Origin of the sequence: Niallia sp. FSL R7-0271 (assembly GCF_038005785.1) — a bacterium.
GTDB lineage: Bacteria > Bacillota > Bacilli > Bacillales > Cytobacillaceae > Niallia.
The window spans coordinates 476372-707057 of the sequence record NZ_JBBOTZ010000001.1; the positions used below are offsets into that span (position 1 = coordinate 476372).

General features: G+C 39.6%; 224 protein-coding genes, 15 tRNA genes, 3 rRNA genes, 1 pseudogene and 4 riboswitches (2 of these 247 cut by a window edge). Of the genes and pseudogenes, 188 read left to right on the forward strand and 55 right to left on the reverse strand.

Annotated elements, in window-relative coordinates; translation table 11 throughout:
* From MKX82_RS02435 to MKX82_RS02555, 25 genes are all read left to right on the forward strand, one after another.
* A protein-coding gene (locus tag MKX82_RS02435; RefSeq protein ID WP_233316279.1) for an ABC transporter ATP-binding protein crosses the window boundary here: on the forward strand, positions 1-100 show its 3' portion. Its footprint begins 914 nt before the window's first position; 100 of the gene's 1014 nt are visible here — the last part of the coding sequence; the start codon falls outside the window, past its left edge; the stop codon is at positions 98-100.
* 20 nt (positions 101-120) lie between these two features.
* Positions 121-1071, forward strand: a complete 951-nt coding sequence (locus MKX82_RS02440) for an ABC transporter permease (protein ID WP_233316280.1) — start codon at positions 121-123, stop codon at positions 1069-1071.
* A 16-nt stretch (positions 1072-1087) separates the two neighbouring features.
* Positions 1088-2014: an oligopeptide ABC transporter permease gene (gene opp4C / locus MKX82_RS02445; protein WP_233316281.1), complete on the forward strand. Its 927-nt coding sequence runs from the start codon at positions 1088-1090 to the stop codon at positions 2012-2014.
* Positions 2015-2062: 48 nt separating this feature from the next.
* On the forward strand, positions 2063-3685 hold the full coding sequence (locus MKX82_RS02450) for an ABC transporter substrate-binding protein (RefSeq protein WP_233316282.1): 1623 nt from the start codon (positions 2063-2065) through the stop codon (positions 3683-3685).
* Between the two features lie 219 nt (positions 3686-3904).
* Positions 3905-5635: an ABC transporter ATP-binding protein gene (locus MKX82_RS02455; RefSeq protein WP_341074823.1), complete on the forward strand. Its 1731-nt coding sequence runs from the start codon at positions 3905-3907 to the stop codon at positions 5633-5635.
* The gene (locus MKX82_RS02460) at positions 5628-7478 is read left to right on the forward strand and encodes an ABC transporter ATP-binding protein (protein WP_445738823.1); all 1851 of its coding nucleotides are present in this window, start codon (positions 5628-5630) and stop codon (positions 7476-7478) included. Before MKX82_RS02455 ends, MKX82_RS02460 begins: the two co-directional genes overlap by 8 nt.
* A 191-nt stretch (positions 7479-7669) precedes the next feature.
* Positions 7670-8368: a GTP pyrophosphokinase gene (locus MKX82_RS02465; RefSeq protein WP_233316285.1), complete on the forward strand. Its 699-nt coding sequence runs from the start codon at positions 7670-7672 to the stop codon at positions 8366-8368.
* Between the two features lie 205 nt (positions 8369-8573).
* Positions 8574-9713, forward strand: coding sequence for a DEAD/DEAH box helicase (locus MKX82_RS02470; RefSeq protein WP_233316286.1), 1140 nt, complete (start codon positions 8574-8576; stop codon positions 9711-9713).
* A gap of 130 nt (positions 9714-9843) precedes the next feature.
* Complete coding sequence (locus MKX82_RS02475) at positions 9844-10080, forward strand: hypothetical protein (RefSeq protein ID WP_233316287.1); 237 nt, start codon at positions 9844-9846, stop codon at positions 10078-10080.
* A gap of 37 nt (positions 10081-10117) precedes the next feature.
* Positions 10118-11242: a GerAB/ArcD/ProY family transporter gene (locus MKX82_RS02480; RefSeq protein WP_233316288.1), complete on the forward strand. Its 1125-nt coding sequence runs from the start codon at positions 10118-10120 to the stop codon at positions 11240-11242.
* Between the two features lie 39 nt (positions 11243-11281).
* A complete protein-coding gene (locus MKX82_RS02485; RefSeq protein WP_341074828.1) occupies positions 11282-12400 on the forward strand; it encodes a GerAB/ArcD/ProY family transporter in 1119 nt (372 codons plus the stop codon).
* Complete coding sequence (locus MKX82_RS02490) at positions 12397-13995, forward strand: spore germination protein (RefSeq protein WP_341074829.1); 1599 nt, start codon at positions 12397-12399, stop codon at positions 13993-13995. Before MKX82_RS02485 ends, MKX82_RS02490 begins: the two co-directional genes overlap by 4 nt.
* A complete protein-coding gene (locus MKX82_RS02495; RefSeq protein ID WP_237940666.1) occupies positions 13992-15188 on the forward strand; it encodes a Ger(x)C family spore germination protein in 1197 nt (398 codons plus the stop codon). The genes MKX82_RS02490 and MKX82_RS02495 overlap by 4 nt, the downstream gene beginning before the upstream one ends.
* A gap of 94 nt (positions 15189-15282) precedes the next feature.
* Positions 15283-15392: riboswitch (TPP riboswitch) on the forward strand.
* 144 nt (positions 15393-15536) lie between these two features.
* Positions 15537-16151: a thiamine phosphate synthase gene (locus MKX82_RS02500; protein WP_233316292.1), complete on the forward strand. Its 615-nt coding sequence runs from the start codon at positions 15537-15539 to the stop codon at positions 16149-16151.
* Positions 16132-17253 (forward strand): glycine oxidase ThiO, encoded by a 1122-nt coding sequence (gene thiO / locus MKX82_RS02505; RefSeq protein ID WP_341074832.1) that lies wholly within the window; start codon positions 16132-16134, stop codon positions 17251-17253. Before MKX82_RS02500 ends, thiO begins: the two co-directional genes overlap by 20 nt.
* 3 nt (positions 17254-17256) lie before the next feature.
* Positions 17257-17460: a sulfur carrier protein ThiS gene (gene thiS / locus MKX82_RS02510; protein ID WP_233316294.1), complete on the forward strand. Its 204-nt coding sequence runs from the start codon at positions 17257-17259 to the stop codon at positions 17458-17460.
* Positions 17461-17465: 5 nt separating this feature from the next.
* Positions 17466-18233, forward strand: a complete 768-nt coding sequence (locus MKX82_RS02515) for a thiazole synthase (protein ID WP_233316295.1) — start codon at positions 17466-17468, stop codon at positions 18231-18233.
* The gene (locus MKX82_RS02520; protein WP_233316296.1) at positions 18230-19234 is read left to right on the forward strand and encodes a ThiF family adenylyltransferase; all 1005 of its coding nucleotides are present in this window, start codon (positions 18230-18232) and stop codon (positions 19232-19234) included. Before MKX82_RS02515 ends, MKX82_RS02520 begins: the two co-directional genes overlap by 4 nt.
* Positions 19235-19383: 149 nt before the next feature.
* Positions 19384-19755, forward strand: coding sequence for a lmo0954 family membrane protein (locus MKX82_RS02525; protein ID WP_311315973.1), 372 nt, complete (start codon positions 19384-19386; stop codon positions 19753-19755).
* Positions 19756-19776: 21 nt separating this feature from the next.
* Complete coding sequence (locus MKX82_RS02530) at positions 19777-20424, forward strand: PspA/IM30 family protein (RefSeq protein ID WP_233316297.1); 648 nt, start codon at positions 19777-19779, stop codon at positions 20422-20424.
* 130 nt (positions 20425-20554) lie between these two features.
* A complete protein-coding gene (gene liaF, locus MKX82_RS02535; RefSeq protein ID WP_233316298.1) occupies positions 20555-21292 on the forward strand; it encodes a cell wall-active antibiotics response protein LiaF in 738 nt (245 codons plus the stop codon).
* Positions 21289-22335 (forward strand): sensor histidine kinase, encoded by a 1047-nt coding sequence (locus tag MKX82_RS02540; RefSeq protein ID WP_233316299.1) that lies wholly within the window; start codon positions 21289-21291, stop codon positions 22333-22335. The genes liaF and MKX82_RS02540 overlap by 4 nt, the downstream gene beginning before the upstream one ends.
* On the forward strand, positions 22332-22964 hold the full coding sequence (locus MKX82_RS02545; RefSeq protein ID WP_237940670.1) for a response regulator: 633 nt from the start codon (positions 22332-22334) through the stop codon (positions 22962-22964). Before MKX82_RS02540 ends, MKX82_RS02545 begins: the two co-directional genes overlap by 4 nt.
* Before the next feature lie 195 nt (positions 22965-23159).
* Positions 23160-24488: a polysaccharide biosynthesis protein gene (locus MKX82_RS02550; protein WP_233316301.1), complete on the forward strand. Its 1329-nt coding sequence runs from the start codon at positions 23160-23162 to the stop codon at positions 24486-24488.
* A 98-nt stretch (positions 24489-24586) separates the two neighbouring features.
* Positions 24587-25138: an RNA polymerase sigma factor gene (locus MKX82_RS02555; RefSeq protein ID WP_237940672.1), complete on the forward strand. Its 552-nt coding sequence runs from the start codon at positions 24587-24589 to the stop codon at positions 25136-25138.
* 21 nt (positions 25139-25159) lie between these two features.
* On the opposite strand, the gene MKX82_RS02560 is transcribed toward MKX82_RS02555, so the two are convergent.
* Entirely contained in the window at positions 25160-25396 is a 237-nt protein-coding gene (locus tag MKX82_RS02560; RefSeq protein ID WP_233316303.1) for a hypothetical protein, read from the reverse strand.
* 146 nt (positions 25397-25542) lie between these two features.
* Here MKX82_RS02560 and MKX82_RS02565 point away from each other — a divergent pair, with 146 nt between their 5' ends.
* Together MKX82_RS02565 and MKX82_RS02570 are read left to right on the forward strand one after the other, a co-directional pair.
* Complete coding sequence (locus MKX82_RS02565; protein ID WP_245399831.1) at positions 25543-26478, forward strand: magnesium transporter CorA family protein; 936 nt, start codon at positions 25543-25545, stop codon at positions 26476-26478.
* Positions 26479-26566: 88 nt separating this feature from the next.
* The gene (locus MKX82_RS02570; protein ID WP_233316304.1) at positions 26567-27070 is read left to right on the forward strand and encodes an acyl-CoA thioesterase; all 504 of its coding nucleotides are present in this window, start codon (positions 26567-26569) and stop codon (positions 27068-27070) included.
* A 145-nt stretch (positions 27071-27215) separates the two neighbouring features.
* Here MKX82_RS02570 and MKX82_RS02575 read toward each other — a convergent pair whose 3' ends face one another.
* Entirely contained in the window at positions 27216-28127 is a 912-nt protein-coding gene (locus MKX82_RS02575; RefSeq protein ID WP_325169582.1) for a DMT family transporter, read from the reverse strand.
* Between the two features lie 105 nt (positions 28128-28232).
* On the opposite strand from MKX82_RS02575, the gene MKX82_RS02580 reads away from it, so the two are divergent.
* Together MKX82_RS02580 and MKX82_RS02585 are read left to right on the forward strand one after the other, a co-directional pair.
* Positions 28233-29666, forward strand: coding sequence for an aminotransferase-like domain-containing protein (locus MKX82_RS02580; RefSeq protein ID WP_233316305.1), 1434 nt, complete (start codon positions 28233-28235; stop codon positions 29664-29666).
* Positions 29666-29941 carry a hypothetical protein gene (locus tag MKX82_RS02585; RefSeq protein ID WP_192486536.1) on the forward strand — a complete coding sequence of 92 codons (276 nt, stop codon included), beginning with the start codon at positions 29666-29668 and terminating at the stop codon, positions 29939-29941. Before MKX82_RS02580 ends, MKX82_RS02585 begins: the two co-directional genes overlap by 1 nt.
* Positions 29942-29973: 32 nt before the next feature.
* On the opposite strand, the gene MKX82_RS02590 is transcribed toward MKX82_RS02585, so the two are convergent.
* The 3 genes from MKX82_RS02590 to MKX82_RS02600 form a co-directional block, all read right to left on the reverse strand.
* The gene (locus MKX82_RS02590) at positions 29974-30612 is read right to left on the reverse strand and encodes a Bax inhibitor-1/YccA family protein (protein WP_192486535.1); all 639 of its coding nucleotides are present in this window, start codon (positions 30610-30612) and stop codon (positions 29974-29976) included.
* 67 nt (positions 30613-30679) lie between these two features.
* Complete coding sequence (gene mscL, locus MKX82_RS02595) at positions 30680-31078, reverse strand: large conductance mechanosensitive channel protein MscL (RefSeq protein WP_192486534.1); 399 nt, start codon at positions 31076-31078, stop codon at positions 30680-30682.
* A gap of 34 nt (positions 31079-31112) precedes the next feature.
* On the reverse strand, positions 31113-31382 hold the full coding sequence (locus MKX82_RS02600) for an acylphosphatase (protein WP_192486538.1): 270 nt from the start codon (positions 31380-31382) through the stop codon (positions 31113-31115).
* A 233-nt stretch (positions 31383-31615) separates the two neighbouring features.
* On the opposite strand from MKX82_RS02600, the gene MKX82_RS02605 reads away from it, so the two are divergent.
* Positions 31616-32743, forward strand: coding sequence for a DUF4309 domain-containing protein (locus MKX82_RS02605; protein WP_233316308.1), 1128 nt, complete (start codon positions 31616-31618; stop codon positions 32741-32743).
* A 48-nt stretch (positions 32744-32791) separates the two neighbouring features.
* Here MKX82_RS02605 and MKX82_RS02610 read toward each other — a convergent pair whose 3' ends face one another.
* A complete protein-coding gene (locus tag MKX82_RS02610) occupies positions 32792-34024 on the reverse strand; it encodes an aminopeptidase (RefSeq protein WP_251646332.1) in 1233 nt (410 codons plus the stop codon).
* Between the two features lie 291 nt (positions 34025-34315).
* Here MKX82_RS02610 and pgmB point away from each other — a divergent pair, with 291 nt between their 5' ends.
* Entirely contained in the window at positions 34316-34978 is a 663-nt protein-coding gene (gene pgmB / locus MKX82_RS02615; protein WP_341074855.1) for a beta-phosphoglucomutase, read from the forward strand.
* Between the two features lie 36 nt (positions 34979-35014).
* On the opposite strand, the gene MKX82_RS02620 is transcribed toward pgmB, so the two are convergent.
* A complete protein-coding gene (locus MKX82_RS02620; RefSeq protein ID WP_341079363.1) occupies positions 35015-35452 on the reverse strand; it encodes a MerR family transcriptional regulator in 438 nt (145 codons plus the stop codon).
* A 197-nt stretch (positions 35453-35649) separates the two neighbouring features.
* Here MKX82_RS02620 and MKX82_RS02625 point away from each other — a divergent pair, with 197 nt between their 5' ends.
* Complete coding sequence (locus tag MKX82_RS02625; RefSeq protein WP_192486529.1) at positions 35650-36840, forward strand: MFS transporter; 1191 nt, start codon at positions 35650-35652, stop codon at positions 36838-36840.
* A gap of 28 nt (positions 36841-36868) precedes the next feature.
* Here the strand turns inward: MKX82_RS02625 and MKX82_RS02630 are convergent, their stop codons facing one another.
* Positions 36869-38959: a DNA topoisomerase III gene (locus MKX82_RS02630; protein ID WP_341074859.1), complete on the reverse strand. Its 2091-nt coding sequence runs from the start codon at positions 38957-38959 to the stop codon at positions 36869-36871.
* 162 nt (positions 38960-39121) lie between these two features.
* Complete coding sequence (locus tag MKX82_RS02635) at positions 39122-39280, reverse strand: hypothetical protein (RefSeq protein WP_233316311.1); 159 nt, start codon at positions 39278-39280, stop codon at positions 39122-39124.
* Positions 39281-39422: 142 nt separating this feature from the next.
* Here MKX82_RS02635 and MKX82_RS02640 point away from each other — a divergent pair, with 142 nt between their 5' ends.
* The 5 genes from MKX82_RS02640 (at position 39423) to MKX82_RS02660 (ending at position 43790) form a co-directional block, all read left to right on the forward strand.
* A complete protein-coding gene (locus MKX82_RS02640) occupies positions 39423-39800 on the forward strand; it encodes a DnaJ family domain-containing protein (RefSeq protein ID WP_192486527.1) in 378 nt (125 codons plus the stop codon).
* 219 nt (positions 39801-40019) lie between these two features.
* A complete protein-coding gene (gene motA, locus MKX82_RS02645; protein ID WP_192486526.1) occupies positions 40020-40820 on the forward strand; it encodes a flagellar motor stator protein MotA in 801 nt (266 codons plus the stop codon).
* Positions 40813-41631, forward strand: coding sequence for a flagellar motor protein MotB (motB, locus tag MKX82_RS02650; RefSeq protein ID WP_192486525.1), 819 nt, complete (start codon positions 40813-40815; stop codon positions 41629-41631). Before motA ends, motB begins: the two co-directional genes overlap by 8 nt.
* 135 nt (positions 41632-41766) lie before the next feature.
* Positions 41767-42864, forward strand: coding sequence for a carbohydrate kinase (locus MKX82_RS02655; protein WP_192486524.1), 1098 nt, complete (start codon positions 41767-41769; stop codon positions 42862-42864).
* Between the two features lie 14 nt (positions 42865-42878).
* Positions 42879-43790: a pseudouridine-5'-phosphate glycosidase gene (locus MKX82_RS02660; protein WP_192486523.1), complete on the forward strand. Its 912-nt coding sequence runs from the start codon at positions 42879-42881 to the stop codon at positions 43788-43790.
* Positions 43791-43881: 91 nt separating this feature from the next.
* Here MKX82_RS02660 and MKX82_RS02665 read toward each other — a convergent pair whose 3' ends face one another.
* Positions 43882-44208, reverse strand: a complete 327-nt coding sequence (locus MKX82_RS02665) for a helix-turn-helix domain-containing protein (RefSeq protein WP_233316312.1) — start codon at positions 44206-44208, stop codon at positions 43882-43884.
* A 664-nt stretch (positions 44209-44872) separates the two neighbouring features.
* Positions 44873-44958, forward strand: a riboswitch (cyclic di-GMP riboswitch).
* Positions 44959-44997: 39 nt separating this feature from the next.
* On the opposite strand from MKX82_RS02665, the gene MKX82_RS02670 reads away from it, so the two are divergent.
* Positions 44998-45117: an anti-repressor SinI family protein gene (locus tag MKX82_RS02670; RefSeq protein ID WP_311315909.1), complete on the forward strand. Its 120-nt coding sequence runs from the start codon at positions 44998-45000 to the stop codon at positions 45115-45117.
* A gap of 222 nt (positions 45118-45339) precedes the next feature.
* On the opposite strand, the gene MKX82_RS02675 is transcribed toward MKX82_RS02670, so the two are convergent.
* Positions 45340-45663 carry a helix-turn-helix domain-containing protein gene (locus tag MKX82_RS02675; RefSeq protein WP_233316313.1) on the reverse strand — a complete coding sequence of 108 codons (324 nt, stop codon included), beginning with the start codon at positions 45661-45663 and terminating at the stop codon, positions 45340-45342.
* Between the two features lie 333 nt (positions 45664-45996).
* Between MKX82_RS02675 and treR the strand changes: the two genes are divergently transcribed.
* The 3 genes from treR (at position 45997) to map (ending at position 48188) form a co-directional block, all read left to right on the forward strand.
* A complete protein-coding gene (gene treR, locus MKX82_RS02680; RefSeq protein WP_237940681.1) occupies positions 45997-46707 on the forward strand; it encodes a trehalose operon repressor in 711 nt (236 codons plus the stop codon).
* Positions 46708-46787: 80 nt separating this feature from the next.
* Positions 46788-47303, forward strand: a complete 516-nt coding sequence (locus tag MKX82_RS02685; protein ID WP_237940683.1) for a type 1 glutamine amidotransferase domain-containing protein — start codon at positions 46788-46790, stop codon at positions 47301-47303.
* A gap of 126 nt (positions 47304-47429) precedes the next feature.
* Positions 47430-48188: a type I methionyl aminopeptidase gene (gene map, locus MKX82_RS02690; protein ID WP_233316316.1), complete on the forward strand. Its 759-nt coding sequence runs from the start codon at positions 47430-47432 to the stop codon at positions 48186-48188.
* Between the two features lie 24 nt (positions 48189-48212).
* On the opposite strand, the gene MKX82_RS02695 is transcribed toward map, so the two are convergent.
* Complete coding sequence (locus MKX82_RS02695) at positions 48213-48437, reverse strand: DUF1128 domain-containing protein (RefSeq protein ID WP_233316317.1); 225 nt, start codon at positions 48435-48437, stop codon at positions 48213-48215.
* Between the two features lie 192 nt (positions 48438-48629).
* Between MKX82_RS02695 and MKX82_RS02700 the strand changes: the two genes are divergently transcribed.
* From MKX82_RS02700 to MKX82_RS02710, 3 genes are all read left to right on the forward strand, one after another.
* Complete coding sequence (locus tag MKX82_RS02700) at positions 48630-49103, forward strand: low molecular weight protein-tyrosine-phosphatase (protein WP_233316318.1); 474 nt, start codon at positions 48630-48632, stop codon at positions 49101-49103.
* A gap of 35 nt (positions 49104-49138) precedes the next feature.
* Entirely contained in the window at positions 49139-49513 is a 375-nt protein-coding gene (locus MKX82_RS02705; protein WP_233316319.1) for a YtxH domain-containing protein, read from the forward strand.
* A gap of 111 nt (positions 49514-49624) precedes the next feature.
* Positions 49625-50446 carry a YihY/virulence factor BrkB family protein gene (locus MKX82_RS02710; RefSeq protein WP_233316320.1) on the forward strand — a complete coding sequence of 274 codons (822 nt, stop codon included), beginning with the start codon at positions 49625-49627 and terminating at the stop codon, positions 50444-50446.
* A gap of 222 nt (positions 50447-50668) precedes the next feature.
* Here MKX82_RS02710 and MKX82_RS02715 read toward each other — a convergent pair whose 3' ends face one another.
* The 3 genes from MKX82_RS02715 to MKX82_RS02725 form a co-directional block, all read right to left on the reverse strand.
* Complete coding sequence (locus MKX82_RS02715; RefSeq protein WP_341074870.1) at positions 50669-52594, reverse strand: heavy metal translocating P-type ATPase; 1926 nt, start codon at positions 52592-52594, stop codon at positions 50669-50671.
* A 206-nt stretch (positions 52595-52800) separates the two neighbouring features.
* Positions 52801-53976 carry an MFS transporter gene (locus MKX82_RS02720; RefSeq protein ID WP_251646340.1) on the reverse strand — a complete coding sequence of 392 codons (1176 nt, stop codon included), beginning with the start codon at positions 53974-53976 and terminating at the stop codon, positions 52801-52803.
* A gap of 145 nt (positions 53977-54121) precedes the next feature.
* Positions 54122-54541 (reverse strand): pyridoxamine 5'-phosphate oxidase family protein, encoded by a 420-nt coding sequence (locus MKX82_RS02725; RefSeq protein ID WP_197974718.1) that lies wholly within the window; start codon positions 54539-54541, stop codon positions 54122-54124.
* Between the two features lie 254 nt (positions 54542-54795).
* Here MKX82_RS02725 and cax point away from each other — a divergent pair, with 254 nt between their 5' ends.
* The 3 genes from cax to MKX82_RS02740 all read left to right on the forward strand — a co-directional run bounded on the left by cax (position 54796) and on the right by MKX82_RS02740 (position 57802).
* Positions 54796-55860 (forward strand): calcium/proton exchanger, encoded by a 1065-nt coding sequence (cax, locus tag MKX82_RS02730; RefSeq protein ID WP_192486428.1) that lies wholly within the window; start codon positions 54796-54798, stop codon positions 55858-55860.
* 407 nt (positions 55861-56267) lie between these two features.
* Positions 56268-56879, forward strand: a complete 612-nt coding sequence (locus tag MKX82_RS02735; protein ID WP_192486427.1) for a YczE/YyaS/YitT family protein — start codon at positions 56268-56270, stop codon at positions 56877-56879.
* Between the two features lie 197 nt (positions 56880-57076).
* Positions 57077-57802, forward strand: a complete 726-nt coding sequence (locus tag MKX82_RS02740; RefSeq protein WP_396953811.1) for a YfkD famly protein — start codon at positions 57077-57079, stop codon at positions 57800-57802.
* 45 nt (positions 57803-57847) lie between these two features.
* Here the strand turns inward: MKX82_RS02740 and yfkAB are convergent, their stop codons facing one another.
* Positions 57848-58972 carry a radical SAM/CxCxxxxC motif protein YfkAB gene (yfkAB, locus tag MKX82_RS02745; RefSeq protein ID WP_341074878.1) on the reverse strand — a complete coding sequence of 375 codons (1125 nt, stop codon included), beginning with the start codon at positions 58970-58972 and terminating at the stop codon, positions 57848-57850.
* Between the two features lie 103 nt (positions 58973-59075).
* On the opposite strand from yfkAB, the gene MKX82_RS02750 reads away from it, so the two are divergent.
* The 6 genes from MKX82_RS02750 (at position 59076) to MKX82_RS02775 (ending at position 64413) form a co-directional block, all read left to right on the forward strand.
* Entirely contained in the window at positions 59076-59567 is a 492-nt protein-coding gene (locus tag MKX82_RS02750) for a YtxH domain-containing protein (RefSeq protein ID WP_192486425.1), read from the forward strand.
* A gap of 203 nt (positions 59568-59770) precedes the next feature.
* Positions 59771-59956 (forward strand): SE1561 family protein, encoded by a 186-nt coding sequence (locus MKX82_RS02755; protein WP_192486424.1) that lies wholly within the window; start codon positions 59771-59773, stop codon positions 59954-59956.
* Between the two features lie 134 nt (positions 59957-60090).
* Positions 60091-61626: a fumarate hydratase gene (locus MKX82_RS02760; protein ID WP_341074882.1), complete on the forward strand. Its 1536-nt coding sequence runs from the start codon at positions 60091-60093 to the stop codon at positions 61624-61626.
* 118 nt (positions 61627-61744) lie between these two features.
* Complete coding sequence (pdaA, locus tag MKX82_RS02765; protein WP_192486429.1) at positions 61745-62503, forward strand: delta-lactam-biosynthetic de-N-acetylase; 759 nt, start codon at positions 61745-61747, stop codon at positions 62501-62503.
* Positions 62504-62600: 97 nt separating this feature from the next.
* Entirely contained in the window at positions 62601-63461 is an 861-nt protein-coding gene (locus tag MKX82_RS02770) for a DNA-3-methyladenine glycosylase family protein (protein WP_341079368.1), read from the forward strand.
* 124 nt (positions 63462-63585) lie between these two features.
* Positions 63586-64413 (forward strand): DUF1385 domain-containing protein, encoded by an 828-nt coding sequence (locus tag MKX82_RS02775; RefSeq protein ID WP_341074884.1) that lies wholly within the window; start codon positions 63586-63588, stop codon positions 64411-64413.
* Between the two features lie 30 nt (positions 64414-64443).
* Here MKX82_RS02775 and MKX82_RS02780 read toward each other — a convergent pair whose 3' ends face one another.
* On the reverse strand, positions 64444-64773 hold the full coding sequence (locus tag MKX82_RS02780; RefSeq protein WP_341074885.1) for a DUF3139 domain-containing protein: 330 nt from the start codon (positions 64771-64773) through the stop codon (positions 64444-64446).
* A gap of 334 nt (positions 64774-65107) precedes the next feature.
* On the opposite strand from MKX82_RS02780, the gene MKX82_RS02785 reads away from it, so the two are divergent.
* From MKX82_RS02785 to MKX82_RS02830, 10 genes are all read left to right on the forward strand, one after another.
* Positions 65108-67813 carry a lipocalin-like domain-containing protein gene (locus tag MKX82_RS02785; RefSeq protein WP_341074887.1) on the forward strand — a complete coding sequence of 902 codons (2706 nt, stop codon included), beginning with the start codon at positions 65108-65110 and terminating at the stop codon, positions 67811-67813.
* 146 nt (positions 67814-67959) lie between these two features.
* On the forward strand, positions 67960-69351 hold the full coding sequence (rlmD, locus tag MKX82_RS02790; protein WP_192486419.1) for a 23S rRNA (uracil(1939)-C(5))-methyltransferase RlmD: 1392 nt from the start codon (positions 67960-67962) through the stop codon (positions 69349-69351).
* A gap of 240 nt (positions 69352-69591) precedes the next feature.
* The gene (locus MKX82_RS02795; protein WP_233316327.1) at positions 69592-70392 is read left to right on the forward strand and encodes an SDR family oxidoreductase; all 801 of its coding nucleotides are present in this window, start codon (positions 69592-69594) and stop codon (positions 70390-70392) included.
* A 110-nt stretch (positions 70393-70502) separates the two neighbouring features.
* The gene (locus MKX82_RS02800; RefSeq protein WP_341074888.1) at positions 70503-72434 is read left to right on the forward strand and encodes a BglG family transcription antiterminator; all 1932 of its coding nucleotides are present in this window, start codon (positions 70503-70505) and stop codon (positions 72432-72434) included.
* A gap of 67 nt (positions 72435-72501) precedes the next feature.
* Positions 72502-72927 (forward strand): transcriptional regulator GutM, encoded by a 426-nt coding sequence (locus MKX82_RS02805; protein WP_237940694.1) that lies wholly within the window; start codon positions 72502-72504, stop codon positions 72925-72927.
* 21 nt (positions 72928-72948) lie between these two features.
* Positions 72949-73494, forward strand: a complete 546-nt coding sequence (gene srlA, locus MKX82_RS02810; protein WP_233316330.1) for a PTS glucitol/sorbitol transporter subunit IIC — start codon at positions 72949-72951, stop codon at positions 73492-73494.
* A gap of 19 nt (positions 73495-73513) precedes the next feature.
* On the forward strand, positions 73514-74515 hold the full coding sequence (gene srlE / locus MKX82_RS02815; protein WP_233316331.1) for a PTS glucitol/sorbitol transporter subunit IIB: 1002 nt from the start codon (positions 73514-73516) through the stop codon (positions 74513-74515).
* Positions 74516-74575: 60 nt separating this feature from the next.
* On the forward strand, positions 74576-74935 hold the full coding sequence (locus MKX82_RS02820) for a PTS glucitol/sorbitol transporter subunit IIA (protein WP_233316332.1): 360 nt from the start codon (positions 74576-74578) through the stop codon (positions 74933-74935).
* Positions 74936-75038: 103 nt separating this feature from the next.
* Complete coding sequence (locus MKX82_RS02825) at positions 75039-75710, forward strand: transaldolase family protein (protein ID WP_233316333.1); 672 nt, start codon at positions 75039-75041, stop codon at positions 75708-75710.
* Positions 75711-75733: 23 nt separating this feature from the next.
* Positions 75734-76405 carry an HAD family hydrolase gene (locus tag MKX82_RS02830; protein WP_341079370.1) on the forward strand — a complete coding sequence of 224 codons (672 nt, stop codon included), beginning with the start codon at positions 75734-75736 and terminating at the stop codon, positions 76403-76405.
* Positions 76406-76607: 202 nt separating this feature from the next.
* Here MKX82_RS02830 and MKX82_RS02835 read toward each other — a convergent pair whose 3' ends face one another.
* Positions 76608-77378 carry an SDR family NAD(P)-dependent oxidoreductase gene (locus MKX82_RS02835; protein WP_233316334.1) on the reverse strand — a complete coding sequence of 257 codons (771 nt, stop codon included), beginning with the start codon at positions 77376-77378 and terminating at the stop codon, positions 76608-76610.
* Positions 77379-77793: 415 nt separating this feature from the next.
* Between MKX82_RS02835 and nirB the strand changes: the two genes are divergently transcribed.
* Genes nirB through MKX82_RS02860 form a run of 5 tightly spaced genes read left to right on the forward strand, consistent with a single transcriptional unit; the run spans position 77794 to position 83531 of the window.
* Positions 77794-80199: a nitrite reductase large subunit NirB gene (nirB, locus tag MKX82_RS02840; RefSeq protein WP_341074894.1), complete on the forward strand. Its 2406-nt coding sequence runs from the start codon at positions 77794-77796 to the stop codon at positions 80197-80199.
* Positions 80200-80232: 33 nt separating this feature from the next.
* Positions 80233-80550 carry a nitrite reductase small subunit NirD gene (gene nirD, locus MKX82_RS02845; protein WP_233316336.1) on the forward strand — a complete coding sequence of 106 codons (318 nt, stop codon included), beginning with the start codon at positions 80233-80235 and terminating at the stop codon, positions 80548-80550.
* 3 nt (positions 80551-80553) lie between these two features.
* Entirely contained in the window at positions 80554-82029 is a 1476-nt protein-coding gene (gene cobA, locus MKX82_RS02850; protein WP_341074896.1) for a uroporphyrinogen-III C-methyltransferase, read from the forward strand.
* Positions 81984-82718 carry a sirohydrochlorin chelatase gene (locus tag MKX82_RS02855; RefSeq protein ID WP_341074897.1) on the forward strand — a complete coding sequence of 245 codons (735 nt, stop codon included), beginning with the start codon at positions 81984-81986 and terminating at the stop codon, positions 82716-82718. The genes cobA and MKX82_RS02855 overlap by 46 nt, the downstream gene beginning before the upstream one ends.
* Positions 82719-82730: 12 nt before the next feature.
* Positions 82731-83531, forward strand: a complete 801-nt coding sequence (locus MKX82_RS02860; protein WP_233316339.1) for a formate/nitrite transporter family protein — start codon at positions 82731-82733, stop codon at positions 83529-83531.
* A 74-nt stretch (positions 83532-83605) separates the two neighbouring features.
* Here the strand turns inward: MKX82_RS02860 and MKX82_RS02865 are convergent, their stop codons facing one another.
* The 3 genes from MKX82_RS02865 to MKX82_RS02875 are packed head-to-tail and all read right to left on the reverse strand — an operon-like array spanning position 83606 to position 86864.
* Positions 83606-84364: an ankyrin repeat domain-containing protein gene (locus tag MKX82_RS02865; protein WP_445738824.1), complete on the reverse strand. Its 759-nt coding sequence runs from the start codon at positions 84362-84364 to the stop codon at positions 83606-83608.
* Between the two features lie 33 nt (positions 84365-84397).
* Positions 84398-85627, reverse strand: coding sequence for an amidohydrolase family protein (locus tag MKX82_RS02870; protein WP_341074901.1), 1230 nt, complete (start codon positions 85625-85627; stop codon positions 84398-84400).
* A 7-nt stretch (positions 85628-85634) separates the two neighbouring features.
* Complete coding sequence (locus tag MKX82_RS02875; protein ID WP_341074903.1) at positions 85635-86864, reverse strand: amidohydrolase; 1230 nt, start codon at positions 86862-86864, stop codon at positions 85635-85637.
* Positions 86865-87036: 172 nt separating this feature from the next.
* Here MKX82_RS02875 and MKX82_RS02880 point away from each other — a divergent pair, with 172 nt between their 5' ends.
* The 3 genes from MKX82_RS02880 to MKX82_RS02890 all read left to right on the forward strand — a co-directional run bounded on the left by MKX82_RS02880 (position 87037) and on the right by MKX82_RS02890 (position 88990).
* Positions 87037-87810: a DeoR/GlpR family DNA-binding transcription regulator gene (locus MKX82_RS02880; RefSeq protein WP_341074905.1), complete on the forward strand. Its 774-nt coding sequence runs from the start codon at positions 87037-87039 to the stop codon at positions 87808-87810.
* Positions 87811-87908: 98 nt separating this feature from the next.
* On the forward strand, positions 87909-88364 hold the full coding sequence (locus MKX82_RS02885) for an AraC family transcriptional regulator (protein ID WP_237940705.1): 456 nt from the start codon (positions 87909-87911) through the stop codon (positions 88362-88364).
* A 230-nt stretch (positions 88365-88594) separates the two neighbouring features.
* Positions 88595-88990: a VOC family protein gene (locus MKX82_RS02890; protein WP_341074908.1), complete on the forward strand. Its 396-nt coding sequence runs from the start codon at positions 88595-88597 to the stop codon at positions 88988-88990.
* A gap of 270 nt (positions 88991-89260) precedes the next feature.
* On the opposite strand, the gene MKX82_RS02895 is transcribed toward MKX82_RS02890, so the two are convergent.
* On the reverse strand, positions 89261-90664 hold the full coding sequence (locus MKX82_RS02895) for an MFS transporter (RefSeq protein ID WP_233316345.1): 1404 nt from the start codon (positions 90662-90664) through the stop codon (positions 89261-89263).
* Positions 90665-90933: 269 nt separating this feature from the next.
* On the opposite strand from MKX82_RS02895, the gene MKX82_RS02900 reads away from it, so the two are divergent.
* The 4 genes from MKX82_RS02900 to sspO all read left to right on the forward strand — a co-directional run bounded on the left by MKX82_RS02900 (position 90934) and on the right by sspO (position 95536).
* Positions 90934-93303, forward strand: a complete 2370-nt coding sequence (locus tag MKX82_RS02900; RefSeq protein ID WP_341079374.1) for a polyprenyl synthetase family protein — start codon at positions 90934-90936, stop codon at positions 93301-93303.
* Positions 93304-93668: 365 nt separating this feature from the next.
* Positions 93669-93890 (forward strand): YdbC family protein, encoded by a 222-nt coding sequence (locus tag MKX82_RS02905; RefSeq protein WP_233316346.1) that lies wholly within the window; start codon positions 93669-93671, stop codon positions 93888-93890.
* Between the two features lie 228 nt (positions 93891-94118).
* Positions 94119-95330, forward strand: coding sequence for an MFS transporter (locus tag MKX82_RS02910; RefSeq protein ID WP_341074913.1), 1212 nt, complete (start codon positions 94119-94121; stop codon positions 95328-95330).
* A gap of 71 nt (positions 95331-95401) precedes the next feature.
* Positions 95402-95536 carry a small acid-soluble spore protein O gene (sspO, locus tag MKX82_RS02915; RefSeq protein WP_233316348.1) on the forward strand — a complete coding sequence of 45 codons (135 nt, stop codon included), beginning with the start codon at positions 95402-95404 and terminating at the stop codon, positions 95534-95536.
* Between the two features lie 35 nt (positions 95537-95571).
* Here sspO and MKX82_RS02920 read toward each other — a convergent pair whose 3' ends face one another.
* Complete coding sequence (locus MKX82_RS02920; RefSeq protein WP_251646404.1) at positions 95572-96732, reverse strand: endonuclease; 1161 nt, start codon at positions 96730-96732, stop codon at positions 95572-95574.
* Positions 96733-96923: 191 nt separating this feature from the next.
* On the opposite strand from MKX82_RS02920, the gene pepF reads away from it, so the two are divergent.
* From pepF to MKX82_RS02995, 15 genes are all read left to right on the forward strand, one after another.
* Positions 96924-98735: an oligoendopeptidase F gene (gene pepF / locus MKX82_RS02925; protein WP_341074916.1), complete on the forward strand. Its 1812-nt coding sequence runs from the start codon at positions 96924-96926 to the stop codon at positions 98733-98735.
* Between the two features lie 116 nt (positions 98736-98851).
* On the forward strand, positions 98852-99466 hold the full coding sequence (locus MKX82_RS02930; RefSeq protein WP_237940711.1) for an acetate uptake transporter: 615 nt from the start codon (positions 98852-98854) through the stop codon (positions 99464-99466).
* 168 nt (positions 99467-99634) lie between these two features.
* A complete protein-coding gene (locus MKX82_RS02935; protein WP_233316352.1) occupies positions 99635-99808 on the forward strand; it encodes a hypothetical protein in 174 nt (57 codons plus the stop codon).
* 774 nt (positions 99809-100582) lie between these two features.
* On the forward strand, positions 100583-101554 hold the full coding sequence (locus tag MKX82_RS02940) for an ABC transporter ATP-binding protein (RefSeq protein ID WP_233316353.1): 972 nt from the start codon (positions 100583-100585) through the stop codon (positions 101552-101554).
* A gap of 24 nt (positions 101555-101578) precedes the next feature.
* Positions 101579-102583, forward strand: a complete 1005-nt coding sequence (locus tag MKX82_RS02945) for an ABC transporter ATP-binding protein (RefSeq protein ID WP_233316418.1) — start codon at positions 101579-101581, stop codon at positions 102581-102583.
* An 85-nt stretch (positions 102584-102668) separates the two neighbouring features.
* Positions 102669-104402: a peptide-binding protein gene (locus tag MKX82_RS02950; RefSeq protein WP_341074920.1), complete on the forward strand. Its 1734-nt coding sequence runs from the start codon at positions 102669-102671 to the stop codon at positions 104400-104402.
* 229 nt (positions 104403-104631) lie between these two features.
* Positions 104632-105594, forward strand: coding sequence for an ABC transporter permease (locus tag MKX82_RS02955; RefSeq protein WP_233316355.1), 963 nt, complete (start codon positions 104632-104634; stop codon positions 105592-105594).
* A 12-nt stretch (positions 105595-105606) separates the two neighbouring features.
* Entirely contained in the window at positions 105607-106527 is a 921-nt protein-coding gene (gene opp4C / locus MKX82_RS02960; RefSeq protein ID WP_233316356.1) for an oligopeptide ABC transporter permease, read from the forward strand.
* 135 nt (positions 106528-106662) lie between these two features.
* Complete coding sequence (locus tag MKX82_RS02965) at positions 106663-108330, forward strand: sensor histidine kinase (RefSeq protein ID WP_341074923.1); 1668 nt, start codon at positions 106663-106665, stop codon at positions 108328-108330.
* On the forward strand, positions 108327-109076 hold the full coding sequence (locus MKX82_RS02970) for a LytR/AlgR family response regulator transcription factor (protein WP_233316358.1): 750 nt from the start codon (positions 108327-108329) through the stop codon (positions 109074-109076). Before MKX82_RS02965 ends, MKX82_RS02970 begins: the two co-directional genes overlap by 4 nt.
* Before the next feature lie 152 nt (positions 109077-109228).
* Positions 109229-110461 (forward strand): L-lactate MFS transporter, encoded by a 1233-nt coding sequence (locus MKX82_RS02975; RefSeq protein ID WP_233316359.1) that lies wholly within the window; start codon positions 109229-109231, stop codon positions 110459-110461.
* Positions 110462-110721: 260 nt separating this feature from the next.
* Positions 110722-111381 (forward strand): 5-bromo-4-chloroindolyl phosphate hydrolysis family protein, encoded by a 660-nt coding sequence (locus MKX82_RS02980; protein ID WP_341074925.1) that lies wholly within the window; start codon positions 110722-110724, stop codon positions 111379-111381.
* Positions 111378-112457: a toxic anion resistance protein gene (locus MKX82_RS02985; protein ID WP_237940713.1), complete on the forward strand. Its 1080-nt coding sequence runs from the start codon at positions 111378-111380 to the stop codon at positions 112455-112457. Before MKX82_RS02980 ends, MKX82_RS02985 begins: the two co-directional genes overlap by 4 nt.
* An 18-nt stretch (positions 112458-112475) precedes the next feature.
* Positions 112476-112673, forward strand: coding sequence for a hypothetical protein (locus tag MKX82_RS02990; protein ID WP_341074927.1), 198 nt, complete (start codon positions 112476-112478; stop codon positions 112671-112673).
* Between the two features lie 13 nt (positions 112674-112686).
* Positions 112687-112956 (forward strand): GNAT family N-acetyltransferase, encoded by a 270-nt coding sequence (locus tag MKX82_RS02995; RefSeq protein WP_341074929.1) that lies wholly within the window; start codon positions 112687-112689, stop codon positions 112954-112956.
* 41 nt (positions 112957-112997) lie between these two features.
* On the opposite strand, the gene MKX82_RS03000 is transcribed toward MKX82_RS02995, so the two are convergent.
* Positions 112998-113519 carry a QueT transporter family protein gene (locus tag MKX82_RS03000; RefSeq protein WP_237940715.1) on the reverse strand — a complete coding sequence of 174 codons (522 nt, stop codon included), beginning with the start codon at positions 113517-113519 and terminating at the stop codon, positions 112998-113000.
* 7 nt (positions 113520-113526) lie between these two features.
* Positions 113527-113571: riboswitch (PreQ1 riboswitch) on the reverse strand.
* Positions 113572-113749: 178 nt separating this feature from the next.
* On the opposite strand from MKX82_RS03000, the gene MKX82_RS03005 reads away from it, so the two are divergent.
* The 13 genes from MKX82_RS03005 to MKX82_RS03065 all read left to right on the forward strand — a co-directional run bounded on the left by MKX82_RS03005 (position 113750) and on the right by MKX82_RS03065 (position 127342).
* On the forward strand, positions 113750-114577 hold the full coding sequence (locus MKX82_RS03005) for an SAM hydrolase/SAM-dependent halogenase family protein (RefSeq protein ID WP_311315912.1): 828 nt from the start codon (positions 113750-113752) through the stop codon (positions 114575-114577).
* Positions 114578-114713: 136 nt separating this feature from the next.
* Positions 114714-115967, forward strand: coding sequence for a M20/M25/M40 family metallo-hydrolase (locus tag MKX82_RS03010; protein ID WP_233316364.1), 1254 nt, complete (start codon positions 114714-114716; stop codon positions 115965-115967).
* Between the two features lie 217 nt (positions 115968-116184).
* Positions 116185-117186: an efflux RND transporter periplasmic adaptor subunit gene (locus MKX82_RS03015; RefSeq protein ID WP_233316365.1), complete on the forward strand. Its 1002-nt coding sequence runs from the start codon at positions 116185-116187 to the stop codon at positions 117184-117186.
* On the forward strand, positions 117186-117887 hold the full coding sequence (locus tag MKX82_RS03020; RefSeq protein ID WP_245399834.1) for an ABC transporter ATP-binding protein: 702 nt from the start codon (positions 117186-117188) through the stop codon (positions 117885-117887). Before MKX82_RS03015 ends, MKX82_RS03020 begins: the two co-directional genes overlap by 1 nt.
* Complete coding sequence (locus tag MKX82_RS03025; RefSeq protein ID WP_233316366.1) at positions 117884-119062, forward strand: ABC transporter permease; 1179 nt, start codon at positions 117884-117886, stop codon at positions 119060-119062. The genes MKX82_RS03020 and MKX82_RS03025 overlap by 4 nt, the downstream gene beginning before the upstream one ends.
* Positions 119063-119178: 116 nt before the next feature.
* The gene (locus MKX82_RS03030; protein ID WP_233316367.1) at positions 119179-119868 is read left to right on the forward strand and encodes a response regulator transcription factor; all 690 of its coding nucleotides are present in this window, start codon (positions 119179-119181) and stop codon (positions 119866-119868) included.
* On the forward strand, positions 119807-121342 hold the full coding sequence (locus tag MKX82_RS03035) for a sensor histidine kinase (RefSeq protein ID WP_341074940.1): 1536 nt from the start codon (positions 119807-119809) through the stop codon (positions 121340-121342). The genes MKX82_RS03030 and MKX82_RS03035 overlap by 62 nt, the downstream gene beginning before the upstream one ends.
* A 44-nt stretch (positions 121343-121386) precedes the next feature.
* Positions 121387-121911 (forward strand): acyl-CoA thioesterase, encoded by a 525-nt coding sequence (locus MKX82_RS03040; protein WP_233316369.1) that lies wholly within the window; start codon positions 121387-121389, stop codon positions 121909-121911.
* Positions 121912-122225: 314 nt separating this feature from the next.
* Positions 122226-123422: a branched-chain amino acid ABC transporter substrate-binding protein gene (locus MKX82_RS03045; RefSeq protein WP_341074942.1), complete on the forward strand. Its 1197-nt coding sequence runs from the start codon at positions 122226-122228 to the stop codon at positions 123420-123422.
* A 160-nt stretch (positions 123423-123582) separates the two neighbouring features.
* Positions 123583-124560, forward strand: a complete 978-nt coding sequence (locus MKX82_RS03050) for a branched-chain amino acid ABC transporter permease (protein ID WP_233316371.1) — start codon at positions 123583-123585, stop codon at positions 124558-124560.
* A gap of 9 nt (positions 124561-124569) precedes the next feature.
* A complete protein-coding gene (locus MKX82_RS03055; protein ID WP_341074945.1) occupies positions 124570-125841 on the forward strand; it encodes a branched-chain amino acid ABC transporter permease in 1272 nt (423 codons plus the stop codon).
* Positions 125842-126618: an ABC transporter ATP-binding protein gene (locus MKX82_RS03060; RefSeq protein ID WP_233316373.1), complete on the forward strand. Its 777-nt coding sequence runs from the start codon at positions 125842-125844 to the stop codon at positions 126616-126618.
* Positions 126619-126631: 13 nt separating this feature from the next.
* Entirely contained in the window at positions 126632-127342 is a 711-nt protein-coding gene (locus MKX82_RS03065) for an ABC transporter ATP-binding protein (protein ID WP_233316374.1), read from the forward strand.
* 44 nt (positions 127343-127386) lie between these two features.
* Here MKX82_RS03065 and MKX82_RS03070 read toward each other — a convergent pair whose 3' ends face one another.
* The gene (locus MKX82_RS03070) at positions 127387-128445 is read right to left on the reverse strand and encodes a lactonase family protein (RefSeq protein WP_233316375.1); all 1059 of its coding nucleotides are present in this window, start codon (positions 128443-128445) and stop codon (positions 127387-127389) included.
* Positions 128446-128673: 228 nt separating this feature from the next.
* Here MKX82_RS03070 and MKX82_RS03075 point away from each other — a divergent pair, with 228 nt between their 5' ends.
* On the forward strand, positions 128674-129741 hold the full coding sequence (locus MKX82_RS03075; RefSeq protein ID WP_341074952.1) for an ATP-grasp domain-containing protein: 1068 nt from the start codon (positions 128674-128676) through the stop codon (positions 129739-129741).
* Positions 129742-129965: 224 nt separating this feature from the next.
* The gene (locus MKX82_RS03080) at positions 129966-130148 is read left to right on the forward strand and encodes a hypothetical protein (RefSeq protein WP_233316377.1); all 183 of its coding nucleotides are present in this window, start codon (positions 129966-129968) and stop codon (positions 130146-130148) included.
* A gap of 305 nt (positions 130149-130453) precedes the next feature.
* Here MKX82_RS03080 and MKX82_RS03085 read toward each other — a convergent pair whose 3' ends face one another.
* Together MKX82_RS03085 and MKX82_RS03090 are read right to left on the reverse strand one after the other, a co-directional pair.
* On the reverse strand, positions 130454-130579 hold the full coding sequence (locus MKX82_RS03085; protein ID WP_233316378.1) for a YfhE family protein: 126 nt from the start codon (positions 130577-130579) through the stop codon (positions 130454-130456).
* A 61-nt stretch (positions 130580-130640) separates the two neighbouring features.
* The gene (locus MKX82_RS03090) at positions 130641-131540 is read right to left on the reverse strand and encodes a TIGR01777 family oxidoreductase (protein WP_237940723.1); all 900 of its coding nucleotides are present in this window, start codon (positions 131538-131540) and stop codon (positions 130641-130643) included.
* Positions 131541-131636: 96 nt separating this feature from the next.
* Between MKX82_RS03090 and recX the strand changes: the two genes are divergently transcribed.
* Together recX and MKX82_RS03100 are read left to right on the forward strand one after the other, a co-directional pair.
* Positions 131637-132446 carry a recombination regulator RecX gene (gene recX / locus MKX82_RS03095; protein ID WP_233316380.1) on the forward strand — a complete coding sequence of 270 codons (810 nt, stop codon included), beginning with the start codon at positions 131637-131639 and terminating at the stop codon, positions 132444-132446.
* Positions 132447-132536: 90 nt separating this feature from the next.
* Complete coding sequence (locus MKX82_RS03100; protein WP_233316381.1) at positions 132537-132851, forward strand: YfhH family protein; 315 nt, start codon at positions 132537-132539, stop codon at positions 132849-132851.
* A 41-nt stretch (positions 132852-132892) separates the two neighbouring features.
* On the opposite strand, the gene MKX82_RS03105 is transcribed toward MKX82_RS03100, so the two are convergent.
* Positions 132893-133042, reverse strand: a complete 150-nt coding sequence (locus MKX82_RS03105) for a small, acid-soluble spore protein K (protein WP_233316382.1) — start codon at positions 133040-133042, stop codon at positions 132893-132895.
* 107 nt (positions 133043-133149) lie between these two features.
* Here MKX82_RS03105 and MKX82_RS03110 point away from each other — a divergent pair, with 107 nt between their 5' ends.
* On the forward strand, positions 133150-133419 hold the full coding sequence (locus MKX82_RS03110; RefSeq protein WP_233316383.1) for a YfhJ family protein: 270 nt from the start codon (positions 133150-133152) through the stop codon (positions 133417-133419).
* 38 nt (positions 133420-133457) lie between these two features.
* Here the strand turns inward: MKX82_RS03110 and MKX82_RS03115 are convergent, their stop codons facing one another.
* On the reverse strand, positions 133458-134438 hold the full coding sequence (locus MKX82_RS03115) for a metal-dependent hydrolase (RefSeq protein WP_233316384.1): 981 nt from the start codon (positions 134436-134438) through the stop codon (positions 133458-133460).
* A 268-nt stretch (positions 134439-134706) separates the two neighbouring features.
* Between MKX82_RS03115 and mutY the strand changes: the two genes are divergently transcribed.
* Entirely contained in the window at positions 134707-135795 is a 1089-nt protein-coding gene (gene mutY / locus MKX82_RS03120) for an A/G-specific adenine glycosylase (protein ID WP_341074957.1), read from the forward strand.
* Between the two features lie 39 nt (positions 135796-135834).
* Here the strand turns inward: mutY and MKX82_RS03125 are convergent, their stop codons facing one another.
* Entirely contained in the window at positions 135835-136059 is a 225-nt protein-coding gene (locus MKX82_RS03125) for a hypothetical protein (RefSeq protein WP_233316386.1), read from the reverse strand.
* Between the two features lie 116 nt (positions 136060-136175).
* On the opposite strand from MKX82_RS03125, the gene fabL reads away from it, so the two are divergent.
* Complete coding sequence (gene fabL / locus MKX82_RS03130; protein ID WP_233316387.1) at positions 136176-136919, forward strand: enoyl-[acyl-carrier-protein] reductase FabL; 744 nt, start codon at positions 136176-136178, stop codon at positions 136917-136919.
* A 28-nt stretch (positions 136920-136947) separates the two neighbouring features.
* On the opposite strand, the gene MKX82_RS03135 is transcribed toward fabL, so the two are convergent.
* Entirely contained in the window at positions 136948-137562 is a 615-nt protein-coding gene (locus MKX82_RS03135) for a TetR/AcrR family transcriptional regulator (protein ID WP_341074959.1), read from the reverse strand.
* Positions 137563-137748: 186 nt separating this feature from the next.
* Between MKX82_RS03135 and MKX82_RS03140 the strand changes: the two genes are divergently transcribed.
* The 6 genes from MKX82_RS03140 (at position 137749) to MKX82_RS03165 (ending at position 142882) form a co-directional block, all read left to right on the forward strand.
* Complete coding sequence (locus MKX82_RS03140; protein ID WP_233316389.1) at positions 137749-138486, forward strand: SDR family NAD(P)-dependent oxidoreductase; 738 nt, start codon at positions 137749-137751, stop codon at positions 138484-138486.
* A gap of 39 nt (positions 138487-138525) precedes the next feature.
* Positions 138526-139311, forward strand: coding sequence for an SDR family oxidoreductase (locus tag MKX82_RS03145; RefSeq protein ID WP_341074961.1), 786 nt, complete (start codon positions 138526-138528; stop codon positions 139309-139311).
* Positions 139312-139553: 242 nt separating this feature from the next.
* Complete coding sequence (locus tag MKX82_RS03150; protein WP_233316391.1) at positions 139554-139730, forward strand: gamma-type small acid-soluble spore protein; 177 nt, start codon at positions 139554-139556, stop codon at positions 139728-139730.
* A 280-nt stretch (positions 139731-140010) separates the two neighbouring features.
* Entirely contained in the window at positions 140011-140271 is a 261-nt protein-coding gene (locus tag MKX82_RS03155) for a YgaB family protein (RefSeq protein WP_233316392.1), read from the forward strand.
* A gap of 185 nt (positions 140272-140456) precedes the next feature.
* A complete protein-coding gene (gene ntdP, locus MKX82_RS03160) occupies positions 140457-140987 on the forward strand; it encodes a nucleoside tri-diphosphate phosphatase (protein ID WP_233316393.1) in 531 nt (176 codons plus the stop codon).
* A 146-nt stretch (positions 140988-141133) separates the two neighbouring features.
* Positions 141134-142882 carry an ABC transporter ATP-binding protein gene (locus tag MKX82_RS03165; RefSeq protein ID WP_282581419.1) on the forward strand — a complete coding sequence of 583 codons (1749 nt, stop codon included), beginning with the start codon at positions 141134-141136 and terminating at the stop codon, positions 142880-142882.
* Positions 142883-142924: 42 nt separating this feature from the next.
* Here the strand turns inward: MKX82_RS03165 and MKX82_RS03170 are convergent, their stop codons facing one another.
* Entirely contained in the window at positions 142925-144013 is a 1089-nt protein-coding gene (locus tag MKX82_RS03170; protein WP_233316394.1) for an FUSC family protein, read from the reverse strand.
* A 300-nt stretch (positions 144014-144313) separates the two neighbouring features.
* Positions 144314-145612, reverse strand: a complete 1299-nt coding sequence (locus MKX82_RS03175) for a glutamate-1-semialdehyde 2,1-aminomutase (RefSeq protein WP_237940726.1) — start codon at positions 145610-145612, stop codon at positions 144314-144316.
* Positions 145613-145788: 176 nt separating this feature from the next.
* Here MKX82_RS03175 and MKX82_RS03180 point away from each other — a divergent pair, with 176 nt between their 5' ends.
* The 28 genes from MKX82_RS03180 (at position 145789) to MKX82_RS03315 (ending at position 164691) form a co-directional block, all read left to right on the forward strand.
* Positions 145789-146199, forward strand: coding sequence for an ion channel (locus tag MKX82_RS03180; RefSeq protein WP_233316396.1), 411 nt, complete (start codon positions 145789-145791; stop codon positions 146197-146199).
* Positions 146200-146270: 71 nt separating this feature from the next.
* A complete protein-coding gene (bcp, locus tag MKX82_RS03185; RefSeq protein ID WP_237942232.1) occupies positions 146271-146735 on the forward strand; it encodes a thioredoxin-dependent thiol peroxidase in 465 nt (154 codons plus the stop codon).
* A 335-nt stretch (positions 146736-147070) separates the two neighbouring features.
* A complete protein-coding gene (perR, locus tag MKX82_RS03190; protein ID WP_245399835.1) occupies positions 147071-147514 on the forward strand; it encodes a peroxide-responsive transcriptional repressor PerR in 444 nt (147 codons plus the stop codon).
* A 217-nt stretch (positions 147515-147731) separates the two neighbouring features.
* Positions 147732-148607: a nucleotidyltransferase-like protein gene (locus MKX82_RS03195; RefSeq protein WP_233316423.1), complete on the forward strand. Its 876-nt coding sequence runs from the start codon at positions 147732-147734 to the stop codon at positions 148605-148607.
* A gap of 301 nt (positions 148608-148908) precedes the next feature.
* A 16S ribosomal RNA gene (locus MKX82_RS03200) occupies positions 148909-150457 on the forward strand.
* A gap of 418 nt (positions 150458-150875) precedes the next feature.
* Positions 150876-153811, forward strand: a 23S ribosomal RNA gene (locus tag MKX82_RS03205).
* A gap of 132 nt (positions 153812-153943) precedes the next feature.
* Positions 153944-154060, forward strand: a 5S ribosomal RNA gene (gene rrf / locus MKX82_RS03210).
* The 16S, 23S and 5S rRNA genes sit together here with 14 tRNA genes alongside, the layout of an rRNA operon.
* A gap of 10 nt (positions 154061-154070) precedes the next feature.
* Positions 154071-154145, forward strand: a tRNA-Asn gene (locus tag MKX82_RS03215).
* 5 nt (positions 154146-154150) lie between these two features.
* A tRNA-Ser gene (locus MKX82_RS03220) sits at positions 154151-154242 on the forward strand.
* Between the two features lie 19 nt (positions 154243-154261).
* Positions 154262-154336, forward strand: a tRNA-Glu gene (locus MKX82_RS03225).
* A 19-nt stretch (positions 154337-154355) separates the two neighbouring features.
* A tRNA-Val gene (locus MKX82_RS03230) sits at positions 154356-154431 on the forward strand.
* A 9-nt stretch (positions 154432-154440) separates the two neighbouring features.
* Positions 154441-154514 (forward strand) — tRNA-Met (locus MKX82_RS03235).
* Positions 154515-154517: 3 nt separating this feature from the next.
* A tRNA-Asp gene (locus MKX82_RS03240) sits at positions 154518-154594 on the forward strand.
* A gap of 21 nt (positions 154595-154615) precedes the next feature.
* Positions 154616-154691: transfer RNA gene (locus MKX82_RS03245), tRNA-Phe, on the forward strand.
* Between the two features lie 8 nt (positions 154692-154699).
* Positions 154700-154783 (forward strand) — tRNA-Tyr (locus tag MKX82_RS03250).
* Between the two features lie 9 nt (positions 154784-154792).
* Positions 154793-154866, forward strand: a tRNA-Trp gene (locus MKX82_RS03255).
* Between the two features lie 13 nt (positions 154867-154879).
* Positions 154880-154955 (forward strand) — tRNA-His (locus MKX82_RS03260).
* Positions 154956-154999: 44 nt separating this feature from the next.
* Positions 155000-155074, forward strand: a tRNA-Gln gene (locus MKX82_RS03265).
* Positions 155075-155078: 4 nt separating this feature from the next.
* Positions 155079-155153, forward strand: a tRNA-Gly gene (locus MKX82_RS03270).
* Between the two features lie 10 nt (positions 155154-155163).
* A tRNA-Cys gene (locus MKX82_RS03275) sits at positions 155164-155237 on the forward strand.
* Positions 155238-155249: 12 nt separating this feature from the next.
* A tRNA-Leu gene (locus tag MKX82_RS03280) sits at positions 155250-155330 on the forward strand.
* 595 nt (positions 155331-155925) lie between these two features.
* Positions 155926-156783 carry a type II toxin-antitoxin system SpoIISA family toxin gene (locus MKX82_RS03285; protein WP_341074969.1) on the forward strand — a complete coding sequence of 286 codons (858 nt, stop codon included), beginning with the start codon at positions 155926-155928 and terminating at the stop codon, positions 156781-156783.
* 79 nt (positions 156784-156862) lie between these two features.
* Complete coding sequence (locus MKX82_RS03290; protein WP_233319442.1) at positions 156863-157084, forward strand: hypothetical protein; 222 nt, start codon at positions 156863-156865, stop codon at positions 157082-157084.
* A 64-nt stretch (positions 157085-157148) separates the two neighbouring features.
* Positions 157149-157301: a hypothetical protein gene (locus MKX82_RS03295; protein ID WP_233319440.1), complete on the forward strand. Its 153-nt coding sequence runs from the start codon at positions 157149-157151 to the stop codon at positions 157299-157301.
* Between the two features lie 341 nt (positions 157302-157642).
* Positions 157643-161410: a SpaA isopeptide-forming pilin-related protein gene (locus MKX82_RS03300; RefSeq protein ID WP_341074973.1), complete on the forward strand. Its 3768-nt coding sequence runs from the start codon at positions 157643-157645 to the stop codon at positions 161408-161410.
* A 60-nt stretch (positions 161411-161470) separates the two neighbouring features.
* Entirely contained in the window at positions 161471-162964 is a 1494-nt protein-coding gene (locus tag MKX82_RS03305) for a SpaH/EbpB family LPXTG-anchored major pilin (protein ID WP_341074974.1), read from the forward strand.
* 60 nt (positions 162965-163024) lie between these two features.
* Entirely contained in the window at positions 163025-163855 is an 831-nt protein-coding gene (locus MKX82_RS03310) for a class C sortase (RefSeq protein WP_233319433.1), read from the forward strand.
* Between the two features lie 20 nt (positions 163856-163875).
* Complete coding sequence (locus MKX82_RS03315) at positions 163876-164691, forward strand: class C sortase (RefSeq protein WP_341074976.1); 816 nt, start codon at positions 163876-163878, stop codon at positions 164689-164691.
* A 14-nt stretch (positions 164692-164705) separates the two neighbouring features.
* Here MKX82_RS03315 and MKX82_RS03320 read toward each other — a convergent pair whose 3' ends face one another.
* Positions 164706-166904, reverse strand: a complete 2199-nt coding sequence (locus MKX82_RS03320; RefSeq protein WP_341074977.1) for a choice-of-anchor I family protein — start codon at positions 166902-166904, stop codon at positions 164706-164708.
* Between the two features lie 292 nt (positions 166905-167196).
* Between MKX82_RS03320 and MKX82_RS03325 the strand changes: the two genes are divergently transcribed.
* Positions 167197-173325 (forward strand): lamin tail domain-containing protein, encoded by a 6129-nt coding sequence (locus MKX82_RS03325; protein WP_341074978.1) that lies wholly within the window; start codon positions 167197-167199, stop codon positions 173323-173325.
* A gap of 33 nt (positions 173326-173358) precedes the next feature.
* On the opposite strand, the gene MKX82_RS03330 is transcribed toward MKX82_RS03325, so the two are convergent.
* The gene (locus MKX82_RS03330; protein ID WP_233317389.1) at positions 173359-174153 is read right to left on the reverse strand and encodes a formate/nitrite transporter family protein; all 795 of its coding nucleotides are present in this window, start codon (positions 174151-174153) and stop codon (positions 173359-173361) included.
* A 423-nt stretch (positions 174154-174576) separates the two neighbouring features.
* Between MKX82_RS03330 and MKX82_RS03335 the strand changes: the two genes are divergently transcribed.
* The 4 genes and pseudogenes from MKX82_RS03335 to MKX82_RS03350 all read left to right on the forward strand — a co-directional run bounded on the left by MKX82_RS03335 (position 174577) and on the right by MKX82_RS03350 (position 177836).
* A complete protein-coding gene (locus MKX82_RS03335) occupies positions 174577-176052 on the forward strand; it encodes an MFS transporter (RefSeq protein ID WP_233317388.1) in 1476 nt (491 codons plus the stop codon).
* A 76-nt stretch (positions 176053-176128) separates the two neighbouring features.
* Positions 176129-176692 carry a helix-turn-helix domain-containing protein gene (locus tag MKX82_RS03340; RefSeq protein ID WP_233319543.1) on the forward strand — a complete coding sequence of 188 codons (564 nt, stop codon included), beginning with the start codon at positions 176129-176131 and terminating at the stop codon, positions 176690-176692.
* Positions 176653-177519 (forward strand): annotated as a pseudogene (locus MKX82_RS03345) (IS3 family transposase); the annotation flags it as partial. The gene MKX82_RS03340 and the pseudogene MKX82_RS03345, both read left to right, overlap by 40 nt.
* Positions 177520-177762: 243 nt before the next feature.
* Positions 177763-177836: transfer RNA gene (locus MKX82_RS03350), tRNA-Gly, on the forward strand.
* A 199-nt stretch (positions 177837-178035) separates the two neighbouring features.
* Here MKX82_RS03350 and MKX82_RS03355 read toward each other — a convergent pair.
* Positions 178036-178701 carry a B3/B4 domain-containing protein gene (locus MKX82_RS03355; RefSeq protein WP_237940739.1) on the reverse strand — a complete coding sequence of 222 codons (666 nt, stop codon included), beginning with the start codon at positions 178699-178701 and terminating at the stop codon, positions 178036-178038.
* A 96-nt stretch (positions 178702-178797) separates the two neighbouring features.
* Here MKX82_RS03355 and queG point away from each other — a divergent pair, with 96 nt between their 5' ends.
* The 9 genes from queG (at position 178798) to MKX82_RS03400 (ending at position 188431) form a co-directional block, all read left to right on the forward strand.
* Positions 178798-179931: a tRNA epoxyqueuosine(34) reductase QueG gene (gene queG, locus MKX82_RS03360; RefSeq protein WP_233317386.1), complete on the forward strand. Its 1134-nt coding sequence runs from the start codon at positions 178798-178800 to the stop codon at positions 179929-179931.
* Positions 179932-180038: 107 nt separating this feature from the next.
* Positions 180039-180911 carry an amidase domain-containing protein gene (locus MKX82_RS03365; RefSeq protein WP_341074988.1) on the forward strand — a complete coding sequence of 291 codons (873 nt, stop codon included), beginning with the start codon at positions 180039-180041 and terminating at the stop codon, positions 180909-180911.
* A gap of 74 nt (positions 180912-180985) precedes the next feature.
* Positions 180986-181471, forward strand: coding sequence for a tRNA (uridine(34)/cytosine(34)/5-carboxymethylaminomethyluridine(34)-2'-O)-methyltransferase TrmL (gene trmL, locus MKX82_RS03370; protein WP_233317384.1), 486 nt, complete (start codon positions 180986-180988; stop codon positions 181469-181471).
* A 130-nt stretch (positions 181472-181601) separates the two neighbouring features.
* Complete coding sequence (nfsA, locus tag MKX82_RS03375) at positions 181602-182351, forward strand: oxygen-insensitive NADPH nitroreductase (RefSeq protein ID WP_233317383.1); 750 nt, start codon at positions 181602-181604, stop codon at positions 182349-182351.
* Between the two features lie 174 nt (positions 182352-182525).
* Positions 182526-184421, forward strand: a complete 1896-nt coding sequence (locus MKX82_RS03380; RefSeq protein WP_233317382.1) for a PrkA family serine protein kinase — start codon at positions 182526-182528, stop codon at positions 184419-184421.
* 238 nt (positions 184422-184659) lie between these two features.
* Entirely contained in the window at positions 184660-185835 is a 1176-nt protein-coding gene (gene yhbH, locus MKX82_RS03385; RefSeq protein ID WP_233317381.1) for a sporulation protein YhbH, read from the forward strand.
* Positions 185836-185949: 114 nt separating this feature from the next.
* The gene (locus MKX82_RS03390) at positions 185950-186507 is read left to right on the forward strand and encodes a sigma-70 family RNA polymerase sigma factor (protein ID WP_233317380.1); all 558 of its coding nucleotides are present in this window, start codon (positions 185950-185952) and stop codon (positions 186505-186507) included.
* On the forward strand, positions 186500-188056 hold the full coding sequence (locus MKX82_RS03395) for a hypothetical protein (RefSeq protein ID WP_341074991.1): 1557 nt from the start codon (positions 186500-186502) through the stop codon (positions 188054-188056). Before MKX82_RS03390 ends, MKX82_RS03395 begins: the two co-directional genes overlap by 8 nt.
* A 39-nt stretch (positions 188057-188095) precedes the next feature.
* Positions 188096-188431 (forward strand): GNAT family N-acetyltransferase, encoded by a 336-nt coding sequence (locus tag MKX82_RS03400; RefSeq protein ID WP_341074993.1) that lies wholly within the window; start codon positions 188096-188098, stop codon positions 188429-188431.
* Between the two features lie 58 nt (positions 188432-188489).
* On the opposite strand, the gene MKX82_RS03405 is transcribed toward MKX82_RS03400, so the two are convergent.
* Complete coding sequence (locus MKX82_RS03405) at positions 188490-188696, reverse strand: DUF5348 domain-containing protein (protein WP_233317377.1); 207 nt, start codon at positions 188694-188696, stop codon at positions 188490-188492.
* 185 nt (positions 188697-188881) lie between these two features.
* Here MKX82_RS03405 and MKX82_RS03410 point away from each other — a divergent pair, with 185 nt between their 5' ends.
* Complete coding sequence (locus tag MKX82_RS03410) at positions 188882-189403, forward strand: uridine kinase family protein (protein WP_341079377.1); 522 nt, start codon at positions 188882-188884, stop codon at positions 189401-189403.
* Positions 189404-189499: 96 nt separating this feature from the next.
* Here MKX82_RS03410 and MKX82_RS03415 read toward each other — a convergent pair whose 3' ends face one another.
* Together MKX82_RS03415 and MKX82_RS03420 are read right to left on the reverse strand one after the other, a co-directional pair.
* Positions 189500-189646 carry a hypothetical protein gene (locus tag MKX82_RS03415; protein ID WP_233317376.1) on the reverse strand — a complete coding sequence of 49 codons (147 nt, stop codon included), beginning with the start codon at positions 189644-189646 and terminating at the stop codon, positions 189500-189502.
* A gap of 44 nt (positions 189647-189690) precedes the next feature.
* The gene (locus tag MKX82_RS03420; RefSeq protein WP_233317375.1) at positions 189691-190068 is read right to left on the reverse strand and encodes a hypothetical protein; all 378 of its coding nucleotides are present in this window, start codon (positions 190066-190068) and stop codon (positions 189691-189693) included.
* A 272-nt stretch (positions 190069-190340) separates the two neighbouring features.
* On the opposite strand from MKX82_RS03420, the gene MKX82_RS03425 reads away from it, so the two are divergent.
* The gene (locus MKX82_RS03425) at positions 190341-190607 is read left to right on the forward strand and encodes a DUF896 domain-containing protein (protein ID WP_233317374.1); all 267 of its coding nucleotides are present in this window, start codon (positions 190341-190343) and stop codon (positions 190605-190607) included.
* 62 nt (positions 190608-190669) lie between these two features.
* Here MKX82_RS03425 and MKX82_RS03430 read toward each other — a convergent pair whose 3' ends face one another.
* Positions 190670-191284 carry a cupin domain-containing protein gene (locus MKX82_RS03430; RefSeq protein ID WP_233317373.1) on the reverse strand — a complete coding sequence of 205 codons (615 nt, stop codon included), beginning with the start codon at positions 191282-191284 and terminating at the stop codon, positions 190670-190672.
* A 316-nt stretch (positions 191285-191600) separates the two neighbouring features.
* On the opposite strand from MKX82_RS03430, the gene MKX82_RS03435 reads away from it, so the two are divergent.
* The 4 genes from MKX82_RS03435 (at position 191601) to MKX82_RS03450 (ending at position 193228) form a co-directional block, all read left to right on the forward strand.
* A complete protein-coding gene (locus tag MKX82_RS03435) occupies positions 191601-191873 on the forward strand; it encodes a CD3324 family protein (RefSeq protein WP_233317372.1) in 273 nt (90 codons plus the stop codon).
* Between the two features lie 109 nt (positions 191874-191982).
* Positions 191983-192630 (forward strand): FusB/FusC family EF-G-binding protein, encoded by a 648-nt coding sequence (locus tag MKX82_RS03440; RefSeq protein WP_251645051.1) that lies wholly within the window; start codon positions 191983-191985, stop codon positions 192628-192630.
* Between the two features lie 93 nt (positions 192631-192723).
* Positions 192724-192918 carry a spore coat protein gene (locus MKX82_RS03445; RefSeq protein WP_233317370.1) on the forward strand — a complete coding sequence of 65 codons (195 nt, stop codon included), beginning with the start codon at positions 192724-192726 and terminating at the stop codon, positions 192916-192918.
* Between the two features lie 16 nt (positions 192919-192934).
* Positions 192935-193228, forward strand: coding sequence for a spore coat protein (locus tag MKX82_RS03450; RefSeq protein ID WP_233317369.1), 294 nt, complete (start codon positions 192935-192937; stop codon positions 193226-193228).
* Between the two features lie 165 nt (positions 193229-193393).
* Here the strand turns inward: MKX82_RS03450 and MKX82_RS03455 are convergent, their stop codons facing one another.
* Positions 193394-193537 (reverse strand): hypothetical protein, encoded by a 144-nt coding sequence (locus MKX82_RS03455; RefSeq protein ID WP_341075004.1) that lies wholly within the window; start codon positions 193535-193537, stop codon positions 193394-193396.
* A gap of 208 nt (positions 193538-193745) precedes the next feature.
* Complete coding sequence (locus MKX82_RS03460) at positions 193746-193985, reverse strand: hypothetical protein (protein ID WP_341075006.1); 240 nt, start codon at positions 193983-193985, stop codon at positions 193746-193748.
* Between the two features lie 153 nt (positions 193986-194138).
* Here MKX82_RS03460 and MKX82_RS03465 point away from each other — a divergent pair, with 153 nt between their 5' ends.
* The 5 genes from MKX82_RS03465 (at position 194139) to MKX82_RS03485 (ending at position 197666) form a co-directional block, all read left to right on the forward strand.
* Positions 194139-194726, forward strand: coding sequence for a hypothetical protein (locus tag MKX82_RS03465; RefSeq protein WP_237940749.1), 588 nt, complete (start codon positions 194139-194141; stop codon positions 194724-194726).
* 155 nt (positions 194727-194881) lie between these two features.
* Positions 194882-195277 carry a YbaN family protein gene (locus MKX82_RS03470; protein WP_341075008.1) on the forward strand — a complete coding sequence of 132 codons (396 nt, stop codon included), beginning with the start codon at positions 194882-194884 and terminating at the stop codon, positions 195275-195277.
* A 103-nt stretch (positions 195278-195380) separates the two neighbouring features.
* The gene (locus MKX82_RS03475) at positions 195381-195857 is read left to right on the forward strand and encodes a VOC family protein (protein WP_237940750.1); all 477 of its coding nucleotides are present in this window, start codon (positions 195381-195383) and stop codon (positions 195855-195857) included.
* Positions 195858-195927: 70 nt separating this feature from the next.
* Positions 195928-196839, forward strand: a complete 912-nt coding sequence (locus MKX82_RS03480) for a phosphotransferase (RefSeq protein ID WP_341075009.1) — start codon at positions 195928-195930, stop codon at positions 196837-196839.
* A gap of 380 nt (positions 196840-197219) precedes the next feature.
* Positions 197220-197666 carry a DUF6376 family protein gene (locus MKX82_RS03485; RefSeq protein ID WP_233317363.1) on the forward strand — a complete coding sequence of 149 codons (447 nt, stop codon included), beginning with the start codon at positions 197220-197222 and terminating at the stop codon, positions 197664-197666.
* 107 nt (positions 197667-197773) lie between these two features.
* On the opposite strand, the gene MKX82_RS03490 is transcribed toward MKX82_RS03485, so the two are convergent.
* Positions 197774-198157 (reverse strand): helix-turn-helix domain-containing protein, encoded by a 384-nt coding sequence (locus MKX82_RS03490; RefSeq protein ID WP_233317362.1) that lies wholly within the window; start codon positions 198155-198157, stop codon positions 197774-197776.
* Between the two features lie 173 nt (positions 198158-198330).
* Between MKX82_RS03490 and MKX82_RS03495 the strand changes: the two genes are divergently transcribed.
* From MKX82_RS03495 to MKX82_RS03530, 8 genes are all read left to right on the forward strand, one after another.
* Positions 198331-198558 carry a helix-turn-helix transcriptional regulator gene (locus tag MKX82_RS03495; RefSeq protein ID WP_233317361.1) on the forward strand — a complete coding sequence of 76 codons (228 nt, stop codon included), beginning with the start codon at positions 198331-198333 and terminating at the stop codon, positions 198556-198558.
* A 233-nt stretch (positions 198559-198791) separates the two neighbouring features.
* Entirely contained in the window at positions 198792-199604 is an 813-nt protein-coding gene (gene proC, locus MKX82_RS03500) for a pyrroline-5-carboxylate reductase (RefSeq protein ID WP_233317360.1), read from the forward strand.
* A gap of 234 nt (positions 199605-199838) precedes the next feature.
* A riboswitch (cyclic di-GMP riboswitch) is annotated at positions 199839-199922 on the forward strand.
* Positions 199923-200027: 105 nt separating this feature from the next.
* Positions 200028-201644 carry a GGDEF domain-containing response regulator gene (locus MKX82_RS03505; RefSeq protein ID WP_233317359.1) on the forward strand — a complete coding sequence of 539 codons (1617 nt, stop codon included), beginning with the start codon at positions 200028-200030 and terminating at the stop codon, positions 201642-201644.
* Between the two features lies 1 nt (position 201645).
* Entirely contained in the window at positions 201646-202695 is a 1050-nt protein-coding gene (locus MKX82_RS03510; protein WP_251645082.1) for a HEAT repeat domain-containing protein, read from the forward strand.
* A gap of 61 nt (positions 202696-202756) precedes the next feature.
* The gene (locus MKX82_RS03515; protein WP_233317396.1) at positions 202757-204109 is read left to right on the forward strand and encodes a glycosyltransferase family 2 protein; all 1353 of its coding nucleotides are present in this window, start codon (positions 202757-202759) and stop codon (positions 204107-204109) included.
* The gene (locus tag MKX82_RS03520; RefSeq protein ID WP_341075014.1) at positions 204106-207363 is read left to right on the forward strand and encodes a hypothetical protein; all 3258 of its coding nucleotides are present in this window, start codon (positions 204106-204108) and stop codon (positions 207361-207363) included. The genes MKX82_RS03515 and MKX82_RS03520 overlap by 4 nt, the downstream gene beginning before the upstream one ends.
* 12 nt (positions 207364-207375) lie before the next feature.
* On the forward strand, positions 207376-207744 hold the full coding sequence (locus MKX82_RS03525; protein WP_233317356.1) for a response regulator transcription factor: 369 nt from the start codon (positions 207376-207378) through the stop codon (positions 207742-207744).
* Complete coding sequence (locus MKX82_RS03530; RefSeq protein WP_341075016.1) at positions 207734-210595, forward strand: ATP-binding protein; 2862 nt, start codon at positions 207734-207736, stop codon at positions 210593-210595. The genes MKX82_RS03525 and MKX82_RS03530 overlap by 11 nt, the downstream gene beginning before the upstream one ends.
* A gap of 47 nt (positions 210596-210642) precedes the next feature.
* Here MKX82_RS03530 and MKX82_RS03535 read toward each other — a convergent pair whose 3' ends face one another.
* Positions 210643-211215, reverse strand: coding sequence for a YitT family protein (locus tag MKX82_RS03535; protein WP_233317355.1), 573 nt, complete (start codon positions 211213-211215; stop codon positions 210643-210645).
* A 170-nt stretch (positions 211216-211385) separates the two neighbouring features.
* On the opposite strand from MKX82_RS03535, the gene MKX82_RS03540 reads away from it, so the two are divergent.
* A complete protein-coding gene (locus MKX82_RS03540; RefSeq protein ID WP_341075020.1) occupies positions 211386-212357 on the forward strand; it encodes a LacI family DNA-binding transcriptional regulator in 972 nt (323 codons plus the stop codon).
* Between the two features lie 28 nt (positions 212358-212385).
* Here the strand turns inward: MKX82_RS03540 and MKX82_RS03545 are convergent, their stop codons facing one another.
* Both MKX82_RS03545 and MKX82_RS03550 read right to left on the reverse strand, forming a co-directional pair.
* Positions 212386-213384, reverse strand: a complete 999-nt coding sequence (locus MKX82_RS03545; protein WP_233317353.1) for an inorganic phosphate transporter — start codon at positions 213382-213384, stop codon at positions 212386-212388.
* A 15-nt stretch (positions 213385-213399) separates the two neighbouring features.
* Positions 213400-214017 carry a DUF47 domain-containing protein gene (locus tag MKX82_RS03550; RefSeq protein WP_233317352.1) on the reverse strand — a complete coding sequence of 206 codons (618 nt, stop codon included), beginning with the start codon at positions 214015-214017 and terminating at the stop codon, positions 213400-213402.
* A gap of 281 nt (positions 214018-214298) precedes the next feature.
* On the opposite strand from MKX82_RS03550, the gene MKX82_RS03555 reads away from it, so the two are divergent.
* From MKX82_RS03555 to MKX82_RS03570, 4 genes are all read left to right on the forward strand, one after another.
* Positions 214299-214805 carry a GNAT family N-acetyltransferase gene (locus MKX82_RS03555; RefSeq protein ID WP_237940755.1) on the forward strand — a complete coding sequence of 169 codons (507 nt, stop codon included), beginning with the start codon at positions 214299-214301 and terminating at the stop codon, positions 214803-214805.
* 7 nt (positions 214806-214812) lie between these two features.
* Complete coding sequence (locus tag MKX82_RS03560) at positions 214813-215655, forward strand: SDR family oxidoreductase (protein ID WP_396953794.1); 843 nt, start codon at positions 214813-214815, stop codon at positions 215653-215655.
* Positions 215656-215731: 76 nt separating this feature from the next.
* A complete protein-coding gene (locus MKX82_RS03565) occupies positions 215732-216562 on the forward strand; it encodes an aldo/keto reductase (RefSeq protein ID WP_445738825.1) in 831 nt (276 codons plus the stop codon).
* A 198-nt stretch (positions 216563-216760) separates the two neighbouring features.
* Positions 216761-217015 carry a GlsB/YeaQ/YmgE family stress response membrane protein gene (locus MKX82_RS03570; protein ID WP_233317348.1) on the forward strand — a complete coding sequence of 85 codons (255 nt, stop codon included), beginning with the start codon at positions 216761-216763 and terminating at the stop codon, positions 217013-217015.
* 48 nt (positions 217016-217063) lie between these two features.
* Here the strand turns inward: MKX82_RS03570 and MKX82_RS03575 are convergent, their stop codons facing one another.
* On the reverse strand, positions 217064-217990 hold the full coding sequence (locus MKX82_RS03575) for an RluA family pseudouridine synthase (RefSeq protein ID WP_341075027.1): 927 nt from the start codon (positions 217988-217990) through the stop codon (positions 217064-217066).
* A gap of 155 nt (positions 217991-218145) precedes the next feature.
* Here MKX82_RS03575 and MKX82_RS03580 point away from each other — a divergent pair, with 155 nt between their 5' ends.
* Positions 218146-218532 (forward strand): DUF5365 family protein, encoded by a 387-nt coding sequence (locus MKX82_RS03580; protein WP_251645091.1) that lies wholly within the window; start codon positions 218146-218148, stop codon positions 218530-218532.
* Positions 218533-218658: 126 nt separating this feature from the next.
* Entirely contained in the window at positions 218659-220206 is a 1548-nt protein-coding gene (locus tag MKX82_RS03585) for a bifunctional GNAT family N-acetyltransferase/carbon-nitrogen hydrolase family protein (RefSeq protein ID WP_233317345.1), read from the forward strand.
* Between the two features lie 57 nt (positions 220207-220263).
* Here MKX82_RS03585 and MKX82_RS03590 read toward each other — a convergent pair whose 3' ends face one another.
* The gene (locus tag MKX82_RS03590) at positions 220264-220509 is read right to left on the reverse strand and encodes a YhdB family protein (protein ID WP_233317344.1); all 246 of its coding nucleotides are present in this window, start codon (positions 220507-220509) and stop codon (positions 220264-220266) included.
* 175 nt (positions 220510-220684) lie between these two features.
* On the opposite strand from MKX82_RS03590, the gene MKX82_RS03595 reads away from it, so the two are divergent.
* A complete protein-coding gene (locus MKX82_RS03595) occupies positions 220685-221677 on the forward strand; it encodes a M14 family zinc carboxypeptidase (protein WP_233317343.1) in 993 nt (330 codons plus the stop codon).
* A gap of 28 nt (positions 221678-221705) precedes the next feature.
* The gene (locus MKX82_RS03600) at positions 221706-222035 is read left to right on the forward strand and encodes a DUF3889 domain-containing protein (RefSeq protein ID WP_233317342.1); all 330 of its coding nucleotides are present in this window, start codon (positions 221706-221708) and stop codon (positions 222033-222035) included.
* Positions 222036-222064: 29 nt separating this feature from the next.
* Here the strand turns inward: MKX82_RS03600 and MKX82_RS03605 are convergent, their stop codons facing one another.
* The 5 genes from MKX82_RS03605 to corA form a co-directional block, all read right to left on the reverse strand.
* Positions 222065-223045: an ABC transporter permease subunit gene (locus MKX82_RS03605; protein ID WP_233317341.1), complete on the reverse strand. Its 981-nt coding sequence runs from the start codon at positions 223043-223045 to the stop codon at positions 222065-222067.
* Complete coding sequence (locus MKX82_RS03610; RefSeq protein ID WP_233317340.1) at positions 223038-223949, reverse strand: ABC transporter ATP-binding protein; 912 nt, start codon at positions 223947-223949, stop codon at positions 223038-223040. The genes MKX82_RS03605 and MKX82_RS03610 overlap by 8 nt, the downstream gene beginning before the upstream one ends.
* Positions 223942-224733, reverse strand: a complete 792-nt coding sequence (locus MKX82_RS03615) for an SGNH/GDSL hydrolase family protein (protein ID WP_341075034.1) — start codon at positions 224731-224733, stop codon at positions 223942-223944. The genes MKX82_RS03610 and MKX82_RS03615 overlap by 8 nt, the downstream gene beginning before the upstream one ends.
* 171 nt (positions 224734-224904) lie before the next feature.
* The gene (locus tag MKX82_RS03620) at positions 224905-225774 is read right to left on the reverse strand and encodes a YitT family protein (protein ID WP_396953795.1); all 870 of its coding nucleotides are present in this window, start codon (positions 225772-225774) and stop codon (positions 224905-224907) included.
* A gap of 191 nt (positions 225775-225965) precedes the next feature.
* A complete protein-coding gene (gene corA / locus MKX82_RS03625; protein ID WP_233317337.1) occupies positions 225966-226916 on the reverse strand; it encodes a magnesium/cobalt transporter CorA in 951 nt (316 codons plus the stop codon).
* Between the two features lie 146 nt (positions 226917-227062).
* Here corA and MKX82_RS03630 point away from each other — a divergent pair, with 146 nt between their 5' ends.
* Together MKX82_RS03630 and MKX82_RS03635 are read left to right on the forward strand one after the other, a co-directional pair.
* Positions 227063-227689, forward strand: a complete 627-nt coding sequence (locus tag MKX82_RS03630) for a nitroreductase family protein (RefSeq protein ID WP_233317336.1) — start codon at positions 227063-227065, stop codon at positions 227687-227689.
* 159 nt (positions 227690-227848) lie between these two features.
* Positions 227849-228550: a response regulator transcription factor gene (locus MKX82_RS03635; protein WP_341075038.1), complete on the forward strand. Its 702-nt coding sequence runs from the start codon at positions 227849-227851 to the stop codon at positions 228548-228550.
* A 38-nt stretch (positions 228551-228588) separates the two neighbouring features.
* Here MKX82_RS03635 and MKX82_RS03640 read toward each other — a convergent pair whose 3' ends face one another.
* Together MKX82_RS03640 and MKX82_RS03645 are read right to left on the reverse strand one after the other, a co-directional pair.
* Positions 228589-229965 (reverse strand): hemolysin family protein, encoded by a 1377-nt coding sequence (locus tag MKX82_RS03640; RefSeq protein ID WP_248574470.1) that lies wholly within the window; start codon positions 229963-229965, stop codon positions 228589-228591.
* A 441-nt stretch (positions 229966-230406) separates the two neighbouring features.
* Positions 230407-230686, reverse strand: the 3' end of a protein-coding gene (locus MKX82_RS03645; protein ID WP_237942237.1) for a hemolysin family protein. The gene runs 1019 nt beyond the window's last position; 280 of the gene's 1299 nt are visible here — the last part of the coding sequence; its start codon lies beyond the right edge, outside the window — the gene reads right to left on this strand; it ends in the stop codon at positions 230407-230409.

Consider the following 230686-nt stretch of genomic DNA (forward strand, 5'->3'; position numbering starts at 1 on the left):
TCATACGAGATGTCCGTTTGCGGCTAATATTTGCAGAGAGCAGGAGCCTGTTTTGAGCGGAGACAGCCATACGGTTGCCTGTCATTTTCCACTATCATAACAAAGGGAGGGAGCTCATAAATGCTACAGTACATTATCCGAAGAATATTAATTGCCATTCCAGTATTGTTTGGGGTGACGGTATTTAACTTTGTCATCATTAATATGGCACCCGGAAACCCTGTTGACATGTACCTCAATCCAGATGCAACAGAAGCGGATGCAGAAGCAAAGAAGGAGGCGCTCGGACTTAATGATCCTATCTATGTCCAATACTTCCGCTGGCTTAGCAATCTGCTTCACGGAGATTTTGGTTTTTCTTATACAACCTATGAACCAGTGCTCGATCTTATTTTAACAAGAGTGGGGCCAACGCTTCTCCTCATGGGGGCAGCACTTGTCATTGCCTATATTATTGCTATTCCGATTGGGATTCTCAGTGCGACAAGACAGTATTCTTGGATTGATTATTTAACGACAACATTTTCCTTTTTAGGTGTTTCCATCCCAAGCTTTTTTCTAGGACTCGGAGCGATTTATGTGTTTGCGTTAGTGCTAGGTGTCCTCCCTACAGGTGGAATGTTTACACTTGGAAGTGACGGAGGCTTTATGGATACACTCGTTCACCTCTTGCTGCCGGCACTCATATTAGGAACAGGGATAGCAGGCAGTACAGTCCGATACGTTCGAAGCAGCATGCTTGAGGTGCTGGGACAGGATTATTTAAGAACAGCCAGAGCAAAAGGGCTTAAGGAGTTCATTGTCACAAATAAACACGCTTTGAAAAATGCCCTTATTCCAATAATCACGATTATAGGTATGGAAATACCAGTGTTAATAGGTGGTGCAGTTGTAACAGAACAGATCTTCCAGTGGCCCGGGTTAGGACAATTGACAATCCAGTCAATCAGCTCCAGAGATTATCCGACATTAATGGCGATAAACTTCCTGGCTGCTTTTGCTGTACTGTTCTCCAATCTGCTCACAGATATTCTTTATTCTGTCGTCGATCCGCGCATCAAATATAGCTAAGGGGGGAGGAATTAGGATGAGTATACCAAATGTAAAGCTCGATACAGAGCTGCCAATCAATCAGCTGCCAGTTGCAGTCAAAGAGGAGCTTGGCAATGAAGAAAGCTATCTAAAGCTAATTACGAAACGATTTTTTAAACATAAGCTGGCTGTTGTCGGTTTAATCATTTTCAGTTTCATTGTGCTTTTAGCAATATTTGCTCCGCTGATTGCCCCGCATAATCCTTATGCTGTTGAAGGGGAATTCGCTGCGGCACCAAGCGCTGAACATATTCTTGGGACAGATGAAGTAGGCAGAGATTTATTTAGCCGATTGATATATGCTGCCAGAGTTTCTCTTTCAGTAGGCGTCGGTGCTGTTGTTATCTATGTAGCCATCGGTACTATTTTAGGTGCGATAGCTGGATACTTTGGAAAATGGGTAGATATGGTCATTATGCGTATTACAGATGTCTTCATGTCGTTCCCTTATTTGATGGTCATTCTAGTTTTGGTAAGCATCATGGGGCCAAAGCTCATTAATGTTATTCTGGTTTTAGGCTTGCTTGGTTGGCCGTCGATTGCACGGCTTGTTAGGGGGAGCGTCCTTTCCATTAAGGAGATGGACTATGTGAAGGCAGGTGTTGCTCTAGGTTTTTCTACACCAAAAATTGTTTTTCAGCATATCTTGCCAAACTGTATTGCCCCAATTTTAGTAAATGCAACCTTCGGGATTGCTTCGGCAATTATTATGGAAGCTTCTTTAAGCTTTCTCGGCATGGGTGTTCAGCCACCTACAGCGAGCTGGGGGAATATGCTGACAGAAGCACAATCAATAACGGTATTGGCATCACAGCCATGGCTTTGGATTCCACCGGGCATTATGATTTTGCTTTCCGTGCTTTCCATTAACTTTATGGGCGACGGACTGCGAGATGCAATGGACCCAAAAAGCCTGAAGTAAGTGATGGGAATATATATTCACAGTCTAAAGATAAATGGGGGAAAACAGATGAAGAATGTATTCAGAAAAGGATTAGGCTTAATTGCGATTGCAGTCCTGCTTTTATTGTCAGCATGTTCAGGTGCAGCAAACAGCGGCACGAATGCAGGGGGCTCCAAAGACAACACGATGTATATCGGACTAGTAAATGCTCCAGTCAGCTTCAACCCTATTAACTCATCTGATATTGCTGCTTCATGGCTTGAAAAATTCATGTTTGATACGTTTTTAGAAATGACTGGGCCGCTGGAATTCACTCCTAAGCTTGCAGATTCATTTGAAACAGAAGACAATCAAACATTCACCATTAAGCTGAATGATAAAGCAGAATGGTCTGACGGAACGCCAGTAACAGCAAATGATGTTGCGTTCACGATGAATCTTGTGGCAAACCCTAAAACAGAAACAGCAATCGGCACATATTTGACAATCATTGACGGATTGACCGAAAACGGCAAGTTCCCAGATGGTGTTACAGAAATTCCTTCCTTAACAATTGTTGATGATAAAACAATCCAATTTAAGACAAAAACACCAGTAGATCCAAACATGGTTAAAGAACAGCTTGGCTCTAAATTTATGATTCTTCCAGAGCATGTTTTAAAAGATGTAGCTCCAGAAGACTTGCAGAAGGATCCTTTCATGCAAAAACCGACAGTAACAAATGGGCCGTTTAAATTCGTAAAATATGCGAAGGACCAATATGTGGAGTATGAAAAGAATGACAACTACTATTTAGGTGAAGTAGAGCTTGATAAAATGTTCGTTAAGATTATGCCTGCAGCAAACCTTGTTGCACAGCTTCAAACAGGTGAGATTAATATGAATGCTGCCGGCGGTATCGGCAAGATTGCTGTACAGGATTTCGATACAGTGAAGGGCTTTGAAAATGTAACAACAAAAACAGATAAAACATATGGCTATCAAAATATGATGTTCAACACAGAAAAAATTACTGATCAAAAAGTCCGCCAAGCAATTGCTTATGCGATTGACAGGGAGAAAATAGTTGATCAGCTGTTGAAGGGTGAAGGAGAGATTGTTGATGGACCATATACATCAATTAGCCCTTACTTGGATAAGGATTTAGCAACATACACATATGACCCAGAAAAGGCAAAACAATTGTTAGAGGAAGCTGGATGGGATTTCAACAAAACAATTGATTTTGTTGTACCGATTGGCAATAAAGTTCGTGAGCAGTCTGCTGATATCATTGCCCAAAACTTAGAGGCAATCGGCTTGAAACTCAATACAACAACTTATGATTTCCCGACAATTATGTCAAAAGCAAAAGCAGGCGAATTTGATTTGCTGCTTATGGGATTCACGAATACAATCGATCCTGATGTGACTACTGTTTATGGTAGCGGCGCTACAAGCAACTATACTAACTACAGCAACCCTGAAGTTGATAAGCTGCTTCTAGCAGGAAAACAAGAGCCTGATACAGAAAAGCGTAAAGAAATTTACAATCAGCTTCAGGCAATCTGGAGCGAGGAATTGCCAGTCTTCACCCTTTATTCCGATTTTGATTTTGGAGCAGTATCAAAAGATGTTGCTGTCGGAGAACCGAAAGTATTTGGCTTCCATAATGAGATGTATAAATGGTCACTGACAGGAGCAGAATAATAAAAAATTAATTTAAATTTAAGGCGGGGGCTGTAGAATAATTCTACAGCCTTTTTACCGTAAACTTAGCGGAGCTGCTCCTGCCTAAAAAAGTGCTGAGATAGGTATAAACTTATGTTTTCTATTTTGGGGAAAAGAGGTATGATAATAGCAATATTTAGTTTTCCTAAAGAATTTAAAAACGGTTACATTGTTTATACAAAAGGCGGGAGGAGAAACATGGCAAAAATATTCAAAAGACTTCGGACATATCAAGTCAGCATCGCTGTTGCATTAGTTCTGATGCTGACAGAACTTGCAGTAGAGCTTGTCCAGCCTCTTATTATGGCAAAGATTATCGATGATGGATTGGCACATCAAAATACGGACACTGTTATTTTTTGGGGAAGCATTCTTGTCGGTATTTCCCTGCTTGCCTTTGCAGCAGGAATTATCAACACATTTTATTCAGCCCATGTCAGCCAGAACTTCGGCTACAGCCTCCGCAAAGAGCTCTATTCAATCATTCAATACTTTACATTTGCCAACAGCAGCAAGTTTTCCAGTTCTTCCTTAATAACAAGGCTGATAAACGATATTACACAGCTGCAAAATATGATTTTTATGAGCTTGCGTTTCCTTCTCCGTTCTCCCTTATTAATAGTCGGCGGAATCATCATGTCCTTTGCTGTCAACGCCAGGCTTGCTTTAATACTTGCAGTGACTATTCCTGTTATCATCCTGATGTTTATATGGGTAATCCGCAAAGGCGGGAGGCTGTTTAAGAAAGTACAGAGTAAATTAGATTTCGTGAACAATGTAATGCTTGAAAACTTAACCGCCGTTAAGCTGATAAAGGCATATACTCGAAAGCGATTTGAGAACGATCGGTTTACTGTTGCCAGTGATGATTTAAAACAAAGCACAGAAAAAGCGTTGCGTGTAATGGAAATCACTGTTCCGCTCTTGCTGTTTATCATGAATCTCTGTATAATTGCCATCCTTTGGCTGGGATCAGGCCAAATAGCTGCTGGTGAGACACAGGTGGGGGATGTTGTTGCCATTATCAACTACTCATTAAGAATTACCTCTTCTCTATCTGTCATCACAATGCTCATAATGGTGATTTCCCGCTGTAAGGCATCAGCTGACAGGCTGCAGGAGGTTTTTGAGATGGAAGAAAAGGACAATGATAAAGCGAATCCTTCTCAGCAGCAAAAGAAAATTACCGGAAAATTAACATTCCGAGATATTGCCTTTGCTTATCCGAATACAAAAGTAAATGTACTGGAGAAAATCAGCTTCACTGTACAGCCCAATGAGGTCATTGCTGTCATGGGAATTACCGGAGCAGGAAAAACATCATTATTTCAGTTAATACCAAGACTCTTTGAACCGACTAAGGGTGCTGTTTATATGGATGACACAGATATCACTGATTATGATCTTGATTCCTTGAGAAAGCAGATTGGCTATGTGCCGCAAGTTTCCTTATTGTTTACAGGAACAATAAAGGAAAATATCATGTGGGGAAACCCTTTTGCTTCTGATGAGATGATAGTAAAGGCGGCTAAAGATGCACAAATACACGAGACAATTATGAAGCTGCCGAAGAAATATGAGACAAGAATTGGCCAAAAAGGCATTAATTTGTCTGGCGGACAAAGGCAAAGACTGTCTATTGCAAGGGCACTCGTAAGAAATCCTAAAATATTGCTTTTGGACGACAGCACAAGTGCGTTAGATTTGCAGACAGAAAAAGAGCTGCTTCAGGCAATCTCCACATATAATGCGACTGTACTTTTAATTACTCAAAAAATTTCAACAGCACGAAAGGCAAATCGAATTCTTCTGATGGAGGAAGGGAAAATTCTTGCCTATGCCCATCATGAACAGCTGTTGAAAGAAAACAAACTTTACCAGCAAATAGTTGAGTCACAGTTAGGGAAGGAGGAGGCTAGTCATGTTTAAGACCCTGACCGATGCTTTTTTGTATCCTAAGCCGGAAATAGGTAGGAAGGCTACAAAGAAAAAGGCGATGACAAAACCCCGAAACATGAGCAGAACCCTGTATCGTTTATGGCAGTACATGGCTGTCCAGAAAGGCCTACTCTTTGTTGTGCTGTTTCTTGTAGCCGCAAGCTGCTTGTTAGGTTTATTAGGACCTTATCTTGTCGGTAAATCAATCGATCAATATATTGTAAACAAAGAATTTACCGGGCTTGGCACGATGCTGCTTATACTCGGGGTCATCTACTTCTTTTATTCTGCCAGCCTATTTTTGCAGAACTATTGGATGATTGGCATATCCCAGTCAACGGTGTACAGACTTCGCACTGACCTTTTTGCGCAGTTTCACCAGCTGCCGATTGCCTATTTTGATAAAAGACAGCATGGAGAGCTGATGAGCAGGGTGACAAATGATATTGAGAATGTCAGCTCCACACTCAACAGCTCTGTTATCCAAATATTTTCGAGTATTCTAACACTGATTGGAACGGTCTCCATCATGCTCTGGCTCAGTCCTCTCCTCACCGTACTGAGTTTAACGATAATACCTGTTATGTATTTTGGGATGAAATGGATAACGGCAAGAACAGGAGTGCTCTTTAAGGAACAGCAGAATAAATTAGGGAATCTAAACGGTTTTATTGAGGAATCCATTTCAGGCCAGCGAATTGTTAAAACCTTTTCCCTAGAAGACAGGATGATTAGTGACCTTGTTGATAAAAGTGAAAACTTAAAAAATGTTAGCTATTGGGCCCAAGTTTATTCTGGCTTTATTCCAAAGCTGATGAACATGCTCAATAATATCAGTTTTGCACTGATTGTCGGTGTCGGCGGACTAATCATTTTAAAAACAGGAAACATTTCTATCGGAGTTATCGTCATATTTGTTGAATACTCACGGCAGTTCACCCGCCCTCTGAATGATCTTTCCAATCAGTTCAACACATTATTATCTGCAATAGCTGGGGCGGAAAGAGTATTTGAAGTGCTTGATGAACAGAAAGAGGAGAAGGATGAAAACACAGCCTTTTCTCTTGAAGCTGTAAAGGGTGATGTTGTTTTTTCAAATGTGTCTTTTGCTTATGAAGAAGATAAAGGCATTTTGAATGGTGTTTCTTTCCATGCTAAACAAGGTGAAACGATTGCCCTTGTCGGTCCTACTGGAGCAGGAAAAACGACGGTCATTAACCTTCTGTCGCGATTTTATGATGCCACAGAAGGTACAGTCAAACTCGATGGCTATGACCTTACCACTATTAAACGAGAGAGCCTACGCTCCCATATGGGCTTTGTTCTCCAGGATGCTTATTTATTTTCAGGGACAATTAGAGAAAATATTCGTTATGGAAGGCTGGATGCAACCGATAAAGAGATAGAGGAAGCAGCCATGCTTGCAAATGCCCACAGCTTTATCAATAGTCTGCCGGACGGATACGACACGGTTTTGGCAGCAGATGGGAACAGCATCAGCCAAGGACAAAAACAGCTGTTGTCAATTGCTAGAGCAATCCTTGCTGACCCTAAAATACTTATACTTGATGAGGCAACGAGCAGTATTGATACAATAACTGAATTGAAAATTCAAGAAGCGCTGCAGGTGCTGATGAAGGAGAAAACCTCCTTTGTTGTTGCTCATCGATTGAACACAATAAAGCATGCCGATTGTATACTAGTGCTTAATAATGGTGAGATCATTGAAAAAGGGTCGCATGATGAGTTATTGCTAAAAAAAGGCTTTTATTATCGACTGAACCAGAACCAGTTTCAGACAAATTCTGGCGAAAATGGAGCTGAAGGTCTTTAAAATACCAAGAAAAGGGGAATTGACTGACCGGTCATTTTTCTCTATAATAAAGACAGGTGCCTGTCACCCTTAACATTTCGAAGAGGTGAATGGTTGAAATGAAAACAATCGATCAGATTATCGAACTTTTGAAGAATATTGGAGTCAATGCAGAAAAGGTTTATAGAAAACCAAAGGAGACTTATTGATTTATGGATCGCTCTAACAACAACGAATCACTGCTTTCTCTAAACGATTGGAGCTTAGACGACCTTTCAAATGAACTGATAGAGTGGAAAAACAATTTAATCGTCTATCGCTTTGCTTTAGAGGAAGTTAATACAAAACTGAAAATATTAAATGAAGAATTTCAATTTATCCACAATCACAATCCGATTGAACATATTAAATCACGAATTAAGGATCCGCGCGGGATTATGGTAAAACTTAACCGCAAAGGTCTCGACATTACAGTTGAAAATGCGAAAGAGCATATTCACGATATAGCTGGTGTACGAATTACCTGCTCTTTCATCTCTGATATTTATGACATTTATGAAATGCTGAAAAAACAAAGTGATATAAAAATCGTAGAAGTAAAAGATTATATTGAGAACCCAAAACCAAATGGTTATAAAAGTCTCCATTTAATTGTTAAAATTCCTGTGTTTTTGAGCAATGGAATGGAAGAAGTATATGTAGAGGTACAAATAAGAACAATAGCTATGGACTTCTGGGCAAGCCTTGAGCATAAAATTTATTATAAATTTGATAAAGGCATACCAAACCATTTGCTTGCAGAACTGAAAGAAGCAGCAGATGCGGCCCATGAACTCGACGTTAAAATGAAAAAGATTAAAGATAGAGTTGATATTTACCAAACAGTTGGAGATGCTCAAACCCTCGTCTAAATTAAAAAAGAAAGTCTGCATTTCTCAGCAGACTTTCTTTTTTTCTTAAACTGCTGTTTCGATGATTGCATATCTATTTTTACGAGAATAATTTATAATAAGGAGATGCTTTTGTATTTGAACCTTTAGATGTTCTAATAAACATAATCCTTATAACAAAAAGGAACAGTAAAAAGCAGCAGCTGCAATGAAAAAGGAGAATAAAATGAGTAACCAAACCCTTTTAAATAAGATGAAACCATTTATAGAAGAAAACTGGGCTAAACAAGGTTTTCAAAAACCAACAACTATTCAAGACAAGGCTATTCCGGAGATTTTAGATGGCAAGGACATCATCGCTGAATCGCCAACAGGTACGGGAAAAACATTGGCATACTTGCTGCCGGTATTAAATAAGATTAACGCAGAATCCAAGGCTATGCAGGCAGTAATATTGGCCTCTTCTCAGGAGTTGGTTATGCAAATTCTGGCTGAGGTTCAAAAATGGGGAGAGAACAGCGGTGTGAGATCTGCATCGTTCATTGGCGGAGCTAATGTAAAAAGGCAATTAGAAAAGCTGAAGAAAAATCCTCATCTTGCTATTTGCACACCTGGAAGGGCTTTGGAGCTTATTAAGCAAAAGAAGCTAAAAATGCATGAAGTAAGAACAATTGTCCTTGATGAGGCTGATCAGCTTCTCGTTCCAGAGCATATTGAATATGTACGCCAAATCATTAAAGCGACACAGAAAGAGGAAAGACAGGTTGTAATGTTCTCAGCAACGTTGACAGACAGAACAGAAGCGCTTGGCAAGGAACTGCTTTTAGATCCAGCAGTTATTCGAGTTAAAAAGGATACTACTATTGAAGCAGCAGATGTGCAGCATATATATTTTCAGGCAGAGCATCGAGACAAAATTAAACTGATGGAGAAAATCTCTCGTCTTGAAAATGCAAAGGTGCTTGTTTTTATTAAGGACATTGGAAATTTAGATGTGCTTCATGAAAAATTAGCCTTCAAGGAAATTAAAACGAGCAAGCTCCATAGTGATCTTAACAAGATGGACAGGCAAAAATATACAAGACTGTTCCGGTCTGGCAAAACGAGTATGCTGCTGGCAACAGATGTTGCAGCACGCGGGCTAGATATCCAAAATATAACCCATGTTGTGCATTTTGATTTTGCAAAAGATAAGACCCAATATATTCACCGTTCCGGCCGAACAGGACGATTCGGTAAAGAAGGTACAGTCATCAGCCTTGTAACAGAAAGAGAAGAACGGGAATTGAAGCAAATGCTGAAAGAATTAAAACTTCCCCTCAAACGCAAAGTATTTTATCAAGGTGAAATTACAGACGTACAATAAAATAATCAACTCAAATGCCGCTAAAAAATTAGCGGCATTTTTTTATTTTTATGCCTGCAAATTTTTACTACATAATATTGGAGAATTTTCACAAGATAAGACAAGAATAATATTTTGCAGGTGAATTAATATGGTTACATTTGTTTATTTATTGCTGATTGGCATGATGGGAAGCCTTACCCTGATTTTAGATATGTTCGTATTTCATGACAGCCTAAAGAATTGCTTTATGAACATATATAAGGCTGAAGTTGGAGCAGGAGCAATCACTATTGTCTTAACAGCAGGCTTTGGCTTTATCTGGTCTGTAGTGGTTGATTTCAGGAGGCTGAAAAAGAAGCTGCAGGGAAACAAAACCAATGCTTGAAACTATTTATGTTAAAAACTAAAGGAAGTGGAGTCCAATGCTCAAAGAGAACATTTCTTTAAGCCAATTAGCAGCATTAGTATTCAATTTTCAAATTGGCAGCTCCATTGTTTTCGGACTTGCATTAGACGCAAAAGAGGATGCATGGATTGCTCTCTTTATTGCATTTGGCTTTGGGATTTTCATCACTATGTTTTATTTATATTTAAGCTCACTGCTTCCTGGGAAAAATTTGTATGAGATGTTTGAGTACTGCTTTAAAAGACCGATAGCAATATGTATTAGCTTCGTGTACATCATTTATTTCTTGTACTATGCTTGCCGGATTATAAGAGACTTTGGAGAATTGATATCTGCGACGGTACTGCCGACCACTCCCATTGAATTCAGTACTTTTACACTGCTACTTGTGATAGGTTATGTGCTCTATTTAGGGATTGAGGTGCTGGCAAGGACATCTGAGATATTCACACCATATGCGATTATTTTTATGGTCCTATTAATTGTGTTTTTATATTCGGGGAAAAACCTGGATATGACAAATGTCAAACCTGTTTTAGGAGAAGGATTCAGCCCTTTATGGAAGGTGATTTTTCCTTATGAACTCGTACGTCCATATGGCCAGCTGCTTATTTTAACATTCATCCTTCCGAGTGTATCCAGATTAGATCAGAGCGCCAAAGTCGTAATGTCCAGCATGATTATTTCCAGCCTTTTGCTGATAGCATCATCTATGCTGATTATTCTGGCGTTAGGTCAAAATATTGCTCTTCGTTCTAATTTCCCGCTGTTGAGCGCTGCCCGTCTTATCTCTATTGGGGAATTCATTCAGCGGGTTGATGCAATCGTTGTTTTTACAATGGTGCTAGGGACATTAGTGAAAAGCTCTATTTACATATATGGAGGATTGAAGGGACTAGAGTATGTATTTTCGATTCCATTTCGCTTTTTTGCAATTCCCGTTTCATGTTTAATTTCACTATTCTCGATTTTTATTGCAAAAGGCTATTCCGATCATATTAACGAAGGACTGCTTTCCAATCCTTTCTTGCTGCATGTACCACTGCAGTTTGGGCTGCCTGCATTGTTATTAGTTATCCTGCTCTTTAAAAAATGGAGAGGGAAAAACAATGGCAAACAGATGAAGGAAAGGAATATGTAAAGTAACTTGCTGTGCAATAATCCATAAGGTGTTGAGCGTATGCTAAAGGAAAATATTTCATTAAGCCAATTAATCACATTAGTTATAAATTTCCTGCTCGGCAGCGCTATTGTAGTCGGAGTAGGGTTAGAGGCGAAGCGGGATGCATGGATGGTCGTAATTGCAGGCTTTTTTATCGGAATCCTCATCATGTCTGCTTATTATTTTTTACTGTCTTTGCAGCCTGGAAAAAACCTCTTTGAAATAATGGAAATTTGCTTTTCCAGACCTGTAGCAGTCGTTATGTCTCTCGTATACATTTGCTACTTTCTGTATATAGCATGCCGGGTAATTAGAGATTTTGGAGAGCTGATTTCAGCAGCGATTCTTCCGTTAACGCCCATTGAAGTTACAGTAGTTCTCCCTGTCCTTGTCATAGGTTATATCCTCTATATGGGGATTGAAGTGTTGGGACGAACCTCTGAAATCTTTACACCATATACATTTGCCTTCATGCTCTTGTTGTTTATTTTCTTGTATGGGAGCGGAAATATTGAGCTGGACAATCTTCAGCCAGTTGCTTCAACCGGTTTTATGCCAATCCTGAAAGCAATCATTCCCTCTATCTCTGTTTTTCCCTTTGGGGAGCTGATTGCATTCACAGTGGTCCTTGCAGATGTGACGAACTTCAAGTACAGCAGGAAAGTAAGCCTTATGGGTGTTGCCATTGCTAGTTTCCTGCTGCTTCTGTCTGTGTTTTTAATCGTTACATCTTTAGGGGAAAACATCGCTCTTCGTTCGAATTTTCCTCTGCTTAGTGCAGCGAGGCTTGTGAGTATTGGTGAATTTATTGAACGGATTGATGCATTAGTCGTCTTCATTATCATGCTCGGAATTTTAATTAAGAGCTCTGTCTTTATTTATGGCGGTCTCAAAGGATTAGAGTATGTATTTAATAAGCCATACCGGTTTTTTTCTATCCCAGTTGCCTGCATCGTCTCGATCTTCGCTGTTTTTATTAGTAATGACTTTGCAGACCATATAAAAGAGGGTCTTTATGTGGATATATTTATCTTACATCTGCCATTGGAATATGGGTTTCCAATTTTAGTGCTGGCCACATTACTGTTTAAAAAGTGGAGGAAAGACCGAGGCTCAGGCAAGGAGGCAAAAGCATGAAGAAGTTCTTGAAAAAACTGCTTTCCATCAACAGCAAAAAACAAATACCTTCTAATACGAAACCGACAAAAGCGGAAGAAATTGAAATGAAAGAAATCAGCTTTGAAACCGTGAAGGACGAGATTAAAAGGATTTTTGGCAATACAGCAGATTTAAAGGCAGATGATGTATTAGTAGGTAAGTCAGAAGCGATTATTTTTTATTTAGACACGGTCATCAATACCGACTTTCTCAAGGATATGCTTGGACAAACTTTGGAAAGTCCTGTTGAACAGGATTTTAAGATTACGAGTGAAGAAGAATTGCGAGCATTTGGTAAAAAAGCTTTTGGTGTGTCAGGCTATAAACTTATTAACACAATCAGTGAAATGACAGAGACAATTCTTGAGGGAAGAATTGCAGTTGTTATAAAAGGTATACCGGCTGCACTCACTATCAGCTTCATCAACAGTGAAGGAAGAACCGTTTCGGAGCCGACTACACAAACAGTTGTAAGAGGTCCAAAGGATGCGTTTGTTGAGGACATATCAACCAACATTAATTTAATTCGGAAAAGGATAAAAAACCATAATCTCCAGTTTGAGAAGTTCAAGGTAGGAAATGAAACGAGAACGAGTGTGTATGTCGGCTCCATAAAAGGGGTTGTGAATGAAAAGATATTAGAAGAGGTGCGGAAACGAATAAAAGATATTAATATTTCCGCTGTTTTTGAATCTGCGAACATAGAAGAGCTCATTCAGGATAAATCGGCGACTGTCTTTCCTCTGGCTTTGAATACAGAGCGGCCGGATTCAGTCTGCTCAGCGCTTTTGGATGGAAAAATCGCCATCATAACCGACGGGACACCGTTTATTTTGCTGGTGCCTGCCGTACTGACAGATTTCTTTATTTCATCTGAGGATAATTACCAGAATTATTTCATGTCCAGCTTTATCAGGATGATCCGGTACCTGTCGTTTATGATTGGTTTGCTGATGCCTTCTGCCTATGTAGGAGTATTAACCTTCCACCCAGAGCTTTTGCCGACAACTTTGCTGTTAAGCGTAATTGCCCAGCGGGAGGGTGTGCCGTTCCCGGCAGTTATTGAAGTATTTATTATGGAGATAACCTTTGAAATTCTCCGTGAGGCCGGTGTCCGCATGCCAAGGGCAGTAGGTCAGACAGTATCCATCGTTGGAGCGTTGGTAATCGGGCAAGCTGCAGCAGAAGCTGGAATCATTTCTAATATCATGGTAATTATTGTAGCGATCACAGCGATTGCTAACTTTGTCTTTCCGAATTACAGCTTTGCGAATGCCTCCCGGTTGATACGGTTCGTGCTTATTATTGTTGCATCGATACTCGGATTGTATGGAGTATTACTTGTGCTGATATTTATGGTTGCCCACCTTAGCTCGCTCCGTTCCTTTGGTGTGCCGTACTTGGCGCCAGTTGCACCGTTTATTGTCGAGGATCAAAAGGATATATTTATTCGCACGCCAATCTGGTTTCAAAATAAGCGGCCTGCCTATTTAAGTCCTAGCAGCACAGATAAGCAAAAGCCGCAAGGTTCACCATCTCCTCCTAAACAGACGAAAGGAGGAAGCGGGGATTGAAGCTTTATGGAAAACTGCTTATCTCCATTATGATTGTTTTCCTTTTGAGTGGCTGCTGGGATCGGAAGGAACTGTCAGAAATTAAACTCGTTTCAGGGATGGCGGTTGATAGAGGAGATGACGGCAAATATAAAGTGACGGTAGAGGCATTAAATGCAGCAGAATTGAATTCACGGACGAGCGGAGGCAATGCTCCTGCATTAGTAGAAACGATTGAAGGAGAAACCTTATCGGAAATCAGTCATCAATTCAGCCAGTATTATGCTCAATACCTTGTTTTTTCTCATATGAAGCTCCTCGTTATTGGAGAAGATGTAGCAAGGACTGGGATGATTGATTTTATTGATTATTTAGAAAGAAACAGGGAGCTTCGTGATGACTTCAAAATTCTAATTGCAAAGGACACGAAAGCGTCCGATGTGTTAAAGGTGACAAATCTCTACCGGAAATCCTCTTCTCTGAAGTTGTCGACACAGCTTGAAAACATGTTCCAAGACTGGGGCGGAGATCCGGATATGAGAATAAATGACTTTATCAATGACATCACTTTAGAAGGGAAGGAAGCAATTTTAAATGCAGTAGTTGTACAAGGAGACAAGAAAGTTGGAGCAACTGTTGAAAATATGAATAATGTTACACCAGAAGCAATCGTACTAGTTGATTCCCTTGCGGTTTTTGACAAAAAGAAGCTAGTCGGCTTTTTGCCAATAGAGGACACTCGAGTGTATTTATGGATAACAAATAAATTTCAAAATACAACCTTGACAGTACAATGCGGGGATGATGAATATAGTGCTGTGAGAATTATCCACTCAACAACAGATGTCCAGACGAAAATGGATGGAGTAATACCTGAATTCAACATCAATATTAAAGCAGAAGGCTATATTGAAGGCACACAATGCTTTAAAGCATTGGATAAAATAGAGACCTTTCAAAAGTATGAAGACCTTGTCAGTAAAGATGCATCAGAAAAAATTAAAAGCACAGTCGAAAAAATGCAAAATGAATATGGTCTGGATATATTTGGATTCGGAGAAATGATGAGAAGGCAGCATAATGACCAGTTTGCAAAGATAAAGGACGACTGGAACAAATACTTTTCAGAGGCCAAAGTAAATGTGGACTTTGAGTTCATCTTAAGAAGGACAGGAATCAGGTCAGACAGTTTCCTTGACGAAGTAGAGAAATAACGAAAAATAATAATGATTCCCAAAATTTAATATAATTGCTTGAAATATGAAATAGATATGATATTCTGTATGTACAAACGAAAATTAAATGAGAAATCATCACTAGGGGATCCCTTGATAAGGGCTGAGAATAAAGTAGCTACTTTTAAACCCTCATAACCTGAACAGGTTCGTACCTGCGTAGGAAAGTGGAAGATTGTTTTGTTATGTACTTTTTACTGTTCATACAATCAAAAGCCACTTTCCTATGGGATAAAGTGGCTTTTTTTATTGGAAAAAGGGAGGATTGGAGGGATGGCTACCAATTAAAGTTGAGTAATTTCATAGGTAAAGGTGGTTATTGGTGAAATGAAGCTTATTGCCATAACAAATGATGCTTATTCAGTAGAGGAAACATGCACTAAAATACTGGAGATTCATGATTATGTTGATTTTATTCATATAAGAGAAAAGTCTAAATCGATGCTGGAGATATATTGTCTTTGTAAACAGCTTTTGGCAGGAGGGGCAGATAAACGAAAAATAGTTATCAATGGAAGGGAAGAAATCCTGCTTTTAGCCAATATGCTTCATGTTCATCTCCCCGAAAAGGGGTTTCTGATTGAAAGGACGCGCCGAAGGACAGCATGCCAGCTCGCCGGGAAATCAGTACATAGCCTTAAGGCAGCACTAGAAGCAGAAAAGGAAGGGGCAGATTATATTATTTATGGACATTGCTATGAAACGGACAGTAAAAAGGGGATGCCTCCTAATGGAATAAAGACATTGCAAGAAATCAAGCAGGCAGTCAAGCTTCCTGTATATGCAATCGGCGGGATAAGTGAGGACAAAGTGGCTGGGCTGTATGAATGCGGTGCTGATGGGATTTGCGTTATGTCAGGGATTTTTGCTGCAGGAAGTCCAAAGCTCGCCGCAAAAAAGTATCAAGAAAGGTGCAAAGAGTATGCAAACACGAAAATTTGAAGCTGCTGTTATTGGCGGCGGCATTATCGGCAGTGCAATTGCTTATCATCTATCCAGTGAAAACATTCAGACTGCCGTATTCGAGGCAAATGAGATTGGCGGGAAAACAACAAGCGCTGCAGCAGGAATGCTGGGTGCCCATTCTGAATGGGAGGAATTTAAAGAACTGTATCCATTTGTCGCAGACAGCCACAATTTGTATAACCAGTTGTCGCTGCAGTTAAAAGAGACTTGCGGGATTGATATTGAATTGAAAAAGGGAGGGATTCTTAATCTAGTCTATTCAGAGGAGGAAAAGAAAAAATTTAATTCTGTTCTTCACTTACCTTCTGTTTCATGGCTGTCTGCAGAGGAAGTTTGGGAAATAGAGAAGCATGTTAGCCAAGACATCTTCGGTGCTGTATATATGAAAGACGATGTCCATGTCACGCCGATATCTGCTTGTAAAGGATTCAGCAAAGGTGCCTATCAGCTAGGTGCACAAATCTTTGAACATACGATTGTGCTTGAAGTGGAGCGATTTGGCAGTGAGTATCTTATAAAAACTACGAAAGGTGATTTCTATGCGGAAAAAGTAATCATTGCCTCTGGAGTATGGACAAATAAGTTTTTTGCTAAATTTGGACTTGAAAATGCCTTAGTTCCTGTTAAAGGCGAGTGCCTCTCTGTTATCAATGACCGATTGCCTTTGAGCAAAACTTTATTTCATGAAAAGAGCTATATTGTGCCAAGAAATAATAATCAGCTAGTAATAGGTGCAACACAGAAATGGAATGATTGGAATGAGTTGCCGAGCTTTGGCGGCATACAGGAAATCATGGAGAAGGCACGGAAAATGATGCCAGAGCTTGCATTAATGCGCCCAAGCAGGTTTTGGGCAGGGTTAAGGCCGCAATCCTTCGACAAAAGACCTTTTATCGGTGAGCATCCTGAAACCACAGGGTTATACTTTGCTGCTGGCCACCAGAGAAACGGCATCTTAATGGCACCAGCAACAGGGATGATGATAACAGATTTAATAATGGGAAGAAAGGTGAATGAGCTTTGGCTGAAGGCATTCAGAATCGACAGAGCAGAGCATTCCCCAATGGAGAGGGTGTAAGAAATGAATATACAGCTAAATGGGAAAAGCATAGATGTTCCTGATGATATAGGAACATTGCAAGATTTACTAGTTTGGTATGGTTTGCAGGATCGAATGGTTATAGCTGAATTAAACAGAGAAATTATTAAGAAAGAAACCTATCAATCTACAGCACTTACAGAGAAGGATATTTTAGAGCTTATTCATTTTGTCGGAGGAGGATGAAATAAATGATGAAAATAGGTAACCGTACATTTCAGTCAAGATTATTGCTAGGAACAGGTAAATATCCATCATATGATATCCAAAAGGAAGCAGTAGCAGTATCCGGTGCAGAAATATTAACATTTGCACTCAGAAGAATGAATGTGTTTGAAGAATCTCAGCCTAACTTCCTGGAGAAATTGGATTTGACGAAATATGCCTTGTTGCCGAATACGGCTGGAGCAAAAAATGCAGAAGAAGCAGTACGAATTGCGAAGCTTGCAAAAGCTTCAGGTCTTTGTGACATGGTGAAAGTAGAAATAATCGGCTGCAGCAAAACACTGCTGCCAGATCCTGTTGAAACATTGAAGGCTTCAGAGAAGCTGCTTGAATTAGGATTTACTGTTTTGCCTTACACTTCTGATGATGTGGTGCTCGCTAAGCGCCTTGAGGAATTGGGAGTCCATGCTGTCATGCCAGGTGCGGCACCAATCGGCTCAGGCAGAGGGATAATTAATCCGCTAAATATCAGTCTGATTATCGAGCAATCAAAAATCCCTGTAATTGTCGATGCTGGCGTTGGTTCTCCAAAGGATGCAGCATTTGCCATGGAGCTTGGGGCAGACGGAGTGCTACTTAATACGGCAGTTTCCAATGCAGAAGATCCTGTGAAGATGGCAAGAGCCATGAGCCTGGCGATTGAGGCAGGAAGACTAGGCTTTGAAGCGGGGAGAATGGCGATGAAGAAATATGGAGAAGCGAGCAGCCCGGCAAGCGGACTGGTGACCTCATGATTGGCAAATATAAAAAGCAAGAGCTGTTTATTGGGGAATCGAGTCAAAAGAGATTGCAGGAAAGTCATGCCGTTATTTTAGGTGTGGGGGCACTCGGTTCATCGACAGCAGAGATGCTGACAAGAGCAGGCGTTAAAAAGCTGACAATCATCGATAGAGATTATGTGGAATGGAGCAATTTACAAAGACAACAGCTTTACACAGAGGAAGATGCAGCATTAAAGCTGCCAAAGGCAATTGCTGCAAAACGGAGACTAGAACAGGTAAACAGTGATGTGCAGATTGATTGCCGGGTTGAGGACATAACAGGCAAGAATATAGAAGAAATGATTAAGGGAGCTTCCATTATTATCGATGGAATGGATAATTTTGAAACAAGACTTATCATCAATGATGCTGCTGTAAAAATGAATATACCATATATATTCGGTGCCTGTGTCGGCAGCTATGGGCTGACCTACCCTGTCATTCCTGGTGAGTCACCGTGCTTGCACTGTATTATCGAGCAGCTCCCAGCACAAACAGAAACATGTGACAGTGCTGGAATTATCAGTCCTATTGTCCAGCTTGTCGCAGCTTTTCAGGCTGCATACGCGCTGAGGGTTCTCTCAGGCAAGGCAGTCGAACCGATACTCGTATCCTATGATATTTGGAGTATGCAAAAGGCAGAGATTCATGCCGATAAACTGAAAGACCCTCATTGTCCCGCATGTAGCCAAAGGTTATTCTCCTATTTGGACACAGGTAATCAAACGAAAACAGATATATTATGCGGCAGGGATGCCATTCAAATCCGGCCGGGAGTTTCACAAAGCTTTGATTTGGATGCCCTTGCTAAAAGCATTCAGCATGTTGTTGAACATATGATTGTTAATCCCTATTTACTCGCTTGTGAGTTTGAAAAGCACAGGGTTGTCCTATTTAAAGACGGACGTGCCATTATCCATGGCACTGATGAGCGCTCAAGGGCAAGAGCCATTTACAGCAGACTCGTTGGATGATTAATGCCAGCCTAAAGACCTTTTGAAGAGAAGGTCTTTTTTTTATGCCGCCAGAAAGCTGAGCATCCACTAAGCCTCAAGTCTTAGAGAGAAATCAAGCGGAAGCACGTTATGAAAAAACGTGCTGAAAGCTATGATAGGAGTATGAAATGAAAGGAGAGATTGATGAAATGAAAAAAGTAGGTTTAGTTCTTATCGGGGCGACAGCGGCAATTATCCTTCTGTCACAGTTAGGTCCTCTAGTTGGGCTGATTATAAGCGGAGCATTGCTGTACCTTGTGTTCAAGCAATTTTTAAAGGCAGGGCATACAGGAGCGAAGATAGGATGGGGAGCATTAGGCATCATATTACTCTGTATCACTGCAAGTAATCTTCCTGCAATACTTGGTTTAGCTGCAGCGTACATCCTGTTTTTAGTAATTAAAAAGTGGAAAAAGCCGAGTGTCACAGAAAAAATCAATACCTCTGATGATCCGTTCCAGAATTTTGAGAAGCAATGGTCTGAACTTAACAAAAACTAAACAGAAAAGAGGAAAATAATTATGGCAAAACTATTAGAAAGAATCAAAAATGCAGTAATGGCAGATATCAATGAAGTGCTGGATAAAAAAGAGAACAAGAACCCTCTTGCTCTGCTCAATCAATATTTAAAAGAATGTGAAAAAGAGACAGAAAAGGTAAAAGGGCTTGTAAAGCGCCAATATGTATTGAAAGAAGCGTTCACAAAGGAGCTTAAAGAGGCTGAGGAGCTAGCAGCAAAACGTAAAAATCAAGCAGAAATCGCATCAAAAGCAGGGGAAGAAGAGCTGTTTGCCTTTGCTCAAACAGAGCAGCATCATTATGAAGAAAGAATTGTCCGCTTGATGGAATCACTGAAAATCACAGACCAGCAGACAAGTGAGCTTGAGGCAAAATACGCCTTGATGAAGCATAAGCTAAAGGATATGAATATTCGCCGCCTTGAACTGATGGGCAAGGAAAACATGACAAGAGCTTCCTATACAATTGATAAAGTTACAAATGAACAAGGAAAAGAAGGTCAACCAACAAGATTCGATGAACTGGAAACATATATTGAAGGCTTAGATAAGAAGATTACGAACAATTATTACCAGCATACAATTGATGAAAAAATCGCAATCCTAGAAAAAAAGCTAGAGGAAAAGAAAGATGAAACTTTCACATCTTGAAAAAAATGATATTCTTAAAAGGCGTAGGTTTTTTATACGCCTTTCCGAGTATAGATAAGACGGGAATGTAATTATATCTATAGCCGGAAGGGCGTAGCCACCATGAAGGGAAAGGAAGGAGGAGCTTTCATTGTTTGAAAGAATTAAGAAGGATTTTGCTGGCTGGTTTGTAGTTGTTGCCGGGTTCCTGCTTCTATTGGAAATTTTCGTTTTGCATCCAGGATTAATCTTTTCCTTTCTGATTTCCATCGGTCTGATGTATTACGGAAAACGGGGATTAAAGGGGAAAACAGGAAAGTTGATGTTTTGGGCTGGATTGCTCGTGCTGCTGATTAGTGTGCTCAATATGTTTACGGTGAAGTTCCTGTTATTCAGTCTCCTTTTTTATTGGTTTGTGCAGTTTATCCAGAACAAAAACAATAAAGAGGTAATCAAACCAATTATTAAGGAAAAGAAAGAAGGGGACGGAGAGGATATAATCATTAAAAAGGAGCCGATGTTTCGCAACAGGCTGTTCCATCGGAATGAAACTCCTGATCATGTTTATGAGTGGAAGGATATCAATATTCAAACAGGTGCAAGTGATACGATTATTGATTTGAGCTATACGGTACTGCCGCAAGGGGAAACAGTCATCTCCATCCGGAATCTTGTCGGCAATGTCAAAATATATATACCATATGATTTGGAGGTCAGCATCAACCACTCCGTCCTGTTAGGCTCTGCCTCTATCTTCGATGAAGTAAATGAAGGGAATGCCTTCAATCTGAATGTAATCAGAAGCAGCGCTGCCTATGACCAAGCGGAAACAAGAGTGAAGATCATCACCTCTTTTTTAGTCGGAAATTTAGAGGTGAAAAGAATATGAGCATCATACAACGGCAAATTATATGGGGAATAAGCATTGCATTAATTTTGCTGATTTTCACTTCTGCTGTCTTTTTGCTCGTGTTTCCGCCGGACAGCTGGAGTGATATTTGGGATAAACAGGTTCTTGATATTCCTTTTGTCTTGTTCGTCGTTAGTGCAGATGTGGCGATTGGGCTCTTTTTTGGAGTGTTGAGCGGTTACTCATGGAGAAAGCAGTTTAATGCTCTTGATGGTATGATTCACAGCGGGGAAAAGAATAAGGAGCTGGACCGGGAAAGCTCAGGCTTTTATGAAGAAATACATTCTTTAGGGACCAAAATAACAAGTGTGCAAAACAAGCTGAAGGAGCAAATTAAACTATCGCAGAAGCTTGTCACAGAGCAGGCTGAGAATCAGCATACAAGAGTTCAAGCTGTCATTGCTGATGAACGGAACCGCCTTGCCAGAGAGCTTCATGATTCTGTGAGTCAGCAGCTTTTCGCTGCCTCCATGCTCTTATCTGCTATCAACGAAAGAAGACAGCCTGATGGTGATCCTGTTGAAACAAAGCAGCTAAAGCTTGTTGAAGAGACCATTCACCAGTCGCAGCTGGAAATGCGGGCACTGCTGCTGCACTTAAGACCTGCGGCATTAAAGGATAAAACCTTAAAAGAGGGCATAATGGAGTTATTATCAGAGCTTTTGCAAAAAGTGGAAATGCAAATTACGTGGAAGCTCGAGGAATTTATATTGGATAAAGGTATAGAAGACCATTTATTCCGAATTCTGCAGGAATCTGTCTCAAATACACTCAGGCATGCTAAAGCAAGCAAGCTCGATGTGCAGCTGCTACATAGAGAAGAGTACGTCATCTTAAGGGTTATGGATGACGGCATCGGATTTGATGTGGAAGAGAGCAAAACAGGTTCTTATGGTCTGCAAAATATGCATGAGCGGGCAGCTGAAATCGGCGGCCAGCTGAAAATAATCAGCTTGCAGCAGCAAGGGACACGGCTTGAGGTGAAAGTGCCGATGATTTTAGATGAGGAGGAGAAAGGATGATAAGAGTTCTGTTTGTCGACGATCACGAGATGGTCCGGATAGGCGTTTCCTCTTACTTATCAGCACAAGCGGACATTGAGGTTGTCGGTGAAGCTGACAATGGAAGAACGGCCATAGATATGGCTTTAGAATTACGCCCTGACATCATCTTAATGGATTTAGTCATGAAGGAAATGGACGGGATTGAAGCAACAAAACACATTATCGAAGCGTGGCCGGAGGCGAAGATCATTATAGTTACAAGCTTTTTGGATGATGAGAAGGTATATCCAGCATTGCAGGCAGGAGCGACCAGCTATATGCTGAAAACATCGAAGGCAAGTGAAATAGCAGATGCCGTCCGCTCCACCTTCAAAGGACAAATTGTCCTCGAGCCGGAAGTCACTGATAAGATGATGATGAAGATGCGGGAGAAGCCGCAAAGCTTACTTCATGACGAACTAACAGCAAGAGAGATGGAAATACTGCTGCTCATGGCCGAAGGAAAAAGCAACCAGGAAATAGCAGATGCATTGTTCATTGCTATCAAAACAGTTAAGACCCATGTGAGCAATATTTTAAGCAAGCTTCAAGTACAGGATAGAACACAAGCCGTCATTTATGCCTTTAAGTACAGGCTAGTTGAATAAAAAATCCGCGAGGGAAACCTTGCGGATTTTTTGTTTTATTCGGATAAAAGGTGTTAAAGTCGGTGTTTAGGTCTTTTAAACAAACGTTTGATTAATAATAAACTTTAAAACTTGTAAATATATTTTTATAACTTGTCTCATATGATGAAAGAAAAGCAAATAAAAATAATCCATTTTTATTGTAAGGAGAGGTCCATGAGTTCATTTTATAAAGGTACGTTCCTACTGATTGTTACGGCGTTTTTTGGCGAATGCATTGAATTTTTAATCAATATGGTAATGGCAAGAGAACTGGGGGAACAAGGACTGGGGCTTTTTATGACTATCCTGCCGACGATTTTTCTTATTGTTCTGCTTGCAAGCTTTGAGCTGCCAGTCTCTATCTCTAAATTTATTGCAGAGAAAGACTCAGTCTATCATCACAGCATGCTTCAGCAGGTGATAAAATGGACAATCATCTTTACGATTGTACTGACTGTTATTGCTGGTTTTGTTATCCCATTTATTCCTATTTTCAAAGACTATCATCCAATATTAAGATGGCTTGTGCTGTTGCTGCTGCCGATAATCTCCTTTACTTCGATTGCAAGAGGATTTTTTATGGGGAAACAGCAGATGGGGAAGATTGCTGCATCTAATTTCTTGCGTAAAATTGTTCAGCTGGGAATGCTCGTCTTCTTGTTCCAATGCTTTTCTTTTGATTTGGAGACCTCTGTCCTAATCGCTTTTTGTACGATTGTAGGCAGTGACTTAGTTGTCTTTTTATATTTGCTTCATATGTTCTTTGTCCAATATCAGCGCATTAGAAAAGGAAACAATGAGAACATGGGCGGCAAGGCTATTTGGAAGGACCTATTAAGTGTATCTATTCCAACAACAGGTCTGCGGATTTTTCATGCATTGTCCCATGCTGTCCAGCCGTTTCTAATAAAAGGGGCATTAGTGTCATCTGGAATTACCGCTGCCAATGCAACAGAGCAGTTTGGGATGCTTGCAGGAATTGCGTTAACTATCGGTTTCTTTCCGGCATTCATTGCTCATTCCTTTATGACCATGCTGATTCCGACCGTTTCAAAGGCTTATGCAGACAGAGACTACTTGCATTTGCAGAATTTGCTTAAACAGGTGATGCTGATAACTCTTGGGTACGGATCCGTTGCTGTAAGCATCTTCTACTTCTATGCAGAACCGCTGACAATGAAATTCTTTCACTCATCACAAGCAGCTTCGATTGTACAGTTACTGTGGCCGTATTTCTTCCTCCATTATTTTACGATTCCAATGCAGGCATTCCTGATTGGGTTAGGCCTTTTAAAGGATGCCGTTTTCCACTCTATATGGGCTACAGTGTTTTCGTATACCGCCATCTATTATCTTGGCTCGTTAAGCCATTTGCAGATGGGAGGAATAGCAATCGGCATGAATTTAGGTGCAGTTATATTAGCCCTGCTCCATTATTTGACCATTTGCAAAAAAATCGGCTTTTCGATTTGGCTTTCACCAGGTAAACAAGTACATCAATAAAAATTTCTTTTTAAAAAAATTTTTTTGAAAAAAGTGTAGGGGTTGAAGGATGCCGTTTCGTTTATTGTATAGGAAAGCGTCCTAGGGGAAGGAGGACAATGATGAAACCCCTAAACAATAAATATTCAGGTGATTGTAAAGAAACCTGTTATGAAGAAATAATTAAAGAACATGGAAATGCTATATATGCCTATATTTTTTCATTGGTCAAACATAAAGAACTAGCTGAAGACATTTACCAGGAAGTACTCATATCCTCTTATCTGTCGTTTTCTTCCTTCGAAGATTACAGCAAAGCAAAAAGCTGGCTGTACAAAATAGCAATAAATAAATGCCGTGATTATTGGAGAAAAGAAAAGACATCGAAGAAGTTCTGGGAGGAGACCGTATATACATACGTAAGGGATACTTCTGTTTCCCTGCCGCCAGAGGATACAATTATGAATAAATGTGCACATGAGGAAATGATTGATACATTAGAAGAGCTGCCGCCAATGTATAAGGAGCCACTTCTATTATTCTATTATCATAACAATACACTGCTTGAAATTAGCGACAAAACAAAAACGCCCCTTTCAACTGTGAAAACACGAATGAAAAGGGCAAAAGAACAGCTTCGTCCTAAAGTAAATAAACTGGTTTCCATTTAGTATGGAAACCTTTTTTTATCTTTAATCTTCCCGCTGCTTGTTATAATAGTTAACCGAATACATGGCACCTTCACTGACCATATTGTTATCCCCAATATCTTGCGGATCAGGATTGCCGGTTTTTACCATAAGTGGCTCGTCCTGTTTGGAGTTAAACTTCTGAGTGACTCGCTGCATCATTTCTTTCCCTTTTGAGGTAAAAAGAAGGTAACTCCCAACTCCTGCACCAACAACAGCTAATGTACGCATCGTTTTCATTATTCATCCCTCCGATAAGTTTGTCCAAAATTTTTACTAGTCTTTATTTACCCAAGAGTAGCTGAAGGGAAACCTGCCTATACATTTAAGTTTTTTTTCCACCAAATGAGGGAAAGATAAGAAAAAACGTGATCGGAGTGATCTTTTTGAAAAAGTATCACATGAGCAACTGGGTATGGTATGCACTTGAAAAGATGGAAGAGATCGATCAAATAGAGGCAGAACTGAATTTACAGATGGAAGACTGGGGCAAAATCATTAATGAGAAAAAAGGTAACTATTTAGAGATGGACACCTCAATAATTGGCAAGGAATCATTGAGCGGGTCCCTTATCTATAATCGAAAGATCGAGGAACGAGGCGATTATGAGCTGTTTTACTTCTTTATATGCGGCAATACGCTTATAACATTGGACTACCATGATAACAGCCTCCATCTAAAAGACAGGACTACTATTATTCGTGCGGCAAAAAACGCAGAGTCCTCTGTTGATGGCTTTATGGTGATACTTGGCAATATTATGACAGACATTTTGTATCATATTGATGCATATGAGGAAAAGCTTGATGAGCTAATTTGGGATGTAAAAGAAAAAAACAGTACAAATACATTAGATAAGATTTATCAGTCTCGCCATGAAATACTTATTTGGAAAAACGTAATGATGCCGTTTTTAGAGCTGAAGTTTGCGATAGAGGAAGCATTTGGTGATGCTGTGAATAATGGCAGAGATTATAAGCGTGTTTCTAAAAGAATTCAAAGAGGCCTTACTTTAGTAGATGAATATGAAAAGGAATTAAATAATCTCGTCCACTTTGAAGAGGTTGTTTCCCAGCACCGCGGAAATGAAATTATGAAGACATTAACGGTTTTTACTGCCCTTTGCACGCCAATCATGGCACTTGGAGCATTATGGGGTATGAACTTTAAATACATGCCTGAGCTTGATTGGAAATACGGCTATGCTATTTCCCTGGCCTTAATCGTCCTGACTACTGTCATTATTTATGCTTATTTGAAAACACGGGGCTGGATGGGCGATCTTTTAAGAGCCAAAAAGAAAAATTCTTTTTTTCAGTAGCATGAAGGCACAATAGACGGCAAATAGTAAATTACATATAATAATATTAGTAAGTTATTATCCGCGAAAGCTACTCTAAGGAGGATATATGGAAGGTTCTAAATATTGCAGTGAGTCGCTCGTTATAAAAACGAGCATTGTTTTCCCTACAGATACGAACACATACGGTACTTTGTTCGGAGGGAAACTGATGGCATACATCGATGATACGGCTGCTATTGCTGCCATGAGACATGCAAGAAAACATATTGTAACAGCCTCGACAGATTCAGTCGATTTTCTTCATCCAATTCAAGAAGGAAATTCAGTTTGCTTAGAAGCATTTGTCACTTATACAGGAACATCCTCTATGGAAGTGTTTGTAAAGGTGACAGCAGAAGACTTGCTGTCAGGGGAAAAGAATCTCTGTGCTCTCAGCTTTTTAACTATGGTCGCTATAGATGAACATGGCAAACCGACAGCGGTGCCGCAGGTTGTCCCGCAAACAGAAGAAGAAATCAGTCTGTTTGAATCAGGTAAAGTGCGTGCCCAGATGAGAAGAAACAGGAAAGCAGAAACACAGGAGCTTGCTCGGAAATATAAGTCAAAATGACGTTAATCTGCCACTCAAAAGGCATGACCTGACAGGTAATGCTGTCGAAATTGGCAAATTATTTTCCAGGAAATGATGATATTTCTGGAATGATGTCTTTTTTGCCTTTCATTGTCTTATCTAGGCGAAATGTGAAATGGCATCCTCATTTAGAGGATGCCATTTTTTTTATTGAAATTATTTGCATAATTTTCTCGAGGTTTACTAAAACAAGGCTGCATAAAATCAGCATTACCCCAATAAGCATGACTGGATGAACAACTTCCTTATAGAAGAGGCGGCCGATAGTTAAGGCGATTAGCGGCGACACGTACAGCCATGTCGAAGGTAGAAACGCATTCGTTTTTGCTACAAGATAATAATAGATTGTATGGGCAATCATGGACCCTGCTACAGTTAAATAAACAATAGATAAAAAACCCGGCATTGTTATAGCAGGTGCTGTTTCTCCAGTGAATAAGGATAAAAGCAGCAACAGCAGCCCTCCGTATATCATTTGTACAGCATTTAAAGCCATTGGGCTTTCTTCTTTGAAGGTTTCAACGGTCTTTCCAGAATAGATGGAGCCTGCTGCATAGCCAATTTGACCAATAAGGATGATTCCACACCCGATAATCCAATGGATGTCCCAAGCAATCGACAATCCTGGCAGAAAGAGACATACTACCCCGAGAAATCCTAATAGGACACCACAGATACTTGCTTTAGTAATTTTAACCCGCAAAAGGGCAGTCTGAATTAGGATAATCATGATTGGTGCTGAAGCAGACAAGACGGCTGCAATTCCTGAGGAAATAAATTGTTCGGCCCAATATAGACAGGCAAAGGTAATGAAAGTTAAAGATAATCCTGTAAGCATAAGCTCTTTGCGCCAAAGGAGCTTCCATGTCGTCTTTTTTCGGGCAAGCAATAATACGTAAAGAACGGCACCTGCTGCCATAAAGCGTATTCCAGCCGACAGGAATGGTGGAAAGCCTTCGTCGACACCTACCTTGATAGCTAAGAATGTTGTTCCGAAAATAAAACACATCAGACTGTATAAAAAAATGGTCATCATAATCCCTCCTGCCCTAATTGTAAGCCAGACAGGACAGACCAGATGAATTCATGTAGAACAGATTTAAGGAAATGGTACAATAATAATAAGTAGGAGGGGTTGGAAATGGTTATAAAATCGGAACATACTGCACTATACAAGCAAGTTTATGAATATATGCTGACCCGTATTCAAACAGGAGAGTGGGAAAAAGACAGACGGCTTCCCTCGGTAAGAAGTCTTGCAGAGCTGTTGGGGGTTCACCGCTTGACCATCTTAAAAGCGTATCAGCTTTTAAAGGAGGAAGGTCATGTTTATGCAAAGGACAAAACAGGCTATTATTGTAAAAATAGTAATCTTTTAAGCGGGCCAGGAGAACAGCCTGCCATCTACTCTTATATACAGAACAGCATCTTGTCAGATATTCATCGTGAGCAAACCTTTTTTAAATTTTCTGCTGCTGTCATTGACCCGACTTTATTGCCAAACAGATACCTATCTCAGCATGCAAAGGAGATATTCGATAAATATCCTCATTTGCTAGGCACATATGCACCCGTAAAGGGAGATGAAGAACTGATTGCAGGTTTGTCAGCTTATTTTCAAAAGTATGACCGATTGTACATACATGAGGATTCAATTATTATCACATCCGGAGCACAGCAGGGCATTGATATTATTGCCAAGGTATTCGTTCAGGCACATGATCATGTGCTGATTGAAAGCCCAACATACAGTGGAGCAGCAGATATATTTGTAAACAGAGGCGCAAAACTAATTCCTGTTCCGATAACCTCAGCAGGTTTTTGTCTTGAGGAAGTAGAATTACTTATGAAGAAGCACAAGCCAAAGCTTTTCTATACAAATCCAACTTTTCATAATCCGACAGGCTATACGGTTCCGACTGAGCAAAGAAAGCAGCTGGCAGAGCTTGCCGAAAAATATCAATGTATTATTTTAGAAGATGATTCTTTCCATGAAATCTATTTCCACGAACCGCCGCCGCCGCCGATTTTCTCTTATGATACAGGAGGATATGTCATCTATTTACGAAGCTTTTGCAAATACATGGCTCCAGGATTAAGAATATGTGCGATGGTTGCCCATCCGAGTTTAACGAAATGGCTCATTAAAGGAAAGGCGCTCGCAGATAACGGAACACCATTGCTTAACCAAAAGGCCTTTTTATTTTATCTTACTTCGGATAGAGTCCGTACACATATGGAAAAACTGAGGATAGCTTTGCAGATAAGAAAGGAGACAATGGAAGAGGAACTAAAGGGTTATTTCAAATGGGACAGTCCAGGCGGAGGTCTTAATTTATGGGTTCGCCTTCATGATGCCATTGATAAAACCGCGTTGAAAGACAAGGCGCTTGAAAGTTCTGTTTCCTATGTACCAGGTTATATTTGTGATCCTCTTGAAAGAGATATTCCATATATAAGGCTCAGCTACTCTTACTTAAATGAGCAGGAAATCAAGAATGGAATGGAGCTTCTAACGAATATTTATGATTCCTTGACTAACGGAATGGATGATAAACCGAACAGGAGGTTATAATGGCAGAACTGGCTTATTATGTTGTGACAAGAAGAATTGAGTTCAACATGCAGGTTATAGATGAAGTAGAAAAATGCTTGATTCTATCGAGTGACAAAATCAAGACTGAAAATGCAGCCTTTTATTTAGAATCTGTTTATGACATATCTGTTAAAAAAACAAATAACCTCTATCAAATTCTTTATTTGCATACAAATAAAGGTGTTTTCTCTTTTATTGTTAAAGAAGATCCAGCTGACTTCATCCGTCAAGTGAAGGGGAAATTAAGAAAATAAAAAATGCTGCCGAAAAGCAGGCAGCATTTTTATTAGTCCTTGCTTGAGAGAATCCCAAAAATTCGCAAGATGTTGATGAATAGGTTAACAAAATCCAAATACAGATTCAATGCCATTAATGGAACCTGCTCTGCAGTTACGCCATAATGCTTCATTCTGTTAAAGTCGTACAGCACATATCCACTGAATACAAGCACGCCGATAAAGGAATAAGCAAGCATTGCTGTTGAGCTGATTGGCCAGATTATGTTGAAAATTCCAATGACGATTAATGCCAGCAAGGCTGCCATCAGCATGCCGCCAAGGAAGGACAGGTCACGTTTTGTCGTTGTTGCATAAACAGCCAGTCCAGCAAATACAATCGTTGTTGTTCCTAATGCCATAATGACAACATTCGCGCCTATTGTAGAAACATAATGGGACACGATTGGATATGTTGTAATACCTGAAATAAAGGTAAAGGCATAAAGGAAGGAGTATGACATAGACTTTCCTCTTCTCAAGAAGAAAGCGATAAAGAGCAATACGAGCTCCAATATAGCCAATGGTAAAAACAGAGAAGCTGGAACGAAATTCCCTGCTAAAGTACCGATAGTAGCAATTCCTAATGATAAGGCAAATGTCCTTAACACGGCAGGTAAATGATCCGTTTTCATACTATGTGTGTACATAAAGTCACTCCGTTGATATTATTTTAATATTTTTACGTTTAATAGAGGAGAAGGTTTCAAAAAAGCATTAATTTTCTTCTTCTCTGACGCGATCCTTCTTTAAAAGATCGCGGATTTCCATCAACAGCTCTTCCTTCGCATCAATGGAAGGGGCTTTTTCTTCAGCCATTTCTTCTTTCTTCTTTTTAAACTTGGAAAGCAGCTTAATAACCATAAAGATGGAGAAAGCCACAATAAAGAAATCTAGAATTGTCTGGATGAATTGTCCGTAAAGCACAGTTGCTTTACCGTATGTTATTTTAAGATTTGTTAAGTTAACACCGCCGAGGAGGACCCCGACAATCGGCATAATAATGTCATTTACGAGAGAGCTGACAATCTTGCTGAATGCTCCGCCGATGATAACACCGATTGCTAAGTCAATCACATTGCCTTTGACCGCAAAGGCTTTAAATTCTTTCCACATTGTTAAACTCCTAACTTTATTTTCGTTTTTAAATCTAGTAACGGATGCTGAATGAGCGGAAGTGCTCAGGCTCTTGCTCCGTAATATCGACATGATGGACAGCCGCAAAGCGGTTTCCCTTTTTTATGTCGTCTATAAAAGAGGCTAGTGTCTCCTTTGGTCCTGAGATAACTGCTTCAACAGAACCGTTGTCTTTGTTTCTGACCCAGCCGTTTACATTATATTCGATTGCTTTCATTTGTACAAAATAGCGAAAGCCGACTCCTTGAACCTTTCCAGTGATGGCAAGATGATATTGAATCATAATAATTATTCCTTCCATTATTGTTTTTAGGAATGCTAACTATAGGATAACATAAAAGTGAGCTCGGCCAAATCGAGACTTGGCATATGTTGAAATTGCCAATTCAAAAGGTTTGCAAAGATGGAAAAACCTAGATTTGTAGAAAGGAAGCCATTTTGTTAATATTAATAAGTACGTCTAATAAAGCAAATTAAATAAAGCAAATTACGTGTTTTTAAAATCAGGAGAAAATAATGAAACCATATATATACATTAGCATGCTTATACTGTGTGCTGTTTTAATTGTCGTTGGGACAATCCAATATAGTATTAACAAGAATAAAGAGAGTGAAGCTTCTGCTAAAGCAAGTGAAACTAAAAAAATCAATTGGATTATAGAAAATGCCATTTCGTCTATAACAATCAAAGAAGATAATGAAGTATATGAAGCATACTTGATCGGCGATGAAACAGAGAAATATACGCTAGAAGAAGACAATTTTCTTGGTGACAAGGATGATACCATTGTCGAGGGGGCTTTTTCGCTGTATTTAACAGCAGAGTCAGAAGATGATACAAAAGAATATAAACAAGTGATTAAGCTCAGAAATCCGCTTATCTTTAACACAAAAAATAAAAATATCAGTACTTATACTGTAAATAAACATAGTATTATTGCAATCTATCAGACGAAGTCTAAGGATAATACAGTTGCCTCTTTGTATGCAGTTGACGATGGGGAGCTTACATCCCTTACTACAACTGAAATTCCAGTGTTAAAACGGAAAATAAAGAGCATCCAGCAAAATTACTTGCAAACAGCAGAAAAAAAGCAGGATAACGTATATGAAGTGACTTCATGGACATTAGATTCAGGCCGTCTTCAGCTCAAAGAGGCAGACAAGACGTCCATTGACAATGAAAAGGCTATAGAGAGATGGGTGGAGGAAGAAGACTATTATTTGCCGTTCAAAAATCTCACTATATCCAAAGATATTTTGACTATAGCAGAACAGGGGATGCTGATGGGAAGCCAGTATCCGATTGGTACAAGTATTAGCGAAATAACAAAATCAAATGATGAATATATAAAAACAGAGCAAAATGATGGATTAATGATGGTCGAATATCCAGAAGTTACCTACTATTATGATGGGAAGACAAAGCAGGTAAACTCTATCGCCATTCCCGGCATGCGTTTAAAGGCCGACATGTCTGCAGTCAATAAGGCATTAGGCAAGCCGGAAGCCATCGCGGCAAACAAAGAAAATAACGGTTATATTGCCACATATTCGGCTAACCATTATGAAATGAAGTTTATTCTTGACAGCAATCAGCATGTCCAGTCGATTCAGCTTGTGAAAAAACAGGACAGCAAATGAAAAATAACCTAGCAGGTAGCTCCTGCTAGGTTATTAAAGTTGGTTATATTAGAAAGCCCAATCTCCGTTACGGAAGACAGCTTCTGTTTTACCGTCAGCTGTAATTCCGTCAATATCCATTTTGTCAGAACCAATCATGAAGTCTACATGCGTGATGCTCTCATTTAGGCCTGCAGAAGCTAATTCTTCGCTGGACATTGTTTTTCCGCCTTTAATACAGAATGCATAGGCGCTGCCGATTGCCAAATGGTTTGATGCGTTCTCATCAAACAATGTATTGTAATAAAGGATATTAGACTCTGAAATAGGGGAACGATGGGGCACAAGCGCCACTTCACCTAAATAGTGGGAGCCTTCATCTGTTTCCACAAGCTGTCGTAAAATTTCCTCCCCTTGTTCTGCCTTCACATCCACAATTCTGCCGTCCTTGAACGTAACCGAAAAGCGGTCGATGATATTTCCGCCGTAGCTTAGCGGCTTGGTGCTTGAAACAGTACCGTTTACACCTGTTTTGAATGGAACTGTGAACACTTCTTCTGTCGGCATATTTGCCATGAACTCGAAGCCTTTTTCATTAACACTTCCAGCTCCGCACCATAGATGGTTTTCGGGAAGCTCAATTGTTAAGTCTGTTCCAGGTGCTGTATAGTGCAGCTTTTTGTATGACTTGCTGTTTAAGTAATCTACTTTTTCATGAAGATTTTTATCGTGCTGCTTCCATGCCTCGATTGGTTCGTCTTGGTCCACTCTTGATGCTTTGAAGATAGCATCCCACAGCAGGTCAACACGCTTTTCTTCCGGCTCATTGGCAAAAACAGTGTTAGCCCATGCGACAGAAGGAACACCGATTACTGTCCAGCTGACCTTATCTGATTGCACATATTTGCGGAAAGTGCTTAATGCCTTTCCAGAAGCCTTTTGGAAGTTGGCAATTTTTTCAGTTGAAATGCCTTTAAGCAAATCAGGGCTAGAAGAGAGGACTGACATGAATGCAGCTCCGTCTTTGGCAAGCTCTTCCGTTTCTTTCGCTCTCCATTCAGGATATTCTAAAAATGCTTCACTTGGTGCAAGCTCGTACTTCGTTCTTGTAACGATGTCGTCCGTCCAATTTACAACGACATTTTTAGCGCCTGCTTCATATGCTTTTCTGACAACAAGACGAACAAATTCAGCTGCATCGATTGTTGTATTTACGACTAAAGTCTGTTCCGGCTGAATATTGACGCCAACTTTCACTGCAAGTTCTGCATATTTTTCTAAATTTTGTTGAAATGTACTCATGACCCATTCTCCTTTATTAAGAGCTAGTATGTAATGATTGCCTATTTTGGAATTTTAGAAAAGCCGTTCCACTTTATCAGTATAATGTATGACATAGGAAATCCTTTCATCCATTGTAGCTTGTTTATACATATAAATAAACTGATTTGTCTAATAGTTGCAGATTTATTTGTTGATGAAAGCTATGTTCCGATAATGCTTTTGCACAAACTCACTCTTATAATCGCAACAGAAGGCGTCACCTCCAGGTTTTTGCTATAATATAAAGACTATTACGATTCGGAGGAAATCATGAACCCATCTTTAAAAGCTGTTATTTTTGATTTTGACGGAGTTATTGCTGATACTGTGCATCTTTATTATGAGGCAACAAAAAGAGTTGCTGATGAGCTGGAGGTGTCCTATACAATGGAAGATAATCTTCGTTTTCAGGGGATACCAAGAAAAATATTAATGGACGAGCTTGCCAATAGATGTGCAAGAGAAGTGACAGAGGAGGAGAAACTGTTGCTTGGCAATAAAAAAGGGGAATACTACCGAGAACTGATTACCGGCTTTACGAAGGACGATATGCTTCCAGGCATGTATGAATTCTTGTTTAGTCTGAAGGAATCGGGCATCAAGATGGGGATTGCCTCCTCAAGCTCCAATGCTCCATTTCTTTTAGAGAAATTCGGTATCAAGGATTGGTTTGGGTGTATCGTTGATCCTCATAAGCTGAAAAAAGGCAAGCCAGACCCAGAAATATTCCTTACAGCAGCAGATTGCCTTGGTATTCCCTATGACTGCTGTGCTGCAGTGGAAGATGGTGAGGCAGGATTGCAGGGCATTATGGCGACACCAATGTTCTCTGTGAGCATCGGAAGATCAGTTGAATTAAAGCAGGCGGAGTGGAATGTGCCAAGCACGGATCATTTGACCCTTGATGAACTGCTGCGCAGGTTTGCCAGATAAAAAAAATCCAGCAAGCATAGACTTTGCTGGATTTTTCTATTTATTGTCTTCATCGGCCCACTTCTTTAAAGCAGCTTCAGCTCGGTTCTTCAGTGACAAAATATCTTCCTCTACTTTAAGGATATTTTGCTTTTTTTGTTCAATCAGCTTCAGTTGCTCTAATGTTGTTTCTAAAATTTTCTCTAGCTTTTCTCTTTGCAGATTCGTTCCCTTTACTTGGCGGTAATCTAGTTTTTGCAGCTCTAAAGCATCACTTAAGGCAATGAAATCCTGGAGTTCCTGAAGAGAAAAACCGAGAACATCCTTAGCATTCGTTATTTTTTTTAACAGTGACACATGTTCTTCTGTATATAAACGGTATCCGCCATCGCTTCTTTGCGGAGAAGGAATTAATCCTATCTGCTCATAATAACGAATGGTCCGCTTCGTTAATCCGCTCATTTTTGCTACATCATCAATTTTTAGCAGTTCCATAGCTCTTGCTCCTTTTAGATAATGCTCCCATTCAGGCAGCAGTATTGCGTTAAATCTTACTAATAACTTTGGCATATTAAAAAGAAAAGAGCAAGTGATTCACTGACAAACATTAACGTTGACGTAAACGTTAATTAGGTCTATACTTTTATTTGGAATATTAAATGTATTAAATTATAAAAAGAAGGTTGATATGAATGAGCAGGGAGACTGTTACGTCATTAGAAACACCAAACAAGCAGCCGCTTGTTATATGGGTCATCTTTTTTGCAACCATCATTTCCTTTATGGGACTTGGGCTGGTTGATCCAATCCTGCCAGCGATTGCTGTGCAATTGGATGCGACACCAAGCCAGGTGTCTTTATTGTTTTCCAGCTATAACTTGATTACAGGAATTGCTATGCTGATTACAGGAGTGGTTTCAAGCAGAATTGGTATAAAGTGGACGTTGTTGACAGGAATTTTGTTTACAATTGTCTTTGCTGGATTAGCTGGATCGTCTAACGGTATTTGGCAGATTGTCGGTTTCCGCGGTGGATGGGGACTTGGGAATGCTTTATTTATCGCAACAGCGTTGTCCGCTATCGTAGGCCTGTCAACTGGTGGAACGGCAAAAGCGATAATTTTATATGAGGCAGCCATTGGACTGGGGATCTCAGTAGGACCTCTTCTAGGAGGAGAATTGGGTTCCATTTCGTGGAGAGGCCCATTTTTCGGTGTAAGCATATTAATGATTATTGCGTTTTTGGCATTATTGCTGAAAATGCCTAAATTAGAAAAGCCGAAGGTAAAAAGCTCTGTATTAGATCCGATCAAGGCACTTAAATACCCAGGCTTATTTCGGTTAGGCCTGACTGCCTTTTTATACAATATTGGATTCTTTACATTGATGGCGTACTCACCATTCGTAATGGAATTAGATGAACATGGTTTAGGATATGTCTTCTTAGGGTGGGGATTATGTCTCGCAATTACATCAGTCTTGATTGCGCCAAGGCTGCAGGAAAAATTCGGTACAATTAAATCCATGACTGCTATGCTGCTGTTATTTGCGCTGACTTTACTTACGATGGGTATTTGGACAGACAGCAAGGAAGTGGTTATCTTATCTGTTATTGTGGCAGGTCTTTTCTTAGGCACAAATAATACACTGATTACTACAGCCGTTATGGAGGTTGCTCCTGTTGAAAGAGCTACAGCCTCAGCTGCTTACAGCTTTGTCCGCTTTTTTGGTGGTGCGGTTGGTCCATGGCTTGCAAATAAATTGGCAGAGGTATATTCACCTCATGTGCCGTTTATAGTTGGAGCAGTGTTTGTATTACTTGCGATGGTAACTGTTGCAACAGGCAGAAAACATCTTCATCACGTGGACCGGATTTCTCATTAAAAAAAGTAGACCATAGGGTCTACTTTTTTTATTTATCTTCATCCTTATTCATAGCGGCCTTTAATAAATCACCAAGGCTGTTACCGAAGCTTTCATCCTTCGTATACTTTTGCACAAGTTTGCGTTCTTCCTTTTTGCTGACGGATTTTTTACGGTCAGCAGCCTTTTCAACTACATTACATGAGCGGCATTGGAAGTATGTTCCTGCTACTCCGTTATGAATTTCCATTTTCTTATGGCATTGCGGGCAACGCTTGTTGGAAAGCTTAGGGTCCTTCCGTTTGCTGAAATTGCAATCCATGCTTGAGCAGACAAGAAGTTTGCCGTTTTTCGTGTTTTTCTCTTTCAAGAAAGATCCGCACTCAGGACATTTTGATCCAGTCAGATTTTGGATTTTATAGGCTTTATTGCTATTTTTGATTTCCAAAATAAACTGCTTTGTCTGTTGCTTGATTTCCTCCATGAATTTATCTGGATTTGCTTTGCCTTTTGCAATATCTTCTAATTTTTGCTCCCATTGTGCTGTCAGCTCAGGCGACGTCAAGTCATCATTGACAAGTTCAAGGAGTTGTTTACCTTTTTGAGTTGAATAAAAGCGGCCGTTTTGTCGTTCTACAACCTCTGTGGCGACAAGACGCTCAATAATTTCTGCTCTTGTTGCTGGTGTACCAAGTCCGAATTTCTCCATTTTCCCGAGGATATCAGCCTCACTGTAGCGAAGCGGCGGCTCTGTCCACTTTTGTTCGCTTTTTATAGAATGAACACGGACCTCCTCACCTTGCTTCACGGAGCTTAGCAGAGGATTGTTTGCAATTTTTGCACCTGTTAATACTTTAAAGCCTGGTTCGATAACATTCGTATCGTGGATGACAAATTGATGTTCGCCAATTGTCAGTGTTGTCGCAATAACCTCATATCTATGCTTCGGATAGAACAGGCATAAGAATCTTTTCACAATTAAATCGTAAATTTTCTTTTCGTCTCCATCAAGCTTGTGTAGGAATACTGGCTGTTCTGTCGGAATGATGGCATGGTGATCAGAGACCTTGTCATTATTAAATATATTAGGAGCTTCCACTTTGCCTTTTTTAACAAGCAGCTTTTGAGTTTCTTCTTTATAAGCGGCTGACACGCTTTGCAGTCTGTCAAACATCGTATCCTTCATATCTGTCGTTAAGTAGCGGGAATCTGTCCTTGGGTATGTCACTAATTTATGCTGCTCATACAGCTTTTGAAGGACATTTAATGTCTTTTTCGCTGAGAAGCCGAAAATCTTATTCGCATCGCGCTGTAGCTCTGTTAAGTCATACGGTAGCGGATGGTGTTCTGTTTTCTCTTTGCGTGTCATGGAGACAACTTTTGCTTGTTTATCTTTTGTACTGTTAATAATGGCTTCCATTTGTTCTTTTGAGAAAACTCGCTTTTCGCCATTCTTTTCATAGTGAGCAGTTGATTCACCGATTCTTGCACTAATTGTCCAATATTCCTTTGGAACGAATGCTTGAATTTGTTTCTCTCTTTCAATAACTAGAGACAGAGTAGGTGTCTGCACTCTTCCTGCAGAAAGCGGGTCATTAAACTTTGTTGTTAAAGCTCGGGATACGTTTAAGCCAATCAGCCAATCAGCTTGTGCTCGGCAAACAGCGGAAGCATAAAGCCGGTCGAACTCTTTGCTTGGCTTTAAGCTGCGGAAACCGTCAAGGATAGCTTTGTCAGTCTGAGAAGAAATCCAGAGACGCTTCATCGGTTTTTGGAAGCGGATTTTATCCAATATCCATCTCGCAACTAATTCTCCTTCACGCCCAGCATCTGTTGCAATGATGCACTCTTTAATGTCTTTTCTTTTAGCAAGCTGTTCAATCGCCTTATATTGGTGGCTAGTTTGCTTCATAACTTTAAGATCCATCTTTATAGGAATAATTGGCAAGTCGTCTAAATTCCAAGTTTTATATTTAGGGTCATAATGCTCTGGCATCTTTAATTCAATTAAATGGCCTAATGCCCATGTCACAATATATTTGTCTGATTCTATATAGCTTTTCGCTGTCTTTTGGCATCCGAGAACTCTGGCAATCTCTCTGGCCACACTCGGTTTTTCACAAAGTACAAGTGATTTCATATTTGCTCCTTCCAGCACCTGTTTTTCTAATAAACAAGCTAAGTTAGCTTGCAATTTTTAGGTCTTATCAACAATAGTATACCATTTGTTGTAATGGAAGTGATAAAAGGGAGGTTGGTTATGAGGGAAGGGCAGCCGGCAAGGAGCCGGCTTGCCTAGCAGTCAGTCTTCTTCTATACGATTTTTAAATGCTTCTTGTGTGACGATAAATTCCTCGTCTTCAGGTGCATCCTCTGCATGTGTATGTTTTCTTACACCCTCTGGAAGCGGACCAGGATGATGTTTTTTCTTATGTTCGAAATCTTTTCCTCTTGCCATCATTACACCCCTTTCTTTTCTTTTATATTGTCCTGAAAAATAAGAATTCCTATTCTTGTACGAAACAATTTTTAAATGGATATTATCGAGCATTTTAAGATAGGTTGTAAGTTATAATAAAAATAAAGGAAAGGATGTGCAAATCATGGATTTCTCTACAATCGTTTCGGAAGACAAGATAAAAAGAGCGTATCAAGAAGGTGAATTTAATAATTTGCCGGGATTTGGTAAACCGCTGCCTAAAGACAGCTTGGCAGCAGTGCCAGAGGAACTGCGCATGGCTTACCGGATTTTGAAAAACAGCGGCTTTTCTCTGGAAGAAAATGAACTAAAGCAAGAGCTGCTTACAATAGAGAATCTCTTGAAGGCATGTGCTGATAAAGATGAAGCGGCCGAATTGCAGACGAAATATAACCAGAAGCAGATACAATTCCATAAAATGATGAAAAAACGGACAGGGAACAGCCATTCAAAACTTTTCGGCAGCTACCAGCAAAAGGTAGAAGATAGGCTGACCCGCTAAGTTCATACTCTGATGATGCTGAAATAGGCATCTTTTTTTTGTGTTTTTACAGTGTTCAAAAAAAGTTCACAAAAATCATATAAATAAAAATCACTTTTTTTCTAAAAATTTGCTGGGAAATGTCGAAGAAAAGGAAGAGAAAGTAATCAAACTGTAATGAAACAAAAAAGCAATAGTAATAAAAGATAGAAGAAATAAACTGTAAGATAGGTGGTTTTTATGGATAAAACATCATTAATTGGTATCATACTAGCAATCGTTGCAGTAGGGGTCGGAATGGTCTTCAAAGGGGTAAGTCCTTCCGTGCTTGCCAACCCAGCAGCCCTTCTGATTATCGTATTAGGGACTATAGCGGCAGTTGTCATCGCCTTCCCTACTAGTGAAATTAAAAAGGTTCCTAAATTATTTGGCATCATCTTTAAGGAACAAAAGGTTCCAGATACGAAGGAATTAATCCGCATGTTTTCTGAGTGGGCACAATTAGCTCGTAAAGAAGGTCTTTTGGCATTAGAATCAAAAACTGACGAAGTAGAAGACCCATTTTTGAAAAATGGCTTGTCTATGTCAGTAGACGGACAAAGTGCTGAGTATATTCGTGATGTTCTATCAGAAGAAATTGAAGCAATGGAAGAGCGCCATCAAGCTTCCGCATTAATCTTTACACAAGCAGGAACATATGCACCGACACTTGGAGTGCTTGGGGCCGTTATTGGTCTTATTGCTGCACTAGGTTATATGGATGATTCAGAAGGATTGGGACATGCAATTTCTGCTGCGTTCGTTGCAACAATGCTTGGTATCTTTACAGGGTACGTATTATGGCATCCATTTGCCAATAAGTTGAAAAGAAAATCAAAAATTGAAGCGAAACAAAAATATTTAATGATTGAAGGTATCCTTTCTATCCTAGAAGGGGAAGCACCACGTGTTATCGAACAAAAACTAGCATCTTATTTGCCGATTTCTGAAAGGAAAAAATTCCTAGAAGAACTGGAAGGCAGCGTGAGCGCTAATGAGTAAAAAAAGAAAGAAAAAGGAGCATCATGAGGAGCATGTAGACGAATCATGGCTTGTTCCATACGCAGATTTGCTGACACTACTGCTGGCATTGTTTATCGTTCTTTATGCAATGAGCTCTGTTGATCAGAAAAAGTTTGCTGCATTGGCAGAAGTTTTTAATCAAGAATTTCAAGCAGGTACTGGTATCTTTGAATATCCAAGTCCTACTCCTGTAGAAGTAGAAGAGAAGTCTGACTTAGATGAGAACAATAAAACCGAAGGTGACGCTGCAGAAGAAAAAACCTCTGCTAATAAAGAAGTGTCAGAAGAAGAGTTAACCGAAGCTCAGCAAAAGCAGGATCAAGAAGAATTGCAAGGTATTCAAGATAAAGTTAATAGTTATATAGAAAAGAACAATTTGGAGGACAAGCTGGAAACCTCGTTAACAGATGAAGGCCTGCTTGTTTCCATCAGAGATAATGTTCTGTTTGCCTCTGGTAGCGCCAATATCCGCGGAAAAGACGAACATCTAGTTTCCGAGATTTCTAAACTATTAGTTATGGACCCGCCGAGAAGCATCATAGTCAGCGGACATACAGACGATGTGCCAATCAAAAATTCTGAATTTGATTCAAACTGGGATTTAAGTGTTTCAAGAGCAATCAATTTCATGAAGCTGTTAATGGATAATAACAAGCTGAACCCAAGTTCCTTTAGTGCAAAAGGCTATGGAGAATTCAAGCCAATTGCCAGCAATAAAACAGAAGAAGGAAGAGAAAAGAACAGACGTGTTGAAATCTTAATACAGCCGAGAACCGTTTCAGAAGACTAGAGATAGTCTTCTTTTTTTTGTGAAAAAACAGTGAATTGGAAAAATTAGAAATTAAGACTTGTTCTCTAATTAACAAAAGTTTATAATATAAACAAAAGTTTAAAAAGCTGATACATACTGTTCGGGGGTGAAAATATGAATGAAAAAGAGATTACCATTTTGCAGCTTATCCAAGAGAACCCTTTTCTAACACAAAATGAACTAGCAGAAAAAACAGGGTTATCCAGATCAGCGGTTGCCGGGTATATTTCTGCTTTAACACGTGAAGGAAAACTTCTTGGGCGTGCTTATGTTTTGCCGCAGAAAAAAGAAGTTATTTGCATTGGTGGAGCTAATATTGACAGGAAGATTCAAGTGGAGGAAAGAATTAAGTTTGGAACCTCCAACCCTGCCAGCACCAGTCAGTCCTGTGGCGGGGTTGCCCGGAATATTGCGGAGAATCTTGGCCGGCTTGGAATGGACAGCTCCTTATTGACTATGGTTGGAGCAGATCATGGCGGGGATTGGATCATCGATTATACGAAGCTCTATGCTGATATGAAGCCGACTATTATCTCAGAAGAGTATGCAACAGGCACTTACACTGCTCTTCTTGATGTAGAAGGGGAGATGACTGTCGCTTTAGCTGATATGTCGATATACGACAGTATGACACAAGACGTTATTGAAAAACGCTGGGGGCATATTGCGTCATCTGAATTGATTATATTAGACACTAATTTCCCTGCAGACGTGCTAGAGCAAATCATTGTCAGATGCAGGAAGGAAAATCTCCAGCTTTGTGTTACTCCAGTTTCTTCTCCTAAAGTGAAGAAGCTGCCAAGTGACTTAAGAGGGGTGACATGGCTGATTGCCAATAAGGACGAGGCAGAGGCATTGTCAGAAATGAAAATCTATGAAGAAGGAGACTTCTTTAAAGCAGCTGAAATCATCATGAAAAAGGGTGTTGAACGGGTTGTAATTACCCGTGGTGACAAGGGCTTAATATTCTTTACGAAGCTTGGAGAAGCCGGTGTTATTTTGCCGCCTCCTGTTGAGGTTGCAGATGTAACAGGTGCAGGAGATTCTTTAGTTGCCGGAATCATGTACTCATATTTAAAAGGATTAAATACGGAAAACTCCTGTAAAATTGGAGTTGCCTGCTCATTAATGACACTGCAATCACATGAAACAGTCAACCCGTTATTAAATCAGAAGAAATTGCAAGACACGTTCAAAAAATACTTTGATTAAAGGAGATATTATAAATGAAAACAGAATGGCTAGAGTATTCAGTAGAGGTATTAGAAGCAAAGAAGAACAATAAAGCGATTGTAGCCCTTGAGTCGACAATCATTTCACATGGTATGCCTTATCCGCAAAATGTGGAGACAGCGAAAGAAGTAGAGGATATCATCCGTAAAAATGGAGCAGTTCCAGCAACGATTGCCATTATTGACGGAAAGATTAAAATCGGGCTTTCAGATGATGAAATTGAATTTTTGGCGAAAAGCGATGATATTGAGAAAGCAAGCAGAAGAGATTTGCCATATTTGATTGCCAATAAGAAAAATGGTGCAACTACTGTTGCTGCGACAATGATCTGTGCTGAGCTTGCCGGGATTGAAGTGTTCGTTACAGGAGGCATCGGGGGAGTCCACCGTGAGGCAGAACAGACAATGGACATATCTGCTGATTTGCAGGAATTGGCTCAAACAAGTGTGGCAGTTGTGTGTGCAGGAGCAAAGTCAATCCTTGATATCGGCTTGACACTTGAGTATTTAGAAACATTTGGTGTGCCGGTTGTTGGATATGGCACTGAAATATTGCCGGCATTCTATACAAGAACAAGCCCATTTAATGTAAACTTCCGTATTGATGAGCCAGGTTTGGCGGCTGACATGATTCGTACGAAATGGGAGCTTGGCTTAAAAGGCGGTGTGGTAATTGCTAATCCGATACCAGAAGAGGATGCAATGGAAGAATCCTATATAACGAACATCATTGAAACTGCATTGAATGAAGCAAAAACAAACGGCATCAGCGGGAAAAATGTTACACCATTCTTGCTTAGCAAAGTAAAGGAACTGACAGAAGGATCAAGTCTGACAGCTAATATCGCATTAGTGAAAAATAATGCTGAGGTCGGCTCTAAGATTGCTGTTGAACTAAATAAATAATAAATGACTGGCAAAAGGCTATATGGTGCTTTCTTTAACAGGGAAGCTTCCATATGCCTTTTTTTAGGAAACGATTCCAAAAGCCTTGTCATTAATCTGCAGATGTCTTCTTGAATTTAATGAATTCTAAGTAGCATGAGAATTCTTCCTTTGTAATTCCTTCTTTTATAGCATCTTCTACTAAATTAATCCATTCTGAATCTAAGTATTCCGCCCCGTTAGAATTTGTTTCGAGGAGTTCTTCCACATGAGTATCAAGCGTGGTAGCAAGCTTTGAAAGGACCTGTAAAGAGGGATTCTTTTGGATGCCTCGCTCAATATAACTCAAATAAGACTTCGAAACACCTGCACGGTCAGATAGCTCGTTAATGGAATAGCCTTTTTCTAACCGCAGTCTTTTTAGTGCAGCACCAACCATATAGAATAATCTCCTTATGTATTATTAAACACATTTTCATTATAACGAACGAATTGTTCAATAAAAAATACAAAAAAGCTAGCATTCACGAGAAAATTCGAGAAAAAGAACGATAACCGTTCTCTAAAGAGAAAAAATAGCGGATTTTAGAATTTTCCAAAATGAGATAATTGAACTATACTAAACTCATCGGTTCGATAAAAAGAACAAAAAATCATTTAAAAAGAACTAATTTTGTTCATTCATAAAGCATATATTTGAAACTAATAGGTTAGCAGGTGGATTATGTATAGAAAAAACTGCGATAAGTGCAACAGACCATCTTACAGCAGCGCAGAAAGAGGGGAATGGTTCTGTCCGGTGTGCAACAATGACCTGACAAAATACCCATTTTTTGATGCAATGACCTTTGAAAAAATTCATATTAATTACTCTTTTAAAAAAGTATTGTCGTCCTATAGAAACCAATATATTAAAAAAGAAACCAGAGGATTCACGGGGGAGTTCGACAAAATATAACAATTCCCCACAAAATTAACGTTATATTGTAATAAGAAAAGGTATTGTTGTAGAAAAAAGTAGAAAAATATTTGGTAAAATGTATAAATTTCTTACAAAATTTTGCACATATGAAAAAAGAAAAGATATATAATTAAATGCATAAAAGATTGAAGGGCAAACCAATTCGAAAGATTGGGACGCAAAGTCACGGGTCTAATGTTTCTGAACAATGACAGCCGGACTGCCAAAGTACAAAGAAAAGTATTTTTGGGAGAGGGGCATAATTAAGTGATTGAAGAAAAATTAATGGTAGAAGAACTAGACACAGAATGGATTCAGTTAATGAAGGAAGCAAAAAGTATCGGGCTGGACATACAAGATGTGCGCAATTTCATCCATAACGATTAAGAGATTGCTTAATTAATATAGTATCCTAACGAGAACTCTGTACACCCTAAAGACAATACGAATGCATTCATTTAACTGCGCTTATAATTATTATAATATTCAGAATATTTAAGGGGCAAGAAAGTTATTTCTGCTCCCTTTAGGTGCATGTGTAAAATAAAAAAGACACAAAATATTATTTGTGTCTTTAAGTAATCTTATTTAAGCGAACTGTGAAAAGTTCTATTTTTTTTGTTCAATTCTCCATTTATTATACTCAAGGAATTCGCGAAACTCAGATTTGGAAACGCCTGAGTCCATTGCCTCTTTAACAATTTTCAGCCATTCTGAATCAAGATCATCTTTATTTTGCTGTTCATTAATTAGATGATCTACAGGAACATTAAAAACAGTAGCTATTTTTTCTAAAAACTGTATGGATGGATTTGACTGGAGATTCCGCTCCAAGGAACTTAAATAAGATTTTGCAACACCTGCTTGTTCAGCAAGTTCTGACAAGGACATTCTTTTTTCTAAGCGAAGTTTTTTTACACGATCACCGATCATACAGTCTCACACACCTTATCACTATATGTAATAATATCATAACAAATATAATCCAAAAGTTCCATATAAAGAACGAATTGTTCGATGGTTTTGTTAATATTACCAAAAAAAATTCATAAAATATACAATTATTCCTTATTTGCTGGTAATTTTAATGCTTCCACTTTTAATAAGAGCAGTGTTTATAAAGTGTCATCGTATCCAATACCCTGTTCTGTTAGCATTTAACCCTTTTTTTATTATTATTTTATTTTTTTCGTATTTAGACAAGCTCGTATAAAAAAGGTAGAATAAAGGCGAAGATAGAGGAAGATTTGAGCGATGGTGATAAGGATGAATAAATACCTAATTATATTTGAAGAAATAGAAACAGCAATTAGAAACGGCAGTTATGCCCCAAACAGCATATTACCTTCTGAGAATGAACTGGCTGAACGCTATAACACTTCACGCGAAACAATTCGCAAGGCGTTGAACATTCTTGCTCAGAAGGGATATATTCAGAAATTGCGCGGCAAAGGGTCGCTTGTCCTGGATATGCAGAAACTGCAATTCCCAATATCCGGTCTTGTAAGCTTTAAAGAACTAGCAGAGAAAATGGGCTCCAGTTCGGTGACACATATTGAAAGCTTTGAGAGAAAGAACCCGTCACCTGTTCTTCAAAAGGAAATGAACTTGAAGAAGGATGAATCCATTTGGGAAGTTTTACGTATAAGGGAAATTAATAAAGAAAAAATTATCCTGGATAAAGACTATATTATTGAAAAATTTGTACCAGGTCTGACAAAGGAAATATGCAGACGCTCTATTTTTGACTATATTGAAAAGGATTTAAAATTGAAAATCGGCTTTGCGAGAAAGGAATTCACGGTGGAAACACCTACTGAGGAGGATTATCGCCTTCTTGATTTAGAGGGGTTTCAGGCCATTGTGGTCGTTAAAAACTATATTTATTTTGAAAACGCTGCCCTTTTTCAATATACAGAATCCAGACACAGGCCAGATAAGTTTCGATTTGTAGATTTTGCAAGAAGAAATGAATAAAATTTATTAAAGGATGTTTTATCTTGTCCAATAAGGGAACTTTATCTCTGAAATCAAAAATAGAAGGAGATGTTCCCTATATGAGTAAAATTGCAACATTAATAACTAATATGTTCGAGGATTCAGAGTATACGGAGCCGGCAACATCCTTCAAGGAAGCTGGCCATGAAGTAGTAACAATTGAACTCGAGGCCGGCAAAACGGTGACAGGCAAACAGAACAAAGCTGAGGTTAAGATTGATAAAGGCATTGATGAGGTCTCTGCAGGTGATTTTGATGCTTTATTTATTCCTGGAGGATTTTCTCCTGACCAGCTGCGCGGTGATGATCGTGTTGTTGCGTTTACAAAAGAATTTATGGACAGCAAAAAGCCAGTATTTGCAATCTGCCATGGTCCGCAGCTGTTAATCACAGCAAAGACATTAGAGGGCAGAAATGCTACCGGGTATAAATCTATCAAAGTCGATATGGAATATGCTGGTGCAACATATAAGGATGAAGAAGTTGTTGTATGCGGCGGACAGCTTGTAACAAGCAGAACGCCAGAAGATATTCCTGCTTTCACAAGAGAATCATTAAAGCTGCTCGAAAAATAAAGGTTTTTAAAAAAAGTGCCTGTTAGTTTACTAGCAGGCATTTTTTTTCGTTTTTGCTTATAATCTTGATAAAGATATGCAATAAAGAAAATAATAACATGCAACTAAAAAAGGAGAATATTATTCATGATTGTACTGAAGTCAATGAGAGAAATCGAAAAGATGAAAGCGGCTGGCCGAATTTTAGCTGCCTGTCATAAAGAGATTGCAAAAATGATAAAGCCTGGGATTACTACAATGGAGATAGAAAAGTTTGTTGAGGGTTTCTTAAAGGAAAGAGGTGCTACGCCTGAGCAAAAGGGCTATCGTGATTACCCTTATGCCATTTGTGCAAGCATTAATGATGAGGTTTGTCACGGATTTCCTAGAGAGGAGGAGCTAAAGTCTGGTGATATTATCACAGTTGATATGGTTGTGAATTTACATGGAGGCTTGGCTGATTCTGCGTGGACATACAAGGTTGGAACAGTATCTGATGAAACGGAAAAGCTGCTGGAAGTTACAAAAAAGGCTTTGTATATTGGAATTGAGCAAGCGAAGATTGGCAACAGGATTGGTGATATTGGCGCTAGCATTCAACAATATGCAGAAGAAGAGGGATACTCTGTTGTAAGAGATTTCATCGGCCATGGTATTGGTGCTGTTATTCACGAAAAACCTGAGGTGCCTCATTTTGGCGAGAAAGGTAAAGGACCGCGAATTAAAGAAGGCATGGTTTTCACCATAGAGCCAATGATTAATATCGGAGCATATCCTGTCAAAATGGACGCAAATGGCTGGACTGCCCGGACAAAAGATGGTACATACTCCGCACAATATGAACATACAATAGCCATAACGAAGGACGGGCCGATTATCCTGACAGACCAGGAAGAAGGTATATAAAAAAGAGAAGGATAGCCTTCTCTTTTATTTTTTGCGGAGATTTCCCAATTCTTCTGCTAATGCTTGCATTTCATTCGGGCTGAAGGAATCTCTTTTCATGATATGATCATAAATTTCCTTCAGTTCTGTATACATTTCTTCATCGAAATGTGTTGGTTTAATCGCTCCAAGGTTCAGTACTTTCAGTTTTTCTTTTATTTGTTCAATCATGTATTCCACATTTTCAGTCGATTTAACATCTAAATTCAAAAGATATCTCTCCTTTATGCAGGCCTTGATTCATGTTTAATCTATGTCCCACTTTTTTTTCTATCTTTTCATGTGTAAAGAGAAATGTCAATTTAATTTTGCCTTTTCAATTGGAAGTAAATTACGATAAGCTAAAAACAAAACATCTAAATGAAATGATGTATGTTCTAAATAAGTTGGAGGGAAAATAGGATGGAAGTTCGTGTGTTATTTATTTGCTTAGGAAATATTTGCAGATCACCAATGGCAGAGGCAGTATTTCGGGATCTTGTAAAAAAAGAAAATTTGCAGGACAGCATTACATGCGATTCAGCAGGAACTGGTGGATGGCATATAGGTAATCCGCCGCATAGAGGTACAAGGGAGATTCTAAAAAAGAATCTAATAAGTGATGCAGGAATACTAGCAAGGCAGCTTCATACAGCTGATTTGGAAAGCTTTGATTATTTAATAGCGATGGATAACAGCAATCGTGAAAATATCAGGCTTCTAAATGAGCAGCTAGAGGAAAATAAAGTTCATTTGTTGATGGATTTTGCCGAAATTCGGGTATATGATGAAGTGCCTGACCCTTATTATACAGGCAATTTCGATGAGGTATTCCAGATGGTAACGGTGGGCTGTCAAGGCTTGCTTCAGGATATTAGAAGTAAATACCATTTGTGATTGCCGCTAACTCTTAAAAGGAAGGAAGATGCATAATGGCACAGCTTAGCTTAGTAAAAGGACTTTTATTGGGCGGTTTGATAGGAGCTTCGTTGAGTATGCTTGATAAACGGACAAGGAAGGCTTCCATGTACAATATGAAGCGCTTAACGACTTCAATCACTGACTTTGACACGATGTCTTCGAGCATTACAGAAACTTCTGAGAAGGTGAAGCAAACAGCAGAGAAGGTCTCCAATGATGTGGCTTTCATTTTGGATAAGGTAGAAGAATTGAAAGAAGTTACACCGACAATTGCAAGCATTGTGAAAGAAACAAAGGAAGCATTTACTACTGATGGTACTCAGGAAGAGTACAAGCCACAAGGTTTGACTTCCAGCACGCAGTATTTGCCGCAGTATACACACTAAACAGCTTATATGCCTAGTGAGGGGATAAATGCTGATAAAAGGTTTGTCCTTGCATGAAGTAGGGGAAAAGAACATTATTAGCTAAACCGATATATAGGCAGGTGGAGTTTTATGGGAGAGGCAATGGGCTTTGTTAAGCAGCTGGCAGTAAAAATAAAAAATGATGATGTATTTGATTTAGCGGCACAGCTCGCATATTACTTTTTGCTGTCGATCTTTCCGCTGATCATTTTCATGATGACGTTATTGCCGTATTTACCTATCACAAAGGATGATTTATTAAACTTAATTTCAACCTTTGCTCCAGGGGAAAGTATGGATATTATTGAAACAAACCTGGAGCAGGTTCTGAACAGAAATGGGACATTGCTGTCCTTTGGTATCATCGCAACAATCTGGTCTGCTTCAAATGGTTTAAATGCTATTATCAAGGCATTTAATAAAGCTTATGAAGTAGAAGAAACACGTTCCTTTATCGTTGCAAGAGCGATGTCTGTTGTACTGACATTAGGTATGATTGCTGTAGTGGTTATTGCACTGCTGCTGCCAGTATTCGGCGAACAGATAGGAGTGTTTTTATTTTCTCAGTTTAGTTTATCGGATGAGTTTTTAAGTGTTTGGCGAGCACTGCGATTTTTAGTGACTCCAGTAATTTTATTCATTGTATTTTTAGCATTATATTGGGTTGCACCAAATAAGAAAATCACTTGTGTGAGTGCTGTTCCAGGCGCTATTTTTGCATCAGTGGGCTGGGTTGCAGTTTCATTAGGCTTTTCTTTTTATGTAGGCAACTTCGGTAATTATTCGGCAACATATGGCGGGATTGGCGCCATCATTGTATTGATGATCTGGTTTTATTTGACAGGCATCATTATTATTATCGGCGGTATCGTTAATGCCATTTTCACAAGCCGTAAAAAGAAGCCTTGCTAAACTTGGCATACTTTACAGTGCTAACCGGTTTTTACCTATCATAAAAGCTGTTCGTCATCACACACTAAGCTTGGGGAAACTATTACTGAAGAGGTGATAACGAATGGGCAAAAAGACTAAACAAAACAGTAAAAGTAAGCCGAAGCATAAAACATCTGGTTCTTCAAATGGACAAAATGGTTATCACTAAATAAGTAAAGGCAGCCAATTGGCTGCCTTTTTTTAGCCTCTTAAAAGACGGAGGCTGTTTAATATAACAAGAATGGTGCTGCCTTCATGGCCAATCACCCCAAATGGAAGGTCTACTGCTTGAAGAAGATTTGATATTACAAGCAGCATAATTACAGATATCGAAAATATAATGTTCTGCTTAATGATAGCATTCATTCGTTTTGACAATTTTATCGCTTCAGCAATCTTTGGCAAGTCATTTTTCATTAAGACAATGTCAGCTGTTTCAAGGGCAACATCTGTGCCGCCACCCATGGCGATACCAACATTTGCTGTCGCTAATGCCGGGGCATCATTGATGCCGTCACCGACCATCGCCACAATCGGATAACGCTCCTTAAGGTTTTTTATATGACTAACCTTTTGTTCAGGAAGGCATTCTGCAATATATTCCTGAACATGGCTTTCTTTGGCGATTGTATTCGCTGTTCTTTCATTGTCACCTGTAAGCATGATAGTATGAATTTGATAGTCCTTTAATAATTGAATGGCAGCTTTAGCCTCTGTGCGGACAATATCCTTTAAGGCGATGCAAGCGATAATCTCATCTCCAGCTTTGACGAACACAACGGTTTTCCCACTCTCTGACAACTGATTAATAAGAGTAGGGTTAAAGCTTAGAGCACTGTCTTGACCAACAAATTCTGCCTTCCCGATTTTCCATTCTTTATCGTCTAGTTGTGCAGTTACACCAAAGCCAGACAGATTTTGAACACTATCAAGCGTAAGGAGCGGCTTATTGATGGTTGAGGCAGCTTTTTCGACAATTGCTTTTGCAAGCGGATGAGTAGAGTGATTTTCAATACTTGCAGCATACAAAAGAATTTCTTCCTCGGAATATCCTTGTTTAACGTGGATATCTGTTACTGTAGGCATTCCTTTTGTAAGTGTTCCAGTTTTATCAAAGGCAATAGCCTGCACTGCACCTAAAGTTTCTAAATGAATGCCGCCTTTAAATAATATTCCGTTTCGTGCTCCGTTAGATATAGCGGATAAAGTAGCTGGCATGATGCTTGCAACAAGGGCGCAAGGGGATGCGACCACAAGAAGAATCATTGCTCTGTAAAATGTTTCATTCCAGCTCCAGCCTAGTACGAAATGAGGCAGGAACATCATAATAACAACAATGCTCAAAACGACCTTAACATAAGTGCCCTCAAACTTTTCAATAAATGCTTGCGAAGGAGACTTTTCACTCTGCGCTGACTGAACTAGAGCGATAATCTTTTGAAAGAGTGTCTCATGTGCATTTTTCGTAATTTCTACTGTGATAGAGCCGCTTATATTCACTGTTCCCGCAAAAACCTCATCAGAGCTGTCTTTTGTAACAGGCAGTGATTCCCCCGTAATTGCCGCTTCATCAATAGAAGTTGTTCCAGATAAAATTCTTCCATCAGCCGGCACTCTTTCACCTGGTTTAATCAATATTCTGTCATGGATGGAGAGTTCAGCGACAGGAATTAATTCTGTTGTACCGTCAGTATTTAATTTCCAGGCTTTTTCAGGCTGTAGATCCATCAATGCAGATATTTCTTTATGACTTTTATTCATCGTGTATGTTTCCAGTGCTCCGCTAACTGCAAAAATAAAGATAAGAATGGCACCCTCTGTCCAATAGCCAATTATCGCAGAACCAACTGCAGCAAAAACCATCAGCATTTCCACATTTAATTCCTTATTGGCAATGGTTTCTTCAATGCCTTCTTTTGCTTTAGCAAAACCGCCGATAATAAAGGCGAGCACATAGGAGATAACAGATAATGTTTGTTCCTCCTGATGGGCCATAAACCACCCAGTTAAAATGAGTAGACCGCTTATACCTGCCGCAATTAGTTCAAGATGCGGCATAATCTTTTCGGAAAATAGGGAAGGTGATTCAGAACCCTTATGTGCAAGTGGTTTCGTTTCCGTCAACATTTTTATTCCTCCTTTAGTTTTATCATCTGTACATGAGAAAGATAATCAGCTTCATTACCCTTAAAAAACACGAAAGCTGCCACCTGTATAGGTGACAGCAAAATTTATGCAGGCTCTCATATAGAAAAATAGAGGTTCCTGCTGTTCGTTACTATTTAGTTATTCCTATCCTAACATAAAACGGAAGCACTTGGTATACTTTTGCCTTAATTTGGGACTGAATTTACTTCTTTCTGGATTTTCTGACTGCCAGAAATAAAGATGATTAAGCCTAGGATTAATAGCATTATGCTTATGACGATGAAATAGCTAAGATGATTCACATATTCTATAAATAGTCCGCCTAGATAAGGGCCTGTCAGACTGCCGATGCTGAATGCCATCCCGCACAAAAGATTTCCTGTCGGCAATAAACTCGACGGAACTAAATCAGTCATATAGCTGACACCCAAAGAGAAGGTAGAGCCTACTGCCATACCTGCGGCAAACAGACAGATAGCGAGACCAATAAAGGTATGTTCCACCATGCTTGCTGTCAGGAAGCAGGCAAAGCCGACAAAAAGGATTGTAACTAAAGTTCTTCTTCTGCCAAAACTATCACTTAAAATACCAAGGGGAAACTGAAACACAATCGCTCCTATCGCAAAGCAGGTTAATAAAATAGAGATTTCAGAAACCTCAAAATTTAGTCTGAGTCCGTAAACAGGAAAACTTGAATTTAGGCTTGATTCCAGAAAACCATATGCAAGCGGTGGAAGAAAAGCAGCCCAGGCATATTTTAAAGCAGCAGAAAAACGGGAAATCGTCTCTTTGAAGTTATTAGCTTCAGCTGTCTGCTCAGGGAAATCGTTCTTTAAAAACAAAGTGAAAATCCACGCTGTGAAGCAAAGAGCAGATGAAAGCATAAAAGGAAATGCTTCATTTACTTTCACTAATGGTGTCATTAGTGGTCCTACGGCGAATCCAATTCCAAAGAAAACTCCATATAAGGAAATATTCCTGCCTCTGTTCTTTTCAGAGGATACAGTAGTGATCCATGTTTGTGTAGCGAAATGGAGAGAGTGGTCGCCAATGCCGATAAATAGACGCAGTAAAAACCAAAACCAGAATGTTTTCCATAGTGGAAACAAAGCCAAGGAAATAATGACGAGCAATCCGCCGAAAACGATAGCTGGTTTGTACCCGTATTTGCGAAGCGGGTATTCCATAAATGGTGAGATGAGCAGGATGCCGATATATAAGCCTATCGCATTTAATCCATTCATGCTGGAGGACAGGCCGTCATTTTCAAAGATGACAGCAATCAGCGGAAGCAGCATTCCTTGACTAAAGCCAGAGATGGAGACAATGCTGATTAAAATCGCAAATTTATTTTTAGTCATTATGTAAAATACTCCTTATGGTGGTAGAAAAAATTTAGTATCCCTAAATGATGGTAACTTAATAAGGGAAGTATTGGCAACAAGAAAATTATCCCTATAATGAAGAAAAAGCTGCCGCAGAATTTGCGGCAGCTTTCTTATCTTATTACAGCTCTAAAACCTCTGCTTTAGAACTAGAATCAGCGAAATAGCGGATTTTTTGCGGCTTCAAGTGGAGCAGCACATAATTTGGATCATCTGGACCGCCCAGCCATTTGCTAAGCTTGTCACTCCAATATTTTTCTTTTTTCTCTTTAGAATCTTCAATTGTAGCTGTTGCCTCAATTTCACAGTAGGCACCAGAAAATCCAGCATCCTGAACACCAAGCAGTATATGGACATTAGGGTTTTGGCCGAGATCATCGACTTTATGTGTTTCCTTATTCGTTGCTGTATAAAGAGTCAATTCATCGTGAAAGAACAGCATAAACCGGCTGTACGGCTTATCGTCTTGTATGGTTGCCAATGTGCCTATTTTGTGATTATCGAGCAGTTCCAGTATTTTTGATTGTAATGCGTCATTCATTATAAAAAAACTCCTTTCCATTCTTAGTTAGTATGGGTGGTTTGTCTATATTTTATATACCCTATTATCTATTGAAAAAAGCTGATTTTGTTGGTATATTATGGAATGGTTTAGATAAAGCTGAAATATATTGGTCTGTAATGCGGATTATAAAGGAGTATTACAGCCTAAAAAGAGGAGAAGTTTTTAAAAAATGTTTAGGAAATTTATAAACAGGGGAATGTTAATTGTTAAAAATAAAAGGAGTGGGGAAAATGGTGAATAAAATCTTTACCGTGGCAGTCCTCATCGGCGTTCCAATATCTATTATTGGTTCTTTGCTGCACTGGCCGAGTATTGTAATGTTTATCGTGTACTGTCTAACAATCATTGCCCTCTCTAGCTTTATGGGAAGAGCAACTGAAAGTTTAGCAATTGTCGCTGGACCGAGAATCGGCGGGCTGTTGAATGCCACGTTTGGAAACGCAGTCGAACTGATTATTGCAATTTTTGCTTTGAGAGAAGGACTGACAGAGGTTGTTTTAGCTTCCTTAACAGGATCCGTTCTTGGAAACCTGCTTCTTGTTGCAGGGCTGTCATTCTTTATTGGGGGCCTTAAGTACAAGGTCCAAACATATAATGTGTTTGATGCAAGACATAATTCTGGCTTGCTGATGTTTGCTGTTATCGTAGCCTTTGTTATTCCAGAGGTCTTCTCCGTATCAATGGATGACTCAGAAACCTTAACGTTAAGTGTGGGAATTTCCATTATCCTTATTTTGTTATATTTAGCAGCACTATTCTTTAAGCTTGTTACACACAGGGGAGTATACCAATCTGAGAACAAAGAAGGTACAGAAAGCAGCCATCATGAGGAGCCTGAGTGGACCGTGAAGCGCAGTGTCCTAATACTTGCACTTGCCACATTAGCGGTAGCCTATATCTCTGAAAATCTTGTACATACATTTGAGATTGTAGCTGAATCATTCGGATGGTCAGAGCTGTTTATCGGGATTATTATTGTCGCGATTGTCGGAAACGCGGCAGAGCATGCTTCGGCAGTGCTTATGGCGTATAAAAATAAGATGGACATCTCTGTTGAAATCGCAATCGGTTCAACCTTACAGGTTGCGATGTTTGTGGCACCGGTGCTTGTACTGCTGTCCCTTTTATTCCCGACAAACTTGTCCCTTGTTTTTAGCCTTCCAGAATTAGTATCCATGGCATCAGCTGTACTGCTCATGATTATTATATCGAATGACGGAGAAACAAACTGGTTTGAAGGAGCAACATTGCTTGCTGCCTACTTGATTATGGGAGTAGGATTCTACTTGTTGTAAGTTTTTTCGCCTAAATAAACAGAAAACCGTCCAGCTTTCTTTACAGCTGGACGGTTTTTTTTAGAAGGCATTCTCCTTTAAGTTTAAATGAAAAGATAAGTATATAATTGTGTGCTTATGTGTTCTGGGACAAAATCAAGTCGCTTCCATTAAGACCACCACCAATTCTTTTTAAGTAGACAATACTGTACATACTAAACTGATGCTTTGCCAAAAATGGTCTATCCTCCTTTTGTGATAAGCGATTTGATTAGCTGCCCTCCTTTTGTTTGATAAGCCTAGTATAATATAAATTTAGATAAATGTAAATATTCTGATAATTTATTTTTTACATTTTTGTACAAGTTTGCTGTGACGTGCGCATAAGTATAAAAGACGAGCATTAAAACGGGAGGGGAGTTAGGAGAATGGCGATGGTTTACCGCAGTCTTTTTTATGGTATCGGACTATTGATTTTGTCATTCGGCGCGACATTGACAATCAAGGCAAACTTAGGGGCAGGGCCATGGGATGCTTTAAATGTAGGCTTGTCAGCACTGTTAGGTTTGACAATTGGCAGCTGGATAGTTATTATCGGCATCTTGCTGATATTTGTCAATGCACTTCTATTGATGAGAAAACCTGAGCTGCTGTCATTATTCACCGTGTTCATTTTAGGTTTTTTCGTAGATTTTTGGATGGCGCATCTTACGAATGTCTTTAATTATTTTCTTTTCCTTAATCAGCTGCTTCTGCTTATTGCTGGACTCGCTATTATCGGCTTAGGGATTGCTACCTATTTGCAGGCAAGCTTTCCGCTGAATCCGATTGATGAGTTCATGGTCAGCCTGCAAGAGCGATTTGGACTTAATATCATGGCTTCCAAGCTAATCGGCGAGGTTTTGGCATTAGTATTTGCTTTTTTAGTCAACGGACCAATTGGGGTCGGAACAGTGATTATTGCTCTTGGAATCGGACCTGCCATTCAAGTGTTTCATCCGCTTTGCTGTGGAATAATGGACAAATTAGCGCTTAAATAAAGATATGCAAAAAATTGTTTTTGACAGGAAGCATAATCTAGGCGAACTCCGAAAAAAATAACAGTAAATATTACTGTTATGTTTGAAAGGAGTTCTTTAATTTGTTGAAACGAATTGGTATTATTCTACTAGCTTTTCTTATGATGCTGCCTAATATTGCGCCAGCATTTGCAGAAAAACCGAAAGACAAGCAAGATATGCCAAAGTCAAAACTGGTTGCCATTCCGAATTCAGCTATGAACATCACAAAGGAAAACACATATCCGAATCCTTCGCAGGACTTGCCGAAGCTGCAGCCGAGTGAGCTGACACAGACGCTTATTGATTCTTCAAGGGTGAAAATTGAAAATCCTGACTTAATTCGCATGCTGAATGAGACAACGGTCAACAGCACACCATTTGCGATAGGATATAAGGCGATTGTCTATTTGGGTCAATGGCCATTAAATTATGAATCAACAGAAACAGCCCCTAACTGGGAGTATCAAAAGATAAACACAAACTTTTATGACAACAGAGGCGGAAAAGCGCCATATCAAATACACTATGTGCAAGAGTCTCAGAAAATCATCAGAGGCGGCCTGACTGCAAAAATTCCGAATGCTGAGGAAGTCAAAAAAATGATGATGCTCAAAGCAATGCAGAACTCCGGGCTGCCGCTTGCTTTTGAAACAGTGATAGGAACTGGCACGAAAAAAGACCAGATTTATAATATTCCTGCCAAAAGATTAGGCTATTTATATGGATACGCACCTGCTGTGAATGAAAAAGGAAAGGTCACATATGGAGAAGTGTATTTAATGCTGAAGGGCGGAAAGAAATCAATTGTCGTTAAAAATGTAACATCCCAAGGTATTGGTGCATGGATTCCAGTTCAAGATCATGTTTCCTTCGGATTTGTGGCCAGCGAAAAGCCGAAATAAAAAAAGTGAGCAGCATTAGTTCAGACTAATTAGCTGCTCACTTTTTTAACGTTGAATTAATGCTGCTTTTTTCGAGAAATCAATATCTCGGTAATAGCTGTTTTTAACAAGCACATTTGGACCTAAACATTGCACACTTGGGCAGTGGCAGTTAAGGGAAGAGGCTAAATCTGTTGCCAGCCACCTTTGGAATATATCTTCCAGGTTATCTGTTTGAATATTACCTAATGGTGGTGTATCCCCAAAGTCTGTAACGATAACATCTCCTGAGAAGATATTAACATTCAGACGGGAACGGCCGTCAGGATCGTTGCGGACAGTAACATTTTTACTTGCATACAGGCGTTTCAGCAGCTCTTGATCTTCTTTTGTACTGCTGCATGGATAAAATGGCAGTGTTCCAAACAGCATCCAGACATTTTCATCTCTTATGTCTAGCAAGTGATGGATGCTTTGACGCATTTCCTCCAGTGTTAATGTTTCCATCGTTGAAGCGAAATCAGATGGATACATTGGATGTATTTCATGGCGTTGACATTTCATCTCATCAACAATTTGACGGTGAATATGCTCTAAGTAAGGAAGTGTCTGTTTATTCAGCATCGTTTCTGCAGAAACGACCACACCTGCTTCCACTAATGCCCTGCTGTTAGTAATGATATTTTTGAAAAGTTTGCCTCTTTGTTCGTAAGACGGCTTTCTTGCCATCATCGCAAAGCCTCGTTCAGCAAACTCCTCTTCCGTACCCCAGTTATGAGATATATGCAAAACATCTAAATATGGAATGATTGGTTCATATCTGTCAAGACCTAGTGTCAGATTGGAGTTAATCTGTGTCTTTACACCTCTGCTATGGGCATATTTGAACAGCGGAACAACATAGTTTTCGACAGATCTGCGGCTCATCATCGGCTCACCGCCTGTGATGCTCATAGAGCGGAGATGAGGAATCTCATCAAGTCTCTTTAAAAGCAGATCAATCGGCAATGCATTCGGGTCTTTCGGCTGAAGGGTGTAGCCGACAGCACAATGCTCACAGCGCATATTACATAATGTTGTTGTCGTAAATTCTATATTGGAGAGTGTCAGCCCTCCATGCTGAGTTATATCCATATAAGCTTCCCAAGGATCATTCTTAGGGTTTACAATCGGATTTTTTTGAGAAATCATGATATTGCTCCTTTAAAAAAATTGCGAAATAAAGCGCCCGCTTGTTTAAGTATTCATTAGACGGGAAAAGACAAGTAATGATAATAAAAAGGGAGATGATCTTATGTCTAATGAAAACAAGGGAAACAGTAAACTATTGGCTGGAATCGTCATTGGAAGTGTCATTGGGACAACATTATCCCTCATGGACCGTACAACAAGGACAAATGCTAAGGTGAAAGTGCAGCAGTGGAAGGAATCAACCAACCAGCTTGTGCATGAGCTGAGAGAAAACCCTAGTCAGGTAAAGCAAGATACTAGTGAAAAACTGCATTATTTAAGTGATACAATGCGAGAGGTTATGAATGACAGCCAAACAATGTTTCAGCATATTCAAAACACAATCAATGCAAGGACACAAGATTTAAAAGAAATAGCAGGCGATTTCAAGCAGCTTTACTTTCAATCGAAACGCCAATATCAGTCTATCCAACATAAATTGCAACAGACAAAAGAACAGATTGGCATGAACGGAAACTCATCCAGTGACAATCAGCTGTTGCCAGTAGTCGCACAGGACCACTCCCTGATGGAAAGGGAAAAGGCTACCCTATAATTATGTGAGCAGACGCACGTATAGTATAGTTTAACATAAAAAAAGTCACCTATAATGCCTATAGGTGACTTTTTTTAGAAAGGAAAGAGAAGCACAGGTGTAAAATCAGCGGAATTGAGCAAACATATAGAATAGAGGAAAAAGATTGCCGGAAGCTAATATTTTCGGTACGATGGATATGAGAGTGAAAGGAGAGATTTTTGTTGGGCAGTTCGATTACAGACAAAAATGAACAAGTTGATTTTTTAAAAACGAGATTAAATATGTTTCTTGATGTATTGGATGCGATTGATCCAGAAGAAGCGGAGCTTGAGGATATTGACCGCTTGATTGAAATGATTGACGATATTGAATCGAAATGCAATGAATTTAAACATAGAGACATTTAATTAGCGAAGAGCTCCAGTTGGGGCTTTTTTTGTTAGTATTTATGTAAACGATTTCATTACACTGTTCACAAACTCCGATGTAAGAGTATAATTTAAGAGAAAGATCGTTAAAAGGGTTGAGGGGGAGAAAATTAGTGAATATCAAGAATTTAAAAACAAGCATTTATCAGTTGATTGAAGAAACATCCACAAATCTTCCAAAAGATGTCCGCCGCGCTATTAAAAAGGCAGCGCTAAGGGAAAACGCAGGAACAAGATCGGCAATGAGCCTTGGTACAATTCAAGCCAATATAGGCATGGCAGATATGGAAGTATCGCCCATTTGCCAGGATACCGGTCTGCCTACCTTTAAAATTAAGACACCAGTCGGTACAAATCAGCTTGAAATAAAAGCTGTAATCTATGAGTGCATGGAATTGGCGACACAAAGGGGGAAGCTTCGCCCGAATTCTGTTGATTCACTGACAGGAGATAACAGCGGCAACAACCTAGGAGCAGGAACGCCTGTTATAAAGTTTGAACAATGGGAAAAAGACTACATAGACATTGGCTTTATTCTTAAAGGTGGAGGCTGTGAAAACAAGAATATCCAGTACAGTCTGCCTTGTGAGCTTGATGGTCTTGGCCGAGCTGGCAGAGACTTGGACGGTATCCGTAAATGCATCCTCCATTCTGTTTACCAGGCCCAAGGGCAAGGCTGCAGTGCAGGCTTTATCGGTGTCGGCATCGGCGGCGACCGCTCAAGCGGCTATGATCTGGCTAAGGAGCAGCTTTTCCGTTCCGTAGATGATATCAATGAAAACGCAGAGCTTGCAGCCTTAGAAGAGTATATTTTGGAAAATGCTAATAAGCTTGGAATCGGTACGATGGGGTTTGGCGGTGAAACAACCTTGCTTGGCTGCAAGATTGGTGTGATGAACCGTATTCCAGCAAGTTTCTTTGTCTCTGTCGCTTATAACTGCTGGGCATTCCGCCGCTTAGGAATTAAGATTGACGCCATATCAGGCAGTATACTTGCGTGGAAATATGATGATGGAGAGAAAATAAACTTTGCAGGCAAACAAGAAGCTGATTCACAAGAAGAGGATAAAGTTATTAAGCTGACAGCACCAATAACAGAAGCAAAAATCCGTTCCTTAAAGGTCGGCGATGTAGTTGAAATCAGCGGAATGATGTATACAGGCAGAGATGCAATCCATAAATATTTGAGCACAAACGATTCACCAATTGATTTAAATGGACAAATTATCTATCATTGCGGTCCGGTTATGCTTAAAAGTGAAGATGATGTATGGCATGTAAAGGCAGCAGGACCAACAACGAGTATTCGTGAAGAGCCGTATCAAGGCGATATTATGAAAAAATTCGGCATCCGCGTTGTTATGGGTAAAGGCGGAATGGGTCCCAAAACCTTAAAAGCATTAGGCGAGCATGGCGGTGTTTATTTAAATGCAATCGGCGGAGCTGCTCAATATTACGCTGACTGCATTAAGTCTGTTCAAGGTGTTGATCTGATGCAATTCGGCATACCGGAAGCAATGTGGCATCTTCAAGTCGAGAATTTTCGTGCCGTTGTAACAATGGATTCACACGGCAATTCCTTGCACGAGGATATAGAGAAGTCATCATTGGAAAAACTTTCTCAGTTCAAGGAAGCTGTCTATAGTTGATTGTTTAATTTACCAATCATACTCCCTCTGTCACAACAAATAATAAGCTTAGATAGCTTATAAAGGAGGGAGAAAGGTGAAGCAGTTTAAACTAATATGTGCTTTTTTTGCATTATTTATGCTAGTACAGCATCCTGTGCTGGCGAACGTTTCCAACCAGCCTCAGCATTGGGGCTTCAAAAAATCAAGCAATGAGCAGCCGGCAGAAGCAGGGCAGCCGCTTGATCAACTTCTCCAGAAATATGGAGCATTTTATAAGGACAGCCCCGATGAGAAGGTATTGTACTTAACTTTTGATAATGGCTATGAAAATGGCTATACAGGGAAAATCCTTGATGTGCTGAAAAAAGAAAAGGTACCAGCAACCTTCTTCGTAACAGGACATTACTTACAAAGCGCCACAGATTTGGTGAAACGAATGGCTGATGAAGGGCATATTATCGGGAATCACTCGTACCATCATCCTGATTTCACACAAGTATCTGATTCTAGACTAAAAGAGGAACTGGATAAGGTGGCGAAAGAAACAGAAGAGATTACAGGCAAAAAAGGGATGAAATACTTACGGCCTCCCCGCGGTGTATTTAGTGAACGTACTTTGAAGCTTGCTAAAGATCTCGGCTATACACAAGTGTTCTGGTCTTTAGCGTTTGTTGACTGGAAAACCGATCAGCAAAGGGGCTGGCAATACAGCTACGACAATATGATGAAGCAGGCGCATCCTGGCTGCATAATGCTTTTGCATACTGTATCAAAAGATAATGCAGATGCGTTAGAAGCTGCGATTAAAGACTTAAAGAAAAGAGGCTATACTTTTAAAAGCCTTGATGACTTTATGGAAAAGCAGCAAAAAGCTAAAGAGAAAAGTCCGAATTAAATCGGGCTTTTTTCTTTTTTTGTAAAGATTAGTTAATGCATAGAACTTCCACATATATCCATGCTATAATGAGTGGAAAACAGAACAGGTGATTCTATTGCATATTCTTCCAGTTGCAGGACCATATAATTTTGATCTTGTGTTAAGCCGATTAGCGTTAGATCCGTTGCAGCAAATAGATTTTCAGGAGAGGTCTGTTAAAGTTCCGCTTGTTATTGGTCAAAAGCAAATGGTTACAACTGTAGTAGCGATTGGCACAACAGAGAAGCCAGCATTCCAAATAGAAGGCTATACGGACGAATTTGAAGAGAGTGTTATTCGAGAGCTGACGCGGATTTTTCAATGGGAAAGCTCTCTTATCGAGGTGCATGAACATTTCCAGCACACACAATTACACGAGCTGTTTAACAGCCATTTCGGAACACCGCTTGTCCTTGATTTCCATCCATATAACTGTCTTGTGAAGTGCATTATCCATCAGCAGCTTAATTTAAAGTTTGCCCATATATTGACAGAAAGATTTGTGAAAACATATGGATTTGAAAAAGACGGAGCATGGTTTTACCCGGAACCAGAACGTGTTGCCAGCCTTACAGTGGCAAACTTAAGAGAGCTGCAATTCAGTACAAGAAAAGCTGAATACATCATTGATATTTCGAAGGAGATTGCTTTAGGAAGACTGAATATAGAGAGTCTGCATGATAAAACAGAGGAAGAAATTATGAAAGAACTGATAGTGTACAGAGGAATTGGGCAATGGACAATTCAAAATGTGCTTCTGTTTGGGCTAGGAAGGAAAAATCTGTTCCCGATTGCAGATATCGGCATCCAAAATGCCTTAAAAAAGCTGCTTGGCTTAAAGGCCAAGCCGACAAAAGAGCAAATGGAGGCAATGATTCCGGCTTGGGAGCCATATTTAAGCTATGCTTCTTTATATTTATGGCGAAGTATTGAATGATTTCATGAAACCAACGGATAAGCCTTTACGTCTATAAAATTAGACAAACATGATTATGCTAACACATGTATTGTGCAATTCGGGAATATATTATATAAAGGAAGAGAAAAAAATCTTGTGAAAAATGGAGACATTTATGAACTATGGAGGAAAAGCGCTTTTTAATGGCGTAAAGTTTCATTCAAAAAATGTTAGTGTTAAATCAATCCGAAAAGATGGCAAGATTACGACAACCCACCAAATAAAGGGGAGGGAAGAAGAGGATATAGATGACTTTGATATCGATAAATATTTAAAAAGAGTGCCGATAGTCAGAGGTATGTGGTTTTTCATCACATCATTCCTTGATACATGGAAGTCGTTTTTGTCTATATTAGCTTTTGGGTTTACGTTTCTTTTTGTCATGTCCAAAGGAAGCTGGTCAATCGGAGGTTTAAGTGCAGCAGAGATCGAAACAGCAGTTATACTACTTATAATTTTATACTTACTGATCTACAAGCTCACACCGCTCGGAAAGTACCATGCTGCCGAACATATGGCAGCCAACTGTTTTAATAGAAGAGAAGACCTTACATTAAATAATGTGCAAAGCCAGTCCCGCATCAGCGAAGACTGCCATTTGAATCTTGTCATTTTTATTGCGCTCTTCAGTGTAACGGTTTGGCTTATTCCCTATTCTAATCAAATCGACGGTATTGTTGTGCTTTTCGTTGTACTGGCACTTGCATATGAGCTGTACATCATCCGAAACAAGCATGTGAAGAAGCTGTTGAGACCGATTTATTTTATCGGATATGGTCTGCAGTACCTTCTTTTCACAACGAAACCTGCCGCAGAACATCTTGAAACAGCTATTCAGTCACTAAAGAAAATGGCCGCACTCCAAGAAAGCATGGACAAAGAGGAAGCCGCTAAGAAGGGAACTGAAATAGTGTTTCATCCAGCTAAATAAAAATGAAAACAGCTCAAATGAGCTGTTTTTTTATTGAAGATGCTTGCCTTTATATTCATTGTTGCTGTTATCATACGTATTAATAAAGATTGCTTCTTTATGTCTATATATAAATTCATAGTTTAAACCCTTTTCATCTTTAAATACGACAGTGACGTAATAATGACCTGATTTTTCATCATACCACGGTTCTATTTTTTTGATGTTTTCCTCAAGTTCTCCGTTAGCCTCTAAATATTGCAACACAGCTGTTTCAGACTTTTTTTTTATCCAAGAAAATCCGTATAATTCTCCATATAGGTAGACCGAAAATCCGATTATTACAAGCGAAACTAAAAAAACAAATAAATTTTTAGCCAATATTACAACACCTCCATTTTAGTGTAATTTTACTCTTTTATTGTTAAATTGTATATTTAATGGTAAAAAAACCTAAAGAAAAAGGTGTTTTCTTGATAATTCATTCGTATAAGTTCCTTGTTTTATTCGTAAATATGTACGAACAATTATAATTGATATATTGACACGTACGTATATGTGTAATACGATAATCAAAGTTATGAAAGTGTTTACATAATAGAGCTAAAGCAAGAGGGGATAAGCTTTCGTAGCAATAATAGAGAAACCGTATTGGCTTAAATGGACAAGTATAAATGCTACTCAACAAAGCTGACACGGCAGGGAGGAATTCACAATGAAAAGGAATGGATCTCGAAGGTTTTTGATGTTTTTCTTGGCAGTTGTTCTCGTAATTCCGCAGTTTTTTCTTTTAAGCACAAATTCAGCAGTAGTTAAGGCTGCCACAGAGCCGGTCTTTAAAAGGGCTTCTGTTCATGACCCTTCTGTTATTGAGGCAGAAGACGGGGAGTTTTATGTTTTCGGTTCTCATCTTGCCTCTGCAAAAACGAAGGATTTTATGCAATGGGAGCAAGTCTCCTCCACTGTGTCTGCAGAAAATCCTCTGTTTGAGAATGTTTTAGAAGAGCTGAAGGAAACATTTGATTGGGCAGAGTCCGATACACTCTGGGCGGCAGATGTTATCCAGCTTGAGGATGGAAAATATTATATGTACTATAATGCCTGTAAAGGTGATTCTCCCCGTTCAGCACTTGGTGTTGCCGTTTCTGATAGTGTAGATGGACCATACAAGGATCTTGGCATTATCTTGAAATCAGGCATGTGGGATGAGGAAAGCGAGGACGGCACGATTTATGATGCGACAAAGCATCCGAATGCTGTTGATCCTGATGTGTTTTTCGATAAAAACGGCAAGCTTTGGATGGTGTATGGCTCCTATTCCGGCGGGATTTTCATCCTTGAAATGGACCCGGTAACAGGCAAGCAGCTTCCAGGCCAAGGCTATGGGAAAAAGCTTCTTGGCGGCAATCACAGCAGAATTGAAGGCGCCTATATTCAATACAGCAAGGAAACAGATTATTACTATATGTACTTGTCGTTTGGAGGATTGGATTCGACTGGCGGCTACAACATGAGGGTCGTCCGTTCAAAAACTCCAGATGGTCCGTATTATGACGCGGCAGGCAATGATATGACGAATGTAAAGGCAGATCCGACATTGCCATTATTCGACGACAAATCAATTGAACCGTATGGCGTTAAGCTGATGGGCAGCTACCTGTTCAAACGAGAGATTGGGGAAAGCGGAACAGGAATTGGCACAGGCTATGTCTCACCAGGACATAACTCTGTTTATTACGATGAAAGCACAGATGAACAATATTTAATTTTCCATACCCGTTTTCCTGAAAGAGGAGAGCAGCATGAACTTCGTGTTCACAAAATGTATATGAACGACGAGGCTTGGCCTGTTGTGTCTCCATATGAATATGCTGGTGAAAGCCTGCAGGATGTAGCTGCCGCGGATATATCCGGCGACTATAAGTTTATTAACCATGGCAAAGATATTTCAGCAGACATTAAACAGTCTGTTTTAATAAGTTTGAACAATGATGGAAGCATTACCGGTCAGGTTTCAGGTACGTGGAAGGAACAAGGTTCTAATAAAGCAGAGCTGACGATTGACGGTAAGGTATACAATGGCGTGTTTGTCAGCCAGTGGGACCCAACTTCGAAATCGAATGTAATGACATTTACAGCTACATCAGATGAAGGTGTATCTGTCTGGGGCAGCAAAGCGGAAAGTAAATCAGATGAAGAAATAGTCGAGGCAGTGAAAGCTGGTCTTGATTTAGGTGATACAACAGCGGTTATCAGCAACTTGAAGCTTGTAACAGAAGGGCTGCGCGGTGCGGTTATTAGCTGGAGCTCCTCCAATGAAGAGGTTGTCACAAGTGAAGGAAAAGTCACAAGACCGACTAATGGAGAGGCTGTTAAAGTGACATTGACGGCAACAATCACAAAAGGGGAAGCTACGGCTAGTAAAGCCTTTGAGATTACGGTCTTGCCAGAGGAACAAGGCAAACTTGCTGCACACTATGCGTTTGAAGGCGATTTAAAGGACAGCACAGGCACGCAAGCAGATGGAGAGCCAACAGGAAATCTCATTTCCAACACAGGTGGTACAATTTCTTACACAGAAGGTAAAACTGGCCAAGGTGCAATTTTTGACGGTGCATCAGGCGTACTATTGCCAAAGGGACTGATTTCCAGCAATAAATACAGCGTATCCTTCTGGCTGAACCCTGAGCAGCTTACTAATTATACGTCTGCGTTTTTTGGAGCCAAAACAGATGCAAACTGGATTAGCTTTGTACCGAAAGGCAATGATGCTGTCAGCAATAACAGCATGATCTGGTCGAATAGCGACGGTTGGTATGATGCAGATGCAGGCACACAAATTCCCGTCAATGAATGGTCTCATATTGCCTTTACTGTTGATAACGGACAAATCAATATTTATATCAATGGTGAAAAAGCATTCAGCGGCACAGAATTCTTTAATGTTTTCACAGACAAAAATGCCCTGTTCGCTCTAGGTGTGAATTATTGGGACACCCCATTCAAAGGGCTGATGGATGAAGTGCTTGTGTATGATTCTGTTGCTTTGACAGAAGATGCGGTTAAGGACTATTACACTACTGGAACAATTCCAGTAGTTGCGGAACCAGAAACACCAGCTCCAGATGATGAAGAAGAAATAGACAAGCCGGATGAGAACGGCACGCCAAGTCCAGAAGATGGAACAGGTAAACCGGACGATAACGGCAGTCAAGAAAGTGGCGGCAATGACACGAATGATAACGAAGAAGGAAGCAGTAATACGACGGAAGATGGTGAGAAGGACAGTGTGAAAGGGGAAGGACATGGACTGCCTAATACGGCAACAAATTCCTTCAATTATTTACTGGCAGGTATTGCCATGATTGTGATTGGTGCATGTGCGTTTCTTTTTAAAAAGAAAAGGGCTAGAATAGAATAAGAAAAAAATCCCTCAAAGAATTCATTTTGAGGGATTTTTATTTGCAGGATAACTAGATTATCCAATAAAGAAGTATTAGTATAAAGGTTGCAGATTAGACTGATTATAATGAATAAAAAATAGAACCTAATTACAGGAGCAAAAGAATGAATGATATTAAACAAACAAGCACGGTAAAAATAAAGCTAGGACAAACCTTCCCACTGACAATTAAGCGGCTCGGAATTAACGGAGAAGGTGTCGGTTATTTTAAACGGCAAGTCGTTTTTGTCCCAGGCGCCCTTCCAGGGGAAGAGGTTGTTGTTGAGACAACAAAAGTTATGCCGAAGTTCTCAGAGGCAAAGGTCAAAAAAATCCGCAAAGCATCACCATTCCGTGTACAGGCACCTTGTCCTTTTTATGAACAATGCGGCGGCTGCCAGCTTCAGCATTTGGCTTATGATCAGCAGCTTCGCGAAAAACGCGATATTGTTATTCAATCACTTGAAAGACATACTAAGCTGAAAATTGAAAATCTCGAAATCCGTCCGACAATCGGTATGGAAGACCCATGGAATTACCGTAACAAAAGCCAATTCCAAATCGGCCAGCAAAAAAACGGCAAAGTGATCGCAGGGCTTTACGGTATTGATTCCCATCGCCTTGTGCCAATCCAAAACTGTATGGTTCAGCACCCGCTCACTAACAAAGTGTCAGAAGAAGTCCGCAACATCTTAGAAGAGCTACAGGTGCCAATCTATAATGAACGGACCCAAAAAGGCATCGTCCGTACCATTGTAACAAGAGCAGGCTTCCAATCAGGAGAAGTACAGGTCGTCTTAATCACGACCCAAAAAGAAGTGCCGCGCAAAAAGCAAATTATGGCGGAAATTCAAAAACGTCTGCCTGAAGTGAAGTCACTCGTGCAAAACATTAATGGCAACAAAACATCCTTAATATTTGGCGAGAAAACGATTCATCTAAGAGGAGAGGAAGTTATCCAGGAAACACTCGGTGACTTGAACTTTGAGTTGTCAGCCCGCGCCTTCTTCCAGCTGAATCCAGTGCAAACAGTCAAGCTGTACGACGAAGTTAAAAAAGCAGCCAGACTGACAGGCAAAGAGAAGATTGCTGACGCCTATTGCGGAGTCGGAACAATCGGCTTATGGCTTGCAGACGGTGCCAGCGAAGTCCGCGGCATGGATACAATCGAAGCAGCCGTTCTCGATGCCCAAAAAAATGCCGATAGACACGGCATCAAAAACGCCACATACGTAACCGGCACAGCTGAGCACTGGCTTCCAAAATGGGTCGAAGAAGGCTGGCGCCCAGACGTAGTAGTAGTCGATCCGCCAAGAACCGGCTGTGACCGTAAGCTGCTTGACGCCATCAAAAAGGTCAAGCCGAAAAAGTTTATTTACGTATCCTGCAACCCATCAACATTGGCGAAGGATATTGATTATTTGAGCAAGGATTATAAGGTAGAGTATTTGCAGCCTGTGGACATGTTCCCGCACACAGCGCACGTTGAATGTGTGGCACAGCTCGTATTAAAATAACAATCACATAAAGCAAATCAGACCCTGCTTTCGTAAAATAATTTGCGATTGTAGGGTTTATTTTAAGTATTGTTCCACTAACAAAATGCCTAACCATGTATTTAATTAAACAGAGTAATAATACAGACTTTTTCACTTTTGTGTGAAAAAGTCTGTATTAAATTATTTTAGTATTCCTCCTATACTGAAATTAGTGATAGAAAGTGCTTTCAAAACACAAATGTGGAGGAGGAATTACTAATGAGTGATACATGGTTAAATTTAAAAGGAAAAGTTGCGATCGTAACAGGCGGTGCCTCTGGTATTGGTTTGGAAATTACGAAGGGACTTTTAAATAATGGAGTTAAAGTTGTAGTTGCAGATTTAAATGGAGAAGAAGGAGCTAGAGAAGATGGTTCTTATTTTCTAAAATGTGATGTGACAAATAAAGAAAGTGTTGATAACACTGTTTCTAAAACAGTTGAAATGTTTGGCACTGTAGATATCTTAGTAAATAATGCTGGTGTTAACTTGCCAAGATTGTTAGTGGATGATAAAGGGGAAAGACCGGAGTATGAATTGAGCGAGGGTGATTTTGACTTTATGGTAGCAGTAAATCAAAAAGGTCCTTATCTTTTTGCTCAAGCTGCTGCTAAGGAAATGTTAAAGGAAAAGAAAGGTGTCATTATTAACGTTTCGTCTGAAGCTGGTCAAGAAGGTTCTGCTGGGCAAAGCTGTTACTCTGCTACAAAAGGTGCCGTTATTTCTTTCACTCGTGCATGGGCAAAGGAACTTGGAAAGTTTAATATCCGAGTTGTTGGTATTGCTCCCGGTATCATTGAAACAACAGGTTTAAGAACAGATGCTTATAATGAAGCGTTAGCATACACTCGCGGCGTTACTGTAGATGGATTATCCACAGATTACAGCAAATCCATTCCTCTTGGAAGAGAAGGCAAACTAACAGAGATTGGCGATTTGGTAACCTATTTAGCTTCCGATCGTTCCAGCTATATCACGGGTACAACATTGAATATTTCAGGAGGAAAATCTAGAGGTTAACAGTGAAGTCAGAATGCCTTTAATGATTGTTTAAAACGAGGTTGACTGTCATTCACTTTAAGTTTTTCTAACCTGCTGTTTTGGCATTCATTTAGCAAAGAGGTGGTAGAATGTCTGACTTTACATTAGAGGATAAAGTAATTCAGATTATAGAATTATCGCAACAAAGAGACTATAGCTCTTTAGAGTTTTTAGCAGAAGCTTTAGGAGTAGGAACTAGATCTGTCCGAAACTATATCAAGAAGGTAAATGAGGAATTAGAGGGCATTGCATGTCTTGATAACAAAAGAGGCAAAGGCTTCTGGTTATCCATACAAGATCAATCTAGCTTTGACCTTCTAATGAATCACATCAGCTCTAAAAAAAATTTAATGGATTCATCGAAGCGCCGTATAGCTTATATCATTGAAAGGCTTATTAATAATGAGGTCATAATCACTTTAGATGAGCTGGCTTACGAGATGAATATAAGCCGAACCACACTCGTAAATGAATTGAAAAAAGCTTCTGTATCGTTGGAAGCCTATAATCTTAAAATTCATGGTAAACCAAATACAGGAATTAGCTTAGATGGTGTCGAGCTGGATATTCGCTTTTTTATCATCAATAATGTCTTTGAAATGATCTACAGGTCCTATCCATTAGATCAAGACATCGAAGAAGAAATAACAACAATTGCTGCCCGCCACGATTTCGAATCTAGTACACAAAAGCGATTGATGGAATTTGTAATAGTAATGCTCGATCGACTGTTGAAAAATCAACCATTAAAAAAAGTAAAGGACAGTCATTTAAAGCTCAAGCATACGCATGATTATCAAATCGGTTTAGAGATTGCCGCCGTCATTGAAAAATGTCTTCCAATCACAATCCCGGAAAGTGAGATAATTTTCATTACTATTCCAATCGCGGGGAGAAGGACGCCAACAAATAATCGCTCAATAGAAAATATTGCAATACCAGGTGAGATTAAGAGATTACTAGAGTTAATTGTCGAAAATATTGGCTTCAAAAAAGATATTATCGAAGAAAATGAATCATTCTTTATCGATTTGCAATATCATTTAACATTTATGATTAACCGATTAATGTTTGGTTTGCGAATAGAAAATCCGATGTTAATGGATGTCAAAGAAAAGTATCCAGTAGCTTTTCAAATGGCAAAGATTGCAGGGGACATCATTAACAAGGAATATGATTTAGATGTTTCAGATGATGAACTCGGTTACATCGCTTTCTATTTTGGGGTGTTCATTTCGCAGAGTGAAGTGAAGGTTAAAAGCATTAGAAAAGCAGCAGTTATCTGTGGAACAGGAAGAGGAACAGCTAAGCTAGTCTCCAATCAGCTGCAGCGCATCCTCAATAAAGAGACAGAATTAAAACTTTTCTCAGAAACAGAGGTAACAAAAGAACTTCTAAATGAGTTTGATATTATCTTTTCTACAGTAAAACTTTCTATTCAAACTAGCAAACCGGTTATTTTGATAAATGAAATCTTTGATGAACAAGCTATTTCTCGAAAAATAGAAGAAGTAGCATATATGCAAGCGTTTAGGATAAAGGCTGATTCTAATTCGCATTCATCCATTTTAAATCATTTAATAAGCAAAGAAAGCTTCTTCCTTTTAAATAGTAAGGTTGATTATCATGATAACTTATACACGATGGTGGATGAACTGGTTAAGACCGGACACTTGGATCATGAGTTCATAAACCGACTTAAGGAAAGAGAGAAAAAAGGATCAATGGTATTTGATCGTTATATTGCAATACCACATACCTTTAATTATCAATCTGATCAAATTAAGCTGGCACTAGGAGTTTTCCCCGATACAGTAATCTCTGATGGAAAAGATATAAAACTTATTTTCTTATTAGGCATTCCAGAACAACAATCTGAAATGACCGAACATCAGCTAGTGAGTGTTTATGATGAAATTATTCGAATAGCAAATGACGAAAAGGTGATAAACCAGCTAGCTAGTGCAGCAAATTATGAGGATGTATCAGAATGTTTAAAAAAGATTAGTAAGTTTAGTTAATCGTTATGCAATATTTTGTAAGCGTTTATCTTTGCAGCTGGAGAATTTAATGAAAAGGGGTAAGGAAATGTTTTTAGGATTTATTATATTGATTGGTATTGCATGGCTGTTACAAAGTATTTTTGGTTTTCTACAAATTAAACATTTCAATAGGAAGTATAGTGAATTAAGGCGCTTAGGCCGTGTAGCTATTGGCAAAAAAACCGGTATGTTCAGAGCAGGAACGGTTGTTATGTTCGCCATTGATAAGCGAAATAACATTATAAAAGCCGCTAAAATGCAAGGAGTTACGGTGTTTTCCCGAGTGCGAGAACTAAAAGGGTTTGAAGGGAAAAATCTATTGAAAATTTCAGATGGAGATTATAAAGGTATAAACAAATTAACAAAGTATGCAATAGAAGATGCTTTAAAAAGCTACGATGTTATTTCTAAAGGCGGAGAGTTAAGAGTTAAAAAAGGCTGGATTGATTATCTAATTCCTAAAAAAAGCTGACAGAAAAGGAGAGATTAGTATATGGATATCTTAATTAAAGGCGCAGAGAAATTTATGGACTTGTTCCGGCATGGGGGCGAGACATTTATAGGAATGGTAACAGATATTGTTCCTTTGTTAATCATGCTGCTGGTTGCGATGAATGCACTTGTCCGTTTGGTAGGGGAAGAAAGGGTGGAGAAGCTGGCAAGAAAGTCTGCGAAAAACCCATTTACCCGCTATTTTATCTTACCGATCATCGGTACATTTATTTTAGCTAATCCAATGACATTATCATTAGGCAAGTTCTTGCCTGAAAAATATAAGCCAAGCTATTACGCAGCTGCTTCCTATTCATGCCACACTCATAACGGGTTATTCCCGCATGTTAACCCAGGAGAATTATTTGTTTTCTTAGGTGTTGCAGCAGGGATTACGGCACTAGGTTTTGATACTGCAGAATTAGCTCTTCGTTATTTCCTAGTTGGGATTGTAACGAACTTCTTGCGAGGCTGGATCACAGATTATATGACAGCCTATGTAGCTAAACAACAAAATGTAAAATTAAAAGATACTGTTAAACTATAATAAATGGTGGTGAAGGAAAATGAAAACATATCAAGCTATTAAAATATCAAAAGGTTCAGGCGGATTTGGCGGACCATTAGTCATTACACCAACAGAAGAAAAAAATAAGGTTGTGTATATTACAGGTGGCGAAAAACCTGATATTGCAGATAAAATTGCTGAATTAACTGGTTGTGAATTAGTGAATGGTTTTAAAACAAGTGTTCCTGAAACAGAAATGGCATGTGTCATTATTGATTGCGGCGGAACATTGCGTTGTGGTTTATACCCGCAAAAACGCATACCAACAATTAATATAATGCCTACAGGTCAAAGTGGTCCATTGGCGAAACATATTACGGAAGACATCTATGTGTCAGGTGTAAAAAAAGATAATATCCAGCTGGCAGACGGGGAAGTGCTGCAAAACACAGCGAATACTCCTGCTGAGAAAACGGAAGAAAAAGAATATAAATATGATTCCAGCAAAAAAATTAGTGAGCAACAGAAACCAAAAGGTTTAATGGCAAGAGTTGGCATGGGAATGGGGAATATCACAAGTGTTTTCTATCAAGCAGGCCGAGATGCAATTGATACTGTAATTAAAACGATCCTTCCATTTATGGCCTTTGTTGCCATGCTAATTGGAATTATCTTAGAAACAGGCATTGGCGATCTTTTTGCAAGTATTTTATCACCATTTATCGGTAATGTTTGGGGATTGATGGCGATAGCACTTGTTTGTTCCTTCCCGCTGTTATCACCATTTTTAGGACCTGGTGCTGTTATTGCTCAAGTAGTAGGAACGCTAATTGGTGTAGAAATCGGTAAAGGCAATATTCCACCACACTTAGCACTTCCTGCATTATTTGCAATCAATTCACAAGCTGCAGCCGACTTTGTTCCCGTAGGGTTAGGATTAGCTGAGGCAGAGCCTGAGACAGTGGAAGTCGGAGTGCCGGCTGTGCTGTATGGCAGGTTTTTGACAGGAGCGCCAACCGTTTTTATCGCTTGGCTTGCTAGTTTTGGACTTTATGAATAACCATATAACAACACAGTTTGAATAGCACAAAAAATTTTAGAGTAAAAGGAGTAAAAAACCATGCAAAAGAAATATGAAACAGTCATTAATAAAATAGGTCCTTCAGTATCCGCATTTCTTGGCGACAAAATGTTGATTCTTTTTGGAGAAAATGCACCAGCAGAACTTGCTGATTATTGCTTATCCATTACGGTAAATAATATTGACAATGAAATAAAAGCAGGAGATACACTTCAACTAGGGGATAAAAACTATACAATTACATCGGTCGGAGATGCAGTGGAAAAAAACCTGACAGCCCTAGGACATATCACTCTCAAATTTGATGGATCGGAGAATCCAGAATTACCAGGAACGCTATATTTAGAAGACAGTGAAATAGCTGATGTGAAGCAAGGCGACATCATCCGAATATATTAATTATTTTTTGTCAGTAAAGTTTATAGCTTAACATTTCTAGGTAATCAGATAAATGGTCGTCGGAAGTTAAGCTATTTTATTTTTTCCTAAAGGGAGTGGAAATATGAAACTATTCATTGATTCTGCAGACATAAACAAAATTAAAATGCTTACTGAATACTATTCTATTGACGGCGTAACCACAAACCCAAGTATTATCGTTAAAGAAGGCAAACCTTTTTTACCTTTACTAAAAGAAATCCAAAGCAGTCTAGGCGTAGAGAAGGAACTTTTTGTGCAAACAATTGCTGACAAGGCAGAAAACATAGTGGAAGAAGCAAAGTACATTCAGAAGTCATTACAAGGGAATATAGTAATCAAGATACCTGTGACAAGCGAGGGCTTAAAAGCAATTAAATTGTTGAGCGGCATTGGAATTCGGACATTAGCAACAACAGTTTATACTCCCTTAAATGCATACTTAGCTGCCAAAGCAGGTGCAAACTATGTAGCTCCATATGTGAACCGAATTGATAACTTGACAGGCAACGGTATCCAAGTTGTCAAAGATATAGTAGAAATATTCGTAAAATCTAATTTTAATTGTGAAGTATTAGCAGCAAGTTTTAAAAATACCCAACAAGTACTAGAGGTTTGCCTAGCAGGAGCACATGGGGTTACAGCTTCTCCAGACATTATTGAAGCATTTCTTAAAGTTCCATCTATTAAAGAGAATGTAGAAACATTCAGTAGAGAATGGTATGAATTATACGGAAATAAAAGCCTTTTGGATTAAGTGGAAAGAAGGGGAAGCAGATGATAAAAGCGATTGTTTTTGATTTTGACGGATTAACGATTGATACAGAATACGCTTTATATGAAAGTTTTTGTGATATTTTAGAAATGGAACCAGGAAAACTGCCAATAAGTGAATATGCTGTCCATATTGGCACTGATTCTAGCAGCCTTTATAATTTTATCCAAAGCCAATCGAATGGGCTTTTAACAAGAGACGAAATCATCGAAAAATCAGCTGTTTTACATAAAGCAAAATTGAGTAAGCCCTTTGCACGAGATGGAATCGAGGATTATTTGAAAGCAGCTAAAGAGCTAGGGTTAAAGATTGGCTTGGCATCAAGCTCTTATAGGGATTGGGTTGAACATTTTTTAAAGGAGTTGGACATCCTTCATTATTTTGATGTTATTCAAACAAGAGATGATGTCAAAAAAGTGAAGCCAGATCCAGAGCTTTATAAAAATACAATCAAGCTTTTAGGAGTTAATCCGCAAGAAGCAATAGCATTTGAAGATTCAGCTAATGGTTCTAAAGCTGCACTTGCAGCCGGTCTAAACTGTGTAGTAGTTCCAAATAAAATTACAGAGCATCTTCCATTCGAGAATTATCATTTGAAATTAGCGAGTATGGCAGATAGATCACTGCAAGAAGTGATAGAGAGTATGGAGAAATCTGTTAACTTGCTAGAGAAGTAAAAAGACGACACTTTCAGTTAAGATAAGATAATGTTTTTACAATTAATAATGATAAAAAAATAGACCAACACCTGTAAAAGCTTTGCAGGGGTTGTGTCTATTTTTTTTTCCAAAAGTGAAGTTTAAGTGAATTATAATTCCATGTAATTAAAATAATAGCCAGCTCCACAAAAACGAGGAACTGACTATTTCTCTATTTAAATCACAAAGCTCCCATACCACCATCAACCCGATACTGCACACCTGTAATAAACGCACTTTCATCCGAAGCAAGGAATAGAACGAGATTGGAGATATCCTCGGATTCTCCGTATCTTCCTAATGGAATAGATTTTTCCATGTCTGCTTTCGCTGCTTCAGCTTGTCCTGGTGCGAAGCCTTCTTCTAATGAGCGCATCATTCTTGTGTTCACTGGGGACGGGTGAACGGAATTGACACGTACTTTGTATGGAGCAACTTCTACTGCAGTGGCTTTTGTTAGGCCGACGACTGCGTGTTTAGATGCGATATAAGGTGTTACGTTCGGGCTGCCGCTTAGTCCGGCTACAGAAGAAGTATTGATAACACTTCCGCTTCCTTGTTCCTTCATGACGGCTAACACATGTTTTAGTCCTAAGAATACGCCGCGAACGTTAACGGCAAGAACTTTGTCTAAGTCTTCTACTTTTTGTTCTGTGATTGGAGCTACTTTACCTTCGATTCCTGCGTTGTTAAAGAAGACATCTATTCTGCCGAACTTCTCGACAGTTTTCTTTACATAGTTTTTCACATCTTCCTCTTGGGATACGTCTGCTTGTATAACGATAACTTCTCCGAAGGCTTCTAATTCTGCTTTTGCCTGATTAAGAGGTTCTTGAAATAAATCTACAAGAACTACTTTGGCACCTTCCTCTAAAAAACGTTTTGCTGTTACTTTCCCAATTCCGCCTGCTCCTCCAGTTATAAGGGCTACTTTGTTCGCTAATCTTGACAAAATGATAACCTCCTCTAAAAAATAGCGCTTACAATTTGCTGTGGTAAATATTGTGACAATTGTGTGAATAATAAACCTCTATTTATTATAGGCTAACATGGCGCAAGATCTCTAATGAAAAGCCTTATTTCAATAGTGTTTAAAGGCTTTTTCGGCGTTGGAAATTTTTATTAGGTTAACGGTATGAAAGTAGTTGTCATAAAATCGTCGAATTTTTAAGTCTTTTCTACCTAATGAAGCAGATATAATGGAACTATAAAAGATGCATTTCCACTACTTCTTTATAAGGTTTTGTATTTAGGGGGGAATATTCAATATAGTTTTGAAAAACTTATAGTTTAAGTGTAACAACTATATATGTGATTTATTTCACAATCATATCGATTTTCTAGTCCTTATCTTGGAGGGGAAGACAATGAAAAAGAAATTAGTCATGATTGGAAACGGCATGGCAGGAGTCCGAACTGTTGAAGAAATACTAAAGAGAAATACTGATAGCTTTGATATTACCATTATTGGAGATGAATCTTATCCAAACTATAATCGCATTATGCTTTCAAATGTTTTGCAAGGAAAGACGACGGTCGATGATATTTACATTAATGACTGGAGCTGGTATAAGGAAAATCACATTCACTTAATAACGGGAGAAAAGGTTATTAAGATTGATAGAAATAAAAAAGAACTAGTCACAGATAAAAACCAACTCATTAACTATGATGAGCTAATTATTGCTACAGGATCGAGTGCCTTTATCCTGCCGATTCCCGGAAGTGAATTAGAAGGAGTTATCGGATTTAGGACGATTGAAGATACAGAAAAAATGCTGGAAACAGCTCAAAACTATAAAAAGGCTGTTGTTATTGGCGGTGGCTTATTGGGATTAGAAGCGGCAAGAGGGTTAATTGACCGTGGCATGGATGTCCATGTTGTTCATTTATTGCCGACCTTAATGGAGCAGCAGCTGGATGCAGCAGCAGCGGATCTCTTAAGAAAAGATTTGGAAGCACAAGGTATGAAGTTTTTGATGGAAAAACAAACAGCTGAAATTTATGGAGAGAACCGTGTGCAAGGCTTAACGTTCACAGATGGATCATCTGTTGAATGTGATCTTGTTGTGATGGCTGTCGGGATTCGTCCGAATATTGCAATTGCTAAAGAAGCTGACTTAGAAGTGAACCGCGGAATTATTGTTAATGATTATATGGTAACATCTGATCCTTCTATCTATGCAGTCGGAGAATGTGCGGAACATAACGGGATAGCATATGGATTAGTTGCACCTCTTTATGAGCAAGGTACTGTCTTAGCTGATTATATAACAGGGAGACAGAGTGAGGGCTATCAAGGAAGTGTGCTTTCTACTCAGCTGAAAGTAGCCGGCTGTGACTTATTTTCAGGTGGAAAGATCCATGAAGATGAAAATACGCAAGCAATTATTGTTCATGACCAATTTGCAGGATTATACAAAAAAATCTTAGTAACAGAGAATAAAATCGTGGGGATTGTTCTTTACGGAGACGCTTCAGACGGCAATCGCCTGTTTAATATGCTGAAAAAACAGGCAGACATCAGTGAATACACAAGCTCGTCTGTTTTGAGTAAAGCGGGTCAGGAAAGAGAAGAAGATTTAGTTGCAAGCATGAGTGCGGAAGATACAGTGTGCGGCTGTAACGGGGTAACAAAAGGAACAATCGTCCAATCCATTCTAGAGCAAGGACTAAGCACATTTGAAGAAGTGAAAGGCTGTACAAAAGCAGGCGGATCTTGCGGCAAATGTAAACCAATGGTAGAGAGTATTTTAGCACATACCCTTGGAGACGGTTTTGATGCATCTTTGCAAAAGACAGGAATGTGCAGCTGTACAGCATTAACTCGTGACGAAGTAGTCGCACAAATAAAAGAGAAGCAGCTGAAATCACCGAAGGAAGTGCGAATGGTTCTTGAGTTTGCAAGTGAAGAAGGATGTTCTAAATGTCGTCCAGCTTTGAATTACTATATGCGCATGCTGTTCCCGGAAGAATACGAGGATGATAAAGCATCAAGATTCGTGAATGAAAAGATGGAAGGAAATATTCAAAAAGATGGTACATTTTCTGTTGTCCCTCGGATGTATGGCGGAACAACGACGGCAGACGAATTAATTAAACTGGGCGAAGCAGCGAAAAAGTATAATGTTCCGTTAGTGAAAATTACAGGTGCAAGCCGCATCGGACTGTACGGAGTGAAAAAAGAGGATGTACCACATGTATGGGAAGACTTAGGAATGCGTTCTGGCTATGCTTATTCTAAATCACTTCGAAACGTCAAATCCTGTGTCGGTTCAACATTCTGTCGTTTTGGGACTAAGGACTCTTTAGGGCTTGGCATTAAACTTGAACAAGCGATAGAGATGGTGGATACGCCGCATAAAATGAAGATGGGAGTTACTGGCTGTCCGCGTAACTGTGCTGAAGTGCTGACAAAAGACTTTGGGGTTGTTTGTGTAGAAAATGGCTATCAGCTGTATTTCGGCGGAAATGGAGGCACCGAAGTTCGAGAGTGTGACAGCTTAACTACTGTTAAAACAGAAGAAGAGGTTATAACATTTGCAAAAGCATATGTACAATATTACCGGGAAAATGCGAATTACGGAGAAAGAACAGCTCCATGGGTAGAGCGCACAGGCGCTGATAAGGTGAAAGAAACACTATTAAATGAAGAGAATGTTAAACAGTTTGTAAGCCGTTTTGAAAAGGCGCGATTAACATATAAAGAGGCTTGGTCTTCCATATTGAGTGATGAAACGAAACGAGAAATGTATGAAGTAATTAAAGGATAATCGTTAAGGATAAAAATGGAGGGGGAAGTAAAAATGACAGCAACAAAAGAATGGACGAAAATTATGAAAAAAGCGGATCTGCCAGTTCAAATCGGCAAAGAAGTGCATCTGAAAGGAAAATCAATTGCTTTATTTCATCTTTCTAATGGTGAAGTAAGAGCGATAGAGAACCGCTGCCCACATCAAAACGGCCCTTTGGCAGAGGGTATTGTGTCTGGAGAGTATGTTTTCTGCCCGCTGCATGATTGGAAGATTTCTTTAGTTACAGGGCTCGTGCAAAAACCAGACGAGGGCTGTGTAGAAGTATATGAAACATTAATAAAAGACGACGAAATTTATGTAATGGTGTAAAAAATGAAAACAAACAAGGGGTATGTAGCATTTGTGGGAGCAGGACCTGGAGATATTGGCTTGATTACTGCAAAGGGGATGGAGTGCTTACGGAAAGCGGATGTTGTTTTGTACGACCGTCTCGCCAATCCGCGGCTTTTACGCTTCACAAAGAATGACTGTGTTTTCATATATTGCGGAAAGCTGCCAAATCATCATATTATGCGGCAAGAAAAGATTAATGAAACATTAGTAAGGGAGTCATTAAAGGGAAAATATGTAGTCCGGTTAAAAGGCGGTGATCCTTCTGTTTTTGGCAGAGTCGGCGAAGAAGCAGAAGCAATTGCCAAATACAATATACCGTTTGAGATAGTGCCTGGAATAACAGCAAGCATTGCCGCGAGCATCTATGCAGGCATTCCAGTAACGCACCGCGATTACAGCAATAGTTTTACGATTAGAACAGGGCATAGATGCAAGAAAAATGAAGGTTTAACATCCTTACCTAAGCAGGAAGCGGCAGGAGAAACACTAGCGTACTATATGGGGGTACAAGGCTTGCCGGACATCTGCGAGCAGTTACTATTAGAAGGCTATGCTAGTAATACAAAGGCAGCTGTTATTGAATGGGGGACTTTAGGAAAACAGAGGGTGGTAGAAGGCACGTTAAAGACAATTGTTGAAAAGGTAACGGAAGCAAATGTGAAAAACCCTGCTTTAACGATAGTTGGTGATGTGGTCAAGCTGCGGTCAAGCATTGCTTGGTTTGAGAAAAAACCTTTTTATCAACGAAAGCTGCTGATTGCAGGTGACCAAGAAGAAAGCATCCTTGAAAGGCATTTTACAATCAACGGAGCAGAAGCTTATGCATTTCCTGCTTTACTAACAATCCCTTATTCCTTTTCAAATGAAGAATTGCAAATAGTGATGGAAGCTGAAAGATTAATTTTTGCTTCTCCGGAAGGAATAGATATCTTATTCTCCCAGCTGTTTAAGGCTGGGTATGATATAAGGAATCTTCCGCGGCGGATTGAACATCTGTCTGAAAAAGTCCGTGAAGAGCTGCAAAAAAGAGGAGTGCACAGTAATAAGGCATCCTTTGATAGAAGCAAAGCGGTTTTAATTGGTGACATGCAGGCATTAACTGAAAATACATTTTCGAATAATTTGCTCGTAATACCAAGTCATCATGTGGATATCGATACTAGATTTGATGAGATAAATGAACGATTATTGACAGAAGATGCTTGGGAAACAGTTGTTTTTTCGAATAAACGCTCAATCGATCTCTTTCTGCAAGAATGGAATTATTATACTAAAAGAGATCCTAAGGAATTGTCTTTTGCTGCAATAGGTCAATCAGTAAAAAAATATGCATTACAAATGGGATTCAGGCGTGTAGATGAGAAGGTCCAGCAAGAATTAGATAAAAAAGAATGGATGCGTGATCACGAATGGACGCAATTGTATACATTGGACATGGCAGCATTAAGCCTATAGGAAACAAACAGTTTACAACGTTTGTTGAAGAAGTAAAAAAAGAAGTGAATATACAGGTTCAAGAAGTTGCCTTTTTAGAGCTTGTTTCACCTTCAATTTCTGAAACAATGAAAAAGGTAATTACAGGCGGAGCAAAAGATATTTTAGTAGTTCCTGTTTTGCTGTTTGCGGCAACTCATTTTAAGAGAGATATTCTAGAAGAGCTAGCTAAAATGAAAGTGATATTTCCAGAGGTAAACTTCTATGTTTCTAGACCATTTGATGTTCATCCCAAAATGATAGACTTAGTCATAAAACGAATTCAAGAAAAACGAATCGACAATGAAGGAAGTATTCTAATTGTCGGCAGAGGCAGCAGTGATCCTGAACCAATTCTGAAGCTGTTGGAAATGAGCCATCATATTTACCGCAGATTAGATGCACCTGTCTATACTGCCTTTTTAACTGCTGGTAAGCCGGACTTTGTTAATGAGTTGAATAAACTTCAGCAAGAGTACAGCAAAATTTATATTGTCCCATATCTATTATTTACAGGTATGCTGTTAAAAAGAATGGAAAGTGCTGTTGCGAACAGCCGCCAAGAGGTCATTCTTTGTGATCCGCTGCAATACGATTCACGCCTGAAGCAGGTGCTGTTAGAAAGGATGCAAGAGCAAATAATGGCTGAACGGGGAAATGAAGCAAGATGAGGAGTGTTTAACATGAAAGATGTAATTACAGCTTTTAGTAACACTGCATTAATGAAGACAAATGCACTTAATGCAAACAAAAGTAAGTATATAGTAGGCTCAATGCTTGCTGGTTTTTTCGTTGGATTAGGGATAATTCTTATTTTTACAATTGGCGGTATGCTGGCTCCAGCTGAGTTTGCTGGTACAAAAATTATCATGGGAGTCTCCTTTGGTATTGCTTTGAGCTTAGTGATTATGGCAGGCGCAGATCTTTTTACTGGCAATAATATGGTGATGACAATTGGGATGCTGGAAAATAAAGTGACCTGGAAAGACACGGGCAAAGTATGGGGATTCAGCTATATCGGCAACTTTATCGGCTCTATCCTTGTGGCATTATTATTCAGTTATTCTGGTTTAGCTATTGGCGGTGTAGCTGATTTTGTTACAAGTGGAGCAGCAGCAAAGATGAATGCTCCTTTTATGGAATTGCTTATCCGCGGCATTCTTTGTAATATATTAGTTTGTTTAGCTGTATGGTGCTCCGTCAAGCTCAAGGATGAAACGGCTAAATTAATTATGATATTTTGGTGTCTCTTTGCATTTATCACTTCTGGCTTTGAACATAGCATTGCAAATATGACGTTGCTATCTATTGCGTTAATCATCCCGCATCCTGAGACAGTCTCTTTTGGGGGGATGTTTGCTAATTTGCTGCCAGTAACACTTGGCAATATTATCGGAGGCGCTGTTTTTGTAGGTGCTGCGTATTGGTATAATATTTCAGAAAAGACACAAGCGGTTGTTAAGTCTTTTAAGAAGGAAGCATAATATAATATTATGTGAATTTATTCACAAAAAAATAGGAAGAGGGCAAGTTATCCAATTATAACTTGCCCCTCTTCCTATTTTTTAGCGCCTGCATCTATAAGAATATCTTTTATCTCCGTAAAACCTAGCTCCTTTGCATGTTGAAGGGGAGTAACCCCATTCGAGTCAGGGATGTTAACATCTGCTCCGTGCTTTATTAATAATTGAATTGTTTCCTGTTGATTTTCCCCGCCATCACTAAGCACAATTGCTTCTAGCATAGCTGTCCAGCCAAGATTATTAACATGGTTAACATCTATATCCGTGTTGTCGAGAAGCTCTTTAATAACATCCACATAGCCGTGCTCAGATGCAGGAATTAATGCTGTTCCGCCAAATCTATTTACCAGCTTTGGATCTGCTCCAGCATTTATAGTCAGCTTAACAATTTCTAAATATCCTTCTGCCCCAGCATACAAGAAAGGGTTATTTTTCATATTATCTTGAATATTAACATCAGCACCATTTTCAATCAGAAGCTTTACTGTTTCAGGATCATTGTTGTCAGTAGCAACCATTGCTGCAGTCCGGCCCTCTTGATCGACACTGTTAATATCGATTCCCTTTTCTATGAAACTCGTAATTTCAGATATATTGCCAGTCTCCACTGCTTGAAAAAACTGCTCTTTTTCTTGATTACTCATCGGTTCTTCTGAGTCAGCCTCCTTATGTTTCATCATTGTTTCTTCTGAGTTGTTCTCTTTGTCTTGGTTAGCCGTTTTCTGTTGTTCTGGAGCTGCTTGACAACCAACCAAAATGATTGTGGTTAAAAATAAGATTAATAGAGTTCGCAAAAAGAATTTTCCCTCCTTTATCCTTTGTCGGTATTAGCGGGAAAGAGACCCTGATAGCAATGTTCCTTTATAAAAGACTGCTTCTCTAGTTGCCCGTCTTGCCACTGCTTCAGCACTGCATGATGCTTTAACAAGATTCATATCAGCATCATCTCCAACAATTGGCCAAACTTGTTTGCCTTGCTTATTTAACGGTGTTTTTCCCCCAGTCGCAAACCGCAGTGACTGTGATAAAGACCATTCATCCACATAGCCGTAAAGCTCTGCGAGACGGCCAACCTTTTCTAAATGATCGCCGTTGCCAAACGGGGACCAATGGTCAGTAAGGCTGTCTGTGCCTAGTAATACTGGAACACCTTTCTCTGTTAATAATGGAATAGGCATGATTAATTTACCAATAGGGACTGTTGTAGTCACTGCGATTCCAAGATGAGCAAAGCGCTCGGCCAGTTCAGCAGCTTTTATATCAGGAACACCGGCAAATCCAAAGGCGTGGCTGACGGTTACTTTGTTGTGCAAACCTGCTTGCTCCGTTAAATCAGCCAATCGATTCATTGTAAACAACCCTAAATGGTCTCTGTCATGGATATGGATATCCACCTCTGAATTAGTATCAACGGCCATCTCTATAATCGTATTCAACGATTTTTCTATATTCCCGTCGACTGAATGTGGATCCACTCCGCCAACATGTGTAGCACCATTTGTTAGTGCTTCTTTGACAAGACTCGCTACACCAGAATGAAGCAAACCATGCTGAGGGAAAGCAACAATCTCATGTGAAATCTTTCCCGAGAAGGAAGCAAGAGCTTCTAGTGAAGCTTCTAAATTTTTCAGTCCGATGACAGGATCAATGTTAACATGGGTGCGGACATGGGTTGAACCGAACCCAATCAGTAAATCTAAGATTTTCATTGCTCTTTCTTTGGCAGTCGGCAGCAGTTGAGGCAGCAGTTCTTTTTCCTCTGCAAAGCGATCAAAGATGTTTTTTGCTGGTGTAACAGCTTTCCATGGACCGCCATAATAAGTTTTATCAATGTGAATATGCATTTCTTTAAATGTTGGCAGCATTAGAGATTTTCTTGCATCATACTTGATAACATCATCACTAATGAATGTTGACTCAGGAACAATCTCAGCAAATTTTCCGTTTTCAATGAGAATATGGAAAATGGATGTGTTTGTGCCAGTAACTATATCGTCTTTAAATTGATATCCTGTTTCTAAACGGACATTTTTCAGCCAATAAGAAGAATGTGTCATCTATGAATCATCCTTTCGTAAATCCACCTGCTACTAATTTTCCTTTATACAGAACTGCTGGGCGGTTTGATCTTCTGGCAATTGCTTCAGCAGAGCAGCTTGCTTCTGTAAAGACAATGCTTGCCTCATCGCCGATTTTCGGCCAAACCTGCTTTCCATTTTTGTTCAATGGTGTAATTCCGCCTGTTATAAAACCAAGAGTTTCTGCAAGCTTTTGTTCTGTTGATCTGCCGGAAAGCTGGGCTAATGTGCTGGCTCTCTCTAAAATATCTCCATTGCCAAAGGGCGACCATGAGTCAAAAATATTGTCACAAGCAACTGCAACTTGAACTCCTTTATCATGAAGAAAGCTGACGGGGGGGATGGTTCTGCCAATTGGTACACTAGTAATAATGGAAATGCCAAGTTCAGCAAGCATCTGTGCCATTTCATCAGCTTCCCCTTTAACCATGTCTCCTAATGCAAAAGCATGGCTGATGGCCACTCGTCCATGCCAGCCGGCCTCTTCTGTCAGTTTTGCCAGCCTTCTAATTGTCGCTAACCCAAGCTGACCAGGATCATGTAAATGCAAATCAATACCTACATTTTCTTCCACAGCAATATCCATCATCTGCTGTAAGGATTTTTCCATATTTCCATCAACATTGGCAGGGTCAACACCACCCACTAAGCCTGCTCCATTGCGGACAGCATCTCTTACTAAATCTGCGCAGTTATTCAATAGCAAGCCATGCTGTGGAAAAGCAACAATCTCGTAAGATAATTTCCCTTCATATTCTGCAAGTGCTTCCTGAACCTCAAAGAAGTTTTTTAGGCCTGCTTCTTGATAGATATCCACATGTGTGCGAATATGTGTAGAACCAGCTTGTAGCAGAACTTCAATAAGTGCTTGAGCCCTTTCTTTTGTTGTCGTTGGAAGGGTGGGCAACACGTTTTTTTCAAGTTCAAACCGTTCAAAAATGCTTGAAACAGGTGTAACTGCACGCCATTTATCTCCAAGTAATGTCTTGTCTAAATGAACATGCTTTTCAACAAAGGAGGGTAAAGCTAATAAATTATGAACATCTTTTTTTGGTAAATGATCGTCCAGCAACGTATCAGCAGAGATGATGTTGGCGATTTTGCCATTTTCGACAAACAGGTGGCAGTTTTCCGTTATTGTGCCAATAATCGCCCCATGTTCATAGCGATAACCTTTTTCTAAACATACATTTGTTAGCCAGTAGGATGAAGACATTGTGTCACCACTTTCTTTGTGATAATTAGTTAAGGAGAAATAAGTTATACATAGTTGTTTACAGTAATCATAACGAACTAAAAATGCATATTCAAGCAAAAAAACTTAAATAAAATGCAATATTTTGCAAATTGACTTAAAAAAACTTATAATAAAAGAACGAGGTGAAATAATGTTACAAGATGAAAGACTCGAAGCAATTGTCCAATATTTACATGTAAATGAGAGAGTTGATATAGAAACAATCTGTGAAATGAATCATGTATCTAAAGATACAGCACGAAGAGATTTAATACTGCTAGAAGAAGCAAAAAAAGTAATTAGAATCAGAGGCGGAGCAAAAAGAGCACAATTATCCAACGAGGTTTATAATTTCGATGAGCGTGCAGAAATGGCACTAAAAGCAAAAAATGAGATTGGCAAACTAGCAGCCACATTGATTCATGATGGAGACCATCTTATTTTGGACGCATCAACAACAGTACTCGCTTTAACAAAATACTTAACAAGCCAGAACCATAATATTGTAACGAACTCAATGGATGTGGCCAATGAATTATTAGTAAGAGAAAACATCCGCATTAACCTGTTAGGCGGAACTCTGTCAAAGAATCACCGTGCTATATACGGATCACGGGCAATGAAAGATATTCAAGACTATAAAGTGAACAAATGCTTTATCGGAACTTGCGGTATATCTGAAACTGGTCTGTCTACATCTATTGAAGAGGAAGGTCTTCTTAACCGTGAAATGGTAAAGTGTGCTGATACAGTTATTGTCCTTGTAGACTCTACGAAGTTTAATAAAACCTTTTTTCAAAAAGTATGCGGCTTAGAAGACATCGACATAGTCATTACGGAAAAAGAAATACCGAAAAATATGCTTGAACTGCTAGAAAAGCATAATATCCAAGTAATCGCTGCTCCTGACGAGCTCGGAAGGTAAAAAAAACGAAAACTTTTTAAATTCCAGTTGTTTTCCATTTTAGTACATTATACGATGTGTTCAGACATCGATGTACTTTAATTGGAAAGGGATATGAAATGAAACTTAGAATCGAAAACATGCCGTCTTGCCTAGTAGCCTATATGAGACAAATTGGTCCGTATGGACGTAGAAACGAACAATTAATGAAGAAGTTCAAAGGCTGGCTGAAGGCTAATAACTTACTGAATCAGAAATCTAGCATTCTCGGTATTGCCCAAGACAATCCACTGTTAACTGCACCACAAGATTGCCGATACGACACATGCTTAATTGTCCCACAAGGGTTTGTAACAGATAGGGAGGAAGTCAAAACTGGGCATATGAGTGGAGGGAAGTACGCAGTCTTTAAAATTGCCCACACTGCAGAAGCTGTTCAAAAGGCTTGGGTTGAATTTCCTTTAGTATTAGATGAACAAGGGTTAAAGCATGATGAAACGAGGCCTGTGTTGGAGAGGTACAGCCTTGAGCTTGTTGAGGAGCATTATTGTGAGTTGTGTGTTCCGATTCGGTGAGGGTGGCAGAAGCATATAATCTTCCCGTAATTATTGTTTATCTCTGGAGTCTATTAAAGGGATAACGGGATTACCCCAATAAATCATTTATTGGGGTTTTAAAATTGCCCTTTCAACTAATAATAGAGGATGAAAAACTTTTCAAGACTCTGCATTTTGAATAGGAAAAATTATAAGAAATACGGAATTAATAATAGCAGTCTCATTTTTAATATACCTAGGAGGAAACCATGGGAAGATTAGTACATTTCGAGATTCATGTAAGTGATATGGAGCGGGCAAAGAAGTTTTATGGAGAGGTCTTCGGCTGGACGTTTCAGGATTGGACGGGATATGCAGGAATGCCTTACTTTGGAGCAGTAACAGGGACAGAGGAAGAGCCGGGAATAAATGGAGCACTAGTGCAGCGGCAAGGTTCAGCTCCTGAAGGAAATCAAGCTTTAAACGGCTTTGCCTGTACGATGGGAGTAGCAGATTACAATCATACTGAAGCAATCATTCTCGAAAATGGCGGCGCGGTTGCTTTGCCGAAATACGCCCTGCCTGGAATGGCTTGGCAAGGCTATTATAAGGATACAGAGGGGAATGTTTTTGGGCTTCATCAGCCAGATGAAAATGCAAAATAAAAAATAAAAATTGCTGCTCCAATAAGGCGGATAGAGGTAACTTTATTTGCTTTATGGGGTTTTTTATTGGTGTGAATTTTTGGAGCTTCATTAATGGGTTGCTGCTTTTCAAAAATGGGACATAGCAGCTCGGGATTCGATGGTGAATTTAGGTAGTGGATATTACTAAGTGGCAGGACAAGTAATTTTTAACATTTAGTCAGAATAGCTAAGCTTAAAAAATATGTAATAAAAAAAGGCAACGAACTAGCCGTTGCCTTCATCTGTTGCCTATCTGCTCCCAACCTCATCTGTCACCTTTAACACCACATTATCACGCGATGCAGCACCGAGTCGGTCAAAGCTGCCGTATTTCTCTCTCACCAATAATAGGACAGCTCCTCCAAGAATGCTCGGAATCGCAAAAGCCATAAAGGCGCTTTTCGGTTCGAGATTTGTTGCCAGCAGCAGGCCGATAACGGTCGGGGCAAGAATGGAGCCAATCCGGCCGAATCCTACTGTTATGCCGACTCCTGTAGAGCGGATTTCCTTCGGATAAAACTCAGAAATATACGGGTTTGCCAGGTTTTGGGTTCCGCCTGTGCAAGCTCCTCCTAGTGCGATTAATACGTACAGCAGGATTACATTTGATGTCAGGCTTAATGCAACGAAGCAGACTGCGCCGATCAGCAGCATGGATACTAACACATTGCGATGGCCGATTTTGTCAACGAGATAGCCGCCAAGCAATGAGCCGATAATTTGGCCGACACTTAACACAAGTGTGAAGGAAAGGGCGGATGTTAAGCCATAGCCGGATTCCTGCATGATTTTTGGCAGCCATGTGTTTAGGCCTGATACCATTAAGAGACTGCAGACTACGAAAATCCAGAAAGCGAATGTGCTGATTGCACGGCCGTTTGAGAACAGCTTTTTGATTGGTGCGCCGCTTTCGGCTTCTTTTCCTGTTGTACTTACATAGTTATCTGTTGATTGATAATTGCCGTTTGGGTCTACTTGATTCAAGATGTTTGCTACTTTGTCATTTTGCTTGCGCAATAAGTAGTACGATACTGATTCAGGGAATTTCTTCATGAAAATTGGCAATGTGAATAATGGCAGAATGCCAAGCCAATATAATATTCTCCAGCCGAAGTCCTCCAGCAAGTACATGCCCAGCAGCGATGCTAAAATTCCTCCGACAGAATAACCGCAGTACATTGTTGCAACAATTAATGCTCTATTTTTCTTAGGGGAATAGTCGGTCATCATAGCGATAACATTTGGCATCAGTCCGCCCATTCCGATTGATGCGATGAATCTCATGATTGTAAAGATAGTAACCGAAGGTGCCAATCCAGAACCAAGTGTAAATACACTGAACAGGAACATACAGATTGCCAGCACCTTTTTCCGGCCGATAATATCAGCTACAGGACCGAGAATGAAGGAACCGAGCATCATTCCGACAAGGGTATAGCTCCCGACAGCTCCTGCTTCGACAGGTGTCAGGTTAAAATCCTCCATCATTAATGGCAGGCCAACACCGTACATGGCTATATCAAAACCATCAAATGCAATTGCGTATACACACCATAAATAAACTAATAAATGAAAGCGATTGAACTTGCTTGCCGCAATTACATCAGACGGGTTGATGCTGCGTGTTTTAAGCGTAGTTGATTTTGTTGTCATTCTTTGTTCTCCTTGTTATGTAAGATTGTGCTTGTATAATAGCATGTTAAAGCAAGTATAGAGTAACTGTTAATTTAGATAAGTGGATATAGCGAAAAGCTATAGCGAAGCAATGGATTTTACATAGTCTGGATATGGTAAGGCTTTCAATTCACCCCTAACAAAACGGGTATTTTTGCTAGGTACTCCTTTCTGGTTATAAACCTGTTTTTCTAGTACTATATTATTAAGTAGATAGCTAAATGAAAAGATTTGAGGTACTTTACCGTATGAATAAGGAGTTTACAATTAATGCCGAGGTTTGTTTCTCTAAAGAGGAGCAAAAGGCGTCTCTATATTTTCAGGAGCTTTATGGGCAGGTTGCAAAAAAGGCTTTTATTCCTATCCTCACTAATGATATTCAACAATGGAAGCATAATCATATTCACCATCCTTCTCTTTTCTCCTTTTTTTCAAGAAGCAAGGGCAAACAATCACCGTCAGGATATCAGCCCTATATTCAGTGGCTTAAGCACACAGGCAAGCTTGATAATTATCTCGATCGGAGCATTTCCTACCTCTATATGAGGGACTTGGGCAAATCTTTAGAATCACAGGCAACGCTTAGAGGCATAAGACGCTCTGTTGAAAGTTTAAAAAAGCATCTCACTGGCAGTAATGAGAAAAAAATCGGGGTATTCAGCATGGCTGGCTTATACCGGTTTGCGGAAAAGGAAGGAATAGAACCGACAATGATTTGGCTTATGGCTAAGCTTGAGTCCGTCTCCATTCATATTCCAGAGGGAATGGATGCAGCAAATGCACAGCGCAAGCTCATCAAAATTATTGCTGGTGTTATCATGCATGTTCTTGACGATTTGCCTGAAGATACTGCTCAGGCTGTCCGCTCCCAAAGACTTGGAGAAGCAATTAGGCTTGGTTACTCTTATGGCTTAACTTATCCGTTTATTGATGACCTTTTCGATGCGAAGATATTGTCGCCAGATGAGGAAAGACGATATGCAGGTTTAATCCGTACGGCACTGACAACAGGCAGTGTGCCTGAATTAGGTGACTGGTCTGGTGCCAATGCAGAATTGATTGCTTATGTTCATACTGAACTGCGGGAAGCATTTGAATATATTAAGACCAATCAGCGTGAAGAAACGATTCAGCCATTTTTAGAGCAGGCATATGTGTTTTTCCATTCACAGGAGATTGATCGTGACAAGGACCTTTCCAACAGCGAATATACAAATGAAGAGTTGTTTATTCCAGTCATCTTAAAATCTGCGTCTTCACGGCTGATTGTCAGGTCTGTGATTAGTGCGGAGCTTGAAGAAGGCTTTGAAAAGCGGTCGTTTTTCTATGGTATATACAATCAGCTTGCAGATGATTTTGCTGATATGTTTGATGACTGGCAGGAAGGAGCTGTGACTCCGTATACGTATTATATGAAGCATCATACTGTACGCCCTGACTTAGTCAATCCGTATGAATTATATTGGACAGTGATATCCCATTTGATTCACAACGTCTATCATTCAGATAAAAAGACATGTGAGGTCATATTAGACAGGGCCATTAATGGCTTGAAACGGTTTAAGAAAAAGTGGGGCAATGATAAATATAATGAAACAATGGAGCTTTTTGCCTCTCGTATGCCAGAGTTTAATCGTCTCATTCAAAAGATGGTCAGGAAGGCTGATGATGTTGATTTCTTTGATAAGCTTTTAAGAGATCATATGGTTGAAAATCTCCAAAGCGATAAGAGGGAGCGGGAGGAGTTTTTTGAAAAGGTTAAAGAGGTCCGAGGTCAAATTAACAGCGCACTTGCGATTACAAAATCAGCTGACGGTCCGCATCATGAGCCTCTTACTGATGGGGCGAACTACAGTCTTATTGGCGATGGTAAACGGTTAAGACCAATTATGACATGGTTTATGGGCACACAAGGCTATGGCTTGGACGATAAAGCACTGATGCCACTATTGCGTTCCTTGGAATATATGCATACAGCATCATTGATTTTTGATGATCTGCCGTCACAGGATAATGCCAATATTCGCAGAGGGAAGGAAACATTGCATCAAGTTGCTAATACGGCGGTTGCTGAATTGACGGGCCTTTTTCTGACACAAAAGGCAGTTGAGGAGCAGACCTCAATCGACTCCTTCGATTCGCGGGCAGTACTGCAGCTGATTAAATATTCATCTCAACGAACGGCGGATATGTGTAAAGGTCAGGCGATGGATCTTGACTCGAAAGGTAGACAGCTGACTCTTGCGGAATTGAACAAAAAGAGTTTTTACAAAACAGGCATGGCATTTGAGGTTTGTTTATTGATGCCGGCTATACTTGCACAAGCAAGTGAAGCGGAAATGGACATTTGGAAAAAATTCTCCTACCATGCAGGCATCGCTTTTCAAATTAAGGATGATCTCCTTGATGTGGAAGGTAATACTAGCTTGCTTGGCAAACAGGCTGGCATTGATGCAGACAACAACCAGACAACGTTTGTATCTATACTCGGGATTGAAGGAGCGAAAAAAGCAATGTGGGAGCATTATTGCCTTGCTGTGGAGTCATTAGAACAGGCCCCCCGAAATCCGGCTTTCCTAAAGCACTTATTAGACTACTTTGTAAATAGAGATCGTTAAAGGCTGCAAAGCACTCTTCCAAGAGTGCTTTTTTTGAACCTATTTTTAAAAAATTAGTCGAAAAACTATAGGAATACGCTTACAAAACAGTAGAGGTGAACATATGATGTATTAATAATAAAAGGAAGGGGGAATAAATGATGTTTCCTGAAGCTCTTCCTTCTTTAGTTTGGATACTCTACTATTTATTTATTGTGCTGACAATGCGTCATTAAAGCCAAGGACAACCTTTTCTTAGGCGGGTAAGAGCCCGCCTATTTTATTTGCATGTAAATAAGCGCCTAAATCTTTGCAGAAGATATATAATATAAGAATATATACGTTAAATAATTTAAGCATTCATATACATATTAGGAGGTAGTTTTGTGGCAGAGATAAAATTTGAAATCACCGAGCATATTACAGTCCTGTCTGAATCGCCGAAAGGCTGGACGAAAGAGCTGAATCTAATTAGCTGGAATGGACGGGAACCGAAGTACGATATTCGGGACTGGGCTCCAAATCATGAGAAAATGGGCAAGGGGGTTACCCTTGATTTGGACGAGGTATTGAAACTGAAAAAGGCTTTACAGGATTCAGAGTTATAATATTATGTAAGGGAAATGTACAGACAGCTCTGTACATTTTTTTTACACGAAAAATTTTCACAAAATAGTCGAAAAGCTTCTAAAGGTAGGCAGAGTAACCATTGCAGCAGCCTTTTCTTCGTGAAACATAAATTTCGGGAATGAAAGTAATTCCTATATATGTTATTATTGAGAATATTGAAACTACTCATCGGATATACTCTGATGCAGCTTAGGAGCGCGAACGGCATGTTAAGGTGGAAGCGTAATTTGCTTGTTTTATGGGTCGGAGTGTTTTTTACGGCAGCGAGTTTTTATATGGTCATCCCGTTTTTGCCGATTTTCCTGCTGGAGATTAATGTTCATGACCATACAGAATTATGGGCAGGCATTTTGTTCAGTTCGGCTTTTTTTGCAGGAGCGCTTTCCTCGCCGTTTTGGGGCAGGATAGCAGATAAGTATGGCAGAAAGCCAATGATAGTCAGAGCAGGCTTCGTTTTATTTATTATCTACACATTAGCTGCTTTTGTGACTAACCCATATGAGTTATTGGTTTTACGAATATTGCAAGGGCTTCTTTCCGGCTTTATTCCAGGGGCAATTGCTTTAGTCGGGACGAATACACCGACAGAGAAAGTAGGTTACGCTTTATCGATGATCTCCACCGCAAGTGCTACAGGAGGAATAGTCGGTCCGCTGCTTGGCGGACTGCTTTCAGAGCTAGTCGGCAACAGGCTGGCATTTGCGAGTGCTGGGTTCATTGTTTTCCTTGCAACATTCCTGATTATATTTTTTGTGAAGGAAGAGAATTTCAAGCCTAGCAAGGAAAAGGGCTCTGTCAAAAATGACATTAAGGTTGCGTGGTCAAACCGTCCGCTTATGCTTGTCATGCTGTTGACGGTCGTCACTTCTTGCTCAATCCTTTCGATTGAACCTATTTTGCCGCTGTACATTGTTGATCTTGGCGGCTCTAAAGAAAATGCTTCTTTGCTTGCGGGGGTTGTTTTCTCTTTGCCTGGGATAGCTAGTGTATTGTTTGCTCCGTACTGGGGGAAATGGGCTGATAAGATCGGCTTCAACAGAATATTATTTATCGGCCTCCTTGGAGGCGGATTAGGCACATTTTCGCAAATCATTTTCCAAGATATTTGGGGTTTTTCCATTACCCGCTTTATCTTCGGCATTTTCTTCTGCGCCGTTTTCCCTGCATTGAACGGTCTTGTCGTTAGATCAACTTCAGAGGATTTCCGCGGCAGAGCTTTTGGTTTGAACCAGACGGCCAACCAAATTGGCGGTATGATTGGTCCAATGGTTGGTGGATTTTTAGGAGGTATTTTCCCTGCATATAGTGTTTTCATTTTGACAGGGGTTATGCTTCTGGCAGCAGCAGCGATTGCTTATCAGAAGGATGACAGCCTAAAGCAGACTGTATTTAAAAAAGTCATGCAAGGTAAAGGATAATCGCACCCACTGCTTATGCTGTACATAATAATAAAATTTGTTACGTACAATAAGCTTTGGGGGTGAAGATTATGACTACAAAAAAACGTGATAAGCAAGAAGACATAAAAGGGAACTTTTCAAAAGCTTACGACCATGAATTCGCAAATGAACCATTGTCTGCAGCAGAAAAGCTTAATAATAAGAAAACAAAAAAACGTCAATAACAAAACGGGCCGCTGTTTGCCGGCCCGTTTTGCTTTTACCAAATAACTTCTACCCACTCAGGGTGATCAATAAATGGATTGCGGTTATGCTGATAATCTTGATAAATTACTTCATTCCTGTTTCTTTCAAAATCGTCAACAGGATCAAGTTCGTTCCAGCGCTTCAATGTGGACAGTTTGCCATGGAGCGGGGCAGAACCGTTATTCACACTTTCTGTTACCTCTAAGTCAAGTTCGCCGCTATCACCTTCATAGCGCACAGCCATATAAAATATCATACGTGCAATGTCGCCTTTAACTTCATCCCGCGGTTCCCAAGAATCGCTGTCAGCATATGTATCTGGCGCTTCTTTTTGGGCAGTTCCTCCATCATCAAAATCCTTGTTGCCACGTGATGAATTAACGGAAACATCAGTAGGTCGCAAGTGATGCAGATCTGTTCCTGCTCCCATTGCTGTGCCAAAGTCACCATGGGATTTCGCCCATACATGCTCTCTGTTCCATGAATCGACACCGCTGCCGTTAGTCGTTTTGCTTTGCGATCTGCCTGTATAAAGCAGAATGACGTTATTGCTGTTGTTAGGGTCTTCATCTGTATGACGCAGCGCATCCCAAACCGCGCTGTAGGAAAGCTCTGTATGATCATCAATAATCTCATGTAAAGCAGTTTTTAAAGCTTCGCCAGTTTTACCTGAGGCACTGTTATAGTAACCTTCATAGTTCTCAGAAGGTGTAGGTGTGCTTCCTGTATCTTCTTCAGGCTCTTCGGGCAATTCCCCTGCAGCACTTATTGACATAGCTGTTACATTTTTTAAACCAGGATGAGAGAAGTAGGCGGCAGTGCTGCCAGTCACTTTTATTTTCGTGCCAATTAATTCTGGATTCGTTTTTAGTCCAAAGCTTCCTCGAAAGGAGGAGGGAATTTGAACATAAAGCATGGAGCCAGTTGCTTTCTCTGCTGGACTGTCTGCGAGTGCTAGGGCATAATCGTCAGAGAAGCTGCTCGTCTGAATGGAGGAAGCTGAAATGGGCTTTCCGACTATGTAACCTTCTACTGTCTGAACTGACCCGTTTTGAGTTTTAATTGCATTCGTTACGGAAAGAGTGGCTGCTCTCGGTGAAACTGTGAAATAAGACGACACCGCTATAGCAGCGATTACTGCAAGCAAAACAAAAATTTTTGAGCTTTTTTTCATTTTCTGCCTCCCATACAAAAATTAAATGCTCTTATAAAATAACATGTTTATATGGAGTAAGTTGTAGAAAAGTGTAAAGAATTTGCTATTATAAATTAATTTAGTAAATTATTTGAAAATTTACAGTTTTCTTATATAATAAAGTTATTCGTTTCGAATGGCGAAATATATGAAAAAGGGGAGAAGCTTACATGAATAAGCTGCAAGGTAAGACGCTGGCAAGGAAGGATGTTTCAGTTGAAGAAACGTGGAACTTAACCGATTTATTTCCTTGTGAAAAAGCATGGAAAATGGAGCTCGATGCTATTACCCAAGACATGGAAAAGTTTGCTGAATATAGAGGAAGTCTTGGAAACAGTGCGATAAATTTACTTCAGTGCCTTCTTGAAAGGGATTCATTATCTGAACGGCTTTCCCGTGTACTTACATATGCAAGCTTGCTTCAATCCGCCGATGGGACAGACCCTAATAATCAAGCAAATGAGGCGATTGCGGCATCTGTTTATGCTGCTGCACGCGCAAATAATTCCTTTATTGATTCAGAAATACTTGCTCTATCGGAGAAGAAAGTCCGTGAGTTTATGAATCAAGAAAGCGGGTTGCAGGATTACAAAAAAACACTGGAGGATTTATTTGAGGCGAAAGCTCATATACTTTCCCCAGAAACAGAGGAAGCCTTAGCTGCATACAGTGAGATTCATGAAGCTCCTTATATGATTTACCAGCGCAGCAAAACATCAGATATGAGCTTCTCATCTTTTACAACAGCAGATGGAACAGAGTATCCTTTAACATTTAATTTATATGCAAAGTATGAGGAGTCGCCTGATACGGAAATTCGCCGTAATGCCTATGACGCTTTCATTCAAACATTAAATCAGTACAAAAATACATATGCAGCTACATATGCAACAGAAGTGAAGAAGCAAGTGGTTGAAGCCAGATTGCGTAACTATGATTCTGTTACAGATATGCTGTTATTTGAACAGCAAGTAACAAAGGAAATGTACCATAACCAGCTTGACACAATATTAACAGAGCTTGCTCCTCATATGCGCCGCTACGCCGCATTAAAAAGACAAGCACTAGGTCTTGATAAATTGCTGTACAGTGATCTAAAAGCTCCTCTTGATTCAGACTTTAATCCAGAAGTGACATATGATGAAGCAGCAGAGCTTGTGCTTGAAGCACTGCAGGTAATGGGGCCGGATTATGCAGAAATTATGAGACAAGGACTGGAGAACCGCTGGGTAGACAGAGCAGATAATATTGGCAAGCGATCTGGCGCCTTTTGTTCAAGTCCATATGGAGCACATCCGTATATTATGATGACATGGAATAATTCCATGCGAAATGCATTTACTCTTGCACATGAGCTCGGACATGCAGGACATTTCGTTTTGGCAGGACAGAATCAGTCCATTTCTAATACACGTCCATCACGGTATTTTGTGGAAGCACCGTCAACCATGAACGAAATGCTGCTCAGCAGACATATTTTAGAAAAATCGGATAATGACAGAATGCGTCGTTGGGTTATTCTCCAATCACTCGGAACATACTACCATAATTTTGTGACACATATATTGGAGGGAGAGCTGCAGCGCCGTATTTATGAACTTGCTGAATCAGGAACACCGATAACCGCCAAACTGTTATGTGAACAAAATCTCGAGCTGCTTGCAGCATTTTGGGGCGACAGTGTGGAGTTGGATGAGGGAGCAGGATTGACTTGGATGCGCCAGCCGCATTACTATATGGGTCTTTATCCGTATACGTATTCAGCAGGTCTGACAGCTTCCACTGCTGCTGCGTTAATGATTCAAAAAGAGGGTCAGCCTGCTGTAGATCGTTGGCTTGCGGCTCTTAAGGCAGGGGGAACAGTAAAACCTCTTGAATTAATGAAGCTTGCAAATGTGGATATGTCGACACCTGAACCTATCAGTACAGCGGTTGCTTATGTTGGCAGCTTAATAGATGAACTCGAACAAAGCTTTTATTAAAGTTTGAACATCCTTGCAACTATTGCAAGGATGTTTTTTTATGAAAAATAGGATTGACACACTCCTGCTAATCTTATACATTACATAAGTATGTTTTTTTATTATAGGAGGAATTTATGAGCAACAAGAATTATACCCAAGTAAAAATGGTGACGGCAGATCCATCTGCACTTGGACTATTCGGTCTAGCAATGGTGACATTGGTGGCATCTTCACAAAAACTTGGTTTAACAGAAGGGTTATCTTTTATTCTGCCGTGGGCGTTCTTTTTGGGTGGATTGGCTCAATTGATCGCTGCTTTGCTTGATGCGAAGCATAATAATATTTTTGGAACAACTGCTTTTGCAGCATTTGGTCTATTCTGGTTTGGCGTAGGCTTTTCCTGGTTAATCCAACTTGGAGCGTTTGGCGAGGTATTGGCGCAAAATGTTGACCCTAAACAGCTGGGCTTTGCATTTATCGGCTATTTAATTTTCAGCCTTTTCATGACAATTGGGGCAATGGAAACACATAAGGTATTATTCTTTATCTTTGTTTTTATTGATATATTATTTATTGGATTGTCCTTAAGTTCTTTTGATGTGATGTATGAAGTGACACATATGATTGCAGGTGTGGCAGAGCTTTGTATTGCCCTGTTATCCTTCTATGGATGTGGCGCGATTGTGCTGAATACTCATTTTGGAAAAACGGTACTGCCAATCGGAAAACCTTTTGGCGTTTTTAAATAAGATTACGAAAAAGAGTCTATCTATAGGCTCTTTTTTTTGCTCAAAATAATTTATCTATATTAAAGCAATACCTAGAGGATTTGTTGGCATTTCTAATGGAAAATTCTATAATATTTCGTTAAAATAAGTAATTGGCGATATAGTGACATGCTGATGATGGAGGTATATATGATTAGTGAGCTTCAAAAAAACATAAAAGACCTTTCGGAAGAGGAAGCAAAATCTTTGCTGCTGCAAACGGCTCTTTATTTGCAGATGATGAAGGACGCCGACCTCATTTCACAACAGGAAATCATGAAGGAGCTTAGCGATGATATTATGGATAAGCTTATGTCCCGATAATCATCTCTTAGTTTACATACATACTGCAATAATCCAAAACTATCTCCTCCCCCTATCTATGAAGGAGGCTTTTTTGGCTTCCTTTTCCCCGTTAATCCTTTAAATAGATAACAATAAAAAGGAATAATATTATTCACCTGAACGTTTTTTTACACATATTTAATAATGTTTGGACGTATTTATAGTTAAATTTCTTTTTTAATATATAAAAAGGATAATTTAATTATTTTAAGTTTAGAAACAATAAACGGTATTTTAGTAGGAGTTTTATTGTTATATCAATATATTTTATCGGTTTAGTTGTGGACATTTGTTGTCCACCCTAAAGAAACAATTGTCTTTATTAATTGTCGATTTTTGTTTCTCATTCAGTTACATCAAGTTTTCACTATAATTATATTAGTTGTTAGTTGCACAGGATTTAAATCATGAATGGATAGCTGTTTAGAATAGTTATTATATTTGTATACTGTATTTCGTTTTAGAGAGTTGTATCTACAATAGTAGAAATGGAGGAAAACAGTGGGGATTTCTACTAAAAACCTAGATGATTCTACAAAAAATCTATTTTTCTGAAAAATTTGTCTTTACAAGAATAATAGAAAGGTATTATATTATTTATCAAAACGGTTTCTATTTTCAGAATAATTTTTTTAATTAAAAAGTTCCCTCAATTCAAAATTGATTATTAGATTTCATCCTACCAATTTATTACTACCCAAGAAATTAAACTTAAAACACAATAATTCAAGGATTTTTAGCAGAGGTGAGAATATGACTAAACATGCGTTATTAGAAGTGGAAGGTTTAAAAACGTATTTTCAAGTAGATAAACACAGAGTTGCAAAAGCTGTGGATGGCGTTGATTTCTCTATAAATCCTGGTGAGACAGTGGCGCTGGTTGGTGAGTCAGGTTCAGGCAAAAGTATAACCTCACTGTCTATAATGAAGCTCGTCGGAAAGCCGGGAAAAATTAAGGGAGGGCAGATTCGCTTTAACGGCGAGGATATTGTCCCCTTTTCTAACAAACAGATGGCAAAGCTGCGGGGCAGTGAGATTGCCATGGTATTCCAAGAGCCGATGACCGCATTAAATCCAGTCTTCACGATTGGAAATCAGCTTATGGAAACAATTCGCAAGCATAAAAAAGTCTCAAAGGAAGAAGCGCGAATCAGAGCCGTTGAGCTATTAAGAATTGTCGGCTTCCCAAGGGCTGAAGAGACAATTAATGAATATCCTCACCAACTTTCCGGAGGGATGCGTCAGCGTGCGATGATTGCTATTGCCATTTCATGTGAGCCGAAGCTGCTGATTGCCGATGAGCCGACAACCGCTCTTGATGTAACGATTCAAGCGCAAATTCTGGATTTGTTAGATGAGATGAAGAAAAAGTTCAACATGGCAGTACTGCTGATAACGCATGACTTAGGTGTCGTAGCTGAATATGCTGACAGGGTCATGGTTATGTATGGCGGACAGATTGTTGAACAGGCGGAAGTAAACAAGATGTTCATTGAGCCGAAGCATCCGTATACGAATGGACTTCTGGAAAGTTTGCCGAAATTAGAGGATGACGTAAGCAGACTTGGTGTTATTAAAGGGACAGTACCGCCTGCCTATGATTTTCCTGTTGGCTGCCGCTTTTCTGACCGCTGTAAACATGTAATGGATAAATGCCGTGTTAGCAATCCTAATCTTCTAGATGTGGAACAAAACCATAAGGTGCGCTGCTACCTGTATGAATAGGAGGAATAAAATTTTATGTCATTAATGGAGCAAGATTTACGAAAAAAGACAGAAGAGGATTACATACTTCAAGCGAAAAACATAAAAAAATACTTTCCAATTAAGGGCGGAGTCCTAAAGCATACAGTTGGCAACGTTAAGGCGGTCGATGATATTTCATTAAATGTTATCAGAGGGGAAACGCTTGGACTTGTAGGTGAATCAGGCTCTGGAAAATCTACGCTAGGACGAGTTATTCTAAGACTCCTTGATCCGACAGAAGGCAGCATTGTCTTTGAAGATAAGGATATTTCAACTTTAAACAACAGAAAGATGCGCCCCATTAGAAAGGATATGCAGATTGTATTTCAAGATCCATTTGCCTCATTAAATGGAAAAATGAGTGTTCAAGAGCTGATTGAAGAGCCGCTGCTAGTTCAGACGAACTTAAACCGACGTGAGCGGGAAGAAAAAGCAATCAGCTTACTTGAGAAGGTAGGGCTTCGGGCAGATGCGAAATCGAAGTATCCTCATGAGTTTTCCGGTGGACAAAGACAGCGGATCAGCATCGCGAGAGCACTAGCGCTGAATCCTAAATTCATTGTCTGTGATGAGCCAGTTTCTGCATTAGATGTTTCCATTCAGGCACAGGTGCTTAACTTGATGGCAGATCTTCAGGAAGAATTCAATTTAACCTATCTATTTATTGCCCATGATTTGAGTGTTGTTAAACATATAAGTGACCGTGTCGCAGTCATGTATTTAGGAAGGATAGCGGAATTGGCACCGAAAAAAGGTCTATATGAAACACCGCTTCATCCATATACACAGGCGCTTTTATCCGCAGTTCCGACAACGGATGTAACAAGAAAGAGAGAAAAGATTATCCTCAAAGGGGATTTGCCAAGCCCGTCCAATCCACCGACAGGCTGTACATTCAGAACACGCTGTCCGAAAGCGCATGAAAGATGTGCAATCGTGCGCCCTGATTTGACGGAAGTGTCAGAAGGCCACTTCGTTGCTTGTCACTTATACACGAAGGAAGACTGAGTATTCTGCCGTTTAAGGAGGTGGTGTGTCGATTTTGAGTTTGGTTTGCTTTTTCTACAGATAATTATTTTAAGGGGGAAAGACGTTGAAAAAGAAAAATTGGTTACTTGTATTAGGCTTTACCTTAATATTCGGGATCTTGGCGGCGTGCAGCAACTCAAGCGACAACACGAATTCTGAGCCTGGCGAAGCAGTTGATGGAGGCACGGTAACTGGTGCGATGGATACAGCTCCTGCTGGTTTATTCAACCCAATTTTCTATGCTGATGCATATGAAAACAATATCTTAACTTTAACGCATGAAGGATTATTAGGACAAGATAAGAACCTTGATTTTATTCCGAAATTAGCAAAAGACTGGGAATTTAACGAAGACCAAACAGAAGTGACATTCCACTTAGAAGAAAACGTGAAATGGCATGATGGCGAGCCATTCACAGCAAACGATGTTGTATTTACATACAAATCGATTGCAAGCCCTGGTTATGTAGAGGCTGGCGGTCTGCGTACACAATATGTTTCAAGACTGTTAGGCTATGAGGATTTCTCTACTGGCAAAACAGATGAATTCCAAGGTGTTGTTGCAGTTGACGACCACACTGTAACATTCAAATTCGCTGAGCCGAATGTATTGGCCCTTTCTGATTCAAGCTTCCCAATCATTCCTGAGCATATCTTTAAAGATGTTGCCATTGCTGACATGCCAAAAGCTGAAGGTACAACAAAAGCAGGCAAAATTGTTGGTACTGGTCCATTTAAATTAACGGACGTTGTAGAAGGCGAGCAATATGTTTTAGAGAAAAACGACGACTACTGGCAAGGTGCACCTAAACTTGACAGCATCGTGTGGAAGGTTGTAGACCAATCTGTCATCCTAGGTATGCTTGAAAGCGGTGAAGTGGACTTTGTAGCAGATCCAACTGGTATCCAGGCTGCAGATTATGAGACAGTTGCTGCAAATGAAAATGTTGAAATTATTGAACAGCCAGATTTTGGTTACCAAGTATTAGGTATGATGGTTAACCACCGTGAACAAGGCGACACATCTATCGATCCATCTAAATGGACAGAAAATACGAAGCTATCCGATCAAAAAGTCCGTCAGGCAATTGCTTATGCTGTTGACCGCGAAGCGATCATCAACGGATTGCTGTACGGCAAAGGGGTAATTCAAAACTCTCCTATCGCAACACAATTCTGGGCATATGATGATACAAAGCCTAACCAATATGCATTTGATGCAGAAAAAGCAAAATCACTATTAGATGAAGCAGGCTATAAAGATACAAATGGCGACGGCTTCCGTGAAGATCCAGATGGAAAAGAGTGGGTGTTGAACCTGAACTATCCATTAGGAAACCAAATTCGTGAAAAATCAGCACCAATCATTCAAGAATATCTTGAAGCTGTCGGAATCAAAATTGACTTGCGTCAGCCAAAACAAGCTGCTGCATACTTTGAAGACCTAGAAAAGAATGCACAAGATTGGGATCTATACTTGCTTGGCTGGAGCTTAGACAGCACAGACCCAGATCCGAGCGGCTTATGGTCTGCTAATGCTGCTTACAACTATTCCCGTTGGAATAACCCTGAAGCAGAACAGCTGTTAAAAGACGCATTTACACCACCAGATGCGTTTGAACAGGATTACAGAAAAGAGAAATACAGCGAATGGCAAGTGAAGTTCTCTGAAGATCTTCCAGCATTAATCCTGTATGCTCAAAACAGCTTATGGGCGCATAACAAACGTCTTCAAGGCATAGATGTATTGCCGTACTCATTCTTGAACAACACACATTTATGGAGTGTGACTGAGTAATTAAAGGTTAATTAGATGGGGCTTTCGTATTTTGGGAAATTCCGCATATTAACAGGAAATTTACTTATATGCGGGGCCTGTTCCTTAAAGAAAGCCCCTTTTAAATTCTTGTTATTTTGGTTCATTTCGTGTGGTGCTGCGGTCTGTACGAAATGAACCAAATAATGGTTCAATCCGGCTGCAACTTTAGCAGCTTTATATTTACATCATAAGAAATGGAGGGGGAGCAATGTATAAGTATATTATTCGTCGCGTATTAGTGTTCATTCCAATGCTATTCGCTTTGACTGTCATCGTGTTTGGCTTAATGCAGGCGGCTCCTGGCGATCCCTTTACTGGAAAGCTTGATCCGAATGTAGACCCAGAAGTATATGAACAGCAAAAAGAAGCTTTAGGGTTGAATGACCCAATTTATGTGCAATATTTCCGCTGGTTAGGAAATATGCTTCAGGGGGACTTTGGGGAATCAATTGTGTATAAGGGACGTGAAGTAACTGACTTGCTTGAATCACGAGTTAGCAATACACTCACGCTAGGAACCTTTTCTTTATTTATTACGATTTTATTTTCCATTCCGATCGGGATTTACTCAGCAAGAAAACCATATTCTATACTTGACTACACAGTAACAACCTTCAGCTTTTTTGGGCTTGCTATTCCGAGTTTCTTCTTCGGTTTGGTGGCAATTTATTTCTTCGCCATCCAGCTCGGCTGGTTCCCGTCACAAGGAACGGTCTCGAGTCCGAATCTGCAAGGAGCAGAGCTTTTCTGGGATAAAATCCATCATTTAATCCTGCCTGGATTAACATTAGGTTTAGGTGGAATGGCTACATATACTCGCTATATGCGCTCAGAGGTGCTCGATGTGCTGTCAGGAGATTATATCCGTACAGCCAGAGCAAAAGGAATGACAGAAAATACAGTATTGTACAAGCATACATTAAGAAATGCCTTGATTCCGATTGTGACATTGCTTGGATTTGAGATTGGCGCCATTTTAGGGGGAGCCATCATTACAGAGGGTGTATATCAATATCCTGGTCTTGGGACATTGTTCATTAACTCTATTTCCAGCAAGGATTATCCTGTCATCATGGTCATTGCTTTAATGATCGGCTTCTTTACATTGCTGGGAAATCTGCTGGCAGATATCGGCTACAGTCTTGTTGACCCGAGAATTCGATACGAGTGAGGTGAATGAACAATGGAACTGAAACAACAAACGATCGAAACAGAACCAAACTTACCTTTAAAGGTAGAAAATAAAAAAAGTAAAACTCCTGGCCAGATTGCACTCGGCAGATTTTTAAAGAATAAATTAGCAGTGCTTGGTGTTATTGTTTTAACGATTATTATCCTTGCCGTCATTTTCGCACCGCTGATTACAGACCAAAGTCCAACTAAGTCAAATTTGCTGTTGGTTGAACGGGGACCAAGCGCTGATCACCCGCTCGGCAATGATGGCTCAGGAAGGGATAATCTTGCTCGTCTATTATATGGAGGACGAATTTCTCTTATCGTAGGATTCTCTGCGATGGTTTGTACGTTAGTAATTGGTGTGCTGTTAGGCTCCATTGCCGGCTACTATGGCGGAATTGTTGATGCGATCATCATGCGTATCGCTGATATCATCATGATGCTTCCATTTATCGTTATTGCTTTAACAGTAGTTTCTATTATGCCAAAGGTGTCAATCGGCAGCTTCGTTGCAATCATTGCGATAACCTCGTGGCCGAATTTAACGAGGATAATCAGGGGAACGTATTTGTCCTTGAGGGAGCAGGAATTTGTTCAAGGAGCAAAGGCAATCGGCGCAAGCGATTTCCGCATTATTTTTAAGCATTTTATTCCGAATGCTATTGGGCCGATTGTAGTTAACGCTACATTGATGATGGCAACTTATATTATCATTGAATCTGCCATGAGCTTCATCGGTTTTGGAATACCGCAGCCAACACCAACATGGGGGAATATGATTTCTGAAGCACAAAGCATCCGTATTTTACGGAACAGCCCTGAAGCATGGATACCGCCAGGACTTTGTATATTTGTCACGGTACTTTGCATCAACTTTATTGGAGACGGTCTTCGCGACGCACTTGATCCAAAAAGCAATAAGCGTTAATGAGGAAAACCTGCTAATGATTTGGCAGGTTTTTTTCTTTTATCTGGAAACAGATGAAGCTAACCTTGTTTATTGCTAATATATAATAGAAGAAAATACATACATAACATAATGGCATCAAGAGGAGGATTACAGATGTATGCGTCAATGGAAATTCAAATGCTCATTCAATTAATTGAGAGGGCAGCATTACTGCTTATTACGCTGTTTTTTTTATCAAGAGTGCCGAAATTTAAGGAAACATTGCAGAAGGAAAATCATTCTCCAACAGAATTGACGCTGATTACGATCATATTTTGCGCCTTCGCTTTGTTTGGCACGTATTCGGGAATCGAGGTAGAAGGTTCGATTGTTAATATCCGCATTATTGCAGTTATGTCCGGCGGGATTTTATTTGGACCGTGGGTCGGAATCATCACTGGAATTGTGTCAGGTGTTCATCGTTATTTAATTGATATAGGCGGGGTCACCTCTGTGCCTTGTTTAATAACAAGCATTTTGGCAGGGATTGTTGCGGGCATTATTTATTTCCGTGTAAAGAAACAAAAGAGATGGGTATACGGAATCATTGCTGGTATGATTTGCGAAATGCTGACAATGGTGCTTATTCTTGTGATGGCAGAGCCGTTCTCTCTAGGTGTGGATATTGTTGCTAAAATCGCTCTGCCGATGATATTAGGACAAGTCAGCATTGGCTTTATCGTCTTGATGATTGCGAGTGTTGAAGGAGAGAAAGAGAGAATTGCTGCAAAGCAGGCACAGCTGGCATTAGGTATTGCTAACAAAACCTTGCCGTATTTTCGGTCTATCAACAGTGAATCGCTTCATAAGATCTGCAAGATTATCCAGAAGGAGATTAAAGCAGATGCTGTGGCTATCACCGATACGATGGATGTTCTTGCATATGTCGGCTTTGGTGAAGAAAAATATAAAAACGGACATGAAATTATCAGTGGCTTAACGAAGGAAACGATAAGCAGCGGCAAGATAACAATCCGCAATAATATTGCAGACCATCATACACCGCAAATTCATTGTTTGCTAATCATCCCTCTTGAAGAAAGAGGAGTGGTAACTGGTACATTAAAGATTTACTACCGCAAAGCATATACTATCACTCATACACTTCAAACGATGGCGATTGGGCTTGCCCAAATAATTTCTACATTAATGGAGGTTTCCAGAGTCGAACAAATAAAGGAAGCAGCCAATAAAGCTGAATTGAAGGCATTACAGACAAAAATCAATCCACATTTTTTGTTCAATGCGTTAAATGCAATTGCTTCAACTACAAGACGAAATCCCGAAAAAGCTCGGGAATTGATAATCAGTTTATCTGGATATATGAGATATAACTTAGAGGTAGGAGATGAATTAATTGACATTCATCTTGCTTTACAGCAAGTCCAGGATTATATAGATATTGAAAAGGCTCGGTTTGGCAGCAAGCTGCAAGTTGAATACCATATAGATGATGTTCACATTAAAGTGCCGAGCCTTCTTATCCAGCCATTGGTTGAGAATGCCGTTGTCCATGGAATATTGAAAAGAAAAGTACCTGGCCTTATCACTATTTCAGTTGAGGACAAAGAGGAAACTATCAGGGTCAGTGTGGAGGATACAGGTGAAGGAATTAAACAGGAAATCATTGATAAGCTGTACCGCGGCGAAATGTCATCCAAACAAATAGGTCTTTCCAATGTGCATGAAAGAGTGAAGCTGATTTATGGAAAAGGACTTGTGATTGAAAGATTGAATCCTGGTACAAAAGTATATTTTGACATAACAAAGGAGAAACAATGAGAGCAATAATTGTAGAGGATGAAATTCCAGCAAAAGAAGAGCTGGAATATTTAATCGAAACACATAGTGGTATTGAAATTGTTGGTGCTTTTGAGGATGGGCTTGATGTCCTTAAGTTTTTACAGGAGGAGGAAGTAGACGCGATATTTCTTGATATCAATATCCCATCACTTGATGGCATGCTCCTTGCCGGCAATATCAGTTTGTTTGCAAAAAAGCCGTATATTATTTTTACGACAGCCTATAAGGAGCATGCAGCGCAAGCTTTTGAGCTTGAAGCGTTCGATTATATTTTAAAACCTTATGATGAAAAAAGAATTGCCGCAATGCTGAGAAAGCTGGAGACAGCTTTTGAGAAGGACTATGGCAAAGAGGAAGACAAGGGAGAAAAGGAGCCTGCTGCAGATCAAGGAGCCAGCAGGAGAATCAATCTCCGTAAAAATGAAAATATTATTGTAACAGATGTGAACGATATTTACTATGCTTCTGCAAGTGAGAAGGTGACGATTGTCTATACGAAAACAGATGAATATATGATGCCGATGAGTATTTCAGAATTTCATGCAAAGCTTCCTGAAGATTCGTTCTTTAAATGCCATCGCTCTTATACAGTCAATCTTACAAAGATCCATGAGATTGTCCCTTGGTTTAATCATACGTATATTTTAAGATTAAAAGACATTAAAGGAGAGGTGCCTGTAAGCAGAAGCAAGGTAAAGGAATTCCGACAAATTATGCAGCTATAAATGCAATTCATTCCGAAATCTTTGCAATTCATTCTGAAAACGATTTTATGAATAGTTTCGGAGGTATAATCCTCCTATAAAGAAAACGCTTAAATCTTAAGTTAAGAGTTTTATATAGGAAGAACCGAAACGAGGAAAAGAGGAGATTTCAGATGAAAAACCGCACAGAAAACCGGCTGTTAATTGTCATCGGTACAATCATTGTTCAAATGGGTCTTGGTACAATATATACGTGGAGCTTGTTCAATCAGCCGCTTGTTGATGCATTTGGCTGGAAATTAAGCTCTGTTGCTATCACCTTTTCTATTACTAGCTTCGCATTGGCATTTGCGACATTGTTTGCAGGGCGCCTGCAGGATAAATGGGGAATTCGCCGCCTAATCGCTGCATCAGGTATATTGCTCGGCGTAGGGTTGATTCTTAGCTCTCAAGCTTCATCACTCGGAATGCTTTATGTGCTTGCAGGAGTGGTTGTCGGCTTTGCCGATGGTACAGCGTATATTACAACATTATCGAATTTAATTAAGTGGTTCCCAGAGAAAAAAGGTCTTATTTCAGGTATTTCAGTAGGAGCATACGGAACTGGAAGTCTTGTGTTTAAGTATATTAATGGACATTTTATAAGTGCATACGGTGTAACGTCAGCCTTCTTATTTTGGGGTATCATCGTTCTGATTATGGTAGTCGGCGGCTCTTTCCTAGTGAGAGAAGCAAAGGTTACTTCAAGTGCAGCAGCAGGAAATGTTGCTACAAAGGATTATACAGTGAAGGAAATGCTGAAGACAAAACAGGCATACCTGCTGTTCGTCATTTTCTTTACAGCATGCATGAGCGGACTATACTTGATTGGTATTGTTAAGGATATCGGTGTTAGTCTTGCAGGTCTCGATGCAGCAACTGCTGCAAATGCAGTAGCATTAGTTGCAATCTTTAATACGACAGGCCGTATAGTTTTAGGAGCGCTGTCAGATAAAGTCGGCAGATTGAAAGTTGTTTCAGGTGCATTATTCGCAACGGCAATTGCTGTAGCAACATTGAGCTTTGTTCCATTAAACTTCCCGATATTCTTTGCTTGTGTTGCGGTTATTGCCTTCTGCTTTGGTGGAAACATTACTGTATTCCCTACGATTGTAGCAGACTTCTTCGGATTAAAGAATCAAAGCAAAAACTACGGTGTAATCTATCAAGGTTTTGGCATCGGTGCATTGGCCGGTTCCTTTATTGCAGCACTTTTAGGAGGATTTATTCCAACCTTCATTATCTTGACGATTCTCTGCATTATCTCCTTGGTAATTGCATTCACAATCAAACCGCCATACCAAGGTAAAGCGGAAAGAAAATCTAATCAGAAGCTGCCTAACATGCAGCCTTCACACAAGTACTGATATGTAAATAGTTGCTAGTCCCTCTAAGGATATTTCTTTAGAGGGTTTTTTGCATGTTTTTGAGAGAGTTCGTATATGCATAAGGAAAGGAGCTGTTTTATGATAATTACGTCTTAAGTCTTAGATGCGATTCCTTTTTAAGTCTATGGAAAAAATATTGCTTATCCGTTATTGTATAAGCATAAGAGTAATATAATTGAAACCTTTTTTTCACATAGTTCGTATAAAAATAAAAGACGTAAAGTCAGGAGTCGATCAAATTGAACTCATTTTTGCTTTTTCTCATCCGAACAGGTGTTGCGCTGCCAACAGGGATATTGACTTGGTTTGTTAGCATGTTTGCATTCAATCAAGGTTTCTTCCTATCAGTCATATATGCGGTGGGCCTCGGGACCGCTGCTTATTTCCTAGCCGATGGAATCAGCTCCCACAGATTTTTAAAGAAGCATGCTTTGACAAGAAAAGAGTATAAGTTTATTCAAAAACAGCTTAAAGAAGCAAACAGCAAGATAGCGAGGCTTAATCGGGCGATGTTACAAATCCGCCATTTGCCGTCTATAAAGAAGAGAATTGATTTTATCAGGGTGACGAAAAAAATCTACCGTTTGACAAAACAGGAGCCGAAAAGATTCTACAAGGCGGAAAAGTTCTATTATTCCCACTTGGATTCTGCTGTAGAAATAGCGGAAAAATACGCTTTGCTTTCTGCCCAGCCAAAGAAAAATTATGATTTGCAGGAAACGCTGACTGAAACGAGAATTACTTTAGAGAAGCTGTCATTCACACTGGAGGAGGATCTTCATGAGATTCTTGCAGATGACATCGATGACTTGCATTTCGAGATGGATGTAGTTCGTCATACGTTGGACAGCAAGAAATTAGATAATAAGCCAATTGATGAAAGCAGGAGGTTAAAATGACCGAAAGGGATGAAATTCAATTAAACGAGAGCTTGCAGAATAGTCCTGCAGAAAAGGCGAATTCACATCGCCTTTTTCCTGTTTTATCTGAACAAGAGCAGCTTGAAGCGAAAGCGCTTGCCGATAGCCTCGATTGGTCCAGTCATCATGCCCTGATAAATTTCGGACATGATGCGCAAAAACGGCTCCTTACTTTTTCACAGACGATGATTGACCATGTCCAAAGAAAGGATGTAGGAGAAGTAAGCAGTATTATGAAGGATTTAATGGTGCGGCTTGATGACATCAATCCTGATGAATTATCGGTTAAAAAGAAGGGGCTGTTTTCTCGTCTTTTCGGCAGAGCAAAGTCTTCTGTGCAGGAGATACTGTCTCAATATCAAAAAACAAGTGCTCAGATTGACAGGATTAGCGTAAGGCTTACAAGAAGCAAAAATTTGCTTATCTCAGATATTCATTTGCTGGAGCAGCTTTATGAAAGCAACAAAAAGTATTTCCATGATCTAAATATACTGATTGCAGCTGCAGAAACAAAGCTTGCAGAGGTAAAGGAGCAAATAATCCCAGACAAGAGAAAGCTTGCATTAGAGCTTCAGGACGAAATGAAAATGCAGGAGGCAGAGGATATGGAGGACTTTGCTGAAAGGTTGGAGAAACGCATCTACGATTTAAAAATCAGCAGACAAATTACCATCCAGACAGCACCTCAAATCAGACTGATTCAGCAAACAAACCAGACCGTTGTGGAGAAAATCCAGTCTTCCATTATGACAGCAATTCCCCTGTGGAGAAATCAACTGTCCATTGCATTAACATTATTGAGGCAAAAGCATGCAATGGAAACAGAAAGCAGTCTCCGCAACGCCACAGGTAATATTATTGAAAAGAACACAGAAATGATCCGTATGAATGCAAGCGGCAGTCAGGGGCAAATCCTAGAGATTGCTGAACTGAAAGAAACTCAGCAAAAGCTTTTGTCTGCAATTGAAGAAACAATCGCCATCCAGGTAGACGGCAGCCAAACAAGACAGCAGGCGGAACACGAATTAAAAACGGTCATTCAGCTTGATAAATAGCAGGCAGGAGTGGTAAAGATGGAAGCAAAGCTTAAGATCGTTCCATGCACTGATGCGAATCGGATACTTTTAAAAAATTACCGCTTGAAAAAGGGGCAGGAGCAGTGGACGGCCATGCCTCTTGCTGCAATGGAACAATGTGACACAGATAAAGATAGATATCCGTTTCTGCTGCTATGGGATTTGCAGCTTGCAGGTTTTTTCCGTTCTGAATAAAGGGAAAGGTGTGATGGAATACCACAGCAATAAGAACGCCATATTGCTGCGCGCCTATTCGATTGAAGCAAGTTACCAGGGTAGAGGATTTGCTGGAAGCATGCTAAAGCAACTTCCTGAGTTCATAAAGGGCTCGTTTCCTTCTGCAGATGAACTGATTCTTGCCGTTAACGAGGACAATGAGGCTGCACAGCATGTTTATGAGAAGGCAGGCTTTGCAGACAGAGGACTGCGTGCTGCCGGAAGTGCCGGCCACCAGCTGGTTTTACACAAGAACATATAAAAAAAATCACCCTAAAATCTTTAAGGTGATTTTGTTATATTTTAATCTCTTGATGGAGAATAAGTTCTTTTCGTTCCATTTATCAAGGAAGCAAAATCAACTCGCTTATTGATAACGTAGATGATCGGAATCCCGACTGCAAGGACGACAAATTCGCCGACTGCTGTTGTAAGCCATGTTGCCCAGAATGGAAAGTCCAATGCTAAATGCAATTCAAAGGCAATAATAAACATCGTGAAGGTAAACACGATAGTATTAATAATCATACGCTTAACAATGTTTTTTACATAGCGACCAACTACTATGGTAATAAGCAAACTGATAATAGACTGGCCAACACCAAATATAAGGTCATAAGGAACCATTGGCGAAAAGAATAAATTAGCTAGAAATACTCCAGCAACTATTCCGTAAATGTATTTCTTATTGAAGACAACAAGATGATTAAACATTTCGGATAAGCGAAACTGGACATTCGTAAAGCCGAATGGAGCAATTGCAACAGTGACAGCAATGTACAATGCTGCAATCACACCGTTTACTGCAAGTGTTTTTGTATTCATTTTTTTCTCTCCCTTAGTTTTTTTACGTGGGATGGTTACGAACCACGATATGAAAATATTATAAAACCAAACAATAATCCTACATTAAAAGGGTATGTGAGTCAATATAATTTTATCCTAATATAATTAATAGCCCTACGCACTGTGGTGTGCATAATATGTTTTCTCTTCACACATATAATAAATATTAGCCAATTGTAAAATGCAGCTTTGAGAGGAATGGTGATTTAGTGAAAGCATTAGTATTGCAATCTGACTTTGGTTTAAGTGACGGAGCCGTTTCAGCTATGTATGGAGTGGCCAATTCCGTTCAACCTGATTTGCGCATTTTTGACCTGACACATGATATTCCCCCTTTTAATATATGGGAGGCTTCTTATCGCCTTCTACAAACTGTGTCTTACTGGCCGAAAGGAACTGTATTTGTTTCTGTAGTAGATCCAGGCGTTGGATCAGACAGAAAGAGTATCGTTGTAAAAACTTTAGAAGGCCATTACATAATCACGCCTGACAATGGCACGATTACACATATGCTTCATGCAATAGAAGAAGTTCGCGTGCTTGATGAAACAAAGAATCGCCTTCCAAACAGCGGTGAGTCATACACTTTTCATGGCAGAGATATTTATGCCTATACAGGTGCGAGACTTGCTTCAGGACAAATAAGCTACCAAGATATCGGACACTCCACAGAAAAGGAAGCAGTTGTAACATTGCCTGTTGTAAAAGCGGTACTGGCTAATAATGAGCTTAATGGCATTATTGAGATACATGATAATCGGTTCGGAAATATATGGACGAATATCCCGGCGTCTATGGTAAAACAAAGCGGAGTAAAATATGGAGATACATTAACTGTCACAATCAATTATAATAAGGAAGAAATCTTCAAGGATAAAGTTCTTTTTGGTCATTCTTTTGCTGACGCTGCTATTGGCGAACCTATTGCCTACTTGAATTCTCTTCATTATTTCAGTCTCGCTATTAACCAGAAGTCGATGGCAAATAGATATAATTTAGGAACAGGCAATGAGTGGAGAATACTAGTAGAGAAATAAATAAGATAACCAGACGCGTTTATAGCGGTCTGGTTTTTTTGTTTTTATAAAAGAAAGATAGTATTTATAGAAAATTTAGAATATAATAAAAATATTCTATTTTGTAAAACGAAATAAATGAAAGAAGGGGTAATTTTTGAGAGAACAAGTTGCTGCTGTGAAAACGAAAGGTGTATTTGATCAATTGCTGGAACATTCCCTTGTGCAAAAAGGGCTGGAGTATTTGCTAAAGGATGCAGATGCAACGCTGGAGGAGCAGATTGAGCTCACAAAAATACCGGCGCCTTCTTTTATGGAAGCGGAAAGAGGCAGGGTTTATAAGGCGAAGCTGGAGCTTCTTGGTCTTGACGATATTCAGGAAGACAGACACGGCAATGTGTTTGGAATTCGCCCTGGCACTGGTAAAGGTCCAAGAATTTTCGTATGTGCTCACTTGGATACTGTTTTTCCGAATGGGACAGATATAGTTGTCAGAAGAGAGAATGGCAAGGTGTTTGCTCCGGGAATTTCTGATGATGGCCGCGGGCTTGCAGCTGTACTAACACTGGTGCGAGCATTTAATGAGACAAACATTCAGACAGAAGGCGATATTATTTTTGGAGCAACAGTGGGAGAGGAAGGACTCGGCGACTTGAGAGGAGTAAAGGGCTTGTTTGCGGACAGGACGGATATAGACGGCTTTATTTCCATCGAGCCTGGGCATCCGGAGCGCATTACCTATCTCGGGACAGGAAGCCATCGTTTCCACATTACTTATAAAGGATCAGGAGGCCACAGCTTTGGCGACTTTGGTATCCCAAGCCCGATTCATGCACTCGGCAGAGCAATCAGTAAGATCGGTGATATAAAAACGCCTGACGAACCGAAAACAACCTTTAATGTCGGTACGATAACAGGCGGCACTTCAGTAAATACAATTGCCGAAGAAGCCAGCATGATGCTTGATATGCGTTCTAATTCTGCAGAAGAGCTTATTCGTCTCGAAGAGCAGGTCATGGATATTCTCCACAACTCGGCAGAAGAGGAGAACAATCGCTGGAACAGTGAAAAGACAGCGATTGAAGTGACAATTAAGCAGGTAGGTGACAGACCGGCAGGCGCACAAAGCCCAGAAGGAGAAATTGTGCAGACAACGATTGCAGCAGCAGCTTCTCTCGGCTTGAACCCTGTGCTGTCACAAGCCTTCAGCACAGATTCCAATGTACCGATCAGCCTTGGCATTCCTGCTGTGACATTAGGTGGCGGTGGCAGTAACAGCGGCGGTTTTCACACTTTAGAGGAGTATTTCGATCCAACAGATGCCCATATCGGACCGCAAAATATCTTTTTGACGATATTAGGACTAGTAGGAATGAGAGATGTAACAGCACCATTACTATCAAAGAAATAATAGATAAAGCAGAGAACTAAGTTTCTCTGCTTTTTTTGTGTGTAAAAAGCCGTTCCTAAAAATTTTTTGGGAAACTTTTAAAAAATATTTCCCTCGACTTATTCCTGACACATTTCTTTTATATTCTATTACTTGTAAGAGGCAAAAGCCTATTGGAACTAAGAAAAAATGCAAGTTAAGCATATAAAATATAACAAGAAAGAGGATGAGAAGAAGGATGAAGAAAAGCATAAAGAAATGGATCGTTAGCGGAGTTATTGTTGTAGTAATTGGTGGAGGTTTTGGTTCCTACTTTTATTTCACAAAAAATGATACGCAGCAAGTAGCTGCACAGGCAACGACACAAACCGCTGCTGCAGAAGTTGGAGATGTAGAAATTAATGTAAGCGGAACTGGCAGCATAGCAGCTATTAATACAGAGGCAGTAACCTCTGTCGGCAATGCAACAGTCGATGAGGTGAATGTAGCAGTTGGAGATGAAGTCGAAGAAGGAGATGAACTTGTTACATTTGAAGATGATACGCTTGACCCGATTACAGCTTCTTTCTCTGGTGAAATTACGGCGCTTAATGTAGAAGAAGGCGACAGTGTTTCAATGGGAACAGAAGTATTGACAGAAACAGACTATGATAATTTAGAAATGGTTGTAAATGTGGACGAGCTTGATATTTCTAAAGTTGAGAAAGGACAAGAAGCTACGATTACAGTAAGTGCTTTAGAAGACAAAGAATTTACAGGTGAAGTAACGAATGTTGCAAAAGAGGCAACTTCATCTGAAGGTTCTAGTGTGGCAAAATACGAGGTAACAGTAAAAGTTAAAAAACCTTCTGGATTATTAGTTGGGATGACAGCAGAAGCAACTATCACAACGGACAGTAAAACAGATGTAGTAACAGTTCCAGTCGAAGCAGTACAAAAAGAAGATGATGAATATTATGTTCTAATCCCGTCTGGATCTTCAACAACTGAGGAAGGTTCAACAGCAACAGCAACAACAAAGCAGACTGTAGAAGTAGGTTTGGAAAATGAAGATGTTGCTGAAATTACAAGTGGATTAGAAGAAGGAACTACAGTTGTTCTGCCAACATTTGAATCAAGCAGTGACAGCAGCAGCCAGCAGGGCATGCCAGGCGGAGGGCAAATGCCATCAGGCGGACAAATGCCAAGCGGAGGGCAAATGCCATCAGGCGGCTTCGGCGGCGGAGGTGCTAACCAGTAATGATTGAAGAAAATAGAATTGTAGAAATTAAGAACTTAAATAAGCAATATACACTTGGCGGAGAAACGGTCAAGGCACTGGATAATGTGAGCTTCTCTATTAATAAGGGCGACTTTATTGCCATCATCGGTCCATCAGGTTCAGGCAAATCGACCTTGATGAATATGATCGGCTGTCTGGATACACCAGATTCTGGCGAATACTTCCTTGATGGGCAAAATGTCTTTCAATTAAAAAGCAAACAGTTAGCAGATGTAAGAAATCATAAGATTGGCTTTATCTTTCAGTCATTCAATCTGTTGACGAAGCAATCGGCATTTGAAAATGTAGAACTGCCGTTAATTTACAGAGGAATGAACAGCAAGGAACGAAAAGAAGTTGCTTTGACTGCTTTAAAAAAGGTAGGATTGCTGGAACGTGCTGGCCATAGGCCGACTGAATTGTCAGGTGGCCAGCAGCAGCGTGTGGCGATTGCCCGCGCTCTTGCCGGCAACCCGCCGATCCTGCTTGCGGACGAACCTACAGGGGCGTTGGACAGTAAGACAGGAGTAGAAGTGATGAAGCTAATCAAGGATTTGAACAAGCAAGGACATACAATTATATTAATCACCCATGATCTTGAAATAGCGAAGCAGGCTAAGAGAGTCATCCGTATTCAAGATGGAAGACTCAGGGAGGAAAAGGAGGTAGGAGTTTCTTGAAATTAGGGCAAGCAATAAAAATATCATTTAAGAATATAACCATGAACAAGCTTAGAGCCGTTCTGACGATGCTTGGAATAATTATCGGAGTTGCTGCTGTAATTGCCTTGACCTCTTTAGGAATGGGTGCTTCCCAATCGGTTTCAGAAGAGGTTTCCAGTCTTGGCAGCACAACTGTTTCCGTATCACTGTCTGGCAATTCAAGCGATGAGGAAGTCGTCACATATGATGAACTCATGTCCTTTGAAGATTTGTCGGAGGTAGAAGCAGTAGCACCGACGGTTTCTACTAGCAGTACATTGAAAAACGGTACAACATCAAGCGAAGGTGTTACTGTAACAGGGATTAACAATTCCTACGAAGATGTAAATGACATTACGGTCCGCTCTGGGCGCAGCATTATGGATATTGATTTGGATAACCGTAATAAGGTCGTCGTGTTAGGCGCCAATGTTGCTACAGAACTGTTTGGTTTTTCAAATGCTGTTGACCAGACTATTAAAATAGATGGCACAACTTTTAAAGTAATTGGTGTGCTAGAGGAGCAAGGTGAAGAACTGTCAGGCTCTGTTGATGATCAAGTATTGATTCCTTTAACAACAGCACAGCGCTTTATCGGGCAAACATATGTAACATCAGCTACAGTTAAAATGACATCTGAGGATACTGTTGAAATTGGAATGGCAAAAATGGAGCAGGATTTATATAACCAATTCGGCGGTGACGAAACATCCTATTCTGTCCGCAATCAATCTTCTGTATCTGATGCCCTTGATTCTGTCAGCAATACAATGACATATCTGCTTGCAGGTATCGCAAGTATTTCCTTAATTGTCGGAGGAATTGGCATCATGAACATTATGCTTGTATCTGTTACAGAAAGAACAAGGGAAATCGGGATAAGAAAAGCAATTGGAGCGAAGAAAAAAGATATCATGTTACAGTTCTTAATTGAAGCGGTTGTTTTAAGTGCATTTGGCGGAATACTCGGTGCCTTGATTGGACTTGGAAGTGCTGAGGTGCTGTCAAGCATGCTTGATATGACAATGCAGATCACTTGGTGGATTGTCGGAGGTTCGGTAACCTTCTCTATCTTAATAGGGATAATATTCGGCATCTTCCCTGCTAACAAAGCATCAAACTTAAGCCCGTTAGAGGCCTTGAGGTATCAGTAATATTTAGGGTCAGGCTTTTGCTAGTATAGTAAAAGCCTGACCCTCTTTTCATAGGTGATAGTTTTTTATCCCTTTATTCTTGTATAATGAGTAAAAAACAAAAGGACTAATTAGAGATGAAGCATATATTAATTGTTGAAGATGAATTGGCAATAAGCATGGTGCTTGGAGCTTACCTTGAGAAGGAAGGTTTTGCGGTGAGCTATGCATACAATGGACAAGAGGCGTTAGATAAAATAGAAGAAACAGTGCCGGCATTGGTTCTTCTTGATGTTATGATGCCCCATATGGATGGCTGGGAAGTGCTTGGCCATATCCGCAAAAAAAGTGCATGTCCTGTCATTATGCTTACTGCACTTTCCGATACAGATCAAAAGCTGAAAGGCTTTGACACAGGAGCGGACGATTATATAACGAAGCCATTTGTAGCGGAAGAGGTAATAGCAAGGGTGCATGCTGTTTTGCGCCGCTCCCCGCAATATCAGGCAGAGGAAGATGTCACTTATTATGGAAACTTGAAAATAAATAATCTATCACACCAAGTGTTTTTAAATGGAATTGAAGTTCCGTTTACACCGAGAGATTTGTCTGTACTGCTCTTTTTGGCTGGCAACCCAAACCAGACTTTCACAAGAGATCAGCTGCTGGACCACGTATGGGGCAGTGATTATGATGGCAGTGACAGGGCGGTGGATTTAGCGATTAAAAGAATTAGGAAATTATTGAATGGATGGGATGCAGGATATGGGGAAATTAAAACATTACGCGGACTCGGCTATCAATTCTATATTCAAGAAAAAAAATAAAGAAAAAACACCCCTTCTATATTATTGGACAAAACGATATTTATTTACATTAATAGTCGGACTTGTCATCATCGGAGTAGTTTCCATTCTCTGGATCCGCCATAATGCCTTGGCGAACAGGCTTGAATTGACGAAGTTCGTTGCCCAAGAAATAGCAGGAAGAGCAGGCGATGAAGATTTGGAAAATATCTGGGACGTCAGGTTTCCATTTATGCAGGACAGGCAGGATTCGCAAAGCATCTATCAGCCAATGAGCATTTATATTAAGGCTGAATCAGGTGAGGTAAATCTCCTTTCTCCTATGCAGGACATGGCGCCGAACAGCCCTAAGTCAGAAATGAAGGAGCCTGCTCCAAATAATACGGATCAAGCATCTGCGATTGAAGATTTGGATATGGTGGAAGATTTAACTGTGGAGACAATCACCTTAAGCGATAACAGAAAGGCATCTGTTGTAATTGCCCCTATCTTGAAAGACGATAAGTTGGCGGGAAACGTGTATATTATCCAGCCCCATGATCAGCTCCGCATTAATACAGAGGAATATCAATTACTTGGTCTTCTTCTGACAGGTCTTGCCATCCTTGGGTGGCTTGTAATCTACTCTTTGTCAAAGAAGCTGGCAAAGCCTGTGGAGGAAGTCGCAAATGCGGCACAAAACTTAATGAATGGCAATTATGATATTCGACTCAACGAAGATGTTCAGGAAAAGGAGCTGCATCAGCTCGTATTATCCTTTAATGAAATGACGAAGAGGCTGCAAACATTAGAGGGACTGCGGACACAGCTTCTCGCAGGTGTGACGCATGAGCTGAAAACACCAATTACTTCTATTAGCGCCCTCGTTCAAGCTGTGAATGATAATATTATTACAGATGACAGAAAAAAAGAGTTTTTAGAGATGAGCTTAAAGGAAGCGAAACGGCTGCAGAGCATGGTGGAGGATCTCCTTGATTTTAACAGCTTTAGTGCAGGATCTATTAGAGTCCATTTCGAGAAGACAAATATTCAAGCAGCAGTTAAAGAAATTATCTATCAGTGGGAAATTGTCCATGCAGATGCGTTAAAAGATGTGAAGGTAACCTATACTAGTATGGAAAAGCAAGTGTTCGCCAATATCGACAGTGTCCGCTTGCAGCAAATCGTGGTCAATCTGCTTAATAACAGCCTTCATGCCATTAAAGGCAAGGCTGATGCAGAACTGTCAGTCAGCCTTAAATATGACAATGACAACGTCTTAATTACGGTCGAGGATAATGGATATGGTATTCCTGTTGAGGAGCAGCATTTTATTTTTGAGCGCTTCTACAGGGGAAAAAACAAGAAGGACGTAGAGCGTGGACTTGGATTAGGATTGCCATACAGCCTGCTTTTGGCAAAAGCGCTTGGAGGGCTTTTATCTTTACAAAAATCCAATGGTTCTACTACAATGTTTTTATTGAAATTGCCATTATGGAAAGAAGAAAGCAACTAAAATATTTATCTTCCCGTCATGAAAGGCATCAAAAGGAGTGCAGCATGTTGAATATGCCCAAAGAGAAATTTTGCAAAGATTCATTAGTAGTAAAGACAAGCAGAATCTTTCCGATTGATACAAATAATCATAATTCTTTATTTGGCGGAAAGCTGATGAGCTATATTGACGATGTAGCATCAATTAGTGCTTCAAGACATTCTAGAAGCAATGTCGTTACAGCTTCCACCGATTCCGTTGATTTTTTAATTCCGATAAGGCCGACTGATTCGGTTTGCCTTGAGTCTTATGTCACACATACAGGCAAATCCTCAATGGAGGTATTTGTGAAAGTGGTGGCAGAAAATTTAAAAACAGGTGAACGCAAGCTTGCCGCAACGTCATTTTTGACATTTGTAGCTCTTGATGAGGAAGGAAAGCCAACAAGGATTCCACAGGTAGTTCCTCAATCTGAGGAAGAGCATATGCTTTTTAATACAGCAGAACAGCGGGTTAGAGTAAGAAAAGACAGAAGAGAGCACAGCAAAGCATTTGCGAAAGTGGTTAAAACAGATGCTCCGTGGATTTAAATGAAAAACAGAAGGCGAAATAAGCCTTCTGTTTTTTTGTGTTTAACAATGTTGATAAGCACAATGGGAAGCTTGTTTTATGAAATGGAAAGAAGTAAAGAAAAGACCAGTTATTTCGAGAAATAAAACATATGTCTGGAAATAAAAAAATTTTGAAAATATGCCGTTAGATTATCTGACAATATGAAAGACACTTGTTTCATCCGAGATTATAATCCTTACATAAGTATAGCTAATGATGGCACATCTGCCAGAAGAGGTTATCTGTTTGCAATACCGCTTTAAAAAAGTACATAGCAAATAGGAGGAGAACTATGTTATCCAAAAAGGCATTATCAATCGCAATGACAGCTACTTTAGCACTTGGGTTTTTAAGTGGATGTGCTTCTTCCAGCTCTGACTCCTCAGGAGACAGTGATGGAGGAAAACAGGTAATTAAGATTGTTACACAATCACCTCTATCTGGCGGAAGTGCCACATTAGGGGAAGCGATCAAGCTGGGAGCACAATTGGCAATCGATCAGCAACAGGACAAATTCGCTGATTTGGGCTTCGAGATGAAGCTGGAGGCACAAGATGACCAAGGCGATCCGAAAAAAGGGGTGGCTAATGCTCAGCTGGTAGCAGCAGACCAAGCGGTGCTAGGTGTTGTCGGCCATTTAAATTCAGGTGTGTCCATCCCAGCATCTGAAGTGTATGAAAATAATAAACTTATCAGTATTTCTCCTGCAAGTACAGCAACAGATTTTACGGACCGTAACTTGGAGACAGTCAGCCGAGTAGTTGCCCGTGATGACTTCCAAGGCCCAGCTGGTGCTGAATATGCGATAAACACATTAGGAGCAAAGAAAATATTTATTATTCAAGACAAAACCGCTTATGGCTCAGGATTGGCTGAGGCCTTTAGAGGTGCTGCAGAGGAGATGGGAGCTGAAATTGTAGGATTTGAGGGAATCACGGTCGGGGAGAAGGACTTCAATGGAGTTCTAAATCAAGTTACTTCTAAACAGCCGGACATGATTTATTATGGAGGGCTGTATGCCGAGGGTGGCATCCTTGTAAAGCAAGCTCGTGAAAAGGGCCTAGATATTCCATTTATGGGTGGAGACGGCCTTGATTCATCTGCATTTGTTGAAATTGCCGGTGACGCTGTCAAAAACACATTCCTGACATCTGTTGCAGGCGATACGACAAAAACAGAAGAAGGCACAAAGTTTGCGGACGACTATAAAGCAGCCTTTAATAAATCAATTGAATCATATTCAGCATATGCTTATGACAGTGCCGGGGTTTTGCTTGCAGGCATTGAAAAAGCCATTGAAGAAAATGACGGCAAAATGCCTACACGAGAGGCAGTGACAGAGGCAGTACGCGGAACACAGGATTATAAAGGTGTTGTAACAGAGGTAGGCTTTGATGAAAAAGGAGATAACAAGTACGCTAAAATATTCATTTATAAATTTGATGAAGCTTCTTACCCGGCAACATTAGACGGTGAGATCTCTCAATAAGCCTTGCAAATTCTTTTAAAAGATGTGCCAATCTTCTAGAAAAGGACGGCATATTTTTAGAAAAAGGGTATGAGTGTTCATACCCTTTTTCGTTTCAATTACTACATAGGGGACTGCCCTTATCTTTCAATAAAAAAACTATAAAAGTGTGGGGAAGAATATGCTGACAGAAGTGTTGCAAACATTGCCGCAAGTTTTAATTGACGGTCTTGCTTTAGGAGCGGTTTATGCCGTTATCGCTTTAGGCTATACGATGGTTTACGGGATTTTAGAACTGATTAACTTTGCTCATGGCGAAATTTTCATGACAGGAGCATTTGTCGGAACAGCAGTGCTGATTGTATTGACAAGCCTTGGCTGGACCTCCATGCTTCCGGCGGTCTTGTCTTTAATTATTATGCTTGTCATCACAAGCTTGATTACGGGATTAATGGGGATGGGAATGGAAAGAGTTGCTTACCGTCCGTTAAGGAAGGCTCCCAAATTGATTGCCTTGATATCCGCAATCGGTATTTCCTTTCTTTTGCAGGATATTGTCCGTTTTATCACAGAGCTGTACAAAGGCAACTATATCCTGAACACTCCTTCCTTATTCTCAGGGCAGCATCAAGTAGGCTCCCTTTTAGGTGCTAACAATGCGAGCTTCAAAACCTCTTTTCTTGTTGTTATTATTGTTGCTGTTATTTTAATGGTTGGTCTTGACTTCTTTGTTAACAAAACTAAATGGGGGATGGCAATGCGAGCTGTCGCCCAGGACAGGGACACTGCATCACTCATGTCTATCAATGTGAATAAAGTTATTTCTGTCACCTTTTTTGTCGGATCTGCATTAGGCGGTGCGACAGGAGTACTATTTGCTGTCCAATATGGGACGATTGATCCTTATATTGGATTCATTTTAGGCTTGAAGGCTTTTACTGCAGCAGTACTTGGCGGGATTGGCAATATTCGCGGTGCAATGGTAGGGGGATTGCTTATTGGTCTAATTGAAATGTTTACAGCCGCAAACCTGTCGGTCATTACAGATGGAATATTAGGTGCAGAATACAAGGATGTTGCAGCATTTGCCATACTGATCATTGTGTTGATATTTAAACCAGAAGGCTTATTTGGCAAAGCCGTAGCCGAGAAAGTGTAGGTGGGTAAAATGGCAAATTTCATGACCACATTAAAAACAAGCAAACTTGCCCAAGGCATTCTCTTTTTCTTCTATGTATCTGTAACAAGTGCAAGCCTTTATCTTGCCCAGAAATCTGTCACAGCTTTTTTGCTTTTGCTGCTTTCATTGCTAATTCTCTATTTCATGAACTTCGGCAATAAGTGGAAATGGGCAGCAGGATTAGTTATCTTAGGTTTCATCCTTCCATATACGGCAAGTCAGGGACCAACATACCAATCTTATATGGAAGTAGCAACAATGGTCGGGATTTATGTATGCATGGCCCTTGGTTTAAATATTGTCGTTGGTCTAGCTGGTCTCCTTGACCTAGGATTTGTTGCATTTTTTGCAGTTGGTGCTTATACATATGGGATATTTGCGACAGTACAGGCTTCTAACTTCATGCCGTTCGGTGAATATCCTCTTTCAGGTAACAGCTTTTGGATATTTATTATTATTGGCTTGTTTGTGGCCGCATTGTTTGGTGTCTTATTAGGAATACCAGTTCTTCGTGTGAAAGGTGATTATCTAGCAATTGTCACATTAGGCTTTGGAGAAATCATCCGGATTGTCTTTAATAACCTTGATAAGCCTGTCAATATAACGAACGGAGCAATGGGTCTTGCCAGCATCAGCCCGCCGGAAATATTTGGTATAACTCTTGTTTTTCCTAATCAATATTATTATGTTGTTCTAGTAATGTTTCTTTTTGTCATTTACGCTGTGACAAAACTAGAGCATACGAAGCTGGGACGGTCATGGAAAGCAGTCAGAGAAAATGAGATTGCCGCACAGGCGATGGGGATCCCCCTTGTAAAAACAAAGCTGACTGCATTTGCGATTGGAGCCTCCTTTTCAGGAATGATGGGTGTTGTTTTTGCCGCAAAACAGATGTTTATTGATCCGACAAGCTTCACATATCTGGAATCGACAACCATTCTGGTGATGGTCATCCTTGGTGGGATGGGCAGTGTGCCTGGTGTTATTTTAGGAGCAGCAGTTGTCACTATTCTTAATTTGCAAGTACTGACGGAAATTACAGGCTGGCTCAGCCAAGTTGTTACTATTCCTGATGCATTATCGCCTGTTAAAATGCAGCGTTTTATCTTTGGAATATTGCTTGTAGTTATGACATTATACCGTCCGCAAGGGCTGATTCCAGCAAAAAACATCCGGTTTGATGTAAACAAACTGAAATCTCCGGAAAAGGTAGACACAAACCTGGAATCAAAAATACCAGTCGCAAGGAGGGATATATAAATGAATATTCTTGAGGTGACAGGCTTGACGAAAACATTCGGCGGCTTAATTGCGAATGCTAATATTGATATGGCGGTGGAAAAGAATACAATTACAGCAGTTATCGGTCCAAATGGGGCAGGCAAAACAACTTTTTTTAATATGATAACAGGAGTCTACAAGCCGACAAAAGGTTCAATTATGTTGAACGGTAAGCAAATTGCCGGTTTAAAGCCGCATGTTGTTGCCAAGCACGGAATTTCAAGGACATTTCAAAACATCCGCCTTTTCAGTGAGATAACAGTGCTAGAGAATGTTCTTATTGGGATGCATAACCGAATTAAGGGGAATATTATCGGCACTTTACTGCAGCTGCCGAGTGCAAGACAGGAGGAGGAGGAAGCTAAAAGGGAGGCATACAGACTGCTTGAATATGTCGGCCTTGCAGATGCAGTGAATGAAAGTGCCGGAAATCTGTCTTATGGTGCGCAAAGAAGGCTGGAGATCGCCCGCGCCCTTGCAACAAATCCAAGTGTACTGCTTTTAGATGAACCAGCTGCAGGCATGAATCCAAAAGAGACGGCCCTCTTAACTGATTTAATCCAGGATATATGCGCAAAGCTCGACTTGACTATCATTCTGATTGAACATGATATGAAGCTTGTTATGGAAATTTCTAATCATATCATCGTTTTAGACCATGGAGAAAAGATTGCTGAAGGTAGGCCTGAGGATATCAGATCCAATCCGAAAGTAATTGAAGCATACTTAGGAAAAGGTGCCGTATCACTTGCATAAGGGGGGAATTAACATGGATAAAATATTAGAATTAGTCGAGGTAGAGGCATCTTATGGAGGCATCCAAGCATTAAAGGGCATCAGTCTCCATGTAAACTATGGAGAAATTATTACATTAATCGGCAGCAATGGGGCTGGAAAATCTACGACATTAAAGTCAATCAGCGGGCAGGTACCTGTCAAAAGAGGAAGCATTATTTACAAGGAAAAGATGATTACTAACATTGCTGCACATAAAAGTGCGATATTAGGAATTTCCCAAGTTCCAGAGGGAAGAAGGATATTTCCTAAGCTGACAGTGAAGGAAAACCTGCTTATTGGCGCCTTTGCTGTAAAGGATAAGTCACTGATTGAAACAAGAATAAAAAAAGTGTTTGAGTATTTTCCGAGACTGAAAGAGCGGATAGACCAGAAAGGAGGAACGATGAGCGGCGGTGAGCAGCAAATGCTCGCAATTGGCCGTGCCTTAATGATGCAGCCAGAGCTGCTGATGCTTGATGAACCATCCATGGGTCTTGCGCCTATTATTGTTGAACAGATTTTTGAAATTATTAAGGAGCTTAACCGAGACGGAATGACGATTTTATTGGTAGAGCAAAACGCTTTTCAGGCACTGCAAATCGCAAATAGAGGTTATGTCATTCAGACCGGGGGAATTGTTCTGGAAGGATATGGGGAGGAACTTATTTCTAACAAACAAGTTCAAGAAGCATACTTAGCGTAAAAAAAACCAAAAGAGATTGAAATCTCTTTTGGTTTTTTACTGCATTAATAGTTCAAGAATTTTACACAAACTGGTTCTGGAGCATGAATTTCTGATTGAAGCAATGTCAGCTTGCCTGTTGCTTCATCTCTTTCAAACAATGTAAGTGTGTCCGATTGCTCATTTGAAGCTACGATGAACTTTTCAGTTGGATCAAGCACAAAATCACGAGGCCAGTTTCCTTCTGTTGAAGTATGCTCGATAAAAGTCAATGTTCCTGTTTCGCTATTAACGCTAAAAAGGGCAATAGAGTTATGGCCGCGGTTTCCAGCATAGACAAACTTGCCGTCAGATGATAGGTGAATTGCGCTACCTTGGCTGTTTTCAGTAAAGTCGATCGGCAATGCAGAGATATATTGCAAATCTTTCAATTCGCCTGTTTCGCTGTTATAAGATAATGTGATAACTTCATTGCTTAATTCAGTCATCACATAAGCGAATTTGCCATTCGGGTGGAATGCAATATGTCTTGGTCCGCTTCCAGGTTTAACTGATAGGCTGCAAACTGTTTCCAATTGGCCGTCTGTCAGCTTATAAGTTTCAACTTTATCGATACCAAGGTCAACAGAAACGACAAAACGCTCATCTGGTGTAAAGCCTGTGAAGTGCATATGCGGCTTTTCTTGTCTCGCTGTATTTGGACCAGTGCCTGTATGCTCAACTTTTGCAGCCAATTCTTGAACAGCTCCATCAGTATTTAGTGGGTATGCCTCGACTGTTCCTTTATGGTAATTTCCAGTAAGTGTATAGCTTTTGTTTTCATCTACGCTAACATGACAAGGGGAAGCGCCTTCAGTGAACTGCTTGTTAATGAATTCAAGCTTTCCAGTAGTAGGGTCAACACTATAAGCGGCAACTCCTCCAAGTGAGCCTTCCTTACCTACAGCATATAGGAACTTATTATCTTTAGAAATTGTTGCGTATGTCGGGTTCTCTAATTCTGCAGCCAGTTCTACATTCGAAATTTTCTTTTCCTCTGTATCAAGCACGAAGGAATAAATTCCTTTACTAGTTGACTTTGTATATGTACCTACATATCCTATAAACTTCTTTGAATTTGTCATGAACAAGTCTCCTTTAAAAGATTTAAATATATTATAGCAAATTGTAAGCCCACTCACTAATAAAGAAGCTTCTAAAATGCAAATAGAGAGAAAATTCAAACGTACAGCAGTGTAGAAAAGGCGTAATATCAAGCCTTCTTAGTCTAGCGTATAAATAAAAAAATCATGAGCATACTAGTAGTTTGAGAGAGATAATTGCAATGTTTGTATTATGGAAAGGATAGAGAAATGAAGAAAAAAATATGGTTTAATCATTGGTTCACAACAGCTGCTCACTTTATTGACATGATCAAATACAATGCTGACGGAAATGATTTTGAGGTGTATGGCACCTCCATTAATGAGCATGCATTATATTTAAGCTACTGTGATGCAGCATTTATCGAACCAGATATTAGCGGGGAATATTATATTGAATTTTGTTTGCGCTTTTGCAAAATTCATCGCATAAATATATTTGTTCCACGAAAAGAGAATGTACTTATTTCAAAAAATCTCCACAAGTTTGAGGAGCTTGGCGTAAAGGTTCTTGTATGTCCTGATTCTTCACTGATGGAGGTTCTTGATGATAAGGAAGCTACATATAAGCTGATGAGTGAGCATCCGGTACTTAAAACCGCGGTGAACATACCTGATTATGAGATTGTTAACACTGCTGAGGAATTCAAGAAAGCATATTTTACATTAAAAGAAAAAGGTCATAAAGTCTGCTTTAAACCTGTTATTGGAGAGGGAGGGAACGGCTTCAGAGTTATTCAGGAAAAGCTTGATTCCATTGATGAGCTTTTCTATCAAGGGATTAGTGCTAATATATCCTTGGATTCAGCGTATCAAATATTGAAGCAGCAGGAATCCTTTCCGCCTTTGATGGTGCTAGAATATTTAGATGGATATGAGTACAGCATTGACTGTCTGTCGTATGAAGGTAAATTGATGGCTGCTATCCCAAGAAAAAAGGGAAAAGGCAGGCTCAGGGAGCTGGAGGACAATCCATTGCTCTTAAAGCTGGCAAAAGAAATAAATGAAGCCCTTAAAATCCCGTTTATCTATAATATCCAAGTGAAATATCAAAACGGTATACCGAAGCTGCTTGAAATCAATCCAAGAATGTCAGGCGGCCTTCATTACAGCTGCTTAGCAGGAATTAATATGCCATACAGGGCAATAAAGCTTTTAATAGAGGGAAGAAAGGCAATTAAATATTTTCAGCCTCACTTTGGTATTAAATCAAGCTATTTAGAAAAGGAAATAGTGTTAAAAGATAATGCTTTCTACACAAAAATTGTGCATATGTAAGGCAAGAAAAACCTCGGTTAAACTGGGGTTTTTTTCAAAATAACAAACGGTTCTTTATAAGAAACAAAAGTTATTGACATAACGAACATATCGACGTATTATTAATTTATTAACACTTTATAACAAACAACATTTGTTCTTTATAAAGAAATTGTCTGTAAAGGTAATATTTTTTTGCTTATAGGTTCTTTATAGAGAACAAAAAATACTTGGGAGGAATACCAGTGGATGCCATTATCCAAACACTAAAAATGCGATATTATGCAAGGCTTATCAACAAGTACTCACAAAAATCAAATAAAGCGGCATTAGGTTTAGATAGAAATCTCTATTTCCAAAAGTACTGTTACTATCAAGATAAACTGAGAATGCTTCAGGAAGAGATATCTGCTGGCAGAAGTATTTAATATATTCATTTAAATTTACTGCAATTATACTAATTATTTAAGAAAACGAAATCCACCAGCAATTGCTAGTGGATTTTTTCATGTTTAGACCCTGTGGAAAAAGAGCGTACTTATTCACTTACTTATACACATGCGAAAACTATAGGAGAGTGGTATTCCACAGATTTATTCACAATATCCACAGTTTTAATGTGGTTATCCTAGTGGATTTGTGGATAAGTTGGGATATGTAAGCATAAAAAATGAAAATGCTTTCATAAGTTAGAAAGTTATCCCCAGCTTTACCATGTAATGTATTTATTGACTTACTGTTTTCCTTGGTCGGATTGTCTGCTTGCAGCTCTATCCGCCATTTTAAATTCATGCTGATATGTGACCTCTTGCATGCTGGAAAGCTTTGGTTTCCCTTTGAATGCTTTTTTCTTATCCATTGCTGACATCCTTTCTAAATGAAGATAATGTTATTGTCTCCATTCTTGTTGGAAAGATACATCAGCAGAGGCTGGCGATGGCAGAATCTATCGTCTCATATGTAAAGGTATAGCCATGTTTAGTCAAGACAGAGGGAAAAACATGCTGCCCTTCTGCAACTAGCACACTCATTTCTCCTAATGCCAGCTTAAGAAAAGGAGCTGGAACTGGCAGCCAATGCGGACGGCCGAGCTGTCTGCCTATCGCTTTACCTAGAATACTCATCTTAACTGGAGCTGGTGCTGTAAAATTAACTGGACCTGAAATAGAATTATTATTTATAATAAACTCCATTGCGGCAACAACATCTTTAATATGTATCCAAGATGCCCACTGGTTTCCACTCCCTAAATTTCCGCCGGCAAATAATTTATAGGGAAGAAGCAGTTTCGGAAGAGCTCCCCCTTTTTCTGAGAGCACAAGACCGAATCGACAAAAAACCGTTCTGATGTCCTGCTCTGTTGCATGAGCAGCATGTGCTTCCCACTGTTTTACAGTATCTGCAAGAAAATCATTGCCTAGACTGGACTCTTCTGTAAATTTCATGCTTAAGGAAGTTCCATAAACACCGATTGCACTGGCGTTCATCCAAAGCTTTGGTCTGTTTGGAAGCTCTCTGATGATAGATAGAAGTCTGTCTGTTGACTTTACACGGCTTTTGACGATTCTTTCTTTTCGTTCAGATGTCCAGCGGCCGCTGTTTAGTGATTCACCAGCAAGATTAATAACAATATCGATAGGTGCAGGAAGTGCAGCAGAAGAGCTTGTTAATGCATCATCCCAGTTAACAAAAAATAATTGTCCGCTGTTCTCCCGATTTTTGCTTCTAGTCAAACAATAGATAGCATGACCTTTTTGCGTTAAACTCTTTATTAGAGCATTACCGATCAAGCCGGTTCCGCCAGCAATCAGGAAATTCATTGTGTAATCCTCCCTAAATAATTTCTTTTTTATTATAATATTGACATGTATTTGAATCCTAGCCAGACGACTTATAGAGAAAGGGGGAAAAATGGAATGAAAATCAGTAAAATTACGAGGCAGAAAAATTTAAGCGACCGATATAATCTTTTTACGGAAAAGGCCGGCAAGGAAGAGTATGCATTCAGTGTTGATGAATCAATCCTAGTGAAGTATCAGCTCCGCAAAGGGATGGAACTTGATCCTCTTTTATTAAATCAAATACAGTACAGTGATGAAATCCGCAAAGGCTATCATACAGCTGTTAGATATTTGACAAGGATGAAGAGAACAGAAGCAGAGGTCCGAACACATTTGCGCACGAAAATCGAGGAAGACACAGTCATCGCAGAAGTCATTCGCAAGCTCTACGAAATGAAGTTTCTCGATGATGAGGATTATGCTTATTCCTATGTACGAACACAAAAAAACACTTCAGATAAGGGTCCTGAACTAATTAGAAGAGAATTAAGAGAAAAGGGACTGGGAGATGAATTAATTAGCAAAGCGTTAGTGGAGCTTCCTTTTGATGTTATGCTCGCAAACGCCGAAAAAATTGCTGCCAAGGCTTTAAGCAGCAATAAGAAGAATTCCTTTAAAATGGCCAAGCAAAAGGTAGAGCAGACTTTGACTAGAAAGGGTTATCCAGGTTCGGTTATTAAGGAAGTAAAGCTTTCCTTAGACGAGACAGGTGAAGAAGATGAGCTAGCTGCATTACGCGTTCACGGCGAAAAAGCTCAGCGTAAATTTTCCGCATATACAGGCTATGAATTTAAACAGAAGATGAAGCAGTTTTTATACAGAAAAGGCTTTTCCATTGAGTTAATTCAAAAATATCTGGACGAATTGGAGAGCTTTGAAGATTAACACGTAACACGCTAGTTCATTTTTTTTGCTGAAAGCATTTTTGTCATATAAAATAAAGCAAGATAGAAGGAGAAGGGGGAACTGAAGCAATTGCAAACGAAAAGGTACAGCTTGATGTCTGAATATGAATTACGGTCTGAAATCGCCCAGTTAAATGATAAGGCCAAAAAAGCAGAACAACTGGGCATCGTCAATGAATTTGCCGTGCTCGAACGGAAAATCGTAATGGCAAAAGCATATTTGCTCGACCCGAATCAATTTAAACAAGGTGAAGTGTATGAAATTGAGGGAGATCCTGGCGTGCATTTCACGATTAATTATATGAATGGTATTTTTGCGTGGGGCACGCGAGATAATGGTGAAGGGCAAGAAGAAGGCATCCCCATCTCCTTATTGAAAAAATAAGAGGCATAAGAGCGGGCAACCGTTCTTATGCCAATTTCTTCTTATTGTTTATGTCTATGTGATGAGGCATTCATTCTTTCTTGCGGATGGGTATTAATTGTGCCATCTGCTCTCTTAGATGCATACTCTGGTTTTGCTCTTGGCTCACCTTCAAATTTGTTCTCATTTATATTATCTACCCCTTTAACCATTGGGCTGTTCCTCCTTTATAGTTCATAATATATACTTGCACATCAATAGTATTTGTATCAGTTAAACAAACTATAAGCGTTAATTATAAGGAAAGAAGGTAGTTTTCATGTATGATTATCAAAAAAAACTTGTGGACAGATTGCTTGAGATAAATGAAAGTATAACAGTTATTCAGGCACAGACATGGGTAGAGCTGCTGTGGGAGGATTTTGAAACAACATATGCTAAGGCGGGAAGAGATTATAAAGGAGCAGAAATGACGGAGAAGGTTGTAAGCCAATGGATAGAAAATTATGGTCCAAATCTCCATGAATTTGTAGCGGAAAATCCGAAGTATAAAGACTTTCTTGCTGAAAATAAACGAAGCTTCCATTAAAAAAATCCAGCAGATGCTGGATTTTTTGTGCAAGCAGATTAGTTTGTTATTATGTCAAGTTTCTTCTGAAGCTTCTCTTCACTAAATATCCAGCCTGTGTACGAGGAAATGATGTTCAGATTTGTATCGAGATGGACGACAGCGACAAATGGATAATGCCCATTGCTGCGGTAGCGCAAATCAATAAATCGGACCTGATATTGATCCTCTAGCTCTGTAACTTCCCAGCGATATACTGGGGAGAAGGAAAGAAAAGCAGACAGGTTGCTGTCTGTTTTTGCTGCTTCCAGCACAGGTGTGGATGGAATGGCAATCCGCTTAAATTGGTCATAAATTTCAATTTTATAGTTATGTGCTCTGCCGACATAAAAATACTCATCTGTCATTACGGCGACACGCCAATGGCCATATCTCATCGTTGGAGACAGGATGATAGTGTTTGCATCAGGTATGACTTCTTTTACTTTATGCTTCACCCTTCTTTGGGCCAGATAGCGGAGTATATAGTAAAAAAACAACACGATATATAACACGAGGAAAGTATATCCAGGTGGTGCTCCGAAAGCCCAAATAAACAGACCAACTACGTGCAAAGCAAAAATAATTGGATCAAATGTATTGATGAAACCGAGTGCTACCCATTTAGAAGAAAATGGTCTTAAAGCTTGTGTCCCATATGCATTGAAAATGTCGACGAATACATGGAGGAACACGGCAATAAATGTCCACATCCATAAATGGAGCAAGTTAGCTTCAGGAAAAAACGGATATAAAACAGCTACAATTATTAGCGGCCATAGTACCACAGCAGGAACTGAATGAGTTATACCTCTGTGATTACGAATATATACTGCGTTATTTCTTAGTTTTAATATAGTATCGACATCAGGAGCTTGAGAACCGGCTAATGTTGCAATCATCACGCTTATTGTTGTCGCATGGCTTCCTGCAACTGCTGGATCAAGAGTCGCCAAGCCTCCTAGCGCTAATCCCATTACTACATGTGTCCCAGTATCCAAAAATAAATTACCTCCCTGATTTTGCATAAGCAATTAATGGATAATGCTCTAATAATTTCTATAAAAAATAGCTTTATTTTTTTTATCAGTAAAGATACACTTTGATTTTAGACTAACTGAAAAAATTATCTCTGTTTACTTTGTGAAAGAGAAACATTATCTATACCTTATCATTGGGATTGTTTTCATAAAAGCCCAAAATGGGTTAGAAGAACACATTTTATGTTATTCCCCATTTCACAAAATATTAACATGGTGGAGGGTAAAAGTGAAAGAAGAAGGAAAAAGCCAATTGGACATACAGCAATTTAGAGATGACTTACTTAATTGGTTCATAGCAGAACAGCGTGACCTTCCTTGGCGCAAGGACAAGGATCCATATAAGGTTTGGGTTTCAGAAATCATGCTTCAGCAGACGAAGGTGGATACTGTTATTCCATATTTTAACCGGTTTATTGAACTGTTTCCGTCCATTAATGCATTGTCAGATGCAGAAGAGGAGAAAGTGCTCAAGGCTTGGGAAGGACTTGGATATTATTCTCGTGCTAGGAACTTACATAGTGCTGTGAAGGAAGTACGAGAAAAGTATGGTGGTGTTGTTCCGGATACTCCAGCAGAAATAGCAACATTGCGCGGAGTGGGCCCATATACTGCCGGTGCGATTCTCAGCATTGCCTACGGTGTACCAGAACCAGCCGTAGATGGAAATGTGATGCGGGTTTTATCGAGAATTCTGTCGATATGGGAAGATATCGCTAAGCCAAAAACACGAAAAACCTTTGAGGAAGCTGTGAGGATGTTAATATCTCATGAAAATCCGTCCTATTTTAACCAAGCATTGATGGAGCTAGGAGCACTTATTTGCACACCAACATCTCCTTCCTGTCTATTATGTCCTGTCCGTGAGCACTGCCAGGCTTTTATGGATGGCACACAAGGTGAATTACCAGTAAAGACAAAGAGTAAAAAACAGAAGACAGTTCAGCTAGCTGCAGTCATATTAGCAGATGAAAATGGCAGAACCTTAATTCACAAACGCCCAGATAAAGGATTGCTTGCCAACCTTTGGGAGTTTCCTAATATGGAAATAGTGCAGACACTTACAAGTGAAGCAGAGCAGTTAAAGGCAGAGATGTTGAGCAGATATGGAGCAACTATTGAAGTGGAGGAAAGCATCACAAGGATTGAACATGTTTTCTCACACCTTATTTGGCAGATTACGGTATATAAAGGGAAGCTTATCAAGCTTGAAGAAGAAACAAACACATTAAAAAGAGTGAATGCCAAGGAAATTGAACCATATCCTTTTCCGGTATCACATCAGAAAATGCTCAAATTTATCCCTGAAGCAGAATAAAAATGCCTGTCCCTTATTTTGGGAGAGGCATTTTTTATTTTAATCATAGCTGACTTCTGTGCCATGGGTCCAATCGGCTTCCTGCCTTTTCAGCCCGCCGCGATTTTCGATTTCCTCGATAATTTTTCTATGGATAGAGACACCTTCCACATTCAAGTATTGGGTCATTTGCTGCAAGGAATGATGAAAGTAGGCGAGTTCGCTGTCTTTCCATTCAGATTTATCAATCATTGCCAGTTCAGTCATATCTCTGCCGACATACATATAAGCACCTTCTTTCCCTTATTATCTATAAGTATTGTGTTGTTGTTGATTGCGAACTATGCATGGAACAGGTAAAATGTGAAGCGAAATAATGACGGAAGGGATTGGTAAAAAGGATGGAAAATAAAGTAGCTTTAATTACAGGCAGTTCTAGAGGGATTGGAAAAGCAACAGCACTGAAGCTCGCAGCAGCTGGTTATGATATCGTTATAAATTATGCAAGAAGCAAAAAGGCTGCAGAGGAAACGGCAGAGGAAATCAGAGCACTCGGCAGAAAGGCTCTTATAGTAAGGGCGAATGTCGGCGATGTGGACAAGATTAAAGCGATGTTTACTGAAATAAAGGAGGAATTTGGCAGACTGGATGTATTTATTAACAATGCCGCATCTGGAGTGCTGAGACCAATTATGGAGCTTGAGGAATCACATTGGGATTGGACGATGAATATAAACAGCAAGGCGCTGCTGTTTTGTGCGCAAGAGGCAGCAAGGCTAATGGAAGACGGCGGGAAAATTGTCAGCATCAGCTCATTAGGATCCATCCGATATTTAGAGAACTATACAACAGTAGGTGTGAGCAAGGCGGCAATGGAGGCATTGACAAGGTATTTAGCTGTTGAACTGTCACCAATGAATATTGTAGTTAATGCTGTTTCTGGTGGAGCGATTGATACAGAGGCATTAAAGTCATTCCCAAACAGGGAAGAGCTGTTAAATCATTCTGCAGAAAGAACGCCTGCAGGCAGAATTGTAGAAATAGATGATATGGTGAATGCTGTCATGTTTTTAGTTAGCGATGATGCAAGCATGATAAGAGGGCAGACAATTATTGTCGATGGAGGAATCTCTTTATTAGTATAAGGAAAAGGACCGGGGCTTCCGGTCCTTTCTAATGTTTATGAGCTAATTTGCCAATAAACTCAAACGATTGAATATGAGTCTTGGATAGTTCAATTACTTCTTTGATGAATTCTTCTTGTGATTCCTTGAAGCCGTCCCGAATCCAATTTAATATTAGCCCGTAGAAGCCGTAAGCCGTATAGCGTTTAAAATAATCCATGTTAACAGGGATATGGTTAATTGTATCAAAGATGAATTGCTCTTTATAGATTTTCAAAATAGTCTGCGGGAAGTTAGTATGTAATCTTGGTAATGTATCTTCATACTTTATCAGCTCAAAAAAATTACGGTTTTTGTATATGTAAGCAACAATACTGAAAGACTGCGGATTAAGCTTTTCTGTATAAAATTTATGGCCATGCATGTATGGTTTGCCGACTGCTGCTTCTAAACCTTCCAGCTTTGAAACAAGCAAATCTTCTGCCAGTTCTATTTTATCAGGGTAGTGAATGTAAAAGGTGCTGCGGTTATAGGAGGCATGGTCCACAATGTTTTTAACTGTGACAGCGTGATAGCCTTTTTCTTTTATAAGTTCTATTAATGCTTGCTTCAGATGTTCTCTCGTCCGGTTTTGCCGATTTGTTGCCGGATGTTCCTGATCCATGAAAAAAACCTCCCTGAAAATAGACAGATTTATCGCAAGTGTCTAACTAATAGTCACTTAATGATATCTTAATGATTGTTAATTGTGAACAAAAGAGTAAAATTTAATTTGTAATTAAGCATATTCATCAAATAGTCTAGTACTTTTTATAGGAATATGTAAGCATATTTTTTAGGGGGATTTACAATGGGAAAATTACAAGATAAGGTTGCAGTTATTACAGGCGGCGCGTCTGGTATTGGCGCAGCAACAGCACGTTTATTTGTCTCAGAAGGTGCTAAAGTTGTGCTTGTAGACCTAAATGAAGAAAAAGGAAAGGCCTTCGAGTCAGAATTGAAAGCGCTTAACGCTGGAGCTCTGTTCGTTAAAGCTAATATTACAAGTGAAGATGAGGTTGCTAATATCTTCAAGCAAACGATAGATGCATTTGGCAAAGTTGATATTGTTTTCAACAATGCAGGTATTGGCCGTGTTCAGCCTTCACATGAATTGGACTATTCCGAATGGCGCCAAACAGTAAATGTAGATTTAGATGGTGTTTTCTTAGTGGCACGTGAAGCTATCCGCGAAATGTTGAAAGCTGGAGGAGGCACGATCGTCAATACAGCTTCCATGTACGGATGGGTTGGTTCACCAGGTTCTGCTGCCTATAATGCGGCAAAAGGTGGCGTTGTTAACTTAACTCGCTCTCTTGCATTAGAATATGCAGAACAAAATATACGTGTAAATGCGCTTTGCCCTGGATTTATTGATACACCAATCATTCCAGAAGAAAGCAAATTAGCACTCGCTGCAGCAACACCTGTAAAACGTCTCGGCAAAGCAGAAGAAATGGCAAAAGCTGTCTTGTTCCTAGCTTCTGATGATTCTTCTTATATGACAGGGAACAGCTTGATAGTAGACGGCGGTTATACTGCACAATAATTCAATTACGGCTTAAACATGAAAAGGGGGAAGAGGACGATGAAAAATCGTTTTGATGGCAAAGTTGTGTTAATTACAGGCGCTGGCTCTGGCTTAGGACAGGCTTCCGCTCTGCAAATTGCGAAAGAAGGAGCTAAGCTGTCCCTTGTGGATTTAAATACTGCTTCTTTAGAAGAAACAAAAAAACAAGTGCTTGCAACAACACCAGAAGCAGAAGTTTTGCTTATTACAGCAAATGTAGCCGATGAGAAGGCAGTTGAAAGCTATGTAAACGAAACGGTTGCTAAATTCGGCAAAATTGACAGCTTTTTCAATAATGCTGGTATTGAAGGTAAACAGGATCTTACGGAAGATTTCGGTCTAGACGAGTTCCAAAAAGTCGTTAGCATAAACTTAAATGGTGTATTTTATGGCTTGAAATACGTATTGAAAGTTATGAGAGAACAAGGCTTTGGGTCTGTTGTTAATACTGCATCTGTAGGTGGAATCCGCGGTGTTGGAAACCAATCCGGCTATGCAGCAAGCAAACACGGCGTTGTCGGCTTAACTCGCAACTCAGGAATTGAGTACGGCCAATATGGAGTCAGCATTAAAGCGATCGCGCCAGGTGCAATTATGACACCAATGGTAGAAGGATCATTAAAGCAAATCGACCCAGACAACTGGGAAGAGGTCGGCAAACAATTTGTTGAACCAAACCCAATGAAGCGTTTCGGAAAACCAGAGGAAGTTGGCTACTTAGTTGCATTCCTGCTGTCTGATCAAGCTAACTTCATCAATGCGACTGTTATTCCAATTGACGGCGGACAGTCCTACAAATATTAATATTAAGATATAAGCTTCCATTTTCGCTTGCGACTGTTTTCCAGCTAAGTTTCAATAGCCCCCCAGGTTAACAGCTTTACTATGGAATAATTGCAAAAGATTTAACAGCTTAATTAGGGTCTTAGCAGAATTTAAAGCACGAGTTAATCTCGTGCTTTTTTATATGGATTTTATTGAAATTAAAAAAATAATGGATAGAACTTCTGCATCCGGGACAAATTATATTCGTGGAGGTGATAGTAATGGCTAAAAAAGCAGGTAGCACACAAACTGGTACTAACATCCAAGAAGTAAAACAACAAAACGCTTCAGTAACTTCTGGTCAACAATTCGGTACAGAATTCGCTAGCGAAACTGACGTACAAGAAGTAAAAAGACAAAACGCTCAAGCAGAGCAAAACAAATCTAAAAACTCATAATTATAGCTAAAAGATGAAGGCACTTTTCTTAGAGGAAAGTGTCTTCTCTTATTTCTCCTAAAAAAATCCTCGTATACTCCTAATGGAAAGTTCGACAAAACCTCTTGTTAGTCTACAGAAGTAGTCAAAGGAAATAGGGACTTGAAGTGGAAATAATCAACAGAGCAAAAAAACACCAAAATTTAAAAGTCAGCAGTGAAGAGGGAATAGTAGAATATCTTTTTTAAAATGAGAGGTAATTAAATCCTTGCTAAAAATATGAATTAGGATGTGTATGTTCATGAACGTGTTCAATGGATTAGTAGGAGAACAGATGAAGATTATGGAAAAGCTGCTGTACTTGCAAAGTGAGCTGGAGCGGTGTGAGGAAATAGAGGCACAATTGCAGCAATTGCAAAAGGAAACAGAGCTGAAGGAAGTGCAGGTTGAGATCCTGAATATGGAGATGGAGCTGAAAGAGATTCAGCGAATATTTGAAATGCAGACAGAAAAAGTTATCAAGGTTTACCAGCAAAACGAAATGAATTTAAGCTCCATTTGATAGGTAACATTAAATATTTCTTATCCCTTCTGCAATTTCAATGGTTCTTTTGTTTTAAATTTTTCTATTAACCGTTATAATAATAGAAAAAAGAGGAATTGTTCTTTGTTGCCTTGATTGGGAATTAGAATATTTAAATGTAAGTAGGTTGCAAAGCGTCCGCAAAATGAAAGTAGGGGAGAATAATGGGCGTACCTATCGAGGGTGAACCAATACAAATTCATAGCTACAAACATAATGGGCACATCCATCGAATCTGGGACGAAACAACGATACTTAAAGGGACGCAAAATTTAATAATAGGCGGTAACGATCGGACAATTGTTACAGAATCAGACGGCAGAACATGGGTCACCCGTGAACCGGCAATATGCTATTTTCATTCCCAATACTGGTTTAATGTAATTGGAATGATAAGGGAAGACGGAATCCATTATTATTGTAACCTTAGTTCGCCATTTATTTATGATGGAGAAGCAGTGAAGTATATTGATTATGATTTGGATATTAAAATTTTTCCAGATATGACTTTCAACCTCCTTGATGAGGACGAGTATGAGCGTCACCGTGCGGAAATGAAGTATCCAGATGCGATTGACCGTATCTTGAAATCGCATGTTAATCAATTGATTCAGTGGATACGCCAAAGAAAAGGTCCCTTTGCACCAGATTTTATTGATTTATGGTATGAAAGGTATTTAACGTACAGAAGTTAATAAATAAGGAGGAATAGCTTGTTGAGAGTTCAGCAAGCTTTTTCTTTTGTTTTGATTTGTGCTAGTGGTAAAATAACATCTTGTTTGGAAGCTTTGTTCTAATTACTTATTTACATAACAACTTTGGAAAGGAAAGAGGAGAGAATGTGGACAGTATTAAAAGATATTTGCATTTCGTAAAACCTTACCGAATGCAAATTATAGGAACTATCATCATTGGTATCATCAAATTCGCTATTCCTTTGCTCATTCCGCTTTTGCTTAAATTTGTCGTTGATGACATTATTAACGCAACAGACTTGGATAAACAAGAGAGAATAACAAGCCTTTTGAAGATGATGGGTATAATGTTAATCATCTTTGTCATCATTAGGCCGCCTGTTGAATATTACCGCCAATACTTTGCCCAGTGGACGTCGAATAAAATACTTTATGACATTCGTGATCAGCTGTTTTCTCATTTACAGAAACTGAGCTTGAAGTATTATTCAAATACAAGGGCAGGGGAGGTTATCTCCCGCGTAATTAATGATGTGGAGCAAACGAAGAACTTTATCCTGACTGGCCTGATGAACTTATGGCTTGATGGTGTTACCATCTTAATTACGATCGGAATAATGCTGACGATGAATGTGAAGCTGACGATTATCTCGATTATTCTTTTGCCGTTTTATGCGTTATCTATCAGACATTTCTTCGGAAACTTACGTACGCTGACAAGAGAGAGATCGCAGGCTTTAGCAGGAGTGCAAAGCTTCTTGCATGAAAGAGTGCAGGGAATCTCGGTCATCAAAAGTTTTGCAACAGAAGATCATGAACAAAAACACTTTAAAAAATATAATAGTGCATTCTTGGAAAAGGCAACAGATCACACACGCTGGAATGCAAAAGCATTTGCTGTGGTTAATACGATTACGGATATTTCACCATTAATCGTAATTGCCTATTCAGGCTATCAAGTAATCAGCGGTCAGCTGTCTTTAGGGGCTATGGTAGCTTTCTTTGCATACATTGAAAGGCTGTATAATCCGCTGAGACGAATGGTGAACTCTTCCACTACACTGACACAGTCAATCGCATCAATGGATCGTGTTTTTGAGCTGATAGATGAAAAGTACGATATTCAAGATAAGGAGACAGCTGTCCCATGTGTGGATGTTAAAGGGGATATTAGTTTTCAGAATGTCGATTTTGCCTACGATCAAAAGGATGACCGTGTCTTAAAAAATATCACTTTAAATATAAAGCAAGGAGAAACAATTGCTTTTGTAGGGATGAGCGGCGGCGGTAAATCATCACTGATCAGTCTGATTCCGCGCTTTTATGATGTTACTGGCGGCAGTATTCTTCTTGACGGAAAAGATATCCGCGATTTTCAAGTAAGAACCTTAAGGGATAAAATCGGGATGGTTCTCCAAGAAAATATTCTATTCAGTGAATCAATCAGAGAGAATATTATGATAGGAAAGCCAGATGCAACAGAGGAAGAAGTAATCGAAGCAGCAAAGGCTGCTAACGCACATGACTTCATCATGCAGCTCCCAGATAAATATGAAACAAAGGTTGGCGAAAGAGGAGTAAAGCTAAGCGGCGGACAAAAGCAGCGTGTTGCCATTGCCCGTGTATTCTTAAAGAATCCGCCAATTCTCATTTTGGATGAAGCTACGTCTGCTCTTGATTTGGAAAGTGAGCAATCTATTCAAGAAGCGATTGAGAAACTGGCAAAGGAAAGGACGACATTAATTGTTGCCCATAGACTTTCGACCATCACTCATGCAGACCGCATTGTCTTAATTAACAATGGGGAAATTGTTGAGGATGGCAGCCATGAACAGCTGATGAAGCTTCAAGGTCATTACTTTAATCTGTTTCAAATACAGCAGCTTGGAGTATAAATAAAAGAAAGGATGTCCTTGAATCAAGGACATCCTTTCTTTTTATTCTTCTATCTTAACTTCCGGTTCATGCTTATGATGTACTTGAATCGTGGTGATTAGTGTATCTAAATGCTCCACATTTTCATCATATTCAATGATTGCAGAAATGATTTGCATTGCATGGTACTGCACCATTTCCTCGTCGTGTTCACATATACGCTCATCAACTGTTTCACGGTAGTGGTTGATAAGCTGGTAGAATAGTTCCTTCCTGTCAAGGGTGATATTCCCTTCCTCAAAGGTGACATTCGGTTTCACTTTACCAATGAACTTCAGCATCACATGCTCATGATGATGGATCAGACAATCAAGCTGCTGCTGGATGATATTTTGAAAATTCTCCGGCAATGATTTAAGCTCATTTTCAAAACGGTGCAATTTCTTTAAAGTATGGAATGATCTTTTAAGCGTGTTAATCATTTGCCTGTATATAACAAGCTTTCTCGCTTTAAGAGGCGTATTCCTCTTAAAATAGTTTCTTTCTTCTTTATACATTAAGTACAACTGGTCTATTTTAATAATCCGGTCAGAAATCTTGTCGATATCATTCTTTAGTAGACTATGTTCAGATGCATGCCTAATATTCAGGCGTATCCACTTTGTAACTTCTTCACTAATATCAGAAATGCTGTTATACAGCTTGTTTTCATATTTTGGAGGCAAAAATACGAGATTTACGATAAACGCTGATAGAATCCCCAGCATTATAGTTGAAAATCGTATAATCGCAAATGTAATAAAGTCATCTGTCGTCGTTTCCATAATTGCAATCAACGTTACTGTTGACAAAATGATTGTTTTTTCTAGTTTAAGCTTTAAATTAATCGTAATTACAATTACCGCGGCAAGACCAATGATAAAGATATTGTTGCCGAAGCTGAGTACGAAAACAACAGCGATAATTGCGCCTATAATATTACCTTGTATTTGCTCTATAATAGATAAGTAAGATCGATAAATAGTAGGCTGTATCGCAAAGATTGCGGAAATTCCTGCGAATACAGGTGTTGGCACTTGCAGTGTTTGGGCAAGCAGCAACGCTAAAACGATGGCGATTCCTGTCTTAAGAATGCGCGCTCCTAAAGTCATATAGAAATAATCCTCTCTCATACATTTTAAGTAGCCTAGTATATCTATACTTTAAACAAATTATAGAAAAACTAAACAATAATGTACTATACAGTGATTGACTGTTAACATCAATAGTCATTTAATGATTATATGATTTTTTCATGAAAAATTAATGAAATGTAATGCTGCGGAATATGCTTTGTTGGATTTTAGCAGGTTGCAAAAGTTTTTACAGGAGAATTTAAACGTTGTATCATGCAGATTTATGTGATTTATAAAACAGAGAGCAATATAACTGCTCTCTGTTTTAGATGGTTTTTATAGTTCTTTCGCCAATGCTTCAAAAGCATTGTTGACAGCATGGATTGTTGCCTCAATATCCTCTTGGGTATGAGCAATGGTAATAAACCATGCTTCATATTTTGAAGGTGCAAGCATAACACCTTGTTCTACCATTAACTTAAAGAATTTACCGAATAATTCACCATCAGTGTTTTCGGCCTGCTCATAATTCATAACCTTTTCGTTCGTGAAGTAAATAGTAAGTGCGCCTTTTAGACGGTTAATAGTAATCGGCACCTTATGCAATGCAGCCGCATCAGCAATCCCTTTTTCAAGCAAAGCACCCAATCTATCCAAGTGCTCATATACGCCTTTTTGTTTCAGCACTTCAAGGCAGGCAATTCCTGAAAGCACAGAAGCAGGATTTCCGGCGTGTGTACCAGCTTGGTATGCGGGTCCAATCGGTGCCACTTTGTCCATAATTTCCTTTTTGCCTCCATAAGCTCCGATTGGAAGACCTCCGCCGATGATTTTCCCTAATGCTGTTAAATCTGGCTTTACTCCTAGTAAATCCTGGGCACCGCCGTATGTAAAGCGGAAGGCAGTGATTACTTCATCATAAATGACAAGAGCTCCAGCATTATGGGTATATTCGTTAATTAATTCAAGGAAACCTTCAACAGGCTCGACAATACCGAAGTTACCGACTATTGGCTCGACAAGGACGGCAGCAATTTCTGGTCCCCATTTCTCAATTGCATCCTTGAAGGCATCGATATCATTGAAAGGAACAGTGATAACATCAGCGGCAATCACAGCAGGTACGCCAGCTGAATCTGGTGTGCCCAGTGTAGATGGACCTGAACCTGCTGCAACAAGGACAGGATCGGAGTGGCCGTGATAACAGCCTGCGAATTTAATAACCTTGTTTCTGCCAGTATAGGCACGTGCCACCCTGATCGTTGTCATGACCGCCTCTGTTCCAGAGTTCATGAATCTGACTTTCTCCATAGAGGGAATAGCTTCTTGAAGCATTTTAGCGAATGTCACCTCATGCGGTGTCGGTGTCCCGTACAAAACGCCACTTTCTGCTGCTCGAGTGATAGCTTTTGTTATATGGGGATGAGCATGTCCTGTAATGATTGGGCCGTATGCTGCCAAATAATCAATGTACTGGTTTCCATCCACATCGAAGAAATAGGCTCCTTGTCCTCTTTCCATAGCGACAGGAGCTCCGCCGCCAACTGCTTTATACGAACGAGAAGGGCTGTTGACTCCCCCGACGATTACTTTAAGTGCTTCCTCATGTAATCTCTCAGAATTATTATGTTGCATGATATTCCTCCTAAATCTTCTATCATTATTAAATGATGTTCATCATAATTTTAGCACTTTTTTTCAGAAGATAAACGATAAAGCTATTGTAAGTACTACTTTGCCTGATGCTCTGGTCTTTATGTAGAAAGACAAGCATACATTTTTAAAAAGAAAAGCAGATAAGGGGGAGGAACGTGTTTTTTTATTTTCTGTTAGCTATGATTATTTTTTTTATCATGATGAGCTTGCGAACATTGTTCGTTCCTTATCGTCTGAAAGAAAAATGGGTTTCTTTTGAGAACTTTATATACTTATTCTTTGTTTATATCACCATTATGATAGGATTTGGTTTAATCTACACACTCCTTCAGCTCAACGGGGTAGAGGTCTACAATGAAAGTGAACAAATGTATGACTCTTCCCTGCATTTTATAGATATGCTTCAAACAGGGATATATTTCAGTGGCATCACTCTTTTTTCAGTCGGCTTCGGCGACTTGGCGCCAATCGGGTTTGGAAGATTGATTGTAGTAATAGAAGCACTTATCGGCTATACAATTCCTGCGGCATTTGTGGCAAGAGCAGTTCTTGATATGGACAGCTAAAAGGGATGTAAGTTGAAAAAAAATGCTCCTTTCGCTAGGCTATTATTAATAATAGTAATGGAGGAAGAATGATGAGTGTGATTATAGGAGAGAAAGCACCTGATTTTACATTAGAAGCAAATAATGGAGAGACAGTTAAATTGTCAGATTTTATTGGGAAAAATGTTGTTTTATACTTTTATCCGAAAGATATGACACCTGGATGTACAACAGAAGCGTGTGATTTCAGAGACAGCCATGCTATCTTCGAAGAGCTTGAGGCAGTTGTCCTTGGAGTAAGTCCTGATCCTGTCAATAAACACAGAAAGTTTATTGAAAAACACGGCTTGCCGTTCCTGCTTCTTGCAGATGAAGATCATCAAGTAGCAGAAAGCTACGAAGTCTGGAAGCTGAAGAAAAACTTCGGGAAGGAATATATGGGTATTGAACGTTCCACCTTTCTTATCGACAGAGAGGGTAGACTTGTCCGTGAATGGCGAAAGGTCAAAGTGGCCGGTCATGTAGAGGAGATTGCTGAAGAACTGAAAAAACGATAAGCTTTTCTAGCCTAATTTATTACGGCTGAGGCTTTTGTCCATTCCAATATACAAGTTGTGAATACATTATATTAGGGCATACCTCCTCAGATATATGTTGCAGACCACGATGGTTGGTCTGCCTTTTTTTATTTAGGAAGATAAGAGCATTATATATGGCCAATCGAATATAATAAGAAGTATAGAAAAAGAATCATTCTAGTTTTAGACAAATGATAACACAATATCAGTCTGATTTACGTCTATTCCGCCATTCTTATTGACAAAAGCATGATTTTGTTAGTACACTAATTATAAACATTATAAAATAAGAATACTTTTTAGAAATGGGGTGCATGTCTGTGGAACATAATGAGTTACAGGAAGCTCTTGATAAACTAAAAGAAACAGGAGTGCGCATTACCCCGCAGCGTCATGCGATACTTGAATATTTAATAAGCTCAATGTCACATCCGACTGCCGATGAAATTTACAAAGCACTGGAAGGCAAATTTCCAAATATGAGTGTGGCCACTGTTTATAATAATTTAAGAGTGTTTAAAGAAGTGAGTCTTGTAAAGGAATTGACATATGGTGATTCTTCAAGCCGCTTTGATTTTATCACTTCCCATCATTACCATATCATATGTAAGGATTGCGGGAAGATAGTGGATTTCCATTATCCTGGACTGGATGAGGTAGAACAATTCGCCAGTCATGTCTCAGGTTTTAAAATCAGTCATCACCGCTTAGAAATTTATGGAACATGTCCTGAATGTGCAAAAAACGAAGCGCACTAAGCAAGTATAAAGAGGATGTCTCTTTTTGAAATTGCCCACCAAATGCCGGCGGGGGATTTAAAAAATGATGACTCCTCTTTTTGTCTTTTATGTGCTCATTAGAAAAACGTATCATAAAGTTTGCCGGGGATTATTGTCCGATTTAGTGAAAGGCAGGAATTTTAGAACAATATATCGAAAGTATAATTAACGAATTTTTTATGATGGGGGAGCAATGATGGAAGACATTCTTCGTCCGATTTATCAAGAAAGAGCGAGCCAAGCGAACACACTTGGCGTTCTGATGATAGAAAAAAGACAAAAAGAAATGACGGTAACAGATACATTTGACTCGGTGATGCTAATCATCGTAAAAGAGGCGGAAAAGCCAATTTTCATTAAGCATTATACGTATACAGATAAAAAGGCAGCACTTCATGTCATCACAGAGACTCAGTTGAAAAAATGGATCCTGCTTGGGACAAATAAAAAAATCTTTGAATGGCTGTACAATGGGAGAGTTATATTTGACCGCAATGAGTTTGTCTCGCAGCTCAAAAGTGAGTTAAAGGATTTTCCTGTCTCTGAAAGAAAGCGGAAGATGGGTGTGGAGTTTGCCAAGCTTATCAGAAGATATATGGATGGAAAGGCATTTTTTGAGAACAAACATTATCTTGATGCATATAATGATGTCGTTCACTCCTTGCATCATTTAGCAAGGCTTGCGGTCATCGAAAACGGGTTTCACCCCGAGGTGACTGTTTGGAGTCAGGTTAAACAGATTGAACCAGAGATTTATAAATTATATGTTGAATTGATTAACAGTGAAGAGCCTTTGGAAAAAAGACTTGAATTGTTGTTTTTGGCAAGCGAGTTCCTCATCCATTCAAAGACAAAAATGAGCATTCAGCATATTTCAGATATACTGGAGGAGAAAGAGTATTGGTCATTTAATGATCTTATGGAGAATGAAGAGCTTTTTCTTGTATATTCTGTTGATTTAGGAATGCTTGTTGAATATTTAATTGAAAAACATTTTATTGAAGTGGTGGATGTGGAAACGAAAAGTCCTAAGGTTTATCACCGCTATTATAAGGTTTCGAAAAAAGATTAAAGTTTTTTTAGAAAAAGTATTGACGCTAACTAAATAACTTGTTATATTTATATCCGTCGCTAAAACAACACAAAATGTTGCTGAAACGGCGGAAAAGTTTTTTTAAAAAACAGTTGACACAAAAAACGTCAAATGTTATATTAAGAAAGTCGCTTCTGGAAGAATGAGGAAGCAGACGAGATTGCTCTTTGAAAACTGAACAAACAAAACGTCAACAATAATCGTTTTTATAACTTGCGTTATAAAGATGAAAACAAAGTAACAAAAAGCTAGAGTTTAGCAAATGAGCTAATCTTACTCTTTATCGGAGAGTTTGATCCTGGCTCAGGACGAACGCTGGCGGCGTGCCTAATACATGCAAGTCGAGCGGACTTAAAAAGCTTGCTTTTTAAGTTAGCGGCGGACGGGTGAGTAACACGTGGGCAACCTGCCTGTAAGACTGGGATAACTTCGGGAAACCGGAGCTAATACCGGATAATCCTTTTCTACTCATGTAGAAAAGCTGAAAGACGGTTTACGCTGTCACTTACAGATGGGCCCGCGGCGCATTAGCTAGTTGGTGAGGTAACGGCTCACCAAGGCGACGATGCGTAGCCGACCTGAGAGGGTGATCGGCCACACTGGGACTGAGACACGGCCCAGACTCCTACGGGAGGCAGCAGTAGGGAATCTTCCGCAATGGACGAAAGTCTGACGGAGCAACGCCGCGTGAGTGATGAAGGTTTTCGGATCGTAAAACTCTGTTGTTAGGGAAGAACAAGTACGAGAGTAACTGCTCGTACCTTGACGGTACCTAACCAGAAAGCCACGGCTAACTACGTGCCAGCAGCCGCGGTAATACGTAGGTGGCAAGCGTTGTCCGGAATTATTGGGCGTAAAGCGCGCGCAGGCGGTCCTTTAAGTCTGATGTGAAAGCCCACGGCTCAACCGTGGAGGGTCATTGGAAACTGGGGGACTTGAGTGCAGAAGAGAAGAGTGGAATTCCACGTGTAGCGGTGAAATGCGTAGAGATGTGGAGGAACACCAGTGGCGAAGGCGACTCTTTGGTCTGTAACTGACGCTGAGGCGCGAAAGCGTGGGGAGCAAACAGGATTAGATACCCTGGTAGTCCACGCCGTAAACGATGAGTGCTAAGTGTTAGAGGGTTTCCGCCCTTTAGTGCTGCAGCAAACGCATTAAGCACTCCGCCTGGGGAGTACGGCCGCAAGGCTGAAACTCAAAGGAATTGACGGGGGCCCGCACAAGCGGTGGAGCATGTGGTTTAATTCGAAGCAACGCGAAGAACCTTACCAGGTCTTGACATCTCCTGACAATCCTAGAGATAGGACGTTCCCCTTCGGGGGACAGGATGACAGGTGGTGCATGGTTGTCGTCAGCTCGTGTCGTGAGATGTTGGGTTAAGTCCCGCAACGAGCGCAACCCTTGATCTTAGTTGCCAGCATTTAGTTGGGCACTCTAAGGTGACTGCCGGTGACAAACCGGAGGAAGGTGGGGATGACGTCAAATCATCATGCCCCTTATGACCTGGGCTACACACGTGCTACAATGGATGGTACAAAGGGCAGCAAAACCGCGAGGTCGAGCCAATCCCATAAAACCATTCTCAGTTCGGATTGTAGGCTGCAACTCGCCTACATGAAGCTGGAATCGCTAGTAATCGCGGATCAGCATGCCGCGGTGAATACGTTCCCGGGCCTTGTACACACCGCCCGTCACACCACGAGAGTTTGTAACACCCGAAGTCGGTGGGGTAACCTTTTAGGAGCCAGCCGCCTAAGGTGGGATAGATGATTGGGGTGAAGTCGTAACAAGGTAGCCGTATCGGAAGGTGCGGCTGGATCACCTCCTTTCTAAGGAAAAATGGAATTCGTTCCATTCACAGATTGTTGATGATTTTGTTGTTCAGTTTTGAGGGAGCAATTCCTCAAAACATCAGGGTAATGAGTAGCGAGCAGATCAAGGAAACGACTGATCGAGCACCGCAGCGTACGACATTACGTGAGGAGCACAGAGAAGAAGTTGACGCAGAGATGCGAAGTTAATCATTAGCCGAATTTGTTCCTTGAAAACTAGATTATGAATAGTAAGAACCAAGAAAGAAACCGAGTAATCGCCATCTTAGATTCTCTATTATTAGTAGAATTTTAGGGTAAAGAGAAACGAGCAGGTCGAGGAAGCGACTAAACGAGCACCGGAGCGTACGACAGTACGTGAGGAGCGGAGTGAGGGAGCTGACGAAGAGATGCGAAGTTTATCTTTAGCCGAATAAGTTAAGTTAGAAAGGGCGCACGGTGGATGCCTTGGCACTAGGAGCCGATGAAGGACGGTACTAACACCGATATGCTTCGGGGAGCTGTAAGTAAGCTTTGATCCGGAGATTTCCGAATGGGGGAACCCACTATCCGTAATGGGATAGTATCGTTACTTGAATACATAGAGTAACAGAAGGCAGACCCGGGGAACTGAAACATCTAAGTACCCGGAGGAAGAGAAAGCAAACGCGATTCCCTGAGTAGCGGCGAGCGAAACGGGATTAGCCCAAACCAAGAGGCTTGCCTCTTGGGGTTGTAGGACACTCTACATGGAGTTACAAAGGAACGGGGTAGATGAATAGGTCTGGAAAGGCCAGTCATAGAAGGTAAAAACCCTGTAGTCGAAACTTCGTTCCCTCCTGAGTGGATCCTGAGTACGGCGGGACACGTGAAATCCCGTCGGAAGCAGGGAGGACCATCTCCCAAGGCTAAATACTCCCTAGTGACCGATAGTGAACCAGTACCGTGAGGGAAAGGTGAAAAGCACCCCGGAAGGGGAGTGAAATAGATCCTGAAACCGTGTGCCTACAAGTAGTTAGAGCCCATTAATGGGTGATAGCGTGCCTTTTGTAGAATGAACCGGCGAGTTACGATTACATGCGAGGTTAAGTTGAAGAGACGGAGCCGCAGCGAAAGCGAGTCTGAATAGGGCGTAATAGTATGTGGTCGTAGACCCGAAACCAGGTGATCTACCCATGTCCAGGGTGAAGTCCAGGTAACACTGGATGGAGGCCCGAACCCACGCACGTTGAAAAGTGCGGGGATGAGGTGTGGGTAGCGGAGAAATTCCAATCGAACTTGGAGATAGCTGGTTCTCTCCGAAATAGCTTTAGGGCTAGCCTCAAGGTAAGAGTATTGGAGGTAGAGCACTGTTTGGACTAGGGGCCCCCATCGGGTTACCGAATTCAGACAAACTCCGAATGCCAAATACTTATCCTTGGGAGTCAGACTGCGAGTGATAAGATCCGTAGTCAAGAGGGAAACAGCCCAGACCACCAGCTAAGGTCCCAAAGTATACGTTAAGTGGAAAAGGATGTGGAGTTGCTTAGACAACCAGGATGTTGGCTTAGAAGCAGCCACCATTTAAAGAGTGCGTAATAGCTCACTGGTCGAGTGACTCTGCGCCGAAAATGTACCGGGGCTAAACGTATCACCGAAGCTGTGGATTGACATCTAGTGATGTCAGTGGTAGGAGAGCGTTCTAAGGGCGTTGAAGCTAGACCGTAAGGACTGGTGGAGCGCTTAGAAGTGAGAATGCCGGTATGAGTAGCGAAAGATGAGTGAGAATCTCATCCACCGAATGCCTAAGGTTTCCTGAGGAAGGCTCGTCCACTCAGGGTTAGTCGGGACCTAAGCCGAGGCTGAAGAGCGTAGGCGATGGACAACAGGTTGATATTCCTGTACCACCTTATGAATCGTTTGAGCGATGGGGGGACGCAGGAGGATAGGGTAAGCGTGCTGTTGGATTAGCACGTCCAAGCAGTTAGGCTGGTAATGAGGCAAATCCCATTACCGTGAAGGCGGAGCTGTGACGGCGAGGGAAATATAGTACCGAAGTTCCTGATTCCACACTGCCAAGAAAAGCCTCTAGCGAGATTCAAGGTGCCCGTACCGCAAACCGACACAGGTAGGCGAGGAGAGAATCCTAAGGTGAGCGAGAGAACTCTCGTTAAGGAACTCGGCAAAATGACCCCGTAACTTCGGGAGAAGGGGTGCTCTTTTGGGTGCAAGCCCGAGAGAGCCGCAGTGAATAGGCCCAGGCGACTGTTTAGCAAAAACACAGGTCTCTGCGAAGCCGTAAGGCGAAGTATAGGGGCTGACACCTGCCCGGTGCTGGAAGGTTAAGAGGAGGGGTTAGCGTTCGCGCGAAGCTCTGAATTGAAGCCCCAGTAAACGGCGGCCGTAACTATAACGGTCCTAAGGTAGCGAAATTCCTTGTCGGGTAAGTTCCGACCCGCACGAAAGGTGTAACGATCTGGGCACTGTCTCAACGAGAGACTCGGTGAAATTATAGTACCTGTGAAGATGCAGGTTACCCGCGACAGGACGGAAAGACCCCGTGGAGCTTTACTGTAGCCTGATATTGAATTTTGGTACAGCTTGTACAGGATAGGTAGGAGCCTTGGAAGCCGGAGCGCCAGCTTCGGTGGAGGCATTGGTGGGATACTACCCTGGCTGTATTGACATTCTAACCCGCACCCCTTATCGGGGTGGGAGACAGTGTCAGGTGGGCAGTTTGACTGGGGCGGTCGCCTCCTAAAAAGTAACGGAGGCGCCCAAAGGTTCCCTCAGAATGGTTGGAAATCATTCGTAGAGTGTAAAGGCACAAGGGAGCTTGACTGCGAGACCTACAAGTCGAGCAGGGACGAAAGTCGGGCTTAGTGATCCGGTGGTTCCGCATGGAAGGGCCATCGCTCAACGGATAAAAGCTACCCCGGGGATAACAGGCTTATCTCCCCCAAGAGTCCACATCGACGGGGAGGTTTGGCACCTCGATGTCGGCTCATCGCATCCTGGGGCTGTAGTCGGTCCCAAGGGTTGGGCTGTTCGCCCATTAAAGCGGTACGCGAGCTGGGTTCAGAACGTCGTGAGACAGTTCGGTCCCTATCCGTCGTGGGCGTAGGAAATTTGAGAGGAGCTGTCCTTAGTACGAGAGGACCGGGATGGACGCACCGCTGGTGTACCAGTTGTCTTGCCAAAGGCATAGCTGGGTAGCTATGTGCGGAAGGGATAAGTGCTGAAAGCATCTAAGCATGAAGCCCCCCTCAAGATGAGATTTCCCATAGCGTAAGCTAGTAAGATCCCTGAAAGATGATCAGGTTGATAGGTTTGAGGTGGAAGCGTGGTGACACGTGGAGCTGACAAATACTAATAGATCGAGGACTTAACTAATAAATGATTACTCATTCTTTCTTCTTACAACATAATCTAGTTTTCAGGGAATAAATTCGCTGAAAAACTTTTAAAAAAGTGTTGCAAAAACCTAATAGATAAGTTATAATAATACTTGTCTTGAAAAAAAGGTCTGGTGGCGATAGCGAGAAGGTCACACCCGTTCCCATACCGAACACGGAAGTTAAGCTTCTCAGCGCCAATGGTAGTTGGAGGTTCTCCTCCTGTGAGAGTAGGACGTCGCCAGGCATACCATTATTCCGCAGTAGCTCAGTGGTAGAGCACTCGGCTGTTAACCGAGCGGTCGTAGGTTCGAATCCTACCTGCGGAGCCATATATGGAGAGCTGTCCGAGTGGCCGAAGGAGCACGATTGGAAATCGTGTAGGCGGGTAACCCTGTCTCAAGGGTTCAAATCCCTTGCTCTCCGCCATTATCACTCAACATAATATGGCCCATTGGTCAAGCGGTTAAGACACCGCCCTTTCACGGCGGTAACACGGGTTCGAATCCCGTATGGGTCACCATTTTAAATATACCAATTATGGAGGATTAGCTCAGCTGGGAGAGCATCTGCCTTACAAGCAGAGGGTCGGCGGTTCGATCCCGTCATCCTCCACCATAAAATCATCGCGGGGTGGAGCAGTCTGGTAGCTCGTCGGGCTCATAACCCGAAGGTCGCAGGTTCAAATCCTGTCCCCGCAATCTGGTCCGGTAGTTCAGTTGGTTAGAATGCCTGCCTGTCACGCAGGAGGTCGCGGGTTCGAGTCCCGTCCGGACCGCCATTTTTTCAAAAAAAGTATAAAGGCTCAGTAGCTCAGTCGGTAGAGCAAAGGACTGAAAATCCTTGTGTCGGCGGTTCGATTCCGTCCTGAGCCACCATTTATGTCGGAGGGGTAGCGAAGTGGCTAAACGCGGCGGACTGTAAATCCGCTCCTTCGGGTTCGGCGGTTCGAATCCGTCCCCCTCCACCATTTGAATACAGGGGTATAGTTTAAAGGTAGAACAGAGGTCTCCAAAACCTCCGGTGTGGGTTCGATTCCTACTACCCCTGCCAAATGAATAACATGGCGGATATGGCGAAGTGGTTAACGCATCGGATTGTGGCTCCGACACTCGTGGGTTCGATTCCCATTATTCGCCCCATATATATTTATAATAATTTTTGATAATCCTGAATATAATGTTATTGGGCTATAGCCAAGCGGTAAGGCAACGGACTTTGACTCCGTCACTCGTTGGTTCGAATCCAGCTAGCCCAGCCATTATGCGGAAGTAGTTCAGTGGTAGAACATCACCTTGCCAAGGTGGGGGTCGCGGGTTCGAACCCCGTCTTCCGCTCCATTATTGTCAAGGCGGCATAGCCAAGTGGTAAGGCCAAGGTCTGCAAAACCTTTATCACCGGTTCAAATCCGGTTGCCGCCTCCAAAAAATTATTACGCCGGTGTGGCGGAATTGGCAGACGCGCACGACTCAAAATCGTGTTCCTCTGGAGTGCCGGTTCGACCCCGGCCACCGGTATCAATTAAGTAAACCAGCTCCTAGTTTAATAGGAAGCTGGTTTTTTTGTGTACATAAACAAGTAAACTAAATATACATATCTTCATAGAAAGAACGATCTTATTGTATATGACACTGAGCTTTCAGATTTTATTGCAAGAAAATGCAATGTCCTCAAGCTGACAAATCCAACTCCAATTTTTTCAGATCTTGTCCTTAAGATTATGTATAACACTTTGGAAAGGGTAAATGTCACGTCTCCTGAAATAAGAAAGCTGCATGTGGACGAATTGCAGAACAAGAAAAACTAAGCAGCAACTCATAAGAAAAAATTCTGTGTTTTGCTATCTTTAAACCTCTTTTTCGAATGTATCTACAGACTGACAGAGAACACATTATTCCCTAATTTTTGTGTAATAAAGAATTCAGAAGATAATCTAGCAAATATGTCCTATTTTTGGTGTTTTTGGTTATAAAGGGCAGTTTTGGTTCCAAATAAATCCAGATATTTGGTAGAATTACTATAACACTATAAAGTTATTAATAACCTATACCGCTAGAGCACTATACTTGTCCAGTCTTCAATCACTGCTCAAAAGAGGGGAAGGAAACAGGGATGATGATTAGAAAAGATTCACAGAAGCTTATAATCAAGGTAGCATTTCCGCTTGTTGTTTTCGCCCTTATAGTGTTGATGAAAAATTATTGGGGCAATGAGGCTGTTGCTTTTTTGCAAGGGAATAAATGGAGTTTATTAATTGGATTTACGGCTACTATGTTATATATTAGCTGGGCGTTTCCGATTTTTTTCCGAGAGTACAAGCAGAACTTGAGACGGACATGGTATTTTTTATTCATTGTTGGCATGATATTGCTGCTGATGGATATGGGATTTAAGGAGAGCGAATGGAGGAGCTACGCATTAATGGCTCTTATGTTTGTTTTTGTAGACTTGGCAATATTTATCACACCGAATATAAAACGAATCGGGGTAGCAGAAGTAGAAAGCATCAATGAAGTAGAAAGTATTAATGATGAAATGAAAAAGGTAATCATTCAGACGAAAAGCAGAAGTAAGCAGTTCACAACCATTTTAGACAGTATTGCCACCTATTCGTTTGGAACGCAGGATTGGACTGTCATAGAAGACTATCGTATAAGCCTTGAGGACTTCCTGTATGCTTATGGCGAAGTATGCAGACAGGATATTACCGTTTTCTGCAAGGAGGATGATATCATCTTTTCTGCTGAAGTCGGGACCACTCTCGGGATAGAGCTGGAGGAAGATCAGCTGAATCGCTTAAATGAAGAGACAATTGTGCAATTAGACAATAAAACGGTACTTATTCCTTTCACGAAATTAATCCATCCTGTCGTTATTTCTGTTGAATCGGAAAAGGAGCCCTTGCTGCAAATTGATTTTGACTATATCATTGACCTTGCAGTAATTCACTCCTGGTACAAAGAGCATTAAAAACGGGCGCTCTTATAGGTGGAAGATTCATGAATATAATGATAAAATGGAAGTATAAACAAGGAAAGGAACAGATATCATGGAGGACAAAGATTACACGATGCCTGCAGTCAGAGAAGCTGGTCGGATAAGAAAGAAAAACCAATCACCTCTTATTGTTAAAAAATCAACATCATCTCTTCCACATGTTCCTACAGCATTATATACAAGGGAATTGTTCGAAAAGAGTGATGAAGTGGTCAATCACTTAAAATACAACAAGACTGCCAGAGGAACAAATATAATCCATCTGCATGATTAAGAAACACATATTTTGCCTATACAGTAAATATACTAAGCTTATGATAATAACAGCGTGGGGGAATATGATGACATCAAAGAAAAGAAAAAGTCCCTTTTTACTGGAAAAGCCAAGCGGAAAGCTGCCGAAAGGCGATCTTGAGCAGGATGTCTTATTGGAGCTTAATGCCGAGCTGAAATACAAATTACGACAACTAAAGATGAAAATACTTGATTAACATATAAATATCACAAGAAATAACAGCTTGACCTCAACAGGTTAAGCTGTTTTTTTGTATGTTAAAATTTCACTTCCTATTTTTGTCACAAAATATACAAGATTTTTAATCCCCCAAGTATCTATTTTTAATTAATTACATACTCACCTTGATTTTCCTTTATCTTCCTATTTTGAGATGGATAAAGACTATTATAATCAGCATTCTTCTATTACTATTCCAAAATAGAAACTGACCGTTCCACGAAAGAAACACATTAACTGAATAGCTCCTTTAAAATTTGCATGTATCTGTTATTTTTTTTGTGAACTTCTCCCTTTCATTAAAGCAAGGAGGCAGAAATGAAAAGAGCAATAATTTCAAATAAGTTATTTTCGCTGCTATTGATAATTTCGCTAATCATTACAATGATTCCGATGGAGATATATGCAGTTGGAGATATAAATGCTAGCAATGACCCTGCAGGCGAACAGCTGGAGACTGAAGGAACTGAAAATGACTTGAATCAAAATTCAAATGAAGCAGAACCGGTAGAGACAGATACAGATAAGGAAGAAAGGGAGAAAGAGCCAGCCGTTAATGCTGGTGATAATGCAGACGACAAAGAGCTTGTAAAGGAAGGAGAGAAAAAGGAAGAACAGCCTACGGCACAACAAGAGGATGACGAACCCGCCTCAGAGCAAGAAACAGCAAAAGAGGAAGCACCAGTAGAAGAAACACCAAAAGAAGAAACATCTGCACCAACAAACCCAAAAAGCTATATGCAAAGGGCCGATAATGGAACAGATGCAGGTTCATTCGGGCTGATTTACCTTACGAAGTTCACCAAAGTGAATGCTGGTGGATTTGGCGGAATGGCATTGGACTATGACAAAAACATCTGGACATGGGGATGGAATTATTTCTTCCAACTAGGCTTGAATATTTCTGATATGTTCAAGAGTGTGGGCGGAATGACAAAAATCACTGAGTTCATGAAGGATGGAAAGATAATAACCGATGTGAAATTCGATGATACGCTCTCCAATTGGCATACGCGTATTGCTTTATCCACTACAGGTGATGTGTACGTATGGGGATTGGGTGCAGCCGGGGAGATGGGAAATGGACAAGTAGGTATAGGGGTATCTATTCCTACTGCTGTAGAAAACCTGCCTAAAATTAAAACAATCTTTACTAATGCAGGCGTACATGCAACAACAATATTTGCAATAGCTGAAAATAATGAGCTGTGGTGCTGGGGTACAAATAAATATGGCCAATTGGGGATTGGCGACGCAGCGGAGATGCAGCCAACTCCTGTAAAGGTTCAGTTGCCTAGCGACATGGGGTCAATTGTCAAAATTATCGGAGGCGATGGTCAAACCCAAATATTGGATGATAAAGGCGACATTTATATGGCCGGTTGGAAATACGGAGGTAGACAAGGAGACGGCAGCGAGTACACAGAAAAAGATAAAGAAAATTCCCCACAAGTAAACATATTCACAAAGCTCGAAAAACCAGCTGGCATGGGTAAGATAACAGATATATCCTCAGCTGTTGGACTGAATACAGCTTTGGATGAAAATCACAAAGTATGGCAATGGGGTATGTTTGATTACAGTCGAGAAGATAATACTATCATACAAAAAATAATAAGTTTTCGTCCGGTAATTCTTGAAATTGATGAAGGAGAAGCTGGTTATACCCCTATTCCCCAATCGTTATCATCAGGTGACCTAGTTCATTTTTTTATTGATCAGTATGGAAAAACATGGGCATGGGGTTACAACTACTTTTATGGATTTGGAAAGGAAGGGAGCTCACTGACTTCAGAGGACGATCTTACAAAAGTGGCTCAGCAATGGCCGAAGCAAATTGGAGATGGCGATACACAGCTGTATGATTCAGATCCTAAGCTGCCAGTCTATCTTACTGGGGACAGTCAAACAGGTATTGCAGCAAATGATTATTTTGGGTATTCCATTCCTGATAGTATAAACCATCCTACCATTTATGATGAAAAATATATGCTTAAAGATTCTAAAGGCAATGTATTGGACAAAGATGGGATTACTAAAATTGCTTATCAGGCGGAAACAGAAGGAAGCTGGTTGAAAGGCTTTTATTATAAGCTGGACAGAAATGGAGACAAAACTACAGAGATTGGCACGCCGGTAGTCGATCCAGTGGAAAAACCATGGATTGACACAGCGTTTAAGGAAGTTCCTTATGTGCAGCAAATCGCCTCCTTTTTATCGCAATATATGATACTGGATCGAGATGGAAATATATTTACTTGGGGATCGAATGAAGGCAGGGGGATAATTTCTTGGGGTTCTGATTACAATCCCAAGTATGACAGAGGTGGCAGTGTAGAGGAAGGGCTTTATGAAGAAGCAGTACATGAAGTCATGTATATGCGCGGCCAGCCGAGAATGGGAATAGCAACTGTAAAACCATCTAAACCAGCTAAAAAGGTTTATAAGGAAGCAGGAGAAACCAATGTAGATACGGCAAAAATCACAGTTGATATACCGGCGTCATCCTTTAATGAGGAGCTGCCGTCATATGTTACTAACTCGATTACGAGCATCAAATATATCGTTGTTCCATATGAGAGGAATATGGATATGGATGATGAAATCAGTCCTGAAGAATTCAAGGAGCTGTATGCAGACAGCGACTTTGAAAAGGGAGAGTTACTTGAAGAACCGGTCTTAGCTGAGACGGAAGATACATCGAAGACTTTTGAATTGGAAATCACAGATAACAGCATGATCTATTTTCTTATCGAGGATGAGCGTTATCGAGTGACACGGGAAGACGGGTCGACACAACATCATATGACTACCTATATTCCAGCAACATATATTGCTGACAATATTTATACGAAAACAGTGCTGAAACATGTTGGATTGGGAACTGAAGATGGACAAGAGGATATCCAAGTTTATAATGCAACAGACGACCATGTCAGAAACGTTACGAACGATGAGGAGTTTTATGGTCTTCCCTTAGGTAAGGACGGTTATGTAATCGGCACAGATGAAGCTGGCAATACGATTGAATCAGAGAAGCCAACTTTTGGGTATGACAAAGTCAGGATTAAGAGTTATGAAGCCGCTGGCAATGAAGGCATCCCTGAAGGAGTTATGCCATACTGGACATTTATAAATCAGAATCAGGAAGCGGAATATACATTAAATCACCTGAAATACTTAAGCGCTGATGATAAATTTTTCATCCATGATTTTTATTATGAGAAGAATCTTGACTACTGGCCGGCAGTCAGCGGCAAGAAGGTTTGGGATGATGATAATGTTCCAGCCTTACGGCCTGAGAGTCTGCAATTGAAGCTGTATAGATATAAACGGGATATCAGTTTAAATGCTGACGGAACATTTACTGGCACTGGTGAACTTATGGAAGAATCAAAAGAATTGGTGGATGAATTGACAGTAGAGGAAAATGATAACGGCGAATGGCTATTTGACTTTGGCAGACATCAAGGCTTTCAATACGGCTATCGGGTCGAGGAGGATTATAACGGGCCTTATCAGCTAATGGGTATTGAATATCAAAATCTAGGTCCAAAAGAAGATCCAATTCAGGATTTGACTAATATTCTTATCACAAACGAGCTTGGCCAGTTTAGTACGATGAAGCTTCAAAAAACAGATGAAGAAGGCAGTTTAATAAAGGATGGCAATGCTGTATTTGAATTAAAAGCAGCTGGTGATGGGATAGTTTTAGATGAAAATCAAGAGCTTGCTGACAGCTTAACACTGGAGACTGATAATGGAGTTATTCTCTTCCCGAAACAAGCTCCCGGCACTTACAGCCTGAGGGAAACAGAATCTCCAGATGGGTTCAGGCTGCTTCAAGGAGAAATTACGATAGTGATAGATTCAGAGGGAAAGATGACAGCAGCATATGGTAACGAGACTATAGATGTGGTCAGTGAAACACAGCAGGACGGAAGTGTCATCTACTCCTATGATGTAATTAATTATCAAAAGGGCAGCTTGCCGTTAAGCGGAGGAATCGGAACAATCGCCTTCACGCTTGCAGGAGCACTGCTTATATTTGGTGCCATTTATTTTTCGCGAAGAAGAAGCACATAATCTCTTATACTAAAAAAAATCCTCGCGTAGTAAATTTATAAATTAACAGGAGGAATAAGAATGAAGAAAGTAATGAAGCTTATTTTCGCATCACTTATTATTACAGCAATAGGTTTAGGAGGCTTTACTGTTGATGCAGCGTCCACCATTGACCCGAATAAAACAGGTAGCATAACGGTTCATAAATTAAGCATGGGGGAAGAGTCAATAACGTTTCCGGGGACTGGGGTAGAAGGAGCGATTCCAGATGGAACAGAGCCGCTTCCTGGTGCAGAGTTTGAGATAGTTCAAACACATAAGCTAGATGAAGCTACAGGCAATATCGTAGCACTTGGGAATTCAGACACTGCTTATACAGACACTCTTGTAACGAATAGTGAGGGGATTGTATTATTTGATGATCTGCCGCTGGGAAGGTATGAAATGAAAGAAATTTCGGCACCGCCTGGGCATGCAGCAGATACAACCACTTATCAAATCGACATTCCTTTAGTCGGTGAGGATGGAGATTTATTCTATCAAAATGGCGAACTTGTATATGATGTTCATATTTATCCAAAAAATGAACCATTTTCTGCAGATAAATCGCAAAGACCAGCTGGTGAAGGCGAGTACAGGGCACCGGAACAAAATAATCCAATGTCTATAGCTGTAGGTGACAGCATCGATTACAAAATTAATGCTAATGTACCTGCAGATATTGCTGGGAATGTTAAGGATGAGCAAGGAAATGACATTCGTAAATATAAGGAAGCATCTGTGATTGATATACTAGATTCGCGTTTGACATATGCAGAGAATACAGGAGTGCTTTCCATCATTAGAGATGGTGAAGCTATCGATCTGGTGCAAGGAAACGATTATTCTATTGTTTTTGACTCTGGTTCAAACACTTTAAAGGCAGTAATGAATGCTGATGGAATGCTGAAGTTAGCAGCAGGAGATCAATTGGAATTTAGCTTTTCCGTAAAGGTTAATGAACAGGCCATAAATGATATAAGGCCAATTGAAAACAAAGGTAATATTGTATTAATAATCCATGATGGAACAGAAAACACAGTAGATACAAATGGAGTATACACAGAAACACAAGAAGGCTCTATTGAGTTAAACAAAGTCGATTCTTTAAAGAAGGAACCTCTAGCTGGAGCCAAGTTTCAATTATATAAAGCACTTGGTGAAGATGAACAAGCTCCTGATGAGGCAATTACAATTGACGGCATAGTGGCGGTGCCACTAAGTGCTGAGCAAACAACAGATGGAAACGGAAAAATTAATTGGCGACAGCTTTCAATCGGCACATATTTTATTGTCGAAACAGAAGCACCGTCAGGCTATAACAACCTAACTGAACCAATTAAGGTAAAAGTAGAAAGAGAAAGTTCTGCTACTTCTGAATTAGAGCTTCACCCAACCCTGCAAGTAGAGAACGTCAAAAAAGGCATTATCCCGCAAACCGGCGGAATCGGGACAATCATTTTCACAGTCATTGGATTGGTACTTATGATTGGCGCAGCATTCCTTCTGAAAAATAGAAAAGGCGATACAGCTTAAAAGTTAAAAGAAGAATGTGGGAGCTGATTCTCTTGCATTCTTCTTTTTAGGAGGTGCAGCATGAGAAGAAAGCTCCTTGTAGCAATCATATTTTTAATCGGTGTGGGAGTTTTTACTTTTCCCCTTATTTCTAATTGGTATAATAACAGGCTTCAATACAATATGATTGAAGGCTATGAGGATAAGGTGGGCGGGTTATCTGACAAAATAAAAGAAAAACGCCTGCAAGATGCAGAGGCATTTAATAACAGATTAGCATCTGGAAGCATCGCTTATCTCGACCCATTTTCAGCAAGTTCCAAACAGAAGGAGGGAGGAGCTGTTAAGTATCCGGAAGGCTTTTTGGAAGGAGAAGTAATCGGCGCTGTTGAGATTCCGAAAATTTCTGTAAAGCTGCCGATTCTTTTAGGTGTGTCAGATAAGATACTGGCTAAAGGTGTCGGATATTTGCCGTCATCCTCTTTGCCTGTTGGCGGAAAAGGCGTTCATACTGTCTTAACTGGTCATCGAGGTTTGCCTACAGCTGAGCTGTTTCGCAATTTAGATAAGCTAAATAAGGGCGATGTCTTTTATGTGAAAAGCTTAGGAAGGACTTTAGCTTATAAAGTGGATCAAATAAAAGTTGTTGAGCCGGAACAAGTGGAGGATCTTGCAATCATAAAAGACAAAGATTATACAACATTAATAACATGCGAGCCTTATATGATTAATACACATCGCATGCTTGTCAGAGGGCATAGAATACCATTCGTATCAGCAGATGAGGCAATGGATATCGAGTCATTTTTCATGCGCTATTTAGAGTATATTATCTCGCTGGCACTCATTTTATTGATCATTATCATTCTGATTATCAGGGACAGAAGAAAGGCAAAAAGGGATACGGAATGATGCTGAAAAAAATAATAGGAATGACAATATTTCTTGTTGGTTTATGTATTCTTTTATATCCGCAATGGATTATTTTCTATAACGACTTTAAACGTGATCGAGCAATAGCTTCCTATTATGAGCAAGCAGTAGCCAGCAAGTTTGCGGTGGAGAAGGAGTCTGCCAGTATATTAAATGCAGAGATGGAGAATTGGGGAGATGGGCAAATTGATCCGTTTGGTGAAGATAAAGCAGATCAACAAGGAGAAGCAGGAGATGAAATCATCGGTTATTTAGAACTGCCGAAAATCGGTGAGAATCTGCCGATTTATATGGGAGCGACAGATGATCATTTGAGCAAGGGAATTGGTATTATCCAAGGGACATCGTTGCCTTATGGCGGTGTTAATACCCATTCTGTATTAGCAGGCCATCGAGGCTATAAATATTCACGGTTTCTACGCAATATAGATGATATGGTAACAGGAGATATTTTCTTTGTTCATATATATGGAGAAAAACATGCTTATAAAGTTTATGAGAAAGAAACAATATTGCCGACGCAAACGGACAAGCTGGACTTAATTCCAGATAAGGATATTATAACACTATTAACATGCCATCCATACGGAAGCAGTACTTATCGCCTCTTAGTAAAAGGAGAACGCACAACGGTGGAAAAGGAGAAAATAAAGAAAGAAAACCAATATTTTGATAAAGCTGCTTTCTTTCAATACCGTCTGATGAACCGTGCAATAGTTGTGATTGGTACAATTATGATTGCGGCAATTTTTATCGCCTTTTTCAGGCTGATTTTTACCTCCATTAAAGAAAGGAAAAATCCCCCTTTGTCATAACAGGGGGATTGCGCTTATGCTAACTTTCGTTTTGCAATAAAGTAAAGAATTCCGCCGCCGGCAAGAATGATACCGCCATACAATAAGAAGCTGTAATTGCTTGTTGCTGTATCAGGCAGTGCATTGCCATCGTTGTTGTCGTCATTTCCAGCTACAGTCTCGACAACCTCTGTATTTTCAGACTCATTGCTGTTATTGTCACTGCTGTTCTCAGTGCTAGAGTTATCTTGATCGTTTTGTGAAGAGGTTTCTTCGTCAGGAATATTGCTGCCAGTCTCAGTATCTGTGTCTGTATCTTGGTCAGCATCATTTTCATCATCAGCTACAACTGGTGCAGTAACTGTAATAACACTAGTTGCCTGGTGTTTTTTATCAGCCGTTTCTACAGTAATTGTCGCAGTTCCTGGCGCTACAGCTGTGACTAGTCCTGTTTCATTTACTGTGGCAATATTTGCGTCAGAGCTTGTCCATGTTAATTCTTTACTCTCTGTTGTGTTTGCTGGTTTAACGGAAGCAGTAAGGGCTAAAGTTTTGCTAACTTCCAAAGTGGCTTCTGTTTCAGTTAGAGCAATCTCTTCAATCGGGATAACCTGTTCTGTTTGGTACTCGTTAACTGATACAGTACCACTTACCTCATTGCCGACAAGTACAAGAGGTCTGCCTGTAGGACTATCTGCTGCTTCAATAAACTCAAGTCCTTCTGGTGCCACATCTCCGGAAACAGCACTAGAGAAATCTCTCGTATTTAAATAGTTAGCAAAAGACGGGGAAGAAGGATTAGAGATATTATAGGTCATGTAACCGCCGATTCTTTCAAGTCCGATAAATGCATATAAATCATTACCGATCTGACCGACTTTAACATCTTCAGGCTCAGGTCCTTTTTTGGCACTTCTTTTCTCAAAAACATTATCATCATTTGACCAGTTAAATACATCAGGATATTGGGCTGCTGTAATATCCTCAAAGTCGCTGCCGCTGTCGTATACTAGCTCCATCGTATCTGCTTTCCAAATGGAGAAGGAACGGCCGCCGAGTGTATATATTGCATCTGTGCCTCTGTCTGTTAGCACTTCTAACTTGTCATAGTCTCCTGAATCCTTCATATCCTGGAAGGCTGCTTCTGCTTCCTCTTTTGTAAAGCCTTTAAACAGGGAAGTATCCAAAGTAATGGAATCTTTTACTTTTTTGAAGTCTTCAATATTAACAAATTCTTCCCACTCTGTCGCGTCACCTTCATTTGCAGTAAGCAGATACTCTACACCGCCAATTTCTGTTTGTGCAATGGAGTCAGGCATATAAGCACCTAGAATCGGCAATTGTTTAATCTCAATTTTATCATTGCGGGCTGCATCCAAGCCATTTCCTTCTACGGAATGGTCTTTGTATCCTAGTGATTTAACAGATAGCACCTTGCCTGTTTTTACGTCGATGGATGCAACTGCGTTATTTTCTTGCAGAGTTACATAAGCTTTGCTGGCATCCTTATTCAAAGCAAGATATTCTGGCTCAAGATCATGGACTGCATCTGCTGTCGTTCCATTATTGCGGATATGTACATCTTGATCAATAACACTTGTATCGTTAAATTTTACTTGTTGTACTTCCTTTGTGTCGTAATTAACGATAGTGACAGAACCTTCTGGATCAACTCCGTTTTCAAGCCCTTGTCTTGGCTCTGCTTCGTCTGCAGTCAAGATGAAATTCCCATCATCTGAAATCTTAACCATATCAGGCTGTACACCAGCTTCAAATGTTTCCTGCACTTCTCCATCATAGTTCATGACAACGATTCGTCCATTTTTCGTATAATCCGCATCTTGAACGGCAGCAGCTATAATCTTTTTATCTGTGTTAATATCTATGCTTGTTAAATCTCCATATTGAAAGGAGTCTGAATTGACTACATCAGCAATGTTAATAGACTTTTCCTTTTGTAGGTTCTGTACTTCTGTGGAGTATAAACCTGACATGTTTACAACATCAATTGTCTGGGCTTTGCCATTAATAACATAAAATTTCTCATTATCCTTATTGTATTGGACGATTTCGGCAACGCCGCCATCCTCATCTGTAATGCCAGTACTGTAACTAGCAATTTTTTTCACGTCTAAGCTGCTGTCAGCAAGTGTGATGGATGGGTAGGCAGAAAACAACATTAAGCCTGTCAGTGATAATGTGGAAATTCCCTTTAATTTTTTTGATAGCTTCATTTTTCCTCTTGTTCCTCCTCTATATAATTGGGTCTAAAGATAGAATAGCTTTCTACTATGGTATAAATATCTGAATTATGTAATTTTTTTGTTTTCATTTTGTAAATAGCGAATAACGCAGATGGGACATGGGGTTACTGCAGAAATTCGGTCAAAAGGAAAAACTCTGCTAACATTCCATTTACATATATCCCCTTTTCTTTACAATTATTCACAAATTGTTAAAAGCAGTTTAAAAACTTTTTATTATGATGGACGAGGGAAGGAAAATGAATAAGCAGAGGAGGCAAATATGATTAGTCGCAAGAGGGGAAAGACGAGTAAGAAATGGATGTTGCTTGTGCTCATGGTTGTGTTCTTTTTTTCTACTATTTTTACAAGCAGCCGCCCTGCAGTATCGTACGCAGCAGAACCTTTAGAACCTCAGCAAGCGCCATCATCACCTGATGAAGAATCAGAAAAAAGCACAGACAGCTCCAGTGAAACAATCGATAAGGAGCAAAATGAAGCACCTGCTAATTCAGAAGAAGAAATAACAGAAGAAAAGCCTTCAGAAGAAACGGAAACAAAAGCAGCAGAGGAGCCTGTTGTAAAACAAGAGGAAGAAACGAAAACAGAGACTCCAGCTGAAGAAGTAACAGAAAAGCCTGCTGCAGAAGAACCGAAGCAGGAGGATGTGGAACAGCCGCAAGCGGAAGCTTCTGAAGAAGATTTCAGTAAGTACCCCCAGCTGTTAATAACAGAAATTTCTCCTGATTCTAAAGGGACTGATTCCTATGAGTATGTGGAAGTGTACAATAATACGAATCAGACACTTAATCTCGGAAGCTATGCCTTTTACTATCAATTTACAGATGGCAGCCAAGGTGATAAACTTCTCAGTTTGCCTGACAAGACAATTGCCTCAGGAGAAACCCAAGTGATTTGGTTCAATAAAGATGATTTAAACATAAGTGATTTTAATAAGCATTTTCAAACAGCTTTAACAGAAAAGCAACTTCTTTCTTTTAAAGGTGATTTCACTGGATTTGCAAACGGTGGAAATCGTGCAGTTGCGATAAAGAGCCTTACAGGAACCGAAATCATTTCTGCGAACTACTTGCCTGGAGAAACTGACAATACCGGGTTAACAGTTGCATATCGTTATCCTGCTAATGGTACAGTCATGGACAAGCTGAAAACGAAAGCTGCTCCAACACCTGGTACCTTATTGGAAGATCAAGTTCCAGCTAGTCAAGTGGAGATTAGTCCTCCAGCTGCTGATAATGAAGCTCCGCAAATTTCACATAGCGCAGTTAAAAGCAGCAAACAGGGTACAGCCATTAAAATTGCAGCAAATATCGCAGATAATATGAAAATTCCGTCGGCAACTCTTCATTATAAACAAGAAGGGGAAGACACTTATCAGTCTATGCTCATGAGCAAGGATGCCAGCAGCATCACCGGCTTTTCTGCCGTAATTCCAGAGGAAGCTGTCCAAGCCAATATTCATTATTACATAGAGGCGACAGATGGAACATCAACTGCCAAAACAGAGGAATATGTGATTGAAGTAGCTAAACAGGAAGATACATATAGCTCCATACCGCTTCTTCTAACTGAATTGGCACCGAACTCAAAAGGAAGCGGCACAGACTACTATGAATATATTGAACTTTATAACAATACAAACCAGCCAGTATCATTGAAGAACTACTCATTTGCCTACCGCTACACAGATGGCAGCAGGGAAGATGTTAGTTTTAAAGTGCCTGATGCAGTTATTAAACCGCAATCAACGGTTGTGCTTTGGTTCAATAATGGTGATAAAGCCTTGGCTGATTTTAACAGTCAGTACGGCACAAGTTTAACAGAAGAAAACCTGCTGTCCTTTACTGATTCTTTCCCAGGATTCGCAAATGGAGGTAATCGGGCGATCATTATCAAAGATCGTGGCGGAAATGAGCTTGTTTCTGCGTCCTATTTGGGAGATGAAACTAATAATGACGGCAAGGTAATCCAATACTTGTTCCCGAAAAGCGGAACGGAAATGGAAAAGCTTGAGGTTCTAGCAAGTCCTAACCCAGGCAGTTTGAAACAAGGCCAAGTGCCGACAAAACCAGTTGAGCTTGATCAGTCTGACGATTCGAATCCGCCAACTATCAGCCATGAGGCAGTCAGCAGCGGAGAAGCCTTCGCCGATATTGCTGTTGAAGCTGTTGTGAAGGATGATAAGTCAAAACCGTTTGTAACATTGTACTATAAGTCAGAATCACAGAATGAGTATCTTTCTTTATCTATGACAGAGGATACAAAGGAAGCTGGCAAGTATAAAGCAGTTATACCTGCTGAAGATGTAGATTCTAATATAACGTACTATATTGAAGCAAGTGATGGAGCAAACAGTGCGGAAACAGACAAATTTACCGTTGCGGTCAAAAAGGTTAGTACGGATTATTCGAAAGTACCAGAGCTGTTTGTGACAGAATTGGTGCCTGACAGCTCGAATGTTAATTCAGCAGATGGCTATGAATTTATTGAAGTCTATAACAATACGAATAAACCAGTAAATTTTAAAGATTATAAGATTCAATACCGATATGGAACAGATCCTGCAAGTGATGTTGTCTGGCCATCGGTTCCTGAGGATGTTGTTATTCCGGCGAAAGGGACATTGGTATTCTGGATCATTAATAATGCTAATGGAGATAAGACGGTTGCCGACTTTAACGCTAATTACGGGACTAATCTTATGGAAAACAAAGATATTGTCCGCATTCAGAGTGATGGAATGGCGAACAGTGATTTAAGGGGAATTGCCGTTGCAACAAATACACAAGAAGAGATTAGTGTAGCTTACTATAATGATGTTCTCGGTGTGGATGATACTGCCGCTAACAAGGGGATTTTGTATAAATATCCGCAGGACGGCTCCACAACTGCAATTAAGGTAAGCAGCGGTGAAAAGTTAGGAACTCCAGGAAGTGTGGAAGCAAGTCAAGTGCCTGGCAAGCCAGTTGCTGTGGAGGAAGATACAACACCGCCGACAATTGAAAATACGACAGCACTAACAGAAACAGGAATAGAGGATATTACAGTTTCCGCAAAAGCAAATGATAATAACGGGGTAAAAACAGTTGCTGTTTATTATCGGACAAATGGTGAACAGGAATATGAGCGCCTTCTGTTGAAAAAGGATGGCAATGATAATCTCTATACAACGAGCATTTATGCTGCCAACTTTATTGCTAAAGAGTATGTCGAGTATTATTTGACTGCATCCGATGGTGTGAATGAAGTGCAGACAGAAAAGCAGCAAATCAAGATTAATAACCCGGAAAATGCAGAAGAGCTTCGCCTTAATGTAAAGGATGGCAGCATTGTCAGCGGCAATGTTCTGCTGAAAGGAACGTCGAGTAATCATGACGCTGATAAAGTAAAGCTTTTTATTGATGGAAAAGAATTGTCAGCAGCAATGAACCCGTCACTTGAAACACAAGCCTATTTGGCTGTTGAAATAAGCGGTCTGAATATGTATTTCAAAAATGCAATCACGATGGGTGATGAAATTATCCAGCTGCTTGATAAGGATAATATGTCATATTGGAAGACGTTTACGATTCCGATTGATGCTGAAAAACTGAAGCAGGGAGTCAATGAAATCACAGTCCGTGCCGGAAATAAAGCATCGCCGTTCCAGCTCGAAGAAAGTGAAGAAAACAGGGATGATTATTCATTGCGTAATGTCAGACTTGTGCTTGCAGACGGAACTATTTTAAGAGACCCAGAGAAGAGTGATCCCAATAAGATTTATGATATGGGAGATGACGGAACGTATCGTCCTTTCGAGCATTTCCATTTTACACTTAATAGTGAGCAAACTAGCGCTGCTGCCTATAATTGGGACAGTAAAACAGTTGGTGATGGAAAGCACACGATAAGTGCGAAGGATGGACAAAATGAAAAGTCTGTTTCCATCTTGGTGGACAATACGGCACCTGCTATTGAAACAAACATGAAAAAGCAAGAATACAGAGGAGCCTTTACCATTAATGCCAGCGCAAGTGATGAAATTGCTGGAGTAGAATCGTTCCAGATGATGCTTGATGATGAAATAATCGAAGCTCCATATGAAACAGCGTCATCTAAACTTTCTCCAGGAGAACATGTATTATCTGTTACGGCAGTAGATAAGGCAGGCAATATTGCCGAAAAACAAGTGACTTTTACAGTGAATGATGAAAATCCAACAAAGCCCGAGCTTGTATCACCTGCAGATAATGGAGAAACTGTAAAAGGCAATCCACTGTTAAAAGTGAAGGTTGCAGATCCGACGAACGATAAGCTGGATGTTTCCTTTTATAAGGGCTTTAAATATTCAGCAAGTAGCAGCAATGTAAAAGCCTTTCAGCATGCGAGTGACACAGAGCCGCCAGCCAAGCAAAAGCCAGCAGGTGAGAAAGCACTTGCTGACAATGAAATTGCGTCCGTTTCAACGCTTGACGGAAAATATTTGACGACAGATTCTGATACACAATTCCCATATCATCGTTTTGATGTCGAGCTGGATTCATCAGTAGGCGAGGAAGATTTAGTGGAACTAGAGTGGAGCGGAAAATCGCTTGAAGGCCGAAAAGTATCTATGTATGCGTGGAGTTTTGTTGAAAACAAATGGAAGATGCTCACATATAAGATAGCTGGCAGTGCTGACTTTGAATTAAAAGCAAATGTAGCTGTCAAAGAGTTTGCGAAGGATTCCAAAATTAATGTTATTATTCAGGATGAAATCCCAAGCTCTCCAGATGAGTATGATTATACGTTTGTATGGATGTCAGACACACAATATTATGCGGAGAGCTACCCGTATATTTTCAAGCGCCAGACAGAGTGGATTGCTGAAATGAAGGACCAGCTGAAAATAAAGTATGTGTTCCATACTGGTGACCTTGTTGATGAAGCAGATAAAGAGCAGCAATGGAAATATGCCGATGAATATATGCAGGTGCTTGATGACAACGGCATTCCGTATGGTGTTTTGGCAGGAAATCATGATGTAGACCAGCTGTCGAATGACTATAACGAATATTATAAATGGTTCGGTGCAGACAGATTCAGCAGCAAGTCTTATTATGGAGATTCCTACAAAAACAACAGAGGACACTATGATTTAATTTCATCTGGCGGCAATGATTTTATCATGCTGTATATGGGCTGGGGCGTTGATGATGAGGATATTGCTTGGATGAATAACGTCCTTAAGCAATATCCAGATCGCAAAGCAATCCTTAACTTCCATGAATATTTACTTGTTTCTGGGAACAGAAGCCCGATTGGTGAAAAGCTGTATGAAGAGGTTGTAAAACCAAACAAAAATGTACTCGCAGTATTAAGCGGTCATTACCATGATTCAGAAACACTTATCAGTGAAGTGGACGATAATGGTGATGGAACAGCTGACAGAGAAGTGTACCAAATGCTTGGTGATTATCAAGGAGGTCCTGAAGGAGGTCAAGGTTATTTAAAACTACTTCACTTTGATCAGGACAATAACCGAATTATTGTTAACACATACTCACCATATTTAGATGATTATAATTTCTATGATCCAGCAGAATATCCAGGTAAAGATGAGCTTGTTATAAACATGGACCTGGAAGCAGAGAAAAAGCGGGTTGCAACTGATTATTTCGCTGTTAATGTTTATACGAATGACGAAATCGGCAAACAGGAAAATGTCGACAGCGGCAAAACGGCAGAAGTCGAGTGGGAAGGGCTTGAAGAAGGTAAGGAATACGCCTGGTATGCTGTTGCAGCAGATGATTATACAGGAAAAGCTGTATCAACTATTTGGACTTTCATAAAAGGTGCAAAAGAGGACGATACAGGAACTCCTGAGGAACCTTCTGATGGAGATAACGGAGAAACGCCAGGAGACACAGACCCGTCTGATGGAGATAACGGAGAAACGCCAGGAGACACAGACCCGTCTGATGGAGATAATGGAGAAGCGCCAGGAGACACAGACCCGTCTGATGGAGATAATGGAGAAACGCCAGGAGATACAGATCCATCTGATGGAGATAATGGAGAAACGCCAGGAGACAATTCATCTGACGGAGATGTTGATGAAACACCAGTAAATGCAGATCCATCACATGGAAATAATGGAGCAGCCCCGCCAGCTGCTAATCCGTCCAATAATAATAGCAACATTTCAGGAAGCACAACTACAAGTGGAAATGTCAAAACGGACACAGATAATCACAAAGGAAGCAATAGCCAGTATGTAAGATCAGCGAATGATAACAGCGATAATTCCTGGCTGCCAAATACAGCTACGTCGAATTATACTATTCTTTTGATAGGCGCAGCTTTAGCTGCAACAGGCATAGTTATTTATGCACACATTAGAAGAAGAGCTAAAATCGTTCAAAATCGTTAAGAAAGAAAGCAAGCCTCATAAGCAGGCTTGCTTTTATTTTTCTTCTATATCTTCATCCATAAATGGCTTATTCACATAATAGTACATCACGCCCATAAAACCGACACCTCCGATTAGATTGCCTAACGTAACAGGGATAATATTGCGTATAATCCCAGGCAAAGTAATGGCAGGGTTTTGGTCAAGTATTAATGAAATAGAGAAGGTTGCCATATTAGCAATACTGTGCTCATATCCAGAGATGAAGAAGCAAAAAACGAATAATATCATGGCGAATATTTTCGCAATATCCTCCTTTAAAGCCATTGGAATAAAGAAGGCGAGACAGACGAGCCAGTTACAAAGAATGCCGCGAAAGAACAGCTCGCTTATAGGTGCTTCAATTTTCGTCTGAGCTGCATGCAGTAGAAATTCATTGACCTCATGGGATTTGAATAAACCTGTCAAATAAATAAATACTGCGAAAAAGACAGCGCCGCATATATTGCCGGCATAACTTGTTCCCCACACTTTGAATACATCAAGCCAGGCGATTTTTTTCCGCAATGCAGCATACGTATAATAGAAGGTATTGCCTGTGAACAAGTCTCCTCCACCATATGCTATCAGGATGATAGCAGCCCCGAAAACGAGTGCTGCAGCAGGGTATGCGAAGGGTGAGCCTTCTGCATAAAAGAAATTTCCAGTCTTAAAGGCAACAATTACACCAAAACCGATAAACATGCTTGCTACAACAGCACGCATAAAAAATCGAAACTTGCTTCGCTTAAATATTTTCCATTTCTTTAGTGCCAGTTTTTCCACTTGATAAAGAGATGCGCCTTCCATCGCTGATTCCTCCAAATATAATCTGTTGGTATAGTATTAACACTATAAGTACGTTTGATAAACATATTATGAATGGTGCATAGTTAATTTACAATAGATATTTGTGAAAAAAATCACAATATATAATACTGTTCAAAGAATGTTCAATTTTATAAGAATAATAGGTGATTTTCAGGAAAGAGTAGTTAATTTTATTCATATAAATATACAAAAAGTATGCAAAAGTTTTCTGAAAATAAAATTAATTCAATATAGTCATTTAATTGGAATGGCCCAAAAAACCTTGATATAGTAATATTTATAACGGTTGGCACATTTTGTCGATATTTTCATGTTATATTTTCTTACAAGTGTATAGACTTTATATTTATTCATGCCTTACAATATAAGTAAAGATATTTTGAGTAGGGGAGTGAAGAGCTGATGGCTTCTGATTATCGAATTTCCATGCTAGTTATAGATCAGCCGGGAGTCCTGGCTCGTATATCCAATTTATTTGGAGCACATGAAGTTAATATAGAAAGTATTCAAACAAAAAAATACAAAGAGGCGACTAGAATCAGAATCGCGAGCAATGCGGAAGAGCATCAGGTTCAGAATCTGATTGTAGGTCTGCAAGGCTTGATGGACGTTGTGGATATCGACGCTTCTGAATTGCAGAGGTCTGCCTTCCAGCAAAGACTGCTTGAACGCACTAGCTCTATTCAAGTGATGCGTGAGCAGCGCATGCTGAGCAGGAAGGTTTCCTTCTGGCTTGTTGCTTGCTGTTTGTTCCTGACGCTCTTTGGCACAAATATTCCGGCTTCCCTTTATACACTCTATCGCCAAGAGTGGGGATTATCATCCGGAATGATAACTTTAGTGTTTGCCATTTATGCGTTTACGGTTATCCCAGCCATTATTGTGGCCGGACAGCTCTCTGATCAAATTGGGAGAAAAAAGGTCCTTATACCAGGAATACTGTTTTCCCTGATTGGAACTGCGTGCTTTACGGTTGCTAATGGACTAGGCATGCTTTTGATTGCAAGACTGTTTCAAGGCTTATCTGTCGGAATATTAAATGGTGTTGCGGTTGCGGCGTTAACTGAATTAGACGAAAAGAGAGATAAAAAGAAAACGGCCCTTATTTGTGCCCTTGCTGTAACGCTTGGAAATGCGATTGGCCCGATTCTGTCTGGATTGCTTGGCGACTTTGCGCCATATCCTTTGCGATTATCATACTATGTGCATTTACTGTTTATCCTGCCATGCTTTGCAGCTTTATTCTTTTTGAATGAAAATGCACGCCCTGGCCTGCAGCCGGTTAAGCTGAAAAAGCCTTATGTACCGAAATCAATAGTGAAGGCATTTATTTTGGCATCATTTACGTCATTTATCGCTTGGTCTATTATCAGCATGTTTATGAGCTTAATTCCTTCTAATCTATCAAGCTTCACACATGTGTCTTCGCTGACTGTTTCCGGCATTGTTGTTGCATTAGGCTTAATCGCAGCAGCAGTAAACCAAATACTGCTGAAACAATTCTCATTGCGGACGATGATTTCAGTCGGTTATATATTATTGGCGTTAGGCTTAATTTTATTAGTAATTACTATCGCCGCAAAATCGCTGACATTGCTTCTTATTTCTGCTGTGCTGATCGGCGGGGGGAACGGACCTGCCTATGCAGGAAGCCTTGCGTTAATTAATGAAAGATCGCCTGCAAAAATTAAAGGCAATATCGTCTCAACTTTTTTTGTCATCACGTATTTAGGTGTCAGCCTGCCTGTAATCGGATTAGGCTTTCTGTCCCAGCAGTTAGGTGTGGGCGGTGCTGTTAATTTGTATGTACTCATTATGGGAGTGCTGCTGTTGTTGACAGTTGCTTTCGGATTAAAAGAGAAAAAGAATATATTTTAGGAATGTAAAAAGACCGAACAAAAAAGTGCTGCACCCCAAAAGTTAGAGTTGAAATCTAACTTTTGGGGTGTTTTTTATGGCTAAATATAGTGGGAATTTCAAACTGAAAATTGTACAAGAGTATTTGAAAAGTGCTTTAAGTTATGACCGATTGGCGCAAAAATACAGTATTCCATCTTCTTCGCCAATTAAGAATTGGGTAAGTGCTTATAAAGCTTTTGGCGAGGAAGGGTTACAACGGAAAATAGTTAATGAGGAATACCCTGTTCAATTCAAATTGGATGTATTACACTTTATGAAACAAACAGGTGCTTCTTTTCAAGAGACAGCGATTCAATTTAGGATAAATAATCCGAGTTTAATCGCCAATTGGAACAGTAAATTAGAAAAAGAAGGAATAGAGGGCCTGCAACAAAAAGCAAAGGGGCGCCCGTCTATGTCTAAAAAACCAAAAACAACAGCGAATAAACAGAATAAACCAATGTCACGTGAGGAACAGTTAGAACGTGAAAATGAAATGCTTCGTTTAGAGGTTGCCTATTTAAAAAAGTTGAAGGCTTTTCGAGAGAATCCGGATGCCTTCCTCGAAAAGCACAAGCAGCCATCGCCTTCGAACTTAAAGAAGAAGGATTCCGATTAAAACATGTCTTAACACAAGTGAAAATTCCAGAGGCAACGTATCATTATCAAATCAAACAGATGAAACAAAAGAATCCAAATGAAACGTGGGAAACGCTGATTTTAGAGACGTTTGAGAAGCATGAAGGCAGATATGGTTACCGTCGTATTCATGCGGAATTGAAAACGCAAGGTTACCCTGTTAACCATAAGAAAGTACAACGTATCATGAAGAAACTAGGTTTGAAATGCGAAAAATTCGTGCGTAAATCACGCTACAAATCGTATAAAGGTACGGTTGGGAAAGTGGCGAAAAATCGTTTGAACCGTCGTTTCCACACACCACATACCCTTCAAAAAGTTGTGACCGACGTAACGGAATTCAAATGTACAAATGATGAGAAGTTGTATTTAAGCCCTATCATGGATTTATATAACGGCGAAATTATTGGGTTTAGTATGTCTAAAAGTCCAACGCTGGAATTTGTGATGGATTCATTAAAACAGGTGCTTCCTATTATTCAAGAGCGTGCCAAATATAGAACAACCATTCACTCCGATCAAGGCTGGCACTATCAGCACTACAAATGGGTACACACATTGAAAGAAAATAAGATGTACCAAAGCATGTCTCGCAAAGCAACATGTGCAGACAATGCAGCAATGGAAAACTTCTTTGGCTTACTGAAGCAGGAAATGTATTACGGAGAACAATTAATTTCTTATGAAGCATTGAAGATGAAGATTGAGAAGTACATCCATTACTATAACAACGATCGAATTAAACAAAAACTGGCCGGCATGAGTCCGGTAAAATTCCGAACTCATGCCAGCCAATTAGCTGCGTAATAAAAACTCTAACTTTAAGGGGTCACTACCAAAATGTCCGGTCTTTTTCTTTATTTCTGGTACTAATTACAGAATATCTTCATACTATAGTAAAAAGTTAGTCCTGATGAGTTAAATATTACGCATGAATGTAATCTTCGTAAAAAAAATGTCGAAAAGTGGTTGATTTTTTAAAACTGCAGTTATATAATAAAAAACGTGTTAAAAATAAGTTGTCTTTTTGTAAAGCAGCTTGTTAAAAATGCGGGTGTAGTTTAATGGTAAAACCTCAGCCTTCCAAGCTGATGTCGTGGGTTCGATTCCCATCACCCGCTCCATACATAGTCACAACGCAGTGTTTCGTTTCAAAGAAGAACGAAGCATTGCGTTTTTTCATTTTGGGGAGCTTTTTATTTTCCTGTGGATAACTCTCTGATTTATTTTAACTGTGGATAACTTTTTGTTTTTACAGATAAACTTTATGGTTAAACTGCAAAAGAGGTATGCACAAGGACTTTCCTTGAACATACCCCACTATTATTCTACAATTTTAAATTGTGCCTGCCCTCCGTGAACTTGGACAAACATATCCATTAAGGAAGCAACCATACGCTCGGCTGTTTCCTTCGGGGTGGAGGCTTGAAGATAAACGAACTGGACAGCGTCTTTTGTATCAAAAGTCACTGGAGCTCTGTTTGAATCGACAAACGGGCTGCCGAAGGGACCTGCATCATCTGCGCTGATAATTAAGTTATCAAGAGAATTGGCTCTGCCGTTTAGACCTGTATACTGTTCACTTTCTTTTCCAATTCTAAAGGTAATATCGCCGGATAGCTTCGATAGGTCATAAATGCCAATCGGCACTCCATATTGAAGGGAAAAGAAATTGTTTAAATCGATGCTGCTGTTGATAGGCTGCAAATAATTCTGTTTATGTACCCGTCTGAATAGTGCTTCAGCAGAATGTCGGTAGCGGTTCGGATCTTTCCCGGCAGTTTTAAAGATTTGGCGCCATTCCTGAACGGACGGAATATCCTGGACTTTTTTCTCTAACAGATCAAAGTAGATGGATTCTTGGAAAAGCTGCAAGCGGCCCTTTACCATTTGCGGTGATTCACCGACTTCAATCTGGTTATAGAAAATAGCGCCAATTTTGAAACCAGCTATGAGGGAAGAGAGTTCTCTGTCAATTGAAATATCCAATAATAAGTACCTCCAATAAATAAAGTCTATATGTTATGCTATTATTTTAGCGATAAATGAGTAAAAAAACCAATGAAGAAGAAAGGAGGGAGCAGTATGGACTACGATCAACTGAAGCAGGATATCATTAATTACAGCAAAACAATTGGAATTGATAAAATCGGCTTCACTACTGCAAGTACCTTTGAAGAAATGAGAATCAGATTGATAAGGCAGCAGGAGCTCAATTTTCAATCAGGCTTTGAGGAGAAGGATATCGAAAAAAGAGTGAATCCCTCCCTCCTTTTAGATCAGCCAAAATCAATTATTTCCATTGCTTTAGCATACCCTTCCAAAATGAAGGAGCGTGTCTCCAGCAAAAAAGGAGCAAGACGAGGAATATTCTGCCGTGCTTCGTGGGGAACAGACTACCATGTTGTTTTGCGGGACAGGCTTTCTAAGCTGGAAAAATATATTATGGACAGAGTTCCTGATGCATTATGCAAATCAATGGTGGATACAGGGGAGCTTGTTGACCGGGCTGTCGCTCAGCGTGCAGGAGTCGGCTGGTCAGCGAAAAACTGTGCTATTATTACTCCTGAGTTCGGTTCGTACGTATATTTAGGCGAAATGATTACTAATCTGCCTTTTACGCCAGATACGCCAATGGAAGACCAATGCGGTGAGTGCAATAAATGCATCGATGCATGTCCAACAGGTGCGCTTATTCAAGGTGGGCAGCTGAATGCCCAGCGCTGTATTGCTTTCCAAACACAGACGAAAGGGTTTTTGGCCGAAGAGTTTCGGGAGAAGCTAGGCAATAGAATTTATGGATGTGACACATGCCAGACGATTTGTCCAAAAAACAAAGGCATGGATTTTCATAATCATATCGAGATGGAGCCAGATCCTGAAATTGCCAAGCCGCTCCTTGTGCCGCTGCTGACTATCAGCAATAAGGAATTTAAGGAGAAGTATGGACATATATCCGGCTCTTGGAGAGGTAAAAAGCCAATACAGCGCAATGCGCTTATCGCACTTGCCCATTTCAAGGAAGATAGTGCAGTTCCAGATATTATCGGTGTAATGAAAAATGACCCGAGACCTGTCATAAGAGGAACTGCAGCATGGGCGCTTGGGAAAATTGGCGGTGATGAATCACGTCAGGCTTTAACGACATTGAGCAATAAGGAAACAGACCCTGAAGTGCTGCAAGAAATGCAGGATGCACTTGCGCGGCTGTCATCATAAAGCAAAAGGAGTGACTCATTTTAGTCCTCCTTTTTTATTTACTGCATTTTTCAGGCAAGGTATTGCATCCTTTTTCATAAGTATAAGCATGGAAAGGAGTGTATAACTTGAGAACTCAGTTGCTAGAGTTAATGGAGAAAAGAATGCAGCAGTGCGTTGCTGATGCCAGGGGTTCTGTTTTGGATGAAAAGATGGAAAGAAAGACGAGGCTTTTTGATAAGCGCAAGGCTGAAATTGTTAATGTGAAGGCTCGTGGAAATATTTTAACTATTGAAAAGCAGGAAGAAACAGAGGAAGTGGACTATCTGGTACATTTTCAATACTTTATTAAACAAAAAGATCATTTCTATGTAGAGGAAGAAATCGAAAACAGGAAAGGGATCTTTTATAAAGGAATATTAATAGAAGATAAAGAAATAATCGCACCAATTCAAGCGGATGAAGCAAAGCTTTTAACAAATGAGCAAGAAGAGCGTGAAGGAATATGGAGATATACGTATGACAGGCTGAAAGCAGTCCAGTATGCAGAAAAATGGTGGAACAGCTATAATCCTGCTTATCATAAATTTGAGGTGGATTGCACCAATTATATATCACAATGTGTTCATGCAGGGGGAGCGCCAATGAGGGGCTATCCGAACAGAGGCAGCGGCTGGTGGATGCAGAACAACAGCTGGAGCTACAGCTGGTCTGTCGCAAATGCTTTTCCACGGTTTCTCGAATCATCCAAGCAAGGTCTTCGGGCGAAGGTCGTTAGTGATGCGTCTGAACTAAAGCTTGGTGATGTTATTTGCTATGACTTTGAAGGTGATGGTAAATATAACCACACGACAATCGTTACAGGGAAAGACAGTAATGGAGAACCGCTAGTTAATGCCCATACGTATAACAGCAGAATGAGATATTGGGGTTATGAGGATTCAACAGCATATACGCCAAATATAAAATACCGTTTTTTCTCGATTGTCGACGGACAATAAAGAAAGCAAAATCATTATTTTTTTGCCGGCAAGGTGTATAATAAACAATGAACTAATTGACAGAGGTGACAAGATTGGCTTTACATATTGTATTATATCAACCACAAATTCCATCTAATACCGGCAATATTGCAAGAACTTGCGCAGGAACAGATACAGTGCTTCATCTTATCAGGCCATTAGGGTTCTCGACAGATGACAAGATGCTGAAGAGGGCAGGCTTAGATTACTGGCAACATGTCGATATCCGTTACTATGATTCCATCGAGATTTTCTTTGAGGAAAATAAAGGCGGGGAATTTTTCTATTTAACGAAGTTCGGAACGAAGCCTCACTCTTCCTTCGATTACAGTGACAAGGACAAAGATTATTATTTCATCTTCGGCAGAGAAACAACAGGCTTGCCGAAGGATATCATCGAAAATAATAAAGACAGAGCATTGCGGATTCCAATGACTGACAATATCCGCTCCTTGAATTTATCGAACACAGCAGCAATCCTTGTGTATGAAGCGCTACGTCAGCAGGATTATCGTGATTTAAATAAGAAATATGAGTAATATTTGAGGGATAAGCCTTATGGTTTATCCCTTTTTTTATGGGCAGGCTAAGAGCAGATTATTATTAGATGTAGGTTTCTTTTATTATAATGAATATAGACGAAAATACAAAAAGATGGAGATGTATAGGATGAATAATGTTATTGAAACGATGCTGAACCATCGTTCTGTAAGAAAATTCAAGGATGAAGAATTAACAAAAGAACAAATTACAACGATTGTAGAAGCAGCTCAAAGTGCTTCAACATCAAGCTTCATTCAAGCATACAGCATTATCGGCATAACAGATAAGGAAAAAAAGAAAAAGCTTGCCGAGCTTGCTGGAAATCAGAGCTATGTTGCTGAGAACGGTCATGTATTCGTGTTCTGCGCCGATCTTCACAGACATAGTGTGGCTGCAGAAATGGAAGGAAAGGATGTATCAACTTCCCTTGAAAGCACAGAGAAATTTATGGTCAGCCTAATTGATGCAGCCCTTGCTGCCCAAAACGCAGCGCTTGCAGCAGAATCAATGGGACTTGGTATTTGCTACATTGGGGGAATCCGCAATCAATTGCCAGAAGTGGTTGAGCTGTTAAAAACACCAGACAGAGTGCTGCCATTATTCGCGATTGTCGCAGGTTACCCAGATCAGCATACAGATATAAAACCAAGAGTACCTTTCCATCATGTATATCATGAAAATGAGTATGAACAAGACTTGGACAAATACAAACAAGAGCTGGTGGAATACAACGACATCATTTCAGCTTATTATAAAGAAAGAACAAACAATGAAAGAAGCGATACATGGACTGCCCAAATGATAGGCATGCTAGATAAAAAATCCCGCCTGTACATGAAGGAATTCGTGGAAGGTAAAAAATTTGATTTGAAATAAAGATAAAAAAGGAATTCTTAGCCCGAGAATTCCTTTTTTTACGGGCATTTCTTCCCGTTAATATATGAGTCAAAGCTAGGCTTTAAAAACAAACCTTTCTTTTTAAGCATGTTCATTCTCCTGCCTGCATAGATTATATTAATCGTCTCTGATAAAGTGACAGGGGAGGTCCATATGAGTATATTAAAAAAAATCGAGATGTATAGACAGGAAGAAGACTTGCTTAAGTGGGAAGGAACATTTGCTGAGTATTTGGAGATCTTAAAGGAAAAGCCATGGGTAGCTCAATCAGCGCATTCACGTGTATACAATATGATCAAGGACGCTGGCATTGATGAAGTAAATGGGAAAAAGGAATATAAATTTTTCTCGAATCAGCTATTTGGTTTAGAGGATTCATTAGAAAGCTTAGTAGAAGAGTATTTCCATCCTGCGGCAAAACGTCTAGATGTCCGAAAACGGATTTTGCTGCTTATGGGGCCAGTCAGCGGCGGTAAATCAACACTTGTAACCATGCTGAAAAGAGGATTAGAAGAATATACGTACACAGACAGGGGAGCTGTATATGCAATTAAAGGCTGCCCAATGCATGAAGACCCTCTTCATATGATTCCGCATAATTTACGCAAAGACTTTTATGACGAATATGGAGTTCGCATTGAGGGGAATTTATCTCCATTGAATTTGATGAGACTGCAAGAAGAATATAATGGAAGAATTGAAGATGTTTTAGTGGAACGGGTTTTCTTCTCTGAAGATAAACGTACTGGTATCGGTACATTTAGCCCGTCTGACCCGAAATCTCAGGATATCGCTGATTTGACAGGCAGCATTGATTTTTCCACAATTGCCGAATATGGATCTGAATCTGATCCGCGCGCCTATCGCTTTGATGGAGAATTGAACAAAGCGAACAGAGGGATGATGGAGTTCCAGGAAATGCTTAAATGTGATGAGAAATTCCTATGGCATTTGCTTTCTTTAACACAAGAAGGAAATTTCAAAGCAGGCCGTTTTGCCCTTATTTCAGCTGATGAGCTGATTGTGGCACATACGAATGAAACGGAATACCGTTCCTTTATTGCCAACAAGAAAAATGAAGCATTGCATTCACGTATCATTGTAATGCCAGTGCCATATAACTTGAAGGCGTCTGAGGAAGAAAGAATTTACGAAAAAATGATTAGAGAAAGTGATGTTTCAGATGTCCATATTGCTCCACATACATTAAAAATCGCGGCAATCTTCACGATATTGACTCGCTTGAAGGAACCGAAGAAAGGCGATATTGATCTTGTAAAGAAAATGCGCCTGTATGATGGTGAAAGTGTGGAGGGCTTCAGCTCCGCGGACATTAAAGAATTGAAAAATGAATACGGCGATGAAGGCATGAGCGGGATTGATCCACGATATGTAATCAACCGGATTTCATCAACAATCATTCGCAAGGACATCACAACGATCAATGCTTTAGATGTGCTTCGTTCCTTGAAGGACGGCTTGGATCAGCATTCATCAATTACGAATGAATTGCGTGAAAAGTACTTGAACTGCATCTCCCTTGCCCGCAAGGAATATGATGAAATCGCGAAAAAAGAAGTACAAAAGGCGTTTGTTTACTCTTATGAGGAATCAGCTAAAACGCTTATGGATAATTACTTGGATAATGTGGAGGCATATTGCAACAAGAATAAACTTCGTGATCCGCTTACAGGGGAAGAAATCAATCCTGATGAAAAACTAATGCGTTCAATTGAGGAACAAATCGGGATCTCTGAAAATGCGAAAAAATCATTCCGTGAAGAAATTCTTATCCGCATTTCTGCATATGCCCGCAAAGGGAAAAGATTTGACTATAATTCTCATGACCGTTTGAGAGAAGCAATTCAAAAGAAATTATTTGCTGACTTGAAGGATGTCGTTAAAATTACGACTTCCACTAAAACACCTGATGAGCAGCAGCTGAAAAAAGTGAATGAAGTTATTGCACGCCTGATTGATGAGCATGGCTACAATTCTACATCTGCTAATGATTTGCTGCGCTATGTCGGAAGTCTATTAAATCGCTGATGATGATGAAGGAGAAGGAACGGGCAATGGACTTGTCTGTTCCTTCTTTTATCCATATAGAAAAAAGTTATATTGTCATTCGACCAAATTAGAGAATTATCTAAATTATTAGTAAATTATTTAAGCGTCATGCATATGATAGAGTAATCACTAATTTTTTGGAAGATGGTGCCCGAATTAGTTTATGCATGAAACCAGAAAATGGTGCTGAAAAAATTTATTTTTAGGAGGGGTAAGGATGACAAAACATGAAAATAATCACCAGTTTGTAATTTCCCAAGAAGATTGGTCCCTCCATCGTAAAGGCCATGACGACCAGCAAAGACACCAGGAAAAAGTGCAGGAGGCTATCAAAAATAATCTGCCCGACTTAATTACGGAAGAAAACATCGTGATGTCTAATGGAAGAGAAGTAGTGAAAATACCAATACGTTCTTTAGATGAATATAAAATCCGCTATAATTATGATAAAAATAAACATGTTGGGCAAGGAAACGGAGACAGCCAAGTTGGCGATGTTGTGGCTCGCGATGGAAATGGCGGCCAAAAGGGACCTGGCAAAGGCCAAGGAGCCGGCGATCAGGCAGGAGAAGATTACTTTGAAGCTGAAGTGTCCTTAATGGAGCTTGAGGAAGCACTCTTTAAGCAATTAGAGCTGCCTAACCTAAAGCGAAAAGAGCAGGATCAGATTGTTGTCGAAAACATTGAATTTAACGATATTAGGAAAACAGGGCTGATGGGGAATATTGATAAAAAACGGACGATGATGTCTGCCTTTAAACGGAATGCAATGAACAACAAGCCAGGCTTTTATCCAATATACCCTGAAGACTTAAAGTTTAAGACATGGAATGAAGTTACAAAGCCAGAATCAAAGGCAGTTGTCCTTGCAATGATGGATACGAGCGGCTCGATGGGACTTTGGGAAAAATATATGGCGAGAAGCTTTTTCTTCTGGATGACAAGATTTCTCCGCACAAAATATGAGACGGTGGAAATTGAATTTATCGCCCATCATACAGAAGCAAAAGTTGTAACAGAAGAGGACTTCTTCTCTAAAGGAGAAAGCGGTGGTACTATTTGTTCTTCTGTATACAGGAAGGCCCTTGAATTGATTAATGATAAGTATGATCCAGGCAGATTTAACATTTATCCATTCCACTTCTCAGACGGCGACAACCTCACATCCGACAATGCCCGCTGTGTCAAGCTTGTCGAAGAATTGATGGAAGTCTCCAATATGTTTGGATATGGAGAGGTGAATCAATACAATCGCCACAGCACGTTGATGTCCGCCTACAAAAATATCTCAAACGAGAAGTTTCGTCATTACTTGCTGCGACAAAAGGCAGATGTCTTCAATGCGATGACGAGCTTTTTCCGCAAAGAAGAATCTGGAAAGATGTATGCGTAATGGATTAACACAGCTCTTTTTGGGAGCTGTGTTTTTTGCTGTAAATGTAGCAGAAATAAAAAATCTGCAACCATACCTTTTCAGCATCGTCTAAAGTTTGAAAGGGTGTAAAGAATGTTAGAGAAAAATAATAAAGATAATCTGGATGGGAAACATTCCAGCAGGGGGGAAATAATCGAGTGGTTAATGAACGAATATGGTCAAAGTGTCGTTAGGTTAGCATTCACCTTTGTGAAAAAGCAACAAATCGCTGAGGATATCGCACAGGAGGTATTCATTAAATGCTATCAGAACCTGGATACTTTTCGAAAGGAATCTTCCTATAAAACTTGGATTTATCGTATTACAGTGAATTTATGCAAGGACCGGTTACGAAGTTGGAGTTTTAGAAACATAGTGTTAACAGAACTGCTTTCAAAAAGTTCGATCACTAATCATACTCCAGAATCAGAAATACTGCATGTGGAAAACAGGCAGGAATTATCAACGAAGGTATTATCACTGCCAATTAAGTACCGTGAAGTTATTATTCTATATTATTATGAAGAGTTTTCCTACAATCAAATATCAGAATTGCTTGGTATTAGCATACAGACAATAAAATCGCGATTACATAGGGGACGGCTTTCTTTAAAGAAAATGATAGGTGAAGGAGGAAAAATCGATGGATAAAATGTTAAAGGATTTAAAAGAAACGATGGATAACACAGTCTTGAAAGAATTAGACTTTACTGAAATAAATAAGTCTAAAGTAAGGAAAAAAATCTCCAACGCTAACTTTGCAAAAGCAAAAAATACGAGGAGTCTATATCCGCGAATTTTGAGTCTTAGTTTTACTTGCATTTTTCTAATAGGTATAAGTTATTTTATGATACATACACTTAACCAAAGTGAAGAACCTATATCCAGCCACAGTGATAAAAATAATGTTGGTAAAAATAATTCCATTATTACTCCTCCTCATCAAGATGAAAATTATGAAGATATGAAAAAAGAAGATATATTAAGTAAACTTTTAAATACAGTAGATAATTTTCAAACGGCTTCCGGTGCATATGAGATGTTTGATAGATATTATGACGGTTCAACTAGTAACAATAACGTGGAATATAAGTTTAGTCTAAAAGCAGAAATTGGTGGATATGAAAAAATATTTAATATTCCTGATGAGTTTATAACAGATGATCCAATTACAACGAACGAAATCTTTTTTAATGACGAAACCATTTGGAATATAGATAATGATCGGAACACATACAGTACAAGTAATTATGAAGTGACACCAAAGAGGGAGACAGTTGAGCCGAAAGATGTATTTTCGATTCCAATAAATAAGCTATATGATTCTGAAGAGAAATTTAGAGAAATTCCAGCAATAGGAGATGTATCTCTGTTTCCATACGAGATGGCAGCGGAATATTTAAGATCTAGTAATGTTTGGGAAATTGAGAGGCAAAATGAAGAGCTGCTTGGTCATAATACGATTGTTTTGCATGGAGAAATAAATGAGGCTAATAAAAATATTATGCAGCCAGATAAAAAGAGCTTTCGATTTTGGGTGGATAAAGATACAGGAATCTTAGTAATGTATGAATTTTACGATGAAGAAGGACAATTGATCAGTTATCTTCATCCGAAAGAATTATCAGTAAATGTAACAATTGATGCAAAAGAGTTTCTACCTAAGTTAGAAAATTATAATTCTATGCAACATTATTCGGATATTCAATATGAGGACCCTAAAGAAAAAGATATTAGTATTGTAGAGAGTGCTGATACCAATGTGGAAGAGGTTGAGTCCGTTTTAGTCACTTTGCGGTCAGAGGTGCCTTTTCTGTATGAATTTACGAGTTCAGATGTAAAGATTTTCTCAGCAAGTTTGGAAAGATATAAAGAATTTAATCAAGCGTATTTAACTTACAGTTATAAAAAAGTAGGAAATGACCTTGGCTCTGGATCGCAAGTGCTATATGTAAGAGCATATCCTGAAGAATCAGTTGTAAGTTCATTAAATGATTTTAATACAGAGAAGGGCAATAAAATCGATTCGTTTACTTTGAACGAGATTAAATGGGAAGTGTATGAAATTAAAGATTCTAAAGAGGCGCATTTTATAGGCGTGTCGGGAGATTATGAATACGAAATGATCACTCAGGATGTTTCTGTTGCGGATGCAAAGCGTTTACTGAAAACTTTCAAAAAGAGTGCACCAAATGAATAGATGATTTAAAAAGCTAATAAGACTTGGAGGATAATAGAGTTGGATATCGAAATAAAGACCTTTACGGAAAGAAAAATCAAACCGATTGATGTTTTGAGCCTGTATAACGAAACAGGCTGGCTGCAAGGAAGACTGGATTTAGATATGGAAGAGATATTAAACAAAGTGCCATCAGTTGGTGCTTGGAAGGGTGATACGCTTATTGGCTACGCTAGAGCAGTCTCAGATGGGCATTATAAAGCATATATTGAGGATGTAGTTATACATCGTTTATATATGAAAAAAAGTATTGGGATCAAGTTGGTTTCAAAACTATTGGACGAGCTTTCATGCAATCAGTTTATCTTGCGAAAAAGATTAACTGCCTTTTTATAAATAAACGGTTTTAAACTAGGCACCTAATACTAGTGCCTAGTTTTTTTAAAAACACAAATTAAACTACATTAGGATATTTAGCCATTAACCCTTGCAAAGCAATATCTGGATAACCGACTAAATAATAGTCCTCATGATTATGATGAACAGTTGTTTTTACCCATTGGTTTTGAATGAAAGCTTCAATGTCGTCATCTGTTGTGAAATATTCTCCATTAGGAAGTGCGTATCTGCCTTGTTCATTCTTCGATAATTCTGCATACATAAATATCACATCCTTTTTGCTATCAGCATTAACAATTTATTCGCTTCATAAACTAACAGTAACGGCGGGTTATTAACATGATGAAAAGTGGTGATACAGTGATTTTTTATACTAAAAACGGTGAATTCAACAAATATAGACAGCTGCTAACGATAATTGATTCTACACCAAGAAAACAATCCACAATGTTAATAGGAATAGACGGTTGTGGAGGATCAGGAAAAACTACCTTTGCAAACTTGATGAAGGAAGCTTGTTCGTCTGTAACAGTTGTACATATGGATGATTTTTATTTACCATCCTCACAAATAATCAAAGCACAACCTGCTAATAAGCCAATTGGTGCCGACTTTGATTGGAAACGTGTATTAATTAATATCCTTATACCTGTTAGTCGAAACATAGAAGGAGCTTATCAACGATACGACTGGGAGACAGATAGTTTGGCAGAGTGGCATAACGTGCCCGTCGGTGGCATTGTCATCATAGAGGGAGTTTATTCCATTCGCAAGGAACTAGCCAATATATATGATTTAACTATCTGGGTTGATTGTCCCCGTGAAATCAGGTTAAGACGAGGACTTAATAGAGATGGTGAAGAGGCTAGACAGTTATGGGAGAATAATTGGATGGTTGCAGAAGATTTATATGTTAAGCACCATCAGCCGATGGAAAGAGCGGAGATTGTGGTTAAGGGTTTTAAGTAAATAACAGTAATGCAGACAAGCATGCTAACGCTATGTAAATATTGCAAAAGAACCTTAGTGAAAAATCACCAAGGTCTTTTTTGCTATGAAAGGCTATTACTTCTGTTTGCCTGTTTTAGCTGCTTCTGTATTCGGAACAGACTGTGGAGAATGGGAATTTGCAGTACCTCCATTTGGCGGCCCATATGTATGAGCTTTATCAGTGATTTTAGCACCTTCAGAGAAATCATCCTTTGTTTTCATTTCTTTCACCTCCGTTTTTATTATGTGATTTCCTCCTTAGATTATTAATTGGATTTATATTCCGCATGATAAGAGTTTGCTCCTGCGTGAACTGATAATAAGGTGTCAGCATAACCCACCAGCCTGTTGATTACTTCGTCTGCGATTGCATACACAAGTGGGTGAAGCTCATTGTTAAAGAGTTTATCATCATCAAAAATAATAGTTGTATTAATAAATATTTCTTTATTTCCGTATAAGTTATAATGAATAATGGCTTTTCCTGCAGCTCCGCCAGTATTAGGATCAGCATAGTTTTTCATAAATAAATACCATTCTTCAGCAGTAGCAGAGCGGAAGTTTTTCGTGAACTTTAAGGAGTCTAGTTCCTCCTCTATTTCTTTTTTCAAGTGCAGGTCTACGACCGTATTTTCTTCTTTCATTTATAATCCCCCTTCTTACAGACCTTCAAAATGTTTCCCCTCATAGTTTGATCATTAACTTTCGACTTTAGTATGGATGGTTTGTACAAAGGGAGTCATAATTTAATTGAAGGAATATATTGACAAAACATTATTTGTATTATAATATTATCTTGAATTCGAGATAATATAAAAATGTAACCAAATAAGAATACTTTATTTTTTGTATTTTATCTTGAATTCAAGATAAATGTTAAACTAACATTAATACATCAAATCTGGAGGTTAAAAAAATGCGAGAAACTTTGAATAGAATAAATGAATTAGCTAAAATCTCTAAAACAAGGAATTTAACACAAGAAGAAACAAACGAACGCCAAGGACTTATTAATGAATACATTAAAACGTTTCGTGGCTCTATGGACAGCATTCTTTTAAATACAACGATTATAGATCCATTAGGAAATGATGTAACACCAGAAAAATTAAAAGAAGTGCAAGCACAAAACAAAGTGGCAATCAGTAATGAGCAGACAATTGGCAGAATATATTCAAACTAAAGTAAACAGCTGCCAGCAGGCAGCTGTTTTATTAGTGGTATCTATATTAACATTTTTTTAGTTTATAATTTTACATTCTTGCCGCTAATATTGATAACAATTTCTTCTTGTTTTTGTTTGGTTCTCTCCAGTTTAGGTGGACCAATTTCAACAGCCTCTTTAATAGGACTTAAAACATCTTCTATTTTTTCAGCATTAACTCCATAGGATAGTTCATAAACCTCTGGCGGGGTAAGCCGTAACATATTTGATCCTAATGCTGTTTCAAATTGGTCATTGTTAAAGAAGAGATGCATATGCAAATTTTCAGAAGCTGCAGTAATCCAATGCCACCAGCCCATTGGAATAAACACAACCTGACCTGGTTTAGCATTATAGGTATGGAGTTTATTAGTATCTGGATCAACAATGGAAATTTGTGCTTCACCAGAAATGATAACATCCAGCTCCCAAGCATTTGGATGCCAATGTGGTTCGCGAATATTTCCCTTTGAAAGATAAACATCTGCAAAAGCACCGCCAACCATAGCAGGCAGCTGGGTGGAAGTTACTTTATAAATAATATTATCTTGGTTTTTTTCGTACTCCACATTATTTTTTGAATCAAAAAAGAGATTAGGAGTTCCGCTTGTTTTCTTAATATTTGTATTATCAGGGACAAGTCCTGACTTTCCCATTTCTACTACCTCCTCTGCAAAAAAAGGCTACTGTAAAGATATGTGCAGTGAAGATAAATGGTGATTGTCCGAATTAAAAAAACAGAAACAAACCAAACGCCTATTGAAATCCGTTATAATAAGGTTTAAAGGGAGGTGCTTACATATGGATAATCATAAAAAATTATCTAGTACTTCATCCACTCATGCAAAGCCTGTTATTGGGAAGGCGATTCTTTGCATGGGGCGAAACATTTAATTATATCGCTTAACACGCTTTTCTAATATTATGGCTTTGCACCTTATTTTTTCAATATCAATAAGGGGTGGAGCACAAATGAAATATACGAATGCGAACAAAGTTTTACCTGAAAAGCTTCTCTTAGAGATCCAAAAATATGTTCAGGGGGAAACATTATATATACCTAAACAGGAAACTGAGTATCAAAAATGGGGAAGTTCAAGCGGAGGAAGGCAACATTTTGACCGCCGCAATGCTGAAATAAAAAACTCGTTTAGGAATGGCAGCAGTATTGCTCAACTGGCCGAGGCATATTATCTTTCCACTGAAACGATTAAGAAAATTGTTTACTCAAATAAACGGCACTGATGTTTTTCATCAGTGTTTTTTTATGTAACAAATGCTTCTAAGTTATTCTTTCCATTTTAGAATTCTGCTTTTTTCTATAAAATAAACAAAAGAAATGGAGTGAACATAAATGGAACCGTTTATTAATAATGAACAGCTGAACTTTATAAAAAACCAGGTTGCTTTAATTAATGACAGTATGAAAAAAAATGTCCCAGCAAAGGTTTTAGCTGCTGTAGTTGATGTAGCCAACAGCAAAATTCACAGCCTTTTTCCGAGTGCTTCATTAGAACAACAAAGCATGCTTAATCTTTCCAAATTAAAGACAGACAAAGAGTTTGACCGATATATTGAGCAGCTTTCAGCCTGCTTATTAGCATTTCCAACTGTGCAAGAGCAGGAGCTGAAAAAAATGTTTCCAAAGCAGAAAAAGTTAAAGCTGCCTGATTTATCTAAAATAGACTATAGCCGACTAACATATTTAAGCTGGAATGATTTACGATCGAATAAAAAATTTATTGTTTATGAGTTAGATGGAAAGCTGGTCGGTATAGAAGGAAGATTTATACCAACTAATAAAAAAAATCTTTGCTCCTTTTGTAATTGTTTTGGGGAGATTTCCTACTTCTCTACTATCACTAAAGCCAAAAAATCTAAAAATCCAGATTACTACAAGGCTATTGGTAATTTTGTTTGCACAGACAGCATGGTTTGCAATCAAAAAATCACAAGTACCGAATACTTGACCACTTTCCTTCACGAATCGTTAAGAGCATAAAAACAGTAAATATATTTATGGGAAAATAGTTTATGCTCAGCTCCTTCCGGTTATATCAAATATATAAGACAGGATGAGGGAGGAGGAGTAAACATGGCTTCAGAAAAATTAGCAGTACATGAAACGCTAGAATTACATGAAGTGCTTACTTTGAAACAAAGCTGTCTCGTGAAATCTTATGCATTGCAATCCCTTGTGGAGGATGACACCTTAAAAATGATTTTGAGCAATGATGTGTCCAGTTCTGAGAAAGCAATTAAGGAGCTGCAAGCTATCTTATCAAAATAAAGGGAAGGTGATTAGAATGGGTATAGTTGATAAATTAAAAACTGCAGGAAAAATGCGTGATGAATTGATTGCAACAGAGCTGCTGGTTTCAGCTAAATCAACTGTCAGAACGTATGCCGTGGCCTTAACAGAAACTGCTTCGCCGGAAGTACGGGAAGTATTAAAAAAGCAGCTAGATGAAGCAATTGATAACCATGCGAAGATTGCCAATTATATGATGAAAAATGGTATGTATTATGCCCATGATGTAAATAAACAGCTTGAGCATGATAAAGAAAAAATAGAAAAATCACTGGAACTAGTGAATTAAAAATATGGAAAGACCCATGACTGCATTGGAGCAGACATGGGTCTTTTTAATTGTTTAAATTGATTGCTGTATATGGATAAATGTAGAAATATGTCGAAGATTATATCTATCCTAAAAATATCAAGAGGGACCGAGCTGTCGTCCAAAATGAAATCATAAGTTCCTTCAGGCAGTTCCTCGCCAACCATATAGTGTATAAATCCTATCTCCCATTGTAAGTTTAATTGGAACTTCTATTCCTGCCTTTGTTTTTTGGTCCCACTGTATTGATTCAATCGGTTCACCGTCTGCATTGCGAATATCTAACAAGATTGATGTAGAGAATAATCAGAGAGAGGATACTCCTGTTACATTAAAAAAGGTAGATGAAGAATCTACCAATTGAAGCTGAATTTTAAAGCCTCTGATGACGAAAATCATCAGAGGCCTTTTTGAATGGAGTATTATTCATATTGTAAAATCCTTTATTTCTCTTTAGAAACTCACTACACATGGAGAAGTAAGGTCTATTACTTCTTTACTGTAACCAAAAAGAAACAAGGACAAAAACAAGCATAGCTGCTAGAAAGGAGCCGAGCAAATAGCCAGCATACCGAACAGGCTTTGGAAACGTGCTTACATCATAATCTTTCACAGGAAAACGATCACCAATAGCTCTCTGTGCTTCCTTTAATTCATAAGGAACAAATATCTCATCGTTATTAACAGTATTAATATAGTTTGTTTCATCCATTTGTGTCTCATGGATTTGTTTCATCTTATTGCCTCCATTCTAAATAAGGAAATGGAAATAACTGTGCCTTAATTGTGACAGAAAATCTATATTATAGCAATTATCTTCCTTCTAAGGGTGTATTTAGGTGGAGATTGGGGATGTTAAAGACAAAAAGTATAATTGCAGGTGGTATAGATGAAGCTTGAGCAACAGCAGATGGTTGATAAAATGAGGGAAATGACAAACAAGGCGGATGCATTTCATACAGAGTACTGGAGTAAGTTCGCTGATTTTCAGGATTGGCATTTTTGGCTGAATATTGTCTTTTTAGTAGGACCGCTTATTGTATTGCTCATATGGCTTGATCGGCAATGGATTTTTCAAATTTTATTTTTTGGTTTTGCGATACATGCTATGATGAACTATTTAGATTCTATTGCAGTTGTAAAGGGCCTCGTGACTCACCCTTATCCGCTGATGCCATTGATGAATATTAACTTGTCTATCAACACTTCCTTTATTCCCGTCACATTTATGCTGACATATCAATATTGTATAAACAGAAAGAAAAATTTGTATATTGGCGGATTATTCGCAAGCATTGGGACAGGCATTGTGCTTGGTGGCTTTGCTCAGGCAATTGATTATCTTCAGATGTATAAGTGGATGAATATTTGGTTTGTATTTGTATTTGATTATTTACAGTTTGTCACAGCTGTATTGCTGGTAAAGTTTTTTCAGTACTTGCGTGATAAAAAGAAAAAGAAAAGCTACCGCTTTTGAATTTCCTTATTTATCCACATAAATGTGAAATTTTCGTATACATTAAAAAAGAACAGTTAAGACAAGGCTATGCCTGCACTATAATAAGGGTATAGAGGTAGAAAGCTGTCTTGCATAATTCTGTAAGCTATTTGAAAGGAGTTAAAGAGAAGAAATTGAAGCAATTATATAAATGGATTTATATTGTATTAGGTACCATTTTTTTAGGGATTGGCCTTGTCGGCATCTTTCTCCCTTTACTTCCGACAACTCCATTTCTGCTGTTGACTTCCTTTTTCTATACACGAAGCTCAGAACGGCTTAACGCCTATTTCCGCTCAACAAGATTTTATGAGGAATATGTAAAAGGGTTTAAAAAAGGTGAGTTGACGAAGAAACAAAAAATAAAAATACTGGTCACCTGCTATATCTGTATTGGGATAAGTGCTTATTTCGCTCCGCATATGTATATGCGCATTATTCTCGGCTGCATTGCAATTGTCCAATTAATCTCTATGTTCATTATTAAAACTAAGACAGTTGAACCGAAGGATATCATCATAAAAAAATAGATGTTAAGAGCTGAGAAGAGTAAGATTCCAGCTCTTTTTTGTTTTAACAATAATCGTATGGGAATAAATAGAAATAAATACTTGTAAAAAAGGGGAGATAATAATGGCTGTAATTACCCATATCGGCCTAGCTGTAACAGATTTAGATAAAGCGATTGATTGGTATGAAAAGGTTCTAAATTTTAAGCTGATTGCCGGTCCGTATTCCTTTCAGCAGGAGAAAGAGGATGCTTATAATATGACAAATGACTTGCTCGGAAACCATATAAAAAAAATGCGCAATGCTCATTTAATAGGAGAAAACCAAGTTGGGATAGAACTGTTTGAGTTCCAGGTGCCGAAAACAATAAAAAGGGAAAGAGATATTCAGGAAGCTGGCTTTTTTCACCTTTGTATTATTGCTGATAATGTAAAGGAAAAGGCTGCTGAAATACAAAAGAGCGGCGGAAAGATCAGGAGCAGTATGTGGAATACTTGGGCAGGCAAGCCGTATTATTTAGTTTATTGTGAAGATCCATTTGGGAATATTATTGAACTTTATTCCTATAGTACGGAATTGATGTATGGTAACAAAGATTAGATATTTAGTGGATTATACAATAAACTAATAGTACAAGAATTTCTAAGGCGATATCTTTTGAGGTGAAAAAATGGGGAATATTTGGGCTCCTGAGGTTGTGGTTGAAAAAGAGCTGGCAATTGCTTTAATTAATAAACAGTTTCCTGAGTTATCTATCCAAAGCATTAAGGAAATAGGTGAAGGCTTCGACAATACGATATATGCAGTGAATGACATATATGTCTTTCGATTTCCACGCAGGGAAATCGCGGGAGAGCTAATGGAAACAGAGGCTGTCCTGCTGCCAAAAATACAGCAATTATTGCCGATAAAAATACCAGTTCCGGTTTTTTTCGGACAAAAGTCGCAAGACTACAGATGGTCCTTCTTAGGTTACAGCTATCTTGAGGGCAAAATGCCGCATAAATTAACACAGGAAAACCGAACTAAGCTCATCGGAACACTAGCAGCGTTTTTAAAGGCACTACATTCTATTTCTATCAAGGATTTAAAGGGAGTGCCAGTTCCATATGATAAACTGGGCCGTCTGGACATAGGGAAACGGAAAGCTGGAATGATGGAAAAACTCGAGGCTTTGTGTCTGCTTGATAACAGTCAAGTTTTTGAAAAGGCGAGAGACTATTGCCAAGGAATAGAGCATATTGAAGTCCCATGTGAGCATGTGCTAGTGCATGGTGATCTACATTTAGGTAATATGCTTGTAAACGAAGGTAAGGAGCTGACAGCCATTATCGATTGGGGCGATGTCCATATTGGCCACAGGGCAGTTGACTTAGCGATTGTTTACAGTCTTATACCAGCAGAAGAAAGGGAGGCTTTTTATGCTGTCTATGGCAAAACAGACAGTGTCACATTGGAGCTTGCCAGATTTAAGGCTGTGTATACACTTGTGTTACTGCTCGCATATGCTTTAGATAAGAAGGAACTATTATTATATGAAGAAGCAAAAACAAGCCTTGCTATCGCATTGAGCTCATCCTAAAACCTTGCCTTATTTGACTGGTAACGCAGAAATATTATATAATTAAGCTAATAATTGAATGAAAGTAACCTTTTGTCAAAAGGGGAGTAACTGTACAATAAAGTCGTCAATACAGGTCAGCAGACCTCGGCTTTATTGGCAACATATGTTGTTTGTGAGACCTTTGCCATTTATTTGGTGAGGTCTTTTTGCTGTGCCTTTTTAACTGCTCCAAACAAAACGATGGTTAGGGAAGGAGGCGGGTCTGCATGTCGACGCTAAAAAAACTTATGAAAAATTATCTCCAAAAAGAAGGAGTGAAAATTCTTAAGAAAAAAGGCTTACCTTTGTTAAAGAAAGAATGGGAAAAAAGAAAAGGAAAAAAATAAGGAGTGATTTTTATGAAAAAATTATTGCTGGCTCTCCCGATCATGCTGTTGGTAGCAGCAGGATGCTCACCAGTGGAAGAGACGAAAAATACTATTAATTATGTTAATGAAGCAACAGAGTATGCTAATGAAGCAGCGGCGTTCGCAGAAGACCTTCCGGCTAAGGCACAGGAAGCAGTTACAAATCCGGAAACAGTTGAACAGCTGGAAAGCACATTAACTGATTTTGAAAAACAAATCAGTGAGTTCAATCAAGTGGAAGTGCCGCAAGTGATGGAAGATTTGCATGGACAAATTAGTGAGCAAAATGAAAAAATCCAAACTCAAATTGAAGAATATACAAAAGCAATTGAAGATGGTACCTTCCAGCCAGAATTCCTTCAGAATAGCGAGTTGCTAAACTCGCTGCAGGATATACAAAATATTTATGAAAATATCCAAAAGCTTGGTAATGAATAAACTGAAAGAGGTGCAGTCGAGCGACTGCACCTCTTCTTCTTTTTTGTTAGAGAGAAAAGGATAAATATTTTGAGGGATAAAGAGGGAACTCCAACTTCTTCTGAGGGCTATTGTTTTTTTTCTTCCTGCATAAACGACCAAAAGCGGTATAGTTGGCCGGCCACTTTTGCTGGTTCTTCCTGAAGTGCTTTATGGAGGGCAGGGTGTCTTTGAATGGCGGTAATTATATTATAATCTTCTACAGCTACTGCCAAGCGGTTATCGCTGCCGTATCGCGAAGCTGTTTCCATAACGGCAGATCTTCCTAGAAGGTAATCTGTGCTGACATCAAAAAAATCAGCGAGTTTTTGGAGTGTCTCTGTGTCTGGTTTGCGATTGCCGGTCTCGTATCCAGAAATGGACACTTTTGTCACGTTCATTGCATCCCCTAAAGTTTGCTGTGATATATTAGCCGATTTTCTTAAAGCTCTTAATCTTTCAGAAAAACTCAAATTATTCTCCCCTCCATTTCCATATGATGGTTCTATTATAAGTTAACTTATTGCTAACAGTAAATGTTCAAAAATAAGTTAACTAAAAAGATAGTAAAAGATTGAAGTTAACCTTAGGTTTACGTATAATAGAGATAAAGATAACGGTTTCGACTAAGAAAGAGGTGAGAGGGTTGACTAGACTTAAATTGCGGTATGTTAGAAAGGAGCATGGCTATACTTATCAGCAAATGGCCAGCAAACTAGGCATCACGAAGTCCTACTATTGGCAAATAGAGAATGGCAAAAGAGGTTTATCGTATGAGAATGCGATAAGAATAGCTAAAATATTTCATAGAAAACCAGATGACATATTTCTTCCAGAGAACAATCATGTAAGCCGTCTAGCAAGTGATGACTAAAGCTTATGACAGGTTAGTAGACTTTCTTTGGTGGAAATATGTTTTTTTTATTTATCGAGCTCGTTTATTTTATTATTGCATGAATCTGTGCATTTTTGAACCATTTACTTGCATAATATCATCATTAAATAGCCACCTTTCCTCTTCTTATCACAATTTTCCGAATGGGATTGATTTTCTCTCTTTACTGTGTAAAAGTATAGAGTATAAATAGAGGAGGACGGTTCGTAAACATGAATAATAAGAAGATTAGTTTCATTGGCAGCGGCAAAATGGCGCAGGCTATTTTTGGCGGTATGCTAAAGTCAGGATTTACAAGACATGAGGATTTAATTGCAAGTGCAAAAACGGCTGCTACGTCGGAAATGATATCTAAACAATATGAGATCAAAACAACAATTGATAATAAGATTGCAGCATCGTATGGAGATATTGTCGTTCTTGCGGTGAAGCCATATTTATATACAGAGGTATTACAGGAAATCAAGGAATCTATACAGGAGAATGCTATCATCGTGACGATTGCAGCTGGTGTTGATCTTGCTTATATGGAAGAGCAATTATCAAGTGAAAGCAAGATTATTAGAACAATGCCAAACACACCATCTCTTGTAGGAGAAGGAATGAGTGTTGTTTGCCCGAATGGCAATGTCACGGAAGAAGAAGTACAGTATATTGTTGACTTGTTCTCTTCCTTCGGCAAGGTAGAGGTAATGGAGGAGCGCTTGATGGATGCTATTCCAGCTATTAGCGGTTCATCGCCAGCATATGCCTTCCTTTTTATTGAAGCATTGGCAGACGGCGGTGTCAGAAGCGGAATTCCGCGAGATACATCCTACAAGCTCGCGGCCCAGGCATTATTAGGGGCTGCAAAAATGGTGCTGGAAACAGGCAAGCATCCTGGCATCTTGAAAGATGAGGTATGCACACCTGGGGGAACAACCATTGAAGCGATAGCTACGCTAGAGCAAATGCAGTTCAGGGGAGCAGTTATGGCTGCAATGGACAGATGCACCGAAAAAAATAAAGAATTGCAGAAAAAATAAATGTCAGGTCGTTCGGAATAGGTAATATGTTGTTCTTCTGTACGAACATTTAATTAGAAATGCCAAGGTGTTGAGTCTTTACTAACTTCTTGGCATTTTTTTGTATAAAAAATAGGTCATTATTCCTTAATATTTTCCATATTTCAGCCTTTAAAGTTAGAATCTCATTCTGTATAATAAACATTAATCATTATCAACAATACCAATATTACTAGCTTATTTATGAACATAATAGACCATTTGGACCGCGAAGAAAAACAGCTTTTATTTGGGCACTTAAGCTGTTTGGAGCGATTAGTGCAACCGGCCTTTATTCATGAGTTGGGCTGGTTTTTTTTTGCTTTTGAGGGGAAAGCTAACCAGATAAAAATATAGAGATAACAGGAGAATGCGTAAGGGAATATTTTTAAAGAGGTGTGGCAAATGATTTTTGATAAATACAAAGGAATATTACTTAAGAAAATGAAGGATCAGCTTACAAGCTGGTTTGATAATAACGAGATAACATTGATTGAAAACAGAGATGTATACAGGTTTTTGCATTCAATCAAAGGGACGTCTGGCACGTTGGAGCTTGATATGCTTTACGGTATTGCTTCAGAGCTGTTGGCAAAGGTAGAGAATAGAAAAGACTCATGGTCCATTCAGGAACTAAGGGATTTTTTGAGCGGGCTGATGGAAATCAGTTATGAATATGAGCATTTCCATGAAGAAATTGGCAAGCCTCCTGCTTTACGTGAAGGGGACGCACCGCTTATTCAAATTATTGATGATGATATTTCTTTGCTTATTTTCCTGAAGGATAAGCTCGAAAGCAAGGGCTGGATGGTTATTGCAAACACGACAGCGGATAAGGCAATTGAGCAGTATTATAATATGCATCCTGATTGCATCATCATTGATATCAACCTTCAGGATCAATCTGGTTACGATGTGCTCAGTGTTATCCAAAATCATACAAACCGGGCATTTATTCCGAAAATTATGTGCAGCATTAAAACAGACAGAGACTCAAGAATTGAAGCATATAGAAATGGCGCAGATGATTTCATGGAAAAACCGATTGATGTGGAAGAATTTTTAATTCGTGTGGAACGCCATCTCGAAAGGAAAAAGATATTTGATCAATCGGTTTTGATAGACGAATTAACCCAAGTTTATAACCGCAAATTTCTTAAAGATTCGTACAATCGTTTTATCAGTGATATGGGAAGGCTGAATGCAAATGGAACAATCGCTGTGATTGATATCGATTATTTTAAACGAGTTAATGATACATACGGGCATATTGTCGGTGACAAGGTGCTGATGGAGTTCGCTCAATTTCTGAAAAAGAGTATTAGAAGTACAGATACACTGTTCCGTTATGGCGGGGAGGAATTTGTTATTCTGTTCCAGAGAGCGACAGAGACGGAAATAAAAGACGTATTGGAGCGCATGCTTGATAAGTTCTCACAAGTTGAATTTACAGACGGAGAGAAAACCTTTAGTCTCACATTTTCAGCAGGAGTGTATCGAATTGAAAATACAGAGATTGGTTTGCAGGCAGCAATAAAAACAGCAGATGAAGCTTTATATTTGGCTAAGGAGAATGGCAGGGCGAGGGTTGAAACAGCTAATAAACGCATTATTTCAAAAGCAACAAAGCTTTTGAATGTATCCATTGTTGATGATGATACACTGATTCGCTCCATCTTAATTAATATTTTCAGTTCTTTGGAGCTTGATAATATTACCCTTGATGTAAAAGCCTATGAAGATGGGATGCAATTCCTTGATTCTGACAGGCTCGCACAAAACGGCATTCATTTCCTAGTTCTTGACGGCATCATGCCAGTCATGGATGGTCTGGAGATACTGCAAATCGTGAAAAAATCTCAGTACCGTAACAATGTTAATGTGCTTATGCTGACAGGCAGAAAGAGTGAAAATGATATTGCGGAAGCATTGAAGCTGGGAGCGGATGATTATGTAACAAAGCCTTTCAGTCTGACAGAACTTCAGGCAAGGATTGTCCGCCTCATTAAAAGGATGGTTTAAAGTGGCAAAGGAAATTATGTTATTAGTTGTTGTTGCAGTTGGTTCCATCAGTATTTTGCTAATCCTCCTTGCTTACTTAATAGCAAGGAAGCTTCTTGAAAACAACAGGCGGCAGCAAATAAATGATTTAAAGGAAAAAATAGCCCAGGATGTCTTCCTGTTCTTACAGGACAGAAGCTATGAGCTGTCCTTCTCTGCTGATTCAAACATAGAGAAGGAAGCACTTGAGGAGCTCCTTACAAAGTATTCAGACATACTCGAGGGAGATCAGGAAAGACAAAGCTTAAGAATTCTTGCAGCAGCTAATCTGACAGGTTATTACCGAAAAAATGTAAATGCAAGGAAATGGAGCACTCGTATGAACACACTGTATCATATTGAGAGCTTTCAGCTGGTGGAGCTGAAAGAGGAATTAATTAAGTTGGCTGAACAGGAAAAGAAGCGGTCGAAAGAGGAAAAAATCCAGATTTACCGCATCCTTGCTTCTTTTCAATATACCGATATTTTTATGCTGATTAATAAGCAGGAATACTTAGCAGAAAAGGATTATCGAAGCATATTAACAAGACTGGAAGCACCAATTTTTGAAGAGATGATTGCCCGGTTTGATGAATGTGTGGAAGAGCTAAAACTGGCAATTCTCGATGTGATGGGTGTTAAAAAGGATTTGGAGCATATTACTTTTTTAGAAAATGTTTTTCAAACCTATGAGGGAGAGCTGAGGCTGAGAAGCTTAAAAGCAATTTCGAACATAGGGATTGTTCCTAATATTGATAACTATCTTCCTTTATGCCAATCAAGTGTGTGGCAGGAAAGAATGATGGCGGCAAGACTGCTTGGCTTTGCCAAACAAGAAACAGCCTTGAAGCTATTAAAGGAACTGCTGCATGATCAGTCATGGTTTGTAAGATCTCAGGCGGCAGAATCAATTATGAAATATAAAGATGGTACAAAAGTGCTTGAAGAGGTGCTTCAGCATTCAAAAGATGCCTTTGCTCGGGATATGGCCTGGGAGTGGGTCAATAAAGGAATTTTAAAAGGAGCTAATTAAGTTGGTTTTAGAATGGTGGGAAAATGCGGTATTGTTTTTTGGCGGTTTTATTTCTATATATATGATTATTATCATCACGTTTTACACAGCTATTCTTATCGTATCAATGATGCAGCTTAGACGAGAATATCAGCTTAATAGAAAGCAGTCTTTTGAGGATATTGCTGACGGTCTGTATACAAAGCCTGTTTCGATAATTGTGCCTGCATATAATGAAGAAGCAGGAATTATTCCGAGTGTCCGCTCCTTATTGAGCATTGATTATCCGCAGTATGAAATCATTGTTGTAAATGATGGCTCTAAGGATCAAACTTTGCAAAAAATGATTGAGTATTATGATATGGAAGAGGTTCAAAAGGTAGTCCGCAAACAGGTGGAGACGAAGCCAATTAAGGCTATCTACCAGTCAAAGCTCTTGCCGAGACTATTTCTTATCGATAAAGATAATGGCGGAAAGGCTGATGCTTTAAATGTCGGCTTGAACTTTTCGAACTATCCTTATATATGCTCATTGGACGGAGATTCGGTTTTAGAAAGTGATGCTTTCCTGAAAGTTATGAAGCCGATTATGGACAGCAATGAGGAGGTAGTTGCTTCAGGAGGAAGCATCCGAATTGCAAATGGCTGTAAGATCAAGGACGGAAATATATTGGAGATCGGTTTATCGAACCATCCCCTTGTTATTATGCAGATTATTGAATATTTAAGAGCATTTTTAATGGGCCGCATTGGGCTTAGCAGGCATAACCTGCTTTTAATCATATCAGGTGCCTTTGGTGTATTTTCGAAGCAATGGGTGATTAAGGCTGGAGGTTACCAAACAAATACAGTAGGGGAGGATATGGAGCTTGTTGTCCGTATTCACCGAATTATAAAGGAGTCTAAGGTCAATAAAAGAATTGTCTATGTGCCTGATCCTGTCTGCTGGACAGAGGTTCCAGAGGATATAAAGTTCCTGAGGAGACAGAGAAGAAGATGGCATAGGGGATTGTTTGAAAGCCTTTGGAATCATCGCAAGCTGACATTTAATCCGAAGTATGGAAGTATCGGAATGATTTCCTTCCCTTATTTTTGGCTGATAGAGTTTTTAGGTCCAATCGTAGAAATATTAGGATATCTATATACGGTAATCGCGATTTTCTTTGGCGGGATTTATTTGGAATTTGCGATTCTTATATTTTTGCTTTCTTGTATTTATGGATCGATTTTTTCAATGGCAGCAGTCTTGCTCGAGGAATGGAGTCTTCGCAAGTATCCAAAAGTGTCCCATTTATTGAAGCTGTTTTTCTTTTCCCTGACAGAATCTTTATGGTACAGGCCGATGACAGTATTTTGGCGCTGTGAAGGGATTTGGCAGCTCATTAAAGGTGAAAAATCTTGGGGGGACATGAGTCGTAAAGGAGTATCTAAATGAAAAGAAGGAATACATTGCTTTTTTTTCTGTTTGTCATGATTGGGCTTGCGGTACTATTAAGTCCTTTTTGGCTCTGGCAGTTTAAAGGGACAAAGGAACTGAATGTGCTGATTATGGATAAGACTGTTCCTGATAAGACATACAGGGAGCATAACGGCCTTGTTTATATATTAAACAATCAGAAATATGTGAAGGCTAACAAAGACAAATACTTCAGTCAAAGTGATTATAAAGGCTTTAAACCGAGCGGAGACAACAGCTATAAAATCAGCGAACTCCCTGATGATTTAAGTGATTATGATGTTTTGTATTTGACAGATCAGTATGGAGTCTATGAAGAAGAATTTTATGGAAGCAATAATCTTGGGGAGAGATCGGATAAATTATATGGCGGATTGGAAACAGAGGATGTAGAAAAAATAGAGAATGCTCTTTTCCAATCAGACAATAAAACACTTATTGCTGAATTTAATACGTTTGCAAGTCCTACAAGTGATGAGGCAAGGGAGAAAATCACCAATCTGCTTAATGTATCGTGGAGCGGCTGGATCGGCAGGCATTTCGACGATTTAGATGGTGAGGAGGTACCTGTTTGGGTAAAGGATAACTATAAAAACCAGAACGGCAAGGAATGGAGCTTTACAGGCTCTGGACTTGTACTGATTAATAAGGATGATTATATTGTCGTCTTAAATAACAAGGACTTAACAGACAGTGGTGTCGCATTTTCCACTACCGAAAAAGGTCAATCTGTCTTAAAGGAAGAGCTGACATCCACTTATGATTACTGGTTTGATATTATCGCAGCAAAAGATCAAAAAGAGGTGCTGGCCCAATATAAGCTTCCAGTTTCAGAGACTGGTAAAGAAAAGCTGGAAGGTTACGGAATTCCAAGCACTTTCCCGGCAATCGTGCAAAATGCCAATACACAATACACTTCCTATTATTTTGCAGGAGATTATGCTGATGAAGCAGAAGTTCCAAGTTTATATCAAACAGTCGGCTTTGATTTATGGAAGAAATATGTCACATACAGAAATTCCTTTTACTGGAATACTTATGTGCCGCTTATGAAAAACCTGCTGAAGGATGGACTTCACAATAATAATACAGAAGGCAGTACTATAGAGACAGTAAAGGCTGACGGAATGGTAACGAACAGTCGGACAAATGCTGAATATATTCAAGTTCAAAAGGATGGGAAATGGGAAAATCTCATTATTAAAGGGGTAAATATGGGGATTTCAAAACCAGGCTCCTTTCCAGGTGAAACATCCATTACAAAGGATGAATATTACCGCTGGTTCAAAGAAATCGGTGCGATGCATGCTAATACAATCAGGGTGTACACGCTTCATCCACCAGGTTTTTATCAAGCCTTGTATGAATATAATCAAAGTGCAAAAGAGCCTCTGTATCTTATCCACGGTTCTTGGGTGAATGAAGATGTTCTTACAGAAAAGCAGGATGCTTATTCAGAAGAAGTAGTAGCAGATGCGCAGTTAGAAATTAAAAACATGATTGACATTATTCATGGAAATGCTGATTTGCCAAAAAGGGCTGGGCATGCTTCAGGAAAGTATGAGTATGATGTTTCCAAATATGTGCTAGGATTTATGCTTGGAACAGAGTGGGACCCTGATGTTGTTAATCATACCGATGAAGAACACAGTGGCTTAGGACAATACAAAGGCACTTATTTCGAGACAAAAGCTGCATCTCCGTTTGAGATTTGGGTTGCAAAGTTAATGGACTATGCAGCAGATTATGAAGCTAAGCAATATAAGTGGCAGCATACGATGAGCTTTACGAACTGGGTGACAACAGACTTGCTTGACCATCCTGCAGAGCCGAGTGAGGATGAAGATAAGGCGGTTGTTGATCCCAACCATATAACTAAAACAGATGATTTTCATGCTGGCCTATTTGCGGCTTATCATGTTTATCCGTATTATCCAGATTTCTTGAACTATGAAAAAGGCTATTCGACATATAAGAATAAACAAGGCGAGCAAAGCAATTATGCAGCCTATTTAAATCAATTGCGAAAGGTTCATAATATGCCAGTGTTAGTTGCAGAGTTCGGAGTGCCAGCATCTAGGGGCAAAACTCATGAGAACGTTAATGGCATGAATCAAGGCTTTATTTCAGAAGAAGAACAAGGAAATATGGATGCGAGTCTGTATCAGATGATTCTTGATGAGAAGTATGCAGGCGGACTTGTGTTTACATGGCAGGATGAATGGTTTAAGCGAACATGGAACACGATGGATTATGATAATCCGAACAGAAGACCGTTTTGGTCCAATATCCAGACAAATGAGCAGCATTTCGGTCTGTTAAGCTTTGATCCTGGTAAATATGAGCCAACCATCTATATTGATGGCAGCACAGAGGATTGGGAAAAGCTGAATGTGTCGCCACTGTATACTGCTGCTGCTGCTGATAATAAGGAAGAAAATGATATTCAAGATGTGAGTGTCACGTCTGATGAACAGCAAATCAGCTTTAAATTCACTTATAAGGAGCCGGTTGACTTAAACGTTGATCACACATATCTTCTATTAGATACACTTGCAGATCAAGGGCAAATGAGCACAGTTCTTGATGGCAAGGAAAAAGTGAACACAGATTTTGGTGTCGATTTTGCTGTTAAGATTGGGGAACAGGATGATTCGCATATCCTGATTGACAGCTACTATGATTCTTATTATTTCCACTATGGGCACTTGCTGAATATGATAAAAAAAGAAAGCTATGCAAGTAAAAAGAACAACGGTGTGTATCATCCAATCAGACTTGCGCTTAATAAAGAGCTGGAAATACAAGGGGAAAAAATTCCGTTTAACTCCTATGAAACAGGAAAATTATTATACGGAAACGGCAATCCGGAAAGTAAAGATTTCAATAGTCTGACCGATATTAGTGTAAGTAAAGATAAGAAAACAATCGAGCTTCGCCTGCCGTGGGCTTTATTAAATGTGAAAGACCCAAGTCAGAAGGAAGTATTGGCAGACTTATGGAAAAAGGGCATGGAAGGCAGCGAAACCATTGACGGCATTTATTTTGCGGTTGTAATGGAAAAAGATAAAAAGATTGTGCAAACATTGCCTGAAAGAGGCAGTGACAACACTATTCATCAAGAAGACACTAAACTGTTTGAATGGGAAAGCTGGGAAGAACCAGCCTATCATGAACGATTAAAACAATCCTATTATATACTGCAAGAGGCCTTCTCCAAAATAGGGAATTAGGGAGAGAGAAATATGAAAAGAATATTATTAGCTGAAGATGAAGATGTATTGAGAATGCTGATAGTAGATACACTGGAAGATGAAGATTACGTGGTCGATGAAGCACCAGATGGAGAAGAGGCTCTCCAGCTTATCGCAAAAAATGACTATGATCTGTTAATACTTGATTATATGATGCCGATTATGACAGGGCTGGAAGTAATCCAAAAGGTTAGAGCGGACGAAGAGAAGAAGCATCTGAAAATAATGATGCTGTCAGCAAAAAACCAGACAAATGAACAAAACCATATATTAGAAGCTGGAGCAGATTACTTTATGGCAAAGCCTTTCAGTCCGCTCGCACTATTAGACAAAGTAGGGGATATTCTTGATGAAGATTAATTCCTATATAAGAAAAAGCATATCAAGGCAATTTATGGCCTTAATATGCTTTTTCATTCTACTGTTTATTATTGGAGGGCTTGTGCTGGTTTATTGGCAAAACTCTGTAAACAATGAGTATGTAAGTAACCGAGAAGAGCTTGTTGAAAAACAAGCGTTAGTCAGACAGCTAGAAACAAGGCTCAATGATGCAATGTTTAATGTGAGAGGATATTTCGCTTACAATAACACAGCCTTAAAAGAATCGGCAGAAAGTCAGCAGGCTGAGATCGAAAAGCTGATAGAGCAGTTTGACCAAAGGCTTGAAACAGAAGAAGACACACTCTTTTCAACAGAGCTGGCGTCGTTTTATCGGTTTTATTTTGATGAAACAATGCCAGAAGCAATAGCTTACTTTGAAAGCGGAGATAGAGAGGAAGTTGCTGCTATTGCCAATAATGGTGCGACTGAAAGGGTTAATTCTTTTCAAGGAGAAATGGCTGATTACCTACAGTCTGTTTCGAACTCGCTGAGCGGTGAGGTAAGCAAGCTGACTACTCATATCGCCATCCTGCAAGTCGGTTTTCTAATTTATATCATTCTAGTTCTTATCGCAGTATTGCTTATCGGCAGAGTGATGGTCAAGAGGATTGGGAAACCATTGACTGATTTTGCAGTTGCAGCCAATGAAGTGGCAAAGGGAAATGAAGCAGAAATTAAGCATGATAAGAAAAGGCAAGATGAGCTGGCTACATTATCTGTTGCCTTTGAGCGGATGTATGTGAGCATACAAGAGAAAGAGCAAGATTTGCTTGCACAGAACGAAGAGCTCGTTGCACAGCAAGATGAACTGCAGGCACAGCAGTTTGAATTAGAAAAAATGCTGGAGACTGTACAATCCAATGAAGATGCTTTATTGCGCAGAAACAAGCTTATTAACGGCCTGTCGAGCTCTCTTGATAAGCAGAAGGTGCTGGAGAGCATCATCATAAATATGTGTGATGTTATTAAGGCAGACAGGGGTATTATCGTAGAAGCAGACAGTGGAGATTTTGCTGCATTTGGCATATCAAATGAAGGAGCAGAGCAATTTAAGAACCATCTTCATACAGGGATGTATCATCGTCTGGAAAAGGAAAAGCTTAGCTTTACAATCATCAGAGATTTAGATGTGTCAGAAAAAGGCTATCATCTTGAAAAAGGCAGGGTGCATGATCTTTATATCCCAATCTTGTCTGCTGCCGGCAGTATTACAGCAATCATGATGCTAAGCAGGTTTGCTTGCGGCTTTACAGAGCTGGAAATGGATGAATTCAGCACATTAGCTAAACAGATTGAGATATCATTGGATAAGATTCACTTATTCGAACAAACAGAGAAAGACAGATTGCTAAACACAGATATTTTAAATAATGTTCAAGAAGGAATTCAATTAATAAGTCCAACTGGCGATATTATCCATGCTAACAGCAAGTTCTATGAGATCATGACAGGCAAGGGAATGCTTGATATATTTGTCGGCCAAAAGTGGCAGGAATGGACAGGGCAGCTGAAGGAAAAATTAGAGGAAACAGACGATCTGATTGCTTATATTAGTAAGTCTATGAGAGATTCTTCTGCAGAGTCATTCACCTATAAATTGAAGGAAGATAAGATAGTTAAGGTTTATAGTGAACATTTATACAGAGGCGATGAGAAATTCGGGACTGTTCTCGTATACAGAGATATTACAATGGAATATGAAGTAGACAAGATGAAGTCTGAATTTGTAAGTACGGTCAGTCATGAGCTGCGCACACCTCTTGCGAGCATTTTAGGTTTTACAGAGCTCATTATTAATCGTGATTTGAAACCAGAGCGTCAGAAGAAGTATTTGAACACGATATACGGAGAAGCGAAAAGATTAACAGCCTTGATTAATGACTTCCTTGATGTACAGCGCATGGAAGCAGGCAAGCAGACATATGAGAAAAAATATATTGAAGTGCTGCCAATCATGGAAAGAGTTGTGGAAAACCAAGCGGTCAATGCAACTAAACACCATATAACAATTCATAATACGGAAAAGAATTCGTTCATACTAGGAGACCGGTTTAAAATCGAGCAGGCTTTCACTAATATTGTGAGCAATGCCATTAAATATTCTCCTGAAGGCGGAACTATTGATATCAGCCTCTATCAGGAAGATGGCATGCTGAAAGTAGCTGTGAAAGACCAAGGGTTAGGAATACCAGAGTCAGCCCGTGATAAGCTGTTTACAAAGTTCTACAGAATTGATAATTCGGACCGCCGCAAAATTGGCGGAACTGGATTAGGTCTTGCGATTGTAAAGGAAATCATGCTAGCACATCAAGGAGATATCACAATAGACTCAGAATATGGAAAAGGCAGCACCTTCATTATGAGCTTTCCGATTGTGGAATGGAATATGGAAACTTCGGAGAAGGACGCAGTCGCAGATGAAAAGGTCCGTTATAAAGTTATGGTCGTAGAAGATGATTACAGCTTGGCTGAGCTGATTATTCAGGAATTGCAGGAAAGCGGCTTCCAAGTTTATTATTCCAAAAATGGAATGGATGGAATTAAGAAAATGGAGGAAGTACAGCCAGATGCGCTCGTTCTAGACATAATGCTGGAAGACAGCAGGATGGACGGATGGGATATCATGAAAGCAATGAAAGATTCTGAGTATCTGAAAAAAATTCCAATTGTCGTTTCTACTGCCTTGGATGAGAAGGAAAAGGGCATTGCATTAGGCGCAATTGATTACTTGGTGAAACCTTATCCGCCAAGTCAGCTTTCCCGGGCTATTATGCAAACATTGCTCAAAATGGGCAAGATTGGGCAAGTGCTTATCCCGGAAGAACAATAAAGTTTTAAAAGAAGCCTGCACATATGTGTGCAGGTTTGTTTCCATGCTTAAACAGTTTTCACTTTCTTAGTTAGCAAACTAGTAAATAGGGCCACAGAGATAATTGTTAAAAACGAAGCGGCTAAAATAGGAAGACCGACGATTCTTAATCCACCTAATAAAACAAGACCATCAATAATAAAGATGATAATGCCGACAGGGAATTTAAAAATACTAGACAGCATTTGGGCAAGCATGTCTGTTCCGCCTGTACTTGTATCGAAGCGAAGCATAATGCCAATACCCACTCCAATGATACTGCCGCCAATCACAGAACTGACTAAAATATTGGTGGAAAATGTGTCGCGCATAAAGGAACAAACGTCAATCATTCCAGAGGAGATGAGAAAACCCAATAAACCGTAGGCGATATATTGCTTATTATAAAACCAAATAATGATATAAATCGGGATGCTGATAAGTATCATAGATAAGCCTGTCGGGATATCATAATGATAATGTAAGATGAGGCCAATGCCAATTAGACCCCCATCAAGAAGATGATGAGGGACTAAAAAGCCGTTAACACCAATCCCGATAAGAAGGCTGCCGATTAATATGGCGCTGATTTTTTCTGTCATTTGAAAATCACCCTAACTGCGTTCATACTATTAATAAAATATATGGACGAGTTGTCTGAAATAGAAGGGGAACTTCTGAAACACATTAAAATCCCCATTGAAAATTTCAGCTAGCCTTGGTATTTTATAGGTGACCGTTTAGATCAAATTGTATGGGAGTAAGAGAACGAATGGGAAATATAAAAAAAATCGCAGAATTATCAGGAGTGTCTGTTACAACCGTATCAAGAGTATTAAATAATCATCCTTATGTTAAAGAAGAAAAAAGAAAAGCAGTTTTAGAGACAATTGATAAATTAAATTACAGCCAAAACTTGAATGCTGTTCACCTGTCGCGAGGAAAAACAAGCATGATAGGTGTAATGGTGCCATATATTACTGTTCCATACTATGGAAGCCTGCTTGACGGTATCGGGGAAGAGGCGCTGAAAAATAACTATAGCATCAATTTATTTCAGACGAACTATGATGTGAACAAAGAAAAGGAAGCGCTTGAAAAACTAAAAAGCAAACAAGTGGACGGGATGATTATCGGCTCCCACACTGCTAATATGGACATTCTCCGCAAATATGCAAGTGACCATCCGATAATAGTCTGTGAAAAGGTAACAGAGGAAAATATCGCTGCAGTCTATATTGACCATTACAGTGCATTCAGGCAAGGTTTAGACTTTTTGCATAGCAATGGATACAAGCACATAGGCTACTGTGTCAACAGGGCGACAAGCGCCAACAGCAGGCTGAGGGAAAAAGCCTTTTATGAAGGCTTGCAGAAGTTAGGTTTGGCTGCAGAGAAGGAATGGGTATTTGACAGCTGCCTGTCAATTGAAGATGGAAAAAGAGTCGTTAAAAAACTGTTGGAATTAAAGGATAGACCGGATGCTTTGCTTGTATCGAGCGACCAAGTAGCAGCAGGCATAATGACAGAAGCAAGAAAGCAGAAGATGAACATTCCAGAGGATTTGGCATTATTAAGCTATGATAACCATCCAATATCTGAAGCCCTCGAGCTTACGACAATGGATTTGCCTATTGTCGAAATGGGCAGGCGTTCCTTTCAGCTTTTTCAGCAGCTGCAAGACAAGAAACAGGAAATGCCAATTGAACTGAAGGCCAAGCTTGTCGTTCGTTCAACTGTATAGAAAAAGAGGTCCATATCGGACCTCTTTTTTATAGGAACAGATTCAAAACATAATAACATAATGCTGCAACAGTTGCGGAAATCGGAAGAGTGATTACCCAAGTGATCAGCATTCTTTGAGCTGTACCCCATTTTACCCCTTTAAGACGGTGTGATGCACCTACCCCAAGAATAGAAGAGGAGATAACATGTGTTGTGCTGACTGGCAGGTGGATGTATGTCGCTCCAAAGATGATCATCGCACCAGTAATGTCTGCTGCAACCCCGTTTACAGGACGGATTTTCATAATGTTTCCGCCGACAGTTTTGATGATTCTCCATCCGCCGACAGATGTTCCTAGACCCATTGCTGCCGCACAGGCGAATTGAACCCAATGTGGGATATCGCTTGTTGTTAAATAGCCGTTAGCAATAAGAGCCATTGTGATGATACCCATTGCTTTTTGGGCATCGTTCGTACCATGTGTATATGATTGCAATGCCGCAGTGAAGATTTGGAAAATCCTAAATCTGCGGTTCGTTTTTGTTAAGTTAAGATCCTTAAAGAAGATCTTGAATAATGTATAGACGATATAACCCATTACAAAAGCGATAATTGGCGAAAGAATCAGGGCTTGAATAATTTTCATAAATCCATTATAGTTAAGGGCTTCAAAGCCAGATGCGGCAATCGCTGCACCAGCGATGGAACCGATAATTGCATGGGAGGAACTGCTTGGTATTCCGAAGTACCATGTCAATAGATTCCAGAAAATCGCAGCGATTAAAGCTGCCAATATTACAGTCGAACCATTTTCTAATTGGAAAGGATCTACAATATCCTTCGTGATAGTCTTTGCTACACCAGTGAATGTCATCGCACCAACGAAGTTCATTATTGCCGCCATGATGATGGCATGCTTTGGCTTTAACGCTTTTGTCGATACAGAAGTCGCAATTGCGTTTGCTGTATCATGGAAGCCATTGATAAAATCAAAAGCCAATGCAAAAAAGACAATCAAAATTGTTATAAATAAAATCATATCCATTTTTGTTAGGACTCCTTACGCATTCTTCATAATGATGCTTTCAAGTGTGTTGGCAACATTTTGGCAGTAGTCAGCAATGTCTTCTAAGTTTTCGTAGATTTCTTTGTATTGAATGATGCGAATTGGATCTTTTTCTACTGAGAACAAATGCTTAATTGATTGGCGAAGGATGCCGTCACATTTTGATTCTGTATCTTTAATACGAATTGCATATTCTCTGATTTTTGGAAGTTTTTTCGTTGATAGAAGTTCAACTGATTTTTGAATTTCTACTCCACAGCTTTTAATTGCTTCAACAAAACGAATCATGAATTCGTCAGCTGTTGTGATATTGTACATCTCAAACAAAGCAGCACAATGCTCAAGTCCGTCAAGAACATCATCCATGCTCATAGAAAGTGCAAGAATATCTTCCCTTTCAATAGGAGTGATGAAAGCTTTATTTAACTCAGTAATTACATCATGGATGTATGTATCACCTTTTGTTTCAATTTCTTTCATGGTTTCGGAAAACGTTTTTAAGTCGCTTACGTTAGTGATTTTGTAATCTGCGAAATAGTCAGCGCCTTCCTTTAAGTTCGTTGCAATATTATTTAAAAGTACAGCGAATTTATCTTGTTTTTTGAAAACCATAATTGTTACCCCCGATTTAATTTAGACCCCAAAATAGTCAAGCCTTACATAGTTTATAGGAAAATTGTCGAATCTTAAAGTATTTAGACGAAAAATTTACAAAAACTTAATAATTGGTTTACAAAAAATATAAATTGGAACCTTATGTTATTTACATTCTTTATACTGTATTTACAAATCTTTTCTTTGTTTTACTGTTATTGTTAAACATTAAGCTTGTCACAATACCTCTGATATGGAATAGAATATATGATTTAATATTTGCCATTGGAGTGAGTGATATGTTGGAAAATGATATGATATTTATTAGGAAAACAACTGAAGAGGATTTACCGTATATTTTGAGAACAGAAAGTGATTCGGAAAACTCTCCGTTTATCCAGCAATGGACAGTCGATGAGCATATAGATGCAATCGTGCAGGATCAAAACCTTCTTCATTTAACTGTTATTAGTAAAGATTTAGAGGTGCCTGTCGGTTATTTATTAGTCAATGGCTTACTAAACGAAAACAACAGCATAGAATTGAAAAGAACCGCTTTTTCTCATAAAGGGAGAGGTTATGGAAGACAAATGCTGCTGTTACTTAAAAGTTGGGCATTTACTCAGCAAAATGCGAACAGACTGTGGCTTGATGTGGTGGAACATAACAAAAGGGCCAAGGATTTATATAAATCAGCAGGATTTCACGTAGAGGGGCTGCAGCGGGAAGCCGTCAAAATTATGGGGCGGTATGAGTCCATTTATTTAATGTCTATTTTGAAGGAAGAATATGATAACGGCTTATAAGGGGGATATAATGGCAAAGACAGTTCTAGTAACAGGAGCGAGCAGCGGTTTCGGATTCATCACAGCATTAGAGTTTGCTAAAGAGGGTTATGAAGTCATTGCAGCAGTTCGTAATAGGCAAAAAGGGGCCAAGCTAATAGAAGTAGCGAAGAAATTGGAGGTGCATGAACGAATTGCCTTGGAAATACTTGACGTTACGTGCACAGAATCCATTACAGCATTGAAGGAAAAGGTCGAAGCACAGGGGAAGCTTGATATTCTTGTTAATAATGCTGGTTTTGCGGGGGCAGGCTTCGCAGAGGAAATTTCGCTGCAAGAGTACAAGGAACAAATGGAAACAAACTTTTTTGGTGCTATTGCTGTAACGCAAGCTTTTCTTCCAATGATGAGAAGCAACAGATACGGTAAAATAATCATGATGAGCAGCATAAGCGGCAAAATTGGTTTCCCTGGCTTAAGTCCGTATGTATCCTCAAAGTTTGCCCTGGAAGGCTGGAGTGAGTCGCTTAGACTAGAACTCCTTCCTTTTTCGATATATGTCACATTAGTAGAGCCTGGTTCTTATAAAACAAATATTTGGACTGAGGGGAAAAAAATTACAGAAAAATCGCAGCTCGCAAGCTCCCCGTACGCCAGTCAGCTGGAAAGTGTTGAGGCTTATTTAAAACAGGGAGAACATAAGTATGGAGATCCACTGGAGGTTGCCCGTAAAATCGTTGTGATAGCAGAAACGAAAAAGCCGAAGCTGAGGTATCGTCTTGGAAAAGGTGTGGGAATGACTATCTTCCTAAAAGAGCATCTGCCTTGGAAATGGTGGGAAAAAACAGTTCTATATATGTTGCGAAAATAATACATATAGGTAGTAACTAACTTAATGCAGCAATCATAATTGCTGCAACCATTTTTATGTCTTCATTCTTTTGGAGGTGTCTATGAATATCCATCATAATTTGAAACTGCATAATGGGATAGAAATGCCTCTTATCGGTCTTGGCACTTATAATCTTGGAGGTGGCAGGCCGACAGTGGAAACGGTCAAGGCAGCACTTGATCTTGGGTTTCGGTCAATTGACACTGCTTCCTTCTATAATAATGAACTAGAGGTTGGTGAAGGAATAAAAGAAAGCGCTGTCTTTAGGAAGGACGTTTTTGTAACAACGAAGCTCTGGAATGATGAGCATGGTTATGATGCTGCGTTAAGAGCTTTTGAAGCTAGTTTGCGAAGACTGGATATGGACTATGTAGATTTATATTTAATACATTGGCCTGGCAAGGATAAATATATCGAGACTTGGAAAGCCTTTGAGCGTTTGTATGGAGAAGGGGTTGTTAAGGCGATTGGCGTCAGTAATTTTCAAGAACATCATCTAAGCAAACTTTTGTCCACCTGTAATGAAAAGCCGGCTGTAAATCAAATAGAATTGCATCCCCGCCTTACTCAGGAGAAATTAAGAGAATACTGCAAGAAGCTAAATATTAAAGTGGAAGCTTGGTCACCACTGGCCAACGGCAGGCTGCTGAACGAACCGACAATCAATTATATTGCCAAAAAACATGGCAGGACACCAGCGCAAATTATATTAAGATGGCATGTTCAAAATGACATCATAGTCATACCAAAAACATCCTCGATAAAGCGCCTTGCAGAAAACGGAAATATTTTTGATTTTCGCTTAAGCATGGAAGAAATGAATTTAATTGACAGCCTAAATATGAATGAACGAGTTGGCCAAGATCCAGATAAAATGATTTTTTAATCTAAAGTATATAAGAAGGTGCAAGCTGTTTTGACGGCTTGCACCTTCTTGTTATACTGCTAGGTTTAAAAATAAAAACATGTGGTAAATATAGAGTACAAGCAGATAGCATAAAAGAATTACAAACAAGCTGCAGCTAATGTTACCTTGCTATCGCAATTTTTACTTAACAAAATGGAACTAAAAGGAGTGTTTAAGATGGGCTTTATTTGGTCTTTAATTATAGGTGGTATTATCGGTTGGCTTGCAGGGCTGATTGTCGGGAAGGATATTCCAGGAGGAATTATCGGTAACATTATCGCCGGATTTGTCGGTGCATGGTTAGGGTCATTAATTCTAGGAGATTGGGGTCCAACACTTGCTGACTTCGCTATCATTCCAAGTATCATTGGAGCAGTAATTCTAGTGTTTGTTTTAAGCTTTATTTTGAGAAAGATGCGCAAAACAGCGTAAATATAACTAAAAAACGGGATAAAGGCAGAGTGCCTTTATCCCGTTTTTTTATTCTCCGAGCAGCGTAAGTGCATTTTCAGGAAATACTGGCGGATCATCAAGGAAAGGAGCATATACTGTTAAGCTTTCCCCTGTAATCGGATGTGTCAGCTCAAGCCTTGCTGCATGCAAAGCCTGCCTGCTATACACAGGTGTTCCGCCGTACAGAATATCTCCTGCAAGAGGATGGCCGATGGAACTTAAATGGACGCGGATTTGATGCGTTCTGCCAGTATCCAGACTGCAGGAAACTAATGATAAATCTTTTTCAGGAAAATAAGCAAGCTTTCTGTAGTTGGTGACAGCGGCTTGTCCATTTTCTGAGATCCTTCTTCTTGTAGCATGATGACGGTCTTTACCAATTGGCTTGTCAATCTTGCCTTTTTTTCCTTTAACATATCCGTGAACAAGAGCTAAATAGGTTCTTTTTATTTTCCGTTCCCGCAAAGCATAATCTAACATATTTCCAATTAGTTCATGCTTGGCAAATAATATACAGCCTGTTGTATTCCGATCTAGTCGATGAATATGTTTAAGCTGTCGTTCCTCTCCATTCATTAACAAATGAAATGCTGCCCCGTTTGTAAGGGAGGAAACATCTTCTAAGGAATTAGGATGGGTATCTATCTCTGCAGGTTTATTTATGATTAATAAGAAGTCATCTTCATACACAATGTTTAGCTCCATATAGGTAGGTTCTATATTAGCAGACTGCGAATCAAACATCTTAATGGATAACGTATCACCAGTAGTTAATGGTGTGAGCCAATTTGTGATTATTTTATTGTTCAGCATTACTTTTTTTTGCATCTTGAAAAGATGCACTTGTTTTTTAGATGCAAGCATTACCGTGCGGAATAAGTCCTCAATAGACATATTCTTCCATTTATCAGGTATAGCCAGCTGCATCCATTCGCCTTTTCTTTCGAAATGCATAATTAAACCTCCATTAGTGCTGGTTTTGGCAATTATTAATAATCTTGCATAACCCATCATATCATGGTTTTAATTACCACGGAAAACTGGATGTGGTCTATGTTATTCTATTGATAATACTTTATGTATATTTTTAAAGAGGGTGGTAAAATCCAATGAAGGTAGCTTATGCTTCAACACCTGCACAGGAAGAGCAAATAAACGAACTTATACAAACTTTTTATACGTCCATTTTCCCCGACTTTTTTTCTGACGATGAAATTAACAAGTTCTCACGTTTGAATGTACTGCGTCTAACACAAGAGCAAGCCTATATGCTTAGCACCCTAAAAAACTCCTACCAAGTTATAGCAGCATTGCAGACCATTATTTCAATCGTCGAGAATGCGGAAGAAAGTGACCAATACGATTCATTATTCGAAAAGAATGTCGAGATTTTAGATGAGTTCGAGTTATTTTTCCCTTTCCGTCTGGATAATTTCACAAAAAAAGATAAAAGCCTAAGTATTTATGCAGAGGCAGCCAATGAACATTTAATATAAAGATGCCGCAGGATAAGCCTGCGGCTCTTTTTTTTGCATATACATAATATTATGTTCATAACAAGATTATCTTACAGGGAAATAGGGAAATGTAGAATTAAAAAGTGGAAAAAGGGAGCAGCTTAAATGACAAAACTAGATTTATCCAAGTTTGAAAAGCGGTTGATTATCAGAAATACAGAATATAAAGATATAGACAAAATTATGCAGCTTCAGGCAGAGTGCTTTCCTGGCATGGAACCGTGGACGAAAGCCCAGCTAAAAAGCCATTTGGATTTATTTCAGGAGGGGCAATTTGTTGCTGAATATAATGGAGAAATTATTGGGTCATGTTCTAGCCTGATTATCAATTTTGATGAGTATGATGACAGACATACATGGGATGATGTTACAGACAAAGGGTACATAACGAATCATAATCCAGACGGCTATAATTTATATGGTATTGAAGTTATGGTTGATCCAAAGTATAGAAGAATGAAAATAGGTCATCGCCTCTATGAAGCGCGCAAAGAACTGGTACGCCGCCTAAATTTGAAAAGCATCATTATTGGAGGCAGAATCCCGAACTTTTATAAATATGAAAATGAAATGTCTGCGAGAGAGTATGTGGAAGAAGTTATCCATCACCGGATTTACGATCCTGTATTATCCTTCCAGCTGATTAACGGTTTTACGATGATGCGCATAAACCCTAATTATCTGCCGGATGATAAGCAGTCCAGCAAATATGCGACGTTAATGGAGTGGAATAATGTTGAATATTTGCCGCAGTCAAAGCGTTTTTTCAAAAGCAGTTATCCTGTCAGAATCTGTGTAGTTCAGTATATGATGCGGCAAATTGACAGCTTTGAGGACTTTGCTAACCAAGTTGAGTATTATACAGATGTTGCATCAGATGCCTCATCTGATTTTGTTGTATTTCCTGAAATTTTTACAACGCAGCTTATGTCTTTCCTTGACGAGAAGATACCGATAAATGCTATCCGTAAAGTGACGCAATATACAGAGCAGTATATAGAGCTGTTCTCCAGTCTTGCAATCCGATACAATATTAACATTATCGGGGGCTCCCATTTTGTGCAAGAAGACGATGAGGAGATTTATAATATCTCGTATTTATTTAGACGAGATGGAAGCATTGAGAAGCAATATAAGCTTCATATTACTCCGAATGAGCAGAAATGGTGGGGAATCAGCCAAGGTGATCAAGTTCGTGTATTTGACACAGACTGTGGTAAAATTGCGATTCTGATTTGTTATGATATTGAGTTTCCGGAGCTTGCAAGGATTGCGACAGATATGGGCGCAAAAATCATCTTTACACCATTCTGTACAGAAGACCGCCAAGGATATTTACGTGTCCGCTATTGTGCTCAAGCAAGAGCTGTGGAAAACCAAATTTACACTGTTATCGCAGGGACTGTCGGTAATTTACCGCAGACCGAAAACATGGATATTCAATATGCCCAGTCTGCGATCTTTTCACCATCTGATTTTGAATTTGCAAGAGATGGAATTGTCGGTGAGACGAATTCGAATATTGAAATGGTCATGATTGGCGATGTAGATTTAGAAGTGCTTCGCCGTAAACGGCAAAATGGTACAGTAAGACATTTGAAGGACAGAAGAGACGATCTTTATGAAATTAATTATAAACATAAAAGATTTTAATGAAGTAAAAAACCGCGGAACCCTAACCGCGGTTTTTTTTTTTGGTGGAATTCTTTTTTACATCATTGTTGTGTGAATGTCATATCCGCTTACATTGTCGTTGGCATGGTCAATGTAGCGGAGCAAAGAATATAAATGATTCTCGATTACAGTATAATCATGTTCGAAATTATAGGCGTGCAGGAAATGTTCAATTTTTTTTGAAAGAAAATGATCCTTAGTGCGCACCATTAATATTAAAAGATTATCCCATTCTGAACGATGGGTGTAGTACAGTGCACGATCATAATCGACTTTATTCAAGCTGTCCGCCTCCTTTTGTTTGAAGGAGATACTTATAGTATATAGCTGATCTGAACAAAATCTCATTCTAAAACTTGGCTATGTTGAATTATCAGGGTTTTCTTTTTTTACCTGTATAAAAAAGCTGAATAAAAATCTGTAATTGATAAAAAATAAAAGGGAAAAGGAGGGCAATATGAAGAAAATAACCATTTTTATGCTTTGCCTTGCACTTTTCCTTCCATCTTCAGCTAAAGTTTTAGGAAAGGAGCTAAGCAGGGAGGAGCAATACACATATGATGAATATCAGCGAGATATATGGAAAATGAAAAGCAGATACAAAAGGCAATTGGAAGTACATACAATTGGCTATTCAGAATATGGGAGAAAGCTGTACGGAATAAAAGTTGGAAAAGGTGAAAAATCCATTCTGATTAGCGGAGCGCATCATGGCAGAGAGTGGATCACTGCTCTTTTAATGATGAAAATGATTGAAAATCAAGTGCAGCAGGAGGATTTGTATAACCGTATGGGAGAGTATTCTATCTGGTTTGTGCCGATGCTCAATCCAGATGGTGTTACCATCCAGCAGGGAGACCTGCAGAAGTTTCCGCTGTTTTCACGTATTTCTTTAAAAAGGATGAATGAAGGATCGAAAGACTTCACCCGCTGGAAAAGCAATGGAAGAGGAATTGATTTAAACCGTCAATATCCGGCAGGCTGGGATGAGTTGAAGGGTGAAAGTCCGAAGCCTTCTTATAAGAATTATAAAGGCAAAAAACCGCTTGAAGCAAAAGAGGTTCAAGCGATCGTAAGCTTGACGGAAAAAATCAAGCCGACAATTGCTGTCGCTTATCATTCCTCTGGCCAAGAGATTTATTGGGAATACAACAATAAGGAAAACACAGAAAGAGACCGAGCTATTGCTGCAAAATTGGCAGAAACAACAGGCTATGACCTCGGCACTCCTGATGTGGACGCAATTGGCTCAGGTTATACAGACTGGTTTATCAGCACCTATCATTTGCCTGCATTCACCATTGAAATTTGTCCTTCTGTTGAAGAGACAAATCCGCCAATGGACACATTCGGTGAAGAATGGAAGCGGAATGTTCATGTTACGTCTGTTTTGCTCGAGGAAGCAAAACAATTGGAAAATGTACATAAAAAGAATCTAGACTACAGATAATAGGAAAAAAACCAAACGGAGGATTACTATGAAAAATCGGGCTTTTCCTATTTTAGTTGCTTCTATTCTTATTATGGGGTTTTTGTTTCCATCCCATAATATAGCAGTCCAGAAAGTGGATTATGAAAAGTATGGGAGCATTGCCATTGCTGTAGTCAAAGCAGATTATCCTGAACAAGCTGTTACAGACTATAAATACATGGGCCGAAAGAAAATATCGACAATGGAAGTGGAAGACAGCTTTCAGTTCATAGTGAAGGAAAATAGCAAAGAGAAAACAGTTCAAGTGACAATTAAACATGATATAAAGAATGATAAGTTTATTTCTTTAACGGTAAGCGAACCTGAGCAGCCATAAAAAAAATCTGGGGGGAACCCAGATTTTTTTTAATAGACATCCTTTTTTGTAAAAGTGAAAAAGGAAACAGCTAATGCCGCGATTCCCCAAACTGCCAATACTGTTAACGAAAACGGCAAGGACATGCCTTCAATAGGCGGGATATTTCCTTGCAAATAATCGGTTAGCCTCAAGTTCACCATAAATAAATATTTGGCAGCTTCCCATGATGATGCAATATTAGAGATGATGGTCCCAGAAATTAAAAAGGCAAGCATCACTCCCATGCCAGCAGCTGTACTCCTGACAAGAATAGACAGCATAAAGGAAAGGGTCCCGACAACAAGGGAGACAAACCAGGCTAAACCAAACACCATCAATATATACTGCCATTGAGGAACGAGATGGACTCCTGCAGTATTAAGCTCTCCAGCTTGGACCGTAAATCCAGTCAAGATTGGAGCAGTCCAGCCTACATAGCCAAAGAACAGTCCGCTGATAAGATAAGAAAATAAACCGAACATAAACAAGATGAACGAGATGGACAGCACCAATGTGATGTATTTGCTGAGCAATATTTTCCAGCGGCGGACCGGCCTTGTTAAGAGCAGCTTTATGGTGCCGATGCTCCTTTCAGATGAAACTAGGTCGGCTGCGACAATCATCACCATTAACGGCAGCAAAAGCTGCATAGAGTTATCAAGAAACACTCGCAGAAATGTTGGCGCCCCAGGCTCCTGCGGATTAATATCATGATCAAGATAATATTGGGATTGACTGATTCGGACTTTTAGCTGATTCCGCCATTCGTCAGAAATCCCGCTTGAGCCTATTCTGTTTTGAGTGTCGATAATGGATTGCTGCAAGGTTGTCCGCCAATCCACATCTCCTAATCGTTTCTTTAAGTTTTCCATTTCGCGAAACTGTGCATATGTGAACATAGCAATCATCACGGCAATAATTAAGGTAACAATATACAGCCTTTTGCTCTTAACAAGCTTAAGCATTTCGTTATAGACAAGATTACTCAATCGTGCCACCTCCTGTCAGTTCAAGGAAGAGATGCTCTAAAGAAGGAATTTGTCTATTCATTTCAATTATATTAACATTCGCCTCAAACAACATTTTGCTCCACTTGCTTGCCTCTTCTTCTAAAAAAGGCGTAATGACGTTTTCGCCGTCAATTTTGACAGAAGGAGAGACGCTCTTTAATAGATCAATACCAACATCCATAGGAGTAAAGCGCCAAATAATTCTTTCTTGTGCAGTAAGCAAGGATTGAACAGACTCTGTATGAATAATCTTGCCATTCAAGATGATTGAGACTCTGTCACAAAGCAGCTGGATTTCACTGAGGAGATGGCTTGAAACTAAAACACTTAAGCCTTCCTTTTCCGCCAAAAAGCGGATAAATTGTCTCATTTCTCTTATGCCGGATGGATCTAAACCATTTGTCGGCTCATCAAGTATTAAAACTTTAGGTCTGCTTAAAAGTGCCTGCCCGATGCCAAGTCTCTGTCTCATCCCGAGTGAGTAGGTTTTTACCTTATCATGAATTCTGTCTTTCAAACCGACAAGCTCGATGATATCTTCAATCCGTTTATCATCAACCCCCTTTAACATGCGCGCAAAAAATTGCAGGTTTTCCCAGCCGGTTAAGTAAGGATATAGCTCTGGATTTTCTACAATGCAACCAAGCCTTTCCATTGCTTTTGAAAAATCCTTTTTAACATCATAGCCGCAAATTTGGATGGAACCAGAGGTTGGCTTAATCAAACCGACAAGCATTCGAATTGTTGTTGTTTTTCCGGCTCCGTTTGGTCCAAGAAAACCAAATACTTCTCCGCTTTTCAGTTCAAAGCTGATATCTTTAATAATCTTTCTTTTCCCAATCGTTTTCGTCAGGTTTTTAACTGCCAGTGTTGTTTCACTCATTTTCTTCTACCTCCCAGGAAATTAAGGAAGCGACTCTGTCTGCCATCAATTCGTATCCTTGTTTGTTCGGATGGAAATGGTCTGAATAAAGATAGGTTTGGACATTCTGCTGGAAAATATCATATGTAGGAACAAAGATTGTCCTCGCAAAAGCTGCACTCGTTTCCGCACTTTCATAATTCCAGTCCCGGACAATTTTAGAGGTAAGCTCACTATCTTCCAAATCACTGAAAGGATTATAGAGACCAATCAGGTAAATTGGTGTCTTCTCATTTGTCGCTCTAATTGTTGTCAAAATATCCTCTAAATTCTGATTATAGGTTGCAGATAATTTGGAAACAGTACCATCATCAAAATGGGATAGTGTTTCTCCACCCTGGAATAAATCATTTCCGCCTATCGTAATAAAAATGATGTCGGCATTTTTAATTTGCCGCTGTATTTCCTGCTGCTTGACCTGGGCCGAGAGCTCTGTAGAGGTTTGGCCTTTAATACCATAGTTTTTTAGTGTAATGTCTTCATCTGTTTTATCAGACAGCTTGTCTTTCAGATAGCCGATATAGCCTTTTCCTGCCTCATCGCCAGTTCCCCTTGTAAGAGAATCTCCTAGAGCTAAAAGCTGTACCCCTCCAGATGGTGCTGCTTCTGCAGGTTTATTGGATGTGTCTAATTCCTTCTTAGAGCCTTGGGCATAATCGACAAGCACCCAGCCGAGACCAAACATCCACATCAAACAGACGAGCAAAGAAAGCGAAGTAATATAGATGGTTGCCTTCTTTTTCAATATGTCTCCCCCTTTTTCTTTTTTAAGTTCTTATGTCATATTTTATCGATGCTTGTAAGCGGAAGCAAACAATAGCTAGTTTTAAGTGTTGACAAGTAAAAGATTAAATAGACGTTATGGATGTTAAAGCAAAAAAAGAGTCAGGCAAAAGCGCAAGACTCTATTTCTATGTTAATGAATGTCCTTTTTCTTAAAGCGTCCGCCTCGAACCTCTGCAATATTAGCTACTGCAAGGAAAGCAGTTGGGTCCAGCTCCTCTACAATCAGCTTCAGCTTCGCTTCTTCCAATCTGTTGATGACACAGAAGATGACTTTCTTATTATCGCCAGTATAGGCACCTTCACCTTTCAGATATGTTACCCCCCGTCCTAATCTTGCGATAATTGTCTCACCAATCACTTCAGCATTGTCGCTGATAATCCAGGCTGACTTTGATTCATCGAGTCCAGCTATGACAATATCGATCACTTTAAAGGCAATAAAGTAAGCGATGATGGAATACATTGCACGATCCCAAGTGAAAACAAAACCTGCCGTAATAAAAATAAAAAAGTTAAAAAACATAATAATTTCTCCGACAGAAAAGGGAAGTTTCTTACTGAAAAGAAGTGCGAGTATTTCGGTGCCATCCAATGAGCCTCCGAAACGAAGAACGATGCCAACGCCAACACCAAGAATAATTCCGCCGAAAACAGTTGCAAGCAGTAAATCTTCTGTAAATACAGGTACATCATGAAGCAGAATGGTTGTTATGGAAAGAACCGTTATTCCTAATAATGTGGAAAGGGCGAATGTCTTCCCAATTTGTTTATAACCGATGTAAAAAAACGGAATATTCAAAAGGAAGATAAAGAAGCCTAGCTTAACGGATAGCAAGTGGGAAAGGATAATGGAAATACCGACAATTCCGCCATCAAGGATTTGATTAGGAACAAGAAATTCTTCAATGCCAATTCCCATCATGACACTTCCTAAGATAATAAAAAGTGCTCTTTTCAATAGAACGCTTTTAGGCAGCACTTTATGCTGCGGTTTTTCCATATTTATAGATGTTTCAAGCTGTGGTGATTCCATTCAGTTTCCTCCAATCAATATAGTGAATTTTAAGAATTATTAAAATTTAAAAAGGGCAAATATAAAGGGGATACTCTAAATAGAGGGGTTAGTATTATTTTATCATACAGATGTTTAGTTGGCATATTCTAAAGCTTAAAGAAGAAGCTAGGCTGGCTTTATTTAAACCAGCCTTTTCGTTTGAAGTATAAGAACATGCAGCAAGCTATCAGAACCATTGTTCCTAATAAACTAAAGTAACCATATTTCCAGTTTAACTCAGGCATATACCGGAAATTCATGCCGTAAAGGCCAGCAAGAAAGCTCAGTGGCATGAATATGGTTGTAATCACTGTCAGGATTTGCATAATGCGGTTGGACTGGTGGGCATTATAAGACAGGTAGCTGTCTCTAATATCAGCAGTCATTTCTCTGTTAGATTCAATTACTTCTGCCAGCTTCAATAAATGGTCGTAAATATCTGAGTAGTATTCCCGTTTATTAGAAACAGCTGTTAATCTTTTTGTGTTTAACAATGTATAGAGGAGATCTCTCATCGGCACAACTGTATGGCGCACAGATAATAATCGATGCCTTGTTTCATAAAGGTCGTCTAATAATACTTCCATTGATTTGTTTTCAGGGTTTTCGTCAATTTCATTCAGAAAATCTTCAATTTCATAAATAATGGGTATATAGTTGTCAACAAGTCGGTCTAATAATTCATAAAGTACAGTGAATTGACTCCACTTAGCTGGCTTTTTTTCACCTAAGAGCTTTTTGGCCACAAATTGGACTTCGATGGAAGGTTCCTTATGAAAGCTGACGATATAATTATCACCTATGAAAAGATTAAGTTCTTCTTTCGCATATGTTTTAGCTTCAAGACTGTGGGTAACCAAAAAAGTATACTCGTCAAAATAGTCTATTTTAGGACGCTGCAGATTATGGAGGCAATCTTCAATAGATAGGGGATGGAATTGAAGAGGCTCCCGTAAATATTCAATTTCACTATCCACAGGGCTATTGAAATCAATCCAATACCACTCATAATTGCCTTCCTGCAAGTCCTCCATAGTCAGGCCAGTTTCTAACGTATTCTGTTTTGTTAATGCGATAATGTCAATCATGTTTTCTCCTTAATACTGGGAGCAAGGATATACCTTATGTCCATAATAATAATAGTGTATATATTATCATATTCTTGACGAAAAAACTTTTCAAGGTTATTATTTCATTAGTTAGTTACAAAAAGTAAGTAAAATGGAGGGTACCAATGACTACAGAAATTAGCAGTGAACAGTTTATGGATATATTAAAAGCACGCAGAGCAGTGAAAGTTTACGACGAGAGCTATCAATTATCAAAGGAAGAAATTGAAGAGCTTCTTGAGTTAGCAGGTAGAGCGCCGTCTGCTTGGAATCTGCAGCATTGGCATTTTGTTGTTTTTCATGGAAATGAAGCACAAGAAAAACTTCTTCCGATTGCTTTCAACCAACAACAGATAACACAGTCATCTTGTGTTATCGCTGTGCTAGGTGATTTAGAAGCAGATAAAAACGCAGAAGAAGTATTCGGGAAAGATATGGAAAAAGGCAGAATAAAAGAAGAGCTTGCTGATGTTATTAAAGGCCAGATTAAAGGAGCATACTCTAACGACGTATATCCTAGAGATGCAGCTAACTCTAATGCTTCCTTGGCTGCTATGCAGTTAATGATTGCAGCAAAAGGCAAAGGACTGGATACATGTGCTATCGGCGGTTTCAACCGCGGGAAGTTTGTGGAAGAGTTCCAAATCTCTGAGCGCTATTTGCCGATAATGCTTATCACAGTCGGAAAGGCAGCTGCTCCTGGTAGAGAAACAGACCGCTTGCCATTAGAAAAAACAACTACTTGGATTTAAGGAAAAAACCGGACAGATGTCCGGTTTTTTGTCTATATGCCCATTCTTTTATGAGGCTATACATAACGATTTTTTGCATCAGAAGTAATGCTTAAATGCTTTTTTTGCTATAATAGTGATAATTAAATCGCATGTTAATGCCTGTGAGGATGAATGGATATGAAAATACTTGTTATAGAGGATAATGAAAGTGTATGCTCCATGCTGGAGATGTTTTTTCTAAAGGAAAACTATGAAGGCGTATTTATACATAATGGTAAAGAAGCGCTAGATTATTTTATGGAAAATCAGGAGTGGGATATCATCATTGTCGACTGGATGCTGCCTGGAATGGAGGGCGTGACAATCTGCAGGAAAATAAGAGAGGTCAGCTCTGTTCCAATTATCATGCTGACTGCAAAAGACAGTGAGTCAGATCAGGTGCTCGGACTGGAGATGGGTGCAGATGATTATGTGACGAAACCATTCAGCCCATTGACACTGATGGCGAGAATTAAAGCTGTTACCCGCCGTTATCAGAAGGATGCTGTCAGCAAAGTGGATTCTAAATTCCTGACAAGCGAACATTTTAAAATCAGCAAAGAAACGAGAGAAGTAATCTATAATGGCAAGACACTTTCCAACTTGACTCCGAAGGAATTTGATCTGCTTTATTATTTGATAAGCAATCCGAAACAGGTGTTCACTCGAGAGCAGCTGCTTGACAGAGTATGGGGTTATCAGTTCTATGGAGATGAAAGAACAGTGGATGTTCATATTAAAAGGCTCCGCAATAAGATTGGCACAAAAGAACAGCCGTTTATTCATACAATCTGGGGAGTAGGATATAAGTTTGACGAAAGTGCCGGCAATGGAGAATAAAAGAAAAATAAAAGAGGAGGGATTTGTCCCTCCTCTTTTTATACGATTTCTGCTTCTGATGGGGAAACAGCTGGCTGAGCTATCTGCCTTTGGCTGGAGCTTTCAGGAAGCTCCTCAAGCTCGCGCATCTTCATTACTTCCACATATTTAATATGGTGGTCTTCCATTTCAATTATTTTAAAGCTGTAGGAATCGAATGTCAGGATATCTCCTTCTGTTGCATCATAATCAGAAGTCAAAATCCAGCCACCTAATGTATCAATATCCTCATCATCCATCTCAATGGACAGCAGGGAGTTGACTTGTGTTATCAACAGCTTTGCATCGAGGATAAAGTGGTTTTCCTTCACCTTTTGAATGCTTGGAATCTCATCCATATCAAATTCATCGCGAATATCACCGACAATCTCTTCAATGATGTCCTCAACTGTTACTAAACCTGAGGTTCCGCCGTATTCGTCCATTAATATCGCCATATGAATTCGTTCCTTCTGCATTTTAACGAGCAAATCATGGATTGGAACGGTTTCAATGACTCGGATAACTGGACGAATATAGGAATCTAGCTTTTTCGCGCTTAAATCTTTTGAACGAATCAATGCGGTCATAATTTCCTTGACGTTAATCATGCCGACAATATGATCCTTGTCACCATCTGTAATAGGGTATCTTGTAAACTGTTCACCTTGAATGACGTCCATTAGGTCATCAAGGTTGCTTTCTTGTTCCAATGAGATGATCTCTGTACGCGGAACCATAATTTCCTTTGCGATGCGATCATCAAAATCGAAAATCTTGTTTACATACTTAAACTCTGATTGGTTTATTTCGCCGCTTTTAAAACTTTCAGAGACAATAATGCGAAGTTCTTCCTCCGAATGGGCTAAATCATTTTCAGAAACAGGCTTTAATCCAAACATGCGAGTAATGATTCTTGCAGATCCGTTTAAGACCCAAATGAATGGGTACAGCACCTTATAAAAAGCAATCAATGGTCTTGCTGCCATTAAGGTAATTAATTCTGCTTTATGAATAGCGAATGTTTTTGGAGCCAATTCTCCCACTACTACATGAAGAAACGTAATAATGGCAAATGATATGGAAAAGGACAAGATTGTCACAGCTGCTTCCGGAATGTGAATAAAATGGAATAAAGGTAACAGAATGTCATGAATTGTTTCCTCACCAAGCCACCCGATGCCAAGTGCTGTAATGGTGATACCCAATTGACATGCCGATAAATATTCATCAAGGTTTGTGATGATTTTTTTTGCGGCAATGGCATTTTTGTTGCCTTCCTCCATTAACTGGTCAATTTTAGAACTGCGCACTCTGATAATAGCAAACTCTGAAGCTACAAAAAATGCAGTAAAAGCAATCAAAATGGCTATAATAACCAAGTTAAATATGTCCAATAAGTTTCCTTATCCCGCAATAGGCGAGTAAGGAGTCACCTCCTGATTAATACATGATATTAAATTTTCAAATGGCTAATTGACATGTCTATATTTCTGGATCCTTTTTTAAAATGAATGTGATCTAGTCTTAGTTTGTATGAAGCTGATTGTAGGTTCTAGGATATGATCAATCATTTTAGGAAAAGAATCAGAAGTTCTTTTTAGATTTACGATCCCATCGTACCACCTCAATCTTTCCGTTAGATATAATAATAATTATACTTTAAGCCAAACTGCGCAGTCAAACGATGCAATTTTTCAATTTTCAGTTTATTGAATGATGGCTAAAGCTCTTATTTATCATTTTATGTGAAAGAGAAAAAAATATGTTTAAGCATTGTTTGTCTTTTTGCTCAATATTTAGTGCGGTCTTTAAGCTTTGACCGCACTCTTATGTAGTTATTTTGCCTTTACCACTTCTATAGAAGAAATGTGATCGTTTTGTACTTCGGCTACTTTGAATATATAGCCTTCATATTCAATAGAATCTCCTAAACTTAACTCAGAGCTGACAGAAAACAGCCAGCCGCCAATCGTGTGCATTTCGTCATTTTCAATGGAAATGGAGAGAAGTTGGCTCACATCATTTATATGAAGTTTAGAATCCATTCGATAATGGTTTTCGCCGATTTTCTCGATGGAAGGCTTTTCGTCTACATCGAATTCGTCCATAATATCT

Bases quoted from the DNA above. Each gene is read 5' to 3' on its own strand.
- MKX82_RS02715 (WP_341074870.1), bottom strand. From the start codon at position 52,594: ATGTTGACGGAAACGAAACCACTTGCACATAAGGGTTCTGAATCACCT.
- MKX82_RS02640 (WP_192486527.1), top strand. From the start codon at position 39,423: ATGGATTTCTCTACAATCGTTTCGGAAGACAAGATAAAAAGAGCGTAT.
- MKX82_RS02570 (WP_233316304.1), top strand. From the start codon at position 26,567: ATGGAAGGTTCTAAATATTGCAGTGAGTCGCTCGTTATAAAAACGAGC.
- sspO (WP_233316348.1), top strand. From the start codon at position 95,402: ATGACTACAAAAAAACGTGATAAGCAAGAAGACATAAAAGGGAACTTT.
- MKX82_RS02985 (WP_237940713.1), top strand. From the start codon at position 111,378: ATGACCGAAAGGGATGAAATTCAATTAAACGAGAGCTTGCAGAATAGT.
- MKX82_RS02685 (WP_237940683.1), top strand. From the start codon at position 46,788: ATGAGTAAAATTGCAACATTAATAACTAATATGTTCGAGGATTCAGAG.
- MKX82_RS02475 (WP_233316287.1), top strand. From the start codon at position 9,844: ATGGTTACATTTGTTTATTTATTGCTGATTGGCATGATGGGAAGCCTT.
- MKX82_RS03145 (WP_341074961.1), top strand. From the start codon at position 138,526: ATGAAAAATCGTTTTGATGGCAAAGTTGTGTTAATTACAGGCGCTGGC.
- MKX82_RS03055 (WP_341074945.1), top strand. From the start codon at position 124,570: ATGGCAAATTTCATGACCACATTAAAAACAAGCAAACTTGCCCAAGGC.
- MKX82_RS02490 (WP_341074829.1), top strand. From the start codon at position 12,397: ATGAAGAAGTTCTTGAAAAAACTGCTTTCCATCAACAGCAAAAAACAA.
- MKX82_RS03390 (WP_233317380.1), top strand. From the start codon at position 185,950: ATGTTAGAGAAAAATAATAAAGATAATCTGGATGGGAAACATTCCAGC.
- MKX82_RS03535 (WP_233317355.1), bottom strand. From the start codon at position 211,215: ATGACAGAAAAAATCAGCGCCATATTAATCGGCAGCCTTCTTATCGGG.
- MKX82_RS02965 (WP_341074923.1), top strand. From the start codon at position 106,663: ATGTATGCGTCAATGGAAATTCAAATGCTCATTCAATTAATTGAGAGG.
- MKX82_RS02455 (WP_341074823.1), top strand. From the start codon at position 3,905: ATGGCAAAAATATTCAAAAGACTTCGGACATATCAAGTCAGCATCGCT.
- MKX82_RS03405 (WP_233317377.1), bottom strand. From the start codon at position 188,696: ATGTATGCAGAATTATCGAAGAATGAACAAGGCAGATACGCACTTCCT.
- MKX82_RS02500 (WP_233316292.1), top strand. From the start codon at position 15,537: ATGAAGCTTATTGCCATAACAAATGATGCTTATTCAGTAGAGGAAACA.
- MKX82_RS03195 (WP_233316423.1), top strand. From the start codon at position 147,732: ATGGAAGACATTCTTCGTCCGATTTATCAAGAAAGAGCGAGCCAAGCG.
- MKX82_RS02785 (WP_341074887.1), top strand. From the start codon at position 65,108: ATGAAAAGGAATGGATCTCGAAGGTTTTTGATGTTTTTCTTGGCAGTT.
- MKX82_RS02600 (WP_192486538.1), bottom strand. From the start codon at position 31,382: ATGATTCAATATCATCTTGCCATCACTGGAAAGGTTCAAGGAGTCGGC.
- thiS (WP_233316294.1), top strand. From the start codon at position 17,257: ATGAATATACAGCTAAATGGGAAAAGCATAGATGTTCCTGATGATATA.
- MKX82_RS03620 (WP_396953795.1), bottom strand. From the start codon at position 225,774: ATGGAAAAACCGCAGCATAAAGTGCTGCCTAAAAGCGTTCTATTGAAA.
- MKX82_RS03520 (WP_341075014.1), top strand. From the start codon at position 204,106: ATGAAAAGAAGGAATACATTGCTTTTTTTTCTGTTTGTCATGATTGGG.
- MKX82_RS03015 (WP_233316365.1), top strand. From the start codon at position 116,185: ATGAAGAAAAGCATAAAGAAATGGATCGTTAGCGGAGTTATTGTTGTA.
- MKX82_RS02955 (WP_233316355.1), top strand. From the start codon at position 104,632: ATGTATAAGTATATTATTCGTCGCGTATTAGTGTTCATTCCAATGCTA.
- MKX82_RS02795 (WP_233316327.1), top strand. From the start codon at position 69,592: ATGAGTGATACATGGTTAAATTTAAAAGGAAAAGTTGCGATCGTAACA.
- MKX82_RS03465 (WP_237940749.1), top strand. From the start codon at position 194,139: ATGAAGCTTGAGCAACAGCAGATGGTTGATAAAATGAGGGAAATGACA.
- MKX82_RS03460 (WP_341075006.1), bottom strand. From the start codon at position 193,985: ATGAAACAAATCCATGAGACACAAATGGATGAAACAAACTATATTAAT.
- MKX82_RS03310 (WP_233319433.1), top strand. From the start codon at position 163,025: ATGAGAAGAAAGCTCCTTGTAGCAATCATATTTTTAATCGGTGTGGGA.
- MKX82_RS02580 (WP_233316305.1), top strand. From the start codon at position 28,233: ATGGTTATAAAATCGGAACATACTGCACTATACAAGCAAGTTTATGAA.
- yhbH (WP_233317381.1), top strand. From the start codon at position 184,660: ATGACAAAACATGAAAATAATCACCAGTTTGTAATTTCCCAAGAAGAT.
- MKX82_RS03630 (WP_233317336.1), top strand. From the start codon at position 227,063: ATGACTACAGAAATTAGCAGTGAACAGTTTATGGATATATTAAAAGCA.
- MKX82_RS02990 (WP_341074927.1), top strand. From the start codon at position 112,476: ATGGAAGCAAAGCTTAAGATCGTTCCATGCACTGATGCGAATCGGATA.
- MKX82_RS03445 (WP_233317370.1), top strand. From the start codon at position 192,724: ATGGCTTCAGAAAAATTAGCAGTACATGAAACGCTAGAATTACATGAA.
- MKX82_RS02525 (WP_311315973.1), top strand. From the start codon at position 19,384: ATGAAAGGAGAGATTGATGAAATGAAAAAAGTAGGTTTAGTTCTTATC.
- MKX82_RS03570 (WP_233317348.1), top strand. From the start codon at position 216,761: ATGGGCTTTATTTGGTCTTTAATTATAGGTGGTATTATCGGTTGGCTT.
- MKX82_RS02550 (WP_233316301.1), top strand. From the start codon at position 23,160: ATGAGTTCATTTTATAAAGGTACGTTCCTACTGATTGTTACGGCGTTT.
- MKX82_RS02605 (WP_233316308.1), top strand. From the start codon at position 31,616: ATGAAACCATATATATACATTAGCATGCTTATACTGTGTGCTGTTTTA.
- MKX82_RS02660 (WP_192486523.1), top strand. From the start codon at position 42,879: ATGAAAACAGAATGGCTAGAGTATTCAGTAGAGGTATTAGAAGCAAAG.
- MKX82_RS03425 (WP_233317374.1), top strand. From the start codon at position 190,341: ATGCGAGAAACTTTGAATAGAATAAATGAATTAGCTAAAATCTCTAAA.
- MKX82_RS02675 (WP_233316313.1), bottom strand. From the start codon at position 45,663: ATGATCGGTGATCGTGTAAAAAAACTTCGCTTAGAAAAAAGAATGTCC.
- MKX82_RS03585 (WP_233317345.1), top strand. From the start codon at position 218,659: ATGACAAAACTAGATTTATCCAAGTTTGAAAAGCGGTTGATTATCAGA.
- MKX82_RS03540 (WP_341075020.1), top strand. From the start codon at position 211,386: ATGGGAAATATAAAAAAAATCGCAGAATTATCAGGAGTGTCTGTTACA.
- ntdP (WP_233316393.1), top strand. From the start codon at position 140,457: ATGGGCGTACCTATCGAGGGTGAACCAATACAAATTCATAGCTACAAA.
- MKX82_RS02520 (WP_233316296.1), top strand. From the start codon at position 18,230: ATGATTGGCAAATATAAAAAGCAAGAGCTGTTTATTGGGGAATCGAGT.
- MKX82_RS03030 (WP_233316367.1), top strand. From the start codon at position 119,179: ATGAAGCATATATTAATTGTTGAAGATGAATTGGCAATAAGCATGGTG.
- MKX82_RS02775 (WP_341074884.1), top strand. From the start codon at position 63,586: ATGGAGACATTTATGAACTATGGAGGAAAAGCGCTTTTTAATGGCGTA.
- MKX82_RS02705 (WP_233316319.1), top strand. From the start codon at position 49,139: ATGGCACAGCTTAGCTTAGTAAAAGGACTTTTATTGGGCGGTTTGATA.
- opp4C (WP_233316356.1), top strand. From the start codon at position 105,607: ATGGAACTGAAACAACAAACGATCGAAACAGAACCAAACTTACCTTTA.
- mscL (WP_192486534.1), bottom strand. From the start codon at position 31,078: ATGTGGAAAGAATTTAAAGCCTTTGCGGTCAAAGGCAATGTGATTGAC.
- MKX82_RS03330 (WP_233317389.1), bottom strand. From the start codon at position 174,153: ATGGAAGGCGCATCTCTTTATCAAGTGGAAAAACTGGCACTAAAGAAA.
- MKX82_RS03545 (WP_233317353.1), bottom strand. From the start codon at position 213,384: ATGGATATGATTTTATTTATAACAATTTTGATTGTCTTTTTTGCATTG.
- MKX82_RS02740 (WP_396953811.1), top strand. From the start codon at position 57,077: ATGCCAAAGTCAAAACTGGTTGCCATTCCGAATTCAGCTATGAACATC.
- MKX82_RS02820 (WP_233316332.1), top strand. From the start codon at position 74,576: ATGCAAAAGAAATATGAAACAGTCATTAATAAAATAGGTCCTTCAGTA.
- MKX82_RS02620 (WP_341079363.1), bottom strand. From the start codon at position 35,452: ATGGAACTGCTAAAAATTGATGATGTAGCAAAAATGAGCGGATTAACG.
- MKX82_RS03420 (WP_233317375.1), bottom strand. From the start codon at position 190,068: ATGAAAGAAGAAAATACGGTCGTAGACCTGCACTTGAAAAAAGAAATA.
- MKX82_RS03175 (WP_237940726.1), bottom strand. From the start codon at position 145,612: ATGCAACATAATAATTCTGAGAGATTACATGAGGAAGCACTTAAAGTA.
- srlA (WP_233316330.1), top strand. From the start codon at position 72,949: ATGGATATCTTAATTAAAGGCGCAGAGAAATTTATGGACTTGTTCCGG.
- MKX82_RS03000 (WP_237940715.1), bottom strand. From the start codon at position 113,519: ATGAATACAAAAACACTTGCAGTAAACGGTGTGATTGCAGCATTGTAC.
- MKX82_RS03295 (WP_233319440.1), top strand. From the start codon at position 157,149: ATGATGACATCAAAGAAAAGAAAAAGTCCCTTTTTACTGGAAAAGCCA.
- map (WP_233316316.1), top strand. From the start codon at position 47,430: ATGATTGTACTGAAGTCAATGAGAGAAATCGAAAAGATGAAAGCGGCT.
- MKX82_RS02860 (WP_233316339.1), top strand. From the start codon at position 82,731: ATGAAAGATGTAATTACAGCTTTTAGTAACACTGCATTAATGAAGACA.
- proC (WP_233317360.1), top strand. From the start codon at position 198,792: ATGAATAATAAGAAGATTAGTTTCATTGGCAGCGGCAAAATGGCGCAG.
- MKX82_RS03595 (WP_233317343.1), top strand. From the start codon at position 220,685: ATGAAGAAAATAACCATTTTTATGCTTTGCCTTGCACTTTTCCTTCCA.
- MKX82_RS02635 (WP_233316311.1), bottom strand. From the start codon at position 39,280: ATGATGGCAAGAGGAAAAGATTTCGAACATAAGAAAAAACATCATCCT.
- motA (WP_192486526.1), top strand. From the start codon at position 40,020: ATGGATAAAACATCATTAATTGGTATCATACTAGCAATCGTTGCAGTA.
- MKX82_RS03305 (WP_341074974.1), top strand. From the start codon at position 161,471: ATGAAGAAAGTAATGAAGCTTATTTTCGCATCACTTATTATTACAGCA.
- pepF (WP_341074916.1), top strand. From the start codon at position 96,924: ATGAATAAGCTGCAAGGTAAGACGCTGGCAAGGAAGGATGTTTCAGTT.
- MKX82_RS03395 (WP_341074991.1), top strand. From the start codon at position 186,500: ATGGATAAAATGTTAAAGGATTTAAAAGAAACGATGGATAACACAGTC.
- MKX82_RS03415 (WP_233317376.1), bottom strand. From the start codon at position 189,646: ATGAAAACAAAGGATGATTTCTCTGAAGGTGCTAAAATCACTGATAAA.
- MKX82_RS03290 (WP_233319442.1), top strand. From the start codon at position 156,863: ATGGAGGACAAAGATTACACGATGCCTGCAGTCAGAGAAGCTGGTCGG.
- MKX82_RS02805 (WP_237940694.1), top strand. From the start codon at position 72,502: ATGTTTTTAGGATTTATTATATTGATTGGTATTGCATGGCTGTTACAA.
- MKX82_RS02700 (WP_233316318.1), top strand. From the start codon at position 48,630: ATGGAAGTTCGTGTGTTATTTATTTGCTTAGGAAATATTTGCAGATCA.
- MKX82_RS02800 (WP_341074888.1), top strand. From the start codon at position 70,503: ATGTCTGACTTTACATTAGAGGATAAAGTAATTCAGATTATAGAATTA.
- MKX82_RS03135 (WP_341074959.1), bottom strand. From the start codon at position 137,562: ATGGATCAGGAACATCCGGCAACAAATCGGCAAAACCGGACGAGAGAA.
- MKX82_RS02735 (WP_192486427.1), top strand. From the start codon at position 56,268: ATGGCGATGGTTTACCGCAGTCTTTTTTATGGTATCGGACTATTGATT.
- treR (WP_237940681.1), top strand. From the start codon at position 45,997: ATGAATAAATACCTAATTATATTTGAAGAAATAGAAACAGCAATTAGA.
- MKX82_RS03315 (WP_341074976.1), top strand. From the start codon at position 163,876: ATGACAATATTTCTTGTTGGTTTATGTATTCTTTTATATCCGCAATGG.
- yfkAB (WP_341074878.1), bottom strand. From the start codon at position 58,972: ATGATTTCTCAAAAAAATCCGATTGTAAACCCTAAGAATGATCCTTGG.
- MKX82_RS02630 (WP_341074859.1), bottom strand. From the start codon at position 38,959: ATGAAATCACTTGTACTTTGTGAAAAACCGAGTGTGGCCAGAGAGATT.
- MKX82_RS03050 (WP_233316371.1), top strand. From the start codon at position 123,583: ATGCTGACAGAAGTGTTGCAAACATTGCCGCAAGTTTTAATTGACGGT.
- cobA (WP_341074896.1), top strand. From the start codon at position 80,554: ATGAAAACAAACAAGGGGTATGTAGCATTTGTGGGAGCAGGACCTGGA.
- MKX82_RS02970 (WP_233316358.1), top strand. From the start codon at position 108,327: ATGAGAGCAATAATTGTAGAGGATGAAATTCCAGCAAAAGAAGAGCTG.
- MKX82_RS02460 (WP_445738823.1), top strand. From the start codon at position 5,628: ATGTTTAAGACCCTGACCGATGCTTTTTTGTATCCTAAGCCGGAAATA.
- MKX82_RS02590 (WP_192486535.1), bottom strand. From the start codon at position 30,612: ATGTACACACATAGTATGAAAACGGATCATTTACCTGCCGTGTTAAGG.
- MKX82_RS03550 (WP_233317352.1), bottom strand. From the start codon at position 214,017: ATGGTTTTCAAAAAACAAGATAAATTCGCTGTACTTTTAAATAATATT.
- MKX82_RS02585 (WP_192486536.1), top strand. From the start codon at position 29,666: ATGGCAGAACTGGCTTATTATGTTGTGACAAGAAGAATTGAGTTCAAC.
- MKX82_RS03555 (WP_237940755.1), top strand. From the start codon at position 214,299: ATGTTGGAAAATGATATGATATTTATTAGGAAAACAACTGAAGAGGAT.
- MKX82_RS02515 (WP_233316295.1), top strand. From the start codon at position 17,466: ATGATGAAAATAGGTAACCGTACATTTCAGTCAAGATTATTGCTAGGA.
- MKX82_RS03040 (WP_233316369.1), top strand. From the start codon at position 121,387: ATGTTGAATATGCCCAAAGAGAAATTTTGCAAAGATTCATTAGTAGTA.
- MKX82_RS03525 (WP_233317356.1), top strand. From the start codon at position 207,376: ATGAAAAGAATATTATTAGCTGAAGATGAAGATGTATTGAGAATGCTG.
- MKX82_RS02720 (WP_251646340.1), bottom strand. From the start codon at position 53,976: ATGACTAAAAATAAATTTGCGATTTTAATCAGCATTGTCTCCATCTCT.
- MKX82_RS03440 (WP_251645051.1), top strand. From the start codon at position 191,983: ATGGAACCGTTTATTAATAATGAACAGCTGAACTTTATAAAAAACCAG.
- MKX82_RS03580 (WP_251645091.1), top strand. From the start codon at position 218,146: ATGAAGGTAGCTTATGCTTCAACACCTGCACAGGAAGAGCAAATAAAC.
- MKX82_RS03505 (WP_233317359.1), top strand. From the start codon at position 200,028: ATGATTTTTGATAAATACAAAGGAATATTACTTAAGAAAATGAAGGAT.
- MKX82_RS03060 (WP_233316373.1), top strand. From the start codon at position 125,842: ATGAATATTCTTGAGGTGACAGGCTTGACGAAAACATTCGGCGGCTTA.
- MKX82_RS03035 (WP_341074940.1), top strand. From the start codon at position 119,807: ATGGGGAAATTAAAACATTACGCGGACTCGGCTATCAATTCTATATTC.
- recX (WP_233316380.1), top strand. From the start codon at position 131,637: ATGAAAATCAGTAAAATTACGAGGCAGAAAAATTTAAGCGACCGATAT.
- MKX82_RS02855 (WP_341074897.1), top strand. From the start codon at position 81,984: ATGGACGCAATTGTATACATTGGACATGGCAGCATTAAGCCTATAGGA.
- MKX82_RS03045 (WP_341074942.1), top strand. From the start codon at position 122,226: ATGTTATCCAAAAAGGCATTATCAATCGCAATGACAGCTACTTTAGCA.
- MKX82_RS02825 (WP_233316333.1), top strand. From the start codon at position 75,039: ATGAAACTATTCATTGATTCTGCAGACATAAACAAAATTAAAATGCTT.
- MKX82_RS02610 (WP_251646332.1), bottom strand. From the start codon at position 34,024: ATGAGTACATTTCAACAAAATTTAGAAAAATATGCAGAACTTGCAGTG.
- MKX82_RS03410 (WP_341079377.1), top strand. From the start codon at position 188,882: ATGTTAATAGGAATAGACGGTTGTGGAGGATCAGGAAAAACTACCTTT.
- MKX82_RS02880 (WP_341074905.1), top strand. From the start codon at position 87,037: ATGTTACAAGATGAAAGACTCGAAGCAATTGTCCAATATTTACATGTA.
- MKX82_RS02530 (WP_233316297.1), top strand. From the start codon at position 19,777: ATGGCAAAACTATTAGAAAGAATCAAAAATGCAGTAATGGCAGATATC.
- MKX82_RS03335 (WP_233317388.1), top strand. From the start codon at position 174,577: ATGGCTTCTGATTATCGAATTTCCATGCTAGTTATAGATCAGCCGGGA.
- MKX82_RS03300 (WP_341074973.1), top strand. From the start codon at position 157,643: ATGAAAAGAGCAATAATTTCAAATAAGTTATTTTCGCTGCTATTGATA.
- MKX82_RS03125 (WP_233316386.1), bottom strand. From the start codon at position 136,059: ATGTATGTCGGCAGAGATATGACTGAACTGGCAATGATTGATAAATCT.
- MKX82_RS02900 (WP_341079374.1), top strand. From the start codon at position 90,934: ATGAATAAGGAGTTTACAATTAATGCCGAGGTTTGTTTCTCTAAAGAG.
- MKX82_RS03075 (WP_341074952.1), top strand. From the start codon at position 128,674: ATGAAGAAAAAAATATGGTTTAATCATTGGTTCACAACAGCTGCTCAC.
- MKX82_RS02665 (WP_233316312.1), bottom strand. From the start codon at position 44,208: ATGGTTGGTGCTGCACTAAAAAGACTGCGGTTAGAAAAAGGCTATTCC.
- MKX82_RS03090 (WP_237940723.1), bottom strand. From the start codon at position 131,540: ATGAATTTCCTGATTGCTGGCGGAACCGGCTTGATCGGTAATGCTCTA.
- MKX82_RS03070 (WP_233316375.1), bottom strand. From the start codon at position 128,445: ATGACAAATTCAAAGAAGTTTATAGGATATGTAGGTACATATACAAAG.
- MKX82_RS03285 (WP_341074969.1), top strand. From the start codon at position 155,926: ATGATGATTAGAAAAGATTCACAGAAGCTTATAATCAAGGTAGCATTT.
- MKX82_RS02450 (WP_233316282.1), top strand. From the start codon at position 2,063: ATGAAGAATGTATTCAGAAAAGGATTAGGCTTAATTGCGATTGCAGTC.
- MKX82_RS02975 (WP_233316359.1), top strand. From the start codon at position 109,229: ATGAAAAACCGCACAGAAAACCGGCTGTTAATTGTCATCGGTACAATC.
- MKX82_RS02655 (WP_192486524.1), top strand. From the start codon at position 41,767: ATGAATGAAAAAGAGATTACCATTTTGCAGCTTATCCAAGAGAACCCT.
- MKX82_RS03340 (WP_233319543.1), top strand. From the start codon at position 176,129: ATGGCTAAATATAGTGGGAATTTCAAACTGAAAATTGTACAAGAGTAT.
- MKX82_RS03020 (WP_245399834.1), top strand. From the start codon at position 117,186: ATGATTGAAGAAAATAGAATTGTAGAAATTAAGAACTTAAATAAGCAA.
- MKX82_RS02875 (WP_341074903.1), bottom strand. From the start codon at position 86,864: ATGTCTTCATCCTACTGGCTAACAAATGTATGTTTAGAAAAAGGTTAT.
- pdaA (WP_192486429.1), top strand. From the start codon at position 61,745: ATGCTAGTACAGCATCCTGTGCTGGCGAACGTTTCCAACCAGCCTCAG.
- MKX82_RS03575 (WP_341075027.1), bottom strand. From the start codon at position 217,990: ATGCATTTCGAAAGAAAAGGCGAATGGATGCAGCTGGCTATACCTGAT.
- MKX82_RS02440 (WP_233316280.1), top strand. From the start codon at position 121: ATGCTACAGTACATTATCCGAAGAATATTAATTGCCATTCCAGTATTG.
- MKX82_RS02940 (WP_233316353.1), top strand. From the start codon at position 100,583: ATGACTAAACATGCGTTATTAGAAGTGGAAGGTTTAAAAACGTATTTT.
- MKX82_RS03450 (WP_233317369.1), top strand. From the start codon at position 192,935: ATGGGTATAGTTGATAAATTAAAAACTGCAGGAAAAATGCGTGATGAA.
- MKX82_RS02465 (WP_233316285.1), top strand. From the start codon at position 7,670: ATGGATCGCTCTAACAACAACGAATCACTGCTTTCTCTAAACGATTGG.
- MKX82_RS03170 (WP_233316394.1), bottom strand. From the start codon at position 144,013: ATGACTTTAGGAGCGCGCATTCTTAAGACAGGAATCGCCATCGTTTTA.
- MKX82_RS02750 (WP_192486425.1), top strand. From the start codon at position 59,076: ATGTCTAATGAAAACAAGGGAAACAGTAAACTATTGGCTGGAATCGTC.
- MKX82_RS02895 (WP_233316345.1), bottom strand. From the start codon at position 90,664: ATGACAACAAAATCAACTACGCTTAAAACACGCAGCATCAACCCGTCT.
- rlmD (WP_192486419.1), top strand. From the start codon at position 67,960: ATGAATGATATTAAACAAACAAGCACGGTAAAAATAAAGCTAGGACAA.
- bcp (WP_237942232.1), top strand. From the start codon at position 146,271: ATGAGTGTGATTATAGGAGAGAAAGCACCTGATTTTACATTAGAAGCA.
- fabL (WP_233316387.1), top strand. From the start codon at position 136,176: ATGGAAAATAAAGTAGCTTTAATTACAGGCAGTTCTAGAGGGATTGGA.
- MKX82_RS02870 (WP_341074901.1), bottom strand. From the start codon at position 85,627: ATGACACATTCTTCTTATTGGCTGAAAAATGTCCGTTTAGAAACAGGA.
- MKX82_RS02485 (WP_341074828.1), top strand. From the start codon at position 11,282: ATGCTAAAGGAAAATATTTCATTAAGCCAATTAATCACATTAGTTATA.
- MKX82_RS03150 (WP_233316391.1), top strand. From the start codon at position 139,554: ATGGCTAAAAAAGCAGGTAGCACACAAACTGGTACTAACATCCAAGAA.
- pgmB (WP_341074855.1), top strand. From the start codon at position 34,316: ATGAACCCATCTTTAAAAGCTGTTATTTTTGATTTTGACGGAGTTATT.
- MKX82_RS02935 (WP_233316352.1), top strand. From the start codon at position 99,635: ATGATTAGTGAGCTTCAAAAAAACATAAAAGACCTTTCGGAAGAGGAA.
- MKX82_RS02945 (WP_233316418.1), top strand. From the start codon at position 101,579: ATGGAGCAAGATTTACGAAAAAAGACAGAAGAGGATTACATACTTCAA.
- MKX82_RS02545 (WP_237940670.1), top strand. From the start codon at position 22,332: ATGATAAGAGTTCTGTTTGTCGACGATCACGAGATGGTCCGGATAGGC.
- MKX82_RS03110 (WP_233316383.1), top strand. From the start codon at position 133,150: ATGTATGATTATCAAAAAAAACTTGTGGACAGATTGCTTGAGATAAAT.
- MKX82_RS03140 (WP_233316389.1), top strand. From the start codon at position 137,749: ATGGGAAAATTACAAGATAAGGTTGCAGTTATTACAGGCGGCGCGTCT.
- MKX82_RS02625 (WP_192486529.1), top strand. From the start codon at position 35,650: ATGAGCAGGGAGACTGTTACGTCATTAGAAACACCAAACAAGCAGCCG.
- perR (WP_245399835.1), top strand. From the start codon at position 147,071: ATGTCTGTGGAACATAATGAGTTACAGGAAGCTCTTGATAAACTAAAA.
- MKX82_RS02710 (WP_233316320.1), top strand. From the start codon at position 49,625: ATGGGAGAGGCAATGGGCTTTGTTAAGCAGCTGGCAGTAAAAATAAAA.
- MKX82_RS03610 (WP_233317340.1), bottom strand. From the start codon at position 223,949: ATGAGTGAAACAACACTGGCAGTTAAAAACCTGACGAAAACGATTGGG.
- thiO (WP_341074832.1), top strand. From the start codon at position 16,132: ATGCAAACACGAAAATTTGAAGCTGCTGTTATTGGCGGCGGCATTATC.
- MKX82_RS03430 (WP_233317373.1), bottom strand. From the start codon at position 191,284: ATGGGAAAGTCAGGACTTGTCCCTGATAATACAAATATTAAGAAAACA.
- queG (WP_233317386.1), top strand. From the start codon at position 178,798: ATGGACTACGATCAACTGAAGCAGGATATCATTAATTACAGCAAAACA.
- MKX82_RS03435 (WP_233317372.1), top strand. From the start codon at position 191,601: ATGAAATATACGAATGCGAACAAAGTTTTACCTGAAAAGCTTCTCTTA.
- MKX82_RS03155 (WP_233316392.1), top strand. From the start codon at position 140,011: ATGAACGTGTTCAATGGATTAGTAGGAGAACAGATGAAGATTATGGAA.
- MKX82_RS02560 (WP_233316303.1), bottom strand. From the start codon at position 25,396: ATGAAAACGATGCGTACATTAGCTGTTGTTGGTGCAGGAGTTGGGAGT.
- MKX82_RS03380 (WP_233317382.1), top strand. From the start codon at position 182,526: ATGAGTATATTAAAAAAAATCGAGATGTATAGACAGGAAGAAGACTTG.
- srlE (WP_233316331.1), top strand. From the start codon at position 73,514: ATGAAAACATATCAAGCTATTAAAATATCAAAAGGTTCAGGCGGATTT.
- cax (WP_192486428.1), top strand. From the start codon at position 54,796: ATGGTGAATAAAATCTTTACCGTGGCAGTCCTCATCGGCGTTCCAATA.
- MKX82_RS02890 (WP_341074908.1), top strand. From the start codon at position 88,595: ATGGGAAGATTAGTACATTTCGAGATTCATGTAAGTGATATGGAGCGG.
- nfsA (WP_233317383.1), top strand. From the start codon at position 181,602: ATGAATAATGTTATTGAAACGATGCTGAACCATCGTTCTGTAAGAAAA.
- nirB (WP_341074894.1), top strand. From the start codon at position 77,794: ATGAAAAAGAAATTAGTCATGATTGGAAACGGCATGGCAGGAGTCCGA.
- MKX82_RS03515 (WP_233317396.1), top strand. From the start codon at position 202,757: ATGATTATTATCATCACGTTTTACACAGCTATTCTTATCGTATCAATG.
- MKX82_RS02575 (WP_325169582.1), bottom strand. From the start codon at position 28,127: ATGATGACCATTTTTTTATACAGTCTGATGTGTTTTATTTTCGGAACA.
- MKX82_RS03475 (WP_237940750.1), top strand. From the start codon at position 195,381: ATGGCTGTAATTACCCATATCGGCCTAGCTGTAACAGATTTAGATAAA.
- MKX82_RS02725 (WP_197974718.1), bottom strand. From the start codon at position 54,541: ATGAATGACGCATTACAATCAAAAATACTGGAACTGCTCGATAATCAC.
- motB (WP_192486525.1), top strand. From the start codon at position 40,813: ATGAGTAAAAAAAGAAAGAAAAAGGAGCATCATGAGGAGCATGTAGAC.
- MKX82_RS02995 (WP_341074929.1), top strand. From the start codon at position 112,687: ATGGAATACCACAGCAATAAGAACGCCATATTGCTGCGCGCCTATTCG.
- MKX82_RS03325 (WP_341074978.1), top strand. From the start codon at position 167,197: ATGATTAGTCGCAAGAGGGGAAAGACGAGTAAGAAATGGATGTTGCTT.
- MKX82_RS02910 (WP_341074913.1), top strand. From the start codon at position 94,119: ATGTTAAGGTGGAAGCGTAATTTGCTTGTTTTATGGGTCGGAGTGTTT.
- MKX82_RS03600 (WP_233317342.1), top strand. From the start codon at position 221,706: ATGAAAAATCGGGCTTTTCCTATTTTAGTTGCTTCTATTCTTATTATG.
- MKX82_RS02540 (WP_233316299.1), top strand. From the start codon at position 21,289: ATGAGCATCATACAACGGCAAATTATATGGGGAATAAGCATTGCATTA.
- MKX82_RS02920 (WP_251646404.1), bottom strand. From the start codon at position 96,732: ATGAAAAAAAGCTCAAAAATTTTTGTTTTGCTTGCAGTAATCGCTGCT.
- MKX82_RS02555 (WP_237940672.1), top strand. From the start codon at position 24,587: ATGATGAAACCCCTAAACAATAAATATTCAGGTGATTGTAAAGAAACC.
- MKX82_RS02930 (WP_237940711.1), top strand. From the start codon at position 98,852: ATGAGCAACAAGAATTATACCCAAGTAAAAATGGTGACGGCAGATCCA.
- nirD (WP_233316336.1), top strand. From the start codon at position 80,233: ATGACAGCAACAAAAGAATGGACGAAAATTATGAAAAAAGCGGATCTG.
- MKX82_RS02885 (WP_237940705.1), top strand. From the start codon at position 87,909: ATGAAACTTAGAATCGAAAACATGCCGTCTTGCCTAGTAGCCTATATG.
- MKX82_RS03320 (WP_341074977.1), bottom strand. From the start codon at position 166,904: ATGAAGCTATCAAAAAAATTAAAGGGAATTTCCACATTATCACTGACA.
- MKX82_RS02470 (WP_233316286.1), top strand. From the start codon at position 8,574: ATGAGTAACCAAACCCTTTTAAATAAGATGAAACCATTTATAGAAGAA.
- MKX82_RS03105 (WP_233316382.1), bottom strand. From the start codon at position 133,042: ATGGTTAAAGGGGTAGATAATATAAATGAGAACAAATTTGAAGGTGAG.
- MKX82_RS03085 (WP_233316378.1), bottom strand. From the start codon at position 130,579: ATGGATAAGAAAAAAGCATTCAAAGGGAAACCAAAGCTTTCCAGCATG.
- MKX82_RS03635 (WP_341075038.1), top strand. From the start codon at position 227,849: ATGAAAATACTTGTTATAGAGGATAATGAAAGTGTATGCTCCATGCTG.
- opp4C (WP_233316281.1), top strand. From the start codon at position 1,088: ATGAGTATACCAAATGTAAAGCTCGATACAGAGCTGCCAATCAATCAG.
- MKX82_RS03480 (WP_341075009.1), top strand. From the start codon at position 195,928: ATGGGGAATATTTGGGCTCCTGAGGTTGTGGTTGAAAAAGAGCTGGCA.
- MKX82_RS03065 (WP_233316374.1), top strand. From the start codon at position 126,632: ATGGATAAAATATTAGAATTAGTCGAGGTAGAGGCATCTTATGGAGGC.
- MKX82_RS02480 (WP_233316288.1), top strand. From the start codon at position 10,118: ATGCTCAAAGAGAACATTTCTTTAAGCCAATTAGCAGCATTAGTATTC.
- MKX82_RS03530 (WP_341075016.1), top strand. From the start codon at position 207,734: ATGAAGATTAATTCCTATATAAGAAAAAGCATATCAAGGCAATTTATG.
- corA (WP_233317337.1), bottom strand. From the start codon at position 226,916: ATGATTGACATTATCGCATTAACAAAACAGAATACGTTAGAAACTGGC.
- MKX82_RS03485 (WP_233317363.1), top strand. From the start codon at position 197,220: ATGAAAAAATTATTGCTGGCTCTCCCGATCATGCTGTTGGTAGCAGCA.